The organism is Winogradskyella bathintestinalis (genome assembly GCF_030407435.1).
GTDB lineage: Bacteria > Bacteroidota > Bacteroidia > Flavobacteriales > Flavobacteriaceae > Winogradskyella > Winogradskyella bathintestinalis.
The window spans coordinates 115,343-278,383 of sequence record NZ_JASDDK010000005.1; the positions used below are offsets into that span (position 1 = coordinate 115,343).

Sequence of the window (163,041 nt, forward strand, 5' to 3'; positions counted from 1 at the left end):
AATATTCTGAGCAGCTACTTTAATTATCTGTTTTCTATTGATTAAAATGATAATATGAGTTAATATTTTAATAGCTCTCGGATTTTGTTTATCACAAATAGTGAAGTCATTTAGGGATCCTATTAAGTAATAGCTACTTACATAAACTTTTCTAGAACGAAAAACTTGCTAAAGGAAAAATAGAAAAATAACTCAGATTTTTATTTTTAATTAGACTCATTCTATATAAATTTGTCACAATTATGCATAGCTATATTAATTCATTCTAAATAAGAATAATTTATTTTAATTTTATCTAATTATCAATTCACTTGTAAAAATGAAAAGAGTAGTATCAGCCTTAGCACTTATCTTAGCAGTTACTTTACCTGGTAATGCTCAAAACAAGATAATGAAAGATCAAGACGCCATTAAGGCAATGTGTGGTTGTTTCGAGGTCACGTTTAACTTCACCGAGACATTTTCGTTCAGTAAAGATTCCTTGTATAGACCATCTGAAACTAAAACAGATTTAGGCTTAGAATGGGCACAACTAGTTACGGATGAAGACGATAAAATTTCCATTCAGCATTTACTGCAAGTGGGTACACCAGACCAACCAATGATTATTAAGCATTGGAGACAAGACTGGTTATTTGAAAATACAGATTTTTATAGGTATAACGGAGATAACGAATGGGTTTTTGAAGCTAAATCTAATGATGAAGTTGAAGGTCAATGGACTCAAAAAGTTTATCAAGTAGATGATAGTCCACGCTATGAAGGTTCTTCGACATGGGTGCACGTCGATGGAAAAAGTTATTGGGAAAATATAACTACTGCGCCATTACCTAGACGAGAACGTACCAAACGAAGTGATTATAATGTGACGATAAGAGGAAATAGACAAGAAATTACAGATTATGGTTGGTTACACGACCAAGACAATGCTAAAGTTATTAGAAAAAACGGTAAAAAAGATGTTGTTTTAGCTAAAGAAAAAGGGTATAATACTTATGTAAAGGTTGATGATAGCAGATGCCAACCAACAATTGATTGGTGGAAAGCCAACCAAAATAAATGGGCATTAGTTAGAGCTAAATGGGACGAAGTTTATGGAAGAAATAAAGATTTAATTCTAAACACTAAGGTAGATAATAAACCACTTTATAAACACCTGTTTAACGAAGATGTAGTAGAGCAAAAAGAAATTAATAAGACAATTGAATCATTTATAAAATAATTATATGAAATATTTTAAATCAAGTTTAGTAGGACTAATTTTAGTATTATCGTTGCACGGTTTTGCACAAGAGAATAAATTTTTAGATCGAAAATTTTGGGATTCAAAACCGAATGTAGAAAGGGTTAAAACAGCAATTAAAAACGGTAATAATCCGGCTGAAGCCAATAGCAATAATTTTGATGGTGTTGTTTATTCTATTTTGCAAGAAACCCCTTTCGAAACTATTACGTATCTAATGTCTCAAAAAGGAAATGATGTCAATAAATTAACACACGATGGAAGAACTTATATTTTTTGGGCTGCTTATAAAGGCAATGTTAAATTAGTACAATACCTCTTAGAAAATGGTGCTAAAACAGATATTACTGATGATAAAGGGAATACTATAATTCATTTTGCAGCTGGAGCAGGGCAAAAAAACACCAAAATTTATGACCTTATTTCCGCAAAGAATTCAGAATTAATTCATCAAACTAATCCTAGTGGTGCAAATGCATTGTTACTAGCTGCACCAAATGATACCAATTTTAAATTGATTCAATACTTTCAATCAAAAGGCTTAGATATAAATAGTGTTGATGCTCAAGGTAACGGTATTTTCAACTATGTTGCAAAAAATGGCAACGTTGAATTAATGAACGCCCTTTTAGAAAAAGGAATTAAAGGGACCAATCAAGCTTTCCTTTTTGTCGCTGCTGGAACTCGCGGAAAAACTAATGGTATCGAAATTTATAAATATTTAGAAAGTGTTGGTTTAAACCCTAAAGTGTATAATGAAGAAGGCGTTTCTGCATTACATATTATCGCTTCGAGAAGTGAAGATGTAGACATAATCAACTATTTATTAGAAGCAGGTTTAAAGGTTAGCACTAAGGACAATTATGGTAATACTGCGGTAATGAATGCGGCCTCTAGAAATAATCTCAAAGTGGTTAAGTTATTAGCAAATAAGTTAGAAAACATCGATAATGTTAACAAAGAAGGACAATCAGCTTTGACATTAGCGGTAGAAAATAATACTTCTGATGTGGTGGACTTTTTAATAAATAAGGGTTATGACACTACCATAATTGATTTAGACGGAAATAATCTAGTCTATTATTTAGTAGATTTTTATTCACCGAAAAATAGAGATGAGTTTTTAAAGAAACTCAATTTATTAAAAGACAACAATGTCGATTTATCTGCGGTGCAAAAAAACGGAAATACGTGGTTTCATTTAGCGGTTGAAAAAAATAGTATTGATTTGTTAGAATTAGCAACAACATTACAGCTAAAGCAAGATATAAATGCTAAAAACAGTGATGGCAATACTGCCCTGCATATAGCAGCAATGAAAGCCACTGACGATGCGGTTCTTAAATTCCTTATTGATAAAGGCGCAAATAAAACATTGGTTACTGATTTTGAAGAATCGGCTTATGATTTAGCAAAAGAAAATGAATTATTAGAAAAAAATAACGTTTCAATCGAATTTTTAAAATAAAATTAAATATGAAGAATATAAAATTGGTGAGTCTATTTGTCGTTCTATTTCTAAGCTTAGTATCTTTTTCAACCTTAGAAGAAAGTTCAAAATATAAATGTATGATTCAAATGACGAATTATACAGGTGAAGGTGCTTATGTTGTTATTTCACTAATAAATCCTGACGGTGAATACGAAGAAACACTATATGTACAAGGTGATGATGATGAGTGGTACAATACAGTAGAGTCTTGGTGGAATTTTTACGGTAAGAAACGTCAAAACATAGATGCCATTACAGGGGCCACTATAAGTGGAGGACAACGTGCAATTACGGTTATAGACATAGAAGATAATAAAATAGATACTGGTTACAAACTTAGATTTGAAACAGCTGTTGAAAATCAAGAATATTACACAACTGATGTAGAATTTGAACTTACCTCAGATAACGTAAAAACCAAAATCGAAGGGCAAGGTTTCATTCGTTATATCCGAATGCTACCGCAAAACAACTAAAGTTATGACCATTTCTATATGGAGATATAGTCATTTAATTTTGGCTGTAATATCATCATTATTCATATTAATAGCATCAGTCACTGGTGCTATTTTAGCGTTTGAGCCTATCTCCAACCAGTTACAGCCATTTGCTATAGAGGATGGAAATATGGTTTCACTTGCCGAAATATTGCCAACTTTACAACAAAATTATGACGAAGTTTTTACAGTTGAAATTGATAAAAATAATTTTGTTAGTACTTCCGTTATTACTAAAGAGGGGAATAGTGAAACGTTTTACATCAATCCATTTACAGGAGAAAAATTAGGTGAAATAATAAAAAAAGCACCGATTTTTGAGTTTGCTACCAATTTACATCGATCGTTATTTTTAAAAACAACAGGTCGGATTTTAATAGGGGTCGTCTCGTTTCTACTATTTATTATTGCAATTACAGGTATACAATTAATACTGAAACGCCAAGGTGGTTTAAAACGTTTTTTCTCAAAGGTTGTTAAAGAGAATTTTGAACAATATTACCATGTTGTAATAGGGAGATATACTTTAATTCCTATTATAATTATTACACTTACAGGCGTATTTTTATCACTTGAAAAATTTAATTTACTTCCAGACTCTAAAATTTCTCACAATTATCCAGAGCCAACCGAAATTGATAATCCATTAGAAATAGACAATTTTACAATCTTTCAAGATATAAAACTTAACGATGTAACAAGTGTTGAATTTCCATTTTCAGACGATATTGAAGATTATTTTATTATTAAATTAAAAGGCAAAGAATTACTCGTTAATCAATTTTCTGGTGAAGTTGTAAGCAATCAAAACACATCATTCGTTGCCTTAATTTCTAATTGGAGCTTAATTCTACATACCGGACAAGGTACTGTAATTTGGTCTATAATATTGTTAATCGCCAGTTTGGCAATTTTGTTTTTTATGTATTCTGGTTTCGCTATGACTTTAAAACGTCGAAGAGCAACTTCAAAAATCAAGAATAAATTCACAAAAGATAATGCGGAATATATCATTCTCGTAGGTTCAGAAACAGGTCACACATTTAATGCCGCCAAATTGTTTTATAACGCGCTCATTGAAACCAGCCAGTCGGCATATATTTCAGTTTTAAATGATTATTCAACTTATAATGAAGCTAAACAACTAATTATTTTCGCCGCTACTTATGGAGAAGGAGAAGCGCCAAATAGTGCTTCAAATTTTAAACAATTATTTAAGAAAGTAAATCCGCAGCAAAATATTCAATATGCTGTAATAGGCTTTGGTTCCTTCATGTATCCCGATTATTGTAAATATGCAGTTGAAGTGGATTTGTTGTTGCGAAATCACGAAAAATTCGATGAGAATTTACCACTTTTCAAAATAAATAATCAATCATTTGAAGAATATAAATTGTGGATAAACCAATGGAACCATCAAAACAATCTAGATCTAAAGATTCAATTTAAAAGACCTAAAATTAATTTAAAAAATTTAAAGGAATTCAGAGTTGTTAATAAAACAAAACCCAATATAGACAATTCGTTTTTGGTGCAATTACGGCCACTTAAAAAAAGTAAATTTTCATCTGGAGATTTATTGTCTGTATTTCCTGAAGTTGATTTTATTGAGCGCCAATATTCCATCGGAAAAATCGAAAACGATATTTTATTAAGCATTAAAAAGCATGAGTTTGGCGTATGTTCTACCTATTTTAATAATTTAAAAGTGAACTCAATTGTAAAAGCTAAAGTGAAACGAAATTTCGATTTTCACTTTCCTAATACCACCAGTGAAGTGGTAATGATTGCCAACGGAACGGGAATCGCACCATTTTTAGGAATGGTTTCCGATAATGCCAATAAAATTAAAACACATTTGTTTTGGGGAGGGAGAACGAAAGACTCCCTTAAACTTTATAAGAATATCATAGACGAGGCTTTAAATGAACAAAAGCTGACCAACTTTTATACCGCCTATTCTCAAGAGCAAAAAGATAAAATTTATGTTCAAGATTTAATTTTAGAACGTCAAGAACTATTGTCTCAAGTATTAGATAACAACGGCATCATAATGATTTGTGGTTCTATAGCCATGCAAAATAGAGTCTTAGAGGTTTTGAATATAATAACAACGAGACATTTAAATAAGGCATTAAGCGAATTTGAAAGCAACAGTCAGCTTAAAAAAGATTGTTATTAATCGTCAATAGATTAAGAACTGTTGTAAATAGCGTTTTATTTGTAATATTTTGTAAATATAAATTGTACTTTTGCGTGCAATTAAATTCTAATTGCCATGAAAGCACACGAAAATAAAATTGTGGGAGAAGGTCTCACATACGATGATGTACTCTTAGTGCCAGCATTTTCAGAAGTTTTGCCTCGCGAAGTCAATATTCAAACAAAATTCACCCGAAATATTACTATTAACATTCCTGTGATTTCCGCAGCTATGGATACGGTTACGGAAAGCAAAATGGCAATTGCCATGGCGCAAGAAGGTGGTATTGGTGTGCTTCACAAAAACATGACTATTGAACAGCAGGCAGATAAAGTACGTAGAGTTAAACGTGCTGAAAGTGGTATGATTATCGATCCGGTCACTTTGCCATTAACCGCAACTGTCTTTGATGCTAAATCAAATATGGCTGAGCACCGTATCGGTGGAATACCAATTGTAGATGATAATGGAAAACTAAAAGGCATAGTGACCAATCGCGACTTGCGTTTTGAGCATGAAAACCAAAAGCCTATAGTTGATGTTATGACTAAAGAAAATTTAGTTACTGCAGCAGTTGGTACTTCTTTAAAAGATGCCGAAAAAATTCTACAACAGAACAAAATTGAAAAATTACTCATCGTTGATGATAATTATAAATTAGTTGGACTGATCACTTTTAGAGATATTACTAAAGTAACTCAAAAGCCAAATGCCAATAAAGATTCGTACGGAAGATTACGTGTGGCTGCTGCCATCGGAGTGACTGGTGATGCTGTTGAAAGAGCATCTGCCTTGGTGAATGCAGGTGTAGATGCGGTTATTATTGATACGGCCCACGGCCATACGAAAGGCGTAGTCATGGTATTGAAAGATATTAAAAAGAAGTTCCCAGAACTTGAAGTTATAGTCGGAAACATTGCAACCGGCGAAGCTGCCAAATATTTAGTAGAAGCTGGTGCAGACGCGGTTAAAGTTGGTATTGGACCTGGCTCAATTTGTACTACAAGAGTTGTAGCAGGTGTTGGTTTTCCACAGTTTTCTGCAGTTTTAGAAGTTTCAGCGGCAATAAAAGGTACTGGTGTTCCCGTAATTGCGGATGGAGGTATTCGCTATACAGGAGATATCCCTAAAGCAATTGCAGCTGGTGCAGACACAGTAATGTTAGGTTCACTACTAGCCGGTACAAAAGAGAGTCCGGGAGAAACAATTATATACGAAGGCCGAAAATTTAAATCCTACAGAGGTATGGGATCGGTTGAAGCTATGAAACAAGGTAGTAAGGACCGATATTTTCAAGATGTTGAAGACGATATTAAAAAGTTAGTTCCTGAAGGTATTGTTGGCCGTGTACCTTACAAAGGAGAATTGGTAGAAAGTATCCATCAATTTGTAGGCGGACTTAGAGCAGGTATGGGCTATTGTGGCGCAAAAGATATTGAGACTCTAAAGGAGTCGGGTCGTTTTGTTAAGATTACAAGTTCTGGTATTAATGAAAGCCACCCTCATGATGTGACAATTACCAAAGAGGCACCGAATTATTCGCGTTAATTTATCTCTACGAAATCAGAAATCGCAATTTCATATTATAAAAAAAAACAGCATCGTTACTACATGCTGTTTTTTTTGTTTGGTAAAATTTTCTAATTTATTTAACTAGTTTAAATGTCTTAGAATTTTCAATTTTCAACATATAAATGCCCTGAGTCAATTGCTTTGCATCAATATAATTATGGTTTTGACTGAGTTGAGTTTCTATGATCATTTTACCATTAATATCGTATAGTTTAACTTCGGTGTTTTTTAGTAGTCCGTTTACCACAATTTGATCATTAGAGCTAAGAACCGAAACATCATTGGTATTAATATCTTCAACCGATAATGAGGAATCAACAATACTTACAATTCTTCCGTTGCCAGCTTCTTCTAATATCATATAAATAGTATTTCCAATTATAGCAACATCTCTAAAATTTGCATTGAAATCCATTCCATCGTTAGTTTCATCTTGGTATGTAGTGTTTTGTGCTACGTTCTCTAAATCTGAAGATAAATCATCTAAATCTATTTTTTGAAGTAAATAATTTGCTGAAATGTACAATTCGTTGCCTAAGACTGTAAGACCTCTAGGAGTACTGAGATTTATTAAAAAATTATCTACAGTAGGTTCTATTTGATTTGCGTTGAATTTGTGTACAGTAGCGTTGTCTATATCTGAGACGTACAAGTCATTATTATAGAACACTATATCTTGGGCAACACCATCACTAAGATCACTTACTATAACTGTAGCAGTAGGGTTTGGTACTGAAACATCAATTTTATCGATATGTGTGGTAAATGGTTCATAATTAGGAGGATTGTCTAGTGTCTCAGCAGAAAAATAAATAGTATTTCCGTTTATGGTTAATGCATTTATAAATTCAGTAGTGGAATATATTAATTCCAAGGAACTCGATAAATTGTCTAAATCGAGTGCCATAATTCTAGACCCCAAGAAATTCCCAGTAGATTCTTCGTAATTTTCTATAGCCATATATAAGGTACTTTCGCTGAGCGTTAGGTTATACATAAAATGATCAGGCTCAGGTGTGTAAATTACTGTGGTCGTAGGTGTCGGTGTACTCGTATCAATTTTGTATAAATCTTCGTAGCCAAGGACATACAAGTCGGTCCCATCTGCAATCATTTTAATTGGCTCAGTTAAATTTTCTACGAAAGGGGAGACCTCAGTTTGAGAGTTAACATTAAGTGTTGCAATAATAAATGTTAGTACATAAAGTAGTTTTGTTTTCATAATAGATTTAGGTTATTAGGTTAAAAAAATTATTAAGATTGTTGCGTAATCAATTTTAAAACATAGGAAATATTTTACAGAACTTATCTTTTTTATTTCACATAAATAACAAAAATAATTTATAAAGCAATGAAAAACAGTTAAATATTAATTGCTAGAAATTTTATATAGTTTCAGAAAGTGAACGTAATTCGGTTTAGAATAAGCTGCAATTTTTTAATATGCGCTAATATAATTCGCATCTAAGACAAGAAATATCTACGTTCCAAATTAGCTTTGTATTGAACCAAAAAAAATAAAAAAATGTCTATACTTACTATTATTCTTTGCATTCTTTTGCCACCGTTGGCAGTATTCTTAAAACATGGATTGGGAAGTGAATTTCTTATTAGTCTATTATTAACGTTAGTGGGTTGGCTCCCAGGTGTTATATATGCATTTTATGTAACTGGTAAGTAAAAAAAATAAATTATGGAAAATATATTAATAGCTGGTGCTAATGGTACTACAGGAAAACATATCGTTAATCTCTTAAAATCCTCACAATATTTTAAACCGGTAGCAATGGTAAGAAAAGAGGAACAGTTAAAACAGTTTGAAGCAGATGGTGTATCTGCTGTTTTAGCAGATTTGACTGAAGATCTTACCCATGCTGTAAAAAATGTAGATAAGGTAATTTTTGCAGCTGGATCAGGAGGGAAAAATGTAGTGGAAGTTGACCAAGAGGGAGCAAAACGCTTAATGGCAGTTTCTAAAATGGCGAATGTCAACAAATTTGTAATGTTAAGCTCTATGGGTGCAGATCAGCCAGAATCGGTTGACGATTTAAAAGACTATTTAAAAGCGAAGCAAAATGCGGATAATCATCTTAGAAATAGTGGATTGAAATACACCATTGTTAGACCAGGAACTTTGAATAATTCTGAACCTACAGGAAAAATTGAACTAAAAGAAAATTTAAATAAAAAAGGTGAGATTAGTCGAGAAGATGTAGCACAAACATTAGTAAGATCATTAAATGATGACGCTCCATATAACACTACTTTTGAAATTTTAAAAGGCGACACTCTTATTGGTGAAGCTTTAGATACTTTGAATAGTAAATGATTTAAAAAATTTAGAACACCGCTAGGTGTAGTAATAGGAAGAGGTACTTTAAACAAAGTACCTCTTTTTTTATTTCAAATGAGTATAAAAGCATGTTAACTAATATAATTCCAAATATTTCGATATTTACTCATTTGTCTGTAAGTACTAAGTATAACGTTGTGTTCTGGTTGACTTAGGCTAGGATCTGATTTTAAAATATTTTTTGCATAATAGCGTGATTGTTCTAAAATATCCTTGTCTTTTACAATGTCGGCTATTCTAAGATTTAAAATGCCACTTTGTTGAGTGCCCATAATATCGCCTGGACCTCGAAGTTTTAAGTCAACTTCGGCAATTTCGAAGCCATCACTACTACGAACCATAGTTTCAAGTCGTGTTTTACTATCTTGGCTTAATTTATGGCTCGTCATAAGAATACAATAACTCTGTTCTGCACCACGTCCAACACGTCCACGTAATTGGTGCAATTGAGACAAGCCAAAGCGTTCTGCACTTTCAATAATCATAACCGAAGCGTTAGGGACATTTACACCAACTTCAATCACGGTTGTAGCCACCATAATTTGAGTTTCGCCGTTTACAAAACGCTGCATTTCGTAATCTTTATCAGCGGGTTTCATTTTTCCATGAACAATTGAAATTTGGTAATCAGGCATAGGAAACTCTCTAGAAACACTTTCATAGCCGTCCATTAAATCTTTATAATCCATATTTTCGCTTTCTTGAATTAACGGATAGACAATATAAATTTGTCGTCCTAAAGCGATTTCATCTTTCATAAATTTAAAGACTTTCAATCTATTATTATCAAATCTATGTACCGTTTTTATCGGTTTTCTTCCTGCTGGTAATTCGTCAATTACAGATATGTCTAAGTCTCCATAAACAGACATTGCTAACGTTCTCGGAATTGGAGTTGCAGTCATAACTAGAACATTGGGAGGAAGCTCATTTTTATGCCATAATTTTGACCTTTGTGCAACCCCAAATCTATGTTGTTCATCTATAATTGCAAGCCCTAAATTTTTGAATTTAACCTTATCTTCAAGTAAGGCGTGAGTACCAATTAAAATCTGCAAATCACCATTTTCTAAATTTTGATGAATAATTTTTCTATCTGAAGTTTTAGTTGATCCTATAAGTAGTGATATACTGATACCTAATGGTTTACATAGTTCATATAATCCTTGGTAGTGTTGAACTGACAAAATAGCAGTAGGGGCCATTAAGCAACATTGGAATCCGTTATCAAGTCCCATTAACATTGACATGAAGGCGACTATGGTTTTGCCTGAGCCTACATCCCCTTGCAAAAGTCGATTCATCTGCGCATTACTCCCTAAATCTTGTCTAATTTCTTTCAGAACACGTTTCTGCGCATTGGTCAATTCAAAAGGTAGATGATCTTTATAAAAGGTGTTAAAATATGCTCCAACGGTATCAAAAGTAAAACCTTTAATTTTCGATTTATGAATGAGATTTTTAATAATTAATTGCAGTTGAATGTAAAATAATTCTTCAAATTTTAATCGAAATTGTGCCTTAGAAAGTAACTCTGGAGTCTTTGGAAAATGGACATTGAAAAGGGCGTCAGATTTCGAGATTAATTTTAATTCACCCATCAATGTTTTTGGTAAGGTTTCAACAAATCGGCCCTTAGTTTCCAAAAATAGTTGTTGCATAATTTTGGTGACCACTTTAATCGTGATTCCCTTATTTGATAATTTTTCTGTTGATGGATAAATAGCTTGCATAGCTGAACGTAAATTACTTTCGTGCTCAGATTGAAGTTCAATTTCTGGATGTGGCATACTATATTTACCACTAAACCAATTTGTTTTTCCAAAAATCACATAAGGTTGACCAATTTTTAAGCTTTCGCGTATCCATTTTTGACCTCTAAACCAAACGAGCTCCATTGTACCGGATTCGTCTTTAAAAGTGGCGACTAAACGTTTACCACGCTTCTGTGCCACCTCTTTAAAACCTGTAATAACACCGATAATTTGAACTTCTGCATTATTGCGCTGCAGTTCATTGATTTTATAATGTTTAGTACGGTCGATATAACGGTTTGGAAAAAGATTAATTAAATCTTGATAGGTATGAATACCCAACTCTGAGCGTAATAAGTCCGCTCGGTTTGGACCAACACCTTTGAGATAATCAATGGGAGTTTGTAATTTCACACTCATAATTGCGAATTTACAAATTCCTGCGAATGCAGGAATCTCTCGCGTTGAAGAATTTAATATGTTTTAATGAATACCCCTTTTTTTTATCGTTTAGTTAATATAGAGAATGACTAATTATCTGTTTTAGATTTTAGTTCTTGTGATTTAAATATTGAATTTTGTAATTTGGTCTCATTCTAGCTCAAATCTCATTTATGAAGAATTTCCAAATTATAATTTACTTATTAATTTTTAGTTTTTCCTCTGCGCAACAAACTGAATTTCTCGATTATTTAAAATTAGATGCAGATATTAGGTTTAAACCAGATTCAGCAAAGGTGTTAGGATCGGGTACTTACGCATTTAAAATTCTAAAAGCTGTTGATTCTATATATTTAGATGCCAAAAAAATAAAATTTGAATCTGTAAAATTGCTAAACGAAGCATCTAATAATTTTAGTTTTAAAAATACGGAAGACAAATTATGGTTAAAATTTAATTTTCAAAAAGATAAAACTTACCAATTATCTTTTCAATATGAAGCCACACCTAAAAAAGCATTATACTTTATAAAGAGGAAACGCGACTGGCAAATCTGGACGCAAGGTCAAGGGAAATATACTAGCAATTGGTTGCCTAGTATTGATGATGTAAATGACAAAATAGAATTCGATTTGTCAATAACATATCCAAATGGTTATCAAGCCTTGGCAAATGGAAAATTAATAGACAAACAAATAGGAGATTCATTAACACGCTGGAGTTACGATATGCAAAAACCAATGTCTAGTTACTTAGTGGCGCTTGTTATTGGCGAATACAAAAAGAAAATAGAGACCTCCGCAAATGGCATTCCATTAGAGTATTACTATTACTCAGAAGATTCCTTAAAAGTAGAGCCAACGTATCGCTATTCTAAACAGATGTTCAATTTTTTGGAAGAAGAAATAGGGGTAGGCTATCCATGGCAAAATTACAAGCAAGTGCCTGTGCATGATTTTTTATATGCTGGCATGGAAAATACAAGTCTTACTATTTTTTCAGATGCTTTTGTAGTGGACGCTATTGGATTTAATGATAAAAACTATGTGAATGTCAATGCACATGAGTTGGCACATCAATGGTTTGGTAACTTGGTTACAGCTCAATCTGGTGAACACCATTGGTTGCAGGAAGGTTTTTCTACATATTATGCTGCTCTAGCAGAACGTGATGTTTTTGGCGATGATCAGTTTTATTTTAATCTACTTGAGTCAGCCATAGACTTGGGTAAGCAAGATATTTCTGGTAGCGGGACGTCACTTTTAAATCCTGAGGCGAGTAGTTTAACGTTTTATCAACGTGGTGCATGGGTTTTGCATGCCTTACGCACTAAAGTGGGTGATCAAGTGTTTAAGGGCGCCATTAAAAATTATATCGCAAAGCATCAATTTAAAAATGTGGAAACTTCAGATTTTATAAAAGAAATAGAACGTTTATATGGACAGTCATTATCTGGGTTTGTGAATTTATGGATTAAACAGAAAGCGTTTCCTGTGGATAATGCTTTTGATATTTTGCAGCAGCAATCAACTTATATCAATGAGTTTCTAATGGTAGATTGCCAGGCAAAATCCTCGAAATGTGCAGACTATTTAAAATATTATGTTTCCGAAGAAGCGAAAGCAAAAATTATATCTCAGGTTCCAGAATTAGTAACTCCCGCTACGTTTAATAATGGCTTAATAGTGCGGCAGGCGATTTCACAATATGTTCGTCAAATACCCAAAAGTTTAAAGGAACGTTATGAATCGTTATTAGATGATGCATCATATATTACCATAGAAAATGCCTTGTACAATTTATGGACTAGTTTTCCTGAAGAACGGTCAAAATATTTATTTAAAACTAGAAACATTCAGGGTTTTCACGATAAAAATGTAAGACTATTATGGATTGTTCTAAACCTAAGCACACCATTTTATGATGCGGATAATAAACAGGCTTTATTTAATGAGTTGGTTGATTACACTGGCGATGCTTATAATGCAGATTTAAGAATGAATGCATTTCGATATTTAAAGATGATAAACTCATGTAAAGAAGAGTGTCTGGTTAATTTAGAAAATGCAAAATCGCATCATAATTGGAGATTAGTTAAGTTTGCTAAACAACTTACTGAAGAATTACAACAAAAAAACTAAGTAATGCGCGCATTGGTCATATCTGGGGGTGGAAGCAAAGGAGCATTTGCAGGTGGTGTGGCGCAATATCTTATTGAAAACAAAAAACACGAATACGATTTGTTTATTGGTACATCAACAGGAAGCTTGTTGGTGTCTCACTTGGCCTTAAAACGTGTTGAAAAAATAAAAGACGTTTATACTAATGTAAATCAGGCTTCGATTTTTGATAGTTGTCCTTTTATAACTAAAAGAAAAAAAGGTGTAGTAACTATTGGTATTAATCATATAACGGTACTTTTAAATTTGTTTAAAGGCTATAAAACTTTTGGAACAAGTGTAAATCTTAAAAAACTTATTAAAAACACATTGTCAGAAGATGAATTTATTGCACTTAAAAAAGGCAATGCAGATGTTATAGTTACGGTTTCAAATCTATCACTAAATCAAGTGGAATATAAATCGATAAAAGATTTTGAATATGAAGCGTTCTGTGAATGGGTTTGGATATCTTGTAATTATACGCCATTTATGTCCTTGGTGAAGAAAAACGGTTGCGAGTATGCGGATGGAGGCCTAGGCTCTATGGTGCCAATTGAAGAAGCTATTAAACGCGGTGCTACAACTGTAGATGCAATTATTTTGCAAACCGAAGTATCTCAACTCAATAGAATGCCTTCTATTAATGCTTTTTCATTATTGACCAATATGTTTGCCTTTATGTTAGATAGAATTGAAAGTCAAAACATCAGAATAGGTAAATTTGTGGCATCAAATCAAAAAGCTATCATTAATTTTTATTATACTCCGACGGTTCTAACCACAAACTCCTTAATATTTGATAAAGTTAAAATGACCAAGTGGTGGAAAAGAGGTTTTCTTTATGCTAAATATAAAAATGAAGAAGTGAGTCAGTTGGAAACCGAATAATCGAATGTTGTCTAGATTTCATATATGATACTATTAAATAATTTAAAAATACGTAATTAGCCCATGCGAGCATTAGTCATTTCAGGCGGCGGAAGTAAAGGAGCGTTTGCGGGAGGAGTAGCACAATACTTAATAGAAATCGAAAAGCATAATTATGATATGTTTTTAGGAACATCAACAGGGAGCCTTTTAGTACCGCATTTAGCGGCAAATAAAATTGGTAAACTCTACGATATATTTACCAATGTACAACAACACGATATTTTTAGTGTCAGTCCTTTTGTACAGCGCAAAAAAGGAGATAGAGAATATGTTTCTATAGATTTTGTGAATTCGATGTGGCAATTTATAAGGCGCAGACGAACATTTGGAGAGAGTAAGGCGTTACGAAAAAACATTAGAAAAAATGTCACGTACGAAGAGTATTTAAAAATCAGAAAAGACAAGCACGATGTTATAGTAACGGTGTCTAATTTATCTATGAACCGAGTGGAGTATAAATCGATACAAGATTGTTCTTATGAAGAATTCTGTAATTGGATATGGATTTCGTGTAACTATATTCCCTTTATGTCGCTAGTAAAAGTCGATGGTTATGAATATGCAGATGGTGGTCTAGGAAGTGTTATTCCAATTAGAGAGGCCATTCAGCGTGGCGCCACAGAAGTTGATGCCATTGTATTAGAGGCTGAAACTTTAGGTAAACAAAAAGTATTAGGTAAAAATCCATTTTCATTAATGATAAGCTTATTTGGTCATTTGCTAAATCAGGTAGAGCGTAACGATATTATAATAGGAAAATTAGCGGCTAGAAATAAAAATGTAAAATTGAATTTGTACTACACGCCAACCAGTCTTACTGAGAATTCTCTAATTTTCAGCAAAAGACTCATGGAAAAATGGTGGATAGAAGGTTTTGAATATGCCGAAAGACGCCATGAAAAATAATATATTTTTTCAAAATTTGACTGTTGTTTTAAAAGCATGACTTCAGTGAAGAAAAATGGTTTGTTTGGACTAAATTAATAATGATACGGAGTAATTCATTGGAAAATTTATATGTTCATTTGCACCTTAATATATAATATGACCATTCTTACTTGTATGTTTTTTGGATTTGTAATTGCTTCAACAGGAAGTATAATGCCGAGCTTTTTAAATTTAACGGTGGTTAAGTTTAGTTTAAAAAGTGGTAAAAAATCAGCTTTTTACTTAATTGCTGGTTTTGCTACAGTGCTTTTTTTTCAAGCTAACATTGGAGCTTATCTATCTAGTGCTCTTATGGAAAACTCGGAATATATAACCGTCATTCAAAAAGTTGGTACGGCAATTTTAGTTCTTTTATCAATTAATTTTTTTCGATTGCATTTTAAGTCTACAAAGAAGCAGCATAAAGAAGAAATTGAAAAGTCTAAAGCTTATTTACACGGTATAGGCATGTCTTTGTTAAATACATTTGCCATTCCTTTTTATTTTACATCTATTTCTTTTCTAATAGGCTTAGAATATTTTGAATATTCATTACTTAATAGCCTGTATTTTTCAATTGGCTCTACAATGGGTTCATTTTTTCTATATGCATGTTATGCTACAATTGCAACTAAAATAGAAGATAAGCTTACTTATATTGCTAGTAAAATGGATTTTATCTTAGGCTGTCTTACAGGTGTGGTGGCTATAGGTAATCTCATTTATTTACTTTAAATAAGGACTGAGTGCATTTGTGGATTTGCGCAAATAAATATAAACTTATTATGATGACATGATAAGAAAATAATTTAGCTTTACAATTCAACTATTGTCTATTTTGACTTTTCTTCCTTAAATGAGAAGTTAAATGACGTCTTACAATAAAATCAGCATATTGGCAACATACGATTATATTATTTTAGGAGCAGGCGCTTCAGGATTAATGCTGGCATACCGTATGTCTCAGGATACGTTTTTTGATGATAAATCGATTTTAATATTAGATCAGACAAAAGACAAAGGTAATGACAGAACATGGTGTTACTGGGATAATGGAGTAGGAGAATGGGATGCTCTTTTAACCAAAACTTGGGATACCATATTTTTTGGAAGTGAGTCATTTTCTAAAACGATTTCAATTTCACCATTTCGATACAAAATGATTGAAAGTAAAACATTTTACAAATCACTTTGGAAAAGCATTAATCTAAAATCTAATTTTCGTTTTGTTGAAGATACCGTACATGATTTTACGGAACTGGAAAAAGGAGTTCAAATTATTACTGAAAATGGTGTTTATTTTGGTGCTAAGGTTTTCAATAGTTTACCTAAACCAGAAGTCTATAATTCTCAGGAAAAATATCCTGTATTGCAGCAACATTTTGTCGGTTGGTTTGTGAAAACCAACGTGAATACCTTCGATGATTCCAAGGCAACTTTCATGGATTTTACAGTACCACAACTTGGCAATACGCGATTTATGTATGTGTTACCAATAGATAAAAAAACGGCTTTATTTGAATACACCTTGTTTTCAAAAGACTTATTGCAATATTCTGATTATGAAAAAGCTATAGCAAGTTACTTAAACGAAAACAATATATCTGAATACGAAATTATCGAAAAAGAACAAGGCAATATTCCCATGACGGCCTTCAATTTTCAAAAATTAAATTCTAAGCATATTCTCAATATCGGAACTGCGGGCGGTTGGACCAAGGCTAGTACGGGGTATACTTTTAAGAATACTTCAAAAAAAACTCAGCAAATAGTTGATTTTTTAAAGAAAAAAGATGACCTGTCTCAGGTAAACAATAGTGCGAAATACAGGTTTTACGATTTAATTTTTCTAGATGTTTTAGCAAATCATAATGATGAAGGTGCCGCATTATTTTCGTCCATGTTCAAAAGTACTGATACTATCACTTTATTTAAATTTCTCGACGAGGAATCAACTTTATATGAGGACTTAAAGGTCATATTGTCCGTTCCACCAAAACGGTTTATTCAGAGCTTATTTAAACGATTTTTTTAACTTTTTTATAAAATTCAAATCATCATATTTCACTATAAAAAATCAGCTTTCAGAATAAACTTGCCCGCGATGTGGTTTTAGCGTATCTCTTATTGGTTTCATTTCAGATTCGTTAACTACCAAAAACGCTAAACTGTGCATGTCGCTTAAGGTTTCTACTCCTGTTATAGAGATGTCTAATTTGTTATGGGTAATATATTCTTTAAGGTGAATTAAATGATGTTCGGCTGTTTTCTGTCCGGCTGGTCCTTTAAAGTCCCAAATCAATTTTAATTTGCGCATGGCTATAATTCTAAATTACGGTTTGTAGATGGTAGTTCCTTTTTCAACAAAATTTTTAAAGTTCGTCATATAAGTTTTTGTCTGCTTTTTAAATGCGCTTGGCATAATAAATAGCATTAAACTCATTACAAAATTGGTGGGTTGAAAATCGCTTACAGCTGTCCATTTCGTATAATTAGAGGCTGTTGGTTTAAAATAATTTTCTTGAATATTGCGAACTCCCTTTGTGGTATAAGTAGCATGCAATTCGTTTGGGAAATTTTGTTTTGTTATCGTTTCTATTATCTCCATTTTGCGTTTTCCAAAACTATAATTAAATTTCATTTTTGCCCCAATTTCATTAGGGATTCCAGAAATATGAGCCGTACTTACTAAACCTTCTTGCCAATGTTTTAAATTATCAATTGAGCTTAATTGCTTTATAACTACTGAAATTGGTTCTTTTATTAATACTTCGGTGGTATACCGCATGCTGATAAAATTTGATTAAATGTATAAAAACGGATAATAATAATTCTATCTAATCGACGTTAAACAGTTTTAATTGTTAAAATCATTACAAAAGAATATCCCGTTGTATTGCAGTATGATTTTTACTACATGATGAGCGTTAATAATTAAAATAATGCGTTTCAAACAACTTGTTAAATAAGCTATTTATGTTATTTTTGCTGAGTTTGAAAAACGAATTCACTATATAATAATATTCTATAAATTATGGGTTTTAAATTCCAATGGTTGTTTCTAGTATTTATCGCGATAAATTATTCTTTTTCTCAAGATAAAGACCAGGTGCTTTTAAAAGTAGATGGTGAGCCGATAATGACTTCAGAATTTTTAAGGGTTTATAATAAAAATTTGGATTTAGTAAAGGATGAAAGTCAAAAAGATATTGATGGCTATTTAAAGTTATTTACTGAATACCAGTTAAAATTAAAAGAAGCGAAACGTTTAAAGCTTGACGAAGATAAAAATTATCAACGAGAGTTTTCAAGATATAAAAAACAATTAATTCAAAATTACATTTCAGAAAACAAGGTTACTGATGCATTGGTAAAAGAAGCTTATGATCGTGGTAATATAGACATCAATGCCACTCATATTTTAGTGCGCTTAGATGCCACAGCCAAAGATACTCTAAAGGTGTATAATGAAGTTTTAGCTTTACGAGAACGTGTTTTAAAAGAAGGTTACGATAAAGTTAAAACTGAAATGCATAATGGTAACACCATTTTTTTAGAGGATTTGGGCTATTTTTCTGCATTTAAAATGGTTTACGATTTTGAAACTGCAGCTTACAATACTCCAGTTGGCGAAATATCAATGCCTTTTAGAACTCAATTTGGTTATCATGTAGTACAAGTAAAAGATAGACGTCCATCACGCGGAACGTTATCAGCGGCGCATATTATGGTTAATTTAAACTCTAGCGATTCACTGCGAGATCCTAAACAACGCATCAACGAAATTTATAAAAAATTAAATCAAGGTGAGAGTTTTGAGTCTTTGGCCAAGCAATTTTCTGAAGATAAAAGTTCAGCTAAAAATGGGGGAAAAATAACACCATTTAAAAGCGGACAATTAAGTTCTACAGTGTTTGAAGATGAAGCTTTTGCTCTTAAAAAGGATGGGGAGGTTAGTAAACCTTTTAAAACAGCTTATGGTTGGCACATTGTAAAGCGAATAGAATTAAAACCAATAGAATCGTTTGAAGATTTAAAAGTTGCTTTAGAAACTAAAGTACAAAGAGATTCAAGATCTAAGTTAATTAACGAAGCGCTATTAGACAAGTTAAAAAAGCAATATAAAGTAACCTATAATACTGAAGCGAAATCTTATTTTGAATCTATATTAACAACAGACTTTTTTAAGAGATCTTGGTCTTTACCAACTAGTTTTAAAAACGACAATGTTGTATTCACAATTAATGACACCCCTTTTAGCTACGAAGCGTTCGGTAAACATTTAGTTTCTGCACAGCGCATTTACACTGGTAAATCCATGCCTTTTTCTAGCGTTATAACTAAAGAATTCGATAGCTTTTTCGAAAAATCAATTTTTCAATATAGAGAAGATAATTTAGAAACTGAAAACGAAGAATACGCAAATATCCTTAAGGAATATAGAGATGGACTGTTATTGTTCGATTTAATGGAAAAGGAAGTTTGGAATAAAGCCTCTAAAGACACTGTTGGTTTAGAAACTTTTTATAAAAATAACCAATTGAAATATCAATGGAGCGATAGAGTAGAAGTTCTTATGGCAAGTTCGGCAGAGAAATCCAATATGAAGAAAATTCAAAAACTGATGAAAAAAGGAAAGTCCGAAGATTTTATAAAAACGGCTTTGAATACATCAGACAAACAAAATGTAATATTCACTAAAGGTATTTATAGAACGGATGATACTATTTTGCCTTCAAATTTTAAAGTAGAAAAAGGAATTTCGGAGATATACGAACATCATGATGCTTTTCATGTTATGGATGTGATAGCCATATTGCCAGCAGGTCAGAAAACCTTAGAAGAAGCTAAGGGCAATGTTGTTAATGATTATCAAACACAAATAGAAGCTAATTGGATTGCTGAGTTATATGATCGTTTTAAAGTTGAAGTTAACCATGATGCTTTAAACGCTATTATATCTAAAACAGGAAATTAAGTCACATTTTTTTGAAAAATATTTTATACATATTACTAATAAGCTCAATTTTTACCAGCTGTGATTATTTTAAAAGTTCAGATGATTTAGATCCTGTGGCTAGAGTTAATGACAATTTCCTCTATAAAGACGATATTAAAAATATTGTGCCAAAAGGGACTTTTAAAGAAGATAGTACACTCATTGTAAACGCATACATTAACCGGTGGGCACGGCAATTACTATTAATGGAAGGTGCTCTCGTAAACCTATCTGAAGAAAAACAACAAGAATTTTCTAAATTGGTAGAACAGTATAAAAATGATTTATATGCAAAAGCCTACTTAGAAGGTTTGGTTAAGAAAAATATTGACACTATCGTTCCGAGTGAGGAAGCACAATTGTTTTATGACGCCAATAAAGAGTCTTTTAAATTAAATGACGATTTGATTCAATTTAGATATATAAGTTTGCCACTTAACCCCATTAATTTAGATACTATTAAAACACGATTTAAACGTTTTAAGGCTAAGGATAAGGTATATTTAGATTCTATATCTGTTCAATTCAGATCCTCATCGTTAAACGATTCTATTTGGATTAAATTAAATCGTGTGGAAGAAAAAATTCCTATAATAAATAATTCTAATAAAAATCAACTGTTAAAAAAAACTAATTTTCTACAGCTCAAAGATTCATTAAACCTATATTTGATGCAAGTTAATGACGTACGACTTCAAAACGATTATGCACCTTTGGATTATGTACATTCGTCTATTAATAAAATAGTTATAAATAAGAGAAAATTAGAGCTCATCAAGCAACTCGAAAATGATATTACAAAAGATGCCATTAAAAACAATAAATTCCAAATTTATAATTAAAGCCGCTTTAATAGTTGGTTTTATTTCATTCAACTTTAGCAATGCTCAGGAAATCATTGCTGATGAAAATACAGAACCTGTTGTAAAACAAAAAGATTCTGTGGCTAATAAATCGCGCATTAAAGCGGATGGTGTTGCTGCAGTGGTTGGTGATTTTATTCTTTTAGAATCTGATTTAGATAGAGAAATAGAACAATTAGAGGCACAAGGTGCAGATTTAAAAGGTTTAACAAGATGCGAACTTTTTGGTAGTTTGTTAGAAAATAAACTTTATGCACATCAAGCTATTCAAGATAGTGTGATTATTAATGAGTTGCAAATAAAATCTCGTGTAGACCAGCAAATTCAGGGTATTTTGTCTCAGATGAATGGTGACATGGATCAAATGCTTAAATATTATAAGAAAGATTCAGAGCAAGCGTTAAGAGATGAAATGTACGAGATCAATAAAAATGGTTTTCTCGCTCAAGAAATGCAGGCTAAAGTTACTGGAGATATTGAGGTTACCCCTGAAGAGGTTAGAACATTTTTTAACGATATTCCTAAAGATGAACGCCCTACTTTTGGTACTGAACTAAAGTTAGCACAAATTGTAATTATACCTGAAGTTACGGAAGACGCAAAACAGGCAGTTATCGATCGCTTAAAAGGCTTTAAAAAAGATGTTGAAGAAAACGGCTCTAGTTTTACTACTAAAGTATTGTTCTATACGGAAGATTCTGGTTCTAAAGCTGATGGTGGAAAATATACTTTAAACAGAAAACGACCTAGAATGGTTAAGGAATTTAGAGATGTCGCTTTTTCGATGCAAGAAGGTGAGATTTCAGAACCTTTTGAAACTGATTTTGGATATCATATTATATTATTAGAAAAAATTAGAGGTCAAGAATACGATGTAAGACACATTTTGTTACGTCCAGAGCTTACTCAAGAAGCGATCAAAAAAGCTAAAGATGAAATTGACGAGGTAAGAGCAAAAATTGTTGATGGTACTTTAACTTTTGCTCAAGCGGCAAGAGAATTTAGTGATCAAGAAGAAACGAAGTATGAAGGTGGACAAATGACCAATCCTACGACACAAGATTTTAATTTTGAACTCACTAGAATGGATCCTGAATTATATTCTCAAATTCAAGATTTAAAAGATGGTGAAATAAGTGAAGTCTTTCAAGATGAAGACCGTGTAAATAGATTAAAATTTAAAATCTTAACGGTTACTGATCGTATTGATGATCATGAAGCGGATTTTGCTAAAGATTATTTAAAAATTAAAAATTTAGCTTTACAAGACAAGCAGATTAAAGCAGTTGAAAAATGGCAAACAGAAACGATTAAAGATACCTACATTAAAATTAATGGGGAGTATAGAGATTGTGATTTTCAAAGTAATTGGCTAAAAAAATAATCGTATATGTCTGATGTTGCTAAAATTGAAAATTTCGTTAAAAAATACGCTGCCTTAAAGCAGGAAGTTGCGAAAGTTATTATAGGACAAGATGATGTCGTTAATCAAATTTTAATTTCAGTTTTTTCCGGTGGTCATTCCCTATTAATAGGCGTCCCTGGTTTGGCAAAAACCTTAATGGTTAATACTATTGCCAAAGCACTTGGTTTAGATTTTAAGCGTATTCAGTTTACGCCAGATTTAATGCCGAGTGATATTTTAGGAAGTGAAATCTTAGATGAAAACCGCCAATTTAAATTTATAAAAGGCCCCATATTTGCAAATATAATTTTAGCTGATGAGATAAACAGAACGCCGCCAAAAACTCAAGCGGCGTTGCTAGAAGCTATGCAAGAACGATCAGTTACAGTTGCAGGTCATCAGTATAAATTAAATTTACCTTATTTTGTTTTAGCTACTCAAAACCCTATAGAGCAAGAAGGAACGTATCCGTTACCAGAGGCCCAATTAGATCGTTTTATGTTTGCAATTAATTTAGAGTACCCATCATTTCAAGAAGAAGTTGATGTGGTAAAAGCGACAACTACAGATTCAAAAATCGCAGTAAATTCATTATTCACAGCTGAAGAAATCATCGATTTTCAAAATGTTATTCGTCGTATTCCTGTTGCCGATAATGTGATAGAATACGCTGTTTCTTTAGTAGCTAAAACAAGACCTAAAGCTAACACAGCTGCAGATATAGTTAAAGAATTTGTAGATTGGGGTGCCGGCCCCAGAGCTTCTCAAAATTTAATTTTAGGAGCCAAAACGCATGCGGCGATTAATGGAAAATTCTCTCCAGATATTGAAAATATACAAGCTGTTGCAACAGGCATTCTGAGACACCGAATTATTAAGAATTATAAAGCAGAAGCTGAAGGTGTAACGGATGAGAAGATTATTCGGAGTTTATTTTAAAACAGAAACACTATTGTTATTATAAATTAAATAGCATGTTTCTACCCATGAATCGTTTCCCTATTACCAAGGTCTTTCATTATGCCGGCTTCATGGTTGAGTAGGGCTTCCCACTTTTCGTCTACTTCTTTTCGATCACCATATTTCCGAGCAAAATTTAAAAACATCGTGTAATGGCCTGCTTCACTAATCATAAGTTTCCGGTAGAATTTGGCTAGTTTTTGATCTTCTAATTCTTCAGATAATAACCTAAATCGCTCACAACTACGCGCTTCAATTAATGCGGCATATAAAAGTCTATGTACTAATTGAGTAGTTCTACTTCCTCCTTTAGGGAAAAATTTTATGAGCGCAATAACGTAATCATCTTTACGATCCCTGCCAAGTGTCCAACCGTTTTCTAAGATTCTATCATGTACCATTTTAAAATGGCTCATTTCTTCTTCAACAAGATCAATCATTTCTTGAACGAGTTCGGTGTATTCTGGAAAACTTACTATTAAAGAAATTGCAGTACTTGCTGCTTTCTGCTCACAATAAGCATGGTCAGTTAAAATATCTTCAATATTCTTTTCCACAATATTAACCCATCTTGGATCGGTTGGTAATTTTAGTCCTAACATATTTATTTTAATTCTTCTTGAACAATATTTGATTGTCCTTTATCATCAATAATTAAAGCATGAGAAACATTTTTATCTGATTCAGGAATGGCATACATAATATGTATGAAAACCTTATTTTTATAAATAAGATCATCATTAACTTCTATCGATTTTAATACCGCAAGAGTATCAAAGTTATAAGACTTTAAATCTCTAGTTAAAGTATTATCAAAATTAAAGACTTTATTCACTTTTTGCTTATCGAAATGTTCTTGATAAACTTTTACATTATTCTTAAAAACACTCACCTCAAATTTAAAGTTTCTATAATGAGTTTGATAATTTATAGTATCTTTTATCTTTGAAAAACGAACCGCTTTAGAAAGATCTGTATAGGTTTTTATCTTTACGCGAAAACCATTGCTCATCAATGTATCTACTTCGTGTTCAAAATAGGTTTTTGGAATAAAAACATTAGTCTCAAAATTTACGGTTTTTTTGAATGCGGCAATGCTCTCCGTTAAAGCTTGACTCTGAGATTTTCTACCTTCGCAACTAGTTAAGGCTATTATTGAGATTGTAAGTAATGCTAGTAAATGTTTCATCAGTTTAAATTTTCTAAACAATTAATTTATTTACTCCTTTTTTTTCTTTCTCTAATAGTGAGAACCATAGAAAAAATAATAAAAACACTTGATATGTTTGACAACCAAAACCCACGATCAAATTTTTCAGTGAATATAAAATTGGCAATCATTAAAATTGCGCTAGCAATAATAAGGATTAAAGGTAAGTTTTTTTTCATAAGGTATGGTTAGTTATATTAAAGGTCATTTACTATTTAAATATCCAACCCAAAAGTCTGTCGCAATACTTCGATATTAGGATTCTTTTCTTTCAGCTTTTCATATTTTTCCTGAGGAGTAAAAGCGTATTTTTTAGCGACCTCTTCATTAACTGTAATATCTAATTCTAAATCGTAATTACGTAATTTCTTTTTTATAAATGCCATCAACGGAAATGCAGCACGTTCTAATTCAATCTTGTTGGTATTATTAGAATAGATTAAATAAATGGTGGTACCTTTTAGTTTAGGCTGATCCATTTGTAGTATTGATGCCATAATTTTTTCACCCTTCTTATCCATTTTATCTGTATAAATTTTCCAAGCGTCGTCAAGAGCTTCTTGAGTCACAGGCTCTCTTGGTAAATTTTCTTCATCAATAACCACATCCATTTGGCGTAACTGATGTCGTTTCTTTTCCCGAATACTTTTTAAGGATAATCCAGAGGTCGATTTTTTAGGTTGATTTATGGATATTCTTGGAATTTTAACTACTGGTTCTGCGACCTCAGTAACAGTTTCCTTTGGTTTTTCTTGAGAAATCGAAGTTTTTTCTGAAGCTTTTGCTTCTACTTTTGGTTTTGTAACCGGAATAGGTGTAATGCCTTTCGCTTTAAAATACGACGGCGAAATTATGAAGTGCTTACGATTTTTTTTTTCTCCATCAAAAGTGATAGAGGCGAGTTGCATAAGAGTTAATTCAACTAATAAACGTTGATTTTTACTAGTTTTATATTTAAGATCACAGTCATTGGCGAGCCGTATACCTTCCATTAAAAGACTATGCGACGTTTTCTGAGACTGTTCTTGATATTTTAAACTGGTATCTTCGCCAACTTCTAATAAAGGAATGGTTGAAGGATTTTTACAAACCATTAAATCCCTAAAGTGAGACGCCAATCCTGCAATATAATGATGACCATCGAACCCTTTAGATAGAATAGAGTTGAACTGAATTAGTAAATCAGGAATTTTATTTTCTAAAATTAAATCTGTACCGGTAAAGTAGGTTTCATAATCGAGCACATTTAAGTTTTCGGTCACTGCTTGTCTAGTAAGGTTTTTACCAGAAAAACTTACCACCCGATCAAAAATAGATAAGGCATCGCGCATGGCTCCATCTGCTTTTTGTGCAATGATATGAAGCGCGTCATCCTCGGCAGTAATACCTTGTTCTTTCGCGATAAATTTTAGGTACTCTTTGGCATCTGAAACCGTAATGCGTTTAAAATCAAAAATCTGACAACGTGATAAGATTGTCGGAATTATTTTATGCTTTTCAGTCGTCGCTAAGATGAAAATGCAATGCTTTGGTGGTTCTTCTAAAGTTTTCAAAAAAGCATTAAATGCCGCTTGAGATAACATATGAACCTCATCAATAATATATACTTTGTATTTTCCTACTTGTGGAGGAATCCGAACCTGATCAGTTAAACTTCTAATATCATCAACAGAATTATTAGACGCCGCATCTAATTCAAAAATATTGAAAGCAAAATCTTCATCTTCACTCGTATTTCCGTCACTATTTATCATCTTAGCAAGAATACGCGCACAAGTAGTTTTACCTACACCACGAGGTCCAGTGAATAATAAAGCTTGAGCTAAGTGATTATTTTCAATAGCATTCAGCAACGTATTGGTAATAGCCTGCTGCCCCACGACATCCTTAAAGGTCTGGGGTCTATACTTACGGGCTGATACTACGAAATGTTCCAAGTTAACTGAACGAATTAAACATCTAATGATGCTGTGAAATATGATAAGTTATATAAATACAAATTTAAGAATAACCTATAAATTGTCCATGCTACATGGCCAAAATTAAGAGGAGTTATTAACATTCGAAGTTCAAAATATGAGACTTCAAGTAAAAAGTTCACAGTTTGATATTTAGTATTTAAAATTAGTTTATTGTAATTTTGCATTCTAGTAGATCGCCTTATCGCTTTTGTGCTGAACTTGTTTTAGAAATTATTTTCAATTTTTAAGTTAATCAGAAAAAGTTCTGAAACAAGTTTAGTACTTAAGAGGAAAGTCCGAACACCATAGTGTAATCATAGTGGTTAACAGCCACCAGTCGTAAGGCTAGGAAAAGTGCAACAGAAAGAATGTACAGGTAATGCTGTAGTGAAACCAGGTAAACTCTATGTGGTGCAATGTCATGTAAACTAACGTTTGAGCGTACACGCGCGATGGTTAGAGGGTAGGCAGCTAAAGTTTGCTGGTAACAGTAAACGCAGATAAATGATAAGGTAGTTTTATAGTTGTTTTTAGAAATTTTCTGAAAACATATAGAATGAACAGAATTCGGCTTATAGATTTACTTAAATAAACAAGCTCTTTGTTAATGCAAAGAGCTTTGTTTTTTTTTACAGATGGATTTCTATTCTTTTGCTGGTGTTAATGTTAATCCTTGACTTGTTGCAATATTTAACATGTCGTAGTAATAACGAATGAAAACAATTTTGCCATTCGCAACCATCGAAGCAGTATGATATGGAATAATAATTTCCTTAGCAGTTTTTTTATTGGTAACCGTATTAGTTCCCCAAGATAACAACCATTCGCCTTCATTCCAATTATTCTCTACTTTTACAGGTAAGTATAAATCTCCACTAATTGAATGTGTAAATTCATTGGTGCTACTGGTATAGTATGCTTTATGTTGTGTAATATTTAATGAGTCGAGACCACCACCTAATCCATAAATCATGGCTTTTTCATCGAGTTGAGCATTCATTGTGGTAACGTCTCCTTTTTGTAATGCCTCCGTATAAGTTCTAATGAGTTTCTCTGCAACTGCTGAATTTTTAAAATCGAGAGTTGCTTTTTGTTCTTGCGCATTAGCATTGATACTAATTCCTAAAATTAGTAATGCCAGAATAATCATTCTTTTTGAAATTTTCATAATTGTTTGGTTTTAATTAATAGCGTTAACCATAACAATAGAATAGAAAGTAGTAGATAATTTGGCCGAAATAAGTTGCCAAGGCTTATAAATGTACGGAATATATTTAATTAAGAATTGCGCTACAAAATTGATAATCAATTATTTTGTAAAGAAGCTAAACATATTTCCACCATAACTTTTAGAATGCGAATAATATTTTAAATCCCTAAGATCAGTATGTTTTGAATGCTCAACAATGAGTAAACCATCGTCTTCAATTAATTCATTTTTAAATACTAAATCTGGTATTTTAAAAAACGCTTCAAGTTCAAAATCGTAAGGGGGATCGGCAAATATGATGGTATGTTTTTGTTTCGTTTTTACTAGAAACTTAAATACATCACTCTTTATTGTACTGATAGACATGTCGAAAGCATCAGCGGTTTCATTAATAAATTTAATACAGCCATAATCCGCATCGACAGCCGTTATTTGTTCTGTACCTCGAGATGCAAATTCATAACTAATATTGCCAGTGCCAGCAAATAAATCCAAGACAGATATATCATCAAAATAATATTGGTTATTTAAGATATTGAATAGCGCTTCCTTCGCCATATCTGTTGTTGGTCTTACAGGCAATTTTTTTGGAGCTGTAATTCGTCTACCTTTAAATAATCCAGAAATAATTCGCATTAGAAGGAATTTAAAATTAAATAATGTTGGTGTAAATAACGTCTATCAATATCAGACGTGATTTCAAAATTATATTCTTTTTCTATAAAATTAACGTGTCTAATGTAAGTGTAGAGTGTACTGAATATTTCATCCCCAATTACAATGTTTCCACATAGCTCAACTAACGTGGTTTCAACATCTAATTTTAATTGTTCGAAAACAAATAATACATAGTAAATAAAATCTTCTTTGCTATAATATTCAAATACATTAAAGAGTTGAAGTTTGTTATCTTCTAATACTAAAATTTCGATGGTATTTTTATTGACATTGATACAAAATTTAATTTCATCTGAGGTTTCAAAATTTTGTAATACAGATTCAATAAGAATGCTAGAAGAATGTTTATAAATAAACTCGCCGAACGTTTCAAAAATATAATTATTAATATTTACGTAGGGTACATAAACGTTGATACTTTTATTCACTGAAATTTTATCTTCAGTAATAAAATCGTTACCTAAAATTTTAGAGTTGAATTTTAAATAGTCAACTTTATGTTCTGGATTATACAATTCTTCAGGAATTAAGGTTGCCAATTCATTCTGATGAATCACTAAAACTGCATCAAAGTCTTCTGAAAAAATAGTATCACTACTCAATTCCATTTTTAAACGGTTGAGTGTATCTATTGGATTTAACTTATGCTCAAACTCAACAGTTTTTAAAAACTCAACGGTATTGGAAGTTTTATTTAGAATACAAAAATAAAGCCCATTCAAATTAATTTGAATGGACAGTTCCTTAATAACGTTTATTTTCAAACTATTCTTTATTTGTATAGCTCTTCGGCCAATTTCCTTTAGTGAATACTTCGTCCATAGAACCTACTTTTAAAGATGGTCCGTTAACACCGTCTACAGAAACGACTTGTTTTTCTTTTTCTATTAAGTATTTTTCCTGATCATCTAAAATGACAGCTTTATCAACACTTGCTTCAAAAACCGAGAATTCGTCAAGTTTACCCGCCTTCATTTCAAATGTAGCACCTTCTTTTCCAACGCCAACATTCATCATGTTTTTATAACGATCACTACCACCGAAAATTGAATCCTTAACAGAATAATAACTTAATGTATCAATTAAAGTTTCGGTTTTCATCGTTTCTACACCTCCAAACGCTTTAGTTCTTTCTTCATCTAACACTAAAGTGTCACGTCTTTGTGTAATTGGCACTTTTCCCGTTTCTACAAACTTTATTAATTTGTCAAAACTATCGGTGTAAGTTCCATTAACGTCTTTGTAAGCTAATTGAGCATCTCTAATATCTATCAGTCTATCGATAACTACTGCAAAACGTTTTTCTTTTAATGTGTTGAATTGTATTTCTTTATAAACAGACATGTAAGTCATATACCCTAAAAATATAATTAAAGCCCAAAGTAAAATATTAATAACGGGTTTAATTTTTCTTGGTACAAATTTATCTATTAACCATACAATTCCTATGGTTAATACTATAATAACTACAATTGCTATAATTACATTCATGTTGTTTATTTATTAGTTATGGTCTATCGCAAATCTACAATTTTTTTTTGTTCGCTAAAACTATCTAAAAAAAAATAATTAAAAATATATAAGTTATTAAGAATACAATCTTAAAAACAGAGAATAATGTTATCTTGCTTTATAATTATTTCTATATGATTTCTAATGCATCTGCATTCTATTCCCTATTAAAATCAAAGTTTCCTTTTGCACCAACTTCCAAGCAAGATATGGTATTGATGCAATTGTCACAATTTATTTTCGATTCCAATAAAAATTCAATTTACCTATTAAAAGGATATGCCGGAACTGGAAAAACCAGCATAATTGGTACTATTGTATCTAATTTGTGGCAGGCTAAAAAAAGTGCTGTTTTATTGGCTCCAACAGGTCGTGCTGCCAAAGTAATTTCTAATTATTCAAAGAAAGAAGCCTTTACCATTCATAAAAAAATCTATTTTCCTAAAAAGGACAAAGGTGGTGGTGTTAATTTTGTAATGCAACCAAATAAGCATCGTAATACTATATTTATCGTTGATGAAGCTTCAATGATTCCTGATATACCATCGGACTCACAATCATTTGATAGCAGCTCGTTATTAGATGATTTAATGCAATATGTGTATTCTGGGCATCAATGTAAATTATTACTTATAGGTGATAAAGCCCAATTGCCGCCTGTGAAATCTGATTTAAGTCCAGCCCTAGACGAAAATAAACTCAGTTTAAATTATAGTAAAGATGTCATTGGTATCGAACTTGATGAAGTGGTGCGACAAGAACAAGATTCAGGTATCTTAAGTAATGCCACTGAGTTACGCGCTGTTTTAGAGTCTAATTTTTATGAGAGTTTTAAATTTAATTTAATTGGTTACACGGATAGTGTCCGCTTAATTGATGGTTATGAAATAATGGATGCCATTAACGACGCTTATAGCACTAATGGCTACGAAGAAACTGCGATTATCGTTCGGAGCAATAAACGCGCCAACGCTTACAACCAGCAAATAAGACAGCGAATTCTATTTAACGAAACTGAGTTGTCCGCAGGTGATTATCTTATGGTGGTTAAGAATAATTATTTTTGGATTAAACCTACAACAGAAGCGGGCTTTATTGCAAATGGCGATATTATTGAAGTCTTAGAGATTTTTAGTATTAAAGAACTATATGGTTTTAGATTTGCCGAAGTTAACATAAGAATGGTTGATTACCCCCAGATGAAACCTTTTGAAACGGTTCTGCTATTAGACACTATTGAAGTAGAAAGCGCCTCACTTAGTTATGAAGAATCGAACCGATTATATCAGGAAGTTTCAAAAGATTATGAAGAAGAACCTTCTAAATACAAACGATTTTTAGGTGTAAAGAACAATAAGTTTTTTAACGCGTTACAAGTAAAGTTCTCTTATGCAATAACATGTCATAAATCTCAAGGCGGACAGTGGAATACCATTTTTGTTGAACAACCATACTTGCCAAATGGTATGGATAGAGATTATATTCGTTGGTTATACACAGCGATAACTAGAGCAAAAGAAAAGCTTTATTTAATTGGATTTAAAGATGAGATGTTTATAGAAAAAAATTAAGTTTAACTGCATTTCTTTATGTTGAGAAATAGACGTCATAAAGCAACTAATAATCGAATAAAAGTTCAGAATTAATGGTCTCAAACTAACTAGATAGTGATGACAGAAACAATTCTAAGTATATTTTTAGGAATCGGACTATCGGCATCGGTAGGATTTAGAATTTTCCTGCCTTTGTTTGCGCTAAGTTTAGCAGCTTATTTAGACGTATGGGAACTCAATGAATCTTGGTTGTGGATAGGTAGTACAACTGCTTTAATAACATTAGGAATTGCAACGGTGGTAGAAATTATGGCTTATTATATTCCGGTGGTGGATAATGCTTTAGATGCCATCGCCATTCCGCTCGCAACCATTGCCGGAACTGCTGTTATGGTGTCCACTATTGCAGATTTAAGTCCGGTTATCACATGGGCTTTAGCAATTATTGCAGGTGGCGGAACAGCCGCCGCCGTAAAAAGCTCTGTAAGTACAACTCGATTAGGCTCTACAATTTCAACCGCTGGTTTTGGAAATCCGATTGTAGCTACCTTTGAAACAGGGTCGTCTATCGTTATGTCTATAATTTCGATCTTTTTACCCATATTGGCGGTTATTTTAGTGCTACTAATATTCTTTTTAATATACAAACTTTACAAAAAGCTTCGTCCGAGCCGATCTAAATAATCAAATTTCAAATTGAATCTATAATGTCATTTTTAAACCTTATTTTTGAAATTATACAAGTACAAATTACATAAATGAAAATTATATCCATGATTCCTGCACGTTATAGTGCGTCGCGATTTCCAGGTAAATTAATGCAAGACTTAGCAGGGAAATCAGTAATCTTAAGAACTTATGAAGCTACTGTTGCCACTAAATTGTTTAGTGAAGTTTATGTAGTGACTGATAGTGATATCATTTTTAATGAGATCGTAGATCACGGAGGAAAAGCCATAATGAGCATTAAAGAGCACGAGTCTGGCAGTGATAGAATTGCAGAGGCTGTAGCTAATGTAGATTGCGATATTGTTATTAATGTTCAAGGAGACGAACCATTTACGGAGCGTGAAAGTTTAGCCAAAGTAATAAATGTATTTGAAGATGATGGTGCCAAGGAAATCGATTTAGCATCCTTAATGGTGCAAATTGAAGATTGGGATGAAATTAATAATCCAAATACTGTTAAAGTAATTGTAGACCAACAGAATTTTGCGTTATATTTTTCAAGAAGTGCTATTCCATTTCCTAGAGATAAAAATGCAGGAGCAAAATATTATAAACATAAAGGTATTTATGCTTTTAGAAAACAAGCGTTATTAGATTTTACAGTTTTGCCAATGCAATTTCTGGAAGCTTCAGAAAAAATTGAATGCATCCGATATTTAGAATATGGCAAGCGCATTAAAATGGTAGAAACTAAAATACAAGGTGTTGAAATTGATACACCAGAAGATTTAGAACGTGCCAAACGATTATGGAAGTAGATCGCACTTCACGCAAATTATCCTTATAACAAAGAAATACATTGACTAAAACCTATAAAAATATAAAAGTAATTGGTTTTGATGCAGACGACACGCTCTGGGTTAATGAAACCTACTTTAGAGAAGCCGAAGAAGAAGCAGGCAAATTATTATCGCTTTACGAAACACCAAACAAAATAGATCAAGAGTTGTTTAAAATTGAAATTAAAAATCTACCGACCTACGGTTATGGTGTAAAAGGCTTCATATTATCTATGATAGAACTGGCTTTGGAACTATCAAACGGAAAAGTGTCTAATGATGTGATTGCGCAAATGTTAAAAATTGGCAAAGACATGATTAATAAGCCGATTGAACTTTTAGATGGAGTAGAAGATGTTTTAAAAGAATTGTCTAAAAAACATCGATTAATTGTGGCTACAAAAGGCGATTTGTTAGACCAAGAGCGGAAACTAGAAAAATCAGGATTGTTAAAATACTTTCATCATATTGAAGTATTGAGTGAAAAGCACGACAGTAACTATAAGCAATTATTAAAGCGTTTAGATATTGAACCAGAAGCATTCTTAATGGTAGGAAATTCTCTAAAATCAGATATATTACCACTAGTAAAAATTGGATCTCAAGCCATACATGTACCATTTCATACCACATGGCAACATGAAACGGTAACAATGAAAGAGGCCAATGGATCCGAATACGCAACCGTAACAAGCTTAACTGAAATTTTGGACCTTATCAATTAGAAATTTGAAAGTACTCGATAAACATAACTGGGACAGAAAAGCGCATTTCGATTTTTTTAACACATTTGATGATCCGTATTTTGGAGTGACTTTTAAAGTCGATGTAACTAAAGCTTATGAGTTTTCACGTACCAATAATTTGTCATTTTTTGTAAAATATTTACACTCCACGATGCAAGCTATTAACGATGTAGAAAATTTAAGATATAGAATAAACGAATCTAACGACATTGTAGTTTTCGATACAATTCATGCATCGCCAACCATCCTTCGATCTAATAATACGTTTGGCTTCACCTTTATTGATTATGATGAAGATATTTTTAAATTTCAATCGAATTATTTAAAGGAAAAAGCTCGTGTATTAAATTCTGAAGAATTATTTCCTCCTAAAAATACTTTAGACTGTGTGCATTGCTCAGCTCTGCCTTGGGTAAATTTCACTGGGCATAAAGAACCATTTAAAGGAGGTAAAGATTCTATACCTAAAATAGCATTTAGTAAGATGGAAAATTTAGGAAAAAAAAGAGAAATGCAAGTGGCAATAAGTGTTAATCATGCGTTGGTAGATGGCTACCACGTAGGACTTTTTAATGAAAAATTACAATTTCATTTAAATAAGTAGTAATTATAAACTAAGTTGTTATTTTTGCTAAAGATATAAAGTAAATGATATACAAAAATTATCCCATGGTGTCTAATGTCGTTTTCGGACGAGGAAGTTTCGATCAACTCGAAGAAATTCTCGCTTCAAAACGCAAGGGACGTAATGCACCATTTATTTTTTATGTTGACGATGTCTTTAAGGGTAATCATTGGTTAACCTCAAGAATTACATTGTCTTACAAAGACAAAATTATATACGTACCAACCAAAGAAGAACCTAGGACAGAACAAATAGATCAATTAGTTGAAGACGTTATATTAGAATTTAGCGAATTACCTTCAGGCATAATTGGTATTGGTGGAGGTATAGTTATGGATGTTGCAAAAGCAGTATCGCTAATGTTAACCAATAAGGGTGAATCTAAAGATTATCAAGGTTGGGATTTAATTAAACATCCTGCGATTTATCATGTCGGAATTCCTACAATTTCAGGAACAGGAGCTGAAGTATCTAGAACTACGATTTTAACTGGCCCGGTCCGTAAATTAGGTATTAATAGTGATTATACTCCTTTCGATCAGGTTATATTAGATCCAGAATTAACTAAAGATGTTCCTAGAGACCAATGGTTCTATACTGGGATGGACTGCTTTGTGCATTGTGTAGAATCTCTAAATGGAACATATTTAAATGCATTTAGTGAAAGTTACGGCGAAAAAGCTTTTGAACTTTGTAAAGAAATCTTTTTAGAGAATTCTTTATCAGATGAAGAGGCTCAAGATAAATTAATGATGGCCTCATGGCATGGTGGGATGAGTATTGCTTATTCTCAGGTCGGTGTAGCCCATGCGATGAGTTACGGTTTAGGGTATCTTTTAGGTATAAAACATGGTATTGGTAACTGTATAGTTTTTGACCATTTAGAAGATTATTATCCAGAAGGTGTAACGATATTTAAACAGATGAAAGCCAAGCACAATATAGAGTTACCTCAAGGTATTTGTGCTGATTTAGACGACGATCAATTAAATACGATGATTGATGTGGCATTAAGTTTAGAACCTCTTTGGGAAAATGCAATCGGCAAAAACTGGAAGACTGTAATGACCAGACAAAAGCTTTTAGAGCTTTATAAAAAAATGTAAAATGCGCTGGTTAGCTAAATTCATATATTTTAAATTAATGGGTTGGAAGGTTGTCGGAAATACTAATTTTTCAAAAGACACCGTAAAAAAATCAATCATTATAGCAGTTCCTCATACTAGCTGGCACGATTTTATAGTTGGTATTTTACTCAGAAAAGTCGCGGACGTAAAAACTAATTTTGTAGGTAAAAAAGAATTGTTTACCTGGCCATTTGGTTATTATTTTAAAGCGGTAGGTGGTAAAGCTTTAGACAGAACTTCTGGGCAAAATAAGGTAGAAGCCATTGCGCAGTTATTTGAAAATGAAGAAGAATTTAGATTAACCTTAGCTCCTGAAGGAACAAGGAAAAAAGTCGAAAAATGGAGGACAGGATTTTACTATATAGCCAAAGCGGCCAATGTACCCATTATAATGTTTACATTAGATTTTAAGAATAAACAAAATAAAATTTCAGAACCGTTCTATCCCACTGATGACATGGAAGCAGATTTTAAAATTATGAAAGCTTTTTTTGAAGGAGTAGAAGGAAAGGTAAAAGCATATAGTTAGAATTTGCAGCCCTTTATTTGGCACAACTTTTGAAACGTATGTAATACAATGAAACATAAAGTAAACGTAAGTCCCTAAAAAGAAACATTGTTCAGAAAAGAGATCGTCTATAATGCGATCTCTTTTTTTATATATTCTAAGCTGATTTAATTCGTATTAGCGGAAAAATTAATTTGGTGTTGCGAATTAAGCCAGTTGAAGATTTTAAGTTTTTAAATCGCTATATCAAGCTTTGTAAAACAGTTATATAACTTTTAGGATGCAACCTGAAGCTTCGCAATTAAATTAGAATCCCACTCTAAAATCACAACCACTTTTATAATTGCTGCAACCGTACGCAGTTTTTCCTTTAAGTATTTTGCCAATTTTACATTTAGGACAAGAGTCACCTACTTTAATCGTTGCTATTTTTGCCGTTTGTTTAGGCTCAAATTTTAGCTTGAAACTATCATTAAATCGTAGTAAACCTTCCACTAATGCATTTGATCCCGAAGTATCGATTTTAAAACCTTTTAAATTAACTGTAGAACCTTTGGTAAGTAACCGAATGTATTGTTTTTCGGAAATTTTCTTGCTAGCATAACTAAACGGCAAAGTGAAATCGCAAGTTTTTCCAAAATGACTACAACCATAAGCCGATTTTCCTTTTAAAAGATTACCAGATTTACATTTCGGACAAGAACTTCCAACTAAATTCGTAGATTTCTTTTTAGTTTTCGACTTTGATTTCGTTTTTCCGACAGGCTTATTATTCACTGAAGAAATTCGGGTTTGCACTTTTTCACTGCGTACTTCATACACCAAAGCATCTACCATACGTTTCATACCTCTTATAAAGGCACTTGCGCTAAATTCACCTTTCTCAATATCTTTAAGTTGCTTCTCCCATGAACCTGTAAGTTCTGCAGATTTTAATAGCTCATTCTGAATCGTATCAATCAGTTGAATGCCTGTAACTGTAGGTAAAATTTGTTTTTTATTTCGCTTTATATATTTTCGCCTAAACAACGTTTCTATAATATTCGCACGTGTGGACGGTCGGCCAATACCATTCTCTTTCATTAAGTCTCTAAGTTCTTCGTCCTCAACTTGTTTTCCTGCAGTTTCCATAGCACGTAGGAGAGAGGCTTCCGTAAATTGATTTGGTGGTTTCGTCTGTTTTTCTAAAAATGAAGGTTCGTGTGGTCCTTTTTCACCTTTAACAAAAGAGGGCATTATGTTATCTTTTGTCACACCGGGCCTTTCGGTTGCGCTAAAGTCAGGTTTCGTAGAAGTGTCTTGTTTCTCAAAAACCACGCGCCAACCTTTTGATATAATTTCTTTTCCGGTCGTTTTAAAATTAACTTCTGCTGCTTTTCCAATAACTGTAGTATTAGAAACTTTACAATCATCATAAAACACAGCGATAAAGCGTTTAACTATAATATCATAAACTTGCTGTTCGTTATATTGCAAATGTGTTTGCATTCCAGTTGGAATGATAGCGTGGTGATCCGTTACTTTTTTATCATTAAAAACTCGTGAAGACTTCTTTATCTTTTTGTTTAAAATAGGTGCTGTAAGATTTGCATAATCAGTCAGTTTAGACAGAATACCTTTTACTTTTGGATACACGTCATTGGGTAAAAATGTGGTATCAACTCTGGGATAGGTTACGGCTTTTTTCTCGTATAATTTTTGAGCTATTTTAAGGGTATCGTCCGCAGAAAATCCAAACTTAGTGTTACAGTATACTTGTAAACCTGTTAAATCGAATAGTTTTGGTGCGTATTCTGTCCCTTTCTTTTTGGTTATAGAAACAATTTCAAATTCGTGCTCCTTTACTTTATTCGCTAAAATTTCGCCGTCTTCCATTTTTAGAAAACGACCCTCCTCATAATTAAATAGCGTATCTCTATAAAGTGTTTGTAATTCCCAATATGGTTGTGGTACAAAATTTTCAATTTCCTTAAAACGATTCACAAGCATGGCAAGAGTAGGGGTTTGAACTCTCCCAACAGATAAAACCTGCTTATAACCTCCATGTTTTACGGTATATAATCGTGTGGCATTAATTCCTAACAGCCAATCACCAATTGAGCGCGAAAAACCAGCATAATATAGATTATCATAATTTTCGGCAGGTTTTAAGTTTTTAAAGCCTTCTTTTATTGCTTCTGTTGTTAAAGACGAAATCCACAAGCGTTGCACTTTACCTTTATAATTGGCTTTATTGATAACCCAACGCTGAATCAGTTCTCCTTCTTGGCCAGCATCACCACAATTTATTACAACATCTGCTTTATCAAATAAACTTTTTACAATAAGGAATTGTTTTTTAATCCCGTCATTACTCGCCACTTTAACCTGAAATTTTTCTGGCAACATCGGCAAGTTGTTTAAGTCCCAACTTTTCCAATAAGGTTTGTAATCCGCTGGCTCAAATAACGTACAAAGGTGACCAAAGGTATAGGTTACTGCATAACCGTTACCTTCATAGTAACCATCTCGCTTGTTGTTAGCTCCTAATACAGACGCAATTTCTCGGGCAACACTGGGTTTTTCGGCAATACAGACTTTCAAATTAATGTGATTTTTTTAAAAATGCAAAGTACTGAAATTTCAAAATAATTAGCGAGAAATATAGAAAGAGATTATTGTAAATTTCGCTATGAAATAAGGATATAGAATAGGAAAAAAATACTCGGATTTATCCACTATTTAAATTTCACATTCAAAAGATAATTGCATCATTGATTAGGTAAAATATTCTTTTTCTAATTCTGAAAGCCTAGTGTCAAATGAATTTCCTTTAAAGCTCTAAAACTAATTTCTGACCAATTTTTAAAGTTGCATTTTGTTTAATGGCATTGGTGTTGCATAGCATAGCAACAGACATGTTATTACGTTTGGATATGCCGTAAAGTGTATCTCCTTTTTTTACGACATAGAATTTTGGTTGCTTAGCTAAACTAACTAATGCAGCTTCGTCTGCCGATTTTATGACTTTTACTTTACTTAATTGTCTTGAGTTATGATATCTGGCATGTGTCCATTTTTGTGTTACCCAAACCTGCTCTGCGCGAATAGTATTTTTAGGAGAAAAGTCAAAAAGATATTCCGGATGAATCGAATGGCCCTTGTAACTCAATTCTAAATGAAGATGACTTCCTCTTGAATTACCAGTATTGCCACCTTTACCTACATATTGCCCTTTTACTATGGAATCATTTGCTTTAACCCCGATTTTAGACAAATGTGCGTAAGTTGATTCTAAACCGTTATAATGACGTACAACAACGGTATTTCCAAAACCTCTAGTATACTTGGCATAGCGTACAATGCCATCAAGCACTGCAGCTACGGAATCTCCAGTAACTAAATCAATATCAATACCTTTGTGTGGTCGTCCTTTTCGCCAGCCGTAATGTGACGTCACCACTTTTGGATGGGGAACCGGAGAAGCGTAAGTGCTATCTTTAAAGTTTAGTACTAAAGGAAAATTTTGCAATATATTTTGATAGGGATTATAAACTGTAGTGTCCCAATCTTCAGCCTTGATATCGGGTTTATCAGTGGTAGATGATATAAACGGAATTTCAACGGTTTCAAACAGCACACCTTTGCTGAATTGCGCAGTTGGTAACTCTATTTTTAGTGAATTAATTAACGAATCGTTTTGAGAAGATGTAGTATATGTAATGCAAACTAAAGCAAAACAGAAAAAAATGTATTTCATAGAGGGGAAAAAATAATCGAATAAGCTAATGAAACGTAAATATAGAATAATTATTATTTTATAAAACTCATAAATAATGAAAAAAAATATATGGATTACGAGTACCTCTTTTTCAAATGAATTAGAACAACTTGTATATGAGCAAAACATACACCACAATGTTTATTAATTTTGAACCATAGCAAAAATAATTTGCATGAAAAAGAAAACAATAAGCGTGTTTCAAAACGTTATTGGTTAGGTTGAAAAAGCATCAATTCATTTGGTGCTTTTTTTGTGCGCTAAAGTGTTGTAAATTTGCAAATTCAAAAAGAATACAAATTAACCCGAAATTATTTTATGTCTGAAACAAATCAAGCTGTTCAAGAAAAGAAAACCGATAAAGAATTATACGATTATCAACAAGGGGCCATAAGCCAGATTTTTGAAAAATTTGATTCCGAACGCGACGATTATCACTTATTGTATCAATTACCAACAGGTGGTGGTAAAACAGTAATATTCTCAGAAATGGTGCGTCAATATCTTAAAAACCACAATAAAAAGGTTTTAATAATGACGCATAGAGTGGAGCTATGTAACCAAACCTCAAAAATGTTAGATGGTTTTGGTGTTACCAATAAAGTGGTTAATAGTAAAGCGAATTTAGATGATCAGGCCGAATATTCGTGCTTTGTTGCGATGGTTGAAACTTTGAATAACAGATTGAATGATGATAAACTTGATATTTCTGATGTTGGTCTGGTAATTATAGATGAAGCGCATTACAATTCATTTACTAAACTTTTTAAGTTTTTTGAAAAATCCTTTATTCTAGGCGTAACAGCAACCCCATTAAGTTCTAACAAAGAGTTACCTATGAAGGATAACTACGATGAGCTTATTACCGGTGAAACCATTGAAAATCTTATTGAAAATGAGTTTTTAGCACGGGCAGAAACTTATGCTTACGATATGGGTTTAACCTCTTTAGAAGTTGGTTCTAACGGTGATTATACGGTTAAATCTTCTGAAGATTTATACTCTAGTCCGGCAATGCTTCAAAAGCTAATTGATGCTTATAAAAGACATTCGTTAGGAAAGAAAACCTTGATTTTTAATAACGGAATTAACACATCGATAAGTGTATATTATGCTTTTAGAGAAGCAGATTTACCAATTATGCACTTGGACAATACCGCAACCAAAAAGCAACGTAAGCAGATTTTACAATGGTTTCATGAAACACCAAACGCAATTTTAACTTCGGTAAGTATATTAACCACTGGATTTGATGAACCTACAATCGATACCATTATCTTAAACAGAGCAACAAAATCCTTGACTTTATATTACCAAATGATAGGTCGTGGCTCTCGAATTCTGAATAATAAATCGAAATTTACTACTATCGATTTAGGAAATAACTTATATAGATTCGGACCATGGGGAGCTGATTTAGATTGGCAATTAATTTTTAAATCGCCAAATTGGTATGCTGATCGTATTAAGGACGATGAAGCCATCGAATCTAACTTTAAGCATGATTTGGCAGATGAAATTAAGGACGAATTTTCAAAATCTGAAGACACCTATTTCGATATAAAGCAAACGTATAAAGATGCTGTAGATGCCGGTGAATCTTCAAAAGTCGTCTTAGAACGGTCTATAGAACAACATGGCAAAATATGTATAGAAAACAGTGAGGATGTATATGATGCTCTGGCTTTAGCAAAATTGCTGAAAGACGATATTGATAATAGAATTGCTGTTTATGCCAAATGTATTAGTAGAAGTACACATAATTTCTTAAAATGGTTAAAGGATGATTACAAGAAGAAATTAAATTCTTATATCAGAACAAATTTTGATGAAAAATTCGAAGAAATTCACGGGTTTCCACCAGAAGATTAAGTCATTAATAATTAATATAATTAAATAGATTTTGTCTTATTATTTAGCGTAGTTTCGCGCCACAAAATAAAGCTCTTAAAATGAAACGTATTAATCAATATAAAAAGTTATTTTCTATTGAAGAATCTATAGATTTAAAAACGCTAAAGAAAACGTATAGAAATCTAGTAAAAGAATGGCATCCAGATAAGTTTCAAGATGGCGATGTTGGGCAGGAAGAAGCTGAATTAAAAAGTGTCGAGATAATCGATGGCTACCATTTTCTTGTCAGTATTGCACCAGAAACAAAAGCGGCGAATTTGGAGGAGTATACAGCCACAATTACTAATTCCACGATTTTAGACTTTCAGCATAAGGGTCAACTTTTAGAGATTACCTTTTTAGACGGTGCCACTTATGAATATTTTGGGGTCCCTAAAGGCGTATTTATTAAGTTCTTAAATTCAGATAAACAAATGCGTTTTGCAAGACGAAGTATTTTTAATTCATATTTATACAGAAAATCTAAGAAAGAATTACAAGAAGCATAGAGTAGAGGTTGGATTTTATAAAATTATCTTATAATCGCTATAACTCTGATTTCCTTATTATCAATAAGAATTATCAAAATATGAGTAGTGAACCAAAAAAGCAATTTACGGATATCTCAACAGAAGAGATAGAAAACTGTATTTCTATATTAGAACGTTTAGTTGCTGATACTGATCAAATATTTGAAATTCCAAAACCACAACGAACCGCTTTAATTAAAGCCTCTGGGCAATTATCTCGTCCAAGTCGAGAAGAATTTTCTCGACGTAAGAAGGACGCCAAAAAAGCAGCTAAGAGAAAGCAAGCGGCCAGAGACAAAAACGCTCGTAAAGAAACAGGCATACGAAGCGCTAGAGAGGCACATATTTTTGTAGCACCGAAATTATTACCTGAAGCTGAGCTTAAAGCTAAAGAACAATTAGAATTAGAATCTCCACGCAACTGTTACGTCTGTAAAACTCTATTTACTAAACTGCATCATTTTTACGACACCATGTGCGAAGACTGCGGTGATTTTAATTATGCTAAACGTTTTCAAACGGCAGATGTAAAAGGGCAAGTTGCCGTAATCACTGGATCTCGATTAAAAATTGGCTATCATATAACATTGATGTTATTACGTGGAGGAGCAACCGTTATTGCTACAACACGTTTTCCTGTTGATTCTGCATTACGATTTTCTAAAGAAGAAGACTTTACAGAATGGGGACACCGCTTAAAAATTCATGGTCTAGATTTAAGACATATACCGAGTGTAGAGATTTTCTGTAACTTTATTGAACAGCGTTACGATAAACTTGATATTCTCATCAATAATGCTGCACAAACGGTAAGACGACCATCTGGCTTTTACAGCCATTTAATGCCAAACGAGGAGCGACCAACTGAAGAGTTACCTAAATTTGCGCGCGATCTATTAAATGATCATACTGAGTGTTTAGTAGAATTAAAAGAACTGACCTCCGGTGCATCCTCGACTAAAAATATGCCTGTTACTTGGCATGGTCCCGAACCAGGTATTGGTTTAAGGGCTTCAGCTAAATTATCTCAAATACCATATAGTTTTGATAATACATTGGTGTCTCAAGAGGTTTTTCCTGAAGGTAAACTAGATGCAGATTTGCAACAGGTAGATTTACGAAAAACCAATAGTTGGAGGTTAAAACTAGGTGAGATTGAAACGACTGAAATGATTGAAGTGCAACTCGTAAATTCTGTGGCACCATTTGTTTTATGTAATCGTTTATCTGAGGTAATGAAAAAAGACCAAACAGGTCAAAAACATATTATTAATGTGTCGGCAATGGAAGGTAAATTCCATTCGTTTTTTAAGGAAGATCGTCATCCACATACCAATATGGCCAAGGCTGCTCTTAATATGTTAACACATACTGCTGCCGGAAGTTTGGCTAAAGAAGGTATATATATGAACGCCGTCGATACTGGTTGGGTTACCGATGAAGATCCTGCAGAACTAGCAAGGCGTAAACAAGAACTACATGATTTTCAACCTCCATTGGATATCGTAGATGGAGCAGCACGAGTGATGGACCCTCTATTTGACGGTATTAATACTGGTAAACATTGGTCTGGTAAATTCTTGAAAGATTATCGTCCTATTAGTTGGTAACGGTATAATCTTCAATAAACAGTTCATTTTTTTTAGTTGTACTTTGTAATACACAATTTACTATTTATGTAATAGATTGTTAATGTCATTGTGTTTTCTTGGTATTGGTCTTATCTTAATGCCATTATGATTAAAAGTTTAAAACATAAAAAATCGAGACTCCTGTTTAGCGTCGTTATTCTAAGTTTATTATTATGGCAATGTAAATCTCGCAATATCTCTAAAGACGAATCCTATAATAGCGATATAAAGGTGCTCGAAAGTTTAAAACAAAACGAATCCTACTACATAGATGTAGAAGTAGCCTATCCGTTTCTAACTACAGCGACGCAGCAAGTGGCAAATGCAATAATGACAAGATCGGGTAATAGTGCTAGTAGAATTGATGTACGTGGGGATGGTCATTACATAAGTATAAAGACTGATTCAGTAAAAAGTGATTTATCTTTTTTTGGTGAAAGCCGTCTGAATAGTGGCCATTATGGAAATTCAACTGGAGGCATCAAATTCGATGGTCCTCCTAGCAATTATGAAAAGTCAATTCATAAACAGAAGAGAAAGCTTGTTATTAGATTTGAAATCGGCGCTGAAGCCAACGAAAATTATAATGTCATTCTCGAAATATTTCCTAATAATAACATTACGGCTAACATCACTTCTAATTTCCGAACAGTTATGAAATATTCAGGGACACTTAAATCTCAATAATATTGTGCTATAAATCTTCTTATAATCATTCAGATTTTATTAAAACTATTTATATAATGGATAAGTCGTTTAAAATAGATATAGGGTATTTTTAAAGAAGACATTTAAAAGTAATATTGATTCATAGTGAACACCTGTATGATGGAAGTTAAAAATATAATTACCATAACCTGCTATTATATAGTGGTATAATAATCTCTATTGCATCTATTAATTCAATGTTAAAATTTATAAATTTGCGTTAAGTTTTCTTAATTTCTTTGAATAAATTAAGCTAAACTCTTATATTTTATATTGAATCAAATGAGTCAATATTATGAAAACTACACTATTTATAATTACATTTCTATTTACTTTTCATCTTTCAGCCCAAGATCCAATTTTACAGAATAGAGATAAAGCTTTAGAAGCGGTTGCTACTAAAATTACAACAACTTATGATGACCAATTAGGTTTGGATGGTAAACAATTTACCTTATTCGAAAAGAAAGTGGAAGAATATCTAATTCGTGAAGAAAAGATACATGAAGAATTTAATGGTGAAGACAAATTGTCCAAACTTTATAAGTTAAGAAAAGCGGAAACTATGGAAATGCGTAATATTTTAACCCAACCGCAGTTCGATTTATATAAACGCATTAAATCACAATTACAACCGTTAGCAGTTATAGATTCTGATGGTAACGATTATAAAGAGAATTAATAATCTATGATTTCTTAATTAATAAGGCATTCTAAATTCGTTTAGAATGTCTTACTATTTTTATTTAATAATAAATTGACGTTATAAGTTTAAAATAAAGCATATAAATTACCTTTGCACAATATTATATCACTATGTCAACATTTTCAGAATTAGGAATTCACAAATCATATATTAGAGGGTTAAAAGAATTAAATATAATTAATCCTACGGAAATACAAGAAGCTGTAATTCCTGTATTATTAAATTCTAAAACCGATTTAATCGGCTTAGCTCAAACAGGTACAGGAAAAACTGCTGCGTTTGGATTACCAGTTTTACACGCTATTGATCAAAACTCTTCTGAGGTTCAAGCATTAATCATTGCACCAACACGTGAGTTAGTTCAGCAAATACAAAAGCAATTATTTCGTTTTACGAAGTATATTGATGGGAAAATTTTCGCGGAAGGTGTTTACGGTGGTGAAAAAATTGATAAGCAAATTAAAAACCTAACCAGAACAACACATATTGTTGTTGCCACACCGGGACGTTTGCTCGATTTGGTAGAACGTGGTGATGTTGATATCTCTAATGTTAATACTTTAGTATTAGATGAAGCTGATGAAATGTTGAGTATGGGTTTTAAAGAAGATTTAAATAAAATCCTGAAATTTAACACCTCCAAAAGAAACACATGGCTGTTTTCTGCCACAATGCCTGATGAGATTAAAAGCATCATTAAAAATTACATGTCTCCAAGTGCGGTTAGAATAGAGGTTAACAAAAATGCATTGGTGAACGAAAATATTTCGCATCATTTTATTCAAACATCGATAAAAGATAAGTTGAATATGATTATTCGTATTTTGGATAAACGCCAAGATGAAAGAGGTATCATTTTTTGCAGAACAAAAGCAGGTACAAAATCTTTAGCCGATCAATTACAAAATGAAGGCTTTGCTGTTGGTGCTCTAGAGGGCGACATGCAACAAAAAGAACGAGATAAAGTTATGCGTGCTTTTAAAAACGAGAGCTTACAGGTATTAATTTCTACGGATGTCTCAGCAAGAGGTATCGATGTTAATAACCTCGCATTTGTACTGCATCACCAATTACCAGAACACTTAGATTATTACACACACAGAAGTGGAAGGACAGCAAGAGCGGGTAAAGTAGGGCAATCGATTGCTCTAATTATTTCTGGGGAAATGCAAAAAGTATTAGAAATTCAGAAAGCTTTGGGAATTGTATTTAGAGAGATTACGTTGTAAAATCTCCTAATTCAAATCTTTAATTATTTCTTTCACTTAGACTGTAAAACGCATTAGTACAAGTAATATATGGTCAACTATTTTGTTTTAAGAATCATTTAAATAATTTAGCTCTATCTTGTTTGTCTAATTAACAATAATACACAAATGAAAACTTTCTCAATAGAAGATATAAATGCCATAATTAATGGTAGCGTTGTAGGCCAAACCACTAATAAGATTACAGGTTTAGAGCAGATTACTAAAGCTAATAAAAATCAAGCCACATTTATAGGAAATCGAAAATTTGCAACACTTTGGAAAAATTCAAAGGCCAGTTTAGCAATTGTGAATGATAAAATAGCGCTTGAACCTGGTGAAAATCGTGTGTTGATCAAAGTGAAAAATGCAGATTTAGCAATGGCTAAGTTATTAGAATCTTTCACACCTGTCACTCCTTATTTCGAAACTGAAATTCATCCTGCAGCAACCATTGATAAATCGGCTAAAATTGGTAATGGTAGTAGAGTAGGAGCTGGGTCATTTATTGGTAGAAATGTGATTTTGGGTAATAATGTTACAATATATCCTAATGTAACAATATTAGATGAAACTACGATTGGGGACCATACAACCATATGGTCGGGAACTATTATCAGAGAACGTTCCGTTATTGGTAGCCACTGTATTTTTCATAGCAATGTAAGTATTGGGGCTGATGGTTTTGGTTATCGTCCTAATGATGATGGTAGAGGTTTGGTGAAAATTCCACATATCGGAAACGTAGTGATTGGTAATGCCGTTGAGATCGGTGCAAACTCTTGTGTGGATCGAGGTAAATTCAGTTCAACGATTTTAGGAGATGGCTGTAAGATTGATAATCTAGTACAAATAGCTCATAATTGTGTTCTTGGCCGCTCTTGTATTATGGCAGGTAGTTCAGGACTTGCAGGTTCCGTAACTTTAGGAGATGGAGTTGTTATTGGCGGCTCAGCATCGATTAAAGATCACGTCACTATTCATTCTGGTGCAACCGTTGGTGCGGGATCAGGAGTTATGAACGATGTTCCAGCTGGAAAAACCGTTTTAGGCTATCCTGCTGTAGACTCTAGAGAAATGTTAAAACAATGGGTTGCTCTTAGAAAGCTGGCTAGATAGTGTTATAAATAAATTTAAAGTATGAGGTTATTACAGAAATAATTGAATTATAGTTGTGCATTAACCTCATAACTTGTAAATAAAATTATGCAGATTTCTGTTCTACATTTTGTTTTAAATGTAAGAGACCAGCAACCATTCCGTCCAATTCATTTTCTAAGAAAGTAGCGTTTCTCTTACTAAAACCTTTTATAACGTTGGTATAGAGTTCTACGCCACAATGTTTAATGCAGACACTATAAGTGTCATTTTCTGCATCTAATTTCACTGAAGTTCTGTAATCGCTTGACACTAATAACCAGTAACATAAACTATTAATCTGGTTAAACAAAGAGAATTTTGTTTCCATAATATTTAGATTTAATAGATAGAGGGAGATCTGATATCGAAGTTATAGATTATTGTAATTGATGGCAAACTTGCTTGTTATAGTTACAAATTTTATCGTTTACCTGTTCTTAATTACGTTAAAATCCGACAAATGACCACATTAACAATAAGATATTGTTTTGTGTTTATGGCCTTCTTTTGGTGTTATTTAGCAATATTATTTTAATTAATATTCATACTAGCAAGTTTTGTATCTTAATAAGCGGTTTAATTTTTGAGTAACTTTGACTTTCAATATTATAATTGGTAATTAACCCTGAAAAACAAATTAGATAAAATGAACAAATACAAAATATTAGGGCTAAGCCTTTTATTTGATGCAATAGGCCTCGTTTCATTTATTATTCCGGGAATCGGTGAATTCTCAGATATTGTTTGGGCACCACTTTCAGGATGGTTAATGACAAAATTATATCGAGGTAGGCAAGGAAAAATTGCAGGAGTAATTTCTCTCGTTGAAGAAGCATTACCTGGTTTTGATGTAATACCAACATTTACCTTGATGTGGTTCTATACTTATATTTTAAGAAAAGAAAGGGAGACTAAGATCAAAAGTTGAAGAAATAATGATTGTCATAATAAATATAGCCGAAATATACTTTTAGATATCTCGGCTGTACTCAAAAAAAATGACTTATTTATTACATGGAATATGTAACTCCTACATTTACATTCCGTCCCATATTTAATATACCATCCGACTTTAATCGCGATAAATGGTGTATATATTCTGTATCAAAAAGATTAGTTGCTGAAACTGAAATATCTAAATCGTTTTTAAATATCGTTAATGTACCACCAGCTCCTACGCTAAATAGATTATAATTATCTGAAACAGTTTCATACGTATTCACATTGTTTTGTGCAAAGGTTGATCGCAATTTCACAAATGCATTAATATTTTTTATACTTGTAGTGTTAAACTCAGCACGCAGTGTATTGGTCAACGAATTTGCAGGAATTAATGGCAAATAATTGTCATTATCCAGTTTACCTGTTACAGTTTCAAAACTACTCTCTAAATGCAACCAATGAATAGGGTGTGGGTGTAAATGCAACCCCAGTTCTCCACCATATAAACTTGCATTTTGCTGTTCGTATAAAAAGACAGGATCTTCATTAATCAATTCACCATTTGGATTTAAGAAAATATAATCATTTATTTTATTATAAAAAGCATTCGCGAAGAATTCAATATGCTCATTCTTATATTCTAAAGCTAAATCAATTTGAAAATTTTGTTCGTTTGTGAGATTTTCATTTCCTATTTCATAGCGGTTTGTGCCTTCATGTGATCCGTCTGACGCTAATTCGGCAAGGTTGGGTGCTCTGAAACCGGTGGCTAAATTTAATCTTGCAGTTATATTTTGAAAGATGTCAGTTTTAAACCCTAATGCACCATTAAAGGAGTTGAAAGTTTTGTCAAAATTATCTTCAATATTAATTGACCGAAAATCATATCGCGCTCCTATTTGAACATCAATAGTTTCAAAATGTATATGAGACGTTGCTAAAACACCAAAATCATTTGTCGTTGCATCAGGAATTAAAATTTCTTCTCCATAATTAGAATTTATCTGATTCATGCCTTGGACACCAACAATGGTTTCAAATCTCCCTACAGCGGGAAGATTGTATTTAATGTCATAATTAAACGTTTTTAACTTCATATTTAATGCTGCCTCTAAACGCTCTTGTTCATCATGATTTTCTTCCTGTTCCTCATGTTCCTCATGTTCATCGTGCTCGTCATGGTCATCGTGTTCGTCGTGTTCGTCGTGATAGTCGTGATCGTCGTGGTCATCGTGATCTTTATGCTCATGATGGTGATGATGATCTTCAAATTCTTTTCGATTATTATAGATATAACCTAAACTCACCTCTAAGCTAGAGTCTTCAAAAAATAAAGTTGATTTTGAACTAAAAATATGATTATCAACACTTTGATAGGGTAACATTGGTGTTTTTGCAGTAGACTGAATGCCAATCTCTTCTGGTAAACCTAATTTTGAATTATTCAAATTATAGCGAAATTCGGTTTTAAAATTTGAGGCTTGATAACCTAATCCTGCTTTTAAATCTTGTTCTCTGTAACGTGTATTTGTAACGCGGTATTGATTGGTGTCGTAATCCGAATGTTCAGCTAAACTTCCTCGTATCAAAAATTTAAATCCATTACTGGAAGATTTATAGCCAACATTGGTTGAATAACCTTTTGTGTTGCTAAAATAATTGACAGAAGCGTCCCCAGAAGACGTATCCATATTAGCAAAACGCTCAGGATTTAGATATAATACACCTCCTAAAGCATCACTCCCATAAAGTAGGGAAGCTGGACCTTTTATAACTTCCACACTTTCTATACCAGCATCATTAATTCCTAATCCGTGTTCGTCTCCATATTGCTGATTTTCTAAACGCACACCTTGAGTATAAACCAAAACACGATTAGAGCTGAGCCCTCTAATTACAGGTTTTCCAATACTGTTACCTGTACTTACGCTTTCTACACCTGCAATGTTTGTAATGCCTTCTGCAAGAGTAAGTGCACCAGAAGCTTTTAGATCTTTTATCTTTTTTTGTTCAACTTTCATAACGTTTTCACTCTGCAATTTGTGAAAAGGTGTAGACACGATGACTTCTTCCATTTCCATGGCAGATTCTGATAATTCAATTGTTAAATAATCTTTAGTCGGTACTGAAATATTCTGAGATTGGGTACGAAAGCCAATATATGAAACCACGATTTTATAAGTGCCTTTTGGCAGTTCAATAGAAAATTCACCATTGTTGTTGGTCACAGTTCCTGTTTCTAATTCGGGTAGATATATGGTTGCATAAGGTATAGCAGTTTGAGTTGTTTGCTCTAAGACCTTACCTTTAATAGGGTTTTGAGCATAAATATTTGTGCATATTATTGCACATACTATGAATAGTAATCGATTCATAAATAAATGATTTAATAATTAATAAAAATGTGTAATGCGAATTATTAAATCATTTGAGGAGGCCCTCGAAGCGCTATTTGAAGTTTCTGAAAATCACTTACAAATTGGTACTGGGAATCGGTAATGTTGAAATTATCTTCAACAGATGTAAGTGTTTCCGTATTATGTTGAATATAAAGCTGTTTTGAAAGTTTGAACTTATAAAAATCACACTCTAAATCTGATTCATGAAAGTGAGTATCTGATGAACTATCATTTTGGCAAACAACATGAGTATGATGCGTAAATACATGACTAAATTTTACCGCCGAAGGTAGTAAAACAACAATTACGAGTATTATTGCGAGAAGTTTAAATAATGTTGTTATTACTGTTTTCAAATTCAATCTAAAAATCGTTTTAACCCAAACCGTCTGAGCATTTTCTTTTCAAATTCCCAGAAAAATTGGAATTGCCCAAAAAGCCATCCGAAGGTTACTAAAAGTATCTGATAGAAAATTAGCCCAATGATAATGTATAAAATCCAATAGAGCATGGGATTTAAGTTTTCTTTAGTAATTCCAATAAATTTAATTATAGGTTTGCCTATAATCAAAGACGAAGAACCGGTTACAGCAAAGACCATAAACACGCGGATCATTTCCCATTTATAATCTAAAATCCATTTTTTTTCTAATTTTTTAAATAAGAATAAGGTTAATTTCAAAAGAGGGAAAAAGAAGATTATCGCTAAAAGAATTTTAAAAATAAAATTATAATCCGATAGAATGGCATTTGCAATTTTATAAGCCGAATACCCTAAAATCACTAAACCAAAAAAGGGAAATAACAACTGCCAATTGTGTTGAATTTCCCAATGTTTTTTAAATTTTTCCATAGCACGATTTTCGTGCTGCAAAACTAAGAAATTATGATGTATTACAAATTAAATCCTGGGTCTAAAAGAAGAAAGTTGTTGTTTGTATTTAAGCTGGAAATAAATAAAATAATTATATAATTTATAATTAATATCATAACCATAATCGGTATGGACGTCATAGTCTATACGAAGTTCATAAAGATTGGGGTCGTAAGTCATGGGTTGCGAATTTCTTTGATTCCAACCTTGTACAAGTAAAGCATTTCTCGATTCTAAAAATTGTTGAGAATAATATCCTTCTGGTCGTGCTGTACCTGCTAGCCATGCATTAAACCCTGGTTCAATAATAATTATTTCGTAATCATTTTCATCACTACTAATAGAAACGGTATCATTATCCACCAGACCGCTAGAGTTACCATTATTTATGGTCTGGTTAGTGTTGTAAGATTTACAACTTGCTACAAGTATAAGTACAATTAAGAAAGAAAAAATATGCTTCATAGTAGATAAAGGTATTAAAATTTTGTTATTGGAAATCAGTTTTTTGGTCGATTTAACACCACAAAGTAATACGATTATAGATTAGATATTAAATCTAAATTTGTAAATCCGTAATTTCACTGAGTGAATAAACCCGTTTAGAAAGTTAATGATAAGTAACTCAAATAAAAAGCAGCTCTCATAGAACTGCTTTTTTATAATTTATAAAATAATAAAATTTACTTTCCGAATAAACCTCCTAAAGCTCCACCAATACCTCCTGAACTTTCATTTTTACCACCTAAAAACATTCCGGCTACATCGTCAATCACACTGCCGTCTCCATCAGCGTCTAATATTTTTTCTAAAAAACTTTGCTCAGTGGTTACAGGGCCAGATTTACTTGCTCCACCAAGTAAACTACCTAATAAATCCGTAATCCCACTTTGAGAATTCACGTTATTTTGCTTAGCTTGTTTACCTAAAATCCCCATTAAAATAGGAGCCGCAACTCTTAAAATATTACTAACAGAACTAGCATCTAATCCTGCTTTTTGCCCAATAACTTGCTCAACGCCATGTTTTTTACTGCCAAGTATATGGTCTAGAATGCCTTCGCCATCTTGTTTTACAGACTCGTTAACTCCACCGCCAAACAATCCACCGAGATTATCAAGTATGCTACCATTATGCTTATTGTTTATCGCTCCCATTAAACCTTGAGCACCTTCGGGTGTGGAGGCGTTACGCTCCATAGCTTTCATAAGTACAGGTAATGCCATGGTAAGTACGCTACTAGTTTTAGCTTTGTCTGTTCCGGTAGAACCAGCTACACCACTAATAATTGTACTTCCCATTTCACTGTTTAATAAATCTAAAATTCCTGCCATTTTTATATATAATTAAAGTTAGTAAATACATCGTTTATAAGGTACAAAAAAAGTCCCACTTTAGTAGGACTCATTTATTCTGTTTTGGTCACATTTTATATTAACCAAGAATAGCAATAATCTGTTCTGCTAGTTCAACACCAATTCTATCTTGTGCTTCATTTGTTGCAGCACCCGTATGTGGTGTTAATGATAATGCAGGATTCATTAAAAGCTGAACTTCTGGCTTAGGTTCTTTTTCATACACATCTAATGCTGCCCTTGCTACCTTTCCACTTTCTAATGCTTTAACTAGCGCCACTTCATTTATAACTCCACCGCGAGCGGCATTAGCAATTATAACACCATCTTTCATTTGATTGAATTCGGCTTCATCAATAACGTAATCTTTTTGAGCAGGTACATGTAATGTTAAAAAATCAGATTGTTTTAAAACTTCTTCCTTAGAGATAGTTTCAATTTCAAAATTCACTTTCTGTCCATCGAAGAAATCTAATTGTAAATCAGCTTTATCTAAAAACGGATCGAAAGCTACTACTTTCATTCCCGCGCCCAGAGCTACTTTTGCTGTAGCCTGACCAATACGGCCAAAACCAAGAACACCTAAAGTTTTACCTTTTAATTCTGTTCCCTTAGCGTAAGCTTTCTTTAATCCTTTAAAATTTGCATCACCTTCTAATGGCATATCGCGATTAGAATTGTGTAAAAAACGCGCTAAACCATAAAAATGACCAAAAACTAATTCGGCAACCGAGTGAGACGATGCTGCTGGAGTATTAATGACTTTAAGGCCTTTACCACGTGCATATTCTACATCAATATTATCCATACCAACCCCTCCGCGACCTATAATTTTTAGGCTAGGGCAGTTGTCTATTAAATCTTTTCTTACAGTGGTTGCACTTCTAACTAGCAATACATCGATGTTATTTTTATTGATATAATTTTGTAATTGCTCTTGGGCGACCGTTGTGGTGATAACTTCGTAACCTGCAGTTTCCAAGGCTGTAATGCCACTTTGAGAAACTCCGTCGTTTGCTAATACTTTCATTGTTTTATTCAAAATTTAAAGCTTAAAATTCAATATTTCAAATTTGAATTTTAACTATTAATATTGCCTGATATATTCAAGCAAAAACTGTTTTATGCTTTACTCTCCAATTCACTCATAATCTCAACAAGTGCTTTTACGCTATCTAAAGATAATGCATTGTACATAGAAGCTCTGTATCCGCCAACACTTCTATGGCCATTTATACCATTAATTCCTGCTTCTTTGCACATGGCATCAAAGGTTTCTTTGAGATTTTCATTTTCTAAAGTGAAAGTAGCATTCATTTTAGAGCGATCTTCTTTGGCCGCATACCCTTTAAATAAAGGATTTAAGTCAATTTCAGAATACATTAAACTTGCTTTCTTCTCGTTTATTTCTTCTATAGCTTTAATACCGCCAAGATCTTTAAGCCACTGTAAATTTAACATGGAAACGTAAACCGCGAATACTGGAGGGGTATTAAACATACTGCCTTTTCCGATATGAATTTTATAATCCATCATTGACGGAATTTTGCGAGATACTTTTCCTAAAATGTCTTCCTTTACAACGACTAAGGTTGTACCTGCAGGACCCATATTTTTTTGTGCTCCGGCATAGATTAAATCGAATTGAGTAAAATCTAATTGACGCGAAAAAATATCACTACTCATATCACATACCATTGGAATTGGTGACTTTGGAAAACTTTTCATTTGGGTTCCAAAAATGGTATTATTAGACGTGCAATGAAAATAGTCGTAATCTTCTGGAATTTCGTAGCCTTTTGGGATGTAATTATAATTGGCATTTTTTGAAGAGCCTACTTCATAGATATCATCATAAATTTTAGCTTCTTTAATGGCTTTATCCGCCCATGTACCCGTATTTAAATAACCCGCTCTTTTTTCTAAAAGGTTTAAGGCTACCATAAGAAATTGAGTACTCGCACCTCCTTGTAAAAATAACGCTTTATAGCCTTTGCCTTGTAAACCTAATAATTCTAAGGCTAAAGATCTGGCATTTTCCATAACATCCACAAAAGGTTTGCTACGATGAGATATTTCTAAAAGTGATAAGCCTTGATCAAAGTCTAAAACAGCTGCTGCTGCTTGCTCCATTACTGATTTTGGTAACACACATGGTCCTGCGCTAAAATTATGTTTTTTCATTAATTCTAAATTTATATCAGGACAAATCTTAAGATGTTTTCCTGAGTTTAATTATTTAAACAGCTACAAAGGTGCTAATTTATTGGTAAAATTTAGTTACGAAATTGATAATTTTTCGACTATATTCTTAACAAGAATTCAATAGTATCCACATTATCTGCATAATCCCAAAGCTGTGGGTTCTGAGTATTGCCGAATTCTATTTCGTCCTTAGAGAATTCTTCAGATACAATACATTGAATATTACTGTTATTTGAATTTAATTTTTGTTTTAATTCCTCACTAGTGGTGTAGTATTCATAAAATAGAGTGGCGATCGGTGACGCATAACTCTTGTCCTCCTTTATCATAAGAAAGCCATTTTCTAGCATGGCAAATTCACTCATTAAATATACCGCTTTATTATAATCGTAGTTATTAGCATATTTAGATTCGTTGATAATAGAGTGCCACTTATATATTGCCTTAAAAAAGGCATCAAAATTATAATCCTTCGGTACAAACAATTTAGATACATTTCTACACCCTAAACCATAATATCTAAATATATCATCAGATAAATCTTTAAGCTGTTCGTCAGATTCATTACCTGTTAAAACGGCAACGGAATTACGATTTTTTCTTATTATGGCTGGCTTGTCTTTAAAATAGTATTCAAAATATCGTGCCGTATTATCACTGCCTGTGGCGATGACAGCTTCAAAATTGGTAAGTTTTTCTTCAGCGAATGTAATCTTGTTTTTAAAACCTGGTTCAACAACTTCTAAGTATTTCGCTAAAAAAGGTAATAGATGTTTATCATTTGAAGACTGTTTTACCAATACAGAATGACCAGTAATTAGAACGCATAAAAAATCATGAAAACCAACTAACGGTATATTACCAGCCATAATTATGGCCACTTTTTTAGTGGTTTCATTATTAAAGTTATACTTGCCTATCCATTTGCTAATATTGCTTCTAGTCAGAGCATTAGACCAATTGATTAAACTGAAAGAAATATTGCTTTTTGTGAACCATCCATTTGATTCTTCAGCTAATTTTATTTGATGTTTAAAACCGTCATAAAATAGATCATTGGCTTCGATATGATCGTGTTTTATACTTTCGGTTTTTTGAAATTGATTTAAAAACGCACCTAATTTTACAAAAGCGTTAATTCTTTGCTGTAAATCCATATATGGTTTGGTTATACGATGTTTTGGCTTTATTTTTGCATTTGTGTTTGCCGTTATAGCAAGTGCAAAATTACGGAAACGAAGTGAGCAAGAAAAAATTTTTGCGCATTCAATCGGTCATTTATTATTTATAAACGGTCAGATTAAATAAGAAAAAGATAAATATACTATTATGGCAATAATAATCACAGACGAATGTATTAATTGTGGAGCATGTGAGCCAGAATGCCCAAATACTGCTATTTATGAAGGAGCCGATGATTGGCGTTATTCTGATGGTACAAGTTTGTCAGGTAAAGTGGTCTTACCAAGCGGTAAAGAAGTTGATGCAGACGAAACGCAAGAACCTATTGATGACGAAGTGTATTACATTGCACCAGATAAATGTACCGAGTGTATAGGTTTCCACGAAGAACCTCAGTGTGCTGCCGTTTGTCCAGTGGATTGCTGTGTCCCAGATGAGGACCATGTTGAGTCGGAAGAAGTCTTACTAGGGAAACAAAAATTTATGCATCCTGAAGGCTAAAGTACTAATGTAATATCACAAAATAATAATTGAATCCTGAGTCTATGGCTCGGGATTTTTTTTTATATAATTTCATAATTAGTTTAACGAGTTAAATAGACATATTGATACTTAAATATGAATTGTTTAGATAATGCTCATTCTTCTGTTGGAGCTAAATTAAAAGGTTCATTATAATGTTGTACATTTAAGTGAAATTAAAAAAACACCATCATGAAATCAAAAATTTTAGCATTAGGCGTATTGGTACTCATGCTTTCTTGCAAAGATGAGAAAGCTGACAAAGCACAAGTGGATCGCGATATTAAGCAATATTCGATCGAACAATTTATGGATAATGAAGCTATAGGTGGAGGAAGTTTTTCAGCGGATAATAGTAGTTTACTTATTTCTAGTAACCGCTCAGGAATCTATAATGTATATACAGTCTCTTCTACAGGAGGTGATTTAACGGCAATTACTTCGTCTGATAGCACTTCGATTTTTGCAGAATCTTACTTTCCTAAAGACAATAGAATGTTATTGAGTGCTGATGGTAACGGCGACGAAATAGACCACTTATTTGTAAGGGATTTAGAAGGAAACATTAAAGATATTACACCAGAATTGGGAGCGAAAGCCAGTTTTTATGGATGGTCAGACGATGATAAGTATTTGTATTTTGGCTCAAACAAACGGAATCCAAAATATTTTGATGTCTATAAAATGTCGATTGAAGACTATACTTCAGACATGATTTATCAAGATGATACCGGTCTCAATTTTGCTGGTATGTCGAGCGATGAAAATTATTTTGCATTAACGAAATCCTTAAATACGAATGATAGCGACCTATTTCTCTATAATGTAAAGTCTGAGGAAATGACAAAACTTAATGACAATCAAAGCAAAAATTCATCACAAGATTTCTCTAGAGATAATTCTAAATTCTACTATACTACAGATGATGGTGGCGAATTCTCCTATTTAATGTCTTATGATCTCAACACTAAAGAAAAGGAAAAAGTTTTAGAAAAATCTTGGGATATCGTAGGGAGCAATTTTACGTCCGATGGTAAATACATGATTGTTTATGTCAATGACGACGGAAAAAATGCAATCGACGTTTTAGACTATAAAACCATGGAACCTATAGATTTACCAAATTTTGAAAATAAAAGTATTACCAGTGTTGGTTTTAGCGATGATGAAAAATGGATGCGTATGTACGTGGGCGGTTCTAATGCGCCTTCAGACTTATATACCTATAATATAGACACAAAAGAGCAATATAAGCTAACCAATGTACTCAACGATGCTATAGACGTTGAAGATTTAGTGACCGCCAAAGTGATTCGTTACAAGTCCTTCGATGGTGTAGAAATCCCCGCAATTTATTATTTGCCTCACCAAGCTTCAGCAGATAGTAAAGTTCCGGCGATGGTTTGGGTGCATGGTGGCCCAGGTGGTCAAACACGACAAGGGTTTAGCTCACTGATTCAGTATATGGTGAATCATGGTTATGCTGTTTTAGCGGTTAATAATCGTGGTAGCAGCGGATATGGTAAAACTTTTTATCAAATGGATGACCTAAATCATGGCGAAAAAGATTTACAAGATTGTATTGAAGGAAAGAATTGGTTGGCTTCGCAGTCTGAAATTGATGGCGATAAAATTGGTATTATCGGAGGATCTTACGGTGGTTATATGACTATGGCTGCCTTAACGTTTACACCCGAAGAGTTTGATGTAGGTGTCAATATTTTTGGAGTGACGAACTGGATGAGAACCCTTAAAAGTATTCCTCCATACTGGGAATCCATGAGAGAATCATTGTATTTAGAATTGGGTGATCCGTTTTCGGCAGATTCAGTTCGGCTGAAGCGTATTTCTCCATTATTCCATACGGATAAAGTGACCAAACCTTTAATTGTATTACAAGGCGCACAAGACCCCAGAGTTTTGCAGGTTGAGAGTGATGAAATTGTTGAAGGTGTACGAAAAAATGGAGTTCCTGTAGAATATGTTTTATTTGAAGATGAAGGCCATGGTTTTGTTAAAAAAGAAAATCAAATTGAATCGTATAGTCGAATTCTCAAATTCTTGGATAAATACCTTAAAGAAGATAATATACCAAGAGATGGTGCAACAGAAAGTACTGAAATTGAAGCGCAATAAAATACGCTAGAGTTGTATATAGAAATCCTGAGTCTTTGGCTTGGGATTTTTTTTTCTGATTTTTCGCAAAGATCAAAGTAGTACAAATAAAACAAAGCATTATGTTAGATATTTAAATCGTATTAATTCATTTTTTATTATTTTAGTCCTTATCGTATATTTTTTTTTACGTTAGAGTATTCAAAATAACGCTCAGTTTTTATAGTTTATTAAGGTGTTTTTTTAACATTCTTTTTTATTGAATATGTAATCTAGGACACTTATTTTTGTTTAATCAAAAAAGTAAACCATCATATATGCAATATTATGCGTTAGATAGTATAAGTCTATAATTTAATAACAAGAAAAAAATGAATCTTCACCTTTTGCTTGCTGATGACGACATTGATGATTGCGACTTCTTTAAAGAAGCCATCGACGAAATAGGACAACTTACACTTTCTATATTAAATGATGGAGTAGAGTTAATGAATTTTTTATTAGCTGAACCCGCCAATCGTCCTAATTTAATTTTTTTAGACTTAAATATGCCTAAAAAATCAGGTATGGAATGTATGGAAGAAATTAAATCCATAAATAAATTAAAGGATATTCCAATTATAATTTACTCTACGTCTTTAGACAGAACGGTTGTAAATCATCTTTACGAAATGGGAGCGCATCATTATATTCAAAAACCTGGAGAGTTTTCTAATATAAAAAAGGTGGTAGAAAAAGCAATTTCATTATTCACATCCACAAATTCTCAATTACGTTCTAAAGAACAATTTATTATTTACCCTTAACGATTACATGAGTATTAATACAACAGCGCATATTTTTTTAGAAGGAGGAGGAGAAATGGGGGAACTCATTAGAACTAAAGATTGGAGTAATACCCCAATTGGTAATCCCGAAGTTTGGCCCGAACCCTTAAAAACCATGGTAAGTGTATTACTTAATAACCCTTTTGGGATGTGCATTGCTTGGGGTAAAGAGTTGACTCAAATTTATAATGATGGTTATCTCCCTATTTTAGGGCCACGAAAGCATCCACAAGCTTTAGGACGGAGTAAAAGAGACACTTTTTCTGAAGTTTGGGATATTCTAGGTACCATGCATCAAGATGTATTAAAAGGAGAATCGGTGAGATTCTCTGATTTTATGTTGCCTTTAGATCGCAATGGTCGTATAGAAAATTCTTATTTCGATTTTTCTTACAGTCCCATTAAATTAGCGTCTGGTGATGTTGGTGGTGTTTTAGTGACGGTGTTAGAAACCACACATAAAAAGAAAGCCGAACTTAATCAAATAGATGACAAAAATGAATTGGAATTTGTCATAGAAGCTGCTAAACTGGCTACTTACGACTATAATCCAATAACCAATACATTTGCTTGTAACGACAGATTAAAAAATTGGTTTGGATTACCTGCTAACAGAGAAATTGAGTTATCCCACGCGCTTGAAGTTATTGTAAATAAAGACAAACAGCGGGTTACCGATGCCATAAAGTCTGCACTTCAAAATGAGCAAGGTGGAGATTATGATATAGAATATGCAATAATCAATGAGCTTACTAAAAAGGAAACTATTGTACATGCCAGAGGTAGAGCATGGTTTAATGACAATAATGTAGCATACCGCTTAACCGGAACCTTAGAAGACGTTACAAATAGGGTAATGGCTCGAAAAAAAATTGAAGAAAGTGAAAGAAATCTAAAACTTATGATTCTTCAGGCTCCCGTGGCTATTTCAATATTTAGGGGTCCTGATTACCGAGTAGAGATCGCTAATAAATATGCCTTAGAACTGTGGGGAAGAACTGAGGAAGAGGTACTGAATGTTTCCATTTTTAGATCCATGCCAGAATTGGCATCTCAAGGAATACAAGAATTATTAGATGGTGTTCATAAAACGGGCGAACGTTTTGCAACCGCAGAACGCCCTATAGAATTAGTTAGAAATGGCAAGTTGGGAACTATTTATGTTAATTTTTCCTATGAAGCTCTTTATGATGGAAAAGGAAATATCAATGGCATTATGGCCATTGGTTATGATGTAACTTCACAAGCTAAAGCCCGAAAAAAAATAGAAGAGAGTGAACAAAATATACGAGCATTAGTAGAAAGTGCACCGTTTCCTATAGGAGTCTACGTGGGTGAAGAAATGCGAATATCACTTGCCAACCAATCCATTATGGATGCTTGGGGAAAAGGTAATAATGTCGTAGGCAAATTATATACTGATATTTTACCAGAGTTAGATAACCAAGAAATATTTAATCAAGTTCGTGCTGTATTACAATCTGGCGTTCCGTTTCATGCTGTAAATCAGCGTGTCGATATAGAAAAAGATGGTGTTTTAAAACCTTACTATTTCAATTATAATTTCACACCATTATTGGATGCTTCAGGAAAAACTTACGCCGTTATGAATACGGCTGCCGAAGTTACCGAATTGCATGAAGCTAGACGTAAAGTAGAGGAGAGTGAAAAACGCTTCAGGGATTCCGTAATGCAAGCACCTCTGGGCATTATTATTTTTAGAGGCTCAGATCATATTGTCGAAATGGCCAATCAATATTACTTGCAAATTGTAGATAGAACGGAAGAGCAGTGTATTGGACAGCCACTTTTTAAAACCTTACCCGAAGTAAAAGACGTTATAGCACCAATTATTGATGATATCTATAAAACAGGCGACGCCTTTTATGGTAATGAATTTCCGATAAATTTAAACCGACATGGTAAAAATGAGACAACCTATTTTAACTTCGTTTATTATCCTTTAAAAGAAAATAATACTATCACAGGTATTATGGTTGTAGCAACGGAAGTGACTGCTACGGTAAAAGCTAAGCATTTAATAGAAGAGAACGAAGAGAAACTTAAATTAATTATAGAGGCCAGTGAGCTCGGTATATGGGATTTAAACCTTCAGACCCAAGATATTGTGGCGTCTGATCGTTGTTATGATATTTTAGGTTTTTCGAATGAGAATCACTTAACGCAAGAAAAAATGATTTCTCATGTGCATCCAGACGATCTTGAAATTAGAGCTACTGCCTTTGAAAAAGCCTTTAAAACAGGGACACTACATTATCAAATTAGGATATTTTGGGAAGACCAGACCTTACATTGGAAAGATGTAAAAGGCAAAGTGTTTTATGATGATGATAACCAACCCGAGCGTATGCTTGGCACAGTAAGAGATATTACTGAAGAACGCAATTTTCAGCAACAGTTATTAGATCGGGAAGAAAAATTCAGACTTTTAGCCGATTCTATGCCACAGTTTATTTGGACATCTGATCCGGAAGGAAATCTCAATTATTTTAATCAATCTGTTTTTGATTTTTCCGGATTAACGTTAGAGCAAATTAAAAAAGACGGTTGGCTGCAGATTGTTCATCCTGATGATCAGGAGGAAAATATTAGGGAATGGACCACATCCGTAAACACAGGTAGCGATTTCTTAATAGAACATAGGTTCCGCAAATTTGATGGAGAATACCGTTGGCAATTAAGTCGTGCGATACCTCAAAAAGATGCTAATGGTGTCATTAAAATGTGGGTGGGTAGTAGTACCGATATTCAAGAACAAAAAGTTTTTACCTCAAAGTTAGAAAATATGGTAAAAACGCGTACTAAAGAATTGGAAAACAAAAATGTAGATCTAGAAAAAATGAATAAGGAGTTGCAATCCTTTGTCTATATATCTAGTCACGATTTGCAAGAACCGCTACGTAAAATACAAACATTTGCCTCACGAATCAAAGAAAAGGAATTGGATAAACTGTCTGATAATGCGAAGAGTTATTTTTCTCGAATGCAGACCTCAGCACACCGCATGCAAACGTTAATACAAGATTTAATTGCGTATTCTAGAACCAATGTTCAGGAAAGTACTTTCGAAATTTATAATCTTGAAGATATTATTGAGGACACCAAGGAAACTTTGAGTGAAGAATTAATGCAAAAAGATGTCACTTTTGAACTCGAAAATATCTGTGATGTCCGTATTATTCCTGTACAATTTCAGCAGGTGATATTAAACTTAGTGAGTAATTCAATCAAATTTTCGAAATTAGATACTCCCACTACGATAAAAATTAGTTGTGAAATACTAAAAGGAAAAGAGACTGGTATTGCGTCTTTAAAGAAGAAAACAACTTACTGTCACATTCGTTTCTCAGATAATGGTATTGGTTTTGAACAACAATATCACGAAAAAATATTTGAAGTTTTTCAACGTCTGCATAGCAAAGAAGAATATACTGGTACGGGTATTGGTTTAGCTATTGTAAAACGTATTATAGAAAACCACGAAGGTTATATTGCTGCCAGAAGTGAATTTAATAAAGGGGCTATTTTTGATATTTATCTTCCTGAAGCTTAAATTTTGCTGATATTTTTATTAATTAATATGGAAATCCTTAGTCTTTGGCTTGGGATTTTTTTTGTTTACAACTACTTATAATTATGATTTTTAACTCTTTAGGTATGATTTAATTTAGCACAATTAATAATTAGTCTATTTACTATGAATTTTGAAGAATATCATCAGTCAACAACCAAAAAAAAAAGGAGTTCATAGATTATAGTATTGCAGCAAAGAATATTTCTGAAAGTGAAAGAAATAGTGCTGAAGTTCAAGACTTAAAAAAAACGTTTAATAAAAAACCTAATTTTTGGATTACCTTGGTTGCAACTTTATTACCGATCATTTTAGCAATAGTAGCTTTCTATGGAACGAATGCTAGAGAATTTTTTGATAATAAAGTAAAGGAAGTAAAGCTTGAAAAAAGAGAATTAAAACTTCAAATAGATTCGTTAAACAGAATTAAAGAAAAGTATATTAAAGATAGTTTGTTTATATCACAAAAATATAGACACAAAATGACAAAGAAGGTCATGACTTTAAAATAACAAAAGGCCAAAGATTCCATTATGAAAACCAAATTAGCAAAAGAAAATATGGTTTTAAATAATAAAATTCTCAATTTAAATTCAGATAGAGCAAAATCTTCTAAAACTTTGAAAGCGGATTTAATAAAAGCTTTAGACGAAATAAAATTAAAGAATAAAAGAATTGTAGAACAAGGAAACAATTTAGGTGAGTTAAGATTTGAGTATTCTGAATTAAAAATGGAAATGTCTGAACTTAATTCGTACAATGAAAACTTGAAGCATAGAGTGTTTTACATTGAGTTAAGATGTATAGCAAAATATATGTATTCTCAGCATAAAGAAATATTAAGCTTTGAAGAAATCAAACAAAAAGTTCTCTTTTCTGTAGACGATGAATTAATTTTAAAAATTATAAATTATTATGATCCATTAATTGCCATGAAAGATGATGGGAATTCAAAACAATATCTTGCTTTGAAAGAGGGCGAAAGTGTGCAGAGTTTATTTAACTACAATTATTAATAACATCAATAAGTATCACATATTATTTCTATTTATTAACTACATTTGCACTCGCAAAAAAGAGATTTCCGTTTTACGGAAACGAACTAATAAATTTACTCGATGAAAGCTGGAATTGTAGGATTACCAAACGTAGGAAAGTCAACCTTATTTAACTGTTTATCTAATGCCAAAGCGCAAAGTGCCAACTTTCCGTTTTGTACTATAGAACCTAATATTGGAGTGGTAAATGTACCAGATCCGAGATTACAGAAATTAGAAGAATTAGTAAACCCAGAACGTGTAATGCCAGCTACGGTTGAAATTGTGGATATCGCAGGTTTGGTAAAAGGAGCATCTAAAGGTGAAGGTTTAGGTAACCAATTTTTAGCTAACATTAGAGAAACGGATGCCATTCTTCATGTATTGCGTTGCTTTGAGGATGATAATATTGTTCATGTTGACGGTTCTGTAGACCCAATAAGAGATAAGGAAACTATCGATATGGAATTACAGCTTAAAGATTTGGAAACGACTGAAAAGAAGTTAGACAAAGTGAAGCGTGCGGCCAAAACAGGTAACAAAGAAGCACAAAAAGAAGAAGCTATTCTTCTTAAGATCAAAGAAAACTTAGAAGCTGGTATTTCGGTAAGAGCTTTAGAATTTTCAGAAGAAGATTACGAAGAATTTGTACAACCAACTCAATTTATTACAGATAAACCTGTAATGTATGTTTGTAATGTGGACGAAGGTTCTGCAACTACAGGAAATGCATTTGTAGAAAAAGTTAGAGAGGCGGTAAAGGATGAAAACGCAGAAGTTTTAGTATTGGCAGTTGGCACAGAAGCCGATATTAATGAATTAGACGATTACGAAGAACGTCAAATGTTCTTGGCTGATATAGGTTTAGAAGAACCAGGTTCTGCAAAATTAATTCGTTCAGCTTATAAGCTATTAAATCAGCAAACCTATTTTACGGCTGGAGTTAAAGAAGTTAGAGCTTGGACGGTTAATGTTGGGGCAACAGGTCCTCAAGCGGCTGGAGTTATTCATACCGATTTTGAAAAAGGTTTTATTAGAGCAGAAGTTATTGCTTACGAGGATTATGTACAATACGGAAGTGAGGCTAAAGTAAAAGAAGCTGGTAAAATGAAAGTAGAGGGTAAGAACTACATTGTTAAAGATGGCGATGTGATGCACTTTTTATTTAACGTATAATCTCTAACGAAAGCAGAATTTCTCTAAGGCAGAATTAACATTAAATGATGTGTTTTTAATCTATTAATGCGCTCTTTTAGTGGTACACATTTTTTATTAATCAGTTCCTCATATCCAAGATATGGCAACGTCTAGAATTTCGTGATGAATTGAGTTAATATCACTGATGGTCTAAAAGTTTATCCGTGTTCTATTTTTATAAGTAATAAAACTGAATTTTAAATGTATTACTTACTATTAAAAGGTATAATTTAAACTCAGCGCCTGATAAGAATCTCCAAAACGCGTACGTCCCATAACTGGTGTTAATCCAAAATTAGATTCATCCTTTCGTTTATGTAGTTCTGGGATATAATAACCTGCTAAGGCTCCTAATCCGTACCCTAAAAGTACATCGGTCAAGAAATGTTCACCAGCTTCGAGACGTAAGTAACCCACAGCTGCTGGTAAAATAGCGGCACCTGCCCACACATATGGAATGCCTGCCGAATCTGGATTAAAATCCTGAAATGCCTTAGCCGTAAAAAAAGTGGCTGTTGCTGTTGCTGCCACATGACCCGAATAAAAAGAGCGTTGTCCGTTTTTAGATAATCTTCTAAAATCTGAATTATCAGTATCGTAAACATAAGGTCGTGATCTATTTGCTAACCCAGCAGTTATTGTATACAAAGCCCCAGTGGTGGCCATACTCTCGAGATAAATTCCTAAAACCTGAGCGGTGTGATCATTGACTTCATCATCAAATAATAATACAAGTGGAGCTGCAAAAGACAGCGCAAAAGGAATGTCACTTATACTTCTAGCATTATCAGAATTATTTCCTGCTACCCAACGGTCTATAAAATTAATATCATCTCGTTTTTCCATGATGCTTTGCAATTCGCTAGTAGATATGTCATCTTTATTTTTAATCAGCGTCAACCCATAAAAGCTAGCTCCTAATCCGGCAGCCGTCCAAATACCATCACGTTTCCATTTCCACTCGTAAGGAGATGTTGCATTTTGTTGTATGGTTCTCTGTTGTGCAAAAACCGCTGAGTTAATAAGTATAACTAATAATACTAGAAGTGAATTTTTCATGGAATTTTTTTACAAAAATATTGATAAGGCTAACAGATAGTGTGCCTAATAGAAATAGAAATTAACGCTTTTGCAAAGTTTTGGGGTTTATACCAGTTATTAAGTGTTATTGTTAATTACTTTGTTAAAACCATATTTCATTTTTTAAGCTATAGTCTTATATTAGCCTCTCAGCAATAATCTCTACTATGCCCATGTCAGAACAGTCTAACTATACCGAAGATAATATACGTTCACTCGATTGGAAAGAGCACATCCGAATGCGACCTGGCATGTATATTGGAAAGCTAGGCGATGGATCTTCTCCAGACGATGGGATTTATATTCTTTTAAAAGAGGTGTTAGACAATTCTATAGATGAATTTGTAATGGGTGCTGGAAAAACCATTGAAATCTCAGTACATGGAGAACGTGTTATTGTTAGAGATTATGGTCGTGGAATTCCACTAGGTAAGGTCGTCGATGTGGTGTCTAAAATGAACACTGGTGGAAAATATGATTCTAAAGCTTTTAAGAAATCGGTTGGTCTTAATGGAGTAGGTACAAAAGCCGTGAATGCGTTATCATCGTATTTTAGAGTAGAATCGACTAGAGATAGTAAATCGGCTTCAGCAGAATTTGAACAGGGCAACCTTACCAATCAAGAATTATTAGATGATACTTCTAGACGAAAAGGCACTAAGGTTTCTTTTATTCCAGATGAAATTATATTTAAAAATTACAAGTATCGTAACGAATATATCGTTAAAATGCTTAAAAATTATGTGTATCTAAACCCTGGATTAACGATAGTTTTTAATGGTGAAAAGTATTTTAGCGAAAATGGCTTAAAGGATTTGTTATCGGAAAACATCAATGATGCTGATATGTTGTATCCTATAATCCATCTTAAAGGTGATGATATTGAAGTGGCCATAACCCATAGTAAAACGCAATACAGTGAAGAATACCACTCGTTTGTAAATGGGCAAAACACCACACAAGGTGGAACACATTTAGCCGCTTTTAGGGAATCCGTAGTAAAGACCATAAGAGAATTCTATGGTAAGAATTACGAAGCATCTGATATAAGAAAATCGGTTGTAGCCGCTATTGCAATAAAAGTGATGGAACCTGTTTTTGAAAGTCAGACTAAAACAAAATTGGGTTCTACAGATATGGGTGGCGATTTGCCAACGGTTAGAACGTATATTAATGATTTTGTAAAAACCTATTTAGATAATTTTTTACATAAAAATCCGGATTCTGCTGAAAAGATTCAACGTAAAATTCTTCAGGCTGAACGTGAGCGTAAAGAGTTATCCGGAATTAGAAAATTAGCAAAAGATAGAGCCAAGAAAGCGAGTCTTCACAATAAAAAATTGCGCGATTGTCGTGTACATTTTGGCGATACTAAAAATGAACGGTATTTAGAAACCACCTTATTTATTACGGAGGGAGATTCAGCTTCCGGTAGTATTACAAAATCAAGAGATGTAAATACACAAGCGGTATTTAGTTTAAAAGGGAAGCCGCTAAACTGTTATGGTTTAAGCAAGAAAATCGTATACGAGAATGAAGAATTCAATTTGCTTCAAGCAGCTTTAAATATAGAAGAATCGCTAGAAGATTTACGATATAATAATGTCGTAATTGCGACGGATGCCGATGTCGATGGTATGCACATTCGGTTATTGTTAATTACATTTTTCTTACAATTCTTTCCAGAAGTGATTAAAGATGGTCATTTATACATTTTACAAACCCCGTTATTTAGAGTCCGAAATAAAAAAGAAACTATTTATTGTTATTCTGAAGAAGAACGACGTAATGCTATGGAAAAATTAAAACCTAAACCAGAAATTACGCGATTTAAAGGTTTGGGTGAGATTTCACCAGACGAATTTGTGCATTTTATAGGAGAAGACATTCGTTTAGATCCAGTAATGCTAGATAAAGATATGTCTATTGAAGAGTTGTTGTCCTTTTATATGGGAAAAAATACACCTACGCGACAAGAGTTTATTATTGATAATCTGAAAGTTGAATTAGATGTAGTTGAAGAAAACGCATGAGAATAGATAACCGAAATATTAAGAATACCATAATTTCTATATATTTTTTATTGGTAGCAACCGCTATATTACTGGCAACGGTTTTTAAATCTTTTAATTTTTTTGAAAGTAGCTCAATATATATTATAATAGGTCTACTAATTGCAGTGGTTATCGTGCATTTCGTAGCTCGGTATTTTGAGTATGATAGTGATGGGGCTAAAATTGTAATAACCAATAGTGGACTTATAGTTACTGAATATTTAAATTACAGAGAGAAGAAACTTGATATTGTAAAACGTAAATTGATTGGTTTTAAAATTAGCAACTATTTATTTTATAGAGCGCTAATCATTGTAATAGAGCAGAAGGATGGTACCTTATTAAAAGAACGCTTTAATATTACATTATTAAAACGCAGAAAATTAAAATACGTAAAGCAATCCTTACGAAAGATAATAAAAGAGAACTTAAAGCATAAAGAGGTATAAATGTCAGAAGAACATGAAGCGTTAAACGAAGATAGTGGTAACCAAGAAACAATCACTAAGGTTACCGGAATGTATAAAGAATGGTTTCTCGATTATGCATCGTATGTTATCCTAGAGCGTGCTGTACCTGCCGTTGAAGATGGATTTAAGCCTGTACAAAGGCGGATTATGCATTCAATGAAAGATTTAGATGATGGACGTTACAATAAAGTAGCGAATATTGTTGGGCATACTATGCAATATCATCCACATGGTGATGCTAGTATTGCTGATGCCATGGTACAAATCGGTCAGAAAGATTTATTGATAGATACCCAAGGGAACTGGGGAAATATTCTAACAGGCGATAGAGCAGCAGCTTCTCGTTATATTGAAGCAAGACTTTCTAAATTTGCCTTAGATGTAGTTTATAATCCTAAAATTACAGAATGGCAGGCGTCTTACGATGGTAGAAGAAAAGAGCCTATAAATTTGCCAGTTATGTTTCCTTTGCTTTTGGCACAGGGAGGCGAAGGTATTGCCGTTGGTTTATCCACAAAAATTTTACCTCACAATTTTATAGAGCTTATTGAAGCGTCCATAAAACATCTTAAAGGCAAACGATTTACAATTCTTCCAGATTTTCCAACGGCAGGAATTGCTGATTTTACCAATTATAATGATGGTATGCGTGGTGGTAGAGTTAGGGTACGAGCTAAAATTGCGCAACATGACAAAAATACTTTAGCAATTACTGAAATTCCTTTTGCAACAACCACATCATCTTTAATAGATTCTATATTAAAAGCTAACGATAAAGGAAAGATAAAGATTAAAAAGATTGAAGATAATACAGCAGCCGAAGTTGAGATTTTAATTCATCTTCCTTCTGGATTGTCACCAGATAAAACCATTGATGCACTCTACGCCTTTACGAACTGCGAAACCTCCATTTCGCCACTAGGCTGTGTTATAGAAGATAATAAACCTTTCTTTGTTGGTGTTACTGAAATGTTACGTCGTTCCACTGATAATACCGTTCAACTTTTAAAAAGTGAATTGGAGATTAAATTGGGCGAGTTTCAAGAACAGTGGCATTTTGCTTCGTTAGAACGTATTTTTATAGAAAACAGAATCTATCGCGATATTGAAGAGGAAGAAACCTGGGATGGAGTCATCAATGCTATTGATAAAGGACTTCAGCCTCATATAAAGCACCTTAAACGCGCGATTACGGTTGAAGATATTACACGTTTAACCGAAATTAGAATTAAACGTATTTCAAAATTTGATATTGATAAAGCGCAACAAAAAATAGATGCTTTAGAAGATCAGATTGCTGAAGTAAAACATCACTTAGCGCATCTAATCGATTATGCTATAGCGTATTTTGAACGTTTGAAAAAGGATTACGGTGAAGGAAAAGAAAGAAAAACCGAAATCCGCATTTTTGAAGATGTTGATGCTACTAAAGTAGTCATTAGAAACACTAAGCTTTACGTAAATAGAGAGGAAGGTTTTGTGGGCACTTCGCTTAAACGCGATGAATATGTTTGTGATTGTAGCGATATCGACGATATTATTGTATTTACAAAAGAAGGCAAAATGATGGTATCTAAAGTAGATTCTAAAACTTTTGTTGGGAAAAATATAATTCATGTTGCCGTATTTAAGAAAAAAGATAAACGTACTATTTATAATATGATTTATCGCGATGGTAAAAAAGGACCATCTTATGTTAAAAGATTTGCGGTTACTAGCATGACGAGAGACCGTGAATACGATTTGGCTAACGGTAATAAAGGATCTATGGTTTGGTATTTTTCAGCAAACCCTAATGGTGAAGCTGAAGTAGTGTCTATTATGTTGCGACAAGTAGGCAGTATAAAAAAATTGAAATGGGATCTCGATTTTTCAGATATCCTTATTAAAGGAAGGTCGTCTAAAGGGAATCGCGTTACCAAACATGCAATTAAACGTGTGGAACTAAAGGAAAAAGGAGTTTCTACCTTAAAACCACGTAAAATTTGGTTCGATGATGCCGTACAACGTTTAAATGTAGATGATAGAGGGGAATTGATAGGAGAGTTTAGAGGCGAGGATCGTTTGCTTATTATTACGCAGTCGGGAATGGCAAAAACTATTATTCCAGAGCTCACTACACACTTTGATAGCGACATGATAGTTATGGAAAAATGGGTGCCTAAAAAACCAATTTCTGCAATTTACTACGACGGTGAAAAGGAACGTTATTATGTGAAACGTTTTTTAATTGAACAAGAAGGCAAAGAAGAATACTTTATATCAGACCATGCGGACTCACAGCTCGAAATTGTTTCTACAGATTGGAGACCCATGGCCGAGGTGGAATTTAAAAAAGAAAGAGGTAAGGAGCGCAAAGATAATATGGAAGTAAATCTTGAAGAATTTATTTCAGTGAAAGGAATTAATGCTTTAGGAAATCAGTTAACTAAAGAAAAAATAAATCAAGTAAGCTTGTTAGCTTCCTTGCCTTATGAAGCACCAGAGGAGATTCATGCTGATGAGTTGGAAGTTGTGGACGAAGAAACAGTTAATAATGACCCTAAAAAATCTACCACTGAAAAGACACCATCACCTGAAGATTCTAATAATAATGACGATGAGGACTTAGATGTAGATAACAAAGGTCAAGTAACTCTTTTTTAATTTAATTTTTCTTTTTCACAGCCTTGAAATTCAAAAACTCAACAAAAAGTGAGAAGGCTATAGCAAAATATAAATAGCCTTTTGGTATAGCGCCAACCGTTTTGCCGAAAAATTCAGCGTGCGATAAATGGGCTGCTTCGGTAATAAGCATAAAACCGATAAGAATTAAAAATGCTAAACCCAAAATCTGGACACTTGGGTGTGTATCGATAAACTTTCTTATAGGATTAGCAAAGCCAATCATTATCCCTATAGAGATCATTACTGCAATTATCATTAGCACCAGAGTGTAATTATGGTTGGGGTGTAATCCGTTGGTCATTCCAACCGCAGTAAGGATTGAGTCTATTGAAAATATAAAATCAATTATCATAATTTGAACAATAGCATTACGTAAGGATTTGATTTTTTTTGATTTCACTTCATCTTCGTCATGAGAAGGGTCTTCAACTTTTTCTCTAATTTCCGACGTACTTTTATAAATTAAAAATAAACCTCCTAAAAACAGAATAATAGCTTGCCAGCTGACTCCAATCGATAGCCAACTAGTTTGAATCGTATAAAAAGGTTCGCTAAGCCCGACTAAGAAAGACACAAAAAACAACAATATTATACGCTGAACCATAGCTAAAACAAGACCAATATTTGTGGCTTTATTTCGCTGATGCTCTGGTAGCTTATTAGCGGCAATAGATATAAATACGATATTATCTATTCCCAAAATAATTTCTAAAAAAGTTAGTGTAAGGAGTGCTAAAATAGCTTCAGAAGTTAGTAAGAAATCCAGCATAATTGTTGTGAGTTAATCGTTGAGCCAATATAAATCAAACCATCAGGAATTGACAAATACAGAGCATAAGATGCTGTAAAATTATCTGATTATTTAGAGCATTGGTGCTCTAAATAATTAATTTATTAGCGCAATAACTATTTGTATGTACTAAAATCTATTTTACCCTATAAGCGACACCTTTTTCAACGTTTAAAGGTTTATTAGGACGCTTTACAGCGAGTTTGTATTCAAAGGTATATGAATCATCGGAAGTAGATAAAATTTTCATGTGAATAGCATCTTTCTCAGAATTAGTGGTAGGATGTAATTTCTTTAGCACAAACTCACAATTATTAATCCAACGAATAGATGATGAATCTGCCTTACCTTCATGGTAATCTATATTAAACGTTTCTGTTCGTTTAAAACGAGAGGTTTGTTCAACACCATCAATAGTGTAAGTAAATTCAAATGTGCCTGTTTTAAAATCGTCACATTCGCGCTCTATATTGTAGCAGCTAGTTAAAATCAGTAATGATCCTAGCAATAAAAATAATCTCATATTCATCATTTACGCAAAGATAAGGAATAGCCTAATCAATTTTAAGGGTTATAACTTTTAAAAGTACCATCAGTATAAAAGATGACAATTTTTTCAATTTCCGAATCTGAATTCGATTTTGAGACTGGTAATTCTATTGACGATTTTTGATGCGTAGCGTCTTTTGTTACTCTGGCATTTGACGAGTTTATCATTTTTGGGTCGCTTGGAAAATTACCTTTACCATTCATTAACCAATATAAATCTACTTCTGGATAAGAGTGAAGCACCTTCATAACAAAGTCTAAACTTGGTTTGTTTCTACCGGACAAAATATGTGAAATACTCGAACGTTGAACTCCTATTTTTTCGGCAAAACTAGACGCTGATTCACTATAGAAATTTATGATTTTTTGTAAGCGTTCTGTAAATTCAGAAGATTTTATCATTGTAAACATAGAGTTTTAATATCAAATGTTACAAATGTAACAATTAGCATTCATTAATTCAATTAAGTATAGAATTTAGTTTGTATTTACATAAACAATAGGTTTGAAAACACTATGCAATAAACTGAATAACAATAATTTAGAACATTGTAATAATATGTGTTAGATATTTTGCTTAGCGTGAGAGAATAATAAACAACAACGCTGTTGTTTTTGTTCAAACTTGTAACAAATGTAAACCTTTTAGTTGTTTACAATTGTAAACCTACAATTGATTACATTTGTAACCTGTAAATTATTTGTATGCAATTAGAGACATTAAACCTTGTATTTCCTTCTGTGAAAAATTCAGAATTATATGGTCGGTATCTTACCAATTCTCATATAGAAAAGTGTATCGAAAAACTTCCGAAATCGAGAATTTCAACATTAGGGTTTTCAGTTGAGTCACGACCTATTTATGGTATAAAATATGGTAAAGGATCGATTAGAATTTTATTATGGTCGCAAATGCACGGTAACGAATCTACATCGACCAAAGCTCTTTTTGACTGTTTTAATTTATTTGAAAAGGAAAATGAATTAGGGAAGAATATTTTGCAACGATGCACCTTAATGTTCATTCCTATATTAAATCCTGATGGAGCTGAGAAATATACACGTGTCAATGCAAACAAAATTGATTTAAACAGAGATGCCCAAAACTTATCGCAACCAGAAAGCAAAGTATTACGACAAGTTTATGAAGACTTTAAACCAGATTATTGTTTTAACCTTCACGGCCAACGTACTATTTTTAGTTCTGGTGACACCAATAATGTCGCTACACTTTCATTTTTGTCTCCTGCAGAAGATGAAGAACGTTCGCTGACCGCAAATCGAAAAGAAGCCATGGCAATTATATCCCAAATCAGTAAATTTCTTCAACCCGAAATCCCGAATGGCATTGGTCGCTATGATGATGGTTTTAATCTCAATTGTGTAGGTGATACGTTTCAGCGTTTTGGAATTCCTACTATATTATATGAAGCTGGTCATTACCATGAAGATTATCAAAGGGAGGAAGTGCGACGCTTAATGTTTATTGCCTTGATGAAAGGTCTTGATGTTATTACAACCAGTACTAATACTAATCATTACGATGATTATTTTAATATACCCGAAAATTCTAAATGTTTTTATGATATTATAATAAGAAATACCAAACTAAATCTGACTGACGACGGATTAATTGATATAGCCATACAGTATCAGGAAAAACTCATAAATGGTCAAGTACATTTTATACCTGTTGTACAAGAAATTTCGAAATTACAAAATAAGTTTGGTCACAAAGAAATAGACGCTCATGGTGTGCTATTAGAAACTGATAATAATTCTACCTTAACTATAGGTAACGAAATCGATTTCGTATTGTTGGATAATAAGAAAACATCACTAATACCTTAAAATAATTCAATTATAATATATTATTCTTAAATTAAATGTTCTATTTTTGCATTTACTTTAAAGATTTTATAAAATATGGCTAAATTTAAATTAGACGAAGTTGATCACCAAATTCTAGATATGTTAATCGATAATACGCGAATTCCTTTTACAGATATTGCGAAAAAATTATTGATTTCTGCAGGTACTGTTCATGTGCGTGTTAAAAAAATGGAAGAAGCCGGTATTATAAAAGGGTCTTCTTTAACCTTAGATTATCAAAAGCTCGATTATTCATTTATAGCTTACGTTGGTGTTTATCTTCAAAACACATCGCAAACTAAATTTGTATTAGAACGGATTTATGATATTCCTTATGTTACGGTGGCACATATAACTACAGGAAAATTTAATATTTTCTGTAAAATTAGAGCGAAAAACACTATGCATGCTAAAGAGATTATTTTTATGTTAGATGATATTGATGGAGTTTATAGAACAGAAACTATGATTTCTTTAGAAGAAAGTCTAAATGATAAGAAACGATTAATGCATACTATTTTTAACGAATTGTAGAACGATTAAAACATTAATATAAGTCCTTAGTAATTTAAGCTAGGGACTTTTTTTATAACTTCATTTTATGCGATTAAATTCAATTGGTAAAAAAGAATACCATCCATACTACAAAACTTATTTAGATAAATCTAATGCGGAAGGCGGAATTGTAGAAGGGTTAAGTCAAAATTCTGAAATTGTAGCTTCATTTTTTTCAGACATTCCAAAAGAAAAACATAGTTACGCTTACGCGGCAGGGAAATGGACTATAAAAGACGTATTACTTCATATAATAGATACCGAACGGATTTTCGCGTATAGAGCGTTACGTATTGCACGACGAGATAAAATACCAATGGTTGGATTTGAGCAAGATTCTTACGTTGAACATGGTTTTGCGGAAACCAGAACTATAGAAAATCTTGTAAATGAGTATAAAACAGTAAGACAGGCTACAATTTCATTATTTAGTAACTTTAGTTCTGAAACACTATTAGAAATAGGAGAGGCGAGTGGCGCACCATTTTCTGTAAGAGTATTGGGTTTAATTACTATTGGTCATGAAAATCACCATATCGAAATTATACGTGATCGCTATCTTTAATTTGAATAATAATCAAAAGCTTCGAGTATAAGTTCATTACTTACTACACAATCTAGCTTTGGTTGACCAATAGCTTCTAACAATACAAATTTCACAATGCCATGACTGTTCTTTTTATCGTATTGTAAAAGATCGATTATATGTTTTTGATCGTTTTTAGTGATGTTTACTTTAGTAAATGTTTTAAGAATACCTTCATTAATTATATCCAATTCCTTGACACTTAAGCCGCATATTTTTGTAGACAAATAGGACTCTAAGAGCATACCAATGGCAACAGCTTCTCCATGTAATATTGGAGTTTTATCTGCATTTTCTAAGAAATAGCTTTCAATGGCATGGCCCAAGGTGTGTCCGAAGTTTAATATTTTTCTTAGACCTTTTTCACCGGGATCTTCGGTCACTACTTTATTTTTAATCACAACAGAGTCATAAATCAATCGATCTAAATCTGATATATCTAATTTTTCGAGATGTGTTAAAATATTCCAATATTCTTTATTGTAAATTAAGCCGTGTTTTAGCATTTCGGCAAATCCAGAAACCATTTCGTTTTGTGGAAGCGTGTCTAAAAATGTAGTATCTATACCCACTAATGCACCTTCATTTATAACACCAATTTGGTTTTTTAACGCTCCTAAATCTACCCCGGTTTTTCCACCAACCGAAGCATCAACCATAGCTAACAAAGAAGTTGGCATATTAATATATGCGATACCGCGCATGTAAGTACTGGCCACAAAACCACCCAAATCTGTAACAACACCACCACCTAGATTAATTAATAAACTTTTGCGGTCAGCGTTATATTCTGATAAAGCTTCCCAAACCCCTGTACAAATATCTATAGTTTTGTGTTCTTCTCCATTCGGTATTTCCATAACTTCGATAATGATATCTCCAGTCGGCAGGCGTTCTAAAAATTTAGGTAAACAATAATCGTGTGTATTAGTGTCTACGAGAACAAATATCTTCGATGGATTTGTAGTATTTATATAATCATTTAGTTCTGAATATACGTCAGAATTAAAATAAACAGTAGCGTTTTTAGTTGATATGGAATCCATTATATATAATCTGAATTGATGCTGTGAAAATACTTCCTTTTTTGAAAAAAGTAAACTCATAATAAATATATTTGCATATATTTTTTAGCTAATGATAGATCACTCACTCTTTGAGAATACAAGTACTGCTTTTACTTTGAAATCTGATTCCGAATTAGACCGTGCTTATTTTTTATTCAAAATGATTTCTTCGCAACCGCTTGTTCGTATAGGAACAGCTGCGACCAATTTTGCACTAAAAGCGCATTTACCGGTAGAAAAATTAATTCGTGCAACGGTTTTTGATCATTTTTGTGGTGGCGTTAACGAGGAAGATTGCTTGCCAGTAATTGATAAATTATACACTGAAGGTGTTAGTTCTGTTTTAGATTATTCTGTTGAAGGCAAAGCAGAAGAAAACCAATTTGATAGCGCCTTAGAGAAAATCTTAAAAATCATAAATTTTTGTGATGATAGAGAAGCGATGCCCATTGTGGTGTTTAAACCTTCTGGATTTGGTCGTTTTAAATTATACCAAAAGAAAACGGAAGGAGTAGAGCTGACGACAGAAGAGGACGCTGAATGGGACAGGATTGTAAATAGATTTGATACGATATGCAAGTTAGCTAAAGAAAAAGATGTTGAAGTACTCATTGATGGTGAAGAAAGTTGGATGCAAGATGCTGCGGATGATTTGGTAGAGGAAATGATGAGACGTTATAATACAGATGTAACTATTGTTTATAACACATTACAATTATACCGTTGGGATCGTTTTGACTATTTGAAAAAATTGCATCAACGTGCCACAAATAAAGGCTTTAAAATAGGCATGAAAATCGTTCGTGGTGCCTATATGGAAAAAGAGCGAGAAAGAGCGATACTAAATGGTTACGATTCACCCATTTGCGAAAATAAAAAAGCAACGGATGATAATTTTAACAAAGCTCTAAATTATATTCTAAATAATTTACAAACTATTTCTATCTTTATTGGTACACATAATGAAGCGAGTTGTTATTTGGCCATGGAACTAATGGAAAAACTTAATATTTCTAAGCAAGATAATAATGTATGGTTTGGCCAATTATATGGTATGAGCGATCATATTAGTTTTAATCTGGCTGCTGAAGGTTACAATGTGGCTAAGTACATCCCTTTTGGTCCTGTAAAAGATGTGATGCCTTATTTAATACGTAGAGCAGAAGAGAATACTTCAGTTTCTGGTCAAACTAGTAGAGAATTGTCACTCTTAAAGTCAGAAAGAAAACGGAGAAAAATATAGGTTATTTACTAATTTTCTCTTTTATCATAAATCCTAATTTTTCTGCTAGGTATAAATTTCTATTAAATCTTTTGCCTTCATGTGATTTAAATAGATTCACCAAAAAATTAGAACGTTTTATGTGATAGTTGTTTTTAGAAGTGGAGATGAACGAAGTCATCGAAACGCGTTTAATTTTTTTGTATTCTGTGTAATCCTTGGCATACGGTTTATTTTTTAAAGATGCCGTTGAAGCTTTATAACCAGCTTCTATACATAAATCGATACTCAATTTATTATAACCGCCACCAGGCCAGCAGAAATAATCAATTTTTTTATTGAGCTTTTCTTCCAAAATTCGCTTACTTTCAAAAATCTCGTAACGATACCTCTTTTCCATCTCTTCGTCCGTTTCAAAACGGCCAGGGTAATCATTAAGTTTCTCGTTTAACTCATGAATTAACATCGCATTATCTTTATTTTTAGAATAAATTTCAGCAGCATATTTTATTAATTCTTCGTCCGGAAAGTAACGACGTAAGCTTAATGCTCTATCATATTCAAAAATTGGGCTACCTTTAGGAACGTAGTCTTTTTGATTCTCTAGATTATAATATGGTTTTCGGTCGGGTCTATGAATCCAAGGCATCCAATCATAATGAGGTTGACCTGTGTATACATCTTTAATTTTATTAGAGCAAAAATAGAAATCGTGACTCATGCTGTGAGACTGGATATCTATTACACCACTAGCTTCCATTTCTTGCAATTCTGCCCAATTAACAAACCCTAGTGGTGATAATTGATTTCTTTCCACCTTTTTATTCCAGACGTCATCTAGGGTATATCTCACTTTTTCAGAACCATCAATAAATTCTGGATTTATAAAAATGGTGCCCTTCAAATTATATTTTTTTAATATAGGGTAGGCGTAAACCCAATTGTCTAAGTAACCATCATCAAAAGTTAAAACAATTTGTTTTTCCGGCTTGCTGTTTGCGACTTCAGAATTATACCATTCGTCAAGAAAAACAGAATTATAATTTTCTTTTACTAAATATTGGCAGAAAGTATCAAAATGATCTAATGATACTGATAGCCAATTTCGATACCAATCTTCATTTTCACAACCAATACTATGGAACATTAATAAAGACATACAACGTTAAGTATTTTGAAATTAATAACTATTTTTTAGAAAATTGGTACCATTTTTTCGTCTTGTTCGGATTGTTTCCGTAGCCATAGCCATAGCCATAACCCTTTTTAGCAAAATCAGTACCATTTAATAGTAAATTGACATTTGGTAATCGCTCATCTTCATATAAAGGTTGAGCCACCGCAGCCAACTGTCTTTTATCAACATTATTAGCGCTCACTACATACACAAATATATCTGCAAATTTTGAAATAAGTAATGTATCGCTTACGAGTCCAACCGCTGAAGTATCAACAATTATATAATCGTATTTCCCTTCAAAATAATCGAATAAATCTTTAACTCTCTCACTCATCAATAGCTCTGATGGGTTAGGAGGTATTGTCCCTGAAGAAATAACATCCAAATAGTCATTATTATTAATTTTATTAATGATCTGATTTGGTTTAATTGATTTATTAGCAATATAGTCAGTTAAACCTTCTTTTGTAGACGGCTTTTCATTGAGATATTGCATTATTTTAGGAACTCTAATATCCATTTCTATAAGCAATACAGATTTTTCAGAAAATGAAATAGACATCGCTAAATTGGTACTTGTGTGCGATTTACCTTCCTGAGCTCTTGTAGATGTAATAAAGACTTTTTTGGTTTCAGAATTATTATTCCTTAATATAAAATCTATATTAGATCGTATAATTCTAAATGCTTCGGCTTTAGGTGAATAATCTACTTTCGAAATTAATTTCGTTTTTTTACTCGTTAATGGAACATCGCCAATATAAGGCATCTTCAGAACATCTAACAGGTCATCTTTATCATAAATTTTAGTATCTAATAATTTTCTAACGTAAATAAAGCCCACAGGTATTGCAAGTCCTATTAGGAATGCTGACAAATAAGTAAACATTTTATTAGGTGAAACAGGAGTGTAAGAGGAATAAGCCTGATCAATAACCTTGGCATTAGGGGTAAACATACCCAGCCTAATTGCGGATTCTTCTCGTTTTTCTAACAAATATAAATAAAGCGACTCCTTAATACTTTGTTGACGTTCTATATCCCTTAACTGTCTTTGTTTAGTAGGAGCAGTGTACAATTGCCCTCTAATTCTAGCATCTTCACGATTAAGATTATTAAGCGTGATTTCACTAGATTTTTTCATGTTGTTTAAAGAACTCGCTAAATTTTCCTTTAAAGCACTAATTTGATTGTTAAGATTTATAACAACCGGATTACTTTCGGTAGAGTTCTTTAATAATTTATCACGTTGTGCCACAAGTTCGTTATGACTCTTGGTAACTTGATTAATGCCTCCATCCGATATTCCAATATTAGATGGTAAAAGATCAGAACTTTTATTCTTATCTTCTATTTCTTGCTGCATATAATCAATAAGTTGAATGGTATTAGAAGTATTGTTTATTTGAGCTTCATTTTGTCTTTCACTTTGTAAATAAATATCTGCTTGAGATCCAAGTGCGGTTAAATTATTTCGTTTTTGAAGTTGTTCTGCAGAGAAATCTACTTCTTCCAATTCTTTAAAAACAAGTTCTAAACGATTATTAATAAATTCGGAAGTTACTCTTACAACTTCTTCTTTATCGGAAATAACGTCATTATTATATTCTAGAATTAATTGGTTTAGAATATCAATTGCTTTTTGAGGAATATTGTCTCTAAGACCCAATCTTACAACACTAGATTCAGAATCTGTAGCAATTAAAAGATTAGATCTGTACTTACCTACAATAGAATTAGTGGGTTTGATAGAAACTTTTAAGTTGCTGCCTATTCTTGGACTGTATTTTCCAATGTTTGGCACAACTACAAGATCACCAAATCCGGTTTTAATGCGGTCTCCAAATGAAAAGCTTTTACCTTCAGAATCGTCGCGATCAATAAGCGATTTTGCGTCATCCTTAAACATTAAGAACTCAGAAGGTGATTTTATTTTAATAAAAAGAGTGGTATCTACTTTATGTATAATTGAATCGTTCGCAAAGAAGTTTAAACTTATTGGAGGATTTTTATAGATTTCAACCTCCTTTATTTTGCCTTGTTGAAAGTAACTAATATTTAAGTCTAGATTCTTTACAATATTGGAAAATAAAGTTCTAGAGGATAAAATTTCAATTTCATTTTTTATTGTATTTGATCCACCAGATAATAAGCTACTGCCATTGAGTTCAGATAGACTTGGTAATTTCTGAGATTCTTTATCATCCTTAATTCTTATAATTGCCGTCGCTTCGTATTGATAGGTAGTATACCGTAAATAGCTATAGGCTAGTGCAAGCGCGATTATTACAAAAAACGAAATAAATTTCCATCTAGATAGATATAAGGAGATTACCTTTTTTATTTCTTTTATAGAAGTTACATTTTTAGATTCCATGAGGAGCAAATATTATGAGAGCAAGAATTATTTTACTATGAAAACAGCAATGATTGTAGTTAATGTTCCAATAGCAGAAATTAAGACTCCATTATTTTGGTTGTAGGTTGATGATCTAATTTTTGCTTTATTAGGTTCAACATAGATAACATCATTTTGCTGCATATAATAAAAATCTGAATTTACCGTATTTATTGAAGTTAAATCAATTTTGGCAAATTTCTTTACACCATCTATTTCTCTAATTAATAATACGTTTTTTCGTTTACCAAATATGGTTAAGTCATTTGCATGACCCAGCGCCTCAAGTAACGTTATACTTTCGTCTTGAATGGTAAATGTTCCTGGCCTAGCTACTTCACCAATAACGGTAATGGTAAAATTTGCTAGCCTAATATTAATAATTGGGTCATTAACCATAACTTTAATTCGATCGGTAAGTAATTTCGTTAACTCAGTACGTGTTAAGCCTTCAACTTTTATAGTCCCTAATACCGGAAATTCTATATTACCGTTATAATCTACTAAGTATGTTTGTTGTTTGGTAGAGTTTTGTGCGGTGATTAAGTCGCTAGTGTTATTTGATACCGTTGGCAGATTAAATGGTCTTACCGTATCTGGGTCTAATGCAGAAACGTTAATAGTTAAAATATCATCTGGCTTATAAGTAAGCTGTATAGGTTCGTTTGTTAGTTGTCCTTCTTCTAAGGCCTCATCTTGAAAATAAACAATGTTTTTTCGTGATGCACAAGATGTAATAGTTATAAGAGCTAATATTGAAATAATAAGAAAACGTGTATTCATTGGAGTTTATTTATAAATTTAAAGAAAGACTTATTTTTTTTGATCTAAAACTTCGTAGGTAGAATTATTAGAAATGTATTCTGGTATTAAAAATTTTATCGAAGATACTATTTCTAGTGGTTGTGTTAAAGAGTTTACCTTAGTAAGTTTGTTAATTTGTTTTTCTACATGATCGATGTCTACATGCCTTGATTTTGCAATCATTATTTTGTCATGGTATGTTTTTTTGGTGTTTTCACCATCCGCTAAGAGTTCTTCGTAAATTTTTTCACCAGGTCGCAATCCTGTAATTTTAATATCTATATCCTCAGGATAGCGTAACCCTGAAAGAATGATCATATTGGTGGCTAAGTTGAAAATTTTAATAGGTTCGCCCATATCAAACACATATATTTCACCACCATTGCCCATCGCTGCAGCTTCTATTACGAGCTGACATGCTTCTGGTATGGTCATAAAATAACGCGTAATATCCTTATGCGTCACTGTTAACGGACCTCCTTTTTCAATTTGTCTTTTAAATAATGGAATAACGGATCCGTTGGAGCCTAAAACATTTCCAAACCTTGTAGTAATGAATTTGGTATGTCCTTTTCCTTTAAGACAAGTCACGTAAAGTTCTGCTATACGTTTGGTAGCCCCCATAACATTGGTTGGGTTTACGGCCTTATCGGTAGAAATTAAAACGAACTTATCTACACTATGTTTAACTCCTAAATCTGCTACATTTTTAGTACCACCGATGTTTACACTAACAGCTTCAAACGGATTGTTTTCCATTAAAGGAACATGTTTATAAGCAGCAGCATGAAACACAATTTTAGGTTTATACTGATTGAATATTTGATCAATTCTCGTTCTATTACGTACGTCGGCAACAATAGCATCTATTTTTTCTAAACCTTGTTGTCTAAATTCTTGTTGAATATCATAGAGTGCAGACTCTGCATTATCAACAAGGATTAATCGCTTATAATTATACAGACTAACTTTTCTACAAATTTCACTTCCAATCGAACCAGCAGCTCCAGTAATTAAAATAACCTTATTGTCATATTGCTCTTCTAAGTCAGGATTTTTTATACTGATAGGATCTCGTCCTAAAAGGTCTTCAATTTTTACTTCTTTAATTTGACCGACACTTAAATCTCCATCTATCCAACTTTGAACCGGAGGCACAATTTTTACTTTAAGTCCGAGTGAAAAAAGACTTCCAGTAATTTGAAGTAACCTTGCAGGGTCTATATTCTGAATAGAAATAATAACCTCCTCAACCTTATTCTTTTTAATAAAATTTTCGTCAATAGTATCAATACTATAAACGTTCAATAAGTTTATCTTCTTATTAATTTTACGTTCATCATCATCAATAAATCCAACGACTTCTACTCCGTTTTTAGTATCATTTCTAATGGCGTCATACGTTAACATACCCGAATTACCAGCACCGAATATTAGTACTTTGGAAATGGTTTTAAAATCTTGTGTGATATGATTGTAAAGTGACTTTATAAATAATTTAGCTCCAATTAGAAATAAAATATTTAATAATAAATGAATATATATAATTGATCCTGAAATATTTAAAACACTAGATTCACCTATAAATTTTCTACTAAAAAACGTGCAGCAAATAAGAATTGTGGCCAATATATTAGCCCCAATAATAAGATTTACAATATCTTTAAATCCTGTAAATCTAACAACTCCTTTGTAAGACCCAACAGCTATTAAACTAATTGCGGAAACCACAACAACGTAGGGGATCTGCTTTAATAGAGTAATAAAATCGAATTCAAATGCAAAATTAAATCGAATTATATACGCCATAAAGAACGTTACTACTATGATAGATACATCAAATAGTAAAACGAGCCATTTTGAAGCATATTTCTTCGAGATTTTATTTAGAAATTCGACTATCATACTGCAAAATACGTATTTATTGCAGATATTACCCGATCTAATTCAATATCAGTTAAATTTGATCCACTCGGTAAGCATAACCCTTTTTCGAACAGATCGTCCGACACACCATTGAGATATCTTGGCGCATCTTTAAATACAGGTTGCTGATGCATTGGTTTCCATAATGGTCTTGATTCAATATTTTCCTTTTCTAACGCTAATCGCAATCCTTCTCGTGTTTTTTTAGAATCTAAAAGAATACAAGACAGCCAACGGTTAGAGAAATAACCTTCGGGTTCTTTTAGAAAAGTGATTTTTACATTATCTTTTAGCGCGTTGCTATACAATTCATGGTTAGATCGACGTTTTTCAACATGACTATCTAAAATTGTCATTTGACCGCGACCAATACCTGCCACAATATTAGACATTCTGTAATTATAACCAATGTGAGAGTGTAAGTAATGCGGAGCATCATCTCTAGCTTGTGTGGCCAAGAAAACAGCTTTTTCTTTGGTTTCTTTAGTTTTAGTTACTAATGCGCCTCCACCAGAAGTAGTTATTATTTTATTACCATTAAATGATAATATTGAATAAGCTCCGAATGTGCCACATTTACTCCCTTTATACAGACTTCCTAAAGATTCGGCACTGTCTTCTACTACAGGTATATTATATCTTTCAGCAACAATATTTATTTCATCAACTTTATAGGGCATCCCATAAAGGTGCACAGCTATAATGGCCTTTGGCTTAGTTCCTTTATCTATTCTATCCTTTATCGCTATCTCCAGTTGTTCAGGACATAAGTTCCAAGTGTCTTTTTCGCTATCCACAAACACAGGAGTTGCTCCTTGATAAACAATTGGGTTGGCTGAGGCAGAAAATGTTTTGCTTTGGCAAATAACTTCATCTCCAGTACCAACACCTAATAATATAAGACTCAGGTGTAATGCTGATGTTCCGGAAGCCAAAGCCGCAACATGAATGTCTTCATTAAGATAAGATTGTATATCGTTTTCAAAGCCGTTAACGTTAGGTCCCAATGGTGCTACCCAATTAGAATCGAATGCTTCTTTTATGTAAGTTATTTCGTTACCACACATGTGCGGTGATGATAGCCATATTTTAGGTTTCATAAGTAAAAAAATTGCTAAGTAAAGTCAAAAAAATTACTATTCAATTTCATGTCAAAACAGGGATCTGGGACACGATCTAATTAAGGGTTAAATATGCGTTTTTATCTTGAACCCACCAAAATTAAAACGTTTAAAAGCAAATATTTACGTTAATTACTGTAATCTATGAATTATAACATTATATTTAGTATTGCAAACCTGTATTATGTCATTGAATAACAGGTAGTAACGAGGTAAATACAGCCAGATTTTTACTGATAAATATTAATTAGGAAGATGTCTTTCTAAGTCACTTAAATATTAATTTTAAATTCTAAAACTTATATTTGTTAAATATTATAATAATATGCCAATTAAATCAATCGCATGAACATTTTAATTACCTCGGCAGGACGCAGAGTTTCGTTAGTAAGATCTTTTCAAAAGGAAATAAAAAAGACGAGCATTAACGGTAAGGTTTTTGCCTCGGATGCTAATCCTATGTTATCGGCGGCTTGTCAAATTGCAGACGAATATTTTGAGGTGCCAAAATTGAACGATGCAAATTATATAAATGTATTATTAGATATTTGTAAAACCAATAATATTAGTCTAATAATACCTACTATTGATACTGAATTATTGGATTTAGCCAAGCATAAATCTCAATTTAATTCAGAGGGTATTGAGATTGCTATTTCATCCGTAGATTTTGTATCTCAATGCCGAGATAAGCGCGCTATACATCGATTTTTTGAAGCACATAATGTAAATGTTGCTAAAGAATATAGTAAAAGTAATTTTGAATTACCACTTTTTATTAAACCTGTAGATGGTAGTAGGAGCGTTGATACATATATTATTAAAACCAAAGACGACTTAACGGACTATCATTTTAATAATGATAAACTAATGTTCCTAGAATATTTAGATCACACCGAGTATCAAGAGTACACCTGTGATTTATATTATAATAAAGCGAATAAATTGAAATGTGTAGTTCCTAGAAAAAGAATTGAAGTTAGAGACGGGGAAGTTTATAAAGCACTGACCTCCAATAATGCTTTGGTAGATTACATAAAGAAAAACTTAAACGAGATTGAAGGTGCGGTAGGCTGTCTTACTGCACAGTTTTTTATTCATAATAATGATGATAAAGGTATATATGCTATTGAAATAAATCCGAGATTTGGAGGTGGTTATCCACTAACGTATTTATCTGGAGCTAATTTCTCTAAGTGGATAATTGAAGAGTATATGTTAGACAAAACAATTGATGATAAATTTGATGTTTGGGAAAGTGATTTATTAATGATTAGATATGATGATGAAATTTTAGTCCATGGATATAAAGGTTAGTAGTAAAACTGTCATCGTTTTTGATTTAGACGATACTTTATATAATGAGCTAGATTACCTAAAATCTGCTTATAAAGCAATCGCCATATCTGTTGAACCTACTGATTGGCGACCTTTGTATTCTAAAATGTTTTCGTTATACAGGAATAAAATTAACGCTTTTGATTATATAGCCGATTTATATAATACCAAAATTGAATTATTAGTAGAGATGTATCGAAATCACCAACCGAATATTCAATTATTTGATGGTGTACTAACCATTTTTGAAGCCATTAGAGCGAAAAATGGAAAAATCGGCATGATCACGGATGGTAGATCTAGAACCCAAAGGGCTAAGCTGCAAAGTTTAAATATTTTAAACTTTATAGATAAAATTATAATTTCTGAAGAGCTAGGTACAGAAAAACCACAAACCGCTAATTTTGAAGCTATGCAAAATGCACTACCAGCTTCAGAGTATTGTTATATTGCAGATAATTTGAAGAAAGACTTTATTGCGCCAAATATTTTGGGGTGGAACAGTGTTGGATTAATAGACAATGGTAAAAATATTCATTCTATATCGCATCAATATATGAATGACGAAAACAGGCCTCAACATTTTATTATAGATTTTAATGACATAACTATTATATAACTTTATATAAAGTTTATTCCTTAGTGCCCGTAAATACAGGCATATCATTATTCTCAGAATTATTAACGTCTTTTCTATTAATAACCTTTTCAATGGTCATAAAGATTATTTTTAAATCCAATGAAAAAGATTGGTGGTCAACATAGTAAACATCATATTCAAATTTTTGTTCCCAACTGATCGCATTTCTTCCGTTAACTTGAGCCCACCCTGTAATACCTGGTGTAACTTCATGTCTTCTGTTTTGTTCTTTATTATAAAGTTTTAAATAGTTAGGCAACAGTGGGCGAGGCCCCACTAGACTCATATCCCCTTTTAAGACATTCAATAATTGTGGAATTTCATCTAAAGAAAACTTTCTACAAAAATTTCCCACTTTTGTAATGCGGTACATTACGGGTAAAAAATTACCTGCTTTGTCTTTTTTGTCGTTCATTGTTTTCAACTTAATAATTGTGAAAAGTCTACCATCCTTACCAGCGCGTAATTGATAGAAAAAAGGCTTACCATTATTAGAAATCGATAAAATAATAATTAATGTTAGTAATAGCGGTGATATAATAATAAGGCCAACAAAAGCGGCCAAAAAATCAAAAAAACGTTTTATTACTATTGGATATAGTTTCATGTGATGAAATTATAAATGCGCCATAATGCGCTCGTTTATATATTGTAAATTTAATTAAGAACCTTATTTATTAATCCGATTAAGTCGTTATTAATGATGTCGACATCGAAGCGTTCTTCGGCGTATTTCCTACTGTTTATTCCCATTTCTTTAATTTTTTCTGGATTAGTAATAAACAGTTCCATAGATTTTATTAAAGCTTCTAAATTTTGAGGCTCTATTAAAAAGCCATTTACTCCTTCTTTCACAGATTCTCTGCAGCCTACAGAATCTGTAGTAATAATAGGATTTCCACAAGCACAGGCTTCTAAGGTCGTTCTAGGTAAACCTTCTCGGTAATAACTAGGCAGTACAAAGACATCGTTATTATGAAGATGTTCTTCAATATTTTTTTGCTTACCATGAAAAACAATTATTCTCTCCTTATGCAACTTATTAAGTTCATCCTCGCTAATAGCAGACGGCGAGGTTTCGGGTGCTCCGATTAAATGAAATTCAGCTTTAGGATATTTAGCTTTTAATATTTTGGCAGCATCCATATATAATGCAATTCCTTTTTCTTTAATTAATCTCGCTACTAATAGAAAACTAACATGGTCTGATGGATGCTTTTCTTTAAACGAAAATTGGTTAAGGTTAACACCTGACCCACTAACAAACGCTACTTTTTGATGTTTGGAAATTACATTTCTATCTAAAAATAATTGGTGATCGTCTTTATTTTGAAATACGATTATTTTATTTTTTCTAATGGATAGTTTGTATAGTGTTTCGTTAAATCGTTGTAGGGTTCTTGCTTTAGTAGAAAGACCTGTAAATGCATAACCCAATCCTGTAATTAAAGAAATAACAGGAACTTTACACATATTGGCTGCCATCGATCCATAAATAACTGGCTTTACCGTATACGGAAACACTAAATCTATTTTGTTTTTTTGCATAATAGATTTCAGCTCGAGTATAGATTTAAAATCTTTTACTGGATTCAGTCCTGTACGTTGTAAGTTAAACTCAACAGGAATTGCTCCCATAGCTTCAATTAACTTACTGTTTTTATCCGTAAAATGTGGTGCTGCCGTGAATACGTCAAAACCACTGGTTATTAAGCTTTTTATAAAATCACCTCTAAATCCAATAAGAGAACCATCTAATGACGCAATAATTAATATTCTTTTCTTAGTCATTTCGGTTTAGTTTTGTTTAAGGAAATTATATTTATACCATTTTTGAAAACAATAATAATTCCACACCCTAAACGTGCTGTCTTTTTTACTATCTAAATGATCTTTTACCAAATTTGTGATGATTTCTGCATTAAAGATCCCTTGCGACTTAAGTAGTTCGGGTTCAATATAGCTTTCTAACTCTGATCTAAGACTTTGCCTTAACCAATCGCCCGTCGGACTACCAAATCCGCTTTTTCCTTTTTCTAAAAATTCTTTTGGAAACTGATCTCTAAAAGCTTCTTTCAGTATGTGTTTTTTATTCCAGCCTTTCATTAAATAATTTTCTGGTAAGGTATTGGCAAATTCCCATAAATCCTTATTTAAAAATGGGGCTCTACACTCTAAGGAAGTCATCATACTGGTTCTATCAACTTTCGCTAACATACCACCTTCTAAACTTAAAATTTGATCGACTAATCTAAAATCGGTAAGTGTTTCTATTTTTTGTTTTCCTAAAACGTCTTTATATTCTTGAAAAATATTGGCTTCATAATAATCTGGAGACATAATTTCGGACAACTGATTGCTTGTGTTTGCTAGAGAAATAATATTCCAATAAAAATCACCTTCGTAATTAATGGCATTCAATAATTTATTAATCTGAAATTTTTTACCTCTCGAGTCATCTTTATCAATAAGATATTTGTTACTTAATTTTGAAATGCTTTTATGAAGTCCTTTTGGTACAATACTAGAGTACCTACTGTTCATTTTGCCAATATAATATTTGTTGTAACCACCAAAAACTTCATCTCCACCATCTCCGGTCAATGCTACAGTCACATGCTCTCGAGTTTTTTCTGAGAGTAGGTGAGTAGGTAGGGCAGCTGTATCTGAGAAAGGTTCATCAAAATTCACCAATATTTCGTGAATATTATTCTTTAGATCGTTTTCATCAATTATAAATTCATGATGATTGCTTTTTAACATTTTAGCGACAACTCTAGATTTGTCAGTTTCATCGTAGGATGCTTTTTTAAACCCTATAGAAAAAGTATCAATTTTCTTATCTGTAGATTGCGCTAAACAAAGCGAAATTATAGAAGAATCGACTCCTCCCGAAAGAAAAGTACCTAAACCTACATCTGCAATAGAACGACTATCTACACTCTTATAAACTAAATCTTTGGTTTTAGCTTTGGCATCTTCAAAAGAAATATCAACGACTTTTGGTTTTGGTTCCGTATTTATTTTATGAATAGCGGTATGGTGTGATACCAAATCATATTCGATATAATGATTCGCTTCTAGCTTAAAAATGTTTTCATATATAGTGTGTGGTGCAGGAATATAGGTGAGTCTAAAATAAAGGTTCAGCCCTTTTTTAGAAATATTTGGTGTAAAATCAATGGTATTAATTATAGATTTTAATTCTGAAGCCCAAATAAATTCTTTGTCCGTATGTGTGTAATACAAGGGTTTTTCACCGAAGAAATCACGTGCAATAAAAAGTTTGTTGATGTTTTTGTCATATATGCTAAATCCATACATCCCATCTAGCCATTGAAAAGATGCTACTCCAAATTTCTCATAAGCCTTAAGAATAACTTCAGTATCGCTTGATGTTTTGAAAGTTACACCGTCAGCTTCAAGTTTAGATTTAAGTATTTTATAATTGTATATTTCACCATTGAAAACAATAACAATCTGTTTATCATCTGAAAATATAGGCTGTTTACCTGAAGATAAATCTATAATAGACAATCGTCGCATTCCCATACCAACAGTAAATTGATCATTTTCTTCAGAAAATAATCCATCCTCATCAGGCCCTCTATGAATAATTAAATTATTCATAGCATTAAGGGTTGCTGTTATGTCGTCTTTATTTCGATTGGTTTTGGCGATAATGCCGTTAATTCCGCACATTTATTGTCTTGTTAATTCTGTATAAAGTGGTTAAATTTTGTATAAATACTATCTAATCGGTATTCTTTAGCGCGCTGTACACCAAGTATGCTAAACCTTACTCTTTCTTCTGGATTACTGTGAAAATAATCTAGGGCCTTAGATAAGCCTATATGATCATCATTATTAACTAGTAAACCGTATTTGCCAATAAAATATTCCCCATCTTCAATATTAATTTCTTTATTCTCATTTAATAATTCTAAAGGCCCAGAGAGACAATTGGTTGATATACTTGGTAAACCGATTGCCATAGCTTCTATTAAAGCATTTGGAAATCCTTCAGTAAACGAGGAAAGTACAAAACATTGACTGTTTAATAAATAATCATTAACATTTTTTACTTTTCCTTTAAGAAATATACTGTCATTGAGCTGAAAATTTCTAATCTCTTCTTGTAAATAACCCTGTAATTCGCCAGCTCCTAGTATTAAAAATTTATATTTTAGACTTGAAGCTTTAAGAGCACGAACCACCATAATCTGATTCTTTCTTTTATTTAAAGTGCCAGCAGTTATAATATTTAGAGCGTTAAAAGGTCTAATCAAAGTACTCGAATCTATTGTTTGCCCAGGTATCTCTATGGGATTATAAATGACCTCCATTGGAATGTTTACATCAAAATTCTCCTTTAAATCTCGATTTATATGAACTGAATTTGAAAATAACGCATCACATCTATTATAGAAAATAGGGTAGAACACCTTAGAAATATAAAAAGAAAGTTTACTAGTGACATTATCTGACGGGAAACCTCTTTCACTAATAATTGTCTTTACATTTTTTGTCAGCATTGAAATCATGCCATTGATTAAATTTGGAAATGCTAAAAAAGAAATAGAAATGGTAATATTGTTTGTTTTAACAAAGCGGTAATATTGTATGATAAATTTAAACGCATCTGTAATTTTTGGAAAGAAAGATCGATCTATGCCTTTATTAGAAAGAACAACTATCTTAGCCTCTTTGGGAACTGGAAAGTGAATAACATCATAAAACATAACTAAGGTCACATTATAGTCACTTATTAGTTTTTTAAGAAGAAGACTGATAACCTTTTCAGCTCCACCACTTCCTAAAGATATGCAAAGAATGCTAATGTTTTGTTTTGAATTTGGGGACATAATTTATTCATTATACCAGAATAATTATTCAAAAAAAAATTTTGAATGGAATAAACAGTATTTTATTTAAATATTGGATTCAAATATAATACGTAGTTGTGTTAAATATTCATTTCTTCGATTTTTTGAATGTTTTTGATGTTTAATAGCTTAGCTAAGTCTTAATTTATAATGTAATTCTATTTTTCTTGACTATACTAAGGCTTTGTTTTATTTAAGCTTTCCCAATTTAATCCTTTAAAACATGGTCCTTGAATGGTCTCATTAAATGTAATTGAATTATGTCCACCATTCAATTCTATTAATCGAACTTTGTTATCCTTGTCAACTATAATGTCCCAACCAACTGATCGAATAAATGGAATACAATTATGCATTCTTTTAACTTCATTTATACAATCATGAAATGACGGCAATGTTTTTCCTGCAAATAAGAAATTGCTTCCTGGGAGGTGTTTTGTTGAAACCCAATTAGGAAAATAAGCCTCTTCACATAACTGACCATTTTTAATATTTAATGCTATTTTCATGGCAGAATCAGATTTTACATGTGTATCTTTCTCTCGACCAAACCTTAAGTAGCCGGCTTTAACGTCAATATTACCATTAAGGTCACAAGTAGAAGTAATACGGATAGTTGCTACGGATGAATTTGTAAATTCAGAGAAAAAGGGATGTTGGTCTATATATTTTTGAAAAACACCATTCCCCAATTTTTTAATTTCGTTCATTTGAAATGTGTTTTTATCAAAAAAATAAATTCCTTTACCTTGGCGTGAATCTTCGAGCTTATAAACTACTTTTTTGTTTTCAGTAAACAGTAGTTTTCTTATTAATTCCTCGTTTAGAACTTCATTATTCAAATTTAAAAACAATTGATTGACAAAATAGCATATATCTAAAGACTGAGACTCCTTTACCAGTTTACCTATTAAAGCACTTCTGTTAGATATTTGCCCATACTCTCCATTTATCTGTGGAACAACAATTTCTCCATAAAAATTATCTGGGATCCAACCTTCTTTAAAATCGCCGGCGAAGGCACAATAGGTATGTAACCATGGCGCATAAATTTCACTACCAAAAGTATCATTGGCATAATCTATACATAATTTTCGGTTTTTAGGATCAAGCTTTCCCTTGTCCCTTTCAATGGTTTTAAGAACATTTCGAGCATAGTCGTTTTGTTCTTTATGAAAGACGAACATTTTGCCTTTTTCAATCATATTTTTAGCAATATGTTTTACTATTCCCATTTTTTATCTATTTAGAATGATCAACTATTTATTATACAATTTTAATAAAGAATTGTTCGTAATCGCTTAGTATTTTATTTCCATTAAATTTTTTATTCACAGACTCTTTAATTTTTTCCGGATTCCATTTTCTTTCATCATAGAGTCTTTTTAAAAATTCATCTTCGTTATTTACCAAAAATCCATTAATCTCATTTTCTACAATTTCTTTAGTACCGCCAGGGACATCAAAAGCTAAAACAGGTACTCCTACAGCACAACTTTCTAACAAAGCATTTGGAAACCCTTCTGTGAATGAGCCCTGTAAAAACATATCGTGATCTATTAGATGTTTATAAACGTTATCTGTAAACTTTATATAACTAACATTTTGCTCTAAGCCCAATTCTTTTACTTTTTTAAAAATCTCATCATAATATGATCCTTCTCCAATTATAGTATATTGAAATGAAAAAGAAAGTTGACTCAACATTTTTAAAATTCTCTCGTGTCCTTTTAACTTGCTCAAACGACCTATAGTAATATATTTTCTTGTTTGGTTATGATGGTTATTTGATTTTATGATATTAGTCTGTGTTATGGGATTGTTAATTACTTTGATTTTATGACTATCAATACCATAAGCAGTTATAATACTTTGTTTCATGTCAGCAGATTGGCAAATAAAATAGTCTAACTTTTTATTCCCGTAGTCCCAGTAGTCAAAAACTGATTTTAGACTTAATATCTTGTTGTTTTGTAATTTATCAGCTTCAGAGGGAGTTTTAGTAATGAAGGTATGTCTTCCCACAAAGATTGTGTTAGAAAATAAAATAGATATTAACCCCATCATTACATTTAAATTTGAAATTGAACTGACTACAATTTGAGGTTTCTGTTTAGAAATTATTTTTAACAGTTTAAACAAACTTTTAAGTACTCGTGATTTATTAAGATAAATAGTGTTGGCATTTGAGACTTCATATTTATTATCCTTTTTAAATCCTATAACTATTAATGTTGAATCAAACTTTTCTTGATTGAGATTTTGAGACACAAATGATATCACACGCTCAGCTCCACCAGCTGATAGCGTAGGTAAAACAAAAAAGACTTTTATTTTAGATGTCATTATTTTTTATATTTAGTAGTTGTCCAAATTTAAAATCACATTCGTGTGTATAAAATTTTTGGAAACCAGAGGCATGGTGAAATGTTAATTCTCCAAAATAAATGGCTCCTCTTACCAGGTAAAAATCAACTCTTACATAAGTGAAATCTTTCGACAATGTTTCTGCGAGCAATTTCATTTCTTCAAAATTAGAAGGTTTCTTCACTTCTTTGCCATAAGGTCTTCCCCAATTACAAGGTATTAAATTCCAATTTGGATCGTATAAGTTTCTTGTTCGTTTATCGGTATGACGATCAAAATCTATCATTACAAATACTAGTTTGCCATTAAAACAATGACACTTATAATCTTCAGGAATACTACCATCCTCATAGGTTAATAATTTTTCTACTACAATTCTTGGTTCAATATTTTTGTACTGCCATTCTATAGAACTATAATAATGATTCTCTTTTAACAGATGTTTAAAACGTTTCCTCGTTGAAACCCAATCTATTTCAGATGTATTCCTTACTATAACTCCACCAGAACTATCATGGTTAGTTTTAATAATAAAATTGGAATCGGGCAAATTTTCAGGTCTTAAATCCTTTGGATTCTTAGTATGGTAGAGCAGAGGAATTAAATATTTACGACCTATTTGGTTTTCGACATAGTCTCTTACTTTATATTTATCAGCTACTTTGGTATGTAAATCTTTTCTATCATAAAGTTTAAGCCAATTTATTTTTTCGTTTAATGTTTGTGGGTTATCTAAATTGAGATTATATCCCATATGCTTTTTAAAACTTCTTTTAATAATTAATTTATCTGGAACAATTCTTAAACCAAATATATATAATTTATAAAAAGGTCTCATAATAAAATTTCCGACAACGGTATGTCTATAGATATCAGAAATTCTATTTCTGAGTGTTTTTCCTTCCTGATTATACATGCTTTATAATTGTGTTTATTTCTACCTCACCTATAACTTTGGCAGGAATACCTGCAATAACTGTATGTTCTTTTTCGAATGATTTATTGACAACAGCGTTTGCACCAATCGCTGTATTGTTTGGTATTGAAATATTGCCAAAAATTTTGGCACCAGGTGCTATATAGACATTATTACCAATTTGTGGAGCTTCTACTTGACCACCAGTAGCTCCAATATTTACACATACATGTATTCTACAATTAGCGCCAATTTTCGCAGCACTATTAACAACGATTGTCCCATAATGCGCAATTGAGAGTCCAGGTCCAAATACGTTAGGAGGTATTGAAAATCCTAATTTTACTGAAATGGTTTTGAATCTGTACTTTAAATAATATAAATAAATTTGATTTAAATAACCTTTTTTACAATTTTGAAAATATTCAACTTTTCTTAGTAACTTTTGAAATTTCCAAATCGGATTGGGTGATATAACGTTTCTTATAATATTTGAGAGATTTAATTCTTCAATTTTTAAAGCTATTCGATCCTGCTCATTATAGTAGTTATAATCTAATTTTGACTGTATCATAATGAATTGCTTAGACTTCAATTTTTTTTACGTTATGAATATGGGGTTTATAAATAAGACTATCAAAAAAGGCTAAAGAAATTAATAAAGCTCTAGTATAATATATATAATGCGATACAAAACCTTCAAAAAATAATAGTGCTAAAAATATTAGATAGTAAAATTGGTCTCTTTTAAAAGAGAGCTTTAATCCTACCCAGAAATAAATTAAATATAATATTAATGCTAAAAAACCATAATTTACTGCTAAAAACAAATAATAATTATGCGTGTTTAGAGGAACTAATCGTTGATCTGAAGTATAAGCAGTTCCATAACCAAGTGGATTTTCTATAAATTTATCAATATACATAAATAATAGGTCAGCTCTTCCACCTCCAGAACCCGAATCTTCAGCTATAATATTATCTGTATTTTTACCAAGTAATAAATCTAATCTTTCACCAGCTGCTCCTCTTGTAAATGCGGGGACATTCTCCCTAATAACTCCTGCAAATAGAACAAGTCCTAGATATAAGCTTACAAATAAAATTATCATTTTAAAGACGCTCTTAAACAAAACAGGAGTGGTAATTTTAAAATTGACATTCCAACTATTTGCTGTACCAAATATTAAAATTAAAATTACAGAAACTATACCACTTCTCGACATCGTTAAAAAGACAGAAACTACCATGACCCCAATAAATAAAATCTTTTTAGTTTTAAATTTAGAGAGAAAAACTAATACTCCTAAAGCTAAAAATTTTATTCCCGATGATGCCTGATTAGGGTTTTCGCCAAACCCTCCCTTTCGTACGGCCTCTCCTAGTTTAACACTATATTTGGGCAGACCAATAAAAAAATCATACCATACACTTCCCGCTAAAGTTACAAATGCACCAAACATAACTAAAAAGACTAACCATTTGTCTTCTGTTCTAAAAAATTGAACTGCAAACATATATAACAAGACGGCAATGGCATCTAACGATATTTTTTTTACAATTAAATCCATAGGTGCAGGACTAACAGCTGCATACACCATAGCAAAAAATAAAATTGAAGCGAGTATTTTAAAAGAATGAGACTTTACTAGATCTCCAAAATCTAAAACAGAATATTTTAAAAAACCTATAACTATAAACAGGGGAATTAAAAAGGAAGAAGGCTGAACAGGTATTATACCTATACGAAACAAGAAAATATCAGCATACGAGGCAAACAATACAAGTAAAATGGCTAATATATATTTCATAGATAATTTTACTTAAATTTTTTAATCATAATATCGTAAAATCGTTGAATTAAATCCTTAAAACCACGACTAAATACTGATAATATTGAAAAGTAAATTAAAAAGAATAATAAACCAAATTTCAGTAGTTCACCAAATAAAGAAAATAAATTTAAACTAAGATTTTTAGAGAAAATCATTGACACATAGAAATAGCTAATATATGCTAATAACAGGTAGAGTAGATGTAAACAAAATCCCTTCCAGTAAATTCCGTGACTTATCTTAAAGCCATATTTAAACATGTAAAATGGTCTCCATAACAGAACTATGATAAATTGACTAATCATAGTGCCTATAAACACTCCCAAAACCCCATATTTTAGAACAAAAATAATTGAGAAAAATAGATTAATAATACTTTGTGCTACTGGAGCCCAGGTATCATCATAGAGACCATATGCCTGTTTAAAGCTATCTATAGGTTGTCTCACTTGTAGCATAAAAAATATAATAATTAGAGTAATTAATATTTTATTAGACAACAAATAATCTTCTCCGAGCCATAATCTTATTAAATCATCAAAACCTATATAGAGCAAAACTGTAGAGCATCCGGCGATAAAAAATCGTAATGCCATAAACTCCCAAAAGACCTTAAGCATGTTTTTTAAATCATTTTCTGCTACTAAATTACCTACACTCGCATTAGTACCATCAAATAATTTACTTACCAGTAGATTTATATTATTCATAATCATTTGATAATTTCCAACAAACGCAACCATTGCTGGATTGACCAAAGAATAAACAATTATATTATCTGTACTGTTACTCACAAAAGTTCCTAGTTTATGAAAACTTAACTGCTTTATTTTTTTTAATAGCCCCTTATGATTATCCCGTATTACCTTTGTTATCTTAAAGTTAAGGATTAACCAAGGATATGTTTGTCTAACTTTTTTTCTTAATATAAAAATATAAATAAAAGGTGTTAGCAACTCTAACAAAATCCATAGCATTACATCCTGAAGATAAATTAGCACAATACATTGTAAAAATAGCCTTAATATAAAAACGGATTGACCTATTGTAATATTTATATAACCTTTTTGATCAGCCTGGAATAGAAATGTATAATATGCGAAAAAGTAGCTAAGTAAATTGCTAATAAGCAAAGCAACAAACAGAAATATAATTACTCCAAGATCTACAGTTGTATTGTCGAAAAAATACGGAAAAAAGATCAAAAGAAGCATTGAGGCTCCAAGCACAAAGAAACCAATGCGTTTATAAAGAAAACCTAAATAACCAACAATCTCATTAATTGTATCTCTATTATTATCATAAATAGGCTTGTAAAGTGCAAATCCAACGGCAGTACCGATTCCCAATTCAGAAAGGTTTAAAAATTGTAATATGCTTTTAAGTGTGTCAACGGTGCCGATAAAATCATTTCCGAGATTATCAAGAAATATGTCTCTTGAATAAAATTGAATTATGACATATAGTAATTGGAAAACTAGTGCTATCCATGCATTTTTCAAAGTTAGTGCAACTCTAGACATAACAGTTATTTAGATGAATATGAGTTATATCTTGAAGAAATTATCTCCATAAGTTTAATTGGTAAAACTAAAATCATAAAAGGTCTCAACCCTGCACTATATAGAGTGGTCGAAGACCAAACAGCCTTTTTTAACTTCCTTCTATAGTGTTGATCAGGATCAACTTCAGTATTTCTAGATAATAAGAAGAAATGATCGGTATAATAGGAAGTTATATAGTTATTGATAGTTGTGGTCAGTTCTGGATTTTTAGGAATATTGTTTGCAATATATTCTGTAGCCATTATTCCAATCTCAATTTTATTTTGAGAATATTTGCTTCTTATTATACTTTCGTTGCTAGTATTATAATAATAAAGTTCACTGTTTAAATATCCTAATTTCTCTACCCTGTTTAAAACATCTATAGTAAAAAACACATCTTGATGAATAATTTTTGGAATAAAACGAAGGTCCTTAATAAGCGAAGCTTTATATAATCGACACCAAACAGAGAAAGTGGTACTTTTTATAACTCTTTTAAAAGCCGAAATTTTATCCTCAATTATAAAATTATTATACGATTTTGTCGTATTATTCTTACTAGCTGGCGCAATTTCTATAACGTCTAACTTGTTTTTTACTAATTTATCCAACATTTTCTGTAACATAGAATCATAAATGTAATCATCGCTATCTACAAAAGAAACATATTCACCTGTAGCGATATCTAAACCAGCATTTCTGGCACAACTAGAACCTTCATTTTCTTTATGTATAACAATAACTCTATTATCTTTAGATGCATAGTCGTCACATATCTTTCTAGAATCATCAACAGAGCCATCATTCACTAAAATTATCTCTAAATTTTTGTGTGTCTGATTAATGATACTATCAACACAGCGATTTAGGTAATCTTCAACATTATACACCGGCACTATGACGCTAATTTTGTTTTCCATTTCAAAAGAGGCTTAGGTTCTCAAACTTATAGAGAATTTATGATTTTTATGTCTTGTTAACATTTTTAAACACAACAAGAATTAAATATACGGTATAGCTCATCAAATTAATCTAAAAATATTAGAATTAATTGTAAATAGGGAAATACTAGCAAACTTAGAAAGTTGAGGATATAGAATATAAATTAAATATGTTGGTAAGAAATTTTTATTTTCTTTTCTCAATTTATAGGTCATTTAATTTGGGATAATTTAGAAGAGTATTACAAATATGTTTAAAATGTTTTATTTATAATAAATTTTTATATCAATTTCCTGATTTCAACGTTAAACATCGATTATAACTATAAATTTATCAAAGGTATCGGCAATTTCATATTCTTTAGTTAATTAAAACTATAGTTTTAATTTTATTGATCTTCTCTAGTATTAGAAATTAAATTCATCATACCATTTACTTAAAACAAACAACTTCCAAATATAAGTAGTATGATCTTCTTTCTCACTCATATGCTTCTCATATAGTTGTTTAAACTTATTAACATTAAAATTTGGAACTCGATTCAAAAATTTATCATTCAGAGTACGGTCAAACTCTTCTCTTAGCTCATTCCTCATCCAAGTTCCTATTGGTGCCGCAAATCCTTGCTTTGGTTGATTAAAGACCTCTTCGGGAATATATTCTTTTAGTATATCTCTTAATATTTTCTTCTGCCTGCCTTTTTCATATTTAAAATGCATTGGAAGCGTTCGCGCATATTCTATTACCCTATAATCTAAAAATGGACTTCTAACCTCTACAGAGTAGGCCATACTCGCTCGATCTACCTTAACATTACTATTGTTTTCCAACCATAATTTTATTTGTAAATCTGCGGCTTTTTGTAAAAAGATATTAGACCATTTTTTATAACCTTGGTAATGTTTCATCCAATTTTGTCGTTGCTCTTTTAGTAAAAATCCTTTGCGTGTGTAAATATTCTCAATAAAATCATTTCTTGTTTTCGTTTTTAGAGCATTTCTTACACGGTGGGAGTTTAAACCAAAAATCTTTAATAATGAAGGATGAGCTAAGAACTTTCTAATGGAATAAGGAATATCAATTATAAACTTATTTCTTATTAATGAATCGTAATAAGGATACCCTATAAAACTTTCATCGCCGCCATCACCAGAAAGTGCTACAGTTACATATTGCTTAGTTATTTTATTTAATAGTAAAGAGGGTAGGGCAGAACTATCACCAAAAGGTTCATCATAGACTTCAGTAAGCTTTGGTATTAACTCCATTATATCACTAGATCTACAAATTGTAGTGGTATGATTGGTTTTGATAATTTTTGCATATTGTTCAGCAATTTTACTTTCATCGTACTTTGGATCTTCAAATCCAATCGAAAAAGTGTTGATTTGTGTTGGTGAAACGTTTGAAGCTATACTAGACACAAGTGAAGAATCAATACCTCCAGATAAAAATGAACCTATAGGAACATCTGATTGTAATCGAATTTTTACGGCATCTTTCAATAAATTATGTAATTCTTTTTTGGCGTCGTCATACGAAATGTCCTGAATTTTAACTTTCTTTAAATTCCAATATTCACTAATTTCTAAACTATTAGTTGTAAAGTCAATCTCCATATAATTGCCTGGAGGAAGTTTAAAAACGTGTTCAGCAATGGTGTAAGGGCTAGGAATATAATCCGTATCTAAATAAATAGATATAGCTTCCTCATTAATCTTTTTGTTTTTTAGAAGCGGTCTTATTTGGCTACATATTTCTAACTGACCATTTTGCCAGTAGTAGTAGAAAGGTTTAACTCCTATACGATCTCTGGCAGAAAATAATTTATTGGTTCTAGAGTTATAAATACTAAAAGCAAACATGCCATTAATTCTGCTTAACAGTGTTTTGCCCCAATGTTTATAACCAATTAAAAGCACTTCTGTATCACTTTCTGTATTAAAATTATATCCTAAGTCTCTGAGCTCTTTTTTTACAGTTTTGTAATTATATATTTCTCCGTTAAAAACTAAAGTTAGATTTTCAAAAGTCATAGGTTGATTAGACCTAGGATCTAGATCTAAAATGGATAAACGTAGATGACCAAAAGTAAGGTCATTCACTGTCTCTATACCAGTATAATCTGGCCCTCTAAATGAAATGGAATTTAATTTCTCTTCTACTATACCATTTTCATATGGGATGTTGGTTAAATATATGCCGCACATTATTTAATTAAATTTCGTTAACAAAAAACACATTTATAATTCATCTTTCGTAATATTAAAATAAACCGAACTAAAAAGGAACTAATACCTTTTAAGCCTGTTTTTTTTACACTTTCAAACGCTTTTGGGTTTCATACTCCTCTCTAGTGTATATGATATACATAATATTAAAAACGGAATAACCCAAATAGCAACATAGGATATTTTTTCAAAATAATATTTGTTATTACCACTATACTCTCTGACACCATCCGTTATAAAATTTCCGTCAGGTCCATATATATCTATTAGTTTCATGATGTCTTCATTACTATATCCGTGTTGTGCATAATACATCCTTATTATTTCTGGTTCTTTTTCTATCTGAGATATACTATGTTCGATTACAACACCATAATCAGGATCTAATACCCAATATTGACTATTTTTTTTATCAATGTTTGCCATTACAACGACGTGTCCGGATAAACCGATTATCTTGGAGTCAATATTATTTTTTTTCAATATTTCAGATAATATTATCGAATGCTGTGAACAAAGACCTACGCCTCTTTCAAGAGCTAATTGGTAATCACTAAATTCGTATTTCATAAAGCTGGCTGGGGAAGTGTAACTAGCCAAATATAAAATATAGTTTTCAAAAATTGGAACTCTCAAATTATATTTATCAATACCTTCATCCATCCAAAAATGGGCGATTCCTTTATTTATAGCATCGTTAGCTTTAATAGCGAAATCTTTATCAGAACCGTTCTTTTGACTTAATATTTCTAACAGTTGCTCTTCTGTTAAGCCAATATCATTTTTAAAAAAAGTGTTACTTTCAGCATATATTTCAGAATTTCGTAACGGCATAAAAAAGCCTATGAAATTAATCCCTAGTAAAATAATTGCAGTGGTTTTAAGTGAAATAATTAATATTTTAAATTTCATATGTTTTCATATTTACATCATTAAACTCTCATAACTAACTGATAATAAGTCTTATTTGTTGTTAGATACTTCCTCAGTGAATAATTTACGTACCACAACACTAATTATTTTCTGTATTTTGTTTTTAGCCCGATAGCTCTCCTTCACAATCATCTCTCCTTCACAACGTTTATTTTGTTATTCTATACTATACATATACTTTTTCCATTCAAAATTTTATGTAAAAAAACGGATTTATTTTTTAAAATATCCAATAATAGAAAAAATCTGTTTAGAATAAGCATGAATTAATTAGTGTTATGTAATTGGATTCTTCAAAAAGTTAAATCTTTATTTAAAACGTCTAAAACATGTATTTGGTCGTAATTATATTAAATAACCTATGTTGTGTAGTTTTATTCATACAATAAAAACCCTTTTATCGAATATATAAACCTTTAAACCTTTTGTGTTTATATATTTTTATAAATTGGTCCTAATTTTATAACTAAAAATTAATTACCCCCAATGACCTGCCCTACAATTCTTAAAAAGTCAATAATTATATTATTGACAAGTATGACTTTATTTTCTTTTTCTCAACAATCAGATATCTATTTATCTAAAAATTTAGATTTTATATCGCATGAAAATAATATAGGCTGTGTAGCCTCTCTAATCAGAAGTTCTGTTAGTGATATTACATTACCTTTAACTGTTTATTATACGGTTAGTGGTAATGGTATTAATGAAGCAAGCATTTCTACTGGTAGTGCAGTAATACCTGCTAATGAAAGATATATTGAAATACCTGTTAATCCAATAAACAATCCGAATTCCATTTCTGCAGATAGACAAATAAATATAAATATTATACCAAATTCATCTTATAATATTCTTCGGGGATCTATTGAAATTGCGATTAAGGATAACTTACCTTTAAGAGCTTTTCCTACAGCAGTAGGCGGTGGAGCTTACGCAACAGGAGGTAGAGGAGGTAATATTTATCACGTTACCAATCTTTTAGATGACGGTAGCGAGGGGTCTTTTCGTTGGGCTTTAGATCAACCTAGACCTGCTACTATAGTCTTTGATGTTGCTGGTATTATAAATATGCCCAATGCATTAAATATAGGTGGTCATGATTTAACTATTGCAGCGCAAAGTGCACCGCAAGGTGGTGTTACATTAACCTATCCCGCATCTGGAAGAATAAATATTAACGACGGAAATAATATTATAACTAGATTTCTAAAAGTTAGACCACAGTTTCAAGGTGAAGTTGCCTTAGCTGTTAAAACAGGTAATGGAGAAGATAGTTTTGGTAGTAATTTAATCTTTGATCATACTTCAATTAGTTATGGTTCAGCAGGTTTTTCTGTAACAGGACATGACACCTATAATATAACATTTCAAAACGGATTAATTGGAGAATGTAATAGAGGAGGGCTTTTTGGTAATTCACAAGCATATTTTGCTAATTACAGCTATAACAACACATTTACCCAAAGTATGTTTTATAATATTTCCCATAGATTACCTAACACAGCGAGTGGAAGGTCTGATATATATAATAATGTTATTTATGATTGGATAAATAGATGGACAACAGTAAAAGCAAACGCACAAGTTAATCATTTTAATAATTTCTATTTTAAAGGAAATAAAACCTCTTTATTCTATCAATGGCAAAATAATTCACCTAAATGGTTCGTAAATGGTGTAACTAATGAAGACCCCAGTATTCCTCCAAGAATATATTCTGCAGGTAATATAGCTCAAGATCTTTTTATGGATCCAAATGCCGATAATACTCAGACCTTATGGATTGAACATGCTTATAGTTCACAAACAGAAAGAGTGGAACCTGAATTATTTACCGACACACGATATGCAATGATTGGTTATACTCCGCAAATAATGACAGCGGTAGAAGCTTCTATTGCAGTACCACAAGATGCGGGGGCTTACAAATACCTAAACGCAGATGGTAGTTTCGGTATTCATAGAGATGCACAAGATACACGATATGTTAGTAATACTATTAATGACACGCCAGAAGAGTGGGGAACAGGCACTGGTACTAATGGGCATCACTCCTCTGTAGATGGACAGCCTTATGCCGATTTCTTAACTTTAATTACAGGTAACCCAACCAATACAAGACCAGATAATTTCTACAACCCAGAAAAAAGCGAACACATTCCAGAACAGTTTTATGACTTATATATGTCACCGGGGGATACGCATAATGATATTGCTCCTAGCGGCTATACTTGGATGGAAGAGTATTTAAATAGTGTTGATCGAAATGGTACTAGCGTGGCTATTGGTGTAGTAGGTGTAGAAGTAGAGCCTGGTACAGCAAATTTACAAATGTCTGAAACCATGTCTTTGACTACGACATTTACTCCCACAGATGCCTCAAATAAAACCGGAACATGGAGCTCTAGTGACGAAGATATTGCCATTGTTGATGCTAACGGACTAGTCACTCCAATCTCAGAAGGAGTAGTTACAATAACCTTTACAACAAACGATGGAGGTTTTACAGATACATCCCAAATAACGGTTTTTTATGAAGCGCTCCAAGCGAGCGCAGGTAATGACCAACAGATTTGTGAAGGCGAAAGCACCACACTTTTAGCAAGTGGAGGCACAAACTATCTATGGAATACTGGAGCAACAACAGCTTCTATCGAAATTACACCCGAAATCACTACAACATATACTGTAACCGTCTCTAATGATAATAATCAATCTGAAGATGCTAGTGTCACTATTACTGTAAAAGATGCTCCAATAGCATATGCAGGTGAAGACCAATCGATATGTCAAGGTGAATCAGTATCGTTAACAGCGACTGGTGGAACTTCATATTTATGGAATACAGGCGAAACAACAGCAACAATAGAAGTTAATCCAGAAGTTGAAACTATTTATAGTGTTGAAGTAAGTAATGATGAGTGCTCTAGTACAGATGAAGTCATCATATTTGTGAATGAAATACCTGAGATTACGGTTTCAGAAGATAGTGTTATTATGAAAGGGGAAACAATAACACTTTATGCATCTGGAAGTGATAATTACCAATGGAGTACAGGAGAAACCACAACGTCTATAGAAGTCACCCCATTAGTAACTACTACATATACGGTAACAACTATTAATGACACTGGTTGTCAAAGTAATTCAAATGTAACGGTTACTGTAATCCCTGAGCTCGTGATCAACGCAGGTGAAGATGTGTCCATTTGTAATGGAGAAACAGTTACCTTATCAGCTACGGGTGGTGCATCTTATACATGGAGTACAGGAGATATAGGTCCAGAGCTCATTATTAATCCTACGGAAACTACCACATATACCGTTACTATCGAAGATGCGTATGGTTATACTGATACCGATGAAGTTACTGTTTTCGTAAATGAAGCTCCGCAAATCACAGTCACTAATGACCTTGTCATTGTAAACGGTGAGTCTGTGGTGCTTAATGCTTCAGGTAGTGATAATTATCTATGGAATACTGGCGAAACTACGGATTCAATTACGGTTAACCCTAATATTACTACTACGTATACAGTTACTACTAATGGAACAGGTGAATGTTCCAGTAGTGCCGATATAATAATTACCGTTATCCCAGAGATCACTGCTTATGCTGGAGAGGATCAAACGATATGTAATGGTGAAACAGTGACATTATCTGCATCAGGTGGTTCTACATATATATGGAATACAGGAGATAACGGATCTGAACTTACAGTAAATCCAACAATTACAACGACCTACACGGTTACTGTTGAAGATGATTACGGTTATACTGATACAGATACAATCACCGTTTTTGTAAATGAAATGCCGACTATTACCACTAGTGATGATCTTTTTATAATGATTGGAGATTCTGCTACACTTTCGGTGAATGGTGCAAATACTTTTACGTGGAATACTGGGGAAACGACTTCAGAAATTATGGTAAGTCCAGAATTTACTACAACTTATACAGTTATCGGTGAAAGTGAGCAAGGGTGCCAAAGTTCCGCTGAAATCACAGTAACGGTAGTCGAACAAATTAATGCTAATGCAGGAGAAGATATTTCAATTTGTATCGGAGAAAGTGTTACATTAAATGCCTCTGGAGGTATAACTTACACGTGGAATACAGGTGAAACAGGTGCCACACCAACATTAGTACCAGCTGAAACTACAACTTACACTGTTACAGTTACTGACGGATTTGGTAATTCTGATTCAGATGATGTTACCGTGACTGTAAATCCAATCCCAACAGCTTATGCTGGTGAAGACCAAACGATCTGTCCGGGTGAATTGGTTACTTTAACAGCAACAGCAGAAGGAGGTGACTCATATTTATGGAGTACAGGTGAAACCACGGCTTCTATCGCGGTAAATCCACTTGAAGACACGACTTATACCGTTGTAGTTTCTAATAACTTCTGTTCACATAGTGATGATGTTACAGTATTTGCTGTCCCAGCACCAGAATTAAGCCTAAGTGATAATGTTGTCATAATCAATGGAAATTCAACTACACTTGAAGTCTCAGGTGCCGATTCTTACCTTTGGAGTACAGGTGAAACTACACCTTCTATAACTGTAAACCCAAATGAAACAACAACATACTCGGTTACAGGATACTCAGAAAATGGTTGTGAAAGCATTGCACAGGTTATTGTAACAGTAGCTCCGCAATTAGTAGCGAATGCAGGGAATGACGTTTCTATTTGTGCTGGTGAGAGTATAACTTTAAACGCTACAGGAGGCAATAATTATTTATGGAATACGGGTGAGACTAGTGCATCAATAGCTTTAACACCGACAACGACTACCACATATACAGTAACAGTAAGTGATAATCAAGGAAATTCAGATTCGGATACCGTAACAATAATTGTAAATGAATTACCAATTTTATCTATAAGTGAAGCTATTACCATTTTTGAAGGTGAAAGCACAGTTTTAACTGTTAATGGTACTGACACGTACCTTTGGAACACGGGCGAAACCTCAAATGCCATTGAAGTAAGTCCGTCAGAAACAACCACTTATTCAGTCACTGGAATTTCAGCTAGTAATTGTGAAACTTCGCAAGAAGTGACGGTTACAGTTTTACCTGAAGTGAATGCAAATGCAGGAAACGATATTTCTATTTGTGCAGGAGAAAGTATCATCTTGAACGCTACAGGAGGCAGTAGTTATTTATGGAATACCGGTGAAACTACTGCATCAATAACTTTAGTACCAACAACAACTTCAACATACACAGTTACAGTAAGCGATGAACAAGGCAACTCGGATTCAGATAACGTAACAGTGATTGTAAATGAATTACCAAGTATTACTGTGAGTGAAAATATAACCATTTCAATAGGAGAAAGTACAAATCTCGAGGCAAATGGTGCTGAAACGTTTATTTGGAGTACAGGCGATACAACAAATTCAATAGTTGTTAACCCCACCCAAACTACAACTTATGCAGTATCTGGTTCTATAGGCTCTTGTAGTAGTGAACAGGCTCAAATAACAGTAACAGTACTTCCATTATTTTCGGCGTCTGCTGGCACAGATGAATATGTTTGTGACAATCAGTCTTCTGATGTTATTTTAACTGCAAATGAAGGAGATTCTTATTTGTGGAGTACCGGAGAAACAACGCAAAGTATTGAAGTCAATCCACTATCTACTACATCTTATACGGTAACAGTAACTCTAGAAGAGCAAGCAGCAACAGATGATGTTACAGTTTATGTTGATCCTAGCCCAAATGTAGTTGTTGCGAATGGTGAAAGTGTAGAAATATTGAATGGCGATTTTATAACACTATCAGCTTCTGGTGCCAACCATTACGAATGGAACAATGGGGCAACTCAGCCAAATATAGCTGTAAGTCCATCGATTACCACAACCTATGAAGTGAGAGGATTCATAGGAGAGTGTTATGATAATAAGCAAGTTACCGTAAACGTTTTGCAACCCGTTATTGCAGATGCCGGTGAAGATGTGCAAATTTGTTTAGATGAAATGACAACGTTAACAGCTAATGGTGGCGAAGATTATGTTTGGAGTACAGGTGAAACCACACAGTCTATACAGGTTTCTCCGGATGAAACAACAGATTATATGGTTACAGTGTTTAACAATTTAGATTTTGACGAAGCTACAGTTAGGGTAGAAGTAGATGCCAATTGTGCTGAAGATCTACCTATCCCAACTGGAATTCAAAAAGATTTTAAATTTAATGTATTTCCTAATCCAGCCACAGATATCGTTAATATAAAGTTTTCAGGAGTACTGACAGTTTCAGATGTTAATATATTTGATGTGACTGGAAAATTAGTACATCGTACAAAAATATTGAACGAGAATATTGGAACAAGTACAACAAAACAAATTGATATTAGTTCACTGCAATCTGGTGTTTACTTTGTGAAATTAATCGGACAAGCAAAAGATATTACCGAAAAGCTACTTGTGAGATAACCAACGAATAAAATAATAAAAAAGCACCAAAATCAACTTTTGGTGCTTTTTTTATATGATAAGGTTTAGCGTTATTTACCGATTGAAGAATATTCAAAACCAATCTTAGTCACTTCTTCTTTATCCAGGATATTTCTGCCATCAAAGATAAATGCAGGTTTTTTCATATTATCATAAATTTTTTGCCAATCGTAGCTTTTAAATTCATCCCATTCTGTCATTATGGCGATAGCATGAGCATCCTTAGAAACTTCGTATGGATCGTTATAGGATTTTACTAAATCATTGTTTTCCGCTTCAGATCTTGTATTGAGATAATTAAGATCGGCCTGGATTTTTTCACTGGTTACTTTCGGATCATAAACAGCAATATTAGCTTGTTCATTTAATAAGTGATCTGCCACATAGATTGCTGCCGATTCTCTGGTATCATTAGTATCCTTTTTAAATGCCCAACCTAACATTGCAATCTTTTTACCAGATACAGTGTTATATAGAGTACTTATTAAATTGTCTGAAAAACGTCTCTTTTGATGATCGTTTAAAATAATGACTTGTTCCCAATAATCAGCAACGGCATTTAAACCATAACTTCTTGCAATATAAACAAGGTTTAAAATGTCCTTTTGAAAACAGGAACCTCCAAAACCAATAGAAGCATTTAAAAATTTCGGACCAATTCTTGAATCCATGCCTATAGCTTTTGCAACTTCATTTACATCTGCCTCCGTATGCTCACATAACTCTGAAATTGCATTTATGGAAGAAATTCGTTGTGCTAAAAATGCATTAGCAGTTAATTTAGATAATTCTGAGGACCATACATTAGTTCTCAAAATTCTGTCTTGAGACACCCAACTTCCATAAATATTTGCTAAACTTTCAATAGCATCTTCAGATTCACCACCAATTAAAACGCGATCTGGATGTAACAAATCTTGTACTGCGGTTCCTTCTGCTAAAAATTCTGGATTAGATAAGATATCGAATTTAACATCGCTGCCAGTATTGTGTAAAATACTCTTTATGGCTTGAGCTGTTCTAACGGGTAAAGTCGATTTTTCAACTACAATCTTGTCGGTAGTCGCCACTTCTGCAATATTTCTAGCACATAATTCTACATACTTTAAATCGGCAGCCATACCTTTTCCTTTACCATACGTTTTAGTCGGTGTATTGACAGATATAAAAATCATTTCAGATTCCTTAATTGTTTTATCAATTTCTGTAGAAAAGAATAAATTTTTTCCTCTAGTTTCTTCTACAATTTCAGCTAAACCCGGTTCGTATATTGGTAATTTTGAGACGTCATTGTCATTCCAAGCTGCAATACGTTCTGCATTTATATCTACGATTGTAACTTTTACATTAGGATTCTTTTTTGCGATAACAGCCATCGTAGGTCCTCCTACGTAACCAGCTCCAATACAACAAATATTTGTGATTTTCATGTTTTTAATTTTATAGTGATTTGAGTCAAAAATTTAAAATTTGCACAAATTTGACTTAAATAATCTAATTGAGATAATTAATTATATAAATAACCTCTTTTTACGATAAATTTCATATTCAGACATAAAAAGAGACTTTTCTTTAGTATTAAGAGTTAGTTATAATAGTTTTTAAACCAGTCGATAAAAGATTTGACACCATGTTTTATAGTCGTATTCGGACTATAATTATAATCCTTTATAAGTTCGTCAACATCTGCCCAAGTACGTTCTACATCTCCTGGCTGCATTTCCATCATATTCTTTTTAGCTTCCTTACCTAAGTTGACTTCAATTTCTTTTATAAAATCTAATAATTTTACGGAGTTGTTATTTCCAATGTTATAAACTTTATATAAGTTATTAGATGCAATTCTTTCTGTAGATGATTTTTCAATGATTCTAACGACACCTTCTACAATATCATCTATATACGTAAAATCACGTTCCATTTTCCCATGGTTAAATACTTTTATTGGTCGATCATTCACTATGGCATCAGTAAACAAAAACATAGCCATATCTGGTCTTCCCCATGGACCGTAAACAGTAAAAAATCGTAAACCTGTGGTTGGAATTTTAAACAAATGGCTATAAGTGTGTGCCATAAGTTCATTACTTTTTTTGGTTGCAGCATAGAGACTTATAGGATGATCTACATTATCATCTGTAGAAAATGGAATTTTTTTGTTCATGCCATAAACGCTAGAGCTACTGGCATACACCAAGTGTTTAATAGTATTGTTTCTACAGCATTCTAAAATATTAAGAAATCCAACTAAATTTGAATCAACATAAGCCTCAGGATTTTCTAAACTATATCGCACTCCAGCTTGGGCAGCTAAATTACATACTATGTCAAACTTTTCTTGTTCAAATAACTTTGGAAGTGATTCTCGATCTTCGAGATTCATTCGTATAAACGAAAAATTACCGTTGGTATCAGCACACTTTTTATTAAATATACTAGCATTTTCTTTAGCGATTCCTAATTCTTTTAATCTTGAAAATTTAAGATTCACGTCATAATAATCATTTATATTATCTAGACCCACAACTTGATGACCTTTTGATAATAAAACTTTGGACGTGTAAAACCCAATAAAACCAGCTGCACCAGTCACTAATATTTTCATGTGTTTATATTTAATTCTTTAGGAAACTTACCTGTTGTTCAAATGGGATCATCATATTGACATGATCGTTTGAACATTTGTGTTTCACTTTAAATGATTTATTTTTTGAAAATTATTTCCAAATATGAACAATTAGATTTTAATTTCTAAATTCTTGCTTATCTAATTTTATATAACTAGCTGTTTGTATATTTTATATCTAAGAGTGTAGCTAAGGAATCGCAATTTTTAATCTTAAGTTTCAATTCTTGTTCCTTATAACTGTTCTCTATAAAATAGTTATTGCACGAATCTTTTTTAGTTTCGGTTAGTGAAAAATCAACATCACCAAATTTCACCAAATTCCTCACCGTTGACGAATCTATAGCGTGTTCTATTATAAATAAAGAAGCTTTTTCTGAATAATGTATGGGTTTAGAACTGATATTTTTTGTTGTTCTGGCATTAGGACCATAATCACAAGAGGCATCTTTTCCATTAAGAAAAAACATAAGAAGTACTAGCCCAATAGCAAAGCCACCAAGATAGTAGCCTAAACGATGTATAAATTTCATATTTAGAAAATCAATAGATTGGCATCACTATATTCTAAACCAAACCATTCTGCAACTGATTTGTTGGTTAAAATGCCGTGGTAAAAATACAACCCATTTTTTAAACCGCGATCAAATCGAAGTGCATTTTCTATTCCACCATAATCTCCAATTTCTAAAAGGTAGGGAGTACAGAAATTACTGATGGATACTGAAGCCGTTCTCGAGTAGCGTGCGGGAATATTGGGTACGCAGTAATGTGTTACTCCGTTATACTCAAAAGTAGGTTTGTCATGCGTAGTCACTTCACTAGTTTCAAAACAGCCTCCCATATCAATACTTACATCGATTATAACCGAACCAGATTTCATATGGCTCATCATGCTTTCGGTAACCACAATAGGAGCGCGATTGGTTCCTCTAACGGCGCCAATAGCTACGTCGCAACGTTTTAAAGCTTTTAAAAGGTTTTTTGGTTGCATGGTAGACGTGTAAATTGTGCGCCCTAAATTATTTTGAAGACGACGCAACTTAGTAATGGAACTATCGAAAACTTTAATATTAGCGCCCAAACCAATAGCAGAACGTGCGGCAAATTCGCCAACGGTACCAGCGCCTAAAATAACAACTTCCGTTGGAGGCACACCATTAATATTCCCCATCATTAAACCGTTACCACCATTAACATTAGATAGCAATTCTGAAGCAATTAAAATGGAAGCCGTTCCAGCAATTTCACTTAATGAACTCACTGCGGGATAGGCTCCGTCATCGTCCTTTATATACTCGAAGGCTAAAGCGGTAATTCGTTTTTTTGCTAATGCTTCAAAATAAGATTTGTCTTGGGTTTTTATTTGAAGCGCAGAAATTAAAAGCGTCTGCGGATTAATTAATTTTATTTCATCTAAAGATGGGGGCTCTACTTTTAAAATAATAGGGCAGGAGTACACCTTTTCAGTATCTCTGGTGACTTCTGCCCCAGCTTCGCTATAATTTTTATCTTTAAAATTAGCACCTTCGCCGGCACCAGATTCAAATAATACCCGATGGCCGTTAGCTGTTAATGCCGATACGGCATCTGGTGTTAAGCACACTCGACGTTCTTGAAAATGAGCTTCTTTAGGAATTCCTATAAAAAGATCTCCTTTTTGTTTTAGAATTTCTAAAGTTTCTTCTTGCGGTAATAATTGGGCTTTGGTAAATGGTGATAAGGATATACTCATTTGAAGTTGGTGACTTTAGTTGACCATTGCAATATAGCGAATTAGGCCATAACAATGTTAAATTTATCTAACTTCAAATTACGAATAAATAATAAATACTGAGTGGTCAATCTAAAAATACTGCGTAATCTTACCCCAAAGACCTTTGGGTTTAATTTTAAACTCTTCTTCGAGTTCTTCAAGCGTTTTATCAGCATTGTTAATCTTATTGAACATTTTTGCTCTGATAAGATAAATAGAGGGAAAAACGAGAGCCATAATTGGTAGTAACCAAATTATATCTGCTACATCTAAATATCTAGCATCAAAATTTAGCGCAACAACACATTGATAAGAGAACATAGTAATAGGCACTAGTAGCGCATGATACCACCAATGGCGACAAGTAAAGAACCAAATCAATGACAATAATAAAGGAATAACCTTCATAGCAAGTACCCACATTGCAACATTTGCACTGCCATATTCAGAACTTCTATAAGTCCCAAAAATGGTTTCCCATTCTTGGCTATCTGGGACATACTCATATAAATAAAATACAAAGGGAGTAGCCGCTACTAATGTTGCAACGATACTCCCAATGAAAATCTTTTTATTGTAAGACTTTTTATCCTGCTGGTGGTATTTTAAGTTTTCTTTTGTCAACTTGGCTTGTAGTTTGTCCATCTAGGTCAATAATGTTTGTAGCTTGTACAGTGAATAACATGCCTCCAAAAATAGCGATTGCTAGTAAGAGATTTTTTTTAGTTTTCATAATTTAAGGGATTTTAGTTAATTAATACTTCAAATTTAAGAGCATTAATAAACTCTTTCAAATCAGAAATTGTTAAAATCAAATAAATTGAGAACTTTATTTACGGTTTTTCCGTAATACTAGTTAATTTTTGTAGGAATAATAATAATATTTTGTTTAAAATCTCACTGTTTTTTGGCTTATTTCTCGGCTAAATGATTGGTGTTTATGGTTAATTTGAGGTTTCTTTTTTGATTTTCCAAAGTAGTAATGGTAATTGTTTCTATATTTTCTGGAATCAGTTCTTCAATGCGTTCTGGCCATTCCATAAATAACCAATTATTACTGTTTAAATAATCTTCTATTCCAAAACCATAAGCTTCTTCTACGGATTCTATCCTATAAAAATCAAAATGAAAAACCTTATCACTAGGTAAATTATATTCATTTACTATGGAAAATGTTGGACTGGTGGCAACATCATCGCTTTGCATTACCTTTAGCAATGCATTGATAAATGTAGTTTTACCAGAGCCCATATCACCCTTAAAAAGTACGGTTTTAGAGTCTAAATGTTTGAAAACACTAGCTGCTATCTTATCAATATCAACTATGTGATACGTATATTCTATTGTTTTCATTTTTTTTTCTTGAAATTCAAGTTTACAAGATTAAATAAAATAATTTGAATAACCAAAGCAAAAGCGCATTTCGTCGATTATTTGTGCGTTTTATGGATTTGAATTAATATGTAAGTCGCGTTTTTAAAGAAAATAACTGATAATAAATTCTTTGAGGTATTGATTTTTTGGACATTAAATAATTTTATAGCCACCTATTTAGGGTCCATAACCACGAAAGGGATAACCATTTCTTCTAAAGATACACCACCATGTTGATAAGTATTTCTATAATAGCCTACATAATGATTGAAGTTATTAGGATAAGCCAAAAACAAATCTCCCTTTGCAAAAATAAAAGAGCTACTCATGGTCAGGGCAGGCAAATGTATTGATTTAGGGTTTTTAACAGCCAAAACGTCTTTATCTTGGTAGGTTAAACTTCGACCTGTTTTGTAACGTAGATTTAAACTAGTGTCTCTATCTCCTATAACTTTGGTAGGTGATTTTACGTTTATTGTGCCATGATCTGTAGTTAAAATTAATTTGAAGCCTAATTGCTGTGATAATTGAATCATTTCGAGCAGTGGAGAATTCTTAAACCAACTCACCGTTAGGGAGCGATAAGCCTTATCATTCGAGGCGAGTTCTTTGACCACTTCCATTTCTGTTTTGGAATGCGAAAGCATGTCTACAAAATTATATACTATCACATTTAGATCGTTATCCTTTAAAGATCTAAAATTCTCTACCAGTTTTTTTCCTGTTTTAAGGTTTGTAATTTTATGATATTCATGCTTTAGATGCCCTAATCCTAAACGTTTTAATTGCTCCCTCAAAAAGTCACCTTCGTGCATATTTTTCCCTCCGTCGTCGGTATCGTTTTTCCAATATTGCGGAAATAGACTTTCCATGTCAGCTGGCATTAATCCAGAAAAAATGGCATTTCTTGCATATTGTGTTGCTGTAGGTAGAATGCTATAGAAGGCAAGTTCAGACGCTTTTTTATAATAATTGTTAACTATGGGTTCGAAGGCTTTCCATTGATCGTAACGCAAATTATCAATTACAACTAAAACGGTTGGTTGTTTATCACTTAATTCTGGGACTATTTTATCCTTAAATAAGGTATGAGACATTACAGGTGCATCTGTATTGGGCTGAAACCAATCTTCATAATTTTTCTCTATAAACTTACCGAATTGCATATTGGCTTCAGTTTTTTGAGATTCAAGAATGTCAGTCATTCCGACGTCTTCAATGCCTTCAAGTTGTAATTCCCAATAAATTAATTTCTGGTATAAATCTACCCATTCTTCATAAGAGTTAACCATCGATAAATCCATGGCAATCTTTCTAAATTCTTGCTGATAATTAGAAGTTGTTTTTTCTGATACTAAACGTGAATGATCCAAATTCTTCTTTAAACTCAGTAATATTTGATTCGGATTTACAGGTTTTATTAAATAATCTGCAATTTTATTACCAATAGCTTCCTCCATTATGTATTCCTCTTCACTTTTTGTGATCATTACAATCGGTAAATTAGCACGTTTTTCCTTTATTTCATTCAGCGTTTCCAGACCAGTTAATCCAGGCATATTTTCGTCTAAAAAAACAATATCAAAATTAGTGTCCGTTATAATTTCTAGGGCTTCCGTGCCACTTTGGCATTTGGTAACGCTATAACCTTTTTGCTCTAAAAAAATAATATGTGGCTTTAATAAATCGATTTCATCGTCAACCCAAAGAATATTTATCATGTTATGGTATATTTGTTTATTAATTTTGAATTCTATAAATTTTGCCTACAAATAATAAGCTTAAAATCTTTAACGATCCAATTTACGGATTTATTACCATTCCGAATTCGTTAATTTTTGATATTATTCAGCACAAATACTTTCAGAGATTACGGCGCATAAGTCAAATGGGATTATCTTATTTGGTTTATCCAGGTGCGCACCATACGCGTTTTCATCATGCATTAGGTTGTATGCATCTTATGCAAAAAGCCGTCAATGTACTACGTTTTAAAGGGGTTGCAATTTCTTCAGACGAAGAAAATGGCTTATTAATTGCCATTCTTTTACACGATATTGGTCATGGCCCATTCTCTCATGCTATGGAACATAGCATTGTAAATGACGTTTCGCACGAAGAAATTTCGCTGCGATTTATGGAAGAGCTCAATTCAGAGTTTAACGGAAGTTTAACGTTGGCTATCTCAATTTTTAAAGGTGAATATCCACGACAATTTATGTGCGAGCTCATTTCTAGTCAATTGGATATGGATAGAGCAGATTATCTAAAACGTGATAGTTTTTATACTGGTGTGGCCGAAGGTAACATTAACAGCGAGCGATTAATTACCATGTTAAATGTCGTAGACGACCAACTAGTCGTTGAGGAAAAAGGTATTTTAAGCGTTGAAAAATTCTTAATTGCTAGACGTTTTATGTACTGGCAAGTCTATATGCATAAAACAGGAGTTGTAGCAGAGCAGTTATTGGTAGGTGTTTTAAAACGAGCTAAAGAACTTGTGCATAATGGAGTAAAATTAAAATGTAGCGCCCCCTTATTTTATTTTCTTTCTTCTGAAATTGATGCTGAAAATTTTAATGCTGAGACTTTAGTTATTTTCTCAAAATTAGATGATTATGATATTATTGCGGCCATGAAAGATTGGCAAAATCATGATGATTTTGTATTAAACCATCTATGCAGAATGCTATTAGACAGAAATTTGCTGAAAGTAAAATTGAAGAATAAACCTATAAAAATTTCGGATTTAAAAATTCATGCAGAAGCATTGATTAATAAATTCCATATAACTAAACATGAAGCCTCCTATTTTGTCTTTCAAGGAGAGTTAATAAATCAAGCTTATCAGAATAATTTTCAAAAGATTAACATATTATTCAAATCAGGAAAAATAAAGGATATTGTTAAGGCATCAGACCAATTAAACTTAAAAGCACTAAGTAAACCTATCACTAAATATTATATGTGCTATCCTAAAAAGAAAATGTAATCCTTTTTTTCTATTTTTGTGGAAACCAACCATGACTTTAAAAACTATTAATTGAAACATACATATATAATACGGAATACAATAGAATATTTATTTGGAATGTTTCATGTGAATTATAAAAACAATAGATAAAGACACATGAAATTTACAGCAGAACAAATCGCAGGTATTTTAGAAGGAACGGTTGTAGGTGATCCTAATATAGAAGTTTTTAAACTTTCTAAAATTGAAGAGGGCACGCAAGGTTCCTTAACATTTTTATCAAATTTAAAATATACACCTTATATATATATAACTGAAGCATCTATTACAATTGTTAATATAGATTTCGTACCAGAAAAACCACTTCAGACCACCCTTATTAAGGTAGAAGATGCCTATGAAGGATTTTCAAAATTATTAGAATATTACAATCAAATTAAGTTAAACAAATCAGGAATTGAACAACCCACATTTATTTCAGATTCCGCAAAAATTGGAGATCAGATATATATAGGAGCGTTTTCATATATTGGAGATAATGTAACCTTAGGGGATAATGTAAAGATATTCCCGAATGCTTATATCGGTGATAATGTAACCATTGGTGATAACAGTATTGTATTTTCGGGAGGTAAGGTATATTCAGACTGTATTGTTGGTAAAGGATGCGTTATTAATTCTGGTGTTATTATTGGTGCAGATGGTTTTGGTTATGCACCGAACAAGGAGGGTGGCTATGCAAAAATACCTCAAATTGGTAATGTTATTTTAGAAGATTATGTAGATATTGGTGCGGGTACAACCATAGATCGTGCTACAATGGGTTCTACCATCTTACGATCTGGTGTTAAATTGGATAATCAAATACAGATTGCACATAATGTAGAAATTGGTAAAAACACCGTTATTGCTGCACAAACAGGAGTTGCGGGCTCAACTAAAATTGGTGAAAACTGCCAAATAGGAGGCCAAGTTGGTATTGCAGGTCATTTATCGATTGGTAATAATGTAAAGATTCAGGCGCAATCCGGTATTGGTCGAAATGTGAAAAACGACGAAGTATTACAAGGCTCTCCAGCATTAGGATATGGAGATTATAATAAATCTTATGTGTATTTTAAAAATTTACCGAAGATTGTAAAAAATATAAACGAAATTGAAAAAAAAGTAGATGGCAATAATTAAAACGGAAATCAATCAAAAAACCATTGAAAAAGAAGTAACCTTGGCAGGTGTAGGGCTTCATACTGGTGCAAATGTAAATTTGGTATTTAAACCTGGTGCAGAAAATTCTGGATTCGTTTTTCAACGCACAGATTTAGAGGGTAGCCCAAAAATTGAAGCAGATGCTAATTACGTAACAAGTACACAACGTGGTACTTGTATGGAGAAAAATGGTGTTACCATTCAAACCTGTGAGCATGTTTTGGCTGCTTTAGTAGGTTCGGATATTGATAATGCAATTATAGAGTTAGATGCTTCTGAACCTCCAATTTTAGATGGTTCATCTAAATTTTTTGTTGAAGCTTTAGAAGAAGCAGGTATTGTAACACAAGACGCATTTAGAGAAGAATATGAAGTGACCCAAGTCGTTTCTTATACCGACGAAGAATCTGGAAGTGAAATCATTTTAATGCCAGCAAATTCTTATCAAATTACAACCATGGTAGATTTTGGGACCAAGGTTTTAGGCACTCAGAATGCAACACTTAATACCATTGCAGATTTTAAAACTGAAATTGCAGATGCTAGAACATTTAGCTTTTTGCACGAGATTGAAATGCTCTTAGAGCATGGATTAATTAAAGGTGGCGACTTAAATAATGCCATTGTTTACGTCGATAAAGAACTGTCCTCAGAAACGATGGATAAATTAAGAGTCGCTTTTAACAAAGATAATATTGCTGTGAAGCCTAATGGCATATTAGACAATTTAACATTACACCATCCCAATGAGGCCGCTCGTCATAAATTATTAGATGTTGTTGGTGATTTGGCGCTAATTGGCACTCGAATTCGTGGGAAAATAATTGCGAATAAACCTGGGCATTTTGTAAATACTCAATTTGCAAAGAAAATGTCAAAACTTATAAAAAACGAGAGAAGAAATAATGTGCCGCAGGTCGATTTGAATTCTCCACCTTTAATGGATGTGAATCAAATTATGGATATGCTTCCACACAGACAACCTTTTTTATTATTAGATAAGGTGTATGAATTAACGGATAATCACGTTATTGGTGTGAAAAATGTTACCATGAACGAAGAGTTCTTTAAAGGACATTTTCCTGGCGCACCTGTTATGCCAGGCGTTTTAATTGTTGAAGCTATGGCTCAAACGGGGGGTATTTTAGTACTGAGTACAGTCCCTGATCCTGAAAATTATTTAACATTTTTCATGAAAATGGATAATGTAAAATTTAAACAAAAAGTAGTACCAGGAGATACCTTAATATTTAAATGTGCATTAATTTCTCCAATCCGAAGAGGCATTTGTCATATGCAGGGTTATGCCTATGCCAATGGCAAGTTATGTGCAGAAGCCGAATTGATGGCTCAAATTTCAAAAGTAAAATAAAACACGTTGAATTAAAGTTAAGAAGTTTGTTGTTTAATATTAAAGTAGAACGAATTTTCAACAAACCGCTAACTCACAAATAATTTAAAAATGAACCAACCGTTAGCATACGTACATCCAGGAGCAAAAATTGCTAAGAATGTAGTTATAGAACCTTTTACTACCATTCATAATAATGTGAAAATTGGAGAAGGTACTTGGATTGGAAGTAATGTAACTATTATGGAAGGTGCTCGTATAGGTAAAAACTGTAATATATTTCCAGGGGCTGTGATTTCAGCAGTTCCACAAGATTTAAAATATAACGATGAAGATACCACTGTAGAAATTGGGGATAACGTTACCATCAGAGAATGTGTCACTATTAATCGTGGTACCACAGACAAAATGAAAACCGTAATTGGTGACAACTGTTTAATTATGGCTTATTGCCATATTGCGCATGATTGTGTTGTTGGTAATAACTGTATTTTCTCTAATAATAGTACCCTAGCAGGTCATATTACCGTCGGTGATTATGTAGTTTTGGCAGGTATGACTGCTGTTCATCAATTTTGTGCTATAGGAAATCATGCATTTGTCACAGGGGGTTCTTTGGTGCGTAAAGATGTGCCGCCTTTTGTGAAAGCTGGTAGAGAACCATTATCCTACGTTGGTATTAACTCTGTGGGCCTAAGACGAAGAGGTTACAGTACAGAGAAAATCAGAGAAATTCAGAATATATATAGAATGCTCTACCAAAAAAATTATAATAATACTCAAGCTTCCGATTTAATAGAAGCCGAAATGGAAGCAACACCAGAGCGTGATGAAATTCTTCAATTTATAAAGAATTCACATCGTGGTATTATGAAGGGCTATTTCAAATCAAATTAAGTTTGAAAGACTATCTATTGGGGCCAGAAATTAGAAAGCGGTTTACCACATAGATTCGAAAATAATACCTTCAAATTTTTCATCTTATTTATGCTTAGCGAAATCTATGCATAAACAGAACCTAAATTGGCTAACATTAATTAGCCTGAAATAAAAAAAATATTAACTATTAAAAACGACCCACTTTTTGCGGGCAATATTATGGCAAGTACATCAGATATTAGAAACGGATTATGTATAAGATACAATAATGATATTTATAAAATAATTGAATTCCTTCATGTAAAACCAGGTAAAGGTCCTGCTTTTGTAAGAACGAAAATGAAAAGTGTAACTACCGGTAAAGTTCTGGATAATACGTTTTCAGCAGGACATAAAATTGAAGATGTACGTGTAGAAACGCATAAATTTCAATATTTATATAATGATGGAGAATTTTATCATTTTATGAATGAAGCGGATTATACGCAAATAAGATTGTTAGAATCTGCTATCGACAGAACGGATTTAATGAAAGAAGGGGAAGTGGTTACAATTCAAATAAATACAGAGGATAATATGCCGCTTTCTGTAGATTTACCAGCTTCTGTAATTTTAGAAGTTACAGCGACAGAACCAGGTGTAAAGGGTAATACAGCAACAAATGCAACAAAACCCGCTACGGTTGAATCTGGTGCAGAAGTGAATGTACCGTTATTTATTAACGAAGGCGACAAAATTAAAGTCGAAACAGACAAAGGAACATATAAAGAGAGAATCAAAGAATAATGAGTTTGAAATTTGCAGAAGACAGCGTTCACTGTTTGCTGAGAATTATCTACTGAAGATTAACAAAATGAAATTCCCGAAACCACATACTTTAAAACAAATTGCAAATCTTATAGATTGTAAATATAAAGGTGCTGACGATTTTGAAATTTTAGGCATTAACGAAATTCACGTGGTTGAACCAGGTGATGTGGTTTTTGTAGATCATCCCAAATATTATGACAAAGCTTTAGCATCTGCAGCAACTATAGTTTTAATTAATAAAGATGTGGAATGCCCTGAAGGCAAAGCACTATTAATTTCCGATGATCCGTTTAGAGATTTTAATAAACTTACCGATCACTTTAAACCATTTAAAACCTCAAATTCTGCAATTGCAAATGATGCTAAAATTGGTGACGGTACCGTTGTACAGCCTAATTGTTTTATAGGTAATAATGTTACCATTGGAAAACAATGCATTATTCATGCTAACGTAAGTATTTATGATGATACTGTTATTGGCGATTATGTTACTATTCATGCAGGAACCGTATTAGGAGCTAGTGCATTTTATTATAAAAATAGACCCGAGGGCTACGATCAGTTAAAATCTGGTGGACGCGTTATAATTGAGGACCATGTAGATATTGGAGCCTTGTGTACAATAGATAAAGGAGTTACAGGCGATACAACTATAGGTAAAGGTTCAAAAATAGATAATCAAGTTCAAATTGGTCACGATACTGTAATTGGAAAAAAATGTCTTATAGCCTCTCAAGTAGGAATAGCTGGCTGTGTAATTATTGAAGATGAAGTAACCATTTGGGGGCAAGTGGGGATTATTAGCGGAATTACCATTGGAAAAAAAGCAATCATATTTGCCAAGGCCGGTGTGAGTAAATCTTTAGAGGGAGGTAAAACTTATTTTGGTATTCCTGCTGGTGATATCAGAAGTAAATATAAAGAGATTGCTTCTATCAAGAAAATTCCAGAAATATTTCAAAAATTAAAAAATATATAATGACAGCGAAAGAGATTGTTAAAGCATTTTATAATTCAGATTTTGCTAATGATGCCCAAATTGTCTCACAGTTTTTTCATAAAGATTGTGAATTACATTGGACGAGTAGTAGAGGGTTCGTTTTAATGGATTATAAGGATTTAAAAGAATTTTTTAAAGGAACGCGTGAGTCTTATAATAGTATTCGGTTTGAGTTTACACATTTAATTGAAGCTGGTAACTATGTTACGACGAGGCACACACTTTTTGGACATACTATAGAAAATCCAGATACTGAAGCCGCTTTAGCACATTTCTCTGCAATATGGGAAGTTAAAGAAGACAAATTGTACAGAGGTTATGAGATAAGCCATCAGGCTGACGAAAATGACTATGCTAGTATTGCTTCTTATAAAGAAATAAAAATTTAAAAGAGGTCGCTTTTGTTTTTTAAATCTCTTATTTTTGTGCAACGAAATACATAATTCATAAAATCAATTTTATCAAATGAGCGTTTTAGTTAATAAGAATTCCAATATTATAGTTCAAGGTTTTACAGGTAGTGAAGGTACATTTCATGCTGAGCAAATGATTGAATATGGAACAAACGTTGTTGGAGGTGTTACACCAGGAAAAGGTGGTCAAACACATTTAGACAAGCCTGTTTTTAATACAGTTTCTGAAGCTGTCGAAAAAGTAGGAGCTGACACAACAATTATTTTTGTACCACCAGCTTTCGCTGCTGATGCTATTATGGAAGCTGCTGATGCTGGTATCAAAGTTATTATTACTATAACTGAAGGTATTCCTGTTGCAGATATGATTAAAGCGTCTAATTATATTAAAGGAAAAGCATGTCGTTTAATTGGGCCTAACTGTCCAGGTGTTATTACACCTGGTGAAGCAAAAGTAGGTATTATGCCAGGTTTTGTTTTCAAAAAAGGAAATGTCGGTATTGTTTCTAAATCTGGAACATTAACTTACGAAGCGGCAGACCAAGTTGTAAAACAAGGATTGGGAATAACAACTGCTATTGGTATCGGTGGAGATCCAATCATTGGAACAACTACTAAAGAAGCGGTAGAATTATTAATTAACGACCCAGAAACAGAAGCTGTTGTAATGATTGGTGAAATTGGAGGTCAATTAGAAGCTGATGCTGCAAAATGGTATAAAGAAAGCGGTAGTAAAAAACCAGTAATTGGTTTTATTGCAGGCGAAACTGCTCCTGCCGGTCGTACTATGGGTCATGCTGGAGCCATTGTGGGTGGTAGTGATGACACAGCTCAAGCTAAAAAAGCAATTATGAGAGAATGTGGCATTCACGTTGTAGATTCACCTGCTGAAATAGGAAAGAAAGTAGCGGAAGTTTTAGGCTAAACCGCGTATTAAAATATAGACCTATTTACATTAGGTAAAAATTGTTAAAAACCTTACAAATTATTGTAAGGTTTTTTTTCTTGCAGTTTGTAATTGGTATATTTGAAATGTAGTGACAACTGAATTTTTCCGTTAGAAAGACTCTAATACGACCTATTCGGATACATAAATATTACTAACTTTAGAAACTAACAATCAATTATAAGTTATGAACCAAATTTCCTACTAATTGGAAATACGGCATGACCATATTAATTAAACAAACAACTATGAAACTTTTAGAAGGAAAAACAGCCATAATCACTGGTGCAAGTAGAGGAATCGGAAAAGGAATAGCTCAGGTTTTTGCGGATCATGGCGCAAATGTAGCGTTTACGTACAGCTCATCTGTTGAAGCTGCAAATGCATTAGAAAATGAATTGAATTCCAAAGGTATTAAAGCCAAAGGTTATCAAAGTAATGCTGCCAATTTCGATGAATCTCAAAAATTAGCTGAAGACGTTCTTTCCGAATTTGGTGCCATCGATATTTTAGTAAATAATGCTGGTATCACCAAAGATAATCTCTTAATGCGAATGGGAGAAGCGGATTTCGATAAAGTGATAGAGGTGAACTTAAAGTCTGTTTTTAATATGACAAAAGCTGTACAACGTACTATGTTAAAACAGCGTAAAGGTTCAATAATCAATATGAGTTCTGTAGTTGGTGTAAAAGGCAATGCCGGACAAACGAACTATGCCGCCTCTAAAGCCGGAATCATTGGTTTTTCTAAATCAGTGGCATTAGAATTAGGCTCTCGTAATATTAGAAGTAATGTAATCGCCCCAGGTTTTATAGAAACCGAAATGACCGCAACACTCGACGAAGAAACGGTAAAAGGCTGGCGGAATGCCATACCATTAAAACGAGGAGGCTCACCAGAAGATATCGCCAATGCTTGTGTATTTTTAGCTAGTGACTTAAGTGCATATGTTACTGGACAGACTTTAAATGTTGATGGAGGAATGTTAACATAATACGGTATTACGAAAGCGGGAATCTTATGATTTTTAAGATAAAAATTTAATGACTTCAGAAACTGTTATTTACATAACACTTGCTGCAATTACAGCGCTAATTTTAGCGCTGTTTCAGTATTTTTATAAATCGAAATTAAATTCTCAACTTAAGTTAGTATTGACTGTCTTGAGGACAATTTCAATTTTCGCAATCTTATTGCTACTGATTAATCCAAAATTTGAGTCCTTTACTTACTTCGATGAAAAACCAACACTGGTCGTTGCTGTTGATAATTCGGAGTCGGTTATATATTTAAACCAAGATGACAGGGCTAGGGAAGTAGCCAACATTTTGCTAAATAATTCAGCTATCAATGAACGTTTTGATTTACAGCCTTATCATTTTGGGAAATCTGTTCATTCCTTAGATAGTTTAAATTTTAATGAAAGACAATCTAACATAGCTTTAGCTTTAACGCAATTGGGGGACGTATATGCTGACCAAACGGCTCCAATTGTAATTTTGAGTGATGGGAATCAAACTTATGGTTCGGATTATAGTTTCATGTCACAAAAGGTTAACCAACCTATTTATCCAATTATCCTTGGAGATTCTTCAGTTTATTCAGATTTAAGCATCAAACAATTAAATGTTAATCGTTACGTCTATTTAAAGAATAAATTTCCTATTGAAATTATTGCTAATTACAATGGAAATGAAACTATAAATACAGAATTAAAAATTTGGTCTGGTAATTCTGTAGTATTTAGAAAAGTATTGCAGTTTGACGCTTCAAATAATTCTGAAATTGTATCTACTGCGTTAATGGCAAATAGTGTTGGAGTAAAAACATATAGAGCAGAGTTACTAGCATTGGATAACGAAAAAAATAAGGTTAACAATTTAAAGAATTTTGGAGTAGAGGTTATTGATCAGAAAACAAACATCGCTTTAGTTTACGACCGAATGCATCCCGATTTGGGAGCCTTAAAAAAAGCAATTGAAAGTAATGAGCAGCGTACAGTTTTAATATTAAAACCAGTAGATTATTTAAGCACAATAAATGATTTTCAATTAGTTATACTATATCAACCAAACCATAACTTTAAGCAGGTTTTAAAAAGTGTTTACGATCAAAAATTAAACTCTTTCATTATTTCTGGTAAAACCACTAACTGGAATATCTTAAATGGAAGTCAAACATATTTTAAGCAAAAAATAACCCAACAGACGGAGAATTTTCAGCCTAATTTAAATCCAAATTATGAAACCTTTATTGTAGAAAACCTTAATTTTAATAGTTTTCCTCCGTTAGAATCTGAATTTGGCGCTCTAGAAATTTTAGTACCACACGAAACGTTGTTGTATAAAATGGTTGACGGCATAACCACTGAAGATATATTATTGGCCACCTTAGAAGATAATACAACGAAACATGCAGTGCTTAATGGTGAAAATATATGGAGATGGCGCGCACAATCCTTTTTAAATACCAACACCTTCAATAGCTTTGACGAGTTTATTAATAAACTCGTTCAATATCTAAGTTCAAATAAGAAGAGAAAACGTATTAACATTGATTATAAATCTTTCTATAACGGTAATGATGACGTTATTGTATCGGCTCAATATTTTAATAAAAATTTTGAATTCGATGATACGGCTTCGTTAAGCATTACATTGAAAAATAAGGATAATGCAAGTATTAGGCAGGTCCCGCTTTTACTTAACAACGGAAATTACAGGGTGGACTTAAGTGGTATTGAGCCAGGCGATTATGATTTTACCGTTAAGCATAATCTTGAGTCAGTGGCTACTTCTGGCAGTTTTCAAATTCTAGAATATAATGTAGAGCAGCAGTTCTTAAATGCAGATATTTCTAAACTTAAATCTTTAGCAAATACTAGTGGAGGTGAAGCTTATTTTCCTACGGAATCAGAGTTGTTAATAGAGCATCTACTAAGCGACAATCGCTATAAAACTATTCAAAAAAGCATTAAAAATATCGTACCTTTGGTGGATTGGAAATATTTACTCGGTTTAATAGCTTTAAGTCTTTTTATGGAGTGGTTTATTAGAAAATTTAACGGATTAATTTAAAAAATAAAGAATGGAAAAATTACCAAAGGTTGGATTACCGATATTAATCGGAATAGTATTATTAATAATTATAATTGCAAAATCTGCCGTTACAATAGATTCTGGAGAAGCTGGAGTTTTATTTAAGACATTTGGAGAAGGTGTGGTTATTGATGAACCACCGCTGGGAGAAGGATTTCATATCGTTGCACCATGGAATAAAGTGTTTGTCTATGAAGTGCGTCGTCAAGAAATTTTCGAAAAAATGAAAGTATTGTCTTCGAATGGATTAGATATTCAGTTAGATGCTTCCATTTGGTATCAACCAGATGAAAGTCAATTAGGATTGTTACACAAAGAAATTGGTGATAACTATTTAAACCGAATTATTCTACCAACAATTAGATCTGCCGCACGAAGTGTCGTTGGTCGTTATACGCCAGAACAATTATATTCTAGTAAGCGAGATGCTATTCAGGAGGAGATTTTTGAAGAAACAAAAAAGATAGTCGACGGTCAATTTATAATGATCGACGAAATTTTAGTTAGAGATGTTACTTTACCTCCAACAATTAAAGATGCTATTGAGCGTAAATTAAAACAAGAACAAGAGTCTTTAGAATACGAATTTAGACTGGTTACTGCAGATAAAGAAGCACAACGACAAATTATTGAAGCGCAAGGTAAAGCAGATGCTAATAAAATTCTAAGTGCTTCGCTCAACGATAAAATTTTACAAGATAAAGGTATAGAAGCAACGATTAAATTATCTGAATCACCAAATAGTAAAGTTATAGTTATTGGTTCTGGTAAGAGCGGTATGCCTATTATATTAGGAAATCAATAGACTCTATAACTAGAGACAATTATTAATTTATAAAAGCCCTTTTGATAATTCATCTTAAGGGCTTTTTTATGCCTTAATTTTTGGATAAAAAATTAAAAATGAACCGTTTAACGATTATATTCAATATTTTAATAATTTCATCGTTAATAAAGGTAATTTGCCGACATTAAATCCCAAATCTTATGAAATTTTTAAAATCGACCTATTTATTATTAGGTGCATGTCTATTTTTTACGTCTTTTTATGCGCAGCAACGCTGTGGGTTTGATGACCAAAGAGCAAGTCAATTACAAGATCCTAGTTTTGCTGCTATGTCAAAAGCTGCTGAGCAAAGAATTCAGACCGCAATAGAAAATAGAAGTTATTCTAGAATGGCTGGTACAGTATTAACTATACCGGTCGTAATCCATGTATTGCATTTAGGAGAAACAGTCGGTACAGGTACCAATATTTCTGATGCTCAGATACAAAGTAGTATCGATAATCTTAATGATTATTATAGGGGCCAAATTCCGAGTAGTCCTGTAGATTTTGAAATCGAATTTGTCTTGGCGAAAAGGGATCCAAGCTGTAATGCCACCACAGGAATTAATAGGGTTGATGCTTCTGGACTTCCAGGCTATTCTAGTAATGGGGTTAACGTTAATAACTCTAATGGTGCTAGTTATAATGATATAGTAACTTTAAGTAGTTGGCCTCAAACTGAATATTTTAACGTTTGGGTAGTTTCTGAATTAGATGGAAATAATGGAGGTTATGGTTTCCAAGGCTATGCCTATTTTTATAATGAAGGTTTTGGTGGTCATGGGTCTGTAATGATGTCGACCGTTTTTGGTTATGATCCTGGTAATATAAATGGTTGGGGGCTTAATTCCAATGGAGATAATAGTACCGTTGTTCATGAAGTCGGACACTTTTTTAATTTGTATCATACTTTTCAAGGCGATGGCGATGGCGAGACCTGTCCTGCTGATGTTACGGTTGGAACAAACAGTGATGGTTGTGCCGATACAGTCCCACATAAAAGAGAAACGAGTTCATGTCCAACAATTAATAGTTGTACGCTATCACCTTGGGTTGATAATAATACTAGAAATAATATTATGAGCTATTATAATTGCGCTGATAGATTAACAAATGATCAGAAAACAAGAGCTCGTGCCGCCATGGAAGAGACCTCAATTATTAACTCTAAAGGAGGTATTGCTCCAGACCCTACATATGCTGCGCCTGTAGCAGCATGTGCGAATAATGCTACTTCAAGCAATTATTCTGGTATTACCAATGTAGAATTAAATGGTGTTAACTATGGAAGCTGGACATCAGCATCTGATGGAGGTAATTTAGATTTAACGGGTGACTGTAAATTATATTTTGAAATAGATTCAGATACTTCAAATACATTAAATACCACAGTGCTTAGTGTAAACATCCAACAATTAGGGGTTTGGATTGATTGGAATGATGATGGAGATTTTGAAGATGAGGCTGAATTACAATATTTAGAAAATGATATTAACGCGTCTATATCTAATGAAGTCTCAATAAGTATTAACTTACCAAGCACAATACCTTATGGCGATTATGTAAGAATTAGATTAATAACTGATTTAGATTATGATGAATATGGAGATGTGGGCCCTATAAATTCGGGCTGCTATACATCATTAGTTTATGGTCAATCTGAAGATTATTCTATTTATATAAAGCCTAAAACAGGCGGAGAAACATACACCTATAATAATGATTGGTCACCAAGTAATCCCGTAGGCATATCTACTTCTATCGATTATATTGTCATTGAAGCTGGTGCGGCTACTATTTCGGCTAATACTGTTTGTAGTACAATTACGGTGAATCCTGGTGCAGCTTTAACAATTGATTCTGGGGTGAGCGTAACAGCAGTAGCTGTAGATCTAAATTCTACTTCTCAAATGTTTTCTAGTTTAATTTTAGATGGCTCAATTACTGGAGTGGTTAATTATAATAAACATACATCAATAGTAGGCACTAATGATTTAATTTCTGCCCCAGTTTCTGGGCAATTATTTCCAGCGTTTGAAATTGTAAATGATAATTTGGCTGCTTCTGGTAATATCAGAGCTTTTGCACCATATAATACCTCGGTGGGTGAATATCAAAATTATGATTTACTTACTAATGTTTTAACTACAATAGATGCAGGTAAAGGTTATAGGGCTGCAACCACCGATGATGGTAACTTAACATTTACAGGTGTTGTAAGGTCTGATGATGTTCTTGATGTTCCAATTTCAGATGCGGCAGCAGGCTTTGCTTGGAATCTAATTGGGAATCCATATCCCTCTTATTTAGATTTTGAAGTCTTTTTTACGACCAATGCGAGTCAATTAGATGCGAATAGTGAATTTCAAGCTATTTATGGTTATGATGGCAATGCATCCAACGAGTGGACGGTTTGGAATTTAGCGACAATCGCAGATAAAACAGTAACAGAACTTATTGCACCAGGACAAGCTTTCTTTGTTAAATCTAAAGCGACAGGCGGTTTAGTTGATTTTACCACTAATATGCGCCGAATTGGTAGTTCCGATGATTTTATTGTTGGTCGTAATAATAATAATAATAATAATGTAGCATTATGTGAACTGAATTTAACCAGCGCGAATAATAATGCATCTACAAAAATCTATTTTATAGAAGGTACAACGAGAGGATTAGATGTTGGCTATGATGCAGGAGCATATCGTGGTAGTGCATCTGAATTTTCAATATTTTCTAATTTGGTTGAAGATAACTCTGGTTTAGATATAGCTATTCAGTCCTTACCGTTTAATGATTTAAGTGATGTCATTATTCCATTAGGTATTAATGCCCCAGCAAATGAACAATTAACTATTTCCATTGCTGATGTTTCAACTGTACCTTCTGGCACCAATGTCTACTTAAATGATACTTATGAAAATACGTATACTTTATTAAATACTTCTGATTATATATTTACACCAACAGAAACATTAGATGGCACAGAACGTTTTAATATTCAATATGCCACTCAAACATTATCTAATGATGATAATGAATTTACTAATTTACAAATCTATACTACAAAAACACCTAGACAAGTAATAGTTAAAGGTGAATTAAACCATGCGACGTCCGCAAACTTATATGATATTCAAGGACGTTTGGTTTTAAGTTCAGAACTAAATAGTTCAAATAGATTGAATTCTATAAATGTTTCAACTTTAAGTACAGGGATTTATATTATAGAGCTAAACAGTGGTGATGACCGTAAAAGAACGGAAAAGTTAATAATTAATTGATAGTTGAGTAGAAGTAGCTCATGTAATATAAAGCTGCCATATTCGCTAAATATGGCAGCTTTATTCTTTCAAAATTTATATTCTGGTTTATTCTTCATAAAGAACCACTTTTAAACTAGGATAATTTCGTTTAAGTTCTTTTTCTAAACCAATAACATGCGAGGCACCTACTATAACTATATTTCGTGCAGAATTTGAAGCGATAACTTGGTTAGCAATATTATTGGCCATTCTCATATTTCTTTCATTCCAATAACGTTTTCCATCCGTACAGCCTTTCGTTGCCGTACGCACATAATTAAAAGAACTTAAATTATGTAAACGTTCTAACGATTTGCGTTTATTAGTATGCTTGCCAAGTCCTCTGAATAAGGCAGGTATAATAGCCGCATTATATTCTTTCTTGTTGAGTTTAATATTTATTGCATTATTACCGTTAGATTGACCTTCTTTAGAACATTTAGACCATGCAGCATGATACTCTCCATTGGTTTGCTGATCGTCCATAGATTTTAATAATTTAATATTTTCAGCTAACGCAAGTTTAAAAGTTAAATCACCATCCTCGTGTCGTGTTGGTTTTTTAACTCCCGTATAACCATGCTTTTTAATATAATTGTAAAATTCATAATTAGCATTATCTCTTTGATAGATGAACGATGAAATCATAAAATCTAAATCTGCAGCAGACATATCCTGAAATGATTTTTCTAAAATAGCATTGTATTTTTCTAAATCAGGATTAAATATGTTCTTAATAGAATCAGACAATTGATAAAAAGCTTGATAATTTTTGGACCAACCATTTTTTAAATACGACCAACTTAAAGAATCATTTCCTTGTGGACTTTCAACATAAATAGCAAGAGGACTGTATTTTTTAGCACGTTTTAGTATCGGTTTGTAACTATGCTTAACGATTTTTGGAACCGTATGCATCGTTCCAATAATTAAGACTTCTTTTTGTTCCATTTGTGCATTTACAGTTATAACTGACATGGATATTACAATAATAGAAATTAAAATAGTTTTCATAATAAGGTGCTTTTTTATATAATTTATGTTGAAGCAAACCTAATTACGAAATTGCTGTTACACCAATTAAATACGGTGTTTGGGGCGAAATGGCATCAATTTGTGGCGGAATTAATCGTCATTTTAATATCTTTCTGGTAAGTTTTAGAAATTGGCACTTCTATTTGGTGATTGAGTATAACGAAAAGTTTGCCATTTTCAGTTTTCCATTGCTGAAAGTGAAATGGATTAATGAGATATGAGCGATGTGCTCGAAGTAACTCTGGAAATTCGTTCGCAATAACCGAAAGTTTATTTCTAATTAAGGTTTTTTTTAGATTAGTTCCCGAGAGGTAAAAAACTTCGATATAATTATCTGAAGACTGTATGCTAATAATTTCATTTAATTGTAATCTCAAACCTTCATAATTACCTTCTCCTTTAATTTCAACTTTTTGATCTTCTAGTCTTTTTTCATAATATTTACCAAATCCGAAGCGACCGATAAGTATAATAGGTAAAATAGTGGCTAATGCAGGGAAGAATATCGTGGTTAACATATATCCTAGTGAATAAGGATTAGGTTCATTCGCTACAACAACGAACAAATAATAACATCGCGAAATTATAATGGTAACCACAGAGAACGTAATTATAAATGCTAATTCACTAATCACTTTCCATTGTTTTTCAAACCTATGGTATAAATAATATTGAAAAGGAAGAAACAGCAAATAACAGAACGCAGCTACCAAACCATAACCGGGTAAAAAAATCAATTTTTCATTATTCGGTAATTCGTTAACGTCTAAAGGTTCTGTGAAATATAAAAAAACAAATATCCAAATCCCCAGTAGCAAGCTAATTACTACATGATGCTTTAATAATGGATCAAAAGGATAAAGTCTTTTCAAATTACGTTTTTTCAATTATAAAAGTAAGCATTGCTTTTGGAATCTTAAAGAAATTAGCGTTCTTGCTAGAATGTTTGACAAGCGTTATTACTATCTTATTAAAATACAATATTTAGGCTATCGATTTCACGGTTGGCAGAAACAACCCGATGTTAAAACGGTTCACCTAATGATTGATCGTACCTTAAAGTATATTTTTCAAGATATTAGATTCAAAACTTTAGGAGCAGGTCGTACGGATGCCATGGTCTCTGCCAATGAAGCAGCATTAGAGCTATTTATCTATAATGAACCCATTTTAGATTTTGAGTCATTTCTGGACGAATTTAACCATAATCTACCTCAAGATATTAGGGCTTTAACTATAGAAGAAGTTGATAAAACTTTTAATATTATTCAAGATTCTAAACTGAAAGAATATCATTATGTATTTTCCGAAGGTCAAAAAAACCATCCTTTTTGTGCACCAATTTTAACCACTATTTTAGAGCCTCTCAATGTTGATTTAATGAAACAAGGAGCAAAATTATTTGAAGGATCGCATAATTTTAAAACGTACTGCTATCGCGCTACTGATAAAGGAGAATACTTCAGGACTATTGAAATATCAGAAATTATTGACAATACCATCTATACGGCTAATTTTTTTCCTGAAAAATCTTATGTTTTTAAAGTAATTGGTAAAGGATTTATGCGTAACCAAATTAGATTGATGTTTGGCTGTCTGATTAAATTAGGAAGAGGTGATATCACTCTCGATTATATAGAACAAACCTTAAAGCAAGAAAGTACAGAGGTTATGGATTATATTGCACCAGCTTCAGGTCTTATATTACATGCGGTTGATTTTCAATGATCGCATTTGCAATCTTAATGTTTGAGCAAAATAAAAAGGTATTAGAAATTTTCTAATACCTTTTTTTATAACTCAATATTATAGAAAAATATTTTTTATAATGATACTTTAGTAATTCTAATTTTATTAAATTAAAATTGCGCGTAGTCATCATTTAAAATATTATGACATAACATTTCTGTGAAAATCATTATTACAGAATTATTCTGCAACATGAAGTTTTGGCTCTTTATCTACAAATTTTCCATTAACAGATTCGCCTAAAATAATCACTTCTTTAGAGCGTTCATACATTTTAATAGCACGGTGCATCTGTAATTTTGTACCACTGTATAATTTTACACCTGATCTTGATCCTTTGTTTCGAATTTCAATATAAAAACCGTCTTTAAGTGCTGTTGGTCTTGTTGCTGGTCTACCCATAAATTTTAATATAATGTGTTTTAAAAGTAGTGCATAATAGGAAAAAATATTTCAACTCACAAGTTTATCACATAACATTTTCAAATACCGTTATTTGAATACTCAAATTCTTTTATATATCAGGACTTTATAATCCTTAAATTCAAAAGAAAAAAACAGACTTTTATATAGTACTTTCTATTAAACGTGACTTGTTTTATGAATTTATTAAATAACTATAATAATACAGACACTGAATTGTATTTTGAATTACGCTAAAACTCATAGGATAAGAGCTAAAGACGTAAAGATAACATTAAGATATTTGTTTAAGAGTCAAGAATTAACTAAAAACACCTTAACTAAACTAAATAAAAACAAGAAAAATGAAAGACCAATTTAATACTGCTTTAGGAAATTTAATCGACAAATTAATAGGGTGGTTTAACGCCATAATTGAGAGTATTCCTAATTTAATATTAGCTATTTTAGTATTAATAGCCGCCTATTTTGCCGCTAAATACGTTAGCCGATTAGTCGGAAAAATAGTAGATAAAAGAGTGGAGCAAGACTCTATTAAAAGTGCAATTTCTAGGGTTAGTGCTGTAGTAGTGGTAGCATTAGGGCTATTCATTGCGCTTGGAGTTTTAAATCTTGGTAAAGCGTTAACATCATTACTTGCGGGTGCAGGTGTTGTAGGTTTAGCTATAGGTTTAGCTTTACAAGGCACTTTAGCTAATACTTTCGCCGGGCTAATTTTGTCGTTTAGAAAAAAAATACAAATAGGCAACTGGGTTGAAACCACTGGTTATTCGGGTGAAGTAGTTGATATAAACCTTAAAGATTTTACATTAAGGGAAGCCGATAATAATATGGTTATTATTCCTAATAAAACTATTTTAGACAACCCGTTGAAAAATTATTCTCTAACGACCAGAATGAGAGTGTTCTTAGAATGTGGGGTAGGGTATGAGTCAGATTTAGAAAAAGTGCAGCAATTAACTAAAGAAACAATTGCCAATACATTCGATCAGGTTGAAAAACCAGAAGATGTAGAATTCTATTTCACTGAATTTGGTGGAAGTTCAATAAACTATTTATGTCGTTTTTGGATAGATGCAGAAAGCATGCTAGAAAAATTAAGAGCAAAAACGGAAGCTATTATCGCGATTAAAAAAGCCTATGACCAAGAGGGTATTAATATTCCATTCCCAATAAGAACCTTACAGTTTGATAATAATTTAAATATAAATTCATCTGATTCTAAAGAGTCATAAACATAATGTCATTATCTCTAAATTACAGAAACCAAATTTAATAGAGTTAAAACTCTTAGGATAAGAGATAATAAACTTGTAAATTGTAAACGATATTTGTATATATCTAATCACTAATAATTAACCAAAAACTAAAAACAATGAAGAAATTAAGTTATTTATTTATAGCCTTATTTAGTTTAAGTCTAATGACAACTAGCTGTAGAGAACAAAAATCTACTGGAGATAAAGTTGAAGACGCCATTGACGATACAGGAGATGCAGTAGAAGATGCAGTTGACGACGTCGGAGACGCAATTGACGGATAATAAAAATATAATTACATTAAATAGTTAAATAAAAAAGTCATCATTACGATGGCTTTTTATTTTTCTAAAAAATGAAGTTACCTTTACCTCAATTAATGTTTATTTTAATCTAATTATCACATGAGTCATTCTATCCCTAAAGAAATACTGACATTTTATAAAAAACTCGAAAAAAATAACAATCGTGATTGGTTTAATGAACATAAATCAGAATACAAAGCCATTGAAGCTCAGGTAAAAGAAGCCTATAACCATTTAGGAGAATTACTTAACACGCACGATCAGATTGAGAAGATTAAAATTTTCAGAATTTATAGGGATGTTAGATTTTCTAAGAACAAACTACCTTACAAAACACATTTTGGAGGCTCCTTTGCACGTAAAAAACCAGAACTTAGAGGTGGATATTATGTGCATATTCAACCCAATAATGAATCTTTTATAGCCACTGGGTTTTGGAATCCGAGTAAAGAAGATCTTTTCCGTATTCGAAAAGAATTTGAAATGGACGACAGCGAAATGCGAGAGATTCTAAACGATAAAACATTTAAAAACACTTGGGGAAGTTTTACAGGAGACACATTAAAAACCGCGCCAAAAGGTTTTGACAAAGAACATGCTGCCATAGATTTAATACGCAGAAAACAATTCAATTTTGTAAAAAATTATACGGATAATGAAGTTCTCGCTGATGACTTTTTAAAACAAGTCAATGAAGATTTTAAAAAAATTAGACCGTTTTTTAATTACATGAGCGATGTCTTAACGACAAATTTAAACGGGGAATCAATGATCTAAAATGTCTCTAAAGTTTTTGGATGTTGAAATATCTGTATACTTTGTATCAGTCGCTCCTTTACAATAGTCATCATGCGTTTATTCAATGCAGAAGAATTCTGAATGTAAAGTTGGTATTCTTCAATAGTAAACTGACCTATAATCATTCCTTTTAAAGAATTTCTAAACTTAATATCTTTTTGAATCGCATTAGAAATATAGTTAAACTGTTCTTCCAGAATTAAATTGAAAAATACATTTTTATGTTTTGCGATATAATTTTCGAAAACAGCGACCAATAAATTATGCTGTAACTTTATAATAGGTCGTAGGGTTTTATTTTGAAATGCTTCCTCTGCACTTATACCATCGTAAATTTTTGCAGATAAAATTTGAGGCCTAATGGATAGTAGGTTATTAAATCTTGACTCCATAATCTTATATAGGGTTTAAATTCGAAACTAAAATTAAGGAAATAGGCAACACTTCGTTTTAGTCCAACAATATCTTGTTAACGGTCTTATTAACAAATAAGCGATTAATCATCATAATCGGTTATTTCTTAATTTCAAGTGCGCTATTGTGAAATGAGCCTTCTCTCTTTCTTTTTACAGTTGCATATTAATCTTTCAGATTCCTTTTATACAAGGACTCATATCGATTTAAAATAAACTCAAAAGTTTATTCTTATTTTTACAAAAAACATTAGAATGTCTATTATTGAAAAATTGAAATGGCGCTATGCCACTAAAAAATTTGATGCTAACCAAAAACTTTCAAACGCTAAGTTGGAAATTTTAAAAGAGGCTTTTAATTTAACGGCTTTATCCTATGGTTTACAAACCTTAAAATTGGTTATTGTAGAAGATAAAGACGTACGACAATCGTTGGTGGACATTGCTTACGGTCAACGTCAAGTGGTAGATGCTTCTCATTTATTAGTATTATGTATTCAAACTGAAATTGATGGTGAAGATGTTAACAGTCATTTTAACACCATTAAAGAAATTAGAAATACTCCAGATGCTATTTTAGAACCATTTAAAGCGGAAATGAAATCTCGAATTAAGAATATGCATCCCGATAAAAAAGTAGGTTGGGCATCTCGACAAGCTTATATAGCCTTGGGTAATTTAATGACCGTATGTGCGATTGAAGAAATAGATAGTTGCCCAATGGAAGGTTTTCAACCAAAAGAATTAGATGAAAAGTTAAAGCTAGATCAACTTGGTTTAAATTCTATCTTATTATTACCGGTTGGCTATAGAGATAAAGATGATATGTTCGCCAAGTTTAAAAAAGTGAGGAAGCAGATGTCAGAAACTGTTATTGAATTGTAGAATTATAGTTTATTACGATATAAAGTATATCAAACCGTTATATTTGTTATATTAAATTTAAAAATTTTTTATGCCTGGATTTGAATTATTTGGTGACTTAGAGAGAAATGAAGTTAATGATGTACTAGACAACGGAGTATTAATGCGCTATGGATTTGATGGCATGAGAAACGGCCATTGGAAAGCTAAAGACTTAGAGACTGAACTCCGAAATCAATTAAAAGTAAAGCATGCCCAACTTGTTTCGAGCGGAACCGCAGCGGTGTCAGTTGCACTGGCATCAGCCGGTATTGGCTCTGGTGACGAGGTTATAATGCCTACGTTTACTTTTGTAGCTAGTTTTGAAGCGATTATGATGCTTGGTGCTATCCCAGTACTTGTAGATATCGACGATACACTTACTTTAGATCCTGAGGCTGTAGAAGCGGCTATCACTCCCAAAACTAAAGCCATTATGCCCGTACACATGTGCGGAAGTATGGCAAATTTAGATGCACTACAGACGATTTGTAAAACGCACGATTTAATTTTAATTGAAGATTCATCACAAGCCACTGGAGCCACCTACAAAGGAAAACCTCTAGGAAGTATTGGGGATTTAGGCTGTTTATCTCTAGATTTTGTTAAGATTATTACTGCGGGTGAAGGTGGTGCCGTTCTCACTAATAATGAGAAGTTTTATAAACATGCCGATCATTACTCAGATCACGGACACGATCATGTTGGAAAAGACAGAGGAGCAGAATCGCATCCCTTTTTAGGTTACAATTTTAGAATTTCGGAATTGCATGCCGCTGTTGGTTTAGCGCAGTTAAGACGATTAGATGAGTTTGTTGCTATACAGAAAAAAAATTATTCTATTATAAAAGAAGCCTTAGCCGAAATTCCTGAAGTGACCTTTAGAACGGTACCTGAAGGTGGTGAAGAAAGTTATTCGTTTTTAAATTTCTTTTTACCAGATTTAGAAATTTCTAGAAATGTTTCAAATACATTCAAAACAAATGGAGTAGATGCATGTTTTCATTATTTCGATAATAGCTGGCATTATATAAGAGAGTGGAATCATCTTAAGAATATGAAGTCACTTTATCCAATATCGGAAGAAGTAAAAAGAGGTTTAGCTTATTTACAAACAAAAACTTTTGATCAATCCGACCATTATATAGCGCGTAATATATCGTGTTTAATTAAATTGACATGGACTGAGAGGCAAGTAAAAGAGAAAGCTGAAAAAATGGTAACTATTATAAAATCCCATTTAAAACAATAGTCAATGATCTCAAAGATGAGAATCACTCGTTCGTTTTCACCCCTAAAAATGCGCAACAAAATTTTACATATCGTTTAAAAGGAACAAAGAGAATGAAGATTTTTAAGTCTTTATTCTCTTTGATATCATACATTCCTACCGTTGGCATTACCCGTCGAAGTACAATGGGTCTATTTTCAGCTGTTTAACTTAAGCACCCCAAATATGATATTACTAATTTACGGAATATTGTAATAAGTTCCAAATATTTATAGGAATTTTAATCTATAATCACTTATAAGACAAAGGATTTAAGTTCAGATCTCCTTATTTAAATCCTGTTAAACAATTAAGCGCATTGAATATATAATTAATTTAATCGTTATAAGGACTTTTCGAGTTCAAAGTATAATACGTAACTTATAACTCTAGTAATCGCTGTCGTAAAATTTTCTGAACATCAATACTATTTTTTTGCGGAATAAGAAACGCATTTAAATCATCTATATGATTGATTTGTTCCTCTTTATTAACAAAACCGTAACCTAAATATTCTCCATCTTTTATCATTATAAAGGCGTCTTCATTACTATGTCTGCCTTTTTCCCTCATAATTACATCATTTTTATGATCGGCTATACTGTGAATGGCTTCAAGAACTCTATTATTATAATTCTCTACGGATTCATCGTTCCTACAAATTCCTTTACAATTTTTAATATTATAATGCGAGCACTCTGATACAGCTTCTTGCAAATGGCAGTATTTTGGACAAAGATTATATTGTTCGCATAATTTTTCCATAAACGTGCGAATATCTCTCTGATTAAAAAATGTAAGAATAGGATCAGGTACTAACCGGGCCTTGTTACTCGCTAAATGTAAAATGCCCTGACGATCCATATAAGAGAATATGGCATAGGATTGAATTGTGCGTTTCGCTACAACATTATGAAACGGAAAATGATGTTTTATTGCTGCATCTTCCATAAGCAAAGCTACTATCTCGCTACCCGAAACTTCGAAATCAATATCTCTGGTTTCTCTAATCATTTCTTGAGACTTTTTCGTTTTACTATAAAAATGACTCAAGACTCTTTTTTGAATATCTTTGGCTTTCCCGACATATATTACCTTTCCTTTTTTATCTTTAAAATAATAAATTCCGGCTGTATTTGGTAGCGCATTAAAAACAGCTTTAGGGAGGTGTGGAGGTAAGGTAGCCTCTCTAGAATTCTTGTTCAAAAACTCCGTGAAAACGTCTTTGGAATGGGGCTGTTTCAACAACAATTCAAATAGAATCACCGTGGCTTCTGCATCGCCTCGTGCCCTGTGTCTATCTATTAAATTAATGTCTAGAGCTTTACACAATTTTCCTAAACTGTAGGATCGGTATCCAGGAATTAAGCGTCGAGATAACCGTACTGTACACAACTTCTTTCTGGTGAAGTCTAAACCGATACGTTTAAATTCGCCTTGAATTATTCTATAATCAAAATTCACATTGTGTGCGACGAAAATACTGTCTTCTGTAATGTTTATAATATCGTCAGCAACATCCTTGAACAACGGTGCATCAGCAACCAAAAGATCATCAATACCAGTTAAAGCTGTAATGTGCTGTGGAATATAACTTTCAGGATTTATTAATGTGGTAAACTCATCAATAACTTTATGCCCATCATATTTGAAGATGGAAATCTCGGTCATGCGATTGCCTTTACCTGTAGTTTCAACATCGATGATGGTATATATCATTCTTTACGTTCTTCTATCTTTATTATCGGCCATATTATTCTGAATTTCTCAATTATTAATTTGCCGGATGCAAGATAATTACTTTTACTGAGTTTTGAAATTGTAACCATTTTCAGAAAGGTATTAGCGATGGTAATTTTTAAATACAAAATACTAAATAACTAGTTTAGATTACAATCAACTGGTGGTTGTAAAATATCTACTGAGTGCTTAGAACATATAGACTTTTCCAACCTAGAATAGCATTTTTTTCTAGTGGGTTAGTATAAAGTGTCTCATTTGGAAAAAAAATTCTTAGTGTAAATTTCTGCTTGAAGATTTAAAAAATACTTAATTCTGAATGAGTTGTAACATTTTCTAATAGCTCCATCCCCTTATAAGAATTACCGTGTTTATTTAATTGCGGACTCCAGACTGCAATACTGTAATTGTCTGGATAAAGAGCTACAATACCACCACCAACACCACTTTTTCCTGGCAATCCTACTCTAAATGCAAATTCACCAGATTCGTCGTAGAATCCGCAAGTTAACATTAAAGCATTAATACGTTTGGTCTTGTTTTTTGAAATAACTTTTTTTCCATCAGATATTTTAACCCCTTTATTCGCCAAAAAGGTAAAGGTTTGTGAGAGTTGTTGGCAGGTCATTTCTAAAGAACAAATGTCAAAATAAAAATCAAGGACGTCATCTGGTTCATTTTTAATATTACCAAATGATTTAAGAAAGTTACACAAAGCTACATTCTTATAACCTGTTTTCTTTTCGGAATCAGCAATTTTATCGGAGTAGGTGAGGTCCGGGAGATCACTGATATCTCTAATAAAATCTAAAAATTCTTCTTTTGCATTATCTAATAAAGAAATCAATATGTCGCAAATGACTATAGCCCCAGAATTTACAAACGGATTCCGAGGAATACCTTTATAAGTTTCTAATAAAAGTAGTGAATCAAACTTTGTTCCTGAAGGTTCTACATCAATACGTTTCCATAAATCTTCTCCAATAATTTTATAAGCTAAGGTTAATGTAAGCACTTTAGCAATACTTTGAATTGAAAATTTTTCTAAATAATCTCCTGCACCAAAATTTGAACCGTCAATCTTTGTCATGTGCACCCCAAACATAGAGGGGTCTACATTGGCCAACTCAGGAATATAGGTTGCTAATTGCCCTTCATCCTTAAATGAATTAATGTTTTTATAGGCTTTAATTAAGATGTTTTTATATGTGGAATCCATTTAAATAAATTGTTATAGTGTAAATGTTCTAAGATAAATTATAATATTGATTCTCGATTAAAAAGTTAAAGAAGATTTTATAAAATGAACAAAGGGAATAAAGATTTTTACATCTAAATTCCCTTTGGTATCATAAATCCTTCAGTTGGCATTATCCGACGAAGTACAATGGGTATAATTTCAGCTGTTTAACTTAAGCACCCCATTATGATAAGTACAAGATATAGTAAATAATCGTTATTTCCTAATTATTAATGGGTTAATGTATTGCTACGTGATATATCTCATATTAAAATAATTTCTTTCGTTATAAGTCTGAAAAAAAATTAAGTTTTTGTGCTGCATTCCCCAGTTTTCACCTGTAAAACACAATTTAACTTACATTACAATTTATGACTTATTGCATCAAGATATAAATCGATTGCGATAATTAAAGCTCTAAAGATGCTTTATTTTTATAGTAGTAAATCATAGCGGTTTACGCCATAACAATTTAAAACTCAAAGATTATGTCTAAACCATGGCAAGATAAAGCAAAAGGCAATTGGAATATTGCTAAAGGAAAATTAAAACAAGAATGGGGTGAACTTACCGATGATGATTTGGATTACCAAGAAGGTAAAGAAGATGAGTTAGTAGGTAGAATTCAAAAACGTACTGGAGAAACTAAAGAAAATGTAAATAATTTTCTTAATGACCTTAAGTACTAAAACTAACACTTTCTTAAGAAAGTAATTGTATAAAAGAATCCCACGATAGTGGGATTTTTTTATTAATACTATTTTACTAAAAAATAAAATAATCAAGATGTATATTTCATTGATACTAATCTACAGGAGATGCCCCTGCATTGGCGATGTTCTGTAAGGCATTCGAAATAGTGGTTAATGTTTCATTATTATTGTCAATATCATGTCTGTCGGCCATATAAAATGGATCGTTATATATAATAAACACTTCTCCATTATTATTTTCATAAACTAACATTTTTTGCGGTAAATCTAGGGCCGCAGTTTTTGATTCTACCATTAGTGGAGTTCCTAGAATAGGATTGCCGAATATTATAAGTTTTGCCGGCATTAAATTGAAATCAACACTTTGTGCGTTGGCTTGATGATCTAATTCTGCCATAATAGTAATGTTATCAATACTATTCAATTTATCGATAATTGAACTATAAGTACTATTAAAATCATTATCACTAGCTAGGGAAATAATACCTTGATCTTGTTCGGCATTGGAAACATTTATAGTAACGTCTTTTTCAGTTGCTGTATTCACAATGTTAGCAAGTGCATTCTTAATCATATCCGTTGTTTCAACATTGCCAATAGCATGTCTATTAATAATATAATCAATAGAATTATAAGTAACTACAGTATCGCCATCTTCATCAGTATAAACTGTAATACGCTGTGGTAAATCTAAACCGGCTTGAATATTACTTTGCATCACAGGTGTTCCTAAATTTGGATTACCAAAATATATTGTTCTTGTAAAATCTAATGCTAAACCATTGTTTTCTGCATTAAGAGCATGGTCTACTTCCGCAACGATGCCTATTTCATTATTATTATTCAAAATGGTAATAATAGCATTATAAATTGAGGAAGGTGTGTCATTGGTTTCCACATATCCTATACCTTCCGTTTCTGGGCTATTATTTTGTGGTGGTGTGTTATTATCATTATCATCTTTACAAGCTGTTGATAATAATAGCGTACTAAATAGTAGCGCAGTAATAGTTCTAGTTTTCATAATATATATTTAATTTAACCGTTAATAAAAATGGTGTTTTTATATTTGAATTTAACAATTTTGCCTGAGCATGGGTCGTATTTTACGTTGCCGTTTATAACCAAATCGACACGAAAAGATGAACGAACTTCAATCCTCTCAAGGTCATTAAATTCGTTCATTAATCAGAATGATCACATGTAGCTTACGCTAAGGTTATTGACGATTTTTAGCCTTTATCCGTATCATCTAAATCTAATTCGAGATTTTCGTTATGATCACTTCCCAAACTATGGTGACGGTTTTCTTCGTCGGGTTGTCTATTATTTGTCAAAGGTCTCGCATTTCTACCTCCTGGAATATCTAGGTTTTTAGCCGCAAAATCAGGTTGATTCTCTCGTTTTTTTAGTATCTCGTCATCACCGTTATCCTGTCTTAAATTTCCGGATTTGTCACCTAATATTTTTTCGTCCTCTTTAGTGATATCTGAATTGTATTTGGTTTTATTTTTTTGCTCTTCATTTTTCATAATTTCAATTTTAAAATTCTCTTTTAGTTATTAATTAGCTTTTATAAGGATCATCTTCTACACCCAAAATTTTAATGCGATTAATAAAAAAGTTCAAACCTTTTTATATTCACATCTATTCTATAGTGTGCTCATCCAAACTATGAAACCTTAACCACCATTTTTCCTTTATTTTTCCCATCGAATAAATCTATAAACGCTTGTGGAATGTTTTCAAATCCTTCCACAATAGTTTCAGAATAAGTCAATTTTTCTTCATTTAACCAAGTGGTTAATTCTTTCATGGCCTTGGGAAATTTATCCTCATAATTAGAGACAATAAAACCTTGCATTGAAGCGCTATTCTTAATTAAAAATGGACGTACACTAATACTTTCTGGAGTTTCTGTTTCGTTGTAAACGGCGATCGCTCCACAGTTAATAGTACGTGCAAATTTGTTAATGTTAAACAAGACTGCATCTGAAATCGGACCACCAACATTATCAAAATAAATATCTATACCTTTAGGTGCCGCATCGGCTATGGCAGATTTCATATCGTCCGTAGTCTCATAGTTGATACCAGCATCAAATCCGAATTTCGATTTTAACATCTCAATTTTTTCATCTGTACCAGCGATTCCAATAACAGTAAGGCCCAAAATTTTACCAATTTGTCCTACAACACTTCCTACTGCACCTGCAGCTCCTGAGACAATTAAGGTTTCTCCTTCTTTAGGTTTACCAATTTCGGTCAATCCACAATAAGCGGTTAAACCTGTCATGCCTAAAATGCCCAAATAAGCACTTAAATCTGCTTTACTTGAATCTACTTTAGTGAGTTCTTCACCTTTAGTAACTTGCTTCGTTTTCCAATCGAGCATACCTCTAACATAATCGCCCTTGCTAAAGTTTTCGTTTTTTGACTCGGCTACTTTTGCTATTACAAGTGAGTGGATAGGTTTACCGACTTCAAACGGATCAACATACGATTTAGCATCACTCATTCTGCCTCGTAAGTAGGGGTCCACGGATACATAATGAGTTTCTAATAGTAGTTCCCCGTCATCTATATTTAGTTCAGCATCATCTTTTTTAAATTCGAAATCTGATAATTTTGGTTTTCCTTCAGGTCTATTTTTTAATATAATTGTTTGTGTCATGAAGTATGTTTTTTGAGTTATTATTTATAGTATGATAATATTATAATTAAAAAGATAAATGGCTTGTTCATCTGAGCTAAATATTAGCTGATATACTAGAGGTGACAATATTTAACTAAATCATAAAAATAATGTCGACTGGCTGCGATCTTATAAATTAAAGTCGTTAGAAATTTTATATCTTAGGTAAACCTTAAAATTCATACTTATGTTACACAATGTTTTATTGCCACGCGACATTTATATATCAGAAGAGCACCAAATGATGCAGCAGATGATACAGGATTTTATTAAAAATGAAATCCTAGAGGCCACTGACGACTGGGAAAAAAACGGAATGGTAAGCCGAGATATTTGGGAGCGCGCAGGTGAATTGGGTTTATTGTGTATTGATATGCCAGAAAATTATGGAGGCAGTGGTTTAGATTTTAGCTTCAGCGCTTTATTTATAGAAGAATTAGCAAAGGAAGGCGTTACTGGTCCAGGGTTTTCTTTGCATTCAGATATTGTAGCTCCGTATCTACTGAAGTATGGAACAACATCTCAAAAGGAAAAATACCTCCCACAAATGGCATCAGGGAAAATGATAACATCTATTGGAATGACAGAACCAAATTGTGGTAGTGACCTTAAAGCATTACAAACAAAAGCAGAAGATAAGGGGGATCATTATTTAGTGAATGGACAAAAAACGTTTATTACGAATGGTCATATGTGCGATATGTCTATCGTTGCCGTAAAGACTAATGTAGGTACTGAAAATGAAAATATTTCTTTATTAATAATTGAAACTGCATCTGAAGGATTTAATAAAGGAGTCCCTTTCCAAAAAATAGGGTTAAAAGCACAAGATACTTGCGAATTATTTTTTGATAATGTAAAAGTGCCTAAAGAAAATCTGTTAGGAGAAGAAGGGATGGGTTTCAAAATTATGATGACGGAATTAGCAAGGGAACGCTTAACGGTTGCATTGCAGGCCATAGGTGGGGCAGAAGGGGCTATTGAAAAAACTATTGCGTACACATCGACAAGAACTGCTTTTCAACAACCTATTGCCAATTTTCAGAATACCCAATTTAAATTGGCAGAATGCACTTCGCAATTACAAATTCATCAGGCGTTTTTAGATCGGTGTATACAATTATTAGCCCAACATAAACTTTCAGCCGAAAGTGCATCGATAGCAAAATATTCGGCCACAGAAATGCACGGAAAAGTAGTGGATGAATGTTTACAGTTATTTGGAGGCTATGGCTATATGTGGGATTATCCTATTGCCAAAATGTATGCCGATAATCGCGTGGCTAGAATATATGCCGGATCCAACGAAATTATGAAAATATTAATTGCCCGTGGTTTATTTAAAGAGTTATTTCAACAGATGAAAAAATCGAAAAAAAATTAAAATGAAACTACTTTAGCAAAATAATCTACCTATAAATCCAAAAACTTATCGGCTCTTAAATAGTTTTTTTATGGCCTTTAACAGTTTATTTTCTAATACATTATATGATTTTGGATTTGTAGCTTTTAAGGTGGTCGATGCGATTGGTTTATCTTCAGATGATTTTGCTATGTCGTAAACTGCAGCCTCAATGGTGTATGTAATTATTTCTTTTTCATCATATTGTAATTCCTCTTCATTCTTACTACCACTTGTCATTTTTAAAGGCTCCAGAGAATTCATATAATTATGTAAGGTCTTAGCGCGGACGGTATCAATTTCTATAGACTTTTGGGAGGCCAATAATACTTTATCAATATTTTTTTCTTTACATCGAATTACAAATTCATTTATTTCTTCTTGTGAGTGATTTTCTTGGTACTCAATTTCAGGAAATAATTCATTCATTTTTAAAGGTACAATGCCTTGCTCAGAAAACAACTTAGCCAATTTTTCTTCAAAACGCACTTGTAGCGCTTTATCGTCGGTACTAGCATAAACTAATAAACGATTGAAATTATGCGCTTTAAAGGCTTTAGATTGCCATTGCGATGGTTCAATTTTAGTAGATGCGCAACTGGTACAAATTAATAATATGAGAAAGAAAAGCGTAGTGATTTTCATAAAATAAGTTTTGTGCAAGATACTAAAAATGATTATTATTTTTATAATTTAATAGTCGCATTGGACGCTCAATTAAGGAATTCATTAAAGTCATTATTTATATATCATATATTTTTAAAAAATTTCTTGTACACAGAATATGTTTCTTTTATAAAGTTTTTCTAATTACATTATAGGGACTATTTTTAAGCGTAATATGTTGTAGGGTTATGGTGATTTCTACGACATACTTAATACACGAAAACACAATAGCGAAACTTTTATTTTATATATGAATTCTAATCAAACTCTTTATTCCATATTAGATCTAGCCTTAGTGTCTAAAGATAATACACTAAAACAAACCTTTAATGATACATTAAAACTAGCACAAAATGCTGAAAATTTTGGTTATACACGTTTTTGGTTAGCAGAACATCATAATGCATCAAATATTGCTAGTAGCGCAACGTCTGTATTAATTGGTTATGTGGCTCAAGGTACCAAGACGCTTAAAGTGGGTTCTGGCGGTATTATGCTGCCAAACCATTCACCTTTAATTATAGCCGAACAATTTGGAACCTTAGGATCGTTGTATCCCAATCGTATTGAATTAGGATTAGGACGAGCGCCAGGAACTGACAGAGCTACAGCAGAAGCAATTCGATCGGATTTTATGCAAGCTGCTCATTCATTTCCTAATGAATTGGAAAAAATACAAACTTATTTTTCCAACGAAAATGCCAATTCAAAAATTCGAGCTACAGTGGCGGAAGGAGTAAACGTTCCTATTTACATATTAGGTAGTAGTACAGATAGTGCTCACCTGGCTGCAAAAAAAGGATTGCCTTATGCTTTTGCGAGTCATTTTGCGACAACACATTTGTTTGAGGCTTTAAAAGTTTATCGTGAAGAGTTTCAACCTTCAGAAGATTATAAACAACCTTATGTTATAACTGGTGTTAATATTATCATTGCCGATACGGATGCGGAGGCTGAACGTTTATCGACGTCTTTAGTGCGTATGATTGTAGGTATATTTACAGGAAAACGCGACTTTGTGCAACCTCCGACTGCTATGACGAATGATTTAAAAGAAATTATGCAACATCCACAAGTGCACCAAATGTTGAAGTATTCGTTTATTGGAAGTAAAGCTACTGTTAAGAGCCAGATAAAAGAATTTCTGACACAAACCAAAGCTGACGAATTGATTGCGGTGACTCATCTTTATGACATAAATGACAGAATACGTTCGTATGAATTATTTGCAGAGATAATGCAAGAGTTGAATTAATGAAAATAAAAATTACTATGGTTTACATTGGAACTACACTGTATTAATTGCCACTATTCCCTAACATTATCTTTGTGGTAATGTTTGAATTACTTAACTTTAAGATCTAGAATTAAAAAAAAAAGAATGATTAACACCTACAATTATCTTCGTATACAAGTCCCAGGTGGCACACCAAATCCTGGCGAATCACAACCTTTAGATTTTTCGGATCCGTTTGAAGTGATCGTCTTTATTATTTTGCCAATTCTATTATTTATACTTTATTTTGTTTGGAGAAAAAGTAATAAACGAAATGACAAGTAGCATTTTTATTTATAGCTACACAACTTTTTATACAAACAGCTCTAAGTTTAATTAGGGAGAGAACGTATCGAAAGTTTTTCTAAATAAATTAACTATTCATCCAATAACAGTATAATCAATTCACCTATATTATTTTACAGTTCAAAAAATTAACGATATATCTTTCTAAAAACATGAAATATATTGTTTTATGAATAAATACTTATAAGCTTGTTAGAAAAAAGACCACAATTTCCCCAAGAACAAATCACAGACATAGATTATTTTATTTATTGCTTAGAAGGAGTAGGTGACGTAGACGTCATTACAGAAACCGAAGCACAACACAACTTAGAGCAATTGGCCCTCAACTATGACATTGCCAGTATCTATAAAACCTGCGACACCATTGAAGGCTTAGAAGATAGCTTAAACGCATTGGTACTAGATGATCATAATTTTAAGGATTATGAAATCATCTATTTGGTGATGAGGGGAGAAGCCAATACCATTTGTCTAAACGACTACTACTATAGCTTACAAGAAATTGCAGAACTGTTTGAAGGCCGATTAGACGGAAAGATTTTACATTTTTCAAATGCCAAAATTCTGGATTTAGATGAAGAAGAAGCCCAATTATTTTTAGATATCACGGGCGCCAAAGCCATTTCTGGCTATGGTCATGCCTATAACGGCATCGCCAGCACAAAACTAGATGAAGCCTTCTTTAATTTATTTAAAGAAGACGATGATATGTTTGCTGTGGTAGAAGAATTGCACCAAAGACATTATAACGCCTGCAAATTACTAGATTTTAGATTGTATTATTAAGCGCAGTTAGACATACAGGTTACATATTTATAGTCATACTGAATGGTTCGAATTTTATGACATCGTGCAACTTAGATTTTATATAATTAAAGAGTCGTTGTTTAATAAGGCATCATCTTACAAGGGTAGTACCTAAATTATCAATTTTTATTTTACGTTTTGATTTTTATAATGAAAACACTTGTTTCTGAGTGTTTTACATACTTTTCAAATGAGAAGATCCTGAGGATGTTTTTATTATAAAACAAATTATGGTTACTATTTTATTAAGAGCTTCTAATCGTTTTAATATTTAATCATCCACTGGATAGTCAAATATTAAAAGTGTCCTATAAAGTAATTGCGTTATGTAAAGATGGGCTTTATTCACAAGATTTCTATTTTAAATTAAAGAGTTCATGAATCTCGCAAACTCGATGTGGTTAAAAGCGCATCTTAAATATTACTTTTCTTTATTTTTTTCTTCTAAAATGTTTCTCTACTCTGTTAATGAAACCGAGGAACGAGGTTCATAAGCACCTCTAAAACAATATAAACTTTGCGAATAAACACTCTTTTTCTGAAAGGGCAGAGAAGTGGTGGAAAATGTGTGTGGAATGGTTATTAAAAAACATACTAAAATATCGACTTAAATAATTAATGTTTGTTAAAAATGAATTGCTATTTTTACAATAGTGTCATTAATTTAATATTTATAGTAAAACACTGATTTAAATCAGGATTCAGAATAACCGAGATATGTTAACAACAGAAATTAAAAGTAAAATACAATCATTATGGGATAGATTATGGGCTGGAGGTCTAGCAAACCCAATCACAGCAATTGAGCAGATTTCTTTTCTTTTATTTATGCGTAGACTTGAAAATATTAATGAAGGTGTCTTAATTAAGGATAATGACAAATTAAAATGGAGTAAATTCAAAGAATTAGAAGGATCTGAATTAGTTGATAGAGTCAAAAATGAAGTTTTTGAATTTATTAAACATGATTTATCAAAAGAAGATGAACCATTTTCGAAAGCAATGCGTGATGCTACATTTTCTATTAACAATCCTTTACTTTTAAAAGAGGCAATAAATTATATTGAAGAAATTTACGTTGAGATTGAAAAGCAAGAAAATAAGCACCAACATTTTCAAGATATCCAAGGTGATGTATATGAATATTTATTAAAACAAACCAATGAGGCTGGAAAAAACGGTCAATTTAGAACACCACGACATATAATTCAAATGATGACAGAATTATTAGATCCAAAGATAGATGGGAAAATTTGTGATTTAACTAGTGGTTCATCTGGTTTTTTAGTCGGTGCGTTTCAATATCTATTAAAGGAAAATTCTAGTTTTAAGGAAATTGATGAAAATGGCTTAGAAAAAGGATTAGATGGAGATTTACTTTCAAAAAACGATTTAAAAGACCTTAATGAAGACACTTTTTATGGTTTTGATATAGACCAAACCATGGTTAGGATAGGAACTATGAATTTGATAATGCATGGTATTACTAAGCCAAATATTAAATATATAAATTCTCTATCTGACGAATATGAAAATGAATTTCAAGAATTTATTGTCGAAAAAGATGAATTTATCCCAAAGTTAAAATATCCAATTGATAGAGTAGGAGAAGGAGAATTTAAGTATGTCTTAGCCAATCCTCCATTTTCTGGAAAACTCAATTCCGAGCGAGTAAGTAAAACTCTGAATAGAATTTATGATCTTAAAAGCAAATCAAGACAAACGGAGTTGTTATTCTTAGAAAGAATAGTTTACATGCTAGAATTGGAAGGTAAAGCTGCTGTAATTGTACCTGAAGGAGTTTTGTTTAATGCAAGTAAAGCTTATAAGAAAACGAGAGAAATAATACTTAAAGATTGTAAATTGGAGGCTGTTATTTCATTACCAAGTGGAGTTTTCCAACCATATACAGGTGTTAAAACATCAATTCTTTTATTCACTAAAAAGCAATTTCTTAGTGATGAATATAATACAGAAAAGGTATGGTTTTATGGAATGGAAAGTGATGGTTATTCCCTTGACTCAAATCGTAAAAGAATAAAAAATGACAATTCATTAATAAAATCAATAGAGATTTTTAAAAAAAGAAATAATTCTAAACAAGAAGATAGAAAATTTAAACATTTTTTCGTACCAATTCAAGATATAGTAGATAATGGCTATGAGTTAAATTATAACTTATATAAAGAATTTGAGTATGAAGAAGAAAAATATGAGCCACCAATAAAATTATTAAAAAAACTTAGAGAATTAGAAAACGATATTTCTGATGGAATTAATAACTTGATTGAGGATATTAAATAATGAAATTTTTATCTTATAAAATCGGTGATCTTACGGAAGATATTAAAACAGGGAAAACTCCTTCTACCAAAAATGATGCTTACTTCATTAATGGTAGAGTAAACTGGTTAACACCTTCTGACTTAAAAGGACAAAAAATAATAAAAGAATCTGAAAGAAAAATTACTCAATTCGCTATTGAAGAAAATGCTGCTTTTTTATATAAAACAGGTACCGTTTTAGTATCGACGATTGGAGATATTGGAAAAACATGTATTGTTGATGAGCCTGCAGCTTCCAATCAACAGCTAACAGGCATTTTATTGGATGATAGCATAATTTTACCAGAATTATTTTATTATTGGGTAATTCGAAGTAAAAAATTGCTTAACAATAAAGCTAATAAAGCAGTAATCTCTATTCTTAACAATAAGCTTTTAAAAAAAATTGTAATTACATTCCCTAGTGATTTAGGTAGTCAAAGGAAAATAACAACACAACTTAACCAGATTCAAAGTTTAATTGATAAAAGAATTAAAAGTATTAAAATACTTAATGATTTAGTCCAATCTTTCTTTGTCTACTATTTCGGAGATCCCGTCCATAACAATAAATCGTATACTCTATATAAAATAGGTGATGTAGTAGAAAACATTCTTTCTGGTTGGAGTGCTCAAGGTGAAAACAGAGAAAAAGTAAAAGGGGAATATGGAGTTTTGAAAGTGAGTTCTGTAACTGACGGTGAATTTTTGCCAGAGCAACATAAAGCAGTTTCAAGAAGTATTATTAAAAGAAAATTACTTCATCCTGTTGAAGGTGACTTATTAATGTCAAGAGCGAATACTTTGGAGAAAGTTGCTGCTGTAGCTATAGTAGATAAGACCTATGATGATATTTTTCTACCTGATAAATTATGGAAAATCATTTTGAACAATGACGAAGTCTCTACTTACTATTTTAAGGCCCTTTTAGCACATAAAGGTTTTCGTGATTCTTTTGTAAACAAATCAACAAGCTCTAGCAGTGGATCAATGGTTAATATAACTCAGGATAAATTTTTGAATTATCAATTTCCTAAGCCTTCATTAAATCTTCAAATGAGATTTGAATCAGTATATAAAACAATTGAAGATCATAAACTTGAATTAAAAAAATCTTTAAATTTATTAGAGAATTTGTTTCAAAGTGTACTACAAAATTCATTTGGTGAAAATTCATTTATTGATGAAGAACCCATTTTCGAAGAGTTACTAAAAGATTTCTCAATCGATGACTTAAGTAGAAATAACGATCGTATTAACTATCTCATTGATTTTTTTAAACAAGAAAAATTCACTAGCGAAGAAAGTTATACAGAAGCGATTGAAAAATTACACAAACTAATTGAAAATAAGGAAGTTAAACAGTATTATAACAAGAAAAATAAAACTGTAGATTTAAAAAAATAAAATGAAATTAGTAAGGCTACTTGTAAATAGTAAATTCCGAAGTCTATATGAAGGTTTTAAATTAGATTTTAGAGAAGAAGATCCAGATAAATCTTGGGAGGAATTTCACCCTTTTTGTTTCGCTGGTCTAAATGGTAGTGGAAAGTCAAATGTACTTGAGGCTTTATCAAATATTTTTTATCATTTAGAATGCTGTACATTAAATAAAGGTCATTCAAGTTACTTGAAAGAAGATTTTAACCCAGTAAAATCAGATCCTTTAGCATTTGAATTAGAATATTTAATAATACCAAGAAATAGCAGTCTTGATAAAAAATCTTTCAAAAGCTATACTAGAGTTATTATCAGAAAAGAACAAGATAAAATTCCACAGATTTCATATACAATACCAGGCGAATTGTTAGGGAAATTTGAAGATGTAAATAATTCTATTAGAACATTTTTGCCAGAACTAATTATAGGTTATTCCTCTGGGGAAAATGAAATATTAAGTCTTCCTTTTACAAAAACTAAGTTTTTGCAGTTTGATGAATATCTTAAATACTTAGATGACTCGGTAGAATTAGTTGTCGATTATAATTTAGAGGAGAAACCAGAGAGTAGTTTGGTATTTATGGATTATAACATGAGTCAAGCAATTTTATTATCCAATTTTTTACTGCAAGACAAAAGTGTTCTTGAGCCTATAGAAGAGCAATTAGAAATTGATCGATTATATAGTTTTAGATTAGTCATTAATGATTTAGCTCTAAAAGATTTTAATGATAAAGGGGAGGAGATTGAAACAGTAGATAGTTTGCTTCCCTTGGCTGAAGTTTTTATAGAACAATTAAAAAAATGTTCTACATCTTCTTATAAAGAAAACAATTTAACGCTTTTAGATTTTTATGTAGATGATAGCACTAAGAAAGCTTTTAAGGATCAATTTAGTACTCCTATTAAATTATTCAGAGCTTTTCAAGTTCTATTAATGCTAAACCTTAGAAATGTAAATAGGAAATTGAAAAGGGAAATTTATAATTCTGAAAGTTTATATGCTTCACAAAAAATTCCTATTCCGCCTGCTAATGAGCATATTTTTTATTTTAATCATTTTAAAATCAAAAAAAAGTATTCTTCAGATGAAATGCTAGTTAAGAGTTTTTCTGATGGCGAACATCAGTTTTTGCATACAATGGGTATTTGCCTTATGTTGAAAGACAAAAGTGCATTATTGCTTTTAGATGAACCAGAGACTCATTTTAATCCTGATTGGCGTTCTAGGTTTATAAGTCTACTTAAGCAAAGCTTAAATATGAGCGGTACGAATAATTTAATGAGAGATATACTCATAACTTCTCATTCACCATTTATAATTTCCGATTGTTATCCTGATAGAGTAATATTATTTGAAAAGAATAAAAAGCCTAAAAATTCAGCTCAGTTTAATTTTAGAACATATGGGACGTCAATAGATATTATTATGGAAAATATTTTTAAAAAAAACAATACTATTGGTGATCTGTCAAGAAAGGAAATTGAAAACATTGAAGAAGAAATTAAGAATAAAAAAAAGCTTTCAGAATCTCAAGTATTGGTTTATAAAGAAAAGATAGCTCACCTTGGGGATTCAATGGAAAAAATTTTGTTATTCGCTAGATTGAATGAATTAAAAAGTAAGAAATAATGCTATTAAATTATAAACCGATAAAGCATAATATTTTTGGTGCACATCTGCTAATTGAACACTTGGTTTTAGAAGTATTTTGTAAAGCTAATAAATCATCTTATAAGAGTAAATTAAACAGTGAATTAAAAATTTTAATTGATAAAAATAAATGGTTCGATCAGTCTATAAAAAAGATATATGTTATATGTAGAGATTTGAGTTCCGATGAAAAAAATGCTTTAAAAACAGCTTTTATCACAAATAATAAAATTAAAGATCTTTGTGCTAATCCAACCTTAAAAATATCATTAGATACTCTAAATGAAGAATTACTTGATGAAGTAATTCCTTTTTTTAAAGAATTATATAAAAGGTTTTTGACTTGGGTAGATGTGAAAAATAAATATGGTAGTAAGAAAGAATATTATGATGATCTTATAAAATATAATAATTTAAAGTTTTGTCCGTGCTGTGGTTATGGACAAATTAAGACTATTTATGATAAAGGGCATTCTGCATTTGATCATTATTTACCTTTAAAGTACTATCCGTTTTCAGTAGTCAATTTCAATAATTTAATTCCACTTTGTACAGTATGTAATAGCGATTATAAAGGGGAAACTGATATTTTAAATGGTAATAAGAAGGTTTTTTACCCGTTAACCAATGATATACAAGACATCAATGTTTCTATAGATTTTGATAAGGGAATATTACCCAAGTTGATTATCAAAACCGAAGAGAAAGCGGACAAATTAAAAGAAAAAGACATTACCGTAAATTTTGATAAGAGTGGGGAAGAGGTACTTTCTTGGAACTCAATATTCAATATAAAAGGAAGATATTTTGGAGAAGTTGGAACAAATAGAGTAAGTTGGCTGAATGATGTTAGATCTGCTTATCGAAAACCAAGAATACTGACTTATAATGATGCTTTCGATGAGATAATTGAAGATGATTCCAATAAATATCTAGGATTTTTAAAATCCCCATATTTGAAAAAAATGAAATCATTTAGCTTTCTTGTTCAAGCCATGGATGAAGTATCTGGTGATTATATTATGTAAAATAGAATCTCGATGTTTAGCTAGGCCTCATAAAATTTTGGTTAAAACAATAGGTGAAGAGCGTACATATTTTAGGGAGTTAGTAATACATAAAGTAATATACTCTAACTATAAATAGGAATTCTAAGCAATCTTAATCAGTTCAGAAGTTTCCTAAAATATAGCGAATGAGCCGTAATTGTTTCCAAAATTATATACTATTTTAAAGAATTGATTAAGTATCAATTTTTAAAATACCTAATGAAGAATTTTTGTTTTAGTAATAATTTAAAATGTCTACCAGACATTCTAAATTATTAGTGTTTCAAGACAAAAGATATTAGAAACTAAAAAAAGACTATTTGGAAGTCTAAATATAACAAGTGCATAGAAATTATCGCTTCGCGTAATTTTATGCTCTTGTGGCAATCCACGAGACATGCTTAGCATTCACGAACTCTTATAACAATATTAACCTTGTGAGTAATCATCTAAAATTTTTCATCACGTACATTTTGTCGTTTATGCGATTTTTCAATTGTAATCAAAAGCTAGCTTTTATTGTGCGGCTGGCAAGCTGCTGGAAATTATTCGCTAGATTTCTATTGCTTTAATAAAGAGCTCATGAATGCTGCGCATTTGAGTTTAAAAACAATCGAGCGTTTGACAGCGGACATTTTACATAACGTCAAATTATAGGATCTAATGTTCTGTGTTTCCTAAATTCTAAAATATAATAAAAGGATAAAGTTTAATGACCCAAGTTCTGTGTATTGTAATGAAAACAAATTATACTTCCGATTGTATGAAGAACTTCTAATCGTTTTAATATTTAATCATCCACAGGATAATCAAATATTAAAAGTGTCCTATAATTTATATTATGTAAAATAGAATATAATTGAGCCTATACTATCTTCTACGAATCATACCTTTACGATTCTAACATTTTCTGATAACATCTAATGCTAATAAACTCTGCAGGCTTTAATATAGCAACATACACATCGACAATCATTAATCCATTTAAAATATCTGTGTTAGACATGGTTTGTCCCAGTCCAACGGAGACACCAAACGCATCGGTAGCTCTAGATCCGGCGAAAGCTCCAGATTTCCATAGTTCGGTTAAGTAATTTTCGATCATAATTTTTACCGAGGTCCATGTGCTGACTGTATTTTGTTGATACTGAAACGACAATAACGCCAATTTAATAGATTGTTCTAGCATTATTACAGTACGTTTAACGTTAACGTATTTCCATTGGCTATGATTTCCATCAAGTGTTCTTGCTCCCCAAACCATTAAACCTTTACCCGGAAATGTCCGTAAAGCATTTATTGATTTACCAGAGCTAGAATCGAAATTAAGATAGTCTTGATCACTAGCTGAAATTTGTACCGATGGACTAATTACTGCCGCAATATTAACATTAGCTGGTGCTTTCCAAACACCTCGATTGCTATCCACTTGAGCGTAAATACCTGCGATGGCTGACGACGGTGGTAGCCTATTGAGAAGCTTATATATTCCATTCATAAGCTCATTGTAAACAGGGCTAACCGCTAAAAGTCCTAAATGTAAATTGTTATCATCAATTTTTGTCGGTGTTTTATTTTCTATAAAGTCCTTTATCAAATATATCACTTTGGGTTCTGGTAATAATGTTGCTAATTCCCTTAATTTTAAATTAATATGTGAAAAGTTGAAATCTCGTTTGTTCTTGAAATTAGTATTTAGCCATGGATAATATGCCACACCAAAACCTAAATGCTTAGATCCTATACTTTTTCTAAAAGTTTTAATAACATCTTTAGTGCCCCTTCCCCTATTCTGCTTTTCATATCCACTATGAACATCTAAAATTGCAATTCTATTTTTAAGGGTGTTACAATGATTCATAACCTCTTGATAAAGTTGATAACATTCATTAGCTTCAAGGTTCACCGCATCTGGAATAATAACCATAGTGGGTTCTTGCTCTTCTTCTAAGATTTGCAATCCGTTAGAAAGTGCATCTTTAGATAGTTGAAGTGACGTCGTATTCTCATAAGTACCGACAGAAATTATATAGCATGTATCACCACCATTGGCAAAAAATAGCTTGAGACTTTTATACATAAAGGCCTTAGTATGTTTTGTAAAGTCGATAACCTTATCTATTCCATTGAGATTAACTGTAGTTCTAGTTTCATTAGGTTCAGGATCGAGAATATCAAACTTAGCCGTAAAGTCCTCACCAAAATGATCAATGTAATTTTGAATTGAATCAATTTTGACGGGTTTGTTTAGAACAGATTTCCCCTGATTTATAGCCTTTTCTGTATAACCAATAAAAGCAGGAATTGCGGTAGGCACTTCAACAATTCTAGCATCAGAAAATGAATGAACCTCTTTTATATAAACCCCAGGATATTTGAATTTCGCCGCCATATATTCTAATTTGCACCATTAAAATTAAGCAATTATTTTTTAAATTACGATATATAAATAGCTCATCAATAGGTTTTTAATCCGTATTATATCTTTTTAGTTCAATCAAACTATTTTAAATTATGTTCAATTAATTATGCCATTATAAAATTGATAAAATGTAATTATGAATAATTAAGCGACAAAGGCAACCCATAATTAATGAAATATTCGCTTAAGTGATATGATCATCCTCTATATATTTATTAGCATATTGCTTAGTAAAATAAGCACCATATAATAAAATTAAACTAGAATAAGATACCCATAACATAATCAGTATAATAGAGCCCGCAGCCCCATAGGTTGAGCCCGGTTCCATGGTGTTAAAATATAACGCTAATAGATACTTTCCAATCATAAACATAATTGTAGTTAAAGCTGCACCAACTCGGACCGATTTCCAAGAAACTTTTGCAGAGGGTAAATATTTAAACATGGTAGCAAAGAGTATATAAATAAAGCCTACAGAAACCAGAAAGTCAATTATGAATAAATAATCGAACATATTTTCTGGAAGAAAACGGTTCAACTGACTGCTGAACGTACTAAGAAGTGACGTTAAAATAAAGCTCGTTAATAATAAGAATCCAAGAATCAATATAAAACCGAAACTTTTAACCCGACTCATTACTGTAGCTAAAATATCATTCTCATAAGCAGGCTCTTGTTCCCAAATATGATCTAAAGCGGATTGCAGCTGAAAAAAAACACCTGTAGAACCATAAAGTAAGGTGCCGATACCTATAACAGTTGCAAAAATAGATGTCGTTTCACCACTTTGGTTCACAATCATGGTGCGAATGGCCTCTGCAGCTTCAGGACCAATAGCAGCCGAAATTTCACTCAACAATTGCCCTTGTACAATGTCTTCACCCCAAAAACTACCCACTACTTTTAGAATAATAATAATTAAGGCCGGTAAGGATAAAATAGCATAATAAGCCACAATAGCACTACGTTGAAAAGGTTCTCCTGCAAACCATGCCTTTCCTGTTTCTAATAATAGTTTTGGAAGATGTTGAATTTTGAATTTTATGGTGTCACTCATAGATTAATTTAATATTGTTGTGATATAAAGAAACACTGATCTTGTTCAACCAGTGTTTCATTTTAAGCTCTGTAAAATATTTTAATATATCAATTTACGCTTCTCCACGTGCTGGATAATCTTCTTTCAACGTAAATTTAATAGCTTTAATCATGTCGTCCAATCCTGGTCTAGCAAATGGCATTGTCTGTATGGATGCGCAATACAATTCTTGATTAGGACGTATTAAAAATAATCCTGGTTCAATGAAAGTTTCAGGTTCATCTTTAATACCCTTAGAAATGAATAATCCCCATTTTCGAGCTTCTTCAATCGGAAATTCGTAACCTAAAGGCACATCTCCAATATCCCATTCATCGTAAGTTTTTTTAGCAGTTTCTTCAGTATCACTACTAACAGCAATGATGTTTACTCCTAAATCATCAAATTCAGATAATTTAGTTTGTAAATTTTCTAAGTATTTTTTACAAACCGGGCAATGTAAACCTCTATAAACTATTACTAAGGTAAAATTTTTCGGATCTTGTTGACTTAACGTCCACTCGGTTCCATTTATAAGATTAATATTTAAATCTGGTGTTTTTTCTCTTGGTTTAATCATCAGTTTTGTTTTTTAAAATTCAATTTATTCTAATAGTGTATTATACTGAAATAGGTTGACTCTTTTTGGTTACTATTTAGACGTTCAAAAGATTTTTTTTAGCCGTTTAGAAGGCAAAAAAATAGTTTGAACTGGGTCAGTTCTTAAATCGTAAGTTCAGGTA

The 163,041-nt window shown here is 32.4% G+C and carries 140 protein-coding genes and 1 other RNA gene; 75 read left to right on the top strand and 66 right to left on the bottom strand.

Features of this window, described 5'->3' with window-relative positions:
* Nucleotides 1-319: 319 nt before the first annotated feature.
* The 5 genes from QMA06_RS13125 to guaB all read left to right on the top strand — a co-directional run bounded on the left by QMA06_RS13125 (nt 320) and on the right by guaB (nt 6,983).
* A complete protein-coding gene (locus tag QMA06_RS13125) occupies nt 320-1,222 on the top strand; it encodes a DUF6607 family protein (protein ID WP_290207327.1) in 903 nt (300 codons plus the stop codon).
* A 4-nt stretch (nt 1,223-1,226) separates the two neighbouring features.
* Nucleotides 1,227-2,711: an ankyrin repeat domain-containing protein gene (locus QMA06_RS13130; protein ID WP_290207328.1), complete on the top strand. Its 1,485-nt coding sequence runs from the start codon at nt 1,227-1,229 to the stop codon at nt 2,709-2,711.
* An 8-nt stretch (nt 2,712-2,719) separates the two neighbouring features.
* Nucleotides 2,720-3,211, top strand: coding sequence for a DUF2271 domain-containing protein (locus tag QMA06_RS13135; RefSeq protein WP_290207329.1), 492 nt, complete (start codon nt 2,720-2,722; stop codon nt 3,209-3,211).
* Nucleotides 3,212-3,215: 4 nt separating this feature from the next.
* Nucleotides 3,216-5,414, top strand: a complete 2,199-nt coding sequence (locus QMA06_RS13140) for a PepSY domain-containing protein (RefSeq protein ID WP_290207330.1) — start codon at nt 3,216-3,218, stop codon at nt 5,412-5,414.
* 96 nt (nt 5,415-5,510) lie between these two features.
* Entirely contained in the window at nt 5,511-6,983 is a 1,473-nt protein-coding gene (guaB, locus tag QMA06_RS13145) for an IMP dehydrogenase (protein ID WP_290207331.1), read from the top strand.
* A gap of 97 nt (nt 6,984-7,080) precedes the next feature.
* On the opposite strand, the gene QMA06_RS13150 is transcribed toward guaB, so the two are convergent.
* Nucleotides 7,081-8,229 (bottom strand): T9SS type A sorting domain-containing protein, encoded by a 1,149-nt coding sequence (locus QMA06_RS13150; RefSeq protein ID WP_290207332.1) that lies wholly within the window; start codon nt 8,227-8,229, stop codon nt 7,081-7,083.
* Between the two features lie 303 nt (nt 8,230-8,532).
* Between QMA06_RS13150 and QMA06_RS13155 the strand changes: the two genes are divergently transcribed.
* Together QMA06_RS13155 and QMA06_RS13160 are read left to right on the top strand one after the other, a co-directional pair.
* Nucleotides 8,533-8,688: a YqaE/Pmp3 family membrane protein gene (locus tag QMA06_RS13155; RefSeq protein ID WP_290207333.1), complete on the top strand. Its 156-nt coding sequence runs from the start codon at nt 8,533-8,535 to the stop codon at nt 8,686-8,688.
* A gap of 12 nt (nt 8,689-8,700) precedes the next feature.
* Entirely contained in the window at nt 8,701-9,336 is a 636-nt protein-coding gene (locus tag QMA06_RS13160) for an SDR family oxidoreductase (protein ID WP_290207334.1), read from the top strand.
* Nucleotides 9,337-9,431: 95 nt separating this feature from the next.
* On the opposite strand, the gene recG is transcribed toward QMA06_RS13160, so the two are convergent.
* Nucleotides 9,432-11,534 carry an ATP-dependent DNA helicase RecG gene (recG, locus tag QMA06_RS13165; protein ID WP_290207335.1) on the bottom strand — a complete coding sequence of 701 codons (2,103 nt, stop codon included), beginning with the start codon at nt 11,532-11,534 and terminating at the stop codon, nt 9,432-9,434.
* A 194-nt stretch (nt 11,535-11,728) separates the two neighbouring features.
* Here recG and QMA06_RS13170 point away from each other — a divergent pair, with 194 nt between their 5' ends.
* The 5 genes from QMA06_RS13170 (at nt 11,729) to QMA06_RS13190 (ending at nt 17,609) form a co-directional block, all read left to right on the top strand.
* Nucleotides 11,729-13,696: a M1 family metallopeptidase gene (locus QMA06_RS13170; RefSeq protein ID WP_290207336.1), complete on the top strand. Its 1,968-nt coding sequence runs from the start codon at nt 11,729-11,731 to the stop codon at nt 13,694-13,696.
* Nucleotides 13,697-13,699: 3 nt separating this feature from the next.
* Complete coding sequence (locus QMA06_RS13175) at nt 13,700-14,605, top strand: patatin-like phospholipase family protein (RefSeq protein ID WP_290207337.1); 906 nt, start codon at nt 13,700-13,702, stop codon at nt 14,603-14,605.
* A gap of 63 nt (nt 14,606-14,668) precedes the next feature.
* Nucleotides 14,669-15,553: a patatin-like phospholipase family protein gene (locus tag QMA06_RS13180; protein ID WP_290207338.1), complete on the top strand. Its 885-nt coding sequence runs from the start codon at nt 14,669-14,671 to the stop codon at nt 15,551-15,553.
* 138 nt (nt 15,554-15,691) lie between these two features.
* Complete coding sequence (locus QMA06_RS13185) at nt 15,692-16,309, top strand: LysE family translocator (RefSeq protein ID WP_290207339.1); 618 nt, start codon at nt 15,692-15,694, stop codon at nt 16,307-16,309.
* A gap of 133 nt (nt 16,310-16,442) precedes the next feature.
* Nucleotides 16,443-17,609, top strand: coding sequence for a lycopene cyclase family protein (locus QMA06_RS13190; RefSeq protein ID WP_290207340.1), 1,167 nt, complete (start codon nt 16,443-16,445; stop codon nt 17,607-17,609).
* 42 nt (nt 17,610-17,651) lie between these two features.
* Here the strand turns inward: QMA06_RS13190 and QMA06_RS13195 are convergent, their stop codons facing one another.
* Entirely contained in the window at nt 17,652-17,891 is a 240-nt protein-coding gene (locus tag QMA06_RS13195; RefSeq protein WP_290207341.1) for a hypothetical protein, read from the bottom strand.
* A gap of 15 nt (nt 17,892-17,906) precedes the next feature.
* Nucleotides 17,907-18,362 (bottom strand): SRPBCC family protein, encoded by a 456-nt coding sequence (locus tag QMA06_RS13200; RefSeq protein ID WP_290207342.1) that lies wholly within the window; start codon nt 18,360-18,362, stop codon nt 17,907-17,909.
* Between the two features lie 246 nt (nt 18,363-18,608).
* On the opposite strand from QMA06_RS13200, the gene QMA06_RS13205 reads away from it, so the two are divergent.
* Genes QMA06_RS13205 through QMA06_RS13220 form a run of 4 tightly spaced genes read left to right on the top strand, consistent with a single transcriptional unit; the run spans nt 18,609 to nt 23,780 of the window.
* Nucleotides 18,609-20,552, top strand: a complete 1,944-nt coding sequence (locus QMA06_RS13205) for a peptidylprolyl isomerase (RefSeq protein WP_290207343.1) — start codon at nt 18,609-18,611, stop codon at nt 20,550-20,552.
* Nucleotides 20,553-20,563: 11 nt separating this feature from the next.
* Nucleotides 20,564-21,415: a peptidyl-prolyl cis-trans isomerase gene (locus QMA06_RS13210; protein ID WP_290207344.1), complete on the top strand. Its 852-nt coding sequence runs from the start codon at nt 20,564-20,566 to the stop codon at nt 21,413-21,415.
* Complete coding sequence (locus QMA06_RS13215) at nt 21,378-22,820, top strand: peptidylprolyl isomerase (protein ID WP_290207345.1); 1,443 nt, start codon at nt 21,378-21,380, stop codon at nt 22,818-22,820. The genes QMA06_RS13210 and QMA06_RS13215 overlap by 38 nt, the downstream gene beginning before the upstream one ends.
* Before the next feature lie 6 nt (nt 22,821-22,826).
* Nucleotides 22,827-23,780: an AAA family ATPase gene (locus tag QMA06_RS13220; RefSeq protein WP_290207346.1), complete on the top strand. Its 954-nt coding sequence runs from the start codon at nt 22,827-22,829 to the stop codon at nt 23,778-23,780.
* 41 nt (nt 23,781-23,821) lie between these two features.
* Here QMA06_RS13220 and miaE read toward each other — a convergent pair whose 3' ends face one another.
* The 3 genes from miaE to dnaX form a co-directional block, all read right to left on the bottom strand.
* Nucleotides 23,822-24,403, bottom strand: coding sequence for a tRNA-(ms[2]io[6]A)-hydroxylase (gene miaE, locus QMA06_RS13225; RefSeq protein ID WP_290207347.1), 582 nt, complete (start codon nt 24,401-24,403; stop codon nt 23,822-23,824).
* Nucleotides 24,404-24,405: 2 nt separating this feature from the next.
* Entirely contained in the window at nt 24,406-24,990 is a 585-nt protein-coding gene (locus tag QMA06_RS13230; RefSeq protein WP_290207348.1) for a hypothetical protein, read from the bottom strand.
* A 236-nt stretch (nt 24,991-25,226) separates the two neighbouring features.
* Nucleotides 25,227-26,948: a DNA polymerase III subunit gamma/tau gene (dnaX, locus tag QMA06_RS13235; RefSeq protein WP_290207349.1), complete on the bottom strand. Its 1,722-nt coding sequence runs from the start codon at nt 26,946-26,948 to the stop codon at nt 25,227-25,229.
* Between the two features lie 269 nt (nt 26,949-27,217).
* On the opposite strand from dnaX, the gene rnpB reads away from it, so the two are divergent.
* Nucleotides 27,218-27,563: RNase P RNA component class A (rnpB, locus tag QMA06_RS13240), an RNA gene on the top strand.
* A 52-nt stretch (nt 27,564-27,615) separates the two neighbouring features.
* Here the strand turns inward: rnpB and QMA06_RS13245 are convergent.
* The 4 genes from QMA06_RS13245 to QMA06_RS13260 all read right to left on the bottom strand — a co-directional run bounded on the left by QMA06_RS13245 (nt 27,616) and on the right by QMA06_RS13260 (nt 30,351).
* The gene (locus QMA06_RS13245) at nt 27,616-28,140 is read right to left on the bottom strand and encodes a nuclear transport factor 2-like protein (RefSeq protein WP_290207350.1); all 525 of its coding nucleotides are present in this window, start codon (nt 28,138-28,140) and stop codon (nt 27,616-27,618) included.
* 141 nt (nt 28,141-28,281) lie between these two features.
* Complete coding sequence (locus tag QMA06_RS13250; protein ID WP_290207351.1) at nt 28,282-28,818, bottom strand: RsmD family RNA methyltransferase; 537 nt, start codon at nt 28,816-28,818, stop codon at nt 28,282-28,284.
* On the bottom strand, nt 28,818-29,624 hold the full coding sequence (locus QMA06_RS13255; RefSeq protein WP_290207352.1) for a DUF3822 family protein: 807 nt from the start codon (nt 29,622-29,624) through the stop codon (nt 28,818-28,820). The genes QMA06_RS13250 and QMA06_RS13255 overlap by 1 nt, the downstream gene beginning before the upstream one ends.
* 1 nt (nt 29,625) lies before the next feature.
* A complete protein-coding gene (locus tag QMA06_RS13260; protein WP_290207353.1) occupies nt 29,626-30,351 on the bottom strand; it encodes a hypothetical protein in 726 nt (241 codons plus the stop codon).
* A 155-nt stretch (nt 30,352-30,506) separates the two neighbouring features.
* Between QMA06_RS13260 and QMA06_RS13265 the strand changes: the two genes are divergently transcribed.
* The 7 genes from QMA06_RS13265 to QMA06_RS13295 all read left to right on the top strand — a co-directional run bounded on the left by QMA06_RS13265 (nt 30,507) and on the right by QMA06_RS13295 (nt 36,460).
* The gene (locus tag QMA06_RS13265; protein WP_290207354.1) at nt 30,507-31,943 is read left to right on the top strand and encodes an ATP-dependent DNA helicase; all 1,437 of its coding nucleotides are present in this window, start codon (nt 30,507-30,509) and stop codon (nt 31,941-31,943) included.
* Between the two features lie 96 nt (nt 31,944-32,039).
* A complete protein-coding gene (locus QMA06_RS13270) occupies nt 32,040-32,609 on the top strand; it encodes a DUF4126 domain-containing protein (protein ID WP_290207355.1) in 570 nt (189 codons plus the stop codon).
* Between the two features lie 74 nt (nt 32,610-32,683).
* On the top strand, nt 32,684-33,412 hold the full coding sequence (kdsB, locus tag QMA06_RS13275) for a 3-deoxy-manno-octulosonate cytidylyltransferase (protein WP_290207357.1): 729 nt from the start codon (nt 32,684-32,686) through the stop codon (nt 33,410-33,412).
* Between the two features lie 41 nt (nt 33,413-33,453).
* Complete coding sequence (locus QMA06_RS13280; RefSeq protein WP_290207358.1) at nt 33,454-34,158, top strand: HAD family hydrolase; 705 nt, start codon at nt 33,454-33,456, stop codon at nt 34,156-34,158.
* Nucleotides 34,159-34,162: 4 nt separating this feature from the next.
* On the top strand, nt 34,163-34,783 hold the full coding sequence (locus QMA06_RS13285; protein WP_290207360.1) for a CatA-like O-acetyltransferase: 621 nt from the start codon (nt 34,163-34,165) through the stop codon (nt 34,781-34,783).
* Nucleotides 34,784-34,827: 44 nt separating this feature from the next.
* The gene (locus QMA06_RS13290) at nt 34,828-35,910 is read left to right on the top strand and encodes an iron-containing alcohol dehydrogenase family protein (RefSeq protein ID WP_290207361.1); all 1,083 of its coding nucleotides are present in this window, start codon (nt 34,828-34,830) and stop codon (nt 35,908-35,910) included.
* A 1-nt stretch (nt 35,911) separates the two neighbouring features.
* Entirely contained in the window at nt 35,912-36,460 is a 549-nt protein-coding gene (locus tag QMA06_RS13295) for a 1-acyl-sn-glycerol-3-phosphate acyltransferase (protein ID WP_290207362.1), read from the top strand.
* A gap of 285 nt (nt 36,461-36,745) precedes the next feature.
* On the opposite strand, the gene QMA06_RS13300 is transcribed toward QMA06_RS13295, so the two are convergent.
* Nucleotides 36,746-39,022: a type IA DNA topoisomerase gene (locus tag QMA06_RS13300; RefSeq protein WP_290207363.1), complete on the bottom strand. Its 2,277-nt coding sequence runs from the start codon at nt 39,020-39,022 to the stop codon at nt 36,746-36,748.
* A 229-nt stretch (nt 39,023-39,251) separates the two neighbouring features.
* Complete coding sequence (locus tag QMA06_RS13305; RefSeq protein WP_290207365.1) at nt 39,252-40,178, bottom strand: peptidoglycan DD-metalloendopeptidase family protein; 927 nt, start codon at nt 40,176-40,178, stop codon at nt 39,252-39,254.
* 339 nt (nt 40,179-40,517) lie between these two features.
* On the opposite strand from QMA06_RS13305, the gene QMA06_RS13310 reads away from it, so the two are divergent.
* The 7 genes from QMA06_RS13310 to lpxD (QMA06_RS13340) all read left to right on the top strand — a co-directional run bounded on the left by QMA06_RS13310 (nt 40,518) and on the right by lpxD (QMA06_RS13340) (nt 48,033).
* Entirely contained in the window at nt 40,518-42,071 is a 1,554-nt protein-coding gene (locus QMA06_RS13310; protein ID WP_290207366.1) for a DEAD/DEAH box helicase, read from the top strand.
* Between the two features lie 80 nt (nt 42,072-42,151).
* Nucleotides 42,152-42,601 carry a KTSC domain-containing protein gene (locus tag QMA06_RS13315; RefSeq protein WP_290207367.1) on the top strand — a complete coding sequence of 150 codons (450 nt, stop codon included), beginning with the start codon at nt 42,152-42,154 and terminating at the stop codon, nt 42,599-42,601.
* An 80-nt stretch (nt 42,602-42,681) separates the two neighbouring features.
* Nucleotides 42,682-44,232: an SDR family NAD(P)-dependent oxidoreductase gene (locus QMA06_RS13320; protein ID WP_290207368.1), complete on the top strand. Its 1,551-nt coding sequence runs from the start codon at nt 42,682-42,684 to the stop codon at nt 44,230-44,232.
* A gap of 126 nt (nt 44,233-44,358) precedes the next feature.
* Nucleotides 44,359-44,940, top strand: a complete 582-nt coding sequence (locus QMA06_RS13325) for a DUF4251 domain-containing protein (protein WP_290207369.1) — start codon at nt 44,359-44,361, stop codon at nt 44,938-44,940.
* A 316-nt stretch (nt 44,941-45,256) separates the two neighbouring features.
* Entirely contained in the window at nt 45,257-45,643 is a 387-nt protein-coding gene (locus QMA06_RS13330; RefSeq protein WP_290207370.1) for a hypothetical protein, read from the top strand.
* A gap of 134 nt (nt 45,644-45,777) precedes the next feature.
* Complete coding sequence (locus QMA06_RS13335; RefSeq protein ID WP_290207371.1) at nt 45,778-46,896, top strand: DEAD/DEAH box helicase; 1,119 nt, start codon at nt 45,778-45,780, stop codon at nt 46,894-46,896.
* 147 nt (nt 46,897-47,043) lie between these two features.
* Nucleotides 47,044-48,033: a UDP-3-O-(3-hydroxymyristoyl)glucosamine N-acyltransferase gene (gene lpxD / locus QMA06_RS13340; RefSeq protein WP_290207372.1), complete on the top strand. Its 990-nt coding sequence runs from the start codon at nt 47,044-47,046 to the stop codon at nt 48,031-48,033.
* Between the two features lie 85 nt (nt 48,034-48,118).
* Here the strand turns inward: lpxD (QMA06_RS13340) and QMA06_RS13345 are convergent, their stop codons facing one another.
* A complete protein-coding gene (locus QMA06_RS13345; RefSeq protein WP_290207373.1) occupies nt 48,119-48,382 on the bottom strand; it encodes a hypothetical protein in 264 nt (87 codons plus the stop codon).
* A 318-nt stretch (nt 48,383-48,700) separates the two neighbouring features.
* On the opposite strand from QMA06_RS13345, the gene QMA06_RS13350 reads away from it, so the two are divergent.
* Entirely contained in the window at nt 48,701-48,982 is a 282-nt protein-coding gene (locus tag QMA06_RS13350) for a hypothetical protein (protein WP_290207374.1), read from the top strand.
* An 82-nt stretch (nt 48,983-49,064) separates the two neighbouring features.
* Here the strand turns inward: QMA06_RS13350 and QMA06_RS13355 are convergent, their stop codons facing one another.
* The 8 genes from QMA06_RS13355 to QMA06_RS13390 form a co-directional block, all read right to left on the bottom strand.
* Nucleotides 49,065-51,371 (bottom strand): TonB-dependent receptor, encoded by a 2,307-nt coding sequence (locus QMA06_RS13355; RefSeq protein ID WP_290207375.1) that lies wholly within the window; start codon nt 51,369-51,371, stop codon nt 49,065-49,067.
* A gap of 44 nt (nt 51,372-51,415) precedes the next feature.
* Complete coding sequence (locus QMA06_RS13360; protein WP_290207376.1) at nt 51,416-51,751, bottom strand: hypothetical protein; 336 nt, start codon at nt 51,749-51,751, stop codon at nt 51,416-51,418.
* A 2-nt stretch (nt 51,752-51,753) separates the two neighbouring features.
* Complete coding sequence (locus QMA06_RS13365) at nt 51,754-52,248, bottom strand: DUF6787 family protein (RefSeq protein ID WP_290207377.1); 495 nt, start codon at nt 52,246-52,248, stop codon at nt 51,754-51,756.
* Nucleotides 52,249-52,296: 48 nt separating this feature from the next.
* The gene (locus QMA06_RS13370; RefSeq protein WP_290207378.1) at nt 52,297-52,734 is read right to left on the bottom strand and encodes a DUF6146 family protein; all 438 of its coding nucleotides are present in this window, start codon (nt 52,732-52,734) and stop codon (nt 52,297-52,299) included.
* 218 nt (nt 52,735-52,952) lie between these two features.
* Entirely contained in the window at nt 52,953-53,603 is a 651-nt protein-coding gene (locus tag QMA06_RS13375) for a DUF937 domain-containing protein (RefSeq protein WP_290207379.1), read from the bottom strand.
* A gap of 100 nt (nt 53,604-53,703) precedes the next feature.
* Nucleotides 53,704-54,654 carry a D-2-hydroxyacid dehydrogenase gene (locus QMA06_RS13380; RefSeq protein ID WP_290207380.1) on the bottom strand — a complete coding sequence of 317 codons (951 nt, stop codon included), beginning with the start codon at nt 54,652-54,654 and terminating at the stop codon, nt 53,704-53,706.
* Between the two features lie 92 nt (nt 54,655-54,746).
* A complete protein-coding gene (gene serC, locus QMA06_RS13385) occupies nt 54,747-55,808 on the bottom strand; it encodes a 3-phosphoserine/phosphohydroxythreonine transaminase (RefSeq protein WP_290207381.1) in 1,062 nt (353 codons plus the stop codon).
* Nucleotides 55,809-55,927: 119 nt separating this feature from the next.
* Entirely contained in the window at nt 55,928-56,986 is a 1,059-nt protein-coding gene (locus QMA06_RS13390; protein ID WP_290207382.1) for an acyl-CoA reductase, read from the bottom strand.
* A gap of 172 nt (nt 56,987-57,158) precedes the next feature.
* Here QMA06_RS13390 and QMA06_RS13395 point away from each other — a divergent pair, with 172 nt between their 5' ends.
* The 6 genes from QMA06_RS13395 to ychF all read left to right on the top strand — a co-directional run bounded on the left by QMA06_RS13395 (nt 57,159) and on the right by ychF (nt 66,280).
* A complete protein-coding gene (locus QMA06_RS13395; RefSeq protein ID WP_290207383.1) occupies nt 57,159-57,512 on the top strand; it encodes a 4Fe-4S dicluster domain-containing protein in 354 nt (117 codons plus the stop codon).
* Between the two features lie 213 nt (nt 57,513-57,725).
* Nucleotides 57,726-59,669 (top strand): S9 family peptidase, encoded by a 1,944-nt coding sequence (locus tag QMA06_RS13400; protein WP_290207384.1) that lies wholly within the window; start codon nt 57,726-57,728, stop codon nt 59,667-59,669.
* Between the two features lie 350 nt (nt 59,670-60,019).
* Nucleotides 60,020-60,454 (top strand): response regulator, encoded by a 435-nt coding sequence (locus QMA06_RS13405; RefSeq protein WP_290207385.1) that lies wholly within the window; start codon nt 60,020-60,022, stop codon nt 60,452-60,454.
* Between the two features lie 7 nt (nt 60,455-60,461).
* The gene (locus QMA06_RS13410) at nt 60,462-64,049 is read left to right on the top strand and encodes a PAS domain S-box protein (protein ID WP_290207386.1); all 3,588 of its coding nucleotides are present in this window, start codon (nt 60,462-60,464) and stop codon (nt 64,047-64,049) included.
* Between the two features lie 551 nt (nt 64,050-64,600).
* Nucleotides 64,601-65,083 (top strand): hypothetical protein, encoded by a 483-nt coding sequence (locus QMA06_RS13415; protein WP_290207387.1) that lies wholly within the window; start codon nt 64,601-64,603, stop codon nt 65,081-65,083.
* A gap of 102 nt (nt 65,084-65,185) precedes the next feature.
* The gene (gene ychF / locus QMA06_RS13420) at nt 65,186-66,280 is read left to right on the top strand and encodes a redox-regulated ATPase YchF (protein WP_290207388.1); all 1,095 of its coding nucleotides are present in this window, start codon (nt 65,186-65,188) and stop codon (nt 66,278-66,280) included.
* A gap of 237 nt (nt 66,281-66,517) precedes the next feature.
* On the opposite strand, the gene QMA06_RS13425 is transcribed toward ychF, so the two are convergent.
* Entirely contained in the window at nt 66,518-67,360 is an 843-nt protein-coding gene (locus QMA06_RS13425) for a phosphatase PAP2 family protein (RefSeq protein ID WP_290207390.1), read from the bottom strand.
* Nucleotides 67,361-67,554: 194 nt separating this feature from the next.
* Here QMA06_RS13425 and QMA06_RS13430 point away from each other — a divergent pair, with 194 nt between their 5' ends.
* Genes QMA06_RS13430 through QMA06_RS13440 form a run of 3 tightly spaced genes read left to right on the top strand, consistent with a single transcriptional unit; the run spans nt 67,555 to nt 72,551 of the window.
* Nucleotides 67,555-69,414: a DNA topoisomerase IV subunit B gene (locus QMA06_RS13430; RefSeq protein WP_290207391.1), complete on the top strand. Its 1,860-nt coding sequence runs from the start codon at nt 67,555-67,557 to the stop codon at nt 69,412-69,414.
* Nucleotides 69,411-69,884 carry a hypothetical protein gene (locus tag QMA06_RS13435; protein ID WP_290207392.1) on the top strand — a complete coding sequence of 158 codons (474 nt, stop codon included), beginning with the start codon at nt 69,411-69,413 and terminating at the stop codon, nt 69,882-69,884. Before QMA06_RS13430 ends, QMA06_RS13435 begins: the two co-directional genes overlap by 4 nt.
* The gene (locus QMA06_RS13440) at nt 69,885-72,551 is read left to right on the top strand and encodes a DNA gyrase/topoisomerase IV subunit A (protein WP_290207393.1); all 2,667 of its coding nucleotides are present in this window, start codon (nt 69,885-69,887) and stop codon (nt 72,549-72,551) included.
* 1 nt (nt 72,552) lies between these two features.
* On the opposite strand, the gene QMA06_RS13445 is transcribed toward QMA06_RS13440, so the two are convergent.
* The 3 genes from QMA06_RS13445 to QMA06_RS13455 form a co-directional block, all read right to left on the bottom strand.
* On the bottom strand, nt 72,553-73,341 hold the full coding sequence (locus QMA06_RS13445; RefSeq protein ID WP_290207394.1) for a TerC family protein: 789 nt from the start codon (nt 73,339-73,341) through the stop codon (nt 72,553-72,555).
* 157 nt (nt 73,342-73,498) lie between these two features.
* Complete coding sequence (locus tag QMA06_RS13450; protein ID WP_290207395.1) at nt 73,499-73,885, bottom strand: hypothetical protein; 387 nt, start codon at nt 73,883-73,885, stop codon at nt 73,499-73,501.
* A gap of 41 nt (nt 73,886-73,926) precedes the next feature.
* On the bottom strand, nt 73,927-74,313 hold the full coding sequence (locus QMA06_RS13455; RefSeq protein WP_290207396.1) for a helix-turn-helix domain-containing protein: 387 nt from the start codon (nt 74,311-74,313) through the stop codon (nt 73,927-73,929).
* Between the two features lie 303 nt (nt 74,314-74,616).
* Here QMA06_RS13455 and QMA06_RS13460 point away from each other — a divergent pair, with 303 nt between their 5' ends.
* The 3 genes from QMA06_RS13460 to QMA06_RS13470 all read left to right on the top strand — a co-directional run bounded on the left by QMA06_RS13460 (nt 74,617) and on the right by QMA06_RS13470 (nt 76,903).
* On the top strand, nt 74,617-75,762 hold the full coding sequence (locus tag QMA06_RS13460; protein ID WP_290207397.1) for a M14 family metallopeptidase: 1,146 nt from the start codon (nt 74,617-74,619) through the stop codon (nt 75,760-75,762).
* A gap of 75 nt (nt 75,763-75,837) precedes the next feature.
* The gene (locus QMA06_RS13465) at nt 75,838-76,317 is read left to right on the top strand and encodes an Lrp/AsnC family transcriptional regulator (protein ID WP_290207398.1); all 480 of its coding nucleotides are present in this window, start codon (nt 75,838-75,840) and stop codon (nt 76,315-76,317) included.
* 67 nt (nt 76,318-76,384) lie between these two features.
* Nucleotides 76,385-76,903 carry a DinB family protein gene (locus QMA06_RS13470; RefSeq protein WP_290207399.1) on the top strand — a complete coding sequence of 173 codons (519 nt, stop codon included), beginning with the start codon at nt 76,385-76,387 and terminating at the stop codon, nt 76,901-76,903.
* Here QMA06_RS13470 and aroB read toward each other — a convergent pair.
* Nucleotides 76,900-77,970, bottom strand: a complete 1,071-nt coding sequence (gene aroB / locus QMA06_RS13475; protein WP_290207477.1) for a 3-dehydroquinate synthase — start codon at nt 77,968-77,970, stop codon at nt 76,900-76,902. The two genes, QMA06_RS13470 and aroB, sit on opposite strands and share 4 nt — an antisense overlap.
* Nucleotides 77,971-78,061: 91 nt before the next feature.
* On the opposite strand from aroB, the gene QMA06_RS13480 reads away from it, so the two are divergent.
* Complete coding sequence (locus QMA06_RS13480) at nt 78,062-79,234, top strand: proline dehydrogenase family protein (RefSeq protein ID WP_290207400.1); 1,173 nt, start codon at nt 78,062-78,064, stop codon at nt 79,232-79,234.
* Nucleotide 79,235: 1 nt separating this feature from the next.
* On the opposite strand, the gene QMA06_RS13485 is transcribed toward QMA06_RS13480, so the two are convergent.
* The 5 genes from QMA06_RS13485 to QMA06_RS13505 form a co-directional block, all read right to left on the bottom strand.
* The gene (locus tag QMA06_RS13485; protein WP_290207401.1) at nt 79,236-80,372 is read right to left on the bottom strand and encodes a polysaccharide deacetylase family protein; all 1,137 of its coding nucleotides are present in this window, start codon (nt 80,370-80,372) and stop codon (nt 79,236-79,238) included.
* Between the two features lie 28 nt (nt 80,373-80,400).
* The gene (locus QMA06_RS13490; protein ID WP_290207402.1) at nt 80,401-82,770 is read right to left on the bottom strand and encodes a GumC family protein; all 2,370 of its coding nucleotides are present in this window, start codon (nt 82,768-82,770) and stop codon (nt 80,401-80,403) included.
* Between the two features lie 27 nt (nt 82,771-82,797).
* Entirely contained in the window at nt 82,798-83,574 is a 777-nt protein-coding gene (locus tag QMA06_RS13495; protein ID WP_290207403.1) for a polysaccharide biosynthesis/export family protein, read from the bottom strand.
* Nucleotides 83,575-83,604: 30 nt separating this feature from the next.
* Entirely contained in the window at nt 83,605-85,404 is a 1,800-nt protein-coding gene (locus QMA06_RS13500) for a polysaccharide biosynthesis protein (protein WP_318036606.1), read from the bottom strand.
* Between the two features lie 92 nt (nt 85,405-85,496).
* Nucleotides 85,497-86,621, bottom strand: coding sequence for a DegT/DnrJ/EryC1/StrS family aminotransferase (locus tag QMA06_RS13505; protein ID WP_290207405.1), 1,125 nt, complete (start codon nt 86,619-86,621; stop codon nt 85,497-85,499).
* Nucleotides 86,622-86,987: 366 nt separating this feature from the next.
* On the opposite strand from QMA06_RS13505, the gene QMA06_RS13510 reads away from it, so the two are divergent.
* On the top strand, nt 86,988-87,959 hold the full coding sequence (locus QMA06_RS13510; protein WP_290207406.1) for an ATP-grasp domain-containing protein: 972 nt from the start codon (nt 86,988-86,990) through the stop codon (nt 87,957-87,959).
* Nucleotides 87,943-88,599: an HAD family hydrolase gene (locus QMA06_RS13515; protein ID WP_290207407.1), complete on the top strand. Its 657-nt coding sequence runs from the start codon at nt 87,943-87,945 to the stop codon at nt 88,597-88,599. Before QMA06_RS13510 ends, QMA06_RS13515 begins: the two co-directional genes overlap by 17 nt.
* A 13-nt stretch (nt 88,600-88,612) precedes the next feature.
* On the opposite strand, the gene QMA06_RS13520 is transcribed toward QMA06_RS13515, so the two are convergent.
* The 13 genes from QMA06_RS13520 to QMA06_RS13580 all read right to left on the bottom strand — a co-directional run bounded on the left by QMA06_RS13520 (nt 88,613) and on the right by QMA06_RS13580 (nt 104,256).
* Nucleotides 88,613-89,227 (bottom strand): sugar transferase, encoded by a 615-nt coding sequence (locus tag QMA06_RS13520; RefSeq protein WP_290207408.1) that lies wholly within the window; start codon nt 89,225-89,227, stop codon nt 88,613-88,615.
* A 50-nt stretch (nt 89,228-89,277) separates the two neighbouring features.
* Complete coding sequence (locus QMA06_RS13525) at nt 89,278-90,411, bottom strand: glycosyltransferase family 4 protein (RefSeq protein WP_290207409.1); 1,134 nt, start codon at nt 90,409-90,411, stop codon at nt 89,278-89,280.
* A gap of 6 nt (nt 90,412-90,417) precedes the next feature.
* Entirely contained in the window at nt 90,418-92,322 is a 1,905-nt protein-coding gene (asnB, locus tag QMA06_RS13530; protein WP_290207410.1) for an asparagine synthase (glutamine-hydrolyzing), read from the bottom strand.
* A gap of 11 nt (nt 92,323-92,333) precedes the next feature.
* Nucleotides 92,334-93,485: a glycosyltransferase gene (locus tag QMA06_RS13535; RefSeq protein ID WP_290207411.1), complete on the bottom strand. Its 1,152-nt coding sequence runs from the start codon at nt 93,483-93,485 to the stop codon at nt 92,334-92,336.
* A gap of 197 nt (nt 93,486-93,682) precedes the next feature.
* Nucleotides 93,683-94,741 carry a sugar-transfer associated ATP-grasp domain-containing protein gene (locus QMA06_RS13540; protein WP_290207412.1) on the bottom strand — a complete coding sequence of 353 codons (1,059 nt, stop codon included), beginning with the start codon at nt 94,739-94,741 and terminating at the stop codon, nt 93,683-93,685.
* Between the two features lie 31 nt (nt 94,742-94,772).
* Nucleotides 94,773-95,852, bottom strand: a complete 1,080-nt coding sequence (locus QMA06_RS13545; protein WP_290207413.1) for a glycosyltransferase — start codon at nt 95,850-95,852, stop codon at nt 94,773-94,775.
* Entirely contained in the window at nt 95,842-96,789 is a 948-nt protein-coding gene (locus tag QMA06_RS13550) for an ATP-grasp fold amidoligase family protein (RefSeq protein ID WP_290207414.1), read from the bottom strand. The genes QMA06_RS13545 and QMA06_RS13550 overlap by 11 nt, the downstream gene beginning before the upstream one ends.
* A complete protein-coding gene (locus QMA06_RS13555; protein WP_290207415.1) occupies nt 96,782-97,363 on the bottom strand; it encodes a serine O-acetyltransferase in 582 nt (193 codons plus the stop codon). The genes QMA06_RS13550 and QMA06_RS13555 overlap by 8 nt, the downstream gene beginning before the upstream one ends.
* Before the next feature lie 10 nt (nt 97,364-97,373).
* Nucleotides 97,374-98,600, bottom strand: coding sequence for an O-antigen ligase family protein (locus QMA06_RS13560; RefSeq protein ID WP_290207417.1), 1,227 nt, complete (start codon nt 98,598-98,600; stop codon nt 97,374-97,376).
* A gap of 8 nt (nt 98,601-98,608) precedes the next feature.
* Nucleotides 98,609-100,147, bottom strand: a complete 1,539-nt coding sequence (locus tag QMA06_RS13565; protein WP_290207418.1) for a lipopolysaccharide biosynthesis protein — start codon at nt 100,145-100,147, stop codon at nt 98,609-98,611.
* A 5-nt stretch (nt 100,148-100,152) separates the two neighbouring features.
* Nucleotides 100,153-101,091: a glycosyltransferase gene (locus QMA06_RS13570; RefSeq protein WP_290207419.1), complete on the bottom strand. Its 939-nt coding sequence runs from the start codon at nt 101,089-101,091 to the stop codon at nt 100,153-100,155.
* 429 nt (nt 101,092-101,520) lie between these two features.
* Nucleotides 101,521-103,323, bottom strand: coding sequence for an asparagine synthase (glutamine-hydrolyzing) (gene asnB, locus QMA06_RS13575; RefSeq protein WP_290207420.1), 1,803 nt, complete (start codon nt 103,321-103,323; stop codon nt 101,521-101,523).
* A gap of 114 nt (nt 103,324-103,437) precedes the next feature.
* On the bottom strand, nt 103,438-104,256 hold the full coding sequence (locus tag QMA06_RS13580) for a hypothetical protein (RefSeq protein ID WP_290207421.1): 819 nt from the start codon (nt 104,254-104,256) through the stop codon (nt 103,438-103,440).
* Between the two features lie 558 nt (nt 104,257-104,814).
* Here QMA06_RS13580 and QMA06_RS13585 point away from each other — a divergent pair.
* Nucleotides 104,815-110,739, top strand: a complete 5,925-nt coding sequence (locus QMA06_RS13585; protein ID WP_290207422.1) for a T9SS type A sorting domain-containing protein — start codon at nt 104,815-104,817, stop codon at nt 110,737-110,739.
* Between the two features lie 71 nt (nt 110,740-110,810).
* Here QMA06_RS13585 and QMA06_RS13590 read toward each other — a convergent pair whose 3' ends face one another.
* The 8 genes from QMA06_RS13590 to porX form a co-directional block, all read right to left on the bottom strand.
* Nucleotides 110,811-112,190, bottom strand: coding sequence for a nucleotide sugar dehydrogenase (locus tag QMA06_RS13590; protein WP_290207423.1), 1,380 nt, complete (start codon nt 112,188-112,190; stop codon nt 110,811-110,813).
* A 155-nt stretch (nt 112,191-112,345) separates the two neighbouring features.
* Complete coding sequence (locus QMA06_RS13595; RefSeq protein WP_290207424.1) at nt 112,346-113,365, bottom strand: NAD-dependent epimerase; 1,020 nt, start codon at nt 113,363-113,365, stop codon at nt 112,346-112,348.
* Nucleotides 113,366-113,541: 176 nt separating this feature from the next.
* A complete protein-coding gene (locus QMA06_RS13600) occupies nt 113,542-113,919 on the bottom strand; it encodes a hypothetical protein (RefSeq protein WP_290207425.1) in 378 nt (125 codons plus the stop codon).
* 2 nt (nt 113,920-113,921) lie between these two features.
* The gene (locus QMA06_RS13605; protein ID WP_290207426.1) at nt 113,922-115,121 is read right to left on the bottom strand and encodes an alanine dehydrogenase; all 1,200 of its coding nucleotides are present in this window, start codon (nt 115,119-115,121) and stop codon (nt 113,922-113,924) included.
* Nucleotides 115,122-115,232: 111 nt separating this feature from the next.
* Nucleotides 115,233-115,766 carry a hypothetical protein gene (locus tag QMA06_RS13610; RefSeq protein ID WP_290207427.1) on the bottom strand — a complete coding sequence of 178 codons (534 nt, stop codon included), beginning with the start codon at nt 115,764-115,766 and terminating at the stop codon, nt 115,233-115,235.
* Nucleotides 115,729-115,875 (bottom strand): hypothetical protein, encoded by a 147-nt coding sequence (locus QMA06_RS13615; RefSeq protein ID WP_290207428.1) that lies wholly within the window; start codon nt 115,873-115,875, stop codon nt 115,729-115,731. Before QMA06_RS13615 ends, QMA06_RS13610 begins: the two co-directional genes overlap by 38 nt.
* A 179-nt stretch (nt 115,876-116,054) precedes the next feature.
* Nucleotides 116,055-116,495 (bottom strand): tRNA (adenosine(37)-N6)-threonylcarbamoyltransferase complex ATPase subunit type 1 TsaE, encoded by a 441-nt coding sequence (gene tsaE / locus QMA06_RS13620; RefSeq protein WP_290207429.1) that lies wholly within the window; start codon nt 116,493-116,495, stop codon nt 116,055-116,057.
* Nucleotides 116,496-116,689: 194 nt separating this feature from the next.
* Complete coding sequence (gene porX / locus QMA06_RS13625; protein ID WP_290207430.1) at nt 116,690-118,237, bottom strand: T9SS response regulator signal transducer PorX; 1,548 nt, start codon at nt 118,235-118,237, stop codon at nt 116,690-116,692.
* A gap of 41 nt (nt 118,238-118,278) precedes the next feature.
* Here porX and QMA06_RS13630 point away from each other — a divergent pair, with 41 nt between their 5' ends.
* From QMA06_RS13630 to QMA06_RS13685, 12 genes are all read left to right on the top strand, one after another.
* Entirely contained in the window at nt 118,279-119,508 is a 1,230-nt protein-coding gene (locus QMA06_RS13630) for an HD domain-containing protein (protein ID WP_290207431.1), read from the top strand.
* A gap of 138 nt (nt 119,509-119,646) precedes the next feature.
* Entirely contained in the window at nt 119,647-120,675 is a 1,029-nt protein-coding gene (gene lpxD, locus QMA06_RS13635; protein ID WP_290207432.1) for a UDP-3-O-(3-hydroxymyristoyl)glucosamine N-acyltransferase, read from the top strand.
* The gene (locus QMA06_RS13640; protein ID WP_290207433.1) at nt 120,662-122,068 is read left to right on the top strand and encodes a bifunctional UDP-3-O-[3-hydroxymyristoyl] N-acetylglucosamine deacetylase/3-hydroxyacyl-ACP dehydratase; all 1,407 of its coding nucleotides are present in this window, start codon (nt 120,662-120,664) and stop codon (nt 122,066-122,068) included. The genes lpxD (QMA06_RS13635) and QMA06_RS13640 overlap by 14 nt, the downstream gene beginning before the upstream one ends.
* 90 nt (nt 122,069-122,158) lie before the next feature.
* Nucleotides 122,159-122,944 carry an acyl-ACP--UDP-N-acetylglucosamine O-acyltransferase gene (lpxA, locus tag QMA06_RS13645; RefSeq protein WP_290207434.1) on the top strand — a complete coding sequence of 262 codons (786 nt, stop codon included), beginning with the start codon at nt 122,159-122,161 and terminating at the stop codon, nt 122,942-122,944.
* Between the two features lie 201 nt (nt 122,945-123,145).
* Nucleotides 123,146-123,712, top strand: coding sequence for an elongation factor P (gene efp / locus QMA06_RS13650; protein WP_290207435.1), 567 nt, complete (start codon nt 123,146-123,148; stop codon nt 123,710-123,712).
* A 67-nt stretch (nt 123,713-123,779) separates the two neighbouring features.
* Nucleotides 123,780-124,715, top strand: coding sequence for a UDP-3-O-(3-hydroxymyristoyl)glucosamine N-acyltransferase (locus QMA06_RS13655; protein ID WP_290207438.1), 936 nt, complete (start codon nt 123,780-123,782; stop codon nt 124,713-124,715).
* Entirely contained in the window at nt 124,715-125,125 is a 411-nt protein-coding gene (locus QMA06_RS13660) for a nuclear transport factor 2 family protein (protein WP_290207439.1), read from the top strand. The genes QMA06_RS13655 and QMA06_RS13660 overlap by 1 nt, the downstream gene beginning before the upstream one ends.
* 76 nt (nt 125,126-125,201) lie before the next feature.
* On the top strand, nt 125,202-126,074 hold the full coding sequence (gene sucD, locus QMA06_RS13665; RefSeq protein WP_290207440.1) for a succinate--CoA ligase subunit alpha: 873 nt from the start codon (nt 125,202-125,204) through the stop codon (nt 126,072-126,074).
* 269 nt (nt 126,075-126,343) lie between these two features.
* Nucleotides 126,344-127,090 carry a 3-oxoacyl-[acyl-carrier-protein] reductase gene (fabG, locus tag QMA06_RS13670; protein WP_290207441.1) on the top strand — a complete coding sequence of 249 codons (747 nt, stop codon included), beginning with the start codon at nt 126,344-126,346 and terminating at the stop codon, nt 127,088-127,090.
* A gap of 49 nt (nt 127,091-127,139) precedes the next feature.
* Complete coding sequence (locus tag QMA06_RS13675; protein WP_290207443.1) at nt 127,140-129,173, top strand: VWA domain-containing protein; 2,034 nt, start codon at nt 127,140-127,142, stop codon at nt 129,171-129,173.
* A gap of 10 nt (nt 129,174-129,183) precedes the next feature.
* Entirely contained in the window at nt 129,184-129,999 is an 816-nt protein-coding gene (locus QMA06_RS13680) for a prohibitin family protein (protein WP_290207444.1), read from the top strand.
* Between the two features lie 182 nt (nt 130,000-130,181).
* Complete coding sequence (locus QMA06_RS13685; protein ID WP_290207445.1) at nt 130,182-133,304, top strand: M43 family zinc metalloprotease; 3,123 nt, start codon at nt 130,182-130,184, stop codon at nt 133,302-133,304.
* An 87-nt stretch (nt 133,305-133,391) separates the two neighbouring features.
* Here the strand turns inward: QMA06_RS13685 and QMA06_RS13690 are convergent, their stop codons facing one another.
* The gene (locus tag QMA06_RS13690; protein WP_290207446.1) at nt 133,392-134,339 is read right to left on the bottom strand and encodes a DUF5694 domain-containing protein; all 948 of its coding nucleotides are present in this window, start codon (nt 134,337-134,339) and stop codon (nt 133,392-133,394) included.
* A gap of 95 nt (nt 134,340-134,434) precedes the next feature.
* Complete coding sequence (locus tag QMA06_RS13695; protein ID WP_290207447.1) at nt 134,435-135,232, bottom strand: LytTR family DNA-binding domain-containing protein; 798 nt, start codon at nt 135,230-135,232, stop codon at nt 134,435-134,437.
* 70 nt (nt 135,233-135,302) lie between these two features.
* On the opposite strand from QMA06_RS13695, the gene truA reads away from it, so the two are divergent.
* A complete protein-coding gene (gene truA / locus QMA06_RS13700; protein WP_290207448.1) occupies nt 135,303-136,088 on the top strand; it encodes a tRNA pseudouridine(38-40) synthase TruA in 786 nt (261 codons plus the stop codon).
* A gap of 201 nt (nt 136,089-136,289) precedes the next feature.
* Here truA and QMA06_RS13705 read toward each other — a convergent pair whose 3' ends face one another.
* Complete coding sequence (locus tag QMA06_RS13705) at nt 136,290-136,511, bottom strand: hypothetical protein (RefSeq protein ID WP_179351855.1); 222 nt, start codon at nt 136,509-136,511, stop codon at nt 136,290-136,292.
* Nucleotides 136,512-136,876: 365 nt separating this feature from the next.
* Between QMA06_RS13705 and QMA06_RS13710 the strand changes: the two genes are divergently transcribed.
* The 3 genes from QMA06_RS13710 (at nt 136,877) to QMA06_RS13720 (ending at nt 138,873) form a co-directional block, all read left to right on the top strand.
* Complete coding sequence (locus QMA06_RS13710; RefSeq protein WP_290207449.1) at nt 136,877-137,767, top strand: mechanosensitive ion channel family protein; 891 nt, start codon at nt 136,877-136,879, stop codon at nt 137,765-137,767.
* A gap of 140 nt (nt 137,768-137,907) precedes the next feature.
* On the top strand, nt 137,908-138,075 hold the full coding sequence (locus QMA06_RS13715) for a hypothetical protein (RefSeq protein WP_290207450.1): 168 nt from the start codon (nt 137,908-137,910) through the stop codon (nt 138,073-138,075).
* Nucleotides 138,076-138,195: 120 nt separating this feature from the next.
* Complete coding sequence (locus QMA06_RS13720; protein WP_290207451.1) at nt 138,196-138,873, top strand: DUF2461 domain-containing protein; 678 nt, start codon at nt 138,196-138,198, stop codon at nt 138,871-138,873.
* On the opposite strand, the gene QMA06_RS13725 is transcribed toward QMA06_RS13720, so the two are convergent.
* Nucleotides 138,870-139,286, bottom strand: a complete 417-nt coding sequence (locus QMA06_RS13725) for a glyoxalase (protein WP_290207452.1) — start codon at nt 139,284-139,286, stop codon at nt 138,870-138,872. The genes QMA06_RS13720 and QMA06_RS13725 overlap by 4 nt on opposite strands.
* Before the next feature lie 276 nt (nt 139,287-139,562).
* Here QMA06_RS13725 and QMA06_RS13730 point away from each other — a divergent pair, with 276 nt between their 5' ends.
* Both QMA06_RS13730 and QMA06_RS13735 read left to right on the top strand, forming a co-directional pair.
* Complete coding sequence (locus QMA06_RS13730; RefSeq protein WP_290207453.1) at nt 139,563-140,192, top strand: NAD(P)H-dependent oxidoreductase; 630 nt, start codon at nt 139,563-139,565, stop codon at nt 140,190-140,192.
* A 70-nt stretch (nt 140,193-140,262) separates the two neighbouring features.
* The gene (locus QMA06_RS13735; RefSeq protein ID WP_290207454.1) at nt 140,263-141,462 is read left to right on the top strand and encodes a DegT/DnrJ/EryC1/StrS family aminotransferase; all 1,200 of its coding nucleotides are present in this window, start codon (nt 140,263-140,265) and stop codon (nt 141,460-141,462) included.
* A 399-nt stretch (nt 141,463-141,861) separates the two neighbouring features.
* Here QMA06_RS13735 and QMA06_RS13740 read toward each other — a convergent pair whose 3' ends face one another.
* Nucleotides 141,862-143,199 carry an exonuclease domain-containing protein gene (locus QMA06_RS13740; protein WP_290207455.1) on the bottom strand — a complete coding sequence of 446 codons (1,338 nt, stop codon included), beginning with the start codon at nt 143,197-143,199 and terminating at the stop codon, nt 141,862-141,864.
* 319 nt (nt 143,200-143,518) lie between these two features.
* Nucleotides 143,519-144,439 carry a glutaminase gene (locus QMA06_RS13745; protein WP_290207456.1) on the bottom strand — a complete coding sequence of 307 codons (921 nt, stop codon included), beginning with the start codon at nt 144,437-144,439 and terminating at the stop codon, nt 143,519-143,521.
* A gap of 509 nt (nt 144,440-144,948) precedes the next feature.
* Between QMA06_RS13745 and QMA06_RS13750 the strand changes: the two genes are divergently transcribed.
* Complete coding sequence (locus tag QMA06_RS13750) at nt 144,949-145,149, top strand: CsbD family protein (protein WP_290207457.1); 201 nt, start codon at nt 144,949-144,951, stop codon at nt 145,147-145,149.
* 115 nt (nt 145,150-145,264) lie between these two features.
* Here the strand turns inward: QMA06_RS13750 and QMA06_RS13755 are convergent, their stop codons facing one another.
* The 3 genes from QMA06_RS13755 to QMA06_RS13765 form a co-directional block, all read right to left on the bottom strand.
* On the bottom strand, nt 145,265-146,197 hold the full coding sequence (locus QMA06_RS13755) for a DUF302 domain-containing protein (RefSeq protein ID WP_290207458.1): 933 nt from the start codon (nt 146,195-146,197) through the stop codon (nt 145,265-145,267).
* 208 nt (nt 146,198-146,405) lie between these two features.
* Nucleotides 146,406-146,705, bottom strand: coding sequence for a hypothetical protein (locus QMA06_RS13760; protein ID WP_290207459.1), 300 nt, complete (start codon nt 146,703-146,705; stop codon nt 146,406-146,408).
* Between the two features lie 140 nt (nt 146,706-146,845).
* The gene (locus QMA06_RS13765; protein ID WP_290207460.1) at nt 146,846-147,847 is read right to left on the bottom strand and encodes an NADP-dependent oxidoreductase; all 1,002 of its coding nucleotides are present in this window, start codon (nt 147,845-147,847) and stop codon (nt 146,846-146,848) included.
* Between the two features lie 208 nt (nt 147,848-148,055).
* On the opposite strand from QMA06_RS13765, the gene QMA06_RS13770 reads away from it, so the two are divergent.
* Nucleotides 148,056-149,252 carry an acyl-CoA dehydrogenase family protein gene (locus QMA06_RS13770; protein ID WP_290207461.1) on the top strand — a complete coding sequence of 399 codons (1,197 nt, stop codon included), beginning with the start codon at nt 148,056-148,058 and terminating at the stop codon, nt 149,250-149,252.
* 45 nt (nt 149,253-149,297) lie between these two features.
* Here the strand turns inward: QMA06_RS13770 and QMA06_RS13775 are convergent, their stop codons facing one another.
* Nucleotides 149,298-149,915 carry a hypothetical protein gene (locus QMA06_RS13775; RefSeq protein ID WP_290207462.1) on the bottom strand — a complete coding sequence of 206 codons (618 nt, stop codon included), beginning with the start codon at nt 149,913-149,915 and terminating at the stop codon, nt 149,298-149,300.
* Nucleotides 149,916-150,186: 271 nt separating this feature from the next.
* Here QMA06_RS13775 and QMA06_RS13780 point away from each other — a divergent pair, with 271 nt between their 5' ends.
* From QMA06_RS13780 to QMA06_RS13810, 7 genes are all read left to right on the top strand, one after another.
* Nucleotides 150,187-151,191 carry an LLM class flavin-dependent oxidoreductase gene (locus QMA06_RS13780; RefSeq protein ID WP_290207463.1) on the top strand — a complete coding sequence of 335 codons (1,005 nt, stop codon included), beginning with the start codon at nt 150,187-150,189 and terminating at the stop codon, nt 151,189-151,191.
* A gap of 126 nt (nt 151,192-151,317) precedes the next feature.
* The gene (locus QMA06_RS13785) at nt 151,318-151,497 is read left to right on the top strand and encodes an adenylosuccinate synthetase (protein WP_290207464.1); all 180 of its coding nucleotides are present in this window, start codon (nt 151,318-151,320) and stop codon (nt 151,495-151,497) included.
* 210 nt (nt 151,498-151,707) lie between these two features.
* A complete protein-coding gene (locus QMA06_RS13790; RefSeq protein ID WP_290207465.1) occupies nt 151,708-152,307 on the top strand; it encodes a DUF6642 family protein in 600 nt (199 codons plus the stop codon).
* Nucleotides 152,308-153,045: 738 nt separating this feature from the next.
* The gene (locus tag QMA06_RS13795) at nt 153,046-154,632 is read left to right on the top strand and encodes a class I SAM-dependent DNA methyltransferase (protein WP_290207466.1); all 1,587 of its coding nucleotides are present in this window, start codon (nt 153,046-153,048) and stop codon (nt 154,630-154,632) included.
* Nucleotides 154,632-156,059, top strand: a complete 1,428-nt coding sequence (locus tag QMA06_RS13800; RefSeq protein WP_290207467.1) for a restriction endonuclease subunit S — start codon at nt 154,632-154,634, stop codon at nt 156,057-156,059. Before QMA06_RS13795 ends, QMA06_RS13800 begins: the two co-directional genes overlap by 1 nt.
* A gap of 1 nt (nt 156,060) precedes the next feature.
* Nucleotides 156,061-157,725 carry a restriction system-associated AAA family ATPase gene (locus QMA06_RS13805; protein WP_290207468.1) on the top strand — a complete coding sequence of 555 codons (1,665 nt, stop codon included), beginning with the start codon at nt 156,061-156,063 and terminating at the stop codon, nt 157,723-157,725.
* Nucleotides 157,725-158,774: a hypothetical protein gene (locus tag QMA06_RS13810; protein WP_290207469.1), complete on the top strand. Its 1,050-nt coding sequence runs from the start codon at nt 157,725-157,727 to the stop codon at nt 158,772-158,774. The genes QMA06_RS13805 and QMA06_RS13810 overlap by 1 nt, the downstream gene beginning before the upstream one ends.
* Before the next feature lie 913 nt (nt 158,775-159,687).
* Here QMA06_RS13810 and QMA06_RS13815 read toward each other — a convergent pair.
* The 3 genes from QMA06_RS13815 to QMA06_RS13825 all read right to left on the bottom strand — a co-directional run bounded on the left by QMA06_RS13815 (nt 159,688) and on the right by QMA06_RS13825 (nt 162,878).
* Nucleotides 159,688-161,187 (bottom strand): phage tail sheath family protein, encoded by a 1,500-nt coding sequence (locus QMA06_RS13815; RefSeq protein ID WP_290207470.1) that lies wholly within the window; start codon nt 161,185-161,187, stop codon nt 159,688-159,690.
* 214 nt (nt 161,188-161,401) lie between these two features.
* A complete protein-coding gene (locus QMA06_RS13820; RefSeq protein WP_290207471.1) occupies nt 161,402-162,277 on the bottom strand; it encodes a YihY/virulence factor BrkB family protein in 876 nt (291 codons plus the stop codon).
* 94 nt (nt 162,278-162,371) lie between these two features.
* The gene (locus tag QMA06_RS13825) at nt 162,372-162,878 is read right to left on the bottom strand and encodes a peroxiredoxin-like family protein (RefSeq protein ID WP_290207472.1); all 507 of its coding nucleotides are present in this window, start codon (nt 162,876-162,878) and stop codon (nt 162,372-162,374) included.
* Between the last annotated feature and the right edge of the window lie 163 nt (nt 162,879-163,041).

Coding starts and splice junctions, on each gene's coding strand:
- sucD (WP_290207440.1), top strand. CDS start 125,202: ATGAGCGTTTTAGTTAATAAGAATTCCAATATTATAGTTCAAGGTTTT.
- QMA06_RS13435 (WP_290207392.1), top strand. CDS start 69,411: ATGAGAATAGATAACCGAAATATTAAGAATACCATAATTTCTATATAT.
- serC (WP_290207381.1), bottom strand. CDS start 55,808: ATGAAAAAACATAATTTTAGCGCAGGACCATGTGTGTTACCAAAATCA.
- QMA06_RS13795 (WP_290207466.1), top strand. CDS start 153,046: ATGTTAACAACAGAAATTAAAAGTAAAATACAATCATTATGGGATAGA.
- QMA06_RS13245 (WP_290207350.1), bottom strand. CDS start 28,140: ATGAAAATTTCAAAAAGAATGATTATTCTGGCATTACTAATTTTAGGA.
- QMA06_RS13400 (WP_290207384.1), top strand. CDS start 57,726: ATGAAATCAAAAATTTTAGCATTAGGCGTATTGGTACTCATGCTTTCT.
- QMA06_RS13395 (WP_290207383.1), top strand. CDS start 57,159: ATGGCAATAATAATCACAGACGAATGTATTAATTGTGGAGCATGTGAG.
- QMA06_RS13615 (WP_290207428.1), bottom strand. CDS start 115,875: ATGAAAACTAAAAAAAATCTCTTACTAGCAATCGCTATTTTTGGAGGC.
- QMA06_RS13565 (WP_290207418.1), bottom strand. CDS start 100,147: ATGTCTAGAGTTGCACTAACTTTGAAAAATGCATGGATAGCACTAGTT.
- lpxD (WP_290207432.1), top strand. CDS start 119,647: ATGAAATTTACAGCAGAACAAATCGCAGGTATTTTAGAAGGAACGGTT.
- QMA06_RS13345 (WP_290207373.1), bottom strand. CDS start 48,382: ATGGAAACAAAATTCTCTTTGTTTAACCAGATTAATAGTTTATGTTAC.
- QMA06_RS13815 (WP_290207470.1), bottom strand. CDS start 161,187: ATGGCGGCGAAATTCAAATATCCTGGGGTTTATATAAAAGAGGTTCAT.
- QMA06_RS13680 (WP_290207444.1), top strand. CDS start 129,184: ATGGAAAAATTACCAAAGGTTGGATTACCGATATTAATCGGAATAGTA.
- QMA06_RS13495 (WP_290207403.1), bottom strand. CDS start 83,574: ATGAATACACGTTTTCTTATTATTTCAATATTAGCTCTTATAACTATT.
- QMA06_RS13440 (WP_290207393.1), top strand. CDS start 69,885: ATGTCAGAAGAACATGAAGCGTTAAACGAAGATAGTGGTAACCAAGAA.
- guaB (WP_290207331.1), top strand. CDS start 5,511: ATGAAAGCACACGAAAATAAAATTGTGGGAGAAGGTCTCACATACGAT.
- QMA06_RS13250 (WP_290207351.1), bottom strand. CDS start 28,818: ATGCGAATTATTTCTGGATTATTTAAAGGTAGACGAATTACAGCTCCA.
- QMA06_RS13460 (WP_290207397.1), top strand. CDS start 74,617: ATGCAATTAGAGACATTAAACCTTGTATTTCCTTCTGTGAAAAATTCA.
- QMA06_RS13570 (WP_290207419.1), bottom strand. CDS start 101,091: ATGGAAAACAAAATTAGCGTCATAGTGCCGGTGTATAATGTTGAAGAT.
- QMA06_RS13485 (WP_290207401.1), bottom strand. CDS start 80,372: ATGTCTTTATTAATGTTCCATAGTATTGGTTGTGAAAATGAAGATTGG.
- QMA06_RS13310 (WP_290207366.1), top strand. CDS start 40,518: ATGTCTGAAACAAATCAAGCTGTTCAAGAAAAGAAAACCGATAAAGAA.
- QMA06_RS13455 (WP_290207396.1), bottom strand. CDS start 74,313: ATGATAAAATCTTCTGAATTTACAGAACGCTTACAAAAAATCATAAAT.
- lpxD (WP_290207372.1), top strand. CDS start 47,044: ATGAAAACTTTCTCAATAGAAGATATAAATGCCATAATTAATGGTAGC.
- QMA06_RS13510 (WP_290207406.1), top strand. CDS start 86,988: ATGAACATTTTAATTACCTCGGCAGGACGCAGAGTTTCGTTAGTAAGA.
- QMA06_RS13410 (WP_290207386.1), top strand. CDS start 60,462: ATGAGTATTAATACAACAGCGCATATTTTTTTAGAAGGAGGAGGAGAA.
- QMA06_RS13535 (WP_290207411.1), bottom strand. CDS start 93,485: ATGTCCCCAAATTCAAAACAAAACATTAGCATTCTTTGCATATCTTTA.
- QMA06_RS13550 (WP_290207414.1), bottom strand. CDS start 96,789: ATGTATAATCAGGAAGGAAAAACACTCAGAAATAGAATTTCTGATATC.
- QMA06_RS13780 (WP_290207463.1), top strand. CDS start 150,187: ATGAATTCTAATCAAACTCTTTATTCCATATTAGATCTAGCCTTAGTG.
- QMA06_RS13590 (WP_290207423.1), bottom strand. CDS start 112,190: ATGAAAATCACAAATATTTGTTGTATTGGAGCTGGTTACGTAGGAGGA.
- tsaE (WP_290207429.1), bottom strand. CDS start 116,495: ATGAAAACAATAGAATATACGTATCACATAGTTGATATTGATAAGATA.
- QMA06_RS13415 (WP_290207387.1), top strand. CDS start 64,601: ATGAAAACCAAATTAGCAAAAGAAAATATGGTTTTAAATAATAAAATT.
- QMA06_RS13595 (WP_290207424.1), bottom strand. CDS start 113,365: ATGAAAATATTAGTGACTGGTGCAGCTGGTTTTATTGGGTTTTACACG.
- QMA06_RS13515 (WP_290207407.1), top strand. CDS start 87,943: ATGGATATAAAGGTTAGTAGTAAAACTGTCATCGTTTTTGATTTAGAC.
- QMA06_RS13555 (WP_290207415.1), bottom strand. CDS start 97,363: ATGATACAGTCAAAATTAGATTATAACTACTATAATGAGCAGGATCGA.
- aroB (WP_290207477.1), bottom strand. CDS start 77,970: ATGGATTCCATATCAACTAAAAACGCTACTGTTTATTTTAATTCTGAC.
- QMA06_RS13260 (WP_290207353.1), bottom strand. CDS start 30,351: ATGAATGTAATTATAGCAATTGTAGTTATTATAGTATTAACCATAGGA.
- QMA06_RS13365 (WP_290207377.1), bottom strand. CDS start 52,248: ATGGAAAAATTTAAAAAACATTGGGAAATTCAACACAATTGGCAGTTG.
- QMA06_RS13380 (WP_290207380.1), bottom strand. CDS start 54,654: ATGAAAGTATTAGCAAACGACGGAGTTTCTCAAAGTGGCATTACAGCC.
- QMA06_RS13760 (WP_290207459.1), bottom strand. CDS start 146,705: ATGAAAAATGAAGAGCAAAAAAATAAAACCAAATACAATTCAGATATC.
- QMA06_RS13545 (WP_290207413.1), bottom strand. CDS start 95,852: ATGACATCTAAAATAAAAGTCTTTTTTGTTTTACCTACGCTATCAGCT.
- QMA06_RS13295 (WP_290207362.1), top strand. CDS start 35,912: ATGCGCTGGTTAGCTAAATTCATATATTTTAAATTAATGGGTTGGAAG.
- porX (WP_290207430.1), bottom strand. CDS start 118,237: ATGATAAATATTCTTTGGGTTGACGATGAAATCGATTTATTAAAGCCA.
- QMA06_RS13190 (WP_290207340.1), top strand. CDS start 16,443: ATGACGTCTTACAATAAAATCAGCATATTGGCAACATACGATTATATT.
- QMA06_RS13730 (WP_290207453.1), top strand. CDS start 139,563: ATGTCTATTATTGAAAAATTGAAATGGCGCTATGCCACTAAAAAATTT.
- QMA06_RS13600 (WP_290207425.1), bottom strand. CDS start 113,919: ATGAAATTTATACATCGTTTAGGCTACTATCTTGGTGGCTTTGCTATT.
- QMA06_RS13390 (WP_290207382.1), bottom strand. CDS start 56,986: ATGGATTTACAGCAAAGAATTAACGCTTTTGTAAAATTAGGTGCGTTT.
- QMA06_RS13465 (WP_290207398.1), top strand. CDS start 75,838: ATGGCTAAATTTAAATTAGACGAAGTTGATCACCAAATTCTAGATATG.
- QMA06_RS13330 (WP_290207370.1), top strand. CDS start 45,257: ATGAAAACTACACTATTTATAATTACATTTCTATTTACTTTTCATCTT.
- QMA06_RS13490 (WP_290207402.1), bottom strand. CDS start 82,770: ATGGAATCTAAAAATGTAACTTCTATAAAAGAAATAAAAAAGGTAATC.
- asnB (WP_290207420.1), bottom strand. CDS start 103,323: ATGTGCGGCATATATTTAACCAACATCCCATATGAAAATGGTATAGTA.
- QMA06_RS13725 (WP_290207452.1), bottom strand. CDS start 139,286: ATGGAGTCAAGATTTAATAACCTACTATCCATTAGGCCTCAAATTTTA.
- QMA06_RS13810 (WP_290207469.1), top strand. CDS start 157,725: ATGCTATTAAATTATAAACCGATAAAGCATAATATTTTTGGTGCACAT.
- QMA06_RS13445 (WP_290207394.1), bottom strand. CDS start 73,341: ATGCTGGATTTCTTACTAACTTCTGAAGCTATTTTAGCACTCCTTACA.
- QMA06_RS13375 (WP_290207379.1), bottom strand. CDS start 53,603: ATGGCAGGAATTTTAGATTTATTAAACAGTGAAATGGGAAGTACAATT.
- lpxA (WP_290207434.1), top strand. CDS start 122,159: ATGAACCAACCGTTAGCATACGTACATCCAGGAGCAAAAATTGCTAAG.
- QMA06_RS13370 (WP_290207378.1), bottom strand. CDS start 52,734: ATGAAGCATATTTTTTCTTTCTTAATTGTACTTATACTTGTAGCAAGT.
- QMA06_RS13335 (WP_290207371.1), top strand. CDS start 45,778: ATGTCAACATTTTCAGAATTAGGAATTCACAAATCATATATTAGAGGG.
- QMA06_RS13450 (WP_290207395.1), bottom strand. CDS start 73,885: ATGAGATTATTTTTATTGCTAGGATCATTACTGATTTTAACTAGCTGC.
- QMA06_RS13150 (WP_290207332.1), bottom strand. CDS start 8,229: ATGAAAACAAAACTACTTTATGTACTAACATTTATTATTGCAACACTT.
- QMA06_RS13720 (WP_290207451.1), top strand. CDS start 138,196: ATGAGTCATTCTATCCCTAAAGAAATACTGACATTTTATAAAAAACTC.
- QMA06_RS13185 (WP_290207339.1), top strand. CDS start 15,692: ATGACCATTCTTACTTGTATGTTTTTTGGATTTGTAATTGCTTCAACA.
- QMA06_RS13430 (WP_290207391.1), top strand. CDS start 67,555: ATGTCAGAACAGTCTAACTATACCGAAGATAATATACGTTCACTCGAT.
- QMA06_RS13130 (WP_290207328.1), top strand. CDS start 1,227: ATGAAATATTTTAAATCAAGTTTAGTAGGACTAATTTTAGTATTATCG.
- QMA06_RS13660 (WP_290207439.1), top strand. CDS start 124,715: ATGACAGCGAAAGAGATTGTTAAAGCATTTTATAATTCAGATTTTGCT.
- QMA06_RS13230 (WP_290207348.1), bottom strand. CDS start 24,990: ATGAAACATTTACTAGCATTACTTACAATCTCAATAATAGCCTTAACT.
- QMA06_RS13825 (WP_290207472.1), bottom strand. CDS start 162,878: ATGATTAAACCAAGAGAAAAAACACCAGATTTAAATATTAATCTTATA.
- QMA06_RS13690 (WP_290207446.1), bottom strand. CDS start 134,339: ATGAAAACTATTTTAATTTCTATTATTGTAATATCCATGTCAGTTATA.
- QMA06_RS13805 (WP_290207468.1), top strand. CDS start 156,061: ATGAAATTAGTAAGGCTACTTGTAAATAGTAAATTCCGAAGTCTATAT.
- QMA06_RS13265 (WP_290207354.1), top strand. CDS start 30,507: ATGATTTCTAATGCATCTGCATTCTATTCCCTATTAAAATCAAAGTTT.
- QMA06_RS13735 (WP_290207454.1), top strand. CDS start 140,263: ATGCCTGGATTTGAATTATTTGGTGACTTAGAGAGAAATGAAGTTAAT.
- QMA06_RS13195 (WP_290207341.1), bottom strand. CDS start 17,891: ATGCGCAAATTAAAATTGATTTGGGACTTTAAAGGACCAGCCGGACAG.
- QMA06_RS13480 (WP_290207400.1), top strand. CDS start 78,062: ATGATAGATCACTCACTCTTTGAGAATACAAGTACTGCTTTTACTTTG.
- QMA06_RS13765 (WP_290207460.1), bottom strand. CDS start 147,847: ATGACACAAACAATTATATTAAAAAATAGACCTGAAGGAAAACCAAAA.
- QMA06_RS13140 (WP_290207330.1), top strand. CDS start 3,216: ATGACCATTTCTATATGGAGATATAGTCATTTAATTTTGGCTGTAATA.
- QMA06_RS13325 (WP_290207369.1), top strand. CDS start 44,359: ATGATTAAAAGTTTAAAACATAAAAAATCGAGACTCCTGTTTAGCGTC.
- QMA06_RS13580 (WP_290207421.1), bottom strand. CDS start 104,256: ATGAAATTTAAAATATTAATTATTTCACTTAAAACCACTGCAATTATT.
- QMA06_RS13605 (WP_290207426.1), bottom strand. CDS start 115,121: ATGAGTATATCCTTATCACCATTTACCAAAGCCCAATTATTACCGCAA.
- QMA06_RS13205 (WP_290207343.1), top strand. CDS start 18,609: ATGGGTTTTAAATTCCAATGGTTGTTTCTAGTATTTATCGCGATAAAT.
- QMA06_RS13135 (WP_290207329.1), top strand. CDS start 2,720: ATGAAGAATATAAAATTGGTGAGTCTATTTGTCGTTCTATTTCTAAGC.
- QMA06_RS13200 (WP_290207342.1), bottom strand. CDS start 18,362: ATGCGGTATACCACCGAAGTATTAATAAAAGAACCAATTTCAGTAGTT.
- fabG (WP_290207441.1), top strand. CDS start 126,344: ATGAAACTTTTAGAAGGAAAAACAGCCATAATCACTGGTGCAAGTAGA.
- QMA06_RS13500 (WP_318036606.1), bottom strand. CDS start 85,404: ATGGCGTATATAATTCGATTTAATTTTGCATTTGAATTCGATTTTATT.
- QMA06_RS13315 (WP_290207367.1), top strand. CDS start 42,152: ATGAAACGTATTAATCAATATAAAAAGTTATTTTCTATTGAAGAATCT.
- miaE (WP_290207347.1), bottom strand. CDS start 24,403: ATGTTAGGACTAAAATTACCAACCGATCCAAGATGGGTTAATATTGTG.
- QMA06_RS13355 (WP_290207375.1), bottom strand. CDS start 51,371: ATGAATCGATTACTATTCATAGTATGTGCAATAATATGCACAAATATT.
- QMA06_RS13540 (WP_290207412.1), bottom strand. CDS start 94,741: ATGGGAATAGTAAAACATATTGCTAAAAATATGATTGAAAAAGGCAAA.
- QMA06_RS13125 (WP_290207327.1), top strand. CDS start 320: ATGAAAAGAGTAGTATCAGCCTTAGCACTTATCTTAGCAGTTACTTTA.
- kdsB (WP_290207357.1), top strand. CDS start 32,684: ATGAAAATTATATCCATGATTCCTGCACGTTATAGTGCGTCGCGATTT.
- QMA06_RS13715 (WP_290207450.1), top strand. CDS start 137,908: ATGAAGAAATTAAGTTATTTATTTATAGCCTTATTTAGTTTAAGTCTA.
- QMA06_RS13800 (WP_290207467.1), top strand. CDS start 154,632: ATGAAATTTTTATCTTATAAAATCGGTGATCTTACGGAAGATATTAAA.
- QMA06_RS13705 (WP_179351855.1), bottom strand. CDS start 136,511: ATGGGTAGACCAGCAACAAGACCAACAGCACTTAAAGACGGTTTTTAT.
- QMA06_RS13745 (WP_290207456.1), bottom strand. CDS start 144,439: ATGGATTCCACATATAAAAACATCTTAATTAAAGCCTATAAAAACATT.
- QMA06_RS13775 (WP_290207462.1), bottom strand. CDS start 149,915: ATGAAAATCACTACGCTTTTCTTTCTCATATTATTAATTTGTACCAGT.
- QMA06_RS13180 (WP_290207338.1), top strand. CDS start 14,669: ATGCGAGCATTAGTCATTTCAGGCGGCGGAAGTAAAGGAGCGTTTGCG.
- QMA06_RS13170 (WP_290207336.1), top strand. CDS start 11,729: ATGAAGAATTTCCAAATTATAATTTACTTATTAATTTTTAGTTTTTCC.
- QMA06_RS13560 (WP_290207417.1), bottom strand. CDS start 98,600: ATGAAATATATATTAGCCATTTTACTTGTATTGTTTGCCTCGTATGCT.
- QMA06_RS13220 (WP_290207346.1), top strand. CDS start 22,827: ATGTCTGATGTTGCTAAAATTGAAAATTTCGTTAAAAAATACGCTGCC.
- QMA06_RS13505 (WP_290207405.1), bottom strand. CDS start 86,621: ATGAAACCTAAAATATGGCTATCATCACCGCACATGTGTGGTAACGAA.
- QMA06_RS13770 (WP_290207461.1), top strand. CDS start 148,056: ATGTTACACAATGTTTTATTGCCACGCGACATTTATATATCAGAAGAG.
- QMA06_RS13215 (WP_290207345.1), top strand. CDS start 21,378: ATGCCATTAAAAACAATAAATTCCAAATTTATAATTAAAGCCGCTTTA.
- efp (WP_290207435.1), top strand. CDS start 123,146: ATGGCAAGTACATCAGATATTAGAAACGGATTATGTATAAGATACAAT.
- QMA06_RS13290 (WP_290207361.1), top strand. CDS start 34,828: ATGATATACAAAAATTATCCCATGGTGTCTAATGTCGTTTTCGGACGA.
- QMA06_RS13405 (WP_290207385.1), top strand. CDS start 60,020: ATGAATCTTCACCTTTTGCTTGCTGATGACGACATTGATGATTGCGAC.
- QMA06_RS13655 (WP_290207438.1), top strand. CDS start 123,780: ATGAAATTCCCGAAACCACATACTTTAAAACAAATTGCAAATCTTATA.
- QMA06_RS13350 (WP_290207374.1), top strand. CDS start 48,701: ATGAACAAATACAAAATATTAGGGCTAAGCCTTTTATTTGATGCAATA.
- QMA06_RS13320 (WP_290207368.1), top strand. CDS start 42,682: ATGAGTAGTGAACCAAAAAAGCAATTTACGGATATCTCAACAGAAGAG.
- recG (WP_290207335.1), bottom strand. CDS start 11,534: ATGAGTGTGAAATTACAAACTCCCATTGATTATCTCAAAGGTGTTGGT.
- QMA06_RS13585 (WP_290207422.1), top strand. CDS start 104,815: ATGACTTTATTTTCTTTTTCTCAACAATCAGATATCTATTTATCTAAA.
- QMA06_RS13675 (WP_290207443.1), top strand. CDS start 127,140: ATGACTTCAGAAACTGTTATTTACATAACACTTGCTGCAATTACAGCG.
- QMA06_RS13520 (WP_290207408.1), bottom strand. CDS start 89,227: ATGAAACTATATCCAATAGTAATAAAACGTTTTTTTGATTTTTTGGCC.
- QMA06_RS13425 (WP_290207390.1), bottom strand. CDS start 67,360: ATGAAAAATTCACTTCTAGTATTATTAGTTATACTTATTAACTCAGCG.
- QMA06_RS13305 (WP_290207365.1), bottom strand. CDS start 40,178: ATGAAATACATTTTTTTCTGTTTTGCTTTAGTTTGCATTACATATACT.
- QMA06_RS13785 (WP_290207464.1), top strand. CDS start 151,318: ATGATTAACACCTACAATTATCTTCGTATACAAGTCCCAGGTGGCACA.
- truA (WP_290207448.1), top strand. CDS start 135,303: ATGTTTGACAAGCGTTATTACTATCTTATTAAAATACAATATTTAGGC.
- QMA06_RS13640 (WP_290207433.1), top strand. CDS start 120,662: ATGGCAATAATTAAAACGGAAATCAATCAAAAAACCATTGAAAAAGAA.
- QMA06_RS13820 (WP_290207471.1), bottom strand. CDS start 162,277: ATGAGTGACACCATAAAATTCAAAATTCAACATCTTCCAAAACTATTA.
- QMA06_RS13750 (WP_290207457.1), top strand. CDS start 144,949: ATGTCTAAACCATGGCAAGATAAAGCAAAAGGCAATTGGAATATTGCT.
- QMA06_RS13755 (WP_290207458.1), bottom strand. CDS start 146,197: ATGAAAACTAGAACTATTACTGCGCTACTATTTAGTACGCTATTATTA.
- QMA06_RS13710 (WP_290207449.1), top strand. CDS start 136,877: ATGAAAGACCAATTTAATACTGCTTTAGGAAATTTAATCGACAAATTA.
- QMA06_RS13175 (WP_290207337.1), top strand. CDS start 13,700: ATGCGCGCATTGGTCATATCTGGGGGTGGAAGCAAAGGAGCATTTGCA.
- asnB (WP_290207410.1), bottom strand. CDS start 92,322: ATGTGCGGAATTAACGGCATTATCGCCAAAACCAATCGAAATAAAGAC.
- QMA06_RS13160 (WP_290207334.1), top strand. CDS start 8,701: ATGGAAAATATATTAATAGCTGGTGCTAATGGTACTACAGGAAAACAT.
- ychF (WP_290207388.1), top strand. CDS start 65,186: ATGAAAGCTGGAATTGTAGGATTACCAAACGTAGGAAAGTCAACCTTA.
- QMA06_RS13685 (WP_290207445.1), top strand. CDS start 130,182: ATGAAATTTTTAAAATCGACCTATTTATTATTAGGTGCATGTCTATTT.
- QMA06_RS13155 (WP_290207333.1), top strand. CDS start 8,533: ATGTCTATACTTACTATTATTCTTTGCATTCTTTTGCCACCGTTGGCA.
- QMA06_RS13470 (WP_290207399.1), top strand. CDS start 76,385: ATGCGATTAAATTCAATTGGTAAAAAAGAATACCATCCATACTACAAA.
- QMA06_RS13525 (WP_290207409.1), bottom strand. CDS start 90,411: ATGACTAAGAAAAGAATATTAATTATTGCGTCATTAGATGGTTCTCTT.
- QMA06_RS13740 (WP_290207455.1), bottom strand. CDS start 143,199: ATGATATATACCATCATCGATGTTGAAACTACAGGTAAAGGCAATCGC.